At 44.6% G+C, this 230,686-nt stretch carries 211 protein-coding genes, 1 tRNA gene, 1 other RNA gene, 1 pseudogene and 2 riboswitches (2 of these 216 cut by a window edge); of the genes and pseudogenes, 128 read left to right on the top strand and 86 right to left on the bottom strand.

What is annotated here, in order from left to right; translation table 11 throughout:
- From AC58QM_RS09520 to AC58QM_RS09510, 3 genes are all read right to left on the bottom strand, one after another.
- Window positions 1–772 carry the 5' portion of an AraC family transcriptional regulator gene (locus tag AC58QM_RS09520; RefSeq protein ID WP_497283336.1) on the bottom strand. It extends 116 nt beyond the left edge of the window, so only the first 772 of its 888 coding nucleotides appear in the window; the start codon lies at window positions 770–772; its stop codon lies beyond the left edge, outside the window.
- A gap of 151 nt (window positions 773–923) precedes the next feature.
- Window positions 924–1,304, bottom strand: coding sequence for a YmaF family protein (locus AC58QM_RS09515; RefSeq protein ID WP_497283334.1), 381 nt, complete (start codon window positions 1,302–1,304; stop codon window positions 924–926).
- Between the two features lie 105 nt (window positions 1,305–1,409).
- Window positions 1,410–1,844, bottom strand: a complete 435-nt coding sequence (locus AC58QM_RS09510) for a methylglyoxal synthase (protein WP_497283332.1) — start codon at window positions 1,842–1,844, stop codon at window positions 1,410–1,412.
- A 243-nt stretch (window positions 1,845–2,087) separates the two neighbouring features.
- Here AC58QM_RS09510 and AC58QM_RS09505 point away from each other — a divergent pair, with 243 nt between their 5' ends.
- The 6 genes from AC58QM_RS09505 to AC58QM_RS09480 all read left to right on the top strand — a co-directional run bounded on the left by AC58QM_RS09505 (window position 2,088) and on the right by AC58QM_RS09480 (window position 9,857).
- Complete coding sequence (locus AC58QM_RS09505; RefSeq protein WP_497283330.1) at window positions 2,088–2,723, top strand: SLOG family protein; 636 nt, start codon at window positions 2,088–2,090, stop codon at window positions 2,721–2,723.
- A gap of 903 nt (window positions 2,724–3,626) precedes the next feature.
- The gene (locus tag AC58QM_RS09500) at window positions 3,627–5,696 is read left to right on the top strand and encodes a bifunctional aldolase/short-chain dehydrogenase (protein ID WP_497283329.1); all 2,070 of its coding nucleotides are present in this window, start codon (window positions 3,627–3,629) and stop codon (window positions 5,694–5,696) included.
- A 26-nt stretch (window positions 5,697–5,722) separates the two neighbouring features.
- A complete protein-coding gene (gene rhaI / locus AC58QM_RS09495; RefSeq protein WP_497283328.1) occupies window positions 5,723–6,943 on the top strand; it encodes an L-rhamnose isomerase in 1,221 nt (406 codons plus the stop codon).
- A complete protein-coding gene (rhaB, locus tag AC58QM_RS09490) occupies window positions 6,937–8,439 on the top strand; it encodes a rhamnulokinase (RefSeq protein ID WP_497283630.1) in 1,503 nt (500 codons plus the stop codon). Before rhaI ends, rhaB begins: the two co-directional genes overlap by 7 nt.
- Before the next feature lie 9 nt (window positions 8,440–8,448).
- The gene (locus tag AC58QM_RS09485) at window positions 8,449–9,210 is read left to right on the top strand and encodes a DeoR/GlpR family DNA-binding transcription regulator (protein ID WP_310500768.1); all 762 of its coding nucleotides are present in this window, start codon (window positions 8,449–8,451) and stop codon (window positions 9,208–9,210) included.
- Between the two features lie 149 nt (window positions 9,211–9,359).
- Window positions 9,360–9,857, top strand: coding sequence for a metallophosphoesterase family protein (locus AC58QM_RS09480; protein WP_497283326.1), 498 nt, complete (start codon window positions 9,360–9,362; stop codon window positions 9,855–9,857).
- 80 nt (window positions 9,858–9,937) lie between these two features.
- Here the strand turns inward: AC58QM_RS09480 and AC58QM_RS09475 are convergent, their stop codons facing one another.
- Complete coding sequence (locus AC58QM_RS09475) at window positions 9,938–10,801, bottom strand: aldo/keto reductase (RefSeq protein ID WP_497283324.1); 864 nt, start codon at window positions 10,799–10,801, stop codon at window positions 9,938–9,940.
- Between the two features lie 369 nt (window positions 10,802–11,170).
- Between AC58QM_RS09475 and motA the strand changes: the two genes are divergently transcribed.
- Window positions 11,171–11,968: a flagellar motor stator protein MotA gene (gene motA, locus AC58QM_RS09470; protein ID WP_497283323.1), complete on the top strand. Its 798-nt coding sequence runs from the start codon at window positions 11,171–11,173 to the stop codon at window positions 11,966–11,968.
- Window positions 11,965–12,771, top strand: a complete 807-nt coding sequence (gene motB, locus AC58QM_RS09465) for a flagellar motor protein MotB (protein ID WP_497283322.1) — start codon at window positions 11,965–11,967, stop codon at window positions 12,769–12,771. Before motA ends, motB begins: the two co-directional genes overlap by 4 nt.
- Window positions 12,772–12,845: 74 nt before the next feature.
- On the opposite strand, the gene AC58QM_RS09460 is transcribed toward motB, so the two are convergent.
- Window positions 12,846–14,768: a methyl-accepting chemotaxis protein gene (locus tag AC58QM_RS09460; protein WP_497283320.1), complete on the bottom strand. Its 1,923-nt coding sequence runs from the start codon at window positions 14,766–14,768 to the stop codon at window positions 12,846–12,848.
- A 259-nt stretch (window positions 14,769–15,027) separates the two neighbouring features.
- Between AC58QM_RS09460 and AC58QM_RS09455 the strand changes: the two genes are divergently transcribed.
- The 5 genes from AC58QM_RS09455 to phoU all read left to right on the top strand — a co-directional run bounded on the left by AC58QM_RS09455 (window position 15,028) and on the right by phoU (window position 19,771).
- A complete protein-coding gene (locus tag AC58QM_RS09455) occupies window positions 15,028–15,948 on the top strand; it encodes a phosphate ABC transporter substrate-binding protein (RefSeq protein ID WP_497283319.1) in 921 nt (306 codons plus the stop codon).
- A 576-nt stretch (window positions 15,949–16,524) separates the two neighbouring features.
- The gene (gene pstC / locus AC58QM_RS09450; protein ID WP_497283317.1) at window positions 16,525–17,463 is read left to right on the top strand and encodes a phosphate ABC transporter permease subunit PstC; all 939 of its coding nucleotides are present in this window, start codon (window positions 16,525–16,527) and stop codon (window positions 17,461–17,463) included.
- Window positions 17,460–18,317 (top strand): phosphate ABC transporter permease PstA, encoded by an 858-nt coding sequence (gene pstA / locus AC58QM_RS09445; protein WP_497283315.1) that lies wholly within the window; start codon window positions 17,460–17,462, stop codon window positions 18,315–18,317. Before pstC ends, pstA begins: the two co-directional genes overlap by 4 nt.
- A gap of 3 nt (window positions 18,318–18,320) precedes the next feature.
- Entirely contained in the window at window positions 18,321–19,088 is a 768-nt protein-coding gene (pstB, locus tag AC58QM_RS09440) for a phosphate ABC transporter ATP-binding protein PstB (protein WP_310500777.1), read from the top strand.
- A 23-nt stretch (window positions 19,089–19,111) separates the two neighbouring features.
- A complete protein-coding gene (phoU, locus tag AC58QM_RS09435) occupies window positions 19,112–19,771 on the top strand; it encodes a phosphate signaling complex protein PhoU (protein ID WP_310500778.1) in 660 nt (219 codons plus the stop codon).
- Between the two features lie 62 nt (window positions 19,772–19,833).
- Here phoU and AC58QM_RS09430 read toward each other — a convergent pair whose 3' ends face one another.
- Window positions 19,834–21,423 (bottom strand): response regulator, encoded by a 1,590-nt coding sequence (locus AC58QM_RS09430; RefSeq protein ID WP_497283313.1) that lies wholly within the window; start codon window positions 21,421–21,423, stop codon window positions 19,834–19,836.
- 171 nt (window positions 21,424–21,594) lie between these two features.
- On the opposite strand from AC58QM_RS09430, the gene AC58QM_RS09425 reads away from it, so the two are divergent.
- Window positions 21,595–23,337, top strand: coding sequence for a GGDEF domain-containing protein (locus AC58QM_RS09425; protein ID WP_497283311.1), 1,743 nt, complete (start codon window positions 21,595–21,597; stop codon window positions 23,335–23,337).
- A gap of 33 nt (window positions 23,338–23,370) precedes the next feature.
- Here the strand turns inward: AC58QM_RS09425 and AC58QM_RS09420 are convergent, their stop codons facing one another.
- Window positions 23,371–24,120: an HAD family hydrolase gene (locus AC58QM_RS09420; protein ID WP_497283309.1), complete on the bottom strand. Its 750-nt coding sequence runs from the start codon at window positions 24,118–24,120 to the stop codon at window positions 23,371–23,373.
- Between the two features lie 160 nt (window positions 24,121–24,280).
- Between AC58QM_RS09420 and polA the strand changes: the two genes are divergently transcribed.
- The 5 genes from polA to AC58QM_RS09395 all read left to right on the top strand — a co-directional run bounded on the left by polA (window position 24,281) and on the right by AC58QM_RS09395 (window position 29,915).
- Window positions 24,281–26,944 carry a DNA polymerase I gene (gene polA / locus AC58QM_RS09415; protein WP_497283307.1) on the top strand — a complete coding sequence of 888 codons (2,664 nt, stop codon included), beginning with the start codon at window positions 24,281–24,283 and terminating at the stop codon, window positions 26,942–26,944.
- Between the two features lie 58 nt (window positions 26,945–27,002).
- Window positions 27,003–27,863, top strand: a complete 861-nt coding sequence (gene mutM / locus AC58QM_RS09410) for a DNA-formamidopyrimidine glycosylase (protein WP_497283305.1) — start codon at window positions 27,003–27,005, stop codon at window positions 27,861–27,863.
- Between the two features lie 98 nt (window positions 27,864–27,961).
- Window positions 27,962–28,702, top strand: a complete 741-nt coding sequence (locus tag AC58QM_RS09405; protein ID WP_497283304.1) for an MntP/YtaF family protein — start codon at window positions 27,962–27,964, stop codon at window positions 28,700–28,702.
- A 35-nt stretch (window positions 28,703–28,737) separates the two neighbouring features.
- Entirely contained in the window at window positions 28,738–29,334 is a 597-nt protein-coding gene (coaE, locus tag AC58QM_RS09400) for a dephospho-CoA kinase (protein WP_497283302.1), read from the top strand.
- On the top strand, window positions 29,331–29,915 hold the full coding sequence (locus tag AC58QM_RS09395) for a lytic transglycosylase domain-containing protein (protein ID WP_497283301.1): 585 nt from the start codon (window positions 29,331–29,333) through the stop codon (window positions 29,913–29,915). The genes coaE and AC58QM_RS09395 overlap by 4 nt, the downstream gene beginning before the upstream one ends.
- Window positions 29,916–30,015: 100 nt before the next feature.
- Here the strand turns inward: AC58QM_RS09395 and AC58QM_RS09390 are convergent, their stop codons facing one another.
- Window positions 30,016–30,225, bottom strand: a complete 210-nt coding sequence (locus AC58QM_RS09390; protein ID WP_065855582.1) for an alpha/beta-type small acid-soluble spore protein — start codon at window positions 30,223–30,225, stop codon at window positions 30,016–30,018.
- 111 nt (window positions 30,226–30,336) lie between these two features.
- Here AC58QM_RS09390 and nrdR point away from each other — a divergent pair, with 111 nt between their 5' ends.
- The gene (gene nrdR, locus AC58QM_RS09385) at window positions 30,337–30,816 is read left to right on the top strand and encodes a transcriptional regulator NrdR (protein ID WP_056616650.1); all 480 of its coding nucleotides are present in this window, start codon (window positions 30,337–30,339) and stop codon (window positions 30,814–30,816) included.
- 101 nt (window positions 30,817–30,917) lie between these two features.
- Here the strand turns inward: nrdR and AC58QM_RS09380 are convergent, their stop codons facing one another.
- A complete protein-coding gene (locus AC58QM_RS09380; protein WP_497283299.1) occupies window positions 30,918–31,388 on the bottom strand; it encodes a DUF4183 domain-containing protein in 471 nt (156 codons plus the stop codon).
- A gap of 281 nt (window positions 31,389–31,669) precedes the next feature.
- On the bottom strand, window positions 31,670–31,858 hold the full coding sequence (locus tag AC58QM_RS09375) for a hypothetical protein (RefSeq protein WP_310500788.1): 189 nt from the start codon (window positions 31,856–31,858) through the stop codon (window positions 31,670–31,672).
- Between the two features lie 42 nt (window positions 31,859–31,900).
- Window positions 31,901–31,996, bottom strand: a riboswitch (cyclic di-GMP riboswitch).
- 85 nt (window positions 31,997–32,081) lie between these two features.
- Here AC58QM_RS09375 and AC58QM_RS09370 point away from each other — a divergent pair.
- Complete coding sequence (locus tag AC58QM_RS09370) at window positions 32,082–32,255, top strand: hypothetical protein (RefSeq protein ID WP_497283297.1); 174 nt, start codon at window positions 32,082–32,084, stop codon at window positions 32,253–32,255.
- Window positions 32,256–32,303: 48 nt separating this feature from the next.
- Here AC58QM_RS09370 and htpG read toward each other — a convergent pair whose 3' ends face one another.
- Together htpG and AC58QM_RS09360 are read right to left on the bottom strand one after the other, a co-directional pair.
- Complete coding sequence (gene htpG, locus AC58QM_RS09365) at window positions 32,304–34,184, bottom strand: molecular chaperone HtpG (RefSeq protein WP_497283295.1); 1,881 nt, start codon at window positions 34,182–34,184, stop codon at window positions 32,304–32,306.
- 617 nt (window positions 34,185–34,801) lie between these two features.
- Window positions 34,802–35,473: a DUF559 domain-containing protein gene (locus AC58QM_RS09360; protein WP_497283293.1), complete on the bottom strand. Its 672-nt coding sequence runs from the start codon at window positions 35,471–35,473 to the stop codon at window positions 34,802–34,804.
- Between the two features lie 178 nt (window positions 35,474–35,651).
- On the opposite strand from AC58QM_RS09360, the gene AC58QM_RS09355 reads away from it, so the two are divergent.
- From AC58QM_RS09355 to AC58QM_RS09345, 3 genes are read left to right on the top strand one after another with little or no spacing between them, the layout of a single operon-like run.
- A complete protein-coding gene (locus tag AC58QM_RS09355; protein WP_497283291.1) occupies window positions 35,652–36,407 on the top strand; it encodes a PIG-L deacetylase family protein in 756 nt (251 codons plus the stop codon).
- A gap of 31 nt (window positions 36,408–36,438) precedes the next feature.
- Window positions 36,439–37,725, top strand: a complete 1,287-nt coding sequence (locus tag AC58QM_RS09350; protein ID WP_497283289.1) for an MFS transporter — start codon at window positions 36,439–36,441, stop codon at window positions 37,723–37,725.
- 17 nt (window positions 37,726–37,742) lie between these two features.
- Window positions 37,743–39,806 carry an amylo-alpha-1,6-glucosidase gene (locus AC58QM_RS09345; protein ID WP_497283288.1) on the top strand — a complete coding sequence of 688 codons (2,064 nt, stop codon included), beginning with the start codon at window positions 37,743–37,745 and terminating at the stop codon, window positions 39,804–39,806.
- Between the two features lie 245 nt (window positions 39,807–40,051).
- Here AC58QM_RS09345 and AC58QM_RS09340 read toward each other — a convergent pair whose 3' ends face one another.
- The 4 genes from AC58QM_RS09340 to AC58QM_RS09325 all read right to left on the bottom strand — a co-directional run bounded on the left by AC58QM_RS09340 (window position 40,052) and on the right by AC58QM_RS09325 (window position 42,899).
- Window positions 40,052–40,525, bottom strand: a complete 474-nt coding sequence (locus AC58QM_RS09340; protein WP_497283286.1) for a GNAT family N-acetyltransferase — start codon at window positions 40,523–40,525, stop codon at window positions 40,052–40,054.
- A gap of 4 nt (window positions 40,526–40,529) precedes the next feature.
- Window positions 40,530–41,198, bottom strand: coding sequence for an NAD-dependent epimerase/dehydratase family protein (locus AC58QM_RS09335; RefSeq protein WP_497283285.1), 669 nt, complete (start codon window positions 41,196–41,198; stop codon window positions 40,530–40,532).
- A gap of 28 nt (window positions 41,199–41,226) precedes the next feature.
- Window positions 41,227–41,979: a hypothetical protein gene (locus AC58QM_RS09330; protein WP_497283283.1), complete on the bottom strand. Its 753-nt coding sequence runs from the start codon at window positions 41,977–41,979 to the stop codon at window positions 41,227–41,229.
- Window positions 41,980–42,068: 89 nt separating this feature from the next.
- Window positions 42,069–42,899 carry a helix-turn-helix domain-containing protein gene (locus AC58QM_RS09325; RefSeq protein ID WP_497283281.1) on the bottom strand — a complete coding sequence of 277 codons (831 nt, stop codon included), beginning with the start codon at window positions 42,897–42,899 and terminating at the stop codon, window positions 42,069–42,071.
- A gap of 185 nt (window positions 42,900–43,084) precedes the next feature.
- Between AC58QM_RS09325 and AC58QM_RS09320 the strand changes: the two genes are divergently transcribed.
- Complete coding sequence (locus AC58QM_RS09320) at window positions 43,085–45,337, top strand: FAD-dependent oxidoreductase (RefSeq protein WP_497283279.1); 2,253 nt, start codon at window positions 43,085–43,087, stop codon at window positions 45,335–45,337.
- A 25-nt stretch (window positions 45,338–45,362) separates the two neighbouring features.
- On the opposite strand, the gene AC58QM_RS09315 is transcribed toward AC58QM_RS09320, so the two are convergent.
- The 4 genes from AC58QM_RS09315 to AC58QM_RS09300 are packed head-to-tail and all read right to left on the bottom strand — an operon-like array spanning window position 45,363 to window position 49,563.
- Window positions 45,363–46,481, bottom strand: a complete 1,119-nt coding sequence (locus tag AC58QM_RS09315) for a GerAB/ArcD/ProY family transporter (protein ID WP_497283278.1) — start codon at window positions 46,479–46,481, stop codon at window positions 45,363–45,365.
- A gap of 40 nt (window positions 46,482–46,521) precedes the next feature.
- Window positions 46,522–46,767, bottom strand: coding sequence for a hypothetical protein (locus AC58QM_RS09310; protein ID WP_497283276.1), 246 nt, complete (start codon window positions 46,765–46,767; stop codon window positions 46,522–46,524).
- A 36-nt stretch (window positions 46,768–46,803) separates the two neighbouring features.
- The gene (locus tag AC58QM_RS09305) at window positions 46,804–47,967 is read right to left on the bottom strand and encodes a Ger(x)C family spore germination protein (protein WP_497283275.1); all 1,164 of its coding nucleotides are present in this window, start codon (window positions 47,965–47,967) and stop codon (window positions 46,804–46,806) included.
- A gap of 30 nt (window positions 47,968–47,997) precedes the next feature.
- Window positions 47,998–49,563, bottom strand: coding sequence for a spore germination protein (locus AC58QM_RS09300; protein ID WP_497283273.1), 1,566 nt, complete (start codon window positions 49,561–49,563; stop codon window positions 47,998–48,000).
- A gap of 201 nt (window positions 49,564–49,764) precedes the next feature.
- On the opposite strand from AC58QM_RS09300, the gene AC58QM_RS09295 reads away from it, so the two are divergent.
- Entirely contained in the window at window positions 49,765–50,955 is a 1,191-nt protein-coding gene (locus tag AC58QM_RS09295; RefSeq protein ID WP_497283271.1) for an oxalate decarboxylase family bicupin, read from the top strand.
- Between the two features lie 59 nt (window positions 50,956–51,014).
- Here AC58QM_RS09295 and AC58QM_RS09290 read toward each other — a convergent pair whose 3' ends face one another.
- The 11 genes from AC58QM_RS09290 to AC58QM_RS09240 all read right to left on the bottom strand — a co-directional run bounded on the left by AC58QM_RS09290 (window position 51,015) and on the right by AC58QM_RS09240 (window position 63,660).
- Window positions 51,015–53,450 carry a 3-keto-alpha-glucoside-1,2-lyase-like domain-containing protein gene (locus AC58QM_RS09290; RefSeq protein WP_497283270.1) on the bottom strand — a complete coding sequence of 812 codons (2,436 nt, stop codon included), beginning with the start codon at window positions 53,448–53,450 and terminating at the stop codon, window positions 51,015–51,017.
- Between the two features lie 23 nt (window positions 53,451–53,473).
- Complete coding sequence (locus AC58QM_RS09285) at window positions 53,474–54,358, bottom strand: carbohydrate ABC transporter permease (protein WP_497283268.1); 885 nt, start codon at window positions 54,356–54,358, stop codon at window positions 53,474–53,476.
- Window positions 54,359–54,378: 20 nt separating this feature from the next.
- On the bottom strand, window positions 54,379–55,281 hold the full coding sequence (locus tag AC58QM_RS09280; RefSeq protein WP_497283266.1) for a carbohydrate ABC transporter permease: 903 nt from the start codon (window positions 55,279–55,281) through the stop codon (window positions 54,379–54,381).
- Between the two features lie 156 nt (window positions 55,282–55,437).
- A complete protein-coding gene (locus AC58QM_RS09275) occupies window positions 55,438–56,811 on the bottom strand; it encodes an ABC transporter substrate-binding protein (protein WP_497283264.1) in 1,374 nt (457 codons plus the stop codon).
- 90 nt (window positions 56,812–56,901) lie between these two features.
- The gene (locus AC58QM_RS09270) at window positions 56,902–58,503 is read right to left on the bottom strand and encodes a response regulator (protein WP_497283262.1); all 1,602 of its coding nucleotides are present in this window, start codon (window positions 58,501–58,503) and stop codon (window positions 56,902–56,904) included.
- Window positions 58,478–60,268 carry a sensor histidine kinase gene (locus tag AC58QM_RS09265; protein WP_497283260.1) on the bottom strand — a complete coding sequence of 597 codons (1,791 nt, stop codon included), beginning with the start codon at window positions 60,266–60,268 and terminating at the stop codon, window positions 58,478–58,480. Before AC58QM_RS09265 ends, AC58QM_RS09270 begins: the two co-directional genes overlap by 26 nt.
- A gap of 213 nt (window positions 60,269–60,481) precedes the next feature.
- Entirely contained in the window at window positions 60,482–60,895 is a 414-nt protein-coding gene (locus AC58QM_RS09260) for a VOC family protein (protein ID WP_497283258.1), read from the bottom strand.
- Window positions 60,896–60,973: 78 nt separating this feature from the next.
- Window positions 60,974–61,429, bottom strand: coding sequence for a VOC family protein (locus AC58QM_RS09255; protein ID WP_497283257.1), 456 nt, complete (start codon window positions 61,427–61,429; stop codon window positions 60,974–60,976).
- Window positions 61,430–61,478: 49 nt separating this feature from the next.
- On the bottom strand, window positions 61,479–61,925 hold the full coding sequence (locus tag AC58QM_RS09250) for a DoxX family protein (RefSeq protein WP_497283255.1): 447 nt from the start codon (window positions 61,923–61,925) through the stop codon (window positions 61,479–61,481).
- 27 nt (window positions 61,926–61,952) lie between these two features.
- Complete coding sequence (locus AC58QM_RS09245; RefSeq protein WP_497283253.1) at window positions 61,953–62,540, bottom strand: TetR/AcrR family transcriptional regulator; 588 nt, start codon at window positions 62,538–62,540, stop codon at window positions 61,953–61,955.
- A 112-nt stretch (window positions 62,541–62,652) separates the two neighbouring features.
- The gene (locus AC58QM_RS09240) at window positions 62,653–63,660 is read right to left on the bottom strand and encodes an AraC family transcriptional regulator (protein ID WP_497283252.1); all 1,008 of its coding nucleotides are present in this window, start codon (window positions 63,658–63,660) and stop codon (window positions 62,653–62,655) included.
- A 112-nt stretch (window positions 63,661–63,772) separates the two neighbouring features.
- Between AC58QM_RS09240 and AC58QM_RS09235 the strand changes: the two genes are divergently transcribed.
- Entirely contained in the window at window positions 63,773–64,354 is a 582-nt protein-coding gene (locus AC58QM_RS09235) for an NAD(P)H-dependent oxidoreductase (protein ID WP_497283250.1), read from the top strand.
- 29 nt (window positions 64,355–64,383) lie between these two features.
- Here AC58QM_RS09235 and AC58QM_RS09230 read toward each other — a convergent pair whose 3' ends face one another.
- A complete protein-coding gene (locus AC58QM_RS09230; RefSeq protein ID WP_497283248.1) occupies window positions 64,384–64,926 on the bottom strand; it encodes a PadR family transcriptional regulator in 543 nt (180 codons plus the stop codon).
- 113 nt (window positions 64,927–65,039) lie between these two features.
- Here AC58QM_RS09230 and AC58QM_RS09225 point away from each other — a divergent pair, with 113 nt between their 5' ends.
- Window positions 65,040–66,170 (top strand): serine hydrolase domain-containing protein, encoded by a 1,131-nt coding sequence (locus AC58QM_RS09225; protein WP_497283247.1) that lies wholly within the window; start codon window positions 65,040–65,042, stop codon window positions 66,168–66,170.
- A gap of 9 nt (window positions 66,171–66,179) precedes the next feature.
- Here the strand turns inward: AC58QM_RS09225 and AC58QM_RS09220 are convergent, their stop codons facing one another.
- Entirely contained in the window at window positions 66,180–67,091 is a 912-nt protein-coding gene (locus AC58QM_RS09220; RefSeq protein ID WP_497283245.1) for a helix-turn-helix domain-containing protein, read from the bottom strand.
- A 116-nt stretch (window positions 67,092–67,207) separates the two neighbouring features.
- On the opposite strand from AC58QM_RS09220, the gene AC58QM_RS09215 reads away from it, so the two are divergent.
- A complete protein-coding gene (locus tag AC58QM_RS09215) occupies window positions 67,208–68,557 on the top strand; it encodes a DUF455 family protein (RefSeq protein WP_497283243.1) in 1,350 nt (449 codons plus the stop codon).
- A gap of 78 nt (window positions 68,558–68,635) precedes the next feature.
- Here the strand turns inward: AC58QM_RS09215 and AC58QM_RS09210 are convergent, their stop codons facing one another.
- Window positions 68,636–69,346 (bottom strand): MerR family DNA-binding transcriptional regulator, encoded by a 711-nt coding sequence (locus tag AC58QM_RS09210; protein WP_497283241.1) that lies wholly within the window; start codon window positions 69,344–69,346, stop codon window positions 68,636–68,638.
- A gap of 154 nt (window positions 69,347–69,500) precedes the next feature.
- Here AC58QM_RS09210 and AC58QM_RS09205 point away from each other — a divergent pair, with 154 nt between their 5' ends.
- Window positions 69,501–70,133 carry a DUF5701 family protein gene (locus AC58QM_RS09205; RefSeq protein WP_497283239.1) on the top strand — a complete coding sequence of 211 codons (633 nt, stop codon included), beginning with the start codon at window positions 69,501–69,503 and terminating at the stop codon, window positions 70,131–70,133.
- Window positions 70,134–70,160: 27 nt separating this feature from the next.
- On the opposite strand, the gene AC58QM_RS09200 is transcribed toward AC58QM_RS09205, so the two are convergent.
- Window positions 70,161–71,312 (bottom strand): PQQ-dependent sugar dehydrogenase, encoded by a 1,152-nt coding sequence (locus tag AC58QM_RS09200; protein WP_497283237.1) that lies wholly within the window; start codon window positions 71,310–71,312, stop codon window positions 70,161–70,163.
- A 105-nt stretch (window positions 71,313–71,417) separates the two neighbouring features.
- Between AC58QM_RS09200 and AC58QM_RS09195 the strand changes: the two genes are divergently transcribed.
- Window positions 71,418–71,681 (top strand): hypothetical protein, encoded by a 264-nt coding sequence (locus AC58QM_RS09195; RefSeq protein ID WP_310222329.1) that lies wholly within the window; start codon window positions 71,418–71,420, stop codon window positions 71,679–71,681.
- Between the two features lie 17 nt (window positions 71,682–71,698).
- Here the strand turns inward: AC58QM_RS09195 and AC58QM_RS09190 are convergent, their stop codons facing one another.
- Window positions 71,699–73,516 (bottom strand): ABC transporter substrate-binding protein, encoded by a 1,818-nt coding sequence (locus tag AC58QM_RS09190; protein ID WP_497283235.1) that lies wholly within the window; start codon window positions 73,514–73,516, stop codon window positions 71,699–71,701.
- A 228-nt stretch (window positions 73,517–73,744) separates the two neighbouring features.
- Here AC58QM_RS09190 and AC58QM_RS09185 point away from each other — a divergent pair, with 228 nt between their 5' ends.
- Window positions 73,745–73,894 (top strand): hypothetical protein, encoded by a 150-nt coding sequence (locus AC58QM_RS09185; RefSeq protein WP_310222333.1) that lies wholly within the window; start codon window positions 73,745–73,747, stop codon window positions 73,892–73,894.
- On the opposite strand, the gene AC58QM_RS09180 is transcribed toward AC58QM_RS09185, so the two are convergent.
- Window positions 73,872–74,390 carry a VanZ family protein gene (locus AC58QM_RS09180; RefSeq protein ID WP_497283233.1) on the bottom strand — a complete coding sequence of 173 codons (519 nt, stop codon included), beginning with the start codon at window positions 74,388–74,390 and terminating at the stop codon, window positions 73,872–73,874. The two genes, AC58QM_RS09185 and AC58QM_RS09180, sit on opposite strands and share 23 nt — an antisense overlap.
- Window positions 74,391–74,405: 15 nt before the next feature.
- On the bottom strand, window positions 74,406–74,693 hold the full coding sequence (locus AC58QM_RS09175; RefSeq protein WP_497283231.1) for a hypothetical protein: 288 nt from the start codon (window positions 74,691–74,693) through the stop codon (window positions 74,406–74,408).
- Window positions 74,694–74,902: 209 nt separating this feature from the next.
- Here AC58QM_RS09175 and AC58QM_RS09170 point away from each other — a divergent pair.
- From AC58QM_RS09170 to AC58QM_RS09120, 11 genes are all read left to right on the top strand, one after another.
- Window positions 74,903–74,975, top strand: a tRNA-Ala gene (locus AC58QM_RS09170).
- Between the two features lie 173 nt (window positions 74,976–75,148).
- Window positions 75,149–76,981: a sensor histidine kinase gene (locus AC58QM_RS09165; RefSeq protein ID WP_497283230.1), complete on the top strand. Its 1,833-nt coding sequence runs from the start codon at window positions 75,149–75,151 to the stop codon at window positions 76,979–76,981.
- Complete coding sequence (locus tag AC58QM_RS09160) at window positions 76,974–78,044, top strand: response regulator transcription factor (RefSeq protein WP_497283228.1); 1,071 nt, start codon at window positions 76,974–76,976, stop codon at window positions 78,042–78,044. The genes AC58QM_RS09165 and AC58QM_RS09160 overlap by 8 nt, the downstream gene beginning before the upstream one ends.
- 98 nt (window positions 78,045–78,142) lie before the next feature.
- On the top strand, window positions 78,143–79,048 hold the full coding sequence (locus AC58QM_RS09155) for an ABC transporter permease (protein ID WP_497283227.1): 906 nt from the start codon (window positions 78,143–78,145) through the stop codon (window positions 79,046–79,048).
- 13 nt (window positions 79,049–79,061) lie between these two features.
- Window positions 79,062–79,919, top strand: a complete 858-nt coding sequence (locus AC58QM_RS09150) for an ABC transporter permease subunit (protein ID WP_310222344.1) — start codon at window positions 79,062–79,064, stop codon at window positions 79,917–79,919.
- Between the two features lie 42 nt (window positions 79,920–79,961).
- Entirely contained in the window at window positions 79,962–81,515 is a 1,554-nt protein-coding gene (locus tag AC58QM_RS09145; protein ID WP_497283225.1) for an extracellular solute-binding protein, read from the top strand.
- A gap of 72 nt (window positions 81,516–81,587) precedes the next feature.
- Window positions 81,588–82,934 (top strand): class-II fumarase/aspartase family protein, encoded by a 1,347-nt coding sequence (locus AC58QM_RS09140; RefSeq protein ID WP_497283224.1) that lies wholly within the window; start codon window positions 81,588–81,590, stop codon window positions 82,932–82,934.
- A 27-nt stretch (window positions 82,935–82,961) separates the two neighbouring features.
- Window positions 82,962–84,365, top strand: coding sequence for an NAD-dependent malic enzyme (locus AC58QM_RS09135; RefSeq protein ID WP_497283223.1), 1,404 nt, complete (start codon window positions 82,962–82,964; stop codon window positions 84,363–84,365).
- A gap of 200 nt (window positions 84,366–84,565) precedes the next feature.
- Window positions 84,566–85,618 carry a YncE family protein gene (locus tag AC58QM_RS09130; protein WP_497283221.1) on the top strand — a complete coding sequence of 351 codons (1,053 nt, stop codon included), beginning with the start codon at window positions 84,566–84,568 and terminating at the stop codon, window positions 85,616–85,618.
- A gap of 262 nt (window positions 85,619–85,880) precedes the next feature.
- Window positions 85,881–87,944: a methyl-accepting chemotaxis protein gene (locus tag AC58QM_RS09125; protein WP_497283220.1), complete on the top strand. Its 2,064-nt coding sequence runs from the start codon at window positions 85,881–85,883 to the stop codon at window positions 87,942–87,944.
- 174 nt (window positions 87,945–88,118) lie between these two features.
- Window positions 88,119–88,784, top strand: coding sequence for a tetratricopeptide repeat protein (locus AC58QM_RS09120; protein ID WP_497283218.1), 666 nt, complete (start codon window positions 88,119–88,121; stop codon window positions 88,782–88,784).
- A gap of 11 nt (window positions 88,785–88,795) precedes the next feature.
- Here the strand turns inward: AC58QM_RS09120 and AC58QM_RS09115 are convergent, their stop codons facing one another.
- The gene (locus tag AC58QM_RS09115) at window positions 88,796–89,857 is read right to left on the bottom strand and encodes an acyltransferase (protein WP_497283216.1); all 1,062 of its coding nucleotides are present in this window, start codon (window positions 89,855–89,857) and stop codon (window positions 88,796–88,798) included.
- Window positions 89,858–90,129: 272 nt separating this feature from the next.
- Here AC58QM_RS09115 and AC58QM_RS09110 point away from each other — a divergent pair, with 272 nt between their 5' ends.
- The 3 genes from AC58QM_RS09110 (at window position 90,130) to AC58QM_RS09100 (ending at window position 92,782) form a co-directional block, all read left to right on the top strand.
- Window positions 90,130–90,561, top strand: a complete 432-nt coding sequence (locus tag AC58QM_RS09110; protein WP_497283214.1) for a DUF86 domain-containing protein — start codon at window positions 90,130–90,132, stop codon at window positions 90,559–90,561.
- A gap of 47 nt (window positions 90,562–90,608) precedes the next feature.
- Window positions 90,609–91,277, top strand: a complete 669-nt coding sequence (locus tag AC58QM_RS09105; RefSeq protein WP_497283213.1) for a helix-turn-helix transcriptional regulator — start codon at window positions 90,609–90,611, stop codon at window positions 91,275–91,277.
- Window positions 91,278–91,528: 251 nt separating this feature from the next.
- Window positions 91,529–92,782 (top strand): S1C family serine protease, encoded by a 1,254-nt coding sequence (locus AC58QM_RS09100; protein ID WP_497283211.1) that lies wholly within the window; start codon window positions 91,529–91,531, stop codon window positions 92,780–92,782.
- A gap of 66 nt (window positions 92,783–92,848) precedes the next feature.
- Here the strand turns inward: AC58QM_RS09100 and AC58QM_RS09095 are convergent, their stop codons facing one another.
- Window positions 92,849–93,484 (bottom strand): bifunctional 4-hydroxy-2-oxoglutarate aldolase/2-dehydro-3-deoxy-phosphogluconate aldolase, encoded by a 636-nt coding sequence (locus AC58QM_RS09095; protein WP_497283209.1) that lies wholly within the window; start codon window positions 93,482–93,484, stop codon window positions 92,849–92,851.
- Between the two features lie 180 nt (window positions 93,485–93,664).
- Between AC58QM_RS09095 and AC58QM_RS09090 the strand changes: the two genes are divergently transcribed.
- Both AC58QM_RS09090 and AC58QM_RS09085 read left to right on the top strand, forming a co-directional pair.
- Window positions 93,665–94,111 carry a DUF948 domain-containing protein gene (locus AC58QM_RS09090; RefSeq protein ID WP_497283207.1) on the top strand — a complete coding sequence of 149 codons (447 nt, stop codon included), beginning with the start codon at window positions 93,665–93,667 and terminating at the stop codon, window positions 94,109–94,111.
- A 14-nt stretch (window positions 94,112–94,125) separates the two neighbouring features.
- Window positions 94,126–94,491, top strand: a complete 366-nt coding sequence (locus tag AC58QM_RS09085) for a YtxH domain-containing protein (protein WP_497283205.1) — start codon at window positions 94,126–94,128, stop codon at window positions 94,489–94,491.
- Window positions 94,492–94,547: 56 nt separating this feature from the next.
- On the opposite strand, the gene AC58QM_RS09080 is transcribed toward AC58QM_RS09085, so the two are convergent.
- The gene (locus AC58QM_RS09080) at window positions 94,548–95,675 is read right to left on the bottom strand and encodes a phosphodiester glycosidase family protein (protein WP_497283204.1); all 1,128 of its coding nucleotides are present in this window, start codon (window positions 95,673–95,675) and stop codon (window positions 94,548–94,550) included.
- A gap of 117 nt (window positions 95,676–95,792) precedes the next feature.
- Window positions 95,793–96,455, bottom strand: a complete 663-nt coding sequence (locus AC58QM_RS09075) for a helix-turn-helix domain-containing protein (protein ID WP_497283202.1) — start codon at window positions 96,453–96,455, stop codon at window positions 95,793–95,795.
- Window positions 96,456–96,694: 239 nt separating this feature from the next.
- Here AC58QM_RS09075 and AC58QM_RS09070 point away from each other — a divergent pair, with 239 nt between their 5' ends.
- The 5 genes from AC58QM_RS09070 to AC58QM_RS09050 all read left to right on the top strand — a co-directional run bounded on the left by AC58QM_RS09070 (window position 96,695) and on the right by AC58QM_RS09050 (window position 100,421).
- Window positions 96,695–97,084, top strand: a complete 390-nt coding sequence (locus AC58QM_RS09070; RefSeq protein WP_497283200.1) for a disulfide oxidoreductase — start codon at window positions 96,695–96,697, stop codon at window positions 97,082–97,084.
- Window positions 97,085–97,172: 88 nt separating this feature from the next.
- Complete coding sequence (locus AC58QM_RS09065; protein WP_497283198.1) at window positions 97,173–98,183, top strand: polysaccharide deacetylase family protein; 1,011 nt, start codon at window positions 97,173–97,175, stop codon at window positions 98,181–98,183.
- A 113-nt stretch (window positions 98,184–98,296) separates the two neighbouring features.
- Window positions 98,297–99,106 carry a glutamate racemase gene (gene racE, locus AC58QM_RS09060; RefSeq protein ID WP_497283196.1) on the top strand — a complete coding sequence of 270 codons (810 nt, stop codon included), beginning with the start codon at window positions 98,297–98,299 and terminating at the stop codon, window positions 99,104–99,106.
- Between the two features lie 127 nt (window positions 99,107–99,233).
- Window positions 99,234–100,109 carry a M14 family metallopeptidase gene (locus AC58QM_RS09055; protein ID WP_497283194.1) on the top strand — a complete coding sequence of 292 codons (876 nt, stop codon included), beginning with the start codon at window positions 99,234–99,236 and terminating at the stop codon, window positions 100,107–100,109.
- 99 nt (window positions 100,110–100,208) lie between these two features.
- Window positions 100,209–100,421, top strand: a complete 213-nt coding sequence (locus AC58QM_RS09050; RefSeq protein WP_497283192.1) for a hypothetical protein — start codon at window positions 100,209–100,211, stop codon at window positions 100,419–100,421.
- 365 nt (window positions 100,422–100,786) lie between these two features.
- On the opposite strand, the gene AC58QM_RS09045 is transcribed toward AC58QM_RS09050, so the two are convergent.
- Both AC58QM_RS09045 and AC58QM_RS09040 read right to left on the bottom strand, forming a co-directional pair.
- The gene (locus tag AC58QM_RS09045; RefSeq protein ID WP_310222385.1) at window positions 100,787–100,954 is read right to left on the bottom strand and encodes a hypothetical protein; all 168 of its coding nucleotides are present in this window, start codon (window positions 100,952–100,954) and stop codon (window positions 100,787–100,789) included.
- Between the two features lie 272 nt (window positions 100,955–101,226).
- The gene (locus AC58QM_RS09040) at window positions 101,227–103,473 is read right to left on the bottom strand and encodes an FAD-dependent oxidoreductase (protein WP_497283190.1); all 2,247 of its coding nucleotides are present in this window, start codon (window positions 103,471–103,473) and stop codon (window positions 101,227–101,229) included.
- A 122-nt stretch (window positions 103,474–103,595) separates the two neighbouring features.
- Between AC58QM_RS09040 and AC58QM_RS09035 the strand changes: the two genes are divergently transcribed.
- Entirely contained in the window at window positions 103,596–104,375 is a 780-nt protein-coding gene (locus AC58QM_RS09035) for an AraC family transcriptional regulator (protein ID WP_497283188.1), read from the top strand.
- A 395-nt stretch (window positions 104,376–104,770) separates the two neighbouring features.
- On the opposite strand, the gene ytvI is transcribed toward AC58QM_RS09035, so the two are convergent.
- Genes ytvI through AC58QM_RS09020 form a run of 3 tightly spaced genes read right to left on the bottom strand, consistent with a single transcriptional unit; the run spans window position 104,771 to window position 107,044 of the window.
- Complete coding sequence (gene ytvI / locus AC58QM_RS09030; protein ID WP_497283186.1) at window positions 104,771–105,883, bottom strand: sporulation integral membrane protein YtvI; 1,113 nt, start codon at window positions 105,881–105,883, stop codon at window positions 104,771–104,773.
- 18 nt (window positions 105,884–105,901) lie between these two features.
- Entirely contained in the window at window positions 105,902–106,648 is a 747-nt protein-coding gene (map, locus tag AC58QM_RS09025) for a type I methionyl aminopeptidase (RefSeq protein WP_310222393.1), read from the bottom strand.
- Window positions 106,649–106,684: 36 nt separating this feature from the next.
- Window positions 106,685–107,044, bottom strand: coding sequence for a winged helix-turn-helix transcriptional regulator (locus tag AC58QM_RS09020; RefSeq protein WP_310222395.1), 360 nt, complete (start codon window positions 107,042–107,044; stop codon window positions 106,685–106,687).
- 214 nt (window positions 107,045–107,258) lie between these two features.
- Here AC58QM_RS09020 and AC58QM_RS09015 point away from each other — a divergent pair, with 214 nt between their 5' ends.
- Complete coding sequence (locus tag AC58QM_RS09015) at window positions 107,259–107,561, top strand: iron-sulfur cluster assembly accessory protein (protein ID WP_497283184.1); 303 nt, start codon at window positions 107,259–107,261, stop codon at window positions 107,559–107,561.
- Entirely contained in the window at window positions 107,561–107,782 is a 222-nt protein-coding gene (locus tag AC58QM_RS09010; protein WP_028556521.1) for a YuzB family protein, read from the top strand. The genes AC58QM_RS09015 and AC58QM_RS09010 overlap by 1 nt, the downstream gene beginning before the upstream one ends.
- A 56-nt stretch (window positions 107,783–107,838) precedes the next feature.
- On the opposite strand, the gene AC58QM_RS09005 is transcribed toward AC58QM_RS09010, so the two are convergent.
- Window positions 107,839–108,333 (bottom strand): glutathione peroxidase, encoded by a 495-nt coding sequence (locus tag AC58QM_RS09005; protein WP_497283182.1) that lies wholly within the window; start codon window positions 108,331–108,333, stop codon window positions 107,839–107,841.
- 70 nt (window positions 108,334–108,403) lie between these two features.
- On the bottom strand, window positions 108,404–109,294 hold the full coding sequence (locus tag AC58QM_RS09000; protein WP_497283181.1) for a TIGR01777 family oxidoreductase: 891 nt from the start codon (window positions 109,292–109,294) through the stop codon (window positions 108,404–108,406).
- 192 nt (window positions 109,295–109,486) lie between these two features.
- On the opposite strand from AC58QM_RS09000, the gene AC58QM_RS08995 reads away from it, so the two are divergent.
- From AC58QM_RS08995 to gloA2, 4 genes are all read left to right on the top strand, one after another.
- The gene (locus tag AC58QM_RS08995) at window positions 109,487–110,710 is read left to right on the top strand and encodes an MDR family MFS transporter (RefSeq protein ID WP_497283179.1); all 1,224 of its coding nucleotides are present in this window, start codon (window positions 109,487–109,489) and stop codon (window positions 110,708–110,710) included.
- Between the two features lie 115 nt (window positions 110,711–110,825).
- Window positions 110,826–110,919: riboswitch (cyclic di-GMP riboswitch) on the top strand.
- A gap of 119 nt (window positions 110,920–111,038) precedes the next feature.
- A complete protein-coding gene (locus AC58QM_RS08990; RefSeq protein WP_497283177.1) occupies window positions 111,039–111,344 on the top strand; it encodes a hypothetical protein in 306 nt (101 codons plus the stop codon).
- A 148-nt stretch (window positions 111,345–111,492) separates the two neighbouring features.
- Window positions 111,493–112,407, top strand: coding sequence for an exopolyphosphatase (locus AC58QM_RS08985; protein ID WP_497283175.1), 915 nt, complete (start codon window positions 111,493–111,495; stop codon window positions 112,405–112,407).
- A 71-nt stretch (window positions 112,408–112,478) separates the two neighbouring features.
- Entirely contained in the window at window positions 112,479–112,874 is a 396-nt protein-coding gene (gene gloA2 / locus AC58QM_RS08980; RefSeq protein WP_497283174.1) for an SMU1112c/YaeR family gloxylase I-like metalloprotein, read from the top strand.
- 226 nt (window positions 112,875–113,100) lie between these two features.
- Here gloA2 and AC58QM_RS08975 read toward each other — a convergent pair whose 3' ends face one another.
- Window positions 113,101–114,249, bottom strand: coding sequence for a THUMP domain-containing class I SAM-dependent RNA methyltransferase (locus tag AC58QM_RS08975; protein WP_497283172.1), 1,149 nt, complete (start codon window positions 114,247–114,249; stop codon window positions 113,101–113,103).
- A gap of 136 nt (window positions 114,250–114,385) precedes the next feature.
- Here AC58QM_RS08975 and AC58QM_RS08970 point away from each other — a divergent pair, with 136 nt between their 5' ends.
- Window positions 114,386–115,021: an O-methyltransferase gene (locus AC58QM_RS08970; protein ID WP_497283170.1), complete on the top strand. Its 636-nt coding sequence runs from the start codon at window positions 114,386–114,388 to the stop codon at window positions 115,019–115,021.
- Window positions 115,022–115,417: 396 nt separating this feature from the next.
- Here AC58QM_RS08970 and AC58QM_RS08965 read toward each other — a convergent pair whose 3' ends face one another.
- Window positions 115,418–116,251, bottom strand: coding sequence for a metallophosphoesterase family protein (locus AC58QM_RS08965; protein ID WP_497283629.1), 834 nt, complete (start codon window positions 116,249–116,251; stop codon window positions 115,418–115,420).
- A gap of 137 nt (window positions 116,252–116,388) precedes the next feature.
- On the opposite strand from AC58QM_RS08965, the gene AC58QM_RS08960 reads away from it, so the two are divergent.
- Both AC58QM_RS08960 and AC58QM_RS08955 read left to right on the top strand, forming a co-directional pair.
- The gene (locus AC58QM_RS08960) at window positions 116,389–117,669 is read left to right on the top strand and encodes a CapA family protein (RefSeq protein ID WP_497283168.1); all 1,281 of its coding nucleotides are present in this window, start codon (window positions 116,389–116,391) and stop codon (window positions 117,667–117,669) included.
- Window positions 117,670–117,685: 16 nt separating this feature from the next.
- Window positions 117,686–118,312, top strand: a complete 627-nt coding sequence (locus AC58QM_RS08955; RefSeq protein ID WP_497283166.1) for a fumarylacetoacetate hydrolase family protein — start codon at window positions 117,686–117,688, stop codon at window positions 118,310–118,312.
- 57 nt (window positions 118,313–118,369) lie between these two features.
- Here the strand turns inward: AC58QM_RS08955 and AC58QM_RS08950 are convergent, their stop codons facing one another.
- The gene (locus tag AC58QM_RS08950) at window positions 118,370–119,557 is read right to left on the bottom strand and encodes a GAF and HD-GYP domain-containing protein (RefSeq protein WP_497283164.1); all 1,188 of its coding nucleotides are present in this window, start codon (window positions 119,555–119,557) and stop codon (window positions 118,370–118,372) included.
- 197 nt (window positions 119,558–119,754) lie between these two features.
- Between AC58QM_RS08950 and AC58QM_RS08945 the strand changes: the two genes are divergently transcribed.
- Complete coding sequence (locus AC58QM_RS08945; protein ID WP_497283162.1) at window positions 119,755–120,573, top strand: DUF92 domain-containing protein; 819 nt, start codon at window positions 119,755–119,757, stop codon at window positions 120,571–120,573.
- Here the strand turns inward: AC58QM_RS08945 and AC58QM_RS08940 are convergent.
- The 5 genes and pseudogenes from AC58QM_RS08940 to AC58QM_RS08920 form a co-directional block, all read right to left on the bottom strand.
- Window positions 120,547–120,852, bottom strand: a complete 306-nt coding sequence (locus AC58QM_RS08940) for a LapA family protein (protein ID WP_497283160.1) — start codon at window positions 120,850–120,852, stop codon at window positions 120,547–120,549. The genes AC58QM_RS08945 and AC58QM_RS08940 overlap by 27 nt on opposite strands.
- A 112-nt stretch (window positions 120,853–120,964) precedes the next feature.
- Window positions 120,965–122,755, bottom strand: a complete 1,791-nt coding sequence (gene pepF, locus AC58QM_RS08935; RefSeq protein WP_497283158.1) for an oligoendopeptidase F — start codon at window positions 122,753–122,755, stop codon at window positions 120,965–120,967.
- 277 nt (window positions 122,756–123,032) lie between these two features.
- A complete protein-coding gene (locus AC58QM_RS08930; RefSeq protein WP_497283157.1) occupies window positions 123,033–123,215 on the bottom strand; it encodes a hypothetical protein in 183 nt (60 codons plus the stop codon).
- 280 nt (window positions 123,216–123,495) lie between these two features.
- Window positions 123,496–124,137, bottom strand: a pseudogene (locus AC58QM_RS08925) (TerC family protein); the annotation flags it as partial.
- Window positions 124,138–124,400: 263 nt separating this feature from the next.
- Window positions 124,401–124,646 carry a hypothetical protein gene (locus tag AC58QM_RS08920; RefSeq protein WP_310225134.1) on the bottom strand — a complete coding sequence of 82 codons (246 nt, stop codon included), beginning with the start codon at window positions 124,644–124,646 and terminating at the stop codon, window positions 124,401–124,403.
- Window positions 124,647–124,834: 188 nt separating this feature from the next.
- Here AC58QM_RS08920 and AC58QM_RS08915 point away from each other — a divergent pair, with 188 nt between their 5' ends.
- Both AC58QM_RS08915 and AC58QM_RS08910 read left to right on the top strand, forming a co-directional pair.
- Entirely contained in the window at window positions 124,835–125,551 is a 717-nt protein-coding gene (locus tag AC58QM_RS08915; RefSeq protein WP_497283155.1) for a class I SAM-dependent methyltransferase, read from the top strand.
- A gap of 127 nt (window positions 125,552–125,678) precedes the next feature.
- A complete protein-coding gene (locus tag AC58QM_RS08910; protein ID WP_028556542.1) occupies window positions 125,679–125,876 on the top strand; it encodes a cold shock domain-containing protein in 198 nt (65 codons plus the stop codon).
- Between the two features lie 167 nt (window positions 125,877–126,043).
- Here AC58QM_RS08910 and AC58QM_RS08905 read toward each other — a convergent pair whose 3' ends face one another.
- Window positions 126,044–126,664, bottom strand: coding sequence for a TetR/AcrR family transcriptional regulator (locus AC58QM_RS08905; RefSeq protein ID WP_497283153.1), 621 nt, complete (start codon window positions 126,662–126,664; stop codon window positions 126,044–126,046).
- A gap of 127 nt (window positions 126,665–126,791) precedes the next feature.
- Here AC58QM_RS08905 and AC58QM_RS08900 point away from each other — a divergent pair, with 127 nt between their 5' ends.
- Window positions 126,792–129,017 (top strand): MMPL family transporter, encoded by a 2,226-nt coding sequence (locus AC58QM_RS08900; protein ID WP_497283152.1) that lies wholly within the window; start codon window positions 126,792–126,794, stop codon window positions 129,015–129,017.
- 48 nt (window positions 129,018–129,065) lie between these two features.
- Here the strand turns inward: AC58QM_RS08900 and AC58QM_RS08895 are convergent, their stop codons facing one another.
- The 3 genes from AC58QM_RS08895 to AC58QM_RS08885 form a co-directional block, all read right to left on the bottom strand.
- Entirely contained in the window at window positions 129,066–129,713 is a 648-nt protein-coding gene (locus AC58QM_RS08895) for a nitroreductase family protein (protein ID WP_497283150.1), read from the bottom strand.
- 154 nt (window positions 129,714–129,867) lie between these two features.
- A complete protein-coding gene (locus tag AC58QM_RS08890) occupies window positions 129,868–131,046 on the bottom strand; it encodes an MFS transporter (protein ID WP_497283148.1) in 1,179 nt (392 codons plus the stop codon).
- A gap of 19 nt (window positions 131,047–131,065) precedes the next feature.
- Window positions 131,066–132,400 carry a multi antimicrobial extrusion protein MatE gene (locus AC58QM_RS08885; protein WP_497283147.1) on the bottom strand — a complete coding sequence of 445 codons (1,335 nt, stop codon included), beginning with the start codon at window positions 132,398–132,400 and terminating at the stop codon, window positions 131,066–131,068.
- 170 nt (window positions 132,401–132,570) lie between these two features.
- Between AC58QM_RS08885 and AC58QM_RS08880 the strand changes: the two genes are divergently transcribed.
- From AC58QM_RS08880 to serS, 5 genes are all read left to right on the top strand, one after another.
- Window positions 132,571–132,885 (top strand): hypothetical protein, encoded by a 315-nt coding sequence (locus tag AC58QM_RS08880; RefSeq protein WP_497283145.1) that lies wholly within the window; start codon window positions 132,571–132,573, stop codon window positions 132,883–132,885.
- 28 nt (window positions 132,886–132,913) lie between these two features.
- Window positions 132,914–133,546, top strand: a complete 633-nt coding sequence (locus AC58QM_RS08875) for a hypothetical protein (RefSeq protein WP_497283143.1) — start codon at window positions 132,914–132,916, stop codon at window positions 133,544–133,546.
- A 43-nt stretch (window positions 133,547–133,589) separates the two neighbouring features.
- Window positions 133,590–134,615: a tetraprenyl-beta-curcumene synthase family protein gene (locus AC58QM_RS08870; RefSeq protein WP_497283627.1), complete on the top strand. Its 1,026-nt coding sequence runs from the start codon at window positions 133,590–133,592 to the stop codon at window positions 134,613–134,615.
- A gap of 36 nt (window positions 134,616–134,651) precedes the next feature.
- On the top strand, window positions 134,652–135,620 hold the full coding sequence (pfkA, locus tag AC58QM_RS08865; protein WP_497283141.1) for a 6-phosphofructokinase: 969 nt from the start codon (window positions 134,652–134,654) through the stop codon (window positions 135,618–135,620).
- A 304-nt stretch (window positions 135,621–135,924) separates the two neighbouring features.
- Window positions 135,925–137,208: a serine--tRNA ligase gene (gene serS, locus AC58QM_RS08860; RefSeq protein WP_497283139.1), complete on the top strand. Its 1,284-nt coding sequence runs from the start codon at window positions 135,925–135,927 to the stop codon at window positions 137,206–137,208.
- A gap of 51 nt (window positions 137,209–137,259) precedes the next feature.
- Here serS and AC58QM_RS08855 read toward each other — a convergent pair whose 3' ends face one another.
- From AC58QM_RS08855 to AC58QM_RS08825, 7 genes are all read right to left on the bottom strand, one after another.
- Window positions 137,260–138,216: a D-2-hydroxyacid dehydrogenase gene (locus AC58QM_RS08855; RefSeq protein ID WP_497283137.1), complete on the bottom strand. Its 957-nt coding sequence runs from the start codon at window positions 138,214–138,216 to the stop codon at window positions 137,260–137,262.
- A 136-nt stretch (window positions 138,217–138,352) separates the two neighbouring features.
- The gene (locus AC58QM_RS08850; protein ID WP_497283136.1) at window positions 138,353–139,546 is read right to left on the bottom strand and encodes a putative glycoside hydrolase; all 1,194 of its coding nucleotides are present in this window, start codon (window positions 139,544–139,546) and stop codon (window positions 138,353–138,355) included.
- 186 nt (window positions 139,547–139,732) lie between these two features.
- Entirely contained in the window at window positions 139,733–139,966 is a 234-nt protein-coding gene (locus AC58QM_RS08845) for a Sec-independent protein translocase subunit TatA/TatB (protein WP_497283134.1), read from the bottom strand.
- Between the two features lie 125 nt (window positions 139,967–140,091).
- The gene (locus tag AC58QM_RS08840; RefSeq protein WP_056616326.1) at window positions 140,092–140,286 is read right to left on the bottom strand and encodes a hypothetical protein; all 195 of its coding nucleotides are present in this window, start codon (window positions 140,284–140,286) and stop codon (window positions 140,092–140,094) included.
- Between the two features lie 129 nt (window positions 140,287–140,415).
- Window positions 140,416–141,237: a YitT family protein gene (locus AC58QM_RS08835; protein WP_497283133.1), complete on the bottom strand. Its 822-nt coding sequence runs from the start codon at window positions 141,235–141,237 to the stop codon at window positions 140,416–140,418.
- 151 nt (window positions 141,238–141,388) lie between these two features.
- Window positions 141,389–142,078: a DUF4247 domain-containing protein gene (locus tag AC58QM_RS08830; protein WP_497283131.1), complete on the bottom strand. Its 690-nt coding sequence runs from the start codon at window positions 142,076–142,078 to the stop codon at window positions 141,389–141,391.
- 61 nt (window positions 142,079–142,139) lie between these two features.
- Window positions 142,140–142,679, bottom strand: coding sequence for a DUF4178 domain-containing protein (locus AC58QM_RS08825; RefSeq protein WP_497283129.1), 540 nt, complete (start codon window positions 142,677–142,679; stop codon window positions 142,140–142,142).
- Window positions 142,680–142,964: 285 nt separating this feature from the next.
- On the opposite strand from AC58QM_RS08825, the gene cshA reads away from it, so the two are divergent.
- From cshA to ssrS, 3 genes are all read left to right on the top strand, one after another.
- A complete protein-coding gene (cshA, locus tag AC58QM_RS08820; protein ID WP_497283127.1) occupies window positions 142,965–144,584 on the top strand; it encodes a degradosome RNA helicase CshA in 1,620 nt (539 codons plus the stop codon).
- A 358-nt stretch (window positions 144,585–144,942) separates the two neighbouring features.
- Window positions 144,943–145,779, top strand: coding sequence for a YesL family protein (locus AC58QM_RS08815; protein ID WP_497283125.1), 837 nt, complete (start codon window positions 144,943–144,945; stop codon window positions 145,777–145,779).
- Between the two features lie 49 nt (window positions 145,780–145,828).
- Window positions 145,829–146,010: non-coding RNA, 6S RNA (ssrS, locus tag AC58QM_RS08810), on the top strand.
- A gap of 119 nt (window positions 146,011–146,129) precedes the next feature.
- On the opposite strand, the gene xylB is transcribed toward ssrS, so the two are convergent.
- The gene (gene xylB, locus AC58QM_RS08805; RefSeq protein WP_497283625.1) at window positions 146,130–147,650 is read right to left on the bottom strand and encodes a xylulokinase; all 1,521 of its coding nucleotides are present in this window, start codon (window positions 147,648–147,650) and stop codon (window positions 146,130–146,132) included.
- Between the two features lie 331 nt (window positions 147,651–147,981).
- Here xylB and AC58QM_RS08800 point away from each other — a divergent pair, with 331 nt between their 5' ends.
- Entirely contained in the window at window positions 147,982–149,328 is a 1,347-nt protein-coding gene (locus AC58QM_RS08800; RefSeq protein WP_497283123.1) for an Nramp family divalent metal transporter, read from the top strand.
- A gap of 156 nt (window positions 149,329–149,484) precedes the next feature.
- A complete protein-coding gene (locus AC58QM_RS08795) occupies window positions 149,485–149,874 on the top strand; it encodes a DUF1499 domain-containing protein (protein WP_056616306.1) in 390 nt (129 codons plus the stop codon).
- Window positions 149,875–149,922: 48 nt separating this feature from the next.
- Here the strand turns inward: AC58QM_RS08795 and tpx are convergent, their stop codons facing one another.
- Entirely contained in the window at window positions 149,923–150,441 is a 519-nt protein-coding gene (gene tpx, locus AC58QM_RS08790) for a thiol peroxidase (protein ID WP_497283121.1), read from the bottom strand.
- A 158-nt stretch (window positions 150,442–150,599) separates the two neighbouring features.
- On the opposite strand from tpx, the gene gltC reads away from it, so the two are divergent.
- Window positions 150,600–151,484 (top strand): glutamate biosynthesis transcriptional regulator GltC, encoded by an 885-nt coding sequence (gltC, locus tag AC58QM_RS08785; protein ID WP_310222475.1) that lies wholly within the window; start codon window positions 150,600–150,602, stop codon window positions 151,482–151,484.
- 52 nt (window positions 151,485–151,536) lie between these two features.
- On the opposite strand, the gene AC58QM_RS08780 is transcribed toward gltC, so the two are convergent.
- Together AC58QM_RS08780 and AC58QM_RS08775 are read right to left on the bottom strand one after the other, a co-directional pair.
- Window positions 151,537–152,226, bottom strand: a complete 690-nt coding sequence (locus tag AC58QM_RS08780; protein WP_497283119.1) for a zinc metallopeptidase — start codon at window positions 152,224–152,226, stop codon at window positions 151,537–151,539.
- 21 nt (window positions 152,227–152,247) lie between these two features.
- Window positions 152,248–152,688 carry a MerR family transcriptional regulator gene (locus tag AC58QM_RS08775; protein WP_310222478.1) on the bottom strand — a complete coding sequence of 147 codons (441 nt, stop codon included), beginning with the start codon at window positions 152,686–152,688 and terminating at the stop codon, window positions 152,248–152,250.
- Between the two features lie 305 nt (window positions 152,689–152,993).
- Here AC58QM_RS08775 and AC58QM_RS08770 point away from each other — a divergent pair, with 305 nt between their 5' ends.
- Genes AC58QM_RS08770 through AC58QM_RS08760 form a run of 3 tightly spaced genes read left to right on the top strand, consistent with a single transcriptional unit; the run spans window position 152,994 to window position 156,277 of the window.
- Window positions 152,994–154,379: an ammonium transporter gene (locus tag AC58QM_RS08770; protein ID WP_497283118.1), complete on the top strand. Its 1,386-nt coding sequence runs from the start codon at window positions 152,994–152,996 to the stop codon at window positions 154,377–154,379.
- Window positions 154,380–154,418: 39 nt separating this feature from the next.
- A complete protein-coding gene (locus AC58QM_RS08765) occupies window positions 154,419–155,498 on the top strand; it encodes a DUF294 nucleotidyltransferase-like domain-containing protein (protein WP_497283117.1) in 1,080 nt (359 codons plus the stop codon).
- 44 nt (window positions 155,499–155,542) lie between these two features.
- The gene (locus AC58QM_RS08760) at window positions 155,543–156,277 is read left to right on the top strand and encodes an exonuclease domain-containing protein (RefSeq protein WP_497283115.1); all 735 of its coding nucleotides are present in this window, start codon (window positions 155,543–155,545) and stop codon (window positions 156,275–156,277) included.
- Here the strand turns inward: AC58QM_RS08760 and AC58QM_RS08755 are convergent.
- Together AC58QM_RS08755 and AC58QM_RS08750 are read right to left on the bottom strand one after the other, a co-directional pair.
- Entirely contained in the window at window positions 156,271–156,699 is a 429-nt protein-coding gene (locus AC58QM_RS08755) for a M67 family metallopeptidase (protein ID WP_497283113.1), read from the bottom strand. The two genes, AC58QM_RS08760 and AC58QM_RS08755, sit on opposite strands and share 7 nt — an antisense overlap.
- A 42-nt stretch (window positions 156,700–156,741) precedes the next feature.
- A complete protein-coding gene (locus AC58QM_RS08750) occupies window positions 156,742–157,992 on the bottom strand; it encodes an MFS transporter (protein ID WP_497283623.1) in 1,251 nt (416 codons plus the stop codon).
- Window positions 157,993–158,169: 177 nt separating this feature from the next.
- Between AC58QM_RS08750 and AC58QM_RS08745 the strand changes: the two genes are divergently transcribed.
- Complete coding sequence (locus tag AC58QM_RS08745) at window positions 158,170–158,706, top strand: TlpA disulfide reductase family protein (protein ID WP_497283111.1); 537 nt, start codon at window positions 158,170–158,172, stop codon at window positions 158,704–158,706.
- Between the two features lie 57 nt (window positions 158,707–158,763).
- Here the strand turns inward: AC58QM_RS08745 and cimA are convergent, their stop codons facing one another.
- Window positions 158,764–160,383, bottom strand: a complete 1,620-nt coding sequence (cimA, locus tag AC58QM_RS08740; protein WP_497283109.1) for a citramalate synthase — start codon at window positions 160,381–160,383, stop codon at window positions 158,764–158,766.
- 237 nt (window positions 160,384–160,620) lie between these two features.
- On the opposite strand from cimA, the gene AC58QM_RS08735 reads away from it, so the two are divergent.
- The 7 genes from AC58QM_RS08735 (at window position 160,621) to AC58QM_RS08705 (ending at window position 169,963) form a co-directional block, all read left to right on the top strand.
- Complete coding sequence (locus AC58QM_RS08735; RefSeq protein ID WP_497283108.1) at window positions 160,621–161,922, top strand: DNA polymerase IV; 1,302 nt, start codon at window positions 160,621–160,623, stop codon at window positions 161,920–161,922.
- A 5-nt stretch (window positions 161,923–161,927) separates the two neighbouring features.
- Window positions 161,928–162,431, top strand: a complete 504-nt coding sequence (mobB, locus tag AC58QM_RS08730) for a molybdopterin-guanine dinucleotide biosynthesis protein B (RefSeq protein ID WP_497283106.1) — start codon at window positions 161,928–161,930, stop codon at window positions 162,429–162,431.
- A 67-nt stretch (window positions 162,432–162,498) separates the two neighbouring features.
- Window positions 162,499–162,732, top strand: a complete 234-nt coding sequence (locus AC58QM_RS08725; protein WP_028556576.1) for a ferredoxin — start codon at window positions 162,499–162,501, stop codon at window positions 162,730–162,732.
- A 167-nt stretch (window positions 162,733–162,899) separates the two neighbouring features.
- Window positions 162,900–164,747: a CHASE2 domain-containing protein gene (locus AC58QM_RS08720; protein WP_497283105.1), complete on the top strand. Its 1,848-nt coding sequence runs from the start codon at window positions 162,900–162,902 to the stop codon at window positions 164,745–164,747.
- A gap of 27 nt (window positions 164,748–164,774) precedes the next feature.
- Window positions 164,775–166,646: a FecR family protein gene (locus AC58QM_RS08715; protein WP_497283103.1), complete on the top strand. Its 1,872-nt coding sequence runs from the start codon at window positions 164,775–164,777 to the stop codon at window positions 166,644–166,646.
- 32 nt (window positions 166,647–166,678) lie between these two features.
- The gene (locus AC58QM_RS08710; protein WP_497283102.1) at window positions 166,679–168,301 is read left to right on the top strand and encodes an NHL domain-containing protein; all 1,623 of its coding nucleotides are present in this window, start codon (window positions 166,679–166,681) and stop codon (window positions 168,299–168,301) included.
- Window positions 168,302–168,430: 129 nt separating this feature from the next.
- Complete coding sequence (locus tag AC58QM_RS08705; protein ID WP_497283100.1) at window positions 168,431–169,963, top strand: L,D-transpeptidase; 1,533 nt, start codon at window positions 168,431–168,433, stop codon at window positions 169,961–169,963.
- A gap of 185 nt (window positions 169,964–170,148) precedes the next feature.
- On the opposite strand, the gene AC58QM_RS08700 is transcribed toward AC58QM_RS08705, so the two are convergent.
- Entirely contained in the window at window positions 170,149–170,283 is a 135-nt protein-coding gene (locus AC58QM_RS08700) for a hypothetical protein (protein WP_497283098.1), read from the bottom strand.
- Window positions 170,284–170,650: 367 nt separating this feature from the next.
- On the opposite strand from AC58QM_RS08700, the gene AC58QM_RS08695 reads away from it, so the two are divergent.
- From AC58QM_RS08695 to AC58QM_RS08660, 8 genes are all read left to right on the top strand, one after another.
- A complete protein-coding gene (locus tag AC58QM_RS08695) occupies window positions 170,651–172,006 on the top strand; it encodes an ABC transporter substrate-binding protein (RefSeq protein ID WP_497283096.1) in 1,356 nt (451 codons plus the stop codon).
- Between the two features lie 89 nt (window positions 172,007–172,095).
- The gene (locus AC58QM_RS08690) at window positions 172,096–173,001 is read left to right on the top strand and encodes a carbohydrate ABC transporter permease (protein WP_057310671.1); all 906 of its coding nucleotides are present in this window, start codon (window positions 172,096–172,098) and stop codon (window positions 172,999–173,001) included.
- A gap of 41 nt (window positions 173,002–173,042) precedes the next feature.
- On the top strand, window positions 173,043–173,882 hold the full coding sequence (locus tag AC58QM_RS08685; RefSeq protein WP_497283094.1) for a carbohydrate ABC transporter permease: 840 nt from the start codon (window positions 173,043–173,045) through the stop codon (window positions 173,880–173,882).
- 146 nt (window positions 173,883–174,028) lie between these two features.
- Window positions 174,029–175,453 carry a PTS transporter subunit EIIC gene (locus tag AC58QM_RS08680; RefSeq protein WP_497283622.1) on the top strand — a complete coding sequence of 475 codons (1,425 nt, stop codon included), beginning with the start codon at window positions 174,029–174,031 and terminating at the stop codon, window positions 175,451–175,453.
- 32 nt (window positions 175,454–175,485) lie between these two features.
- Window positions 175,486–176,319 (top strand): PRD domain-containing protein, encoded by an 834-nt coding sequence (locus tag AC58QM_RS08675; RefSeq protein ID WP_310222511.1) that lies wholly within the window; start codon window positions 175,486–175,488, stop codon window positions 176,317–176,319.
- Window positions 176,320–176,476: 157 nt separating this feature from the next.
- A complete protein-coding gene (locus tag AC58QM_RS08670) occupies window positions 176,477–177,574 on the top strand; it encodes a quinone-dependent dihydroorotate dehydrogenase (RefSeq protein WP_497283093.1) in 1,098 nt (365 codons plus the stop codon).
- 26 nt (window positions 177,575–177,600) lie between these two features.
- The gene (yjbM, locus tag AC58QM_RS08665; protein ID WP_497283091.1) at window positions 177,601–178,398 is read left to right on the top strand and encodes a GTP diphosphokinase; all 798 of its coding nucleotides are present in this window, start codon (window positions 177,601–177,603) and stop codon (window positions 178,396–178,398) included.
- Between the two features lie 3 nt (window positions 178,399–178,401).
- On the top strand, window positions 178,402–178,821 hold the full coding sequence (locus AC58QM_RS08660; protein ID WP_497283089.1) for a DUF309 domain-containing protein: 420 nt from the start codon (window positions 178,402–178,404) through the stop codon (window positions 178,819–178,821).
- Between the two features lie 66 nt (window positions 178,822–178,887).
- On the opposite strand, the gene AC58QM_RS08655 is transcribed toward AC58QM_RS08660, so the two are convergent.
- Window positions 178,888–179,397 (bottom strand): thioredoxin family protein, encoded by a 510-nt coding sequence (locus AC58QM_RS08655; RefSeq protein WP_497283088.1) that lies wholly within the window; start codon window positions 179,395–179,397, stop codon window positions 178,888–178,890.
- Between the two features lie 184 nt (window positions 179,398–179,581).
- Here AC58QM_RS08655 and AC58QM_RS08650 point away from each other — a divergent pair, with 184 nt between their 5' ends.
- From AC58QM_RS08650 to AC58QM_RS08620, 7 genes are all read left to right on the top strand, one after another.
- Entirely contained in the window at window positions 179,582–181,138 is a 1,557-nt protein-coding gene (locus AC58QM_RS08650) for an RsmB/NOP family class I SAM-dependent RNA methyltransferase (RefSeq protein ID WP_497283086.1), read from the top strand.
- Between the two features lie 6 nt (window positions 181,139–181,144).
- The gene (locus AC58QM_RS08645) at window positions 181,145–181,897 is read left to right on the top strand and encodes a pseudouridine synthase (RefSeq protein WP_497283085.1); all 753 of its coding nucleotides are present in this window, start codon (window positions 181,145–181,147) and stop codon (window positions 181,895–181,897) included.
- Window positions 181,898–182,098: 201 nt separating this feature from the next.
- The gene (locus AC58QM_RS08640) at window positions 182,099–183,286 is read left to right on the top strand and encodes an S-layer homology domain-containing protein (protein ID WP_497283083.1); all 1,188 of its coding nucleotides are present in this window, start codon (window positions 182,099–182,101) and stop codon (window positions 183,284–183,286) included.
- 64 nt (window positions 183,287–183,350) lie between these two features.
- On the top strand, window positions 183,351–190,637 hold the full coding sequence (locus AC58QM_RS08635) for a glycoside hydrolase family 78 protein (RefSeq protein WP_497283081.1): 7,287 nt from the start codon (window positions 183,351–183,353) through the stop codon (window positions 190,635–190,637).
- 111 nt (window positions 190,638–190,748) lie between these two features.
- Window positions 190,749–191,549, top strand: a complete 801-nt coding sequence (locus AC58QM_RS08630; RefSeq protein WP_497283079.1) for a Cof-type HAD-IIB family hydrolase — start codon at window positions 190,749–190,751, stop codon at window positions 191,547–191,549.
- A 119-nt stretch (window positions 191,550–191,668) separates the two neighbouring features.
- Window positions 191,669–193,519, top strand: a complete 1,851-nt coding sequence (locus AC58QM_RS08625; protein ID WP_497283078.1) for a hypothetical protein — start codon at window positions 191,669–191,671, stop codon at window positions 193,517–193,519.
- Between the two features lie 5 nt (window positions 193,520–193,524).
- The gene (locus AC58QM_RS08620) at window positions 193,525–194,955 is read left to right on the top strand and encodes a glycosyltransferase (RefSeq protein WP_497283077.1); all 1,431 of its coding nucleotides are present in this window, start codon (window positions 193,525–193,527) and stop codon (window positions 194,953–194,955) included.
- Window positions 194,956–195,024: 69 nt separating this feature from the next.
- Here AC58QM_RS08620 and AC58QM_RS08615 read toward each other — a convergent pair whose 3' ends face one another.
- Window positions 195,025–195,111 carry a YjcZ family sporulation protein gene (locus AC58QM_RS08615; protein WP_497283621.1) on the bottom strand — a complete coding sequence of 29 codons (87 nt, stop codon included), beginning with the start codon at window positions 195,109–195,111 and terminating at the stop codon, window positions 195,025–195,027.
- A 154-nt stretch (window positions 195,112–195,265) separates the two neighbouring features.
- Here AC58QM_RS08615 and AC58QM_RS08610 point away from each other — a divergent pair, with 154 nt between their 5' ends.
- The gene (locus tag AC58QM_RS08610) at window positions 195,266–196,351 is read left to right on the top strand and encodes a hypothetical protein (protein WP_497283075.1); all 1,086 of its coding nucleotides are present in this window, start codon (window positions 195,266–195,268) and stop codon (window positions 196,349–196,351) included.
- Between the two features lie 66 nt (window positions 196,352–196,417).
- Here the strand turns inward: AC58QM_RS08610 and AC58QM_RS08605 are convergent, their stop codons facing one another.
- Window positions 196,418–197,047, bottom strand: a complete 630-nt coding sequence (locus AC58QM_RS08605) for a nitroreductase family protein (RefSeq protein ID WP_497283074.1) — start codon at window positions 197,045–197,047, stop codon at window positions 196,418–196,420.
- 210 nt (window positions 197,048–197,257) lie between these two features.
- On the opposite strand from AC58QM_RS08605, the gene AC58QM_RS08600 reads away from it, so the two are divergent.
- From AC58QM_RS08600 to AC58QM_RS08560, 9 genes are all read left to right on the top strand, one after another.
- A complete protein-coding gene (locus AC58QM_RS08600) occupies window positions 197,258–197,539 on the top strand; it encodes a hypothetical protein (protein ID WP_497283072.1) in 282 nt (93 codons plus the stop codon).
- A gap of 71 nt (window positions 197,540–197,610) precedes the next feature.
- Window positions 197,611–198,084: a 6-carboxytetrahydropterin synthase QueD gene (queD, locus tag AC58QM_RS08595; protein WP_497283070.1), complete on the top strand. Its 474-nt coding sequence runs from the start codon at window positions 197,611–197,613 to the stop codon at window positions 198,082–198,084.
- A complete protein-coding gene (locus tag AC58QM_RS08590; RefSeq protein ID WP_497283068.1) occupies window positions 198,084–198,764 on the top strand; it encodes a 7-carboxy-7-deazaguanine synthase QueE in 681 nt (226 codons plus the stop codon). The genes queD and AC58QM_RS08590 overlap by 1 nt, the downstream gene beginning before the upstream one ends.
- 68 nt (window positions 198,765–198,832) lie before the next feature.
- Complete coding sequence (gene queC / locus AC58QM_RS08585) at window positions 198,833–199,528, top strand: 7-cyano-7-deazaguanine synthase QueC (RefSeq protein WP_497283067.1); 696 nt, start codon at window positions 198,833–198,835, stop codon at window positions 199,526–199,528.
- A 29-nt stretch (window positions 199,529–199,557) separates the two neighbouring features.
- Window positions 199,558–200,235, top strand: a complete 678-nt coding sequence (locus AC58QM_RS08580) for a response regulator transcription factor (protein WP_497283065.1) — start codon at window positions 199,558–199,560, stop codon at window positions 200,233–200,235.
- On the top strand, window positions 200,232–201,623 hold the full coding sequence (locus AC58QM_RS08575; RefSeq protein ID WP_497283064.1) for a sensor histidine kinase: 1,392 nt from the start codon (window positions 200,232–200,234) through the stop codon (window positions 201,621–201,623). Before AC58QM_RS08580 ends, AC58QM_RS08575 begins: the two co-directional genes overlap by 4 nt.
- A gap of 107 nt (window positions 201,624–201,730) precedes the next feature.
- On the top strand, window positions 201,731–204,844 hold the full coding sequence (locus tag AC58QM_RS08570) for an efflux RND transporter permease subunit (RefSeq protein ID WP_497283062.1): 3,114 nt from the start codon (window positions 201,731–201,733) through the stop codon (window positions 204,842–204,844).
- A 12-nt stretch (window positions 204,845–204,856) separates the two neighbouring features.
- Complete coding sequence (locus tag AC58QM_RS08565; RefSeq protein ID WP_497283061.1) at window positions 204,857–206,155, top strand: efflux RND transporter periplasmic adaptor subunit; 1,299 nt, start codon at window positions 204,857–204,859, stop codon at window positions 206,153–206,155.
- A 35-nt stretch (window positions 206,156–206,190) separates the two neighbouring features.
- Window positions 206,191–207,900, top strand: coding sequence for a hypothetical protein (locus AC58QM_RS08560; protein WP_497283059.1), 1,710 nt, complete (start codon window positions 206,191–206,193; stop codon window positions 207,898–207,900).
- A 79-nt stretch (window positions 207,901–207,979) separates the two neighbouring features.
- Here AC58QM_RS08560 and AC58QM_RS08555 read toward each other — a convergent pair whose 3' ends face one another.
- Window positions 207,980–208,888: a helix-turn-helix transcriptional regulator gene (locus tag AC58QM_RS08555; protein ID WP_497283057.1), complete on the bottom strand. Its 909-nt coding sequence runs from the start codon at window positions 208,886–208,888 to the stop codon at window positions 207,980–207,982.
- Between the two features lie 152 nt (window positions 208,889–209,040).
- Between AC58QM_RS08555 and AC58QM_RS08550 the strand changes: the two genes are divergently transcribed.
- From AC58QM_RS08550 to AC58QM_RS08540, 3 genes are all read left to right on the top strand, one after another.
- Window positions 209,041–209,892 carry a sugar phosphate isomerase/epimerase family protein gene (locus AC58QM_RS08550; protein ID WP_497283055.1) on the top strand — a complete coding sequence of 284 codons (852 nt, stop codon included), beginning with the start codon at window positions 209,041–209,043 and terminating at the stop codon, window positions 209,890–209,892.
- Window positions 209,886–210,905 carry a Gfo/Idh/MocA family protein gene (locus AC58QM_RS08545; protein ID WP_497283053.1) on the top strand — a complete coding sequence of 340 codons (1,020 nt, stop codon included), beginning with the start codon at window positions 209,886–209,888 and terminating at the stop codon, window positions 210,903–210,905. Before AC58QM_RS08550 ends, AC58QM_RS08545 begins: the two co-directional genes overlap by 7 nt.
- Before the next feature lie 338 nt (window positions 210,906–211,243).
- Window positions 211,244–212,629 carry an MATE family efflux transporter gene (locus AC58QM_RS08540; RefSeq protein WP_497283052.1) on the top strand — a complete coding sequence of 462 codons (1,386 nt, stop codon included), beginning with the start codon at window positions 211,244–211,246 and terminating at the stop codon, window positions 212,627–212,629.
- A 158-nt stretch (window positions 212,630–212,787) separates the two neighbouring features.
- Here the strand turns inward: AC58QM_RS08540 and AC58QM_RS08535 are convergent, their stop codons facing one another.
- The 3 genes from AC58QM_RS08535 to AC58QM_RS08525 form a co-directional block, all read right to left on the bottom strand.
- Entirely contained in the window at window positions 212,788–213,549 is a 762-nt protein-coding gene (locus AC58QM_RS08535; protein WP_497283050.1) for a MerR family transcriptional regulator, read from the bottom strand.
- A gap of 49 nt (window positions 213,550–213,598) precedes the next feature.
- On the bottom strand, window positions 213,599–214,945 hold the full coding sequence (locus AC58QM_RS08530; RefSeq protein WP_497283048.1) for an amino acid permease: 1,347 nt from the start codon (window positions 214,943–214,945) through the stop codon (window positions 213,599–213,601).
- Between the two features lie 76 nt (window positions 214,946–215,021).
- Window positions 215,022–215,321, bottom strand: coding sequence for a Rieske (2Fe-2S) protein (locus tag AC58QM_RS08525; protein WP_497283046.1), 300 nt, complete (start codon window positions 215,319–215,321; stop codon window positions 215,022–215,024).
- Between the two features lie 100 nt (window positions 215,322–215,421).
- Here AC58QM_RS08525 and AC58QM_RS08520 point away from each other — a divergent pair, with 100 nt between their 5' ends.
- Entirely contained in the window at window positions 215,422–216,507 is a 1,086-nt protein-coding gene (locus AC58QM_RS08520; RefSeq protein ID WP_497283044.1) for a threonine aldolase family protein, read from the top strand.
- A gap of 85 nt (window positions 216,508–216,592) precedes the next feature.
- On the opposite strand, the gene AC58QM_RS08515 is transcribed toward AC58QM_RS08520, so the two are convergent.
- Window positions 216,593–217,576 carry a 2-hydroxyacid dehydrogenase gene (locus tag AC58QM_RS08515; protein ID WP_497283042.1) on the bottom strand — a complete coding sequence of 328 codons (984 nt, stop codon included), beginning with the start codon at window positions 217,574–217,576 and terminating at the stop codon, window positions 216,593–216,595.
- A gap of 497 nt (window positions 217,577–218,073) precedes the next feature.
- Complete coding sequence (locus AC58QM_RS08510; RefSeq protein WP_497283040.1) at window positions 218,074–218,271, bottom strand: hypothetical protein; 198 nt, start codon at window positions 218,269–218,271, stop codon at window positions 218,074–218,076.
- A 212-nt stretch (window positions 218,272–218,483) separates the two neighbouring features.
- Here AC58QM_RS08510 and AC58QM_RS08505 point away from each other — a divergent pair, with 212 nt between their 5' ends.
- The 7 genes from AC58QM_RS08505 (at window position 218,484) to AC58QM_RS08475 (ending at window position 227,338) form a co-directional block, all read left to right on the top strand.
- The gene (locus tag AC58QM_RS08505; protein ID WP_497283038.1) at window positions 218,484–219,803 is read left to right on the top strand and encodes an ABC transporter substrate-binding protein; all 1,320 of its coding nucleotides are present in this window, start codon (window positions 218,484–218,486) and stop codon (window positions 219,801–219,803) included.
- Between the two features lie 88 nt (window positions 219,804–219,891).
- Window positions 219,892–220,812, top strand: coding sequence for a carbohydrate ABC transporter permease (locus AC58QM_RS08500; RefSeq protein ID WP_497283037.1), 921 nt, complete (start codon window positions 219,892–219,894; stop codon window positions 220,810–220,812).
- 12 nt (window positions 220,813–220,824) lie between these two features.
- Window positions 220,825–221,637, top strand: coding sequence for a carbohydrate ABC transporter permease (locus AC58QM_RS08495; RefSeq protein WP_497283035.1), 813 nt, complete (start codon window positions 220,825–220,827; stop codon window positions 221,635–221,637).
- Window positions 221,638–221,688: 51 nt separating this feature from the next.
- A complete protein-coding gene (locus tag AC58QM_RS08490; RefSeq protein ID WP_497283033.1) occupies window positions 221,689–223,530 on the top strand; it encodes a sensor histidine kinase in 1,842 nt (613 codons plus the stop codon).
- Between the two features lie 9 nt (window positions 223,531–223,539).
- Window positions 223,540–225,126: a response regulator transcription factor gene (locus AC58QM_RS08485; RefSeq protein WP_497283031.1), complete on the top strand. Its 1,587-nt coding sequence runs from the start codon at window positions 223,540–223,542 to the stop codon at window positions 225,124–225,126.
- A gap of 75 nt (window positions 225,127–225,201) precedes the next feature.
- Window positions 225,202–226,527 carry an ABC transporter substrate-binding protein gene (locus AC58QM_RS08480; protein ID WP_497283029.1) on the top strand — a complete coding sequence of 442 codons (1,326 nt, stop codon included), beginning with the start codon at window positions 225,202–225,204 and terminating at the stop codon, window positions 226,525–226,527.
- Window positions 226,528–226,648: 121 nt separating this feature from the next.
- A complete protein-coding gene (locus tag AC58QM_RS08475) occupies window positions 226,649–227,338 on the top strand; it encodes a metal-dependent hydrolase (protein WP_497283027.1) in 690 nt (229 codons plus the stop codon).
- A 27-nt stretch (window positions 227,339–227,365) separates the two neighbouring features.
- On the opposite strand, the gene AC58QM_RS08470 is transcribed toward AC58QM_RS08475, so the two are convergent.
- Window positions 227,366–227,755, bottom strand: coding sequence for a helix-turn-helix domain-containing protein (locus tag AC58QM_RS08470; protein WP_497283026.1), 390 nt, complete (start codon window positions 227,753–227,755; stop codon window positions 227,366–227,368).
- Window positions 227,756–228,105: 350 nt separating this feature from the next.
- Between AC58QM_RS08470 and AC58QM_RS08465 the strand changes: the two genes are divergently transcribed.
- The 3 genes in view from AC58QM_RS08465 to AC58QM_RS08455 are tightly spaced (at most 55 nt apart) and all read left to right on the top strand, a layout consistent with a single transcriptional unit that may run on beyond the window.
- On the top strand, window positions 228,106–229,062 hold the full coding sequence (locus tag AC58QM_RS08465) for an ABC transporter permease (RefSeq protein WP_497283024.1): 957 nt from the start codon (window positions 228,106–228,108) through the stop codon (window positions 229,060–229,062).
- A gap of 21 nt (window positions 229,063–229,083) precedes the next feature.
- A complete protein-coding gene (locus tag AC58QM_RS08460) occupies window positions 229,084–229,971 on the top strand; it encodes a carbohydrate ABC transporter permease (protein WP_497283022.1) in 888 nt (295 codons plus the stop codon).
- A 55-nt stretch (window positions 229,972–230,026) separates the two neighbouring features.
- A protein-coding gene (locus AC58QM_RS08455) for a type 2 periplasmic-binding domain-containing protein (RefSeq protein WP_497283020.1) crosses the window boundary here: on the top strand, window positions 230,027–230,686 show its beginning. 936 nt of this gene lie beyond the right edge of the window; the window shows 660 of its 1,596 coding nt (coding positions 1–660); the start codon lies at window positions 230,027–230,029; its stop codon lies beyond the right edge, outside the window.

The following is a 230,686-nucleotide window of genomic DNA, read 5'->3' as shown; positions in this document are numbered from 1 at the left end:
GCTCTTCGCTCTCACTCAATAGAAGCTTTGCACGATTAATCCGCTCCAGCATTTGGTATTGATGCGGCGTCAGCCCTGTATGTTGCTTGAAAAGCTTGTGCAAATAAGACTTGGACAAATGAAATGTCTCTGCTAGTTCATCCATCGATAACAACTCGTTATGACGGTCTGTTATGTAATCCGCGACCTCCGTCATCAATTGACGATACGTAGGTGGAAGTGTCAACCGTTTGGCGAGATCCAGGCTGGCCTGCCGGCCAAGTATCGCAAACAGCTCCAACAGTCTTGCCTTCACGATCAGTTGGAAGTGAGGACGACGTAGTTCAAGCTCCCTTTCGATCGTACGCAGGAGATATTGGACCGCCTCCATTTCTTCCTTGGACTCCATGTGAAGCTGCACCGCGACAATCTGCTCCGTTGGAAACCAGTTGTCCACCAGCCCGGATATAACAGACTCTTGTGCAGACAGTTCCCGGAGATACGACTCATCGACAGATAACACGATTCGCGAGTACTCCACCGTCTGGGTTGAGCGGATATAGTGGTAAGCATCTGGACGAATAATGGTCAGCTTGCCCGGAACAAACTCAAGTTGGTGTCCATCCACCACACATATTCCGACGGACGAAAAAGGGAAGTGAAACTCGTAGCCGTCATGAGCATGGATAAATGCCATCATTGCCGCATCACGCTTGGTTTTGCAATAAACGGGATAATCGCTAAGCGAGCGGTTAAATTCCTGATCTATGACTTGGGGCAATTGCTTGTCCATAGGCACACGCCTCTCCAGTGCCTAAACAAATGCACTTTAGTATGTTTCATTTCTTTTAATGTACAAAAAATAAGAGAGACTGTACACCATGTTATCACCCTTGCTGTTATAAATAAAAAAACTACTGAACAGTGTTCAGTAGTTATTAATGTCATTTTTTTACCTTTTGACGGACGATGCTCTCAATGATTAATTTGTGTCCAACTACGACACCGAGACGAATGACACCTGTTGTTCTTCCAGAAATGATGTGGCGATGTCCATCTGCAATGTTAGTTGAAATTTGAAAACGATGGAAATGGTTTGGTCCTACACCGATGTTGAGGCCTGTACGTCCAGAATAGGAATGACGGTGCCCGTCAGCAGTTGTGGTAATACCTTGGAAAGTATGGCGGTGTCTACCATCTTCTGGAATTACGATATCACTCAAATTGCCGAAGGAATGCCGATGATTTTGTGTGAGAGATGTCAAACCCTCCATGCGATGTCTGAATTGCACAGAACCACCAGATCCTTGTGTGATTTTTGCCATTATTCTATCATCCTTTCAAGAAGAGATGATATTAAAGTATGCAAATCATTGTGGACTTGCCCTAGTCGAATGGCTTACACATGTGGAAATAAGTAAATTCAAACATTATTTGTGTTCTGTACCATTAAGTCGTGGTGAGTCATATTTTCGAATTTCTTCACGCCAAGAGAGGAAGCCGCTTTCCATGGCTCTGATCAGCATTTCTGCTGTACCAAGATTGGTAGCGAGTGGGATTTGTTGAACATCACAAAGGCGAAGGAGTGCAGTAATATCGGGTTCATGTCCTAACGCCGAGATGGGATCGCGGAAAAAGATGAGCAAATCAATATCATCCATGGCAATCATCGCCCCGATTTGCTGATCTCCACCAAAAGGGCCAGAACGCAAACGGATGACATCGAGCTTGGCAGCCTCACTAATTCTTCTGCCTGTTGTACCTGTCGCATAAAGCTGGTGTTTTTGAAAAATATGTTTATAAGCAATGACAAAGTCGACGAGTAAGTTCTTGTAAACATCATGAGCAACAAGTGCAATATTCATTTTATATTCGCTCCTTATGTTATATTATCTAACGTTAAATTAAGTATTGAATATAGATTAACTTAATTTTTTATGGAATTCAATCATTATTTTGAAAAATTCAGTCAATTTTTATTGATGAATTTGTAAATGGTAATAATTATGTCACATTAATTAACATAAGAGTTATTCGGAAGGCCGAATCTTTCCTATTAGTTCTTTCTATGCTAACCTGTTAGGATAATCAACAAGGGGTGAAGTTCCTTGAAACGAGTACTTATTACAGGGTATAAAGCAAATGAGCTGGGCATATTTTCGTTAAAGCATCCTGGCATTGCCATAATAAAAAAAGCAATTCAAAAACGACTCATTGCTTTGTTGGATGATGGGCTTGAGTGGGTTGTCGTCTCTGGTCAATGGGGCGTTGAGCTCTGGGCAGCAGAAGCTGTGCTTGAACTGAGAGAGAGCACGCATCCCGAGGTAAAGTTAGCTGTCATTACACCATTTCTAGAGCAGGAGGAGAAGTGGAGCGATGATAAGAAAGGCTGCTATGCGAATGTCATGCAGCGTGCAAATTACGTGAACAGTGTAACGAAGACCAAATATGAGGGACCTTGGCAATTCAAAGAACGGGACAAGTTTCTATTACGCAACTCAGACGGTATTTTGCTTGTCTATGATGAAGAGACAGAAGGTTCACCGAAGTTTATGAAGCTGCAGGCAGCTCAAATCGCGGCCAACCATACATATCCGATTATGACGATCAATGCTTTTGATTTGCAAAATGTAGCCGAGGATGAACAAGGGGGTTACCCTGGCGATATGCAGGACGACCTGCCAGGTGACTCGGGTAATAGTCCAAGCGGGGGAGATAAGTGGGATTTTGATGATGATATATAGGCTGAGTGACTCCCTCGGCATCTAGCCTTTCGAATAGATGGAATAAATACAGCTGAGTTCATTAATAGCCGCTCCATAACCACTAAGCTTGCCTCCGTAGCTACTCCAAAAACATCGAACCTTGCCTCCTTACATTGTAGATTCTCAACCAACCATCGAACCGTCCCCTCCTTTCACCATAGGTACGCAACCAACCTCAAATACTACCTGAGCCTGCAATTTTCGACGTCTCAGAGTGAACTTGGTGCTGATGCGCAACCGAGAGTGCAATTATCGACGCCTCAGTTGCGTAATTCGTCGTTTAGACTAGCTTGCTTAGCTGAGACTGCAACTTTCGACGTCTCAGAGTGAACTTGGTGCTGATGCGCTACCGAGACTGCAATAATCGACGTTTCAGCTGCGCGTTTCGTCGTTTAGACTAGTTTGCTTAGCTGAAACAGCTATTTTCGACGTCTCAGAGCGAACTTGGTGCTGATGCGCTACTGAGAGTGCAATTATCGACGTCTCAGTTACGTAATTCGTCGTTTAGACTAGCTTGCTTAGCTGAGACAGCTACTTTCGACGTCTCACAGCAGATTGCTAAGTTGATTTTCCCCCAGTGTTACCTCCAGTTTTTCCAGTTATTGCTCTGTTAGAGCATCCTAGTGGAATTCCAAAGAAAACCCACACATTCACAGATTAGCACAGCAACGATTGTCCTTTCCGCTCTACATCTTCCAAATATCCCACTCCTAATCGAGTTGATTCCTTCATTTTATAACACAACAACAGACATATCTGTGTTTCCATCCGTCATAAACAAACATAAAAATAATTATTCAAAAATAAATAAAGATGTGTTACGATGAAACCATCAAAAACAAACACATACACATGGGATGTAAAACTTAGGAGGGTACTTAAATGGTTGCGAATTTATGGGAAGCTTCAAAAGCGAATGCAGTATCGAAAGGCGTAGAGGAAATTGTCTATCGTTCTAATTTATTAGGTACAGATCGTGCTGTTTGTAACTGGGGCGGCGGCAACACTTCTTACAAAACAATCGAGAAAGATTTCCGTGGTCGCGATGTTGAAGTCATGTGGGTTAAAGGCAGCGGTTCAGACCTTGGAACAATGAAAGCAAAGAATTTCACAGGTCTTCGTATGGAAGATATCCGTCCATTGATCGAACGTGACGAAATGTCCGACGAAGAAATGGTAGCTTACCTTGCGAACTGTATGATCGACAGCAAGCACCCGCGTGCTTCCATTGAGACGCTTTTGCATGCATTCTTACCATTCAAAAACGTTGACCATACACATCCAGATGCGATTATCTCGCTATGCTGTGCACACAATGGACGTGAGCTTGCGAAAGAAATTTACGGCGACCGTTTCGTGTGGGTACCTTATGTACGTCCTGGTTTTACACTTTCCAAAATGATCGCTGATGGCGTTCGCAACAATCCAAAGGCTGAGCTTGTCCTGATGGAGAAACATGGTCTAGTTACTTGGGGCGAAACGTCCGAAGAAAGCTACCTCAAAACAATTGCTATCATTAATGAAGCAGCTAGCTTCATCGAAGCTCGCGTGAACGAAGCGAACCTATATGGCGGTTCCAAATACGAATCCCTTAGCGTGGAAGCTCGCAACGAACTATTAGCTCAAGTTCTTCCAGTCGTTCGCGGTGCAGTAAGCAACGAGAAGAAAATGATCCTTACCATTGACAGTGCAGACGATGTGCTTCAATTTGTAAATAGTCGTGATGCAGCGACGCTATCCCAAGTAGGTGCAGCTTGCCCGGATCACCTTGTTCATACAAAAATGAAGCCTTTATATATCGACTGGAATCCAACAACAGGCGACGCAGCAAGCCTTACAGAAGCTTTGAAAGCCGGTATCGAAGCTTACAAAGAAGAGTACAAAGCCTATTTTGACCGTAACAAAAATGAAGGCGACGTTATCAATGAAGCAGCTCCGCGTGTTATCCTTATTCCAGGGATCGGGATGATCAACACAGGCAAAAGCTGGGCAATGGCTCAAATCAGCGGCGCGCTATACCACCGTGCAATCTCCGTTATGAGAGGCGCTACGGCTCTTGGAACGTTCGTATCCCTAAGTGAAAATGAATCATTCAATGTCGAGTACTGGCCTCTTGAACTTTATAAATTAACATTAGCTCCAGCAGAAGCTGAATTCTCCCGTCAAGTGGCTTTCATCACAGGCGGTGCCGGCGGAATCGGAAGTGTAACAGCTCGTCAATTCCTCAAAGATGGCGCGCATGTTGTCTTAGCTGACCTGAACCTGGAAGGTGCACAGAAGCTGGCGGCAGAACTTAACGAACAATATGGCGAAAACAGAGCGATTGCTGTACGCATGGACGTTACAAAAGAAGAAGAAGTAGAAGCAGCATTCCGTGAGTCTATCCTTAGCTACGGCGGTATTGACATCATCGTGAATAACGCAGGTCTTGCGACTTCCAGTCCTTTTGACGAAACATCCCTTAAAGAGTGGAACTTGAACATGAACGTGCTAAGCACAGGGTATTTCCTTGTAGCGAGAGAAGCGTTTAAAATTATGAAAAAGCAAACGATCGGTGGCAGCATGGTATTCGTAGGCTCCAAGAACTCCGTATTTGCTGGTAAAAATGCTTCTGCATATTCAACAGCTAAAGCAGCTGAGATTCACTTGGCGCGTTGTATCGCGGCAGAAGGCGGCGAATTCGGAATTCGTGTGAACTCTGTATTGCCAGATGCGATCCTTCAAGGATCTGCGATTTGGAACTCCAACTGGCGCAATGAGCGTGCAGCTGCTTACGGAATTGAACCGGATCAATTAGAAGAACACTACCGCAAAAGAACGACGCTGCTTGTTAACATTTTCCCTAAAGATGTAGCAGAAGCTATCGTGTACTTCGCATCATCCAAAGCAGCTAAAACAACAGGTTGCATGATCACTGTTGATGGTGGCGTACCTGCTGCCTTCACACGCTAATTCAACTAATAGGAGGCAACAAACCGATGAGCGACAAAGCCTACGCATTATTCGAAGAGCAACAAGCCCTGAGAGGTATTGATATAGCAGCAGTCAAAGCGAAGCTGAAAGCCCTAAAAGTTGAGACGCCATCATGGGGCTACGGGGATTCAGGAACACGCTTCAAAGTTTACCAACAAACAGGTGTACCGCGTAATCCTTTCGAGAAATTCGAAGATGCAGCGCAAGTGCACAAACTGACGGGTGTTTGCCCGTCGGTTGCTATCCACATCCCATGGGATAAAGTGGATGACTACGCGAAGCTGAAGCAACACGCTTCTGATCTTGGCGTTTCCATCGGTGCGGTGAACCCGAACCTTTTCCAAGAAGATGACTACATCTTCGGAAGTGTAACAAACTCGAACGCAGCGATTCGCCGCAAAGCGACGGACCACTTGCTAGAGTGCGTTGATATCGCCAAAACAGTAGGTTCGGACGTGTTGAGCTTATGGTTCGCAGACGGCTCCAACTACCCAGGACAAGTGGATATCCGCGCTCGTAAAGCCTGGATGTATGAGTCACTGAAAGAAATGTATAACGCGATGTCTCCTAGCATGCGTATGTTAATTGAATACAAGTTCTATGAGCCTGCATTCTATCACACGGATCTAGCTGATTGGGGTATGGCGTTCAATTTGGCTAACAAATTGGGTCCACAAGCTGAAGTCCTTGTAGATACAGGACATCACCCGCAAGGAACGAACATCGAGCACATCGTAACTTACTTGTTGGATGAAAATAAACTAGGCGGTTTCCACTTCAACTCCCGTAAATATGGGGATGATGACTTAATCGTTGGTTCCGTGAATCCGTATGAATTATTCTTGATTTTCTACCAAATCATTGATGCGGCTAACGACAAGAACCCACAAATTCGTCAAGCTGCTAATAACATTGCGTACATGATCGACCAAAGTCATAACATTGAGCGTAAAATCCCTGCGATGCTGCGATCTGTACTTAACGTACAAACGCAATATGCGAAAGCACTTCTGATCAACCTTGAAGAAGTTCGTGCTGCGCAAGCAAACCAAGATGTTCTTGGTGCTGAGGATGCGGTTCGTAAAGCATTTGAATTCGATGTAACGCCACTTTTACAAGCGGTACGTGAAGAAAACGGAGTGCCAGTTGACCCGATGAAAGCTTACTTGGCAAGCGGCTACGACGAGAAAATCAATGCGCGTGGCAAAGGCGGTGCAAGCTGGTGAGTACGTCTTCGACAGTTCTAGCCTTTGATTTGGGAGCAAGCAGCGGCAGAGCGATCGTCGGACGCCTTGATTCTGAAGCGGGCCGGATCACGATCGAGGAAATTCACCGCTTCTCCAATGATCCAGTGCAGGTGGGCAACCACCTTCACTGGGACATTTTGCGGTTGCTGCATGAGCTAAAACAAGGCATTTTACAAACGAAGCATCAAGGCTATACCAAAATCGAAAGCTTAGCGATTGATTCGTGGGCGGTTGATTTTGGACTACTTGCTGCTAACGGTGAGCTATTGGGGAATCCCTACCATTATCGGGATCACCAAACGGACGGCATCATGGAGAAGGTGATAAGCGAAGTAGGTCGCGAAAAACTGTATGCGCTAACAGGGCTGCAGTTTTTGCAATTCAACTCGATCTTTCAGCTTTATGCACTCCAAAAAAACAATCCGGATTTGCTAAGCCGAGCGGAAACGTTTCTGATGATTCCAGACCTGTTGCGTTACTTCCTGACAGGTGAGAAACATAGCGAATTCACCAATGCAACGACGACTCAGATCTTGAATGCGACCAGCTTGACGTGGGAAACATCCCTCATTAGTCAGCTGGGCCTTCCAGAACAGATTTTCTTGCCTCCAGTCGCTTCAGGTTCTCGCGTAGGTTCACTGAGCCCAGCTGTTTGCGAGGAATTAGATGTACCTTCCATTCCTGTCATCGCCGTTGGCGAGCATGATACAGCGTCAGCCGTTGTTGCCGTTCCAGCGCTTGATGATGACTTCGCTTTCTTAAGCTGCGGAACATGGTCATTGCTGGGGACTGAAACAGCGAAGCCTGTGCTCACGGAACAAGCCTTAGCGTGGAATTTTACGAATGAAGGCGGCGTGTACGGAACAAATCGCTTATTGAAGAACATCATGGGGCTATGGCTCATTCAAGAATGTAAGCGGACGTGGGAAAAAGAAGGTAAAACAGCCAGCTTCGCTGAGCTTGTGAAGCAAGCGGAAGCCGTAAAACCTTTCCAATTCTTCATCGATCCAGATGATGATATGTTCCTTAACCCTGCTCATATGCCAAAGCAAATTCAGCTCTATTGTCGTGAAACCCAACAGACTGTGCCACAGACCGATGGTGAAATCGTGCGCTGTATCCTGGAAAGCTTAGCGTTGAAGTATCGCTTTATCTTAGAGCGAGCAGAGCAGCTTTCAGGCAAGACATATCGCGGCCTTCATATCGTTGGCGGCGGCATTCAGAATGAGCTGCTTTGTCAGTTCACAGCGAGTGCGACACAACGTGAAGTGTGGGCGGGACCGGTAGAGGGTAGTGCCTTAGGAAACCTTGTAGTACAATGGATAGCACTAGGGTATATCGCGAATTTGCGCGAAGCCAGGAAGCTGATTCGGAATTCGTTCCCAGTCAAGACGTATCATCCAGAGGATGGCGCGAGTTGGCAGGCGGCGTATACAGCGTTTTGTGATGTGGCCTCCCGATCGACGGTGAAATGAGGGGTAACGATGCTGGTAGCAGAAAGATGGCAGAGAATCGTTCAATTGGTTAATGAAAGAGGAAGCATTCGTGTAACTGAGCTGAGTGAACTGTGCCAAGTAACAGAAGAAACCATTCGGCGTGACTTGGATCGCTTAGAAGCTGAAGGCAAGCTCATGCGCAGCCACGGCGGTGCGGTGAGTGTGAAGGAAGCGCAAACCGAAGTTCCTTTTATGGAGCGGGAGACGGCTCACGCGGATTTCAAGAATAGCATTGCGAAGGAAGCTATCTCACATATTCAAGAAGGAGACCGCATCATTCTGGATGCGAGTACGACGGCTTGGTATATGGCGAAAATGATTCCCGACATGGCGATTACCATCATCACCAATTCGATGAAGGTTGCACTTGAAGTAAGCGGCAAAGAGAAAATTCAAGTCATCTCCACCGGCGGCTTGCTTTCTCCGAAGTCTTTGTCCTACGTGGGTCCATTATCGGAGCGATCCTTGGATATGTACCATGCGCACAAGTTGTTCCTTTCATGCAAAGGGGTTCACGTACAGCGCGGCATCAGCGAGTCGAATGAGCTACAAGCGTTGATTAAGCGCAAAATGATCAGCATCGCAGACGAAACCTATCTGCTAGCTGACCATAGTAAATTCGGCACGCAGGCTTTAACTCAAGTGGCGGGCTGGTCGGAGATTCAACATGTCCTTACAGATCGACTCACGAGCAAGGAAGCACTAGATCGTATTCGAGACAAAGGCGTGCAAGTCCGCCAATTGGATTAGCAACGTATGCACCAACAGCCGTCCCATGTATCGTGGGGCGGTTGTTGGTATGTTTGGCACATGAAGCCGGTACGCATTTAGTTGCATTCCTGCTTTTTCCTGACTAGTATATCCTTAATGACTAGTTGTAATGGGAAGGAGTTAAGCGGATGAGAATAGGCGTTATAGCAGATACACATTTATCTTACCGTGCCACGAAGCTGCCCAATGCTCTGATTGCAGGTTTACAAGGGGTCGATCTAATCATTCATGCAGGAGATTGGGTGAGTGAGCATGTCATCGATCTTGTCGAGCAGATTGCGCCTTGTGAATCCGTAGCAGGTAATAATGACGGCGATGACATTGTGGAGAGGTTTGGGAAGAAGAAACTATTAACCTTCGGTAATTTCCGTATTGGACTTATTCATGGGGATGGTTTCCGGAAAACGACAGAAGAAAGAGCACGTGAGGCGTTCGAGGCTGAGCGGCCAGAGATGATCATTTTCGGACACTCGCATATCCCATTTCTACAAAATGTTCAAGGGACAATCATGTTCAACCCAGGTTCGCCTACGGATAAAAGAAGGCAGCCCCGCTATTCGTATGGCATTCTCCAATTAGGAGAGCAGTGGAAGGCGGAGCATTTCTTCTTCGACTCCAAAGAGTAGTCTACTGTGACGCTAGAGTTATCCAGCAGCAAAACATAAGCCCGAAAGGCTCATCTGAGCTTATCGGGCTTTCACTGTTTCTATCGCACATACCACTCGCCGGACACCCAATCCGTCGATTTCCACTTCAGCACATCAGGATTCGCCAGGTGCATAATTTCCTTCAGGAAATCGAGCTGCTCGAGATCGGTCATCGGCTTGAAGTTTTTCGCTATCGCCAGATTCTGCTCCAGTTGTTCCATAGACTCCATTCCTACGATGGCTGTAGAAATCGGCAAAGACAATGTGTAGCGCAAAGCTTTCTCATACCAAGGTGCCAATTGTCCCAGCGCCATGACTTTCATGCCGATGATCGCGATTCCTTTCTCATTGGCCTTTGGCAGAAATTCATGTGCGAAGCTATAGACAAGGTGATCAGCAGCAGAGAGCGCGACAAGTGCGCTGTCGAACGGATAGCGGTCAATCGCTTCCAACTGAACTTGTGGATTCGTATGACCACTGATCGAGATATGCTTGATCATGCCTTGTTCCTTCGCTTGGATCAAGGCTTCAAGTGCGCCTCCCTTGGCAAAGCATTGCTCCAGCTCTTCCATTTTCATAATGTTATGTAGACGCCACTCCTCGACGTGATCCGTCTGCAGACGTTTCAAGCTGTCTTCGAGAAGTCGCAAAGAACCGTCCCGCGTTCGGTCGTTGGTCTTGGTTGCAATCCATACCTCGTCCCTACGCTTATGCAGGGCTAGTGCTTTACCTAACCGTTCTTCCGATTGCCCTTTCGAATAGCTAGGCGCTGTGTCATAGTAAGTGATTCCTTCATCGAGTGCACGATTCACAATTTGAATCGCTTGTTCCTCCGTACAGTTATGTTCATCTACAATGCGTTGGGCGCCAAAGCTTAATAAGGGGACATGGGCTCCGGTCCGGCCAAAAGGTCTTTTCTCCAATCCAATCATTCCTCCTACAGTGGGATGCTGAAGTTGTACGGATCTATCGTTCCCAAAATGAATACCAAGACATACCAATTTTACTACACTTGTGTAGAATTAAGTAAGAGAGCGAAACAAGCAGGAATTCAAGGGATCCTCATCTAACTTAACATAAGACAGAATGTTCGTCAGGATTCGACCTAAATAGATCGAATTTATGAACAGTTGGGTCTTTGGACCTATCATTTTATGAAAAAGGATTGTGGTAATGCGCAATTAAACTTATTATGAAATTATACCGTCATTTATTGTCGAAATTTTGGTGATTCAGATTGAAATACATAGATGGAATGACATAAACTCAAATACTTAAAGAGGTGCATGAAGATGGAGAAATCATCAATTATTGGTATTGTGTTGGCTGCAATATCTATTGGCTTGGGTATGGTACTAAAAGGAGCAAGTCTTGCTGCTTTATTAAATCCTGCGGCTGCTTTAATCATTTTCGGAGGAACAGCTTCTGCGCTGTTCATAGCTTTCTCGTTGGATGAGATCAAGAAAATCCCTGCCTTATTAAAAATCATTTTTACTGAGCAGAAATTAATGCCCAAAAAAGAATTGATCGAGACGTTCATTAACTGGGTGAGCATTACGCGTCGGGAAGGATTACTTTCGTTGGAGAAGCAAGCTGAGGAGCTCTCTGATCCTTTTATGAAAAGTGGTATGCGACTGATTATCGATGGGAATGACCCTGACTTTGTGCGTGATGTACTTCTTGAAGATATTGCTGAAATGGAAATGAGACATAAGAAATTTGCGAGCATTTTTACGCAAGCAGGTACTTATGCGCCTACATTAGGGGTACTTGGTGCCGTTGTTGGACTTATTGCTGCTCTTGGTAACTTGAGTGAAATTGAGAAATTAGGACACTTGATCTCGGCGGCGTTCGTTGCTACTATGTTTGGTATTTTCTTAGGTTATGTTGTGTTCCACCCCTTTGCAAACAAGCTGAAGCAGAAGTCCAAGAAAGAAGTAGAAATCAAGCTTATGGTAGTTGAGGGCTTACTTTCTATTCAATCTGGCGTTTCCGCGAATTCAGTGAAGCAAAAAATGATGATTTTCGTTCCGAATAAAGAGCGTGAGAGTTTTGAAGAAGGCATGAGGGAGGGGTCATCCGGACAGTGAGTAAAAAAAAGATGCACGAGGATCATGAAGAACATATCGATGAAACCTGGCTCATTCCCTATGCGGACTTATTAACTTTATTACTTGCCCTTTTTATTATACTATTTGCTTCAACGCAGGTTGATCAGAAGAAATATGACGCGATCATGCGTTCATTAAACAGTGCTTTCAACGGGGGGGAAGCGCCCTTCGCGATGTCGAACTTAATCCCTATTGATAATGCTGCAAATGCACCGAAAAATAATAATAAGAGCCAGAATCCACCTGCAAATGAAGAGAGTAAAACCGAAAGCCAACTAGCTGCTAAGCTGCAGAAAGAAGAGAAGGATCTCAAAGAATTAAAGGAAAGCATGGATGCTTTTATTAAAGAAAACAAGATGAATGAGCAGCTAACGACGAAGCTGGATAATGAGAAACTTACGATTACGATTAGTGATAAGGCGTTGTTCGATTCCGGTTCTGCGACGATTAAGCAAGATTCTCAAAAGCTGGCGACGTCCATGTCGAATCTGTTGGGACAATACCCTGGCTATCAGGTAGAGGTGGCTGGACACACGGATAATATTCCTATTCACCGCGCAGATTTTGAAACGAATTGGGATTTAAGTGCCAAACGTGCTGTGAACTTTATGAAAATATTACTCGTTAACACGCAGATTCAGCCAGCGTCTTATTCCTCAGTAGGTTATGGGGAGTACCGTCCGATTGCTGATAACGCGACAACGGATGGGCGGGCCAAGAACCGCCGAGTGGAAGTAAGCATTCTGCGTAACATCAAAGCAACTGATGAGATAGCGAAATAAAGCGATCGTGCGTACATAGTGAGTACATAAAAAAGCCGAAATCCCATGAGGGACTTCGGCTTTTTGTTATCATTTTATTTGATGCCGACCAACTTTTTCTTGGTTTGAAGCGGCTCCTGGTCTTTGATATCCCTTTGTTTGAGTGGATCAGCAAGGGGTTCAAATACAGGCTCTATATGCAGTTCCTCTTCGATCGCAACAATCTGTTCCACGATTTGTTCCACGATACGTCCATCATCGCTAGGGATAACAATGGACTCATCCATATTAGCGACTTCCACGATCTGAAATTTACTAATTTCTGCAAAAAGCTGCTGAGCCAGCTCCAGTATATCATCCGATTCTTCGGCGATACGGCGGATCGAAGCGTCCTGTTGGATGCTGGTGGAGTTTACCTCTTCTACGCCTGCTGCTGTCTCCTGCGCAATAGCGGCAACGAACTGGACGGAGTCGACCAGATGATCGTTTTTGGATTGGGCTTGTTCGATTTTTTGATGTATCTGCACGATCTGTTCACGGATGACTAGCGTCGATTGCTCAATTCTGCTGAAGGAGCCGAAGGTTTCCTCCACATGGCTGCTTTGCGTTAACGCAGATTCCCGCGCATCGACAAGCGAAAGCTGCAGCTCTTGGATCTGCCCCTGCAGCGTCCCAATAATGCCACTGATCGTCTTCGACGATCCGTTCGTTTGCAGGGATAGCTCGCGCACTTCGTCCGCGATCACGGAGAAGCCGCGGCCGTGTGCGCCGGCTCTGGCCGCTTCGATCGCGGCATTCAACGCAAGGACATTCGTCTGCGTTGAAATATCCATAATCGAGCGCACGATGGCGCCGATCTGTTTCGAGCTGGCGCTTAGCGTCTGCATCGCCGCATCCACCTTCTGCAGCAGGAGCTGCGACTGTGCAGTCGATGCTTTCAGCGCCTGCACGGACGCGGTGCCCTGCTGCGCATCTACGGCAGCCTCGTCGCTGCTGCGTTTCATTTCATGGGTATACGCGCTGATATCGCGTATTTCATCTTCCAGCTCGGCAATGAGCAGCGAGCTACTCTCTGTTTTCATCGCTTGCTCATCCGCACCAGTAGAAATCTCATGAATCGCTTTGAGAATATCCGTATTTGCTGAAGCTGTCATCTGGGAGAACCGATGAAATTCATGCGAATGGGCAGATAACGAAGAAGCGATGCCTTTTGTTGCTCCTAACATGAGCCTAACCTGTTTAATCATCTGGTCAAAGCTGTTACTTAATTGTCCTAGCTCATCTTTGGCAGAGGAATTAATCGTGTGAGTTAAATCACCGGATGCAATGCGAGCGACTGCTTTTTGCAAGACAGAGATTGGACGTGTGAACGATGTGATAATGAGAAACGCAATCAGCATAGTTAGGAAGAAGACAACTCCCGAAGCAGCTAACATAATCGTGCGGCTATCATTAAGTGCCTTGGACGAGCTGGCAATCGCCTGTGCTGCGCCGTCCGCATAAGTGATATAAAACTTATCAACTAACCCGAAGATATTATCTTTCAGCTCTTGCGATTCATTGTATAGATACAACAGGTTAATATCGAGATCGGTTGGTTTCATAGAAGTATCCTGAACCATTTTGGCTGCTGTATCGAAATTGTTTATGTAATCTACGGAGGCTTGGATTAACTGACTTCGCCACTTTTGCTGATCAGAGGTGCTGGCGGTGTTGCCGATTCTTTGAATAGCATCATTGTAAGGTTTTCGTTTACTATTGTACTTCTCAATAAATTCCGGTTTCTTCGATATTTCAAGTCCAGAAGCAATGATGTTCATCTCTTGAACCAAATTCTTAAGCTCCAATGCCATGACTTTAAGATCAACTTTATCATTCTGCTCGATCATATGCTGCTTAATTTGCGTCACCTGATGAAGATTGAATAGGGCAATGGCTAAAAAAATGAGCAATACACCGCTGAAGCTTGTGATTAATTTTGCCCGCATTGAGAAGTTGGATAACATCAATCGAACCATATGTATACCTCCTATAAATAGACAAGCTTAGACATTATACGTCTAACTACTTATTAATATAGGGGGCTTCTATTAACTAAAGCGTCGAACTATGTAAACGATTTGTAAATTAAAAGTTTTACATTACGTTTACGTTTCGCGGGTTTGTATTTTACATTCGCTTGTTACCATATGGAAGTAAGGTCGTTCAACACACAAGAAGATGGGGATCGAGCTTAACCAAATCCAGCACATACATTCAAAGGAGGACATGTTAACTATGTTTAACTTCATGTCGAAAAAAGGAATTACATTTACACTATCCGCGGTATTAATGATGGGGACTTTGGTTGGTTGCGGCGCAAAAACAGAGACAAACAATGCAGCGGCAACAACAGCACCAACAACAGCAGCATCTGCTTCAGCAAAACCGAGCGAAACACCAAAAACAGAATTGAGCGGTACAGTAACAGCTTCTGGTTCCAGCGCACTTCTTCCATTAGTTAAACAAGCAGCAACTGAGTTCATGGAAAAGAACCCTAAAGTAACAATTAACGTTACGGCTGGTGGTTCAGGTACAGGAATTAAAAACGTAGCTGACGGTACATCCGACATCGGTAACTCCGACGTTGAGCCAGCTGCAGAATATAAAGATAAAGGTCTTGTTGATCACCAAGTAGCAATCGCGCCTTTCGCATTCATCGTTAACAAAGATGTGAAAGTAGACAGCGTAACGAAAGCACAAGCTGCTGACATTTACATGGGTAAAATCACGAACTGGAAAGAAGTTGGCGGCAATGACGCGAAAATCGTTCTTGTTCACCGTCCAGATAGCTCAGGTTCCCGTACACTAGTTAAACAAATTATTTTGGATAACAAAGATTTCACAAAAGACGGTATTACACAAGAGAACAGTGGAGCTATGAAAACAGCGGTTGTTGGTCAATCCGGTTCCATTGGTTATGTGGATACACCTTACATCGATGACACTGTAAAAGCATTGAAACTTGATGGCGTAGCTTTCACAGAAGATAACATCAAAAACGGCACTTACAAATTGTTCGGTGTTGAGCATATGTACACAAAAGGTGAAGCGAAAGGTGCTACTAAAGCATTCATCGACTACATCTCCAGCAAAGAGTTCCAAGCTAAACAAGTTCGTGAGTTGAAATTCTTACCAGCTGATTTGTTGAAAAAATAAGCATTAGATGAAGAGCGTCTGCATAAATATGCGGCGCTCTTTTTTTTTAGGGAGTTAGCTCGCTGCGCGGCGGGTGAAGTAACTCCGGCTAGGGGCGATGGAGCACCGCGTTAGCCGTTGGGACAGCGAGATACACGAAAAATTCGAGTAACAGCTCGCCCAAGAGCTCTATCGCTGCTCCAGCACCCAATAGTTCGAAATTACCGAATTAATCGCACCGTACGCATCATCAATTCGTATTTAGTCACAATCTACCCAACTATATCTCCCAAAACATCCTCCACCAACAGAAAATGGCTGAATAGTTCGGAGGAACCTGACTAATGCTCCTTTTTTAGGAGGAATCCTCAGTTTAATTAGGGAAAATCGGACTAAAGCAAACACAGACGGAAAGGCAGAGTCAATAGCGCGAAATGAGCGCTAAGAGGAGCTATGCCGCACCCTGCAGCCGCCATATTTCCGCGCCTCCAACTCAAAACTTTTACATTCCCTTAACAATTCATTTACGATCCAATGACATTCATATTCTATGATAATAGTAAGTCCTGTGTATTGTAGAGAAAGGGGAATCACGAAGTGAATTCCATAGTAGATCAACTAACCAGCGCCAAAGCGGATGAAAAGAATCGTCCAGTCATCACCAAATGGACCCAAAGACAGCATAGACAAGATAAGATAATGAGATGGTTGTTTGTAGGTAGTGCTGCTTTAGTGTCTGCCATCATTTTCTCTATTATTATTTTCGTAGGGATGCAAGGCATCAAGACCTTCCAAGGTGTAAGTCCGATAGAATTTTTCTTCTCTACAGATTGGACGCCTGGCTCAAATAAATTTGGAGCATTTCCATTCCTGTACAGCACATTGTTAATGACATTAGTGGCAGTCGTTATATCCGTTCCGCTCGCCTTATCTGGTGCTTTGTTCATGGCCAAAATCGCCCCGAAATGGATGCGTGAGATCATGCGACCAGCAACCGATTTATTCGTGGGCATTCCGTCAGTAGTTTACGGTTTGATCGGGATGACTGTCATTGTACCTGCCTTAGGTAAAATAACAGGTGGCATCGGCTACGGAATTTTACCCGCGGCAATCATCCTAGCGATTATGATCCTACCTACTATTCTGTCCATTTCGGAAGATGCAATTCGTTCACTTCCTGGTCGTTTGGAAGAAGCTTCACTAGCATTGGGAGCAACTCGGTGGCAAACCATGTGGCGTGTACTCTTGCCAGCGGCGAGACCTGGTATTCTTACAGCGATCATTCTAGGGATGGGCCGCGCGATTGGTGAGACCATGGCAGTATTCATGGTAATCGGGAACTCTCCGCAGATGCCGAAATCGCTACTCGACTCGACAACGGTGTTAACAACAGCAATCGTCAAAGATATGGGGAATACCAATTACGGTTCAACATGGAACAATGCGCTTTATCTGATGGCTCTGCTGCTCCTTGTCATCTCCTTATCCCTCATTCTCATCATTCGTATTGTAGCTAAGAGGAGTGAACTCAAATGACAAGTAAAACAACAGACCGCATCGCAACCATCTATTTCTGGTCATCAGGCATAGTCATTATCGGCATTCTGGCATGGTTCCTGATTCGCATTTTAGGCGATGGCATCCCGCACTTATCCTGGCATTTCATCTTCGGTAAGCCAGAAGAGATTAAAGCAGGCGGGGGTGTAGGACCACAGCTGTTCAACTCGTTTTATGTGTTGTTCCTTTCACTCATAATCTCGATTCCGATCGGTTTATTTTCAGGTATATACCTAGCCATCTATGCACAAAAGAATTGGTTCACGGACCTTGTCCGAATTTCCGTTGAGGCCCTTTCTTCCGTTCCTTCTATCGTGTTTGGACTTTTCGGATTTTTGTTATTCGCGAATTTACTAGGGCTTAAATTTTCAATATTAGGTGGCGCGGCCACAGTTGCACTTCTGAATTTACCTGTGATGGTGCGGGTTACGGAAGAAGCTATTCGAACGGTACCTGAATCCTACTGGGAAGCAAGTTTGGCCCTCGGCTCAACGAAATGGCAAGCGATCCGCAAGGTGCTTATCCCAGCTGCTCTTCCTAGCTTGATAACTGGAATTACACTAATCGCAGGGCGCGCACTTGGTGAGTCAGCGATCCTAATTTATACAGCTGGTTTGTCCGTTTCTAGGTTCTTCCCTGATTTCAACCCACTCAAAATGGGAGAGACCCTGTCCGTTCATCTCTGGTACATCGGTGCAGAATCACTTGTTCCTGATGCGAAAGAAGTCGCAAAAGGAAGTGCTGCTTTACTACTAATCGTTGTCCTCATCTTCAATCTGCTAGTTTCGATACCAAGTCGAATCTTACAAAAAAGACTTTCCGGGGGGAAATAACACATGGCTATTGCGACGAAGTATAAAATTAGAGCAGAGAAACTAAATTTGTTTTATGGCGAAAATCAAGCTCTTCACAATATCGATCTGAATATCGAAACGGGATCTATTTCCGCGCTGATCGGCCCTTCGGGCTGTGGGAAGTCAACGTTCCTACGTACCTTGAACAGAATGAATGACCTGATTGATAGCGTGCGAATCACAGGTAACGTAGCTGTGGACGGCCATAATATTTATGGTGCCGAATCTGATGTTGTTTCACTGCGCAAACGTGTAGGCATGGTATTTCAACGTCCAAATCCGTTCCCTATGAGCATTTACGATAACATCGCTTATGGTCCGCGGATTCATGGCACGAAGAAAAAAGCAGTGCTGGATGAAATTGTAGAACGTAGTCTCGTACAAGCCGCACTTTGGGATGAAGTTAAGGATCGATTGAACAAATCCGCGATGGGATTATCCGGTGGACAACAGCAACGTCTATGTATTGCGCGTCTACTGGCGGTAGAACCAGATGTGCTGCTCATGGATGAGCCGACGTCGGCCTTGGATCCAATTTCAACGTTGAAGGTAGAAGAACTTACACAAACCTTAAAAGAGAAGTATACGATCATCATCGTGACACACAACATGCAGCAAGCAGCGAGAATATCAGATATGACCTCCTTCTTCCTTAACGGTTATTTAGTTGAGACAGACCAAACCGATAAGATCTTCACGAATCCGAATGACCAACGTACTGAAGATTACATTACAGGCCGATTCGGATAAATCACATAGAGGGAGCGATAGACATGGATGCAAGACCGGGATTTCATCAATCATTAGCACTACTGCAAAAAGAACTTCAGCAAATGGGAGAAAGTGTAGAGGAATTAATTTTTAAATCAGTGGAATCCCTGGCCAATCTAGATGAGAAAGCTGCTACACAAGTCATTCAGAAGGATGATCTCATCGATGATTATTTAACAACCATCGATGAGCTGTGTTTGCGATTAATAGCTTTACAACAACCCATGGCGAGTGACCTTCGTATCATTGGGACGGCTCTGAAAATTGCAACAGATTTGGAACGTATTGCGGACCATGCTGTTGATATTGCCAAGATTACGATTCGGTTCGCGGGCGAAGAGTTGGTAAAGCCGCTTGAAGTCATTCCGCAAATGGCCGAAATTGCTATCGAAATGCTGCACGAGAGCCTTCTCTCCTATACCGAACGCGATGTACATAGAGCGGCATCGCTGGCTGAGAAGGATGACCGAGTAGATAAGCTATATAGCACGGTCATGCAGGAGCTAATGGGCATGATGGGAACGGATTATCATCGGAATCGTCAATTGACCCATTTGTTATTTGTTGCCCACTTCTTAGAGCGTGTGGCAGATCACACGACGAATATCGGCGAGGGCGTCATCTATATGGTTACTGGGAAACGTAAGGATCTGAACGTGTAACTAAGTGAACAAAAGGACCATCCCCACCTAAGTAATTCATCTACTTGGGGGGCGGTCCTTTTTTATTTGGACTGAAGCGGGAAGCGAATTAAGAAAGTGGTGCCTTTTACGCTGGAGCTCACTTCAATCGTTGCACGATGCCTTGCTGCAATGCTGTAGCAGATTGCTAAGCCAAGACCGGTTCCTTCATCTTTGGTGGTGAAGAAGGGTCGACCTAACTTCTCTAAGTGTTCGGTTTTGATTCCACTGCCTTGATCGGCTATTAAGAGAACGACATGTTCAGTCTCCTGATAGGTTTCGATATTTAAGGTTCCGCCAATCGTCATCGCTTCGAGCCCGTTCATACACATGTTCAAAATAAGCTGTCGCATTTCTTTGTCGTCTAGTTGTATCTCCGGACAATAACCAAATTGGCCATTAACATGTTTACCTGACATAACCGCTTCTGCTTGAATCAAAGGCAGCAAACTTTCAATGATCCGATTGATATTCTCAGGGCGCTGATGGGATTGCTTATTTTTAGCAAGGGAAAGGTATTCCGTGATGATTTCGTTGGCGCGATCTAATTCTTCTAACATGATGGGGATGTATTCTTTTTGCATATGGCGATCGTTCTCTTGAAAGAGTTGAAGGAAGCCTCGGATGGTTGTCATCGGATTCCGTATTTCATGCGCGATACCAGCGGCCATTTCCCCGACTAGATTTAACTGAGCTAAACGTGCCATTTCAGTTTCAAAACGGAGACTTTCGGTAATATCAACAGCAACATGGAGCAAACAGTTTTCGTCCTCGATATCGATAATCTCTGTTGATAACAAGGCTGTACGAATGTCACCAGACTTTGTGACGTAACGGACCTTCTCATTTCGGACGATGTCGCCATAATTCGCTGCATTGTCGAGCTCATCACGCATGAGATTCAAGGAAGTGCCAATTACCTCGTCACCGTAGCCTGTGTGCTGCTTCCAGCTCTCATTTACTTCCAGATAGGTAAGATCAGGCAGTCGTCGGATGGCCATTAAAGAAGGGGAGAGGATGAACATTTTTTTGAAATGTTCTTGGGAGTTCATAAGCTTTTCATGGGCATCCACAAGCTCAGAGGTACGTTCTTCAACCCAATTCTCAAGAAGTAAGTTTTGTTCGATTAATTTTCCTTCGGCTGCCGCTAGCTTGCGATTCGTTTCTTCTAAATCCAACGTGCGTTTATGTAAAAGCTCACTCTGAGCCTTTAGCTTCTGATGGTTCAGATGCATATTGACGAAGCCATCGACCTTCATGCGCAGCATTTTGGGATGAACAGGTTTAAATAAATAATCTATCGATCCCACATGGTAGCCTCTCAAGACATGCTCAATTGAGGTACTCAGGGCAGTTAAGAATATAATCGGGATATCTTGACAAGCTTTCCGTTGCTTAATTAACTCTACAGTTTCAAAGCCGCTAAGTCCTGGCATCTGCACATCCATCAAAATAACCGCAATATGATCGGCAGGTTCTTTCAATAAATAGCGAAGTGCTTCCTCCCCTGATTGTAAAGAAATAACGTCATAGGAAGAAGAGGCAAGAATACTATTCAACGCCAGCAAGTTTTCATAGCGATCATCTACCGCCAAGATTTTCACTTGTTGTTCCATCGCTTGTCCTTTCTGCACGAGATCTGCGATAAGCACCTAACAATCTATACCACACCTTTTCGAGGAAAAAGTGAAATTCCCTCTTTTTTCTTTAAAGTCTTTACATACATTTTACATAAGGTTAATCAAGCCTATCATTTGGTTTGATAGAATGGTCATACATGATGAAATAGATGAGGGATGATGGACATGAATGCTCAGGCAGATGTTGCAATACAGTTCCAAAAGCTGATGGATGATCAACGTATTTTTTCCGTTTATCAGCCGATTGTTTCGCTGCGGGATGGTCAAGTGATGGGATATGAGGCCTTAACGCGTGGCCCCGTCGATTCTCCGTTCCATTCCCCGTTAGGGTTGTTTCAATATGCGGAACAACAAGGCGAACTGTATCGGTTGGAACAGTTGGCACGCGAGAAGGCCATACAAGGCTCCATATTGGAGCATAAAGAGCAGCTGCTGTTTATCAATATTTCATCACACGTATTAGAAGACCCAGGATTCGTACCAGGCAAAACGTTAGATATCTTACAGAAATATGGACTTAGCCCAAGTAATGTGGTTTTCGAAATTACGGAAAGAAGCTCCATCGAGGACTTCTCGCTCGCCAAAAAAATACTTGCGCATTACCGGACACAAGGCTATCGAATCGCAATTGATGACGCGGGAGCAGGGTACTCTTCCCTTCAAGCGATTGCTGAACTGCAGCCGGATTTTATAAAAATTGATCGCTCACTGATTGAAGATATACATAAGAATAAAGTGAAAGCGTATATTCTCGAAACCTTCGTTACTTTTGCCCAGAAAATGAACATCGCATTGATCGCTGAGGGGATTGAACAGATAGAGGAACTGGCGAAATTAACACAAATGGGTGTGCATTACGCACAAGGATACCTGCTCGGCAAACCCGCCACCTCACCAGCTCGGCTGCAAGATACGCATAAAATGATCATCTGGCAGTATCGCAATGTACAAGGAGGCAATATGACGTGGCATATCGGTGGGTTGAAAACGCCTGTAGGCGTGTTCCATACGCAGACAATGATTTCAGAGATAGCAGATTACTTTAAGAAGAATCAAGAAGCCGTCGGGGTTGTCATCGTACATGACGAGAGACCAATGGGATTAATGATGAGAGAGCGCTTGTTTCAGCATTTGGCGGGGCAATATGCCTACTCCTTGTACTGGAACCGGACAATTGATAGCGTGATGGATGCGACGCCGTTGATTGTTGACGAGCAGGTGGCTGTTGAGCAAGTATCCCTTCTAGCCACATCCCGTGCTATTCACCATTTATACGATCTTGTCATTATTACGAGTAATGGGAAAATGGCTGGCGCTGCGTCGATACGAACGATTCTGGAAAGTATTACGAATGTCAGAATGGAATCCGCTCGTGTGGCTAATCCGCTGACCGGTCTTCCAGGGAATTTACAGATAAATCGGGAATTGAGCAAACGAATTAATGAGAAAGAGCCTTTCCATGTCATCTATGCGGATTTGGATTATTTTAAGTGGTTCAATGATCGATTTGGCTTTCAAAAAGGAGACCAGCTTATCCAATACACAGCGGATGTGATGCAGCAATCGGTCGCATTTTATGGGACACCGTATGATTTTGTAGGGCATGTTGGAGGAGACGATTTCATTGCGATCTCTACGACCGTATCGCCGAAGCTGCTCTGTCAGGAAATCATTAATCGTTTTGAATTGGGCGTAAGGCATTTTTACGAGGGAGAAGAATGGGAGCATGTGGTGGATCGGAGTGGTGTACAAGTGAAGAGCGAGGGGGTCACGTTGTCGCTGTCGTTAGTCATGTGCAGTAGTGAATCCCCCATTGCGCTTGAGCACATTTCGCAAACAGCCGCCCAGTTAAAGAAGCAAGCGAAGGCGCATCAAGGCAGTATCTATTATTTTCAAGCATTGGGTTAATACATACGCAAGTAACGATATCTTACATACTGATCAGAAGGTATAAATCAATTGTTTAAATGAACGGACGATGATGACTTTCTGTTTCCCGATTCGCCTCTCCGAGATTTTCTTAATATTGGCCGGGTGAATCCATACCGCGTCCATTCCCGTTGAAGCCGCGCCGACCACATCGTTACGCCATGAATTTCCAACCATTACACTTTGACCAGCAGCCGTGCTCATCGATTTCAGGGCTTGCTCAAAAATCGCGGGATGCGGCTTTCGCGGACCATCATTCTCGGTCGTAAATAAACGATCCTGATCAAACCAGGAGGTTAGCTTCATCTTCTCCAAGTTGCGTTGCAATCGATTCCGATTGCCATTGCTGATGATAGCCAACTTATAGTGACGAGACAGCGCTTCAAGTGTATCTTCAACCCCCGGGAATAACGCGACGAAATTATCTTCTTTTTCTTCAATTTGATGAAAAAAGGTGCGTGTAAACGCGGTGCTTACTTGCATCGGAAAAGGGTGGAGCGCCTTAATTAAACAAATATGCCGCAGCTCGTCAGGCGAGATGGGGCTTCGGATAGGTGATTTACGATGGCGGCTCCACTCGGCTTTATAGCTATTCAGAGCCTCTTGTGCGGTCAGTTTCGTATCCTCCGTGTCCCATCTTGCTGTGAAATCCTGCATGACTTCAAGAAAAGCGGAATCGAAACATTGCCTGCGATCTAGAATCGTATTATTCATATCAAAGAAAATAACCTTTTTACGTGTGGGTGAGAAAAAAGGACTCATACGGAGAACCTCCTTCTGAAGACCGGACCATCTTAACTGATAAATCGTTGCAAGCAATCGTTTATTTGGGTTCCTTACATGTTTATGTAGGGAACCGTTTTTTTATTTTAATTTCGTATGCTATGATGAAGGAAGTATGTCTAAAATTGGGGTGGAACTTATGGATAAGCTAATTATTATTGATGGCAACTCAATTGCGTTTCGTGCCTTCTATGCGTTGCCGCTGCTCAGTAATTCGAGTGGTTTACATACCAATGCGGTGTATGGCTTCACGACCATGCTGCTGAAATTGATTGAAGAGGAAAAGCCAACCCATTTTCTTGTTGCTTTTGACGCAGGGAAAATTACGTTTCGACATAAAGAATATACCGAGTATAAAGGCGGGCGGGCGAAAACACCGACAGAGCTCTCGGAACAATTTCCTTTAATTAAAGAATTATTGAAGGCTTTTAAAATACCGCAATTCGAGCTGTCCGGCTATGAAGCGGATGATATTATCGGTACGTTGACGAAGGCCGCGGATGCGAAAGGGGAGAAAGTCCTTCTCGTATCTGGGGATAAGGATATGCTGCAGCTCGCTTCAGATCAGGTTACAGTCGCGATTACCCGTAAGGGGATCAGTGAAATGGATCTGTACAATCCCGAAGCGATCCAAGAAAAATACGGTCTAACGCCTAATCAAATTATTGATTTGAAGGGTTTGATGGGCGATACGTCCGATAATATTCCGGGTATTCCCGGCGTAGGTGAGAAGACGGCGCTCAAAATGCTCCATGACTTTGGCACGGTCGAAGAAGTGTTGGCCAACACAGCAAGTCTGAAAGGCAAGATGAAAGAGAAAGTGGAGGAGCATGCCAAGAGTGCCCTCATGAGTAAGGAATTAGCCACGATTTATCGTGAGGTTCCGATGGAAACCGCTTGGGATTCGTTCCGTTATGATGGCTTTGATGGACAAGCGCTATCTAGCATGTTTCGCAAACTAGAGTTCAAGTCGCTGCTGGAGAAGATGGATTTCGGTACTGCCAGCGTAGAAGCCGAAGATCTCGTCGTCGAGAGTCTGGAAGCCGTTGCGGTTACGGAAGCCAATATCGAGACACTGATTGCTCAGTTGGACGACCATGCCGCTATCCACGTGGAAGCTGTAGGTGAGAATCCGCATCAAGCCGTCATGGTTGGTGTTGTATGGTTCGTGGATGATGGGAGCGGGAATACCTCCTACTTCGTACCGTTTGCGCTGCTGCAAAGCAATGCGGGCAAGCCGCTGCGCGATTGGCTCAGCGATGCGTCGAAGAAGAAGCAGCTCTTCGACCTGCACCGTGCGCAGCTGGCGCTGGCTTGGCAGGGCATCCACCTCGCAGGGGTGGATTTCGACGTGCTGCTGGCCGCCTATCTCCTCGATCCGACGGAGTCGAATCTCAGTATGAGCGGCCTGTCTGTGAAATATGGTCTGCCTAACGTGAAGGCAGACGAGGATGTGTTCGGCAAAGGCGCGAAGTTTCGCCTGCCGGAAATGGCTGCGCTTAGCGACCACTTGGGTCGCAAAGCGATGGCGATGGCGCGCATGGTGCCCGTACTGCGCGATGAGTTAGAGAAGAGTGGTATGCACCACCTCTTCTACGAGCTTGAACTGCCCCTCTCCGGCGTTCTCGCGGAGATGGAGATGCGCGGCATCGCGGTGGATGCCGAAGGGCTTAAATCGCTCGGCGTGGAGCTTGGTAAACAACTGGACACGATCATGTCCAGCATTTACAAGCTTGCCGGCGTCGAGTTCAACATCAACTCACCGAAGCAGCTCGGTGAGATTCTATTCGAGAAGCTGGGTCTGCCAGCTTCGAAGAAGACCAAGACCGGCTACTCGACGGATGCCGAGGTGCTCGAGCGCCTTGCGCCCTACAACGAAGTCGTAGGGCAGATTCTCCACTACCGCTCGCTTTCGAAGCTGCAGTCGACGTACGTCGAGGGGCTGCTCAAAGAGGTGCGGCCAGAGACCGGTAAGGTGCATACCTATTACCGTCAGACCATTGCCGCGACGGGACGTCTCAGCAGCCAGTTCCCGAACCTCCAGAACATTCCGATTCGTCTGGAGGAGGGCCGCAAGATCCGCAAGGTTTTCGTTCCATCCGAACCAGGATGGTACATTCTCGCAGCGGATTACTCCCAGATCGAGCTGCGCGTGCTAGCGCACATCTCGCAGGATGAGAAGCTGAAGGAAGCGTTCCTTCAGAATATGGACATTCACACGAAGACGGCGATGGACGTCTTCGGCGTAGAAGAAAGCGCCGTAGACAGCAATATGCGTCGACAAGCGAAAGCCGTTAACTTCGGTATCGTTTACGGCATTAGCGATTACGGTTTGTCCCAGAATTTAGACATTACCCGTCGGGAAGCGGCGCAATTCATTGAACAGTATTTCGCTGTGTTCCAAGGGGTTCGCCGATATATGGATGACATCGTCAAGGATGCTCGCAGGGATGGGTATGTAACGACATTGCTGCAGCGTCGCCGAATGTTGCCCGAAATTACACATTCCAACTTTAATATCCGTTCTTTCGCTGAACGTACCGCAATGAATACGCCTATTCAAGGAACTGCCGCCGATATCATCAAGCTGGCCATGGTTCAAATGGCAGATCGTTTGGTAAAAGACGGACTGAAAAGCCGTATGCTGCTTCAAGTACACGATGAGCTTGTCTTTGAAGTGCCGGCAGATGAGCTAGAAACGATGAAGGCGTTGGTGCCTGAAGTCATGGCAGCAGCACTGAAGCTGGACGTTCCTTTACGTGCGGACGTTGATTTTGGTCTCACTTGGTATGATGCGAAGTAACAAGGAGCAAGCCGTATGTGCTGCGTACGGATTTAACAACTAGAAGGAGGTGAACACCTTGCCTGAGCTACCCGAGGTCGAAACCGTCAAACGAACTTTAAATGAGTTAATCACAGGCAAAACGATCGCTAATGTTGTGGTGAGGCTGCCTCGTATTATCCAAAAGCCGGACGATATTCAGCAGTTTGAAACATTGCTGCAAGGTCAAACGGTTGAAACGATTGAGCGAAGAGGGAAGTTTCTACGCTTCGTGCTCACGGACTACGTGATGGTCTCCCATTTGCGCATGGAAGGCCGTTATGGTTTGTACGCCGGCGATGATCCGCTAGAGTCACATACGCATGTGTTGTTTCGTTTTACAGATGAAAGTGAGCTGCGGTACAAAGATGTGCGCCAATTCGGCACGATGCATCTGTTCCCTAAGGGGGAAGAGCTTGCACAGCCTCCGCTCGTTAAACTCGGTCTTGAGCCGCTCGATGAGGCGTTCACGTACGAAGCGTTTCGCGGTGCCATTGCCCATCGAGCTACGAAGATCAAGCCGCTGCTGCTCAATCAAGCATATATTGTGGGCATCGGGAATATTTATGTAGACGAGTCCCTCTTCTTAGCGGGCATTCATCCCGAAAGGGAAGCTTCCTCGCTGAGTAAGAAGGAGCTAGCGTTGTTGCATGAGTCAATCATTCGAACCCTTCAAGATTCGGTTGATGTGGGCGGATCATCCATTAAATCGTATGTGAATGGACAAGGAGAAATCGGCCTTTTCCAGCACCAATTGAACATTTATGGACGACAATCACAGCCCTGCAAAACGTGTGGGAATGAAATTGTAAAAACAGTTGTAGGCGGCAGAGGGACACACATTTGTCTCACGTGTCAGCCACTTAAGCCCAAGCGGTCAGGAAAGAAGTCGGAGAAATAGGAACGAGAAGCGTACCCTCCCCATATGATATGGAGTACTTAGCCTAGGTAATAGCCCATGCGGCCTGTTATTTAGGTAAAACGCTTAGGAGGGTTTGTATGCTTCCTGTCATTTCTCTGCTCATTTTGGCTTTTGCAGTTTCATTGGACGGTTTCGGTGTTGGTGTCATGTATGGGTTACGCAAAATCCGAATACCGCTGGTCTCAATTGGAATTATATCGCTATGGTCTGGTATTATTATATTTACATCGATGCAGATCGGCGTTTTGATGTCGTCCTTTATGTCCCCAGGGGTTGCCAAACGTATTGGGGCTTTCATCCTTATCGGTATTGGTGTGTGGGCTCTTGTTCAGATGAGACAAGGGCAGAAAAACCAAACGCAACAGGAGCAGCCTGCCAATACGCCAGATCAAGCGGTGGTCAGCAGCATGCCCTACAGCGAGATTCGCAACTCTGGTTATGTGGAGCCGGTGACGTTTGATACGCTGCAGCGCACCAAAGAAATTCTGAGTATTGAGCTAAAACGTTTTGGCCTTGTGATTCAAATATTACGGACGCCTTCCATAGCGGATGTTGATAAGTCAGGGAATATCTCAGCTTCTGAGGCTACATTACTCGGCTTAGCGCTCTCTTTGGATGCTTTCGGAGCGGGCATTGGTGCTGCTCTGATTGGGTTCGTGCCGTTATTAACGGCTTCTGTTATTTCTATTTCAAGCGGATCTTTGCTTGCAGTTGGCTTGCGGATTGGTTTCCGATATGCCGAGATGAACTGGATGAAAAAGTTGTCTATCCTTCCAGGATGTGTACTTATTATCATGGGACTTTTGAAAATGCTATAGTTCACTATCAATGAACTTTTAGGAGAGAAGCGATTATGAATATCGGCTTAACAGGAGGTATTGCCTGTGGAAAAAGCACGGTTAGCCGTATGCTCGTTAGCCGTGGTGCCCTTTTAATCGATGCCGATCAGATTGCTCGTGATGTTGTCGAGCCTGGCAGCCCTGTTCTTGAACAGGTTGCTGCTGCATTTGGACAAGCTGTGATTGGACCCGATGGATCACTGCAACGTAAGATGCTCGGTGAAATCATTTTTGGATCCCCTGAAGCACGGCAACAGCTTGAGGGCTTGCTTCATCCCCCTATTCGTGCAAGGATGCGCGAGCAGATGACAACGTATGAACGGGACTATCCCACCAAGCTGGTTGTGGTCGATGTTCCTTTACTCATAGAATCGAATTTGGTGTCCATGTTTGAGGAGATTATGGTTGTTTATATTCCGCGTCACTTGCAGTTGGAACGATTGATGCAGCGAGATGGCTTGTCTGCAGAGACAGCTCAGCTTCGTCTTGATGCACAGATGTCGATTGAAGAGAAGCGTAAGCTTGCAGATATTGTGATTGATAATAGCGGGACTTGGGAAGAAACCAACATGAGGGTAGAGCGGTTTTGGGCAGGGAAGGGATTAGCATGACGTTCTTTCGGAAAAAGCGAATGTTTGCTATTCTGCTAATTGCTTTTGTCATGATCCTCTTCATGAATAGCGCAATTATAGGCAGAAAGCTGTACCCCATCTACTTTGAGCAGGAGATTAAGCAAAGCGCGGCGAAACACAATATAGACCCTTTTCTAATTGCAGCCATTATTCGAGTTGAAACGAATTATAAATATCATTTAGAATCAAGTAAAGGGGCATTAGGGCTTATGCAGCTTATGCCTGATACCGCTGAATGGATTGTTGAATCGACGAATTTAGGGCCTCATACGCAAGAAGATTTGCTTCGTGTAGATATTAATATTTTTCTGGGATCTTGGTATCTGAATTGGCTGATCAAGCATTATAATGGGAATCTAATCTACGCTATCGCGGCGTATAATGCAGGACAAGGCAATGTGAATAAATGGAAGAATAATCAAGTGTGGGATGGAACCGAGTCGAATATCAGTGATATTCCTTTTGGTGAAACACGGCATTATGTGCAGCGTGTGCTGTATTATTATGAGAAGTATACGAAGCTGTACACGGAGCAATGGAACGAGAACGGAGCTGCTTAGCGGTCTGTGCACAAACAAAGAAGCATTGGACTAGCTCCCGGGGGAGCGAAGAGTCCAATACTTCCTGTTTGGCAGAATCAAAAGCTTGGGCTAATCAAGATTACTTGAATTGACCTGCTAGAGATTGTTCTGCGATTTGCACCAGGCGACGAGTAATGCTACCACCAATAGAGCCAGTGTCACGAGAAGTCATGTTGCCATAGTAGCCATCTTGTGGGATAGCGATACCTAGCTCCTGAGCTACCTCGTACTTCAACTGATCCAAGGCTGCATTAGCTTGTGGAACGACTAAAGTGTTGCTTGAGCTCATGTCTGTTCACCTCCTTGTCGGTTGGTAAATCTATTGTGTGCAGAACGTCAAACTTCAAGACATGTAACATCTGGTAAAGATATTTCCAAGAGAGAAAGGAGAGGAAAGCGAATGAAATGCCCGTTCTGTGACCATTCTGGTACGAAAGTGCTTGATTCCAGGTCTGCCAATGAGAATAAATCCATACGTCGTCGCCGTGAATGCGAGAAATGCGCAAGAAGATTCACGACTTTCGAAATGGTTGAAGAAACACCTTTAATTGTGATTAAAAAAGATGGAAGTCGGGAAGAATTTAGTCGTGAGAAAATTTTACGTGGCTTAATTCGTGCTTGTGAAAAAAGACCGGTTTCCATGGAGCGGCTAGAGATGCTCGTCTCTGAAGTCGAAATGCAGCTTCGTACGACAGCTCATGCCGAAGTCGATAGCCTTGGCATTGGTGAAATTGTGATGGAGCAATTGTACCCCGTCGATGAAGTGGCCTACATTCGCTTCGCCTCTGTCTATAGGCAATTCAAGGACATCAATATGTTCTTGAAGGAGTTAACGCAAATATTGGGAAAGCATGATGTTGGTCTACTTAGGGACAAATAAGTAGCACCTGCTGCACAAATGACACAAAGCCGCATCACCTCGTGATCGTATCATGAGGGGGTGCGGCTTTTCTAGGTTCACCTTTTGATAAGGAAAGTTGTTTAGTGAGTATTAACTGTTGTTGTTACAACTAGATTGTTCGTTGTTGAGGTGGAGGTAGAAGTTGAAGTGGAGGTCGAGGTCGAGGAGGCTGTGAACGATAAGGTTTCTAAGTTGACCGTTACCCCAATGGTGAGCCCCGTATTAATTACTAAACTAGCTGTCGTTAAAGTCGTCAAGTAGCTTAATTGAAGAACACCATTTACAAATACATTGTAGTATCCATTACTTCCAGGAACCGTCAGACTATTGGTTGGCAAGTTAGCTCCTGTGTCGTCTCTAAAGCTAGATGAAAGAATCGTAGTCACGCCTCCAAGAATGTTTCCTAATACCACATTAGCCGTAAATCGTTTGACAAGCGGGGTAAGCGTCGTTGTTGTCGTAGTAGATGTTGTTGTTGATGTAGATGTTGTAATTGTTCCTGAAACAACACTAGTCGCTGTTAAATGGAGTGTAATCAAGTGTTCGCTCATGGTTGTCCTCCTTTTGGCAGGGGTAGATGCAACTCTAGTACTTGCTATATCATATGTTCAAAAAAACTAGTTTGATTGGGAAATTCAGAGGGTGACACGAATTGATTTGTTTTTTTTCGAAATGTGACAAAAAATAAAAAAAAGACAGCGCATGGTGCGCTGTCTTTGGCTGCTTCATAGGGGGAAAGTCAATAACGACGCGCCCTCATGAGCTTTTGAAAAAAAAAAATTCTATTGACATCAACCGACTGTATTTTTGTTAGCGATAAGGCATAATTCGGTTATTGAATGCGTTTGTCCAGTTCACTTCGAAGAAAGTGAATGAACCGAATGGCTTCATCCGACGTTAATAAATTGCTGCCAAACGAGAATGAGAACATGTCCAAAATATCATGATCAGGAAGATGCAAGCTGTCAATCAATTGCATGACGTCTAGACTCATATTACCGTCAATCACCGTTTTATTCATGAAACAGATTCCTCCTTTGTCGTACTGTCATCATCGGATGGAGGCGGTAGCTGGCTGACATTTTGGACAATCAGAATTGCCAATTTAGTCCCTCTAGCTTTGCGTCACCACTTTTCAGTGGTTTTGCCTTTATCATACCGATAACGTCTTTATATCAAAACTATATCACAGGTTAGGATTATCGTGCTATTAATTACATTAATTCGAAGGATGGTTGAAGCATATGTCCGTCAATAGCCCAAAATCCAGCAAAAAAATTCAAGAATTAGATATTGTTGAGGTAGCAAAGGCGTTAGGCATTGATCAAGCTCGTTTACTTGCTTATGTTTATAATCGACAAGAAGCTATTCATGCTCATATCCATGTAGTGCCAGTTTCTTCTTCGGAACCATCTTAGCTAAAAAAAAGCACCGCAACAAAAGAGTTGCAGTGCTTGGATGAATGCTTACACCATGATTTTGCAAATATCGTTCGTAAATTCAACTGGATCTTGCAAAGGCAAACCTTCAATAAGAAGGGCTTGATTATACAAGAGCGCCGTGTAAAGGTTTAGTTTCTCTTTATCTTTCTCAAAAGCATCCTTCAAGGAAGCGAACACGTCATGGTTGACGTTGATTTCTAAGACTTTCTCTGCCTTAACATTTGGGTTGTTCGGCATTGCGTTCAAGATTTTTTCCATTTCGATGGTGACATCGCCGTCTGTGGATAAGCATACAGGATGCTTTCTCAAGCGCTTAGAAGCTTTAACGCTTGTCACTTTGCCAGCTAATAAGCCATTCATATAATCGAATAGATCTTGATTTTCCTTTTTGTCAGATTCCGAATCGTTCTGGTTATCCTCTACATCAATACCAAGGTCCCCGCTTGAAACCGATCTGAATTCCTTCTCTTTGTAAGTCATGATCATTTTGATTGCAAACTCATCAATATCATCAGTGAAGTATAGAATCTCGTAACCTTTATCAGTTACAAGCTCCGTTTGCGGAAGCTTATCAATTCTTTCCATCGACTCACCCGAAGCATAGTAAATGTACTTTTGGTCTTCTGGCATTCTGGATACATACTCGTCCAATGTGACAAGCTGTTTCTCCTTGGAAGAGGAGAACATCAATAGATCCTGCAGAAGCTCTTTATGCGTGCCGTAGTCGCTGTAAACACCGAATTTAAGCTGTCTGCCGAAGGATTTGTAGAATTGCTCGTATTTCTCTCTCTCGTCCTTCAGAAGGCTTTGCAGCTGCCCTTTAATTTTGCTAGAGATATTCTTCGCAATTAATTTGAGCTGACGATCGTGCTGCAACATCTCGCGGGAGATGTTGAGGGATAAGCTCTCGGAATCCACCATACCTTTGACGAAGGAGAAATAGTCAGGAAGCAGATCCGCACATTTATTCATAATGAGAACGCCGTTCGCGTAAAGCTCCAAGCCTTTCTCATATTCTTTGGAATAGTAGTCATAAGGCATGTTTTCAGGGATGAAAAGAATCGCTTGATACACTACCGCGCCATCTGCACTCACATGAATATGCTTCAGCGGTTTGTCGAAGCCGTAGTGTTTCTCGTGATAGAACTTCTCGTAGTCCTCAGGAGTAAGCTCGCTTTTGTTCTTTCTCCAGATCGGCACCATGCTGTTTACATGCTGCTCTTCTTGATAGTCCTCAAATTCGCTCTCGCTGCCTTCTTTGAGACGCTTGCTTGTGATGTCCATTTTAATCGGGTAACGGATGAAATCGGAGTACTTCTTGATAATCGCTTTCAGGCGATATTCGTCCAAGTATTCGTCGTAGTTGTCATCTTCGGTATTTGCTTTGATCGAAAGGACAATCTCCGTACCAACCGAATCCTTCTCTGCTGGAGCAATCGTGTATCCGTCTGCGCCATCGGATTCCCATTTGTAAGCTGTGTCGCTGCCAAGGGCTTTACTTGTTACCGCGATGTGATCAGCAACCATGAATGCGGAGTAGAAGCCCACCCCGAATTGACCGATGATGTTGTGGCCATCTTTGGCTTCATTCTCTTTCTTGAAAGCAAGAGATCCGCTTTTCGCGATAATCCCCAAGTTGTTCTCAAGATCTTCTTTCGTCATCCCGATCCCCGTATCGCGAATCGTTAAGATGCGATTGTCTTTGTCGGCCGTAATTTTGATGAAGTAACTATCTTTGTCAAAAACGAGCGAGTCGTCTGTAAGTGCTTTGTAGTAAATTTTGTCAATCGCATCGCTGGAGTTGGAGATAAGCTCTCTTAGAAAGATTTCACGTTGTGTGTAAATCGAATTGATCATCATTTCCAATAGACGCTTGGATTCGGCTTGAAACTGTTTCTTTTCCACGGATAGATCTCCTTTCGATATGTAGCAGGGGTTATATAATTAGCACTCGCACGCTGTGAGTGCTATACACTAACTTTATAACATCCCTGAAATTTAATGTCAATTGGATTGGAGAGAAATTATGTGAAGTTACGGGGAGTTATCGTGTGAGACGGTAAATATTGGTGGGGGTGTGCGGGTGTGAGTGGAAGTGGAGGCAACATACTTGTGCCCGATGTAGCAAAGTAGCTGAACTAGAGTGGACACACAAGTCCTCGAGTTCTAAGTACTCAAGTCATCTAGCTCTGCCAAAAATGCAAAAGAGCACTTTTGAAACAGGATTTGCTTCATTTAATGGAAATTGATGCAAATAGGCATCAATTTGTAGTTATTTAAGGTGATATTCTTGAAATTCGATAAAAAGGTTGCCTATTTGCACGCATTTACTAAATTCGGGCCTAAATGAGGAGAAAAGGTTGCCTAATTGCATTTTTGGGAGAGGAGCCGCCAAGCCACTGACTAGCTACCTAACACGCCACATGTTACTGATCAGCTACTGAACACCAGATGCCACTCATCACGCCCCCACACATTACCTGCCCATCATCCCCATCTATCCAAACAATCTCACCAACGCATCAGATCATACGAATATACTCCCTTTTTATTAACTCATAACGAAGAACATGTTTGCCTTCGGCTCCTTTGTGCGGGATAAACCATCCTTTGTCGCTGAGTGATTGGAGGACTCGAACAGATGAACGATAGTTGATCCCCAGATGTGTTCTAACATCAATTGGTCTGAGTGGCTGCGCAAGCGTATAGGCAAGCCTCACAATTTCCCTCTCCATCACAGAGTCCAGACTGACAGGCGAGCTGATTACCTGAAATCGGCTAATGAACATGCGAAGCAGTGTGATACATAGCTCGGGACGTGAGACAACATCATCATATGAAAATGAAATCACTTGATATCCCATCGCTGCTAGAAAGGTTTCCCGGTTCAGCTCATTGCAATATTTCTGTCTGTCCATATCTCGCACATGAGGGCCGTATCCCTTGATCTCGATGATCAATTTCACAAATTTCGTCAGCCAGGCGAAATCGCAAAAATACGAGCGTCCCCGCCAATCCAACACTTCGAATTCGGGATGCAGCTCATCGAAATTGCCTAGGAGCTCCCACCAGACCGCCTGACAGAATCGTCTTTCCGCCTCCTGATGTCCGCGATCCAAGCGACCCCTGCGTTCTCCGGTTCTCTGTTCCAGATGGCTTTCAATCCATAATGCATGCGCATGCTCGAAACTCATAGGTTAAGTTCCCTCCATTACAATGAAAAAACGCCCCTGTGCCATTATGAAAAATGGACAGGGACGTTCTTCGTCTCTTACCAATAAGTATAAAGGAATTTCCCTAATTTCACGAGGGAACATTTTCGACATTTCTCTTCCTTTTATGATAGAATGTGACATATTGGAGGGATTTCACATGGATATTAGACGAATATTAGGTCTTCCTGATGTATTGGATGTTAAAAAAGTCGTATGCGTTCAACCTCACCCTGATGATAACGAAGTTGGGGCAGCAGGTACGATATACGAACTTGCACAGCGTGGTTGTGAAATCGTTTACATTACGGTAACCGATGGTAGAGGCAGCGGTTCAACTGGCGAAGTGGAGCCTGAAGCGATTGCAGCGGTTCGACGTGCAGAGCGGTTGGCTGCCGGTGATATTTTAGGCGTGTCCAAGCAAATTGCCCTTGATTTACCGGACATGGGGAACTACACCGAAGAGGAATTGCTTGCAAAGCTCATTCCAATTATCCGCGAAGAGAAGCCGGACTTATTGATGACGGTAGATCCATGGATGCCCTATGAAGCACATCCGGACCATATCAAAACTGGTAAAGCGGTCGCATCAGCGATGCTCTTTTCGTCAAATGAGATTCTATTCCCAGGTTCTAAGCCGTATGACGTGCCGCAAATCGCATTCTATGCGACTTCGCATCCAAATACGTTTATTGACGTTACGGCACATTGGGAAACGAAGATCACTTCAATTTTGGCCCATAAGAGTCAATTTGACAACTTTAATTGGCCCTTGGTTAAGGGATATTTTGACTATCAAGGACTACAACTGTTTGGTAAGTTGAAACAGAACCCAGAAGCGAAGGGTTATGCAGAAGCATTTAAAGTACTGACGTCGCACCAGCTGCATTTCTTCCCATCGGCACTATATAGTTAAGCAGGTTCAAATTATGAAGGAGGCAAGCCCAATGGTATCCCTATCTAAAAAACTCGCTTACAGCTCGAATCAAATTGGACTTAGCGTCTTGTGGCAAGCGTTCAGCGCCATTGCTGTTTTCTATTATGTTACAGTGTTGAACGTTTCGGGTACATCGATTTCGATCGGGATGATCATCTATGGTTTCCTGAATGCCCTGTTTAATTTGGTTGCGGGATATGTGAGCGACCGGACCAAAACGCGCTTCGGCAGGCGTATTCCGTACATTCTGTTCGGAAGTTTGCCGTTTGGTGTGCTTTTCTTCTTTCTTTTCAATCCACCTGCAGGCAGCACGACGATGCTGTTGGTTTACTTTTTCACACTAACGTTCTTCTTTGATTTGATTTATTCATTCATTGGGCTTAATACCGGTGCCTTATTTCCGGAAATGTATCAGACGAAGAAGGATCGCTATCAAGTGTCGGCTTTCCAACAAATGTTCAGCATCATCGGTATGATTATCGGTATCGCGCTTGCGAAATCGTTAGGGCTCTCTTTAGGCTGGGGTCTGATGGCGGGGATTTTTTCAATTATCGCGGTCATTTCCTTGTATGTGTCCCTGTATGGTTCGTTCGAGAATCCAGCTGCGAGTAAGTCAGAACCCCTTCATTTCAAAGAAGCAACCGTTCAGACGTTCAAAAATAAGCTGTTCAATTCCTACGTCGTAGCGAATTTATTGATTCAATTGACGACAACGATGTTCGTTTCGTTAACGGCTTTTTACACGAAATATGTCGTGGTATTAAATGGAACGCAAAACTCCTTATTCCTTGGTGCCGTGTTTATCGTGGCGATTCCGATGTCGTTCATTTGGGCGAAAAGCGGTGTGCGCTTATCGACGGTGCGTGTTGCGATGATCTCGTCGGTGTTGTACGCGATCATCTCACTAGGTTTCCTTTTTGCCGATTCATCTGTCATGGTTATTATCATAGGAGCTTTACTAGGTATTCCGGTTTCTGGCTTCATGTTGTCCTTGCATGTACTCCTTTCCGATGTTGTTGACTTCGATGCTCAGCAAACGGGTCGTCGTCGTGAGGGGATGTATTATGGCGTGAATGGCTTTATTATTCGTATCGGGATGTCTATTCAATATGGGATTATGGGTATTTTCTTCGCGACAAGCGGGTATGATGCGGATAAAGAAGTCCAGGTTACTAGCGCCATTTATGGATTCCGCTTCCTTATCGGAGGCTTACCGATTTTGATTTTGCTCATCGCATACATTTGTCTGAAAAAATACCAATCCTCCGAGAAGAAGCTTAGAGGCGCGAACAGTTAGGAGGGACCCAGAAAGTTATGAAACATGTACCGATTTGGGGAGGCTCCAGCTCCATAGGGGACAGCAGTCTGCCTGTGCCTTATGATATTGCGAACGATCAATTGATGGGGCAATTTGATGGTGTTGGCGGTATAAGTAAATATTCTGTAGCAGGCAAGTGGAAAATCGTGAAGGAAGGTTCCTGGTACGCGGGTTGGACCCTGAATGGTCAGCCGCTGCCGCTTACTTTAACGAAGCAAGTCATTTGTATGGGCAAAAAGCAGCAAATCACGTATGAAGCTTTTGCGGACACACGTATGCGTGTGGCTTTGTTTAGTCATCCGAATGAGAATGTTCTTTTTGTCGTATATGACGTTCAAAATGAAGGGGCTGACCCAGCCAAGTTGGACTTGCATGTGGGTTTTGAAGTCGATATGGTCTCTTATCATATGGAGAAGCTTAGACAGCACGGCGAGACTAGACGAGCAGTGGCTTCGTTTCACACCGTGGACCAGCGGTATTTTGAGTTCCAATTGGCGGAGGATTTCATTGTCCATGCGGCAAGTAACGTAGAGACTTCGTTCGTGCTGAGCGAGGAGAATCGCTTGAATTTACATCATGAAATCACGATTCAACCAGGCGAGACACAGCAAATTGTCTGGCTGCTAAGCGCAGCAAACCATGGGTATAATCAGGCAAAGGCTGAACATGATTTAGCAAGTTGGCAAGCGCATGATGCGGAAATCGACGATGCTACTACTTGGTTGAAGGAAACCTTTCACTCAGCAGATGAGGAATTGAATGCCTTATATAGCTATAGTTTGAACGCATCCATTTCCTCTTATAAGGATTTAGGTGAAGGATTTAAGGGCTATTTTGCTGGAATCGATTATCAAAGTCCGCCTCGGACCTATTTCAGAGACGGTTATTGGACACTGACCCCTAGCCTGCCCTATCATCCAGAACGAGTGCGGGGGCAGATTCTGACCTTGGCACATGGAATTGGAGCAGACGGTGAATGTCCGAGCGCAGTAATCTATCATCAGGAAAGTGGGAAGTATGAGCCGTTTTGGCCGGACCATTTTGATTCACCTTCCTTTTTCGTCCTGATGATTCATGATTATTTGGCTTGGACGCACGACTTCGCGTTATTGGATGAACATGTGAATGGCCGAACTATTAAATCGCATATGGCAAATAGCATCGGTTACTTGCTGCGACATATTGATGAACATGCAGGCACGTCGCTGTCGAAGAAGCCGGATAATCGCCGAGACTGGGTGGACAACGTCTATCGCGAAGGCGAAGTGCTGTATGATTTGGCCTTGTATTGCCGTGCCTTGTTTGCGGCGGAGAAGATACATCGGGTTACCGGCGACGCGGATAAAGCTGAGCAATATGGCAATTTGTATCTTACAGCCAAAGTGAGTATGCAAAAGCTGATCCGTGAACATGGCTATTTCAATTATAAAAATAGTAACGGCTTCGTTGAACCGAATATATCCGTCGAGCTGAGCTTATTGATCGTCTTCGATTTATTAGCGCCGGCGGAGAAAGCTGAACTGCTCGAACAGATGTCGGCTCAGCTAGAAACTCGAAATAACAGTGAGCAACAGTATGGTGACTGGGGAATCATGACCGTGTTCCCATTCTATCGACAGGTGCATCATCAAGTGGAGAAAAGTATGGCACCATATCGCTATCACAATGGTGGTGATTGGCCGTATTGGGATGGCGTTTACGCATTAGCTAAGCTGATGAGCGGGGATGCGGAGTGGCGCTATCCATTAACGCACTGGTTCCAGGTTTCCATGGATAATGGTTGGCTGACACCGGTAGAATATTATGGACCTACCTATGGCAAAGGCTCCAATCTGCAAAGCTGGAGCTCTATGTCTGCCGCGGCAATGCTCATGGGCGGCGTCGGACTGCTTCCTAGCCTGGACGAAGAGAAGGTACATCTGAAGGTTCCACCTTGGGGGAACTTCACGATGAAGCATATCCACTTCCGTGGAAGTGTGTACACGATTAGCTACGTGGACGGGGAATGGTCGATTACCTCGTTGGATGGGGCGAGTGCTCATCCGTTTGTGGTGGGGTAAGCGACAGTACGGGAGACTAATGGATGGTGGATGTCGTGGTAATTTGATGGGTGATGTAGGAGTTTCGAAGTAGTTTTGAAGCGGTGCGCGAAGAGTCGCTTTGGAATTAACTGTAGGAAATCCAGCTATTGATCGAAAGTAATCAAATCCATCGAAATTAGCTGTACATAATCCAGCTATTCGCCAAACGGGGCCAGCTGAGTGCCAAATGAATCGTTAGCAAGACGATAAGAAAAAAGCAGTGATCACACAATGTGTGTCACTGCTTTTTTAAAATTCCGTAAATCCAACCAATGCGAGGACTTCCCCACAGTAGTGCAGATACTGAAGCCAAGATTTCGATAAAACGCATCGGCAACAGGGTTATCTGTATATAACACTAATGCACGATAATGTCGCTGAGCCTCTTGAATAATAGCGGTCATCAAAGTTTTTCCTACGCGATATCTACGGTAAGGCTCCAAGACATAGAGTCTCCGAACGCGCCCGATCTCCTCACCATTTTCAAGTTTCATCCTATTGAGGCCGCACACACCTACCATCTTCCCATCAACCATAGCGGATAAAAGGATTTCACCTGATGAGCGAAATTGATTTTGACCAGATTGATATTCGCTTACAAGCTTTTGGATATGGCGATGTCCTTCTGCGGCGCTCTTTTCTTCTAAGTAAAGTATTCCTTCATCAAATTCCTTCAGCACTACGATCGAAATATCCAACGCTTCATCTCCCAGACGCATTGCGAATATCCGTAATTTCCATAATCGATTTCGGGTATCCGTTTCTCGCGACAGAGATCATGGCTCGTCCAATCTGCTCGGAGTCTATGACTGTATTCGGGAACCATTTCTGCAGAAGAGGGAATATCGGGCTCAAGATGACAATAAAAGTTTGATAGAGCTTGGTTTTGGATTTGACACCATTCTTCGGCAGAATAGCACCAGGTCGGAACATAAAGGCTGACTTGAAAGGCAGCTTAAGGAGCGCATTTTCTGTTTTTCCTTTTACACGTGCCCACATGCTGCTGCCTTGCTCGGTACTGTCGGTACTGGCACCTGTGACGTAGACAAAAGTCATCTTGGGCTGGATTTTAGCTAGCGTATTGGCAATGTTCATGGTTAACTCATACGTGATCGCATGGTATTTCTCCTCGCTCATGCCTACAGAAGAGACGCCGAGACAGAAGAAGCAAGCATCGATACTAGACAGCTCATCGGTCAAAGGGGTTAATTCGGTGATATCTTTCAGAACATGTTCACGGAATTTGGGTTGAGACTGGCCCGTAGAGCTTCGGCCGATTGATAATACATGGTTAACCTGAGGATCCAGCAGGCATTCCCGTAGGACGCTTTGTCCCACCATCCCAGTAGCTCCAAAAATAAGTACATTCATGGATAGGGTACCACCTTTCGCACATGGATTATGTGAGCAGAACAGCTAAGACGCATAGAACAGCGTTAATCACCATCAGACCAAGTTGTATAGGCGGCTTTTTGACTGAAACGATGAAGTTATGTAGGGCAGGACTTGCAAGGTAGGACTCGATATAAGCTTTACCAGATATTTGGAAAATACCCGCAAACGTCAATGAATTCGCCCGCATGATGAGCCAGAGCCCTGGGTTCATGGTAAGGCAGACAAGTAGCAGAGGAGTTGCTAGCACAGCGATATGATAGAATCCAATTGCCTGTTTAAAGGTGTAAATTACGAAATTCCAGTTCCAAAACGTATAAGCGATGGCCCAGAAAATGATGGCATCATTAATCGTGATATAGTAGCTGCCAAGCCATGAACCCGTGATCACGAAGGACGTAGCGATTAAAATAAGGCCAGAAATAACGTTATAGTAGCTCTTGCTTTTGAAATCGGTAAGTGTGGCTTCAAGGATGTTAATGCGCAATAGCCAAACAATTAGGGGAACAAGCCAATCGCTAGGGAAATAGCCTAGAAACGTTAGTAGGACAAGGATTCTTCCGATAAGAAGTGTTGCGAGCTTCAATTTCTCGAAAAACTCAGCCCGCAAGAAAATCAAGATACCAATGGGGATGATCACATTGATGATGCCGTTTGCAATGAGCGGTGAAAAAGCGGTTAGCGTGGTACCTAGGGAGATTATCGCCAGAATGAGGAGAAATCCGATCCATTGTGGTATCTTTAGAAGCTTTTCAGTCATATGAATTCCTCATTTTTCCTTGGTATGATGCTAGTATCATACTAATTTTAAGGCGCTTCGTATAGGCTCTATTTCATTAAAGGCGCTCGTCATAGACGGTGTAGCTTACGATAGGTTGACGGTGTTACATGCATACGCTTCTTGAATACGCGGCTTAAATAAAATTCGTTCTCGAAGCCGCATTGGCCAGCGATTTGCGCTAGAGTCATATCGCCGTCCAGCAACAAATTTTGGACAAGTTGAATACGAATAGAAGTTAAATAATCGATTGGTAGCATGCCGGTTGATTTTTTGAATCTACGGGTAAATTGCACCTGTGTTAATCCGAGTTCATTCGCAATATCCTTCATGATACAGGTGGATGTTGCTTGTTCGTGCAGGCGTTGAGCAGCGGCTTGAATAAGCTCATCTTTGCTGTTCGCGCTTGCAGAAGTCCAAGGTGATGCAGCTTCGGGACTTGCTGAATAGTCTTCCTCCACAACCTGCATCCAGAGGTCGGTGAGGATATGTTGACGCAGTGAAGAGGCAATCGTGCCTTCATGTTGGAACCATTTTTTTAAGTAGGCATAGTTGGATGAGAGTCGATGAAGGTCATGAATCGAGATTTTCCCAGATGGGACTGTATCCTCGGTGGACAGCGGACATCCTGCATCATCTACCCATTGCAGCAGCATAACGTGAAACGATAAGGGCTGAACGACCTTTCTGCGAAAAATAACCCCTGGTGGGCACAAAACAAGATCCCCGAAACTAGCTGTTCCTGCGTGTTCTTGGATCTGGTAAGTGAAGCTGCCCGTTTCAACCGCAAAGAGTACCCAAAATTCATTAGAATCCTCGTGAAGCTGAAAGGTCAATTTCTCCCTCCAGTACATGTGACTGAGAAGTCTCGGTTGTATTCGTGCTGCCTCTTGTGGTTGCATCGCCCTGTCCATCCTCTCGTATACAAATGACATTGAGATTGCTCCTTTTATCATAGTGGATTTGTTTTTCTGAAGGAAGTACTGAGTTGAAATTTTGTATAAGTTGATGATAATAGCGTGCATGGTTTAAAGCGTTATCAATCCTTTAAAATAGGGGTAATCACAGATGACTTGGAGGTTATCCAATGAGAGAAGAAAAGGTAAAAAGAGATATTACCGTCATCGGCGGCGGACTATCAGGGGTGTGTGCAGCAATAGCTGCTGCGAGATTGGGTCAGACCGTGGCACTGATTCAAAATCGGCCTGTGCTCGGGGGGAATTCGTCTAGTGAGGTGCGTGTATGGGTTTGCGGAGCAACCGCGCATGGCATCAATCGTTATGCACGAGAAACGGGCATTATGGGTGAATTGTTTGTTGAGAATCAGTATCAGAATCCAGATGGGAATCCCTATCTCTGGGATCTAATTGTGCTAGAAGCCGTGCGTGCGGAGGCGAACATACAGCTTTTTCTAAATACAGATGTGCATGAGGTAGAAGCAGATGGGGATGAGAGCAACCGAATCATTCGTTCAGTTACGGGCTGGATGATGGGCTCGGAGCGGCGCATTTGTTTTGAGAGTGAAGTCTTTCTAGATTGCACGGGGGATGGCCTTATCGGATTCCTGGCTGGGGCGAAATTTCGTATTGGGCGGGAAGCACGCGAAGAGTTTCAGGAGGCGTGGGCACCTGAGATTGCAGATGACATTACACTCGGGAGTACGATTTTATTTTATACCAAGGATGTAGGTCATCCTGTTAAATACCATCCGCCGAGCTTCGCCAAGGACATCACAACGACCTCGATTCCGATCAAGCGTGTAATTCGAAGCGGTGATTCAGGCTGTCATTATTGGTGGATTGAGTGGGGCGGCGAGCTGGATACGGTACATGAGAACGAGCGAATTCGGGATGAATTGTGGTCAGTTATTTATGGGATTTGGGATTATATCAAAAATTCAGGTCAATTTGACTCGGCGAATATGACACTGGAGTGGGTGGGGGCTTTACCTGGCAAAAGAGAATACCGCCGGTTCATTGGTGACTATATGTTGAATCAGAATGATATTCTAGCTCAGACGAAGTTTGAGGACACCATTGCTTTCGGAGGATGGTCGATTGATTTGCACCCGCCGCAGGGGATGTATTCGACCGAGAGTGGTTCCAAGCATTTGCATGCGGACGGCATCTATCATATTCCGTTTCGCAGCTTGTACTCCGTGAACGTGTCCAACATGATGATGGCTGGGCGAAATATAAGCGCATCTCATGTGGCCTTCGGTACGACACGCGTAATGGCGACCTGCGCTGTAATTGGGGAGGCAGCTGGAACTGGTGCGGCACTGTGCGTCCAGAAGCAAGTAACCCCGCGTGAGTTGGTTCAAAAGCATGGGAAGGAGCTGCAGCAGGTGCTGCTCAGGCAGGATGCTTCCCTGATTGGGATACGCAATGAGGATGAGCAGGATCTCGCACGGCTTGCTCACGTCGAGGCGTCGACTACACGAACGCAGTTAAGTGTATCTCGTGCTGTAGAGCCTCGACGAATGGTCGACGATGTGGCAGTTTTATTCCCCGTAGAACCGCAGCTGAATGGCTTTGAGCTGCTTGTAGATGTGAGCGAAGCAACGACCATTCAAGTGGAGCTGTGGGACACAGGCAGAGCGGAGAACTATGTGCCGAAGCGGATGATCGTGCAGACAGAGACTGCCGTACAAGCTGGGGAACAGCAGTGGATCAGCTTCCCTCTGAGTTGGCAGCCTGAGAAGCCCCAGAATGCTTTCGTCATCGTGAAGGCGAATGAACATGTCGTGGTGTACCATTCCGATCAACAGCACACAGGAGCAATTGCTTTTGTACGCGGCACGAAACCGATTGTTGATCCGAAGTTAGAGAATCATCAACCTGATCAGCCTGTCGTTCAGTGGAGCATGAAGAATGGCGTGGATCGTAAGCCAATCTGCTTCCGTCTCACTTCCGAAACGAGTGCATTCTCAGCGGAAAAGGTGACGAATGGTTATTTGCGTCCATACGGTGCTCCACATCAATGGATGTCAGAGCCGATGACGCCAGCGAAAGAGGAGTGGCTGGAACTTAGCTGGGACGAAACCCAAATTCTGAGGTATCTACAAGTAACTTTTAATGATAACGTGCATGAGGATTTAATTAATCTTCACGCATTCAGGACGAGTGAGGAAGTCAGACCTGAGTTGGTGAAGGACTACCGCTTGGAGGCTTGGGTCGATGGCGATTGGGAGGTACTGCAGCGTGTAACGAACAACCGCAAACGTACAAGGAGATTGCAGTTGGAGGCAGCCATTACGACAGATCGGTTGCGGCTTGTCGTAGAGGCGACAAATGGCTGCCCGTGTGCTGAAGTGGTTGAAGTACGGGTATATGGGTAGGGAAGCATTTGGAAGAGGAGTGTCATTAGTCATTAGAAGTTAGCGCAGATTTGCTCTTGCGCTTCACAAGATGCATAAGAATCACAATAGTCATAGGAAGTAGATACCCGATGGTTCCCCACAAGGGATGTATATAGGATACTAAGTTGCCCCAGAATGCTTCACCTTTCACATGGGTAATAAAAGATAGCAAACAGCAAACCATGGTTAAAGGTAAAATGAGTAAGCGACTGTTTTGCAAATTAAACAAGTGGGTAAAGGTCAAATTTAAGGCGAAAATCACGATTGTGGCTTTCATATAGGAAGCCACAATTAATGAAATACCGATGAGCGATTCAATACGCTGAAATAATTCATAAAATTCAATGGTGCGGGCTAACTGAAACATCGAATACTTACGTTCACCTGCGATAGGTCCGTATGTCATAATTGTGCAAAGTGTGACTGTAATCAAGCTTAAAGCGTTGATGGAAAGAGCCAGAAATAAACCGCGTTTCAGTGGTTTATTTTGGTTTGTGGAGACAAAGGGAAGGATCATGCTGAAAAGAAAGATTTCAACATACGGAAATCCATAGGAAAAATAACCTCCGAACAAGATAGGCTTAAAGCCAAAAGGCATGACAGGTAACAAATAAGATGGATGATAATTGAAGCTAGCCAAGGCTAATATGAGAATGACATAAACCATGACCATAGCTGTAAGTAGAACAAACATGCGCGCCATGACGTCAATTCCCATTCTTACAGTCACATAAATCAGTATAAATATAAGAGAGTTAAACACATATATAGGTGTCTCTCGCATTAAAGATGTGGTCATGAATAAGCCAATATCAATAACAATGCCCGTTGCCATGTGGAACTGAAAGGAAATGAAGGGGATCGCGAGAAGACCTGTTATCCATGTACCAACTGTTTTCTTACTATATTCGATAAAGGTCAAGTCCGGATATTTTCCGTGCATATACAAGATACTGCCAAGAAAACTAAGGCTTAATAAGTAGGAAAGGATAAGCGATAGCCAGGCTCCATTGTTGGCAAAGCTAATTAAGGGTTGAGGAATATTGATGATCGAAGAGCCTGTTAAATAGATGAAAAACAAGACGGACATTTGGCCTGGACTAATTTCTACTCCATTTCTCATGGTATTGCCCCCTCCTTTCCTAAGTTCCTTAATCCTATTGTTATTGAGGGGTGACATGTAAGAACTCAACGATCAGACGGGCAGCTGCTCCAAGCAAGAAATCAGCCGCATCATAGAGGGTGGGCCATCGTAATTCAAAAATGAAAATACTGCTAAGATAGATCGATACCAAAACGAAAAAGGCATACACAAGTTTGGCACGTGGATTTTCTTTTTTTAAATGGAACATATCGAATAGCAGTAAAGGGACACAAGTGAGAAATAGGAATACTAACTTTAGCATCATAGATAATCTAGTCCTCTCGTTGACAACCACAGTTACTTATTTAGCTAGAGGCTTACCGCCGCTCATTCCTGAGTTAGCAACTGTTACATCAACTTGGATGTTAAATTGAACGTCTGCAAATCGATCTCCCCAATTCTCTTTCCAGGCTAGCCATAGACGAGGGTTTTTGGCATAAATCATGTTGCCAATGCCTAAGGCATCCAGTTTTTTGGATTGCAGATGATGAATCAATGTTAGTATTTCATTCTTGATTTGATTACTTAAACGAGTTTTGTAAGCAAGCTCTTCTTCGGCTGTGTTTATCGTTGAACAACTTAACTCCCCAGCCGCACCGACCAACTTTGCCTTGATATTCACGGTCACTGCATCATTCTTAAGCGAGGTGGTGACCTTCGTACCTCCATGGAAAATCTCGAATGTTTCCTGCAGCGCATGGTCGCTGTCCCCCCCATGCCCCTCACAAGGCGTTACGATAATACCGCCTTTAAATTGATGCTTAAGCAAAAGGAAAGCCTTTAATTCATCTGGCGGAATGATCTCAACCATTTTATGATTATTGATAACAACGACTCCGGCAATATTGGGAACACTCCCACGTTTTTTATTCAAATATAAGTAAGGAATCTCCGCAATGCCGGTTTCACTTTTGATTTGAATCATCACTTGCAGGATATTCTGATGCATGGATTTAGAAGCAAATCGCGAGGAGCCTTCATCCATAGAACGCAATTGTTGTCCCAACGTATATTCTATAAACGGCTCTAAACTTAAATACTCACCAGCATTCCCTTTCGTAACTAAGAGTAAATTGGTAGGCCTGGGTTCGTGATCTCGTCTGAAAAAATCAAGAATAACGCCGATATCATGCGTCCTCAGTACCTCATCACTAACTAGAATGGCACGCATGTGATCCAATTTGGCTTTTCGTCCTAAATGTATGGTGACATCCCGAATAGCATCAAATACATTTTCGCCTTCCGTCTTAATCGTGAAAGAGGATTTCGTACTCGTTCCCTTTGTCAGTGCACTGCTGCCACTTGGCTTGTAGAAAAGTGTGGTTAATTTGATGTTGCCTTTGTCGGATAGATCCACAGAAACTGCTTGTGCAAAAGCATATTCGACCAGTTCGGCTTTGTTCCAACAGCCTGTTAAAGAAAATAATAACAGTCCAGATAATGTCGTCACCATTAACCATCTCATGGTGTAATTCCTTCTTTCTCTGTCATGCCGTTACTTTTTGTGACTGTTCGGCCGATGTCGGTTTCGCGGTGAGCGGAGGAGGATTTTTAATGGAGCTCGTATGAATCCATCCTTCAATTGATGCATTTTCAGAGGAGCCCACGGCGTTAGATAGGGCTGTTCTAAAGATCGCAGGCTAACTAAATGTAGAAAAATAAACAGAAACCCAATCATGAAACCGAATCCGCCTAAGCTTGCAGCAAGGATCATTAGAGGGAAGCGCAAGATACGCAGCGAGATAGCCATATTGTAATTGGGTAACGAAAAGGAAGCGATACCTGTCAGTGCCACGATGATGACCATGATGGGGGAAGCGATTTTGGCTTCAATGGCAGCTTGCCCAATGACAAGAGCTCCAACGATACTAACGGCTGAACCCACGGGTTTAGGGAGTCGGATCCCGGCTTCCCGCATGATTTCAAAGAAAAATTCCATCAACAAAGCTTCGATGAATGCAGGAAAGGGAATACCTTCACGCGTATCCAGAATGGCTAACAGCAACACAGTGGGAATGAGCTCAGAGTGAAAAGTTGAGATAGCGATATAGAGACTCGGTAATGTAAGAGCCATAATAAATGCAAATAGTCGAAGCAATCGAATGAGTGAGGAATACAGGGATCGAATGTAGTAATCTTCACTTGATTGAAAAAACTCGATAAAGAGACCGGGGCAGATCATAATGGACGGAGAACCACAGGTAAGAACAATGATTTTCCCATCAAGAAGTGCAGCAATAGCCGTATCTGTACGTTCGGTATGCCGATATTGCGGAAACGGGGAATACGTAGAATCCTCAATTAATTCTTCGATATAGGCGACTTCCAAAATTTCTTCTTGTATGGCTTTATCAAAGCGCTTTTTAAATTCGGTTAATGTTTGTGGGTTCACGGCCCCGGCTAAATAACCGACGGCAATCTCGGTCCGCGTCTCTCCGCTTGCCATGAACTTTTCAATCTTGAAGTTAGCGCTTTTCATACGGTTCCGCAGCAACCCCAAATTGATTCTCAGACTCTCGACAGTAGCTTCTTGAGGTCCTCTAACGACAGGTTCATTCATCGGTTCACTAATTTGTCTTGATTCTAAAGTAAGCGCATTATAGCTCAGTGCCTTGTTCCAGTGATCCAAAAAAATCACAACTTGACCATGCAGGATATTGTGTTCTGCAATTGGCAATTGGTCGATAATCGTCACATTCCGAGAAGAGACACCATGATGCTCAACGAATGAGATTAATTTGTTAAGATCAATGGTCGTTGCTTCCATGCCTGCTTCTTGAAAAACAAGATCATGGAGCACATCTTTTAGAAAATTCAATTCTTTATCGTTTATAAGTGAGTCGCAATAAACAACAAGTGCTCCGTATTGCAACCCTTCGCCAAAAAATCTAGGCAGATAGCAAATATCGGAACAATTGGCGAGTTGTTGCTCTATCCATTTTCTATTTTCCTCTAAGGTTAGGGACAGGGGAGATTCCACCGAAGAGGGAGGAACGCAAGTAGTTGGCGCCGGAATAGGCACTGATCTCCTACTCTTCCTGAACAACTTTTGTATATCCATACCAAATTTCCTTCTATAATTTGTTGGTTGCGCAGGTTTATTATTCCAATTTTCAGGGGAAATATGTGATCTTCCTACCGAATAAATGAATTCATTTATGAGGGGATTTGTTGATTCTAAAGTAATGAACGCTGAAATTGTCTCATATATCAATTAGGATGAGATACAACGTGTTACACCTTATGGAGAGGAGACGACCGCATGGATACTCCGAATAGGAATCAAGGCGTGTATGGTAATGTGCCACAGCCGATCCGAGCGGATGGCGCTGGCGGGATTGATTCAGGGCCACGCAATGTTATGCGGGATATTCAGAACCCTGATATGTTAGTTCCACCAATAACAGATGCAGGTTTACTTCCGAACTTGAAGTTTTCTTTTTCAGACACTTCAATGAAATTGAATTATGGAGGCTGGTCCCGAGAAGTTACTGTTCGTGAACTACCCATTGCGACGACACTGGCTGGTGTTAATATGAGCTTGACGCCGGGTGGAGTTCGCGAAATGCATTGGCACCAACAAGCAGAATGGTCCTACATGATATTAGGTTCGGCTCGGATTACATCGATTGACCAAGAGGGTCGGAATTTTATTGCCGATGTGGGTCCAGGTGATCTATGGTACTTCCCGCCTGGACTCCCGCACTCCATACAGGGGTTAGAGCATTGCGAATTTTTACTTGTTTTCGATGATGGTAACTTTTCTGATTTGAACACAATTTCCATCTCTGATTGGTTTTCACGAACACCGAAAGACGTGCTTTCCGCCAATTTTGGCGTTCCGATCAGTGCGTTTAACAACATCCCCAAAGAGCAAGTCTATATCTATCAAGACAAGGTCCCTGGTCCAATCGAAAGTCAGAAGGTTCAGTCCCCTTATGGGACTATTCCTCTAAGTTTTAAACATCAATTGCTCGCGCAACCCCCGATTAAAACGCCAGGCGGCAGTGTCAGAATCGTAGATTCTACGAATTTTCCGATATCCAAAAATATTGCAGCGGCGCTTGTTGAGATTGAACCTGGTGGAATGAGAGAGCTGCATTGGCATCCGAATAACGATGAATGGCAGTACTACCTGACTGGTCAGGGGCGTATGACTGTTTTTGCTGGGAATGGTAATGCTCGTACGTTCGATTATCGCGCTGGTGATGTTGGTTATGTACCATTTGCTTTGGGCCATTATGTACAAAATACCGGTACGCAATCCCTATGGTTTTTGGAAATGTTCAAGAGTGATCGGTTTGAAGATGTGTCGTTAAATCAATGGATGGCGCTTACTCCACGTGATCTGGTTAGTACGAATTTGAACGTCGGTCCAGAGGTATTGAATGCGCTGCGCAAGGAAAAGTGGGCAGTGGTCAAGTATCCGGGATTTTCTTACTATCCGAAATAACAAAGAATAAGGCTATCCGAGTAGAATTTCTACTTGAGATAGCCTTTTTACATAAAAGGTTAGTTCACCACAACCTCAACCTCATCCAAGCTTGCCGTTTGCTTATAAGTTCGGAAGCCAATCTTCCCACTAGCAAACGCACTGTCTGTTACGGAGACGAGCTGTGTCCCATTGACGTAACCAGTTAGTGTATTACCGTTCATGACTAGCTTCAACGTATACGCTGTGTTGGTGTTAACCGTCAACGGAACCTCTTGGAGTAGGGTAAAGCTCCCTCCAGCTTTCTTGTATAGCTGAGCAGATCCCGCTGTAATCAATCGGAACAAGTAATAGTTATTGTCATCGACATAACGGCCAATGATGCCGCTGGCATTGAAGGAGAGGGCATCGTACATTTTGACCTTCGCTTGAAGGGAATAATTGCTCCAGCTCGCGTTGCCAGTTACAGTGACGGCTTCACCGGAAGTCGAGCTTTGCTTTAAGACTTTGCTGCCATCGGTCACAACGCTCCAGACACCCGTCGTAGGTATCCAAGAATAGGCGTCGCCATCTTCGTACAAATCGGTATATGGCAAGCTCAGCACGATCGATACAGTATCCAAACTTGCTGTTTGATTGTAGGTACGGAAACCGATTTTGCCTGCAGAGATCGAGCTGTCGGTTGCAGATACTTTCAAGACGCCGTTCACATAGCCAGATATTGCAGTGCCGTTCATGACGAGCTTAAGCGTATAGGCGGTATTCGTACTCACGGTCATCGATACTTCCTGTAGAAGGGTGAAGGTTCCTCCTAATTTCTTGTACAGCTGTGCTTTGCCGGAAGTGGTTAACCTAAACAGATAATAGGTATTATTATCCACGTAACGACCGACAAGACCAGAGGCATTGTTGGCGATCGCGTCGTACAATTTGACAGTGGCTTCATAGCTATAATTGCTCCATGCCGAAGTATCACCAGCTAAGGTGAGCGCTTCGCCCGAAGTTGAAGTTTGTTTGTACACTTGACTGCTGCCATCTGTGACCGCACCCCATGTACCATTGACGGACGACCATCCCGTTGATGTGCCATCCTCAAAGGTATAACTGAAAGGATTGGCTGGAGTAGGATCAGGAGGCGGTGCGGAGTAGGTTTCATTAGTTAGGACGTATTTATTTTGCTTGATGATCCATTTGGTCAAATAATCGCGACCAGCAAACTGTGCCACCCATTCTTCTCTTCCTGCGTAGGTATCCTCCGAAGTGGCTTCATACGTGTGGCCATCCGTATGACCCGTACGATTCTGCATATCCAGCACCATTTGGGCATGATAGGGCTCCCAGTAGTCACCCTTCTGGCTGGCCAACGTATCGAAGCCGAAGGCAGCTGCCGCAGCGTCCATATAAGCAAAATGCATGCGACGCTTCGTTCCCCAGTCATTCCCCTGTGGATAGTAGGCATTCGCACTGCCATCGATATAAATGGTACCACCTGGTGCTGCATAGGGTGGATTGGAGAAATTAAGGTCTACCAGCGAGTCATACACAATATCAGCATTAAACAACGCTGCTTCCGGTGTAGCTTTGCCTGCCAGTGTGTATAAAAGCGGAGCATTCAGCAGTTGAGTGATGGAATTCATATAATCGGGATGAATGATACTGTGGTTCACAACGGTACCGTCTTCGTTCGCATTGGAGCCATGTAGCCAATCAGCTACGGTTTGGCCATGAAGGACGCGTGTGCTTGTCGTATCAGATGGGCGAGAGTAAGCGGAGATCATGAGTTCGATGTTTTTGTTCATCCATAGGGTCCAATTGGGGTGATCGGGCATCATGGCGGTTGCAAGCTGAAGCAAGGAGGAGTTCCAGGCATTTTCTTCAGCTTTCGTATCGCCAGCGGAGATGATCGTGCCGGCTTCATTACGATAATAAGGGACCGTGTAGCTGTTGAAACGATTCGCTTCATACTCGACCATTTTACGGACATTCTCGCGATCGGTCGCAGAGAGATCGTCCCAGAGTAGATAACCAGCTGTTCCAGCAAGGTAAGCCCAGAAAGCCGTCTGCCAGCCATTGCCCCAGCCTGAGGTGGTATTTATTCGGTGTTGATAGGCGAGCGAAGCGGTAAGTTTGGTTGCGATGGTCATCGCATTCGCCTGCGTAACGCCAGTTGCTGCTGAATCGTAGGCGCCAGTTTTCAATGAGATTGCGAGCGCAAGCGCTTCACTAGCTGGCGGTCTGATGTTCGGCTCGGCAACACCGCCGAAGGTGAGATAGCTGCTCGTTTGTGCGGCAAAGCCTTTGTTCGTCCACCACGTAGTTAGGGCGTATTTATTCGTATTCAGTAGAATGTCCAATACCCGTAACGAGTTGACGTCTGTCGGATTTCCTGCTGTAAATGTACTCCAAGAAATAGGGACAACGGCTGTACTAGACGCTTCCGCACGTTTTGCAGGGAGAGCGCCTAGAACAAGTAAAGCAGTGAAGAGAAGCATGAACCATTTTTTGAAGGAAAGCATGGTGAGGCCTCCTTTTTGTGAGGCTAGCCTTTTAGTCCCGAGCTTGTAATTCCCTCCACGAACCATTTTTGACAAACAGCTACGACGATGAGCAGAGGAACAAGCCCAGAAACAGAAGCAGCCATGGTGAGCACATAATTCGTACCAAACTCTTCAACATAACTCGTTAAGCCAAGTGGTATAGTGTATAAACTTTTTTCGCGCAGCATGATAAGCGGGTTCTCATATTCATTCCAGTGCCAAGTAAAGGAGAGGATTAAGAGTGTAACTAGTGCAGGTTTGGTTAATGGTAAACAAATTTGCCAAAATGTCCGCCAGTAACTGGCGCCATCAACACGCGCTGACTCCAACAGTTCACCTGGGAGGGTAGTGAAAAACTGACGCATCAAGAACGTGCCGAAGACCCAAAATAAACCTGGTAAAATGATGGAAGCATGTGTGTTAATCAATTGCAATTGATCGAACAAGATGAAGCGAGGGACAAGTAAAACCTGACCTGGAATCATCATCGTAGATAAATAAAGTAGAAACAGGAAGTTGCGGCCTTTGAAGCGTATTTTGGCAAATGCGTAGCCCGCCATGGAACTCGTTAATAAATTACCTACAACCGTAATGCCAGTGATTTTGATTGAATTCCAATAGAATAAATAGAAGGGATCTGCGCCTGCCCAGACTTTCTTGTAATTCTCAAAATGCCACGTATTCGGAATCCAATCAATCGGATATTTGAAGACATCGCCATTAATTTTGAAGGAAGTCGATATCATCCATAGAAAAGGCAGGATCATCACGATGGAGATCGCACCTAGGATGAGAGTAACGAAAATCTTAAGCCAGAAGCTGCCCTTTCTCATGTTCGCAATGGCCATTTGTCGTGTAGATGGCGTAGAAACAATGGTTGTTTCCATAGGGGAAATCTCCTTTCCAATTAGAAGTGCTGCTGCCAACGTTTCTGGGTTTGCCATTGAATAATGGTGACGAGGAAGATGATGGCGAATAGCACCCAAGAGACGGTAGCAGCATAGCCCATTTTGTAGAATCGGAATGCGAGTAAGTAGATGTGATAGGATAACACCATCGTTGAATCAATAGGGCCGCCCTGTGTCATAATGTTGACGGGTCCAAAGATTTGGAAGGAGCCGATAATGAGCGTAATGGCAACGAGAAAGGTGGTTGGTGTGAGCATCGGAATGGTGATTTGGAAAAACTGACGAACTTTTGAAGCCCCATCAATATCGGAAGCCTCGTACAAATCCTTGGAAATGCCTTGCAATCCGGCTAAATAAATGACCATTGCGTACCCAATCGTTACCCACACCTGCATGATGATAATTGCGAAAAGGGCAGAATTCGGGCTCGACAACCAGCCTGGGGGATGATCAATACCAATGGATTTCAGCACTTGATTGATGGGACCATTGGAAGCACGGTACATAATGCTCCAAATGACGGATACCGCAACGAGCGAGCTGACATAGGGCAGGAAGATTAATGTTCGTAATGTTTGCTTGAAGAACACATACTTGTTCAGAACGACAGCAAATAGGAGTCCTATGAGGATGGAAGCGGGAACGCTGACCAGAGTGAAGATCAAGTTGTTTTTCAGCGCTTTCACGAATTTCGGATCACTGCCCAGCGCTTTGAAGTTATCTAAGCCAACCCATTCGATGCCTGCGAACCCTTTGAGATATTCCCAATCGACAAAGACGAGATAGAGACTGAATAGAATGGGCAGCAAGACGAAGATCAGATAGCCAGAGAAGTTAGGCAAAATAAAGAGATAGCCTGCAAGGTTTTCCCTAAATTTGGCGTTATGCCAGATTTTCTTCATAGTAAGACACCCTTTCGAAATCATGTGTTAACGTAACTTTACCAAGCACAAGCGTGAAATCACATAGCGTGAAGGTGATCTTTTCTGTAGTTTGATTGAAAAAACCTCCGACAAGAAGCAGTCGGAGATTTTGATGAAACGCATATGAAATGATCTTTATTTTTTGGCACCCTTAATCGTTGTATCCCCACGCGTTTTCATCGTTTCCAAAGCCTTGTCAAGCGGTTGAGCGCCAAGCAAATATTTCTCCATCTCATCTTTAAAGATGGCTCTTAGTTCAGTAGGAACAGGTACATTGTAGGACGTTGGGAATGTGTAGTTGCCAGCTAGCAGTGCTTTCAAGGATGCTTCGTCAATTAGATCCTTCGCATCACCAATGAGGATAGAGGCGATTTTAGCTGGATCTGCCTTTTTGCTAGTTGGGATACGTCCACCTGGCACCATAGCCATATTACCTTCTTGTAAATACCAGGAGATGAATTTGAAAGCTGTTTCTTTATTTTTACTGTTTTTATTAATCGTCATGTAGTCGCCCATACCGCCACCTGGATTAATATTGCTGCCTGCAGTAAATTGCGGGTAAGGAGCAAATGCGACTTTGAAATCATGCGGGAAGCTCTTGATGTCCTTAATATAGCGGATGATATAAATTTGCGAAGCCATCATAGCAGCTTTGCCAGTTAGAAGTTCATTTTGCACGGTGATTTTACCAGCTACAGCTTCGGAATATTTCATCATGACGCCCTTGTCTTCCAAGCTCTTCTGCATTTCCAAGCCTTTTTTCATGGCTGGGCTGTTGAAGTTGGATGTGCCATCTGCAGCGATCACCCAGTCTTGTGGTTTGGCCGTTTGTAGAACGGTATCACCGAACCAGCCAAGAGCTGGATCTAACATCGTCCCCTTCATTTCCCCTTTGTTAAGTTTGGTGGCCATAGCACTGAAATCGTCCCATGTCCAGGCAGTTGGGAGTTTCTCGCCGGCTGCATCTAACGCTTTCATATTGAAAAGTACAGCTCCCAAGTTCTTATTCGCAGGAAGATAATAATATTTACCGTCAGCGAATTTCTTAATGTTCGCCGCTCCGATGATACCCTCAACATCGAAGCCGGCTTTGGCGATCAGATCATCCAAAGGCTCTGCCATGCCAGCAGCTTGGCGTTTGGTCATATAGGCATCACCGTAGTTCATGTAAATATCAGGTGCATCTGTATTAGAGAGAAGGGCGGTTTCGAGTTTCAGGTTACCGGGATCATCATTCACATACCTTGTATATTCGACCTTTATGGTAGGATTCGCTTTATTCCATGCGTCAACAGCATCTTGAGGGCCGCTTTCTGGTGGAACGCCTCCCCAGAACTTAAGGGTAACTGGCTTCTGTGCTTCAGGTGTAGGTGTAGCCGCTGCTGCCGTGGCAGCAGGTGCAACGGATGCAGCCGCGGAAGGTGATGGTTCAGGTGCTTTGGAGCAACCGGTTACGAGAACGCTTACAGCAAGAGCGAGTGAAGCTCCCATGCCTAGTACTTTTTTCAATTTGTTCATCCCCTTTTCTTTTGGTAGTTAAATCGTAATGCAATTTTTCCCAAAAAGACACGGAGTATTCTTTACGAAGTAAGCATTATTCTACGATGTTCGATGCCCGAAGAGGAGCTTTCGAAATTCGGTAGGGTACATGCCTTCCATTTGCTTGAAACTACGGCTGAAATGATTGGGGTCGGCATAACCGATGAGTTCCGAAATTTCGAATATTTTGTAATCAGGATTCTTGAGCAGCTCGCGGGCATTTTTCATCCGAACATTTGTCATATAGTCTGTGATCGTTTTACCTGTTTCTTTCTTGAACAAGATACTCAAATAATTTTCGGTATAGCCGACAGTGCTCGCTAAATCAGCGACTTTGAGCGGTAAATTGTACTTCTCCATAATTTGACGGATAACCATTTGAATCTCAGGACGAAGCTTCTCTTTCCCATGCTCACGCTTGTAAGCGAAGAAGATGGGCAACCATCCGATGAACCAGTTAGACAAATGCTGCAAGGTTTCGGCATTCCGAATAACATGGTACGGATACTGTTGTTCGTGCAGCGTGACGGAGTAGATGTCGCCTCCATCGGTTTTCAAACAGCGCGCGAAAATATGAAGCAGACGAAGCCATTGCTCACGCAGTATCGCGGGTGGGATATTCTTATTGCGACAAAGTTCCTCTGTCCAGGCTGCTATCTTTTCTCTTAAGCTGACTTCGTCACCTTCCTCGATACGTTTCATCCATTCTTCTTCCTGCCATGGCTCAGATAGGACGGGATTCGTTACTTGTAAGAGATCATAGTATACGATGCACGAGCCCCCATAATAGAATCGGTAGCTCAAAGCATAATCTGCTTTGTCATAGGCGTGATGGAGAGCGAATGTGTCCTCGAGTGAAGGGGATACGCCAAAAGCCAATGAAATTTTCAGAAAAGATTGTACTGCGCTCTGCATTTCGATTAGCATATTCGGATTAATTTGACCCGATATCACGCAGAATTTACCCGAGGCAATTTCAACTAATTCCCCGTTACCATACTTCTTGAGAATTTCATTGAGTACATTTTTCACGGTATAGGTTAGAAGGCGATCGCTTTGAAACCTGTTCTGCTGTGTTAATTCCTCATAAGCTTCAATTTGAATGACGGCTGCAGATAGGGGGGATGCGAATAACTCAAGCTGGAATTCTCGCCAGACCTGTTCGATTTCCCCGCGTGACACATGAGAGAGGAGGAGCTCACGCAACCGTTTTTCTTTCACCTCGTTGCTGTATTGATTGACCTTCTGTTCAAGCTGGGTTTTCGCATTCTGCCCTTGCTTTTCTATAAGGAGTTGAGCTTGGATAGCACGCAGCTTCTCCATCAGCTCGGAGGGATTGATTTCTAATTTCGTGACATATTCAATCGCACCTAGCCTAAGGGCTTGCTGTACATAGTTGAAGTCGTGATGATTGGATAAAATGAGGCATTTAATCGCTGGCCAACGTTCACGGATCTGTTTTAGTAATTCTAGTCCGTCCATCTCAGGCATACGGATATCCGTGAGGACTACGTCACAGGGCTGCGCTTCTAACAATTTCAGTGCTTCCACGCCATTAGCAGCTTCGCCAATCACGATAAACTCCTCGTTATCTCTCGGAATAATCGTTTTCAAACCAATGCGCACAAGGATTTCATCATCTACGATCAGAATTCTCAGCATCCGTATTCCTCCTTTTCAAAGGCAGCACCAGTTGTAGCCGGACGCCTTCACCCTCCACACTCGAAATTTGCATGCCATATTGCACGCCAAAATGGAGCTTGATGCGTTCGTTAACATTGCGTATACCAATGCCGCTAAACTTCGCGTGAGGCTGATTCAGGGAAGATTCGACCTGCTCAATCATCGCCGTACTCATCCCAACACCATTATCTTGCATCACAATATGAAGATTGCCATTGATTTCTTCAGCTTGAAGATCGATGAGAAGCGGTAAACGATTCCCATGAATAATGCTGTTTTCAACGGCGGGCTGCAGAGTGAATTTTAATACTTCACAGTCGAGCAGCGCGTCAGGGATGCGATAGGTAAATAGGATCTGATCATGATAGCGTATTTCCTGAAGGGAGAGGTAAACCTGCAAATAGTCGAGTTCTTCTTGTAACGTGACGAACTCTTGTTCATTCCGCATAGTGAAATTTAGCAGTTTTCCAAGTTTAGTAATCATTTCACTAATATGATCTGCCCCTGAGAGCAGTGCCATCCATTTGATGGAATTGAGTGTATTGAGTAGAAAATGTGGATTAATTTGCGCTTGCAGTGCTTGAAATTGCGCTTTCTGCTTGCGTCGCTGTTCATCGTATAAATTGGAGATGAGGTCTTGCAGATGCATGACCATGCGATTGAAGTTATTGCCTAGCATCGCAATCTCGTCTTCTCCTTTTACGGTGACCAGCGTATTAAACTCCCCTTTACCTACCTTTGTCATCGACTTGGCTAGCTGTTTGAAAGGACTTGTCACACGAAGCATGAGTACGATGAAAGCGACAGCAAACAGGAGAAACCAAGCAACGACCCAAGTAATCGATTTGTCTTTGGCCCGACTGAGCTGTGTAACGAAATCTTTCTGATTCATGAATTGAATAAGTTTCCATCCAAGTTGAGGTACGTAAGCATCATTTATGAAATAGACCTGGTCATTGATCTTCACTTCTTGAATGCCGTTTGCATTGGTGCGTACGTTCTGAAGGGCCTCATTCGCTAATAAATCTGCGGCTGCACGATCGCCGAGTAAGAGTTTTTGGTTTTGATCGACAAGGACAGCGAAGATTCCTGAATCTTGTTGTTTACGAATCTCAGCATTCGGATAGAAGAATACCGGGATCGGCACACTGATAAAAAAAACACCATAATTACTTGTGTATTCGCCATTAATTTGTCTTGTCATCACAATGAGATCTTGATTAATAGAAGAGGGAAGTGAGTAGGGAACCGTCCAATAAGGAAACCCATTGCGTTCCAAGGTCGGTTTGTACCAACTTTCCTTGTAAAACTCTTGCACACTCGATGGAGTTACTGCCGACCAAGTCGTTTGGGTATAGCCTCTATTGTCATATATTCCGATTTGCGTTGTGCTGTCGAGCAGGAGATCTTTGACGTTGGATAGTTTTTTGAGCAGGCTTGTGAGCTTAATGAAAGAAGTGTAATTCGTAGACCAATCCGCAGGTTCTTTTAGAAATTTTTCTGTCTCCGGATCATTAATAATGAGACTTGAAGCCGTAATCATACGAACGGCCATATCGTTCATGGCAGTGGCTTTCTGGGAAACAGCTGCTTGATTCGATTGGTTGAGCTGAATTTGCACAATATTTTCAGAGGATTTATAGAATCGGTAAAGGATGATAACAACCGGGATAATAATCAGAAAAAATAAGGAGATCAGGATCTTTCCGCGTAATGTCTTTAGTGGACTGCGCAGTATTTTCATAGCATCACCATTATTCTCATTTACTAGGAATAGGAATCTCTTCTATCATACAACGATGCCTCTTATCCTGCTAGAGAGAGTGGAGGTAAGCCTCATTTTTCAAAGAATATGCCGTAAAAAACAAAGAATATGCAGGGTATTCGTAAGGTGAATGCCTGGCAGAGAAGGGGGTAAAAAAAAGGGTGAGATTCACTCTCACCACCTCTACGTTCATTATTGATTCGCTGCGTTCGGATCCATCCAGAACAATTCCCATTGATGTCCGTCCAAATCTTGGAAGCTATGTTGATACATGAAACCGTGATCGTTAGGATCACTGTACAATGTGCCACCAGCAGCTACGGCCTTCTCGATGAGCTCGTGCACTTCTTCTCGGCTAGAGAAGCTCAAAGCAACGAGTACTTCTGTCGTTTTCGTAGCATCGGATATGGCTTTTTTCGTAAAAGTTTGGAAATATTTCTCGACCAAAAGCATGACATAGATGTGCTCGCTGATCACCATACATGTGGCATTTTCATCTGTAAACTGGGGGTTGAAAGTGAACCCAATAGAGGTGAAAAAAGCGACAGACTTGTCCAAATCTTTAACGGGTAGATTCACAAAAATTTTATCCGATTGCACGGCCACGATAGGATCACCTCAATAAGTTATTTGTACTTCTCTATGATAATTGAAAGTAAATCTGCGAGTCAAATGCACGGAGACTTAACTCTCATATGCTCGCTTCAGCGCGGCAATATCGATCTTCTGCATGCCGAGCATCGCATTCATGACATGTCTTGATTTCACAGGATCCTCGGAGTAGAGTAATTCACTCAACACGGTGGGAATGATTTGCCACGACAAGCCAAATTTATCCTGTACCCAACCACAGCGTTGAGGTTCTCCACCCTCAGATAGCTTCTCCCACAGGAAGTCGACCTCATCTTGCGTCTCACAGTTTACGAACAAAGAGAGGGCAGGTGTGAATTTGAATAATGGCCCGCCATTTATAACCATAAATCGTTGCCCATTGAGCAGAAAGATACCTGAAATGACCTTACCTTCGGGACCAGCGCGATGGACACTTTCAATCTTGGAATCGGTGAATATAGAGGTGTAGAAGTTCATCGCCTCTTCGGCATTGCCGTCGAACCATAAGAATGGATTGATCTTTTGCATGTCAGCAACTCCTTTTTTTACATGATTGTACCACAAATGTCGATGAGTTCTATCCAAACAACGGCGACGCCAAGACCGTCACACCAATAAAGACAACCTGCAACACAACCCGAATAGCCAATCGAGGCACCGGTTTACCGCCAATCGTTAGCTTCTCGCGCGCGGCATAGATGTTCGCTGGAAACATCGCGATCAGCAGGATCGTAAGGCCAATGGAGGCAGCGAGGGAGGTAAGAGACAACAGGATGCCAACCGCACCTGCAAGCTCGAGATATCCGGTAATCGTAACGATTAGCGCGGGTTTTTGAAAAGAGGGAGGAACCATCCGAACGAGGTCTGGTCTTCTTTTTCCCCAATGTGCAGAGGCCGTTAACAGCAACATGATAGCTAGAGCGACTTGTAAAGCGGAATGCCACCCATCGAAATAAGTCCAACCGAGATAACCAAGTCCCCGGAACAAAATAAAGGATGAAACAAGCGCTATAAATGGCGCCATACGAATCCCTCCAGTTCTTTTACTTGCTTATTTTTTCAAAATCGAAGACATAAACGTCGAAACTTCACTGGAAAGACTCTCCGATGTGGATCCAAATGAAGACCGGACACGCAGGCCAAGCGATAGGAGTACAAACATCTCCGCGGTTTCGTCCGCATGAACCGTCTCGACAATTACGCCATGCTGTTGACCTAGCAAGATCCACTGCTTCGCAAGGGAAACGGAGCGCACATAGAAATGTTGAAGCACCTCGGCGATTGTAGGATCATCTTCTTTACCTAATAAATATTTGAGAATTTTGTTCGTTATTTCGTTTGGATTTTCCAGAGAGGCAAAATTGCTGGTAATACTTTGCATAGGGCCTTCAAAGGTTTTGGAGGCTTGCTCTGTCTCATACAGGAACCTCGTATGGATGTCTTCGAGCCGTTCATGCAGCACCCAAGCGTAAATTTCATCTTTGCTTTTGACATAGTGAAAGATAGCGCCCTTCGAAAGGGAGGATAGCTCCATGATATCCTTCATAGTAATGGCATGGCAGCCTTTGACCAGCAGTAGTTCTTTCGTTGCCTCGAGCAATTTGCGGGTGGTGAGTTCCCGGCGTTCTTCATTCTTCATCCGACTATTCCTCCAAATAGGGAAATTCTTCTTGTTATCATTATATAAACAGACCGTCGGTTTGTAAATAGGTAAAACGACGCCGCTAGAGTCAGTCTCAATCAAGCGTCGTTTATAGATTAGCCCGATATTGCCCAGGCGTTACCCCTGTCCATTTTTTAAATGCGTTTTGAAATGCGCTTGGCTCTGAAAAATGCAGGACATAAGCGATTTCACCAACGGAATATTCCCATTTACGAAGATAGCCCATGGCCAATTCTTTGCGTACTTGGGTTGAGATTTCATTGTAGGTCGTATGCTCTTCTTTTAATTTGTGCTGGAGGGTTCGCGAGCTCATCTGAAAATAATCAGCAGTTTGTTGTACGGTGGGGAAGTAAGAAGGCTGGCAGGTGTGCATCCACTGCACAACTTGATCTGTGAAACGGCTTGTTTGGGTCAATTTCTGTCTCGTTTCTTGCGCTATGTTTTCAAATACAGTTAATAATTTGGCATCGGAATACAGAACAGGATAAGAGAGAACGTCCTTTGGGAATCGTAACTTATTCTCACTAGCTCCAAATTGAGGAATCCCGCCAAATACAGACTCATAAGGTGTTACATCGGAGGGAGCATCATGGCTAAACGACACGTGTAATAGTGGAATACGTCGATTACTTAGTCTGCTTATTAACCGATATAGGGAACTTGCCATATCTTCGATACAATGTCGAGACATCTTTCCTTGCTCGGGATGCTGTAGAAACATCGTAATCTCCACATGATCAACATGTATGTTCCAGTCCAAATTAAACCCGCTGCAGAGCAGCACATTATATCTTTGATAAGCCGTTAGCGCCTCAAGGACGGAAGCGGAATGCATCATGACATAGCCAAGTATGCCCATATCACTAAACTCCATCATTTGCCCTTGATGCAAGCCGAAATGCTCGTCTTGTGTGAATTGTGCAGCGGAGATCGTTAAGCGCTCCAACTCCTCGCCTGAAATGCGCGTCTCAACATCTCGCAGAAGACTAGCGTCAAAGGCAGCAAATTGACAAAATTGCTCCGCGTTATAGCCTTTATGAACGAGCGTTTTCATAATGGGGTACACCATGGAGATGGCAACTCCTTGACTTTTCAAGTTGAAAATCCCTCCTTTGCGCAAATAAGCAATTGGATTGCGTACTTGATCATTCATTTCTCACCACAGATATTCTAAGCTGATTATAGTCGCAAACAAGGAGGAAATCATCTTGAAATCCAATATTCTTATTATTAATGGGCACCCTGATCCCGAAAGCTATTGTGCAGCTTTAACCGATGCTTATATCGCTGGAGTCTCGAATAGCAACTCGGTTATTCAGCGCATCGATATTCACTCATTGGCTTTTGATCCCAATCTACAGTTTGGCTATCGTCAGCGCACGGAGCTTGAAGATGATTTGTTAAAAGCGCAGGCATTAATTCGCTGGGCAGATCATCTTGTCTTTATCTATCCCACGTGGTGGGGCGCTATGCCTGCCATGATGAAGGGCTTTATTGATCGCAGTTTTTTGCCCGGATTCGCCTTCAAATATCGGGAGAAGTCTGCGTTCTGGGATAAGCTTCTGACCGGTAAATCTGCTCATCTAATTGTAACGACAGATACACCTGCTTGGTACAGCCGATGGGTTAACAAACATGCAGGATACCGTGTAATGAAACACAATGTATTGCAATTTTGTGGGATTACGCCTGTACGAATTACGGAGATTGGGCCAGTGAAGCCATCCTCCCCACAGAAACGAGCCAAATGGTTAGAGAAAGTGAAACAGCTTGGGATGAAATTAGCCTAGCTTAGAAACAAACAAGCGGAGCGGTCCAATTATGCTGTATCTGAAGGGAGCTCGGCAAGAAGGGCTTTGAACCATTCCTTAGCAAAAGAGTGAGAACGAATCCCATAATCGAGCGTTTTGATCTGATAAGTAAGGATTTCTGCATAAGGGGCTGGAACTTGGATGTTCTGAAGCCCCTCGTCCATATGCTGGAGTTCGGCCTCCACTGTTTCAATTTGGGCGATGATTTGAATAAGGATGGCTCGTTTATCTGCAACGGACTGCACGAGTCCTAGGAAGAACACTTTAGCTAGGGCTGTGGATTCTAGCCTACTTGTGGGTATTTCTGAGCCCATCCACGAATAGAAAGCCTCTTTGCCTTTATCGGATATGACATAAACTTTTTTATTCCGGCCCCGATCCACGTGCTCCTCAAAGTTAATATCACCTTGTTGTACTAATTTCTTTAAAGCTGTTTGCAAACTGCCATAGCTGGCGCTATAGAACAAGGCAACGCCTTGTTGAAATGCTTTATTAAGCTCATAAACCGTTTGATTCTTTAAAATTAATAAACCGAGAATGACAAATTCCATGTGGCGGCTCCCCTTATGTGTTGACGTAAAACTTGTCCATATACTACGCTAAGATATATTACTAATAGTAGCATTGGACGTTCGTGAACACAATGAGTCAGGGGAGGATTCATATGGCGATGTTTGTTCGAAAAGCATGGAGCAAGGAACAGGCTTCTCAGCATCTCGATGCGTACTTTTCAAAATTATTTAAGAACAGCCGTCATCAAACTAGCTTACAAGTATGGATGGAAAGCAGCGGGTTTACCTATCGCTATGCTGCAGGGAGAATATGCGCCAATAAAGACGCACCTGTCTCCCTTAATCAACCTTTTCATACAGCCAGTATTGGGAAGGTTTTTACAGCTGTCATCATCATGAAGCTCGTTGAGCGTGGTCAACTTTTGCTAGAAGATCCCATTTGCAAGTACTTAACACCTTCTGAGTTGACCAATCTCTTCGTGTATCGCGGAGTTGACTATGCGGGTCAAGTGACGATCCTACAGCTCTTGGGGCACACCTCGGGTGTGGCTGATTACTTCGAAGACCCTGTCGTGCGTAAGCCTTCGTTCATTCAACGCATTATTGCCAATCCCAATGAAGAGTGGACACCGCAAGCATTATTAGATTTTACGAGGAACAATCAAGTCACTCATAGCCCCCCAGAATCGCGCTTTCATTACTCGGATACGGGATATATTCTGCTTGGGCGGATCATCGAGCGTATCACAGGCAGATCCTTTAGTGAGAACTTGCACCTCGACATATTCAGCCCCCTGCAAATGAATGATTCGTACTTGATGTTCTTTTCCCAGCCTAAACATACGAGAGCAGAACCCATTCAAGATATATGGTTGAACAAAGTTGAAATCAGCCGTTTTCCAAGCTTAAGCTGCGATTGGGCGGGTGGGGGCATCGTGACGACTCCCCAGGATCTCTTGATTTTTCAGAAAGCACTTCATCATGGAACATGCATTAGTAACACATCGCTACAAGCCATGACGACCTTTAAGCACAAATTCCGGAGTGGCATTCATTATGGGTTAGGCATGATGGAACTTCATTTCGAGGAATTTTTCTTCTTGCTCAGAGGACTTCCAAGGTTCCAAGGGCACAGTGGGATACTCGGAACCCATATGTTTAGCCATCCAGAATTGGAAACGCATATCGTCATGAACTTTGGTTCAAATAGGTCGATTGTTCGAAGTTACAAGGCGTTGATTGAAGTCATGATGACGTTAAAAAGAATGCAAATATGGGCCTAGTAACACTCGTTATGTAGACGTGGAGGACAGTTGTGCTTCTTCTCGGTAAGCTTTTGGGGACTTCAAAGAAATTCTTCGGAACACTTTATTAAAAAAGCTCAAATCTTCAAAGCCTACTTGCTCAGCAATGGAGGCTATTTTGTCATCTGTACGGATAAGCAGATCTTGTGCAATGAGTATCCGAATATGATTGCGGTAGTCGACGAACGTTTTGCCAAAATGCAACTTGAATTTCTGGGAAAATGTGGATAAACTCATGCCGCATAGCGCACTCATCTGCTCTAAACGAAGCGGACTGGCGTAATGAAGAGAGATGAACGTGGCCATATCCTCAAAGAGTTGATGTACCTCCTGCATAGGCGGCCATTGCGGTTGGACGCGGCTTGCATATCGCCGGCTTAAGTCAATCAGCAGCTCAATCAGTCTGTTCTTGATAACAATCCGATATCCCATTTCCTTGTTATGAAATTCACGTAGGATTCGCTCGAGATGCAGCACCGTCTCCAAATGCTCGTGATGGCTCAGGGTTAGTCGTGCTTGAAAATCAGTATAGTTACGAAAAAAGGGCTCTACATAGTAAAAGTCAAGGAAGGAAGATTCTCTGGATAACACGCCAATCTCCGCATCAAGTACGGAAGCTTGAAATAAGACATTGTAAACGACGAGTGAGCCGTTATTTGCCTCATAGGCATGGGGGATTGTGGGCTCGATCACGAACACGTCGCCTTTTGCAATTTCGTAGGTCTGCCCGTGATAGGTGTGTCTGCCTGCACCTTCACTTACATAGACGAACTCGACGAACTCATGGGCATGCAGTGGAATGATCTCTCCAGGTTCAAAGCTATAACATGCGGTGTAGAAAGGGAAGTCTTTGCTCTCCAGCCACATAGCATCCGTATAGAAAAGAGTGTTTGCATCCACGCGTAGAATCACCTCACTGAAATACAAAATCGACCAAGATTGCACATGTTGAGATCGCTTACAATAAATACAAGCAACAACTGCTATTATTCTCACATGGAAATGAGGATTTGACAATGACACAAGCATTCCCCATTGAAACCTTCCAATCCGAATACTTTAAAAATCAGCTTGGCGGCTACTGGATGCGCGTTGCCGACCAGATCCAGATGATGAATAGACTCATCTTTCTAGAATGGGCTTCCGCTCGCGTTATCGCTGGCTGGGTCCCCGCTGCTCCAGAGTTGGCGTGGAAATGCGAAATGACGCACATCATGTGGCATCAGATGACTTTCGCAGAGCGACTACTCACCCGCAAAGAAGAACTTTCTAGCAATCGGAAGGTGACCATTCCGTCTGAAGCATTGGAAGTACTTGTGCAGAACGTCGCTCGTGCAGATACGTTCTTCGCTTTCATCGCAGGCTGGTTCCTGGAGCTGAACCGCTCGACGGTGGAGGCATATGAGCGATTGCTAGATGCACTGGATCCAATCTTCGATGCTCCGACCATTGAGCTTCTCGAGGGTATCATCCCTAAGAAACGGAAGCATAACGAATGGGCTCGATCGATCGTTCATGAAGCTGTTAAGCAGCCAGACATGCTTCAAAGCGTAGAGCGGTTTCGAGCCTATGCGAAATCTGCACTTAAGCACGTGGGCGGTGTAGACGAAACGCAGCCAGCTAGCAACGGAAGTGAGCCTCCTGCCTTTCCAATCATCCAACCGTTGGGACCCGCGCCACACAAGCGTGTCAAGCCCAACAAGGTGAAGACAACGAGTGAATTCATTCCACCGGATGAGGTAGCAGACAACTTGAAAATCTTCATGTGGCATTATATGACGGAAATTCAAGTCGTCGATCCCATGTGCTATGTGTTCTATGGGCTCTCGGATATGCCTTTCGAATTTTATTGTGATTTCAGCCGGCATATTTGGGATGAAACTCGCCATCATCAAATGGGTGTGCGACGATTGCAGCAAATGGGCTTCGATACATCCGAGTTTGCAATTCCCTATGGGGAGGATGCGATCAGCGAGTTCGAGAATTATTATTCCGAGTTGTCGATGGTTGGAGAGACGTGCTCATTCACGAGAAAGAAGAAATCGATGGAGTCGTTTTATGCCAAAGGCGATATACTCTCCGGTATGACAGCGGAAATCGATATTATAGATGAACGTTCTCATGTGAAATTCGGCAAGAAGTGGATACCTATTATGCATAAGAATCGTTCAGGGAATGAGCAGAGCTTAGACGAAATTATCCGGGAGATAATGAATCGCTGGATTGACCAGGACCGTTCTGGCCTCGGTAGTCTTCAGGGCAATCCTGAGCTAGCTAAACTCTCCGAGGAAGAGAAGCGCAGTATCAAGCATTTTGCTTTTTGCGGGAAGATAGAGTTTAAAGACTTGAATTTTGAACGTTTGTAAAAGAGGGGGAAGTGCCCGCATGGATGCCATGTGGGCACTTTCCTCGTTTTGTTTCATGCAATCAGCCAGTTCCTCATCTTAATGAAGAATGTATAATAGCCGGCATAGCCTATACAAATAATACGTGCCGCGTAACTGTTCCTGATTGATTTTATATAGGAAGTTTAGGGACTTATGCGCAATCTTTTTGGCATGTTCCATATCAGTGGGATCCATGTCTGCGATGGCTTGTTTCAACCCAATGAGATCGAGCGAATAGACAGCAGGTCGTAAGGTACGTAGCAGCATGATTTTATGTAATTGGGATCGATTATATCTACGATAGCCATTCTGGGGATCGCGTGAGGACAGGATGAGGCCGACCTTTTCCCAATGACGAATTGTAGAGCGTGGCAGGGAGCTAATCTCCGAGACTTCGCCAATGGTCATCCAGTTGGTGGTTTCATTGGCATCAATGAAGGCAGTCATTTCTGTTTCTAACATGTGAATATTTTGTTCAGCGAGCAGGATATCACGATGGAGATTAGCTTGGACTTCATTCACAATCCGTAGTGCTGAATCTACCTCTTTGATTTGAAGTTTCTTAAGAATCTCGGAGGTCGCCTCCATCCCAAATCCCGGTTCCATTGCATGAATGCAAGCAAAGTAGGCAACATGTTCATCTGTATATATGCGATAGCCGCTAGGTGATCTTTCAGAAAGAGGGACAAGGCCTTTGGCTTCATAATTTCTTAGGGTGCTTGTACTTATGTTAAGTTGATTTGCAATATCGATGGGGCGATACGTCAAAGCTTCACCTCCTATTAAAAAGATTAAAGCAGACTTATAAGGTTTATTCAACTTTTATGTGATGTAGAGAATTATAACTTTAGAATTAGCTTATATGTTATAAAATGAATATAGGAACAGCTTAGATTTTCGTTGAGGAGGTACGTGCTGGCACATGTTTAATGCAGAATTCGATCGACAAATCAGTAATTTGATCCATAAAGGATATCCCGAGTTAGTTGGCTTAACAGAAGAGGAATTCATGAAGGAATTGGCGCCGCTGAGAAATAAAGTCCTTGAGATGAATTCCGTCTCTATCGAAGCGCAAGGAGAGAAGATGCCATTTGTCATTGTGATAAAAAGTAGTTGGGTGCATGCTGAACAAGCGATGCAGCTTGTGGAGCGAGAAGGGAAGAAAGGGTTCAGTGTCATGGACGTGCATGATCTCAGTAGATTTGAGCCTGTTGAGGGGATACAGCTTCCAGAAGGTAGAGCCTATTTGATAACCGATATCGATATAGGTAAAAGCACGCGCAATGTGACACCAAATGCAGCACTTACTCTCATTGCGCAGGAAAACCGTTTCCCACTTACCCTTGAAGAGGGGATTAGCCTTGTTACCCATTATCCAGATAGATTGCAGAAAAATAATGGCTTCTCCTTACTCGGATCTCGTTGTGGTGATCGAAGAGTCACGGCTTTATGGATTAGCGAGAAGAAGCCGAAGCTTGGATGGTGTTGGGCAGGTAACCCGCATACATGGCTAGGTTCTGCTTCTTGCGGATCAAGAATAGGAGGGAAGCCGTAAGGCGGGCTCCCTCCATAATATAATCCGTTATACGATTTTCATGATTTTTCCATCCTGTGTGCATAAGTACAATTCACCAGCTGCATCCGTACCGAAGGAAGCGATGTGCAAGCCTGATTCTAGCAGGGTTTTATTAGTAACCTTGCCATCACTCGCTAGCGACATTGCCCATATATGTCCTGTGCCATAATCTGCATAGACATACCAGCCTTTAAGTTCTGGCACCTTAATGCCCCTGTATACGTATCCTCCGGTGACGGAGACACCTTGATCTCGGCCATAGGTAAAGAGTGGTTGCTCTAAGCCAGTTTTATTGCAGCCAGTTTTTGGTTCGTAGCACTCGAATCCTTCCTGAATCCGCCAACCGTAATTTTTACCTTTTTCCACAATATTAATTTCTTCGAATCTATTTTGACCAACATCTGCTGCCCAGAGCTTCCCAGTAACGGTATCGAAGCTGAATCGCCAAGGATTCCGTAGTCCATACGCATAGATTTCTTTGGCTCCTTTGTTGATAAAGGGATTGTCAGCAGGAATCGCATAGAGGAGCCCATTTGCTTGTTTATCTACGTCGATACGAAGTATTTTTCCAAGTAAGGATTGCAGGTTCTGGCTGTTATTTTGAGGATCACCGCTGCTGCCGCCATCACCAGTTGCGATGTATAAATAGCCATCTGGACCGAAGGCTAATTGTCCACCATTGTGATTAGGGTAAGGCTGTTTGAAGGTGAGCAACACTTGCTCACTTTTCGGATCTAGAAGAGCAGGATTGGCGGGATCAGCGTCATAACGTGCGATAATCGTATGCGTTTCGGTCGTGTAATTCACGTAAGCCTGAGTCGGGTGCTTGGGATGGAAGGCTAATCCAAGTAATCCTTGTTCATTTCCGCTATCGTTGACGCGAGCAGTAATATCTAAGACAAGAGATGGTTTTTCCTTAGGCTTATTGATATTCACACTCAGGATCCGACCAGGCTGCTCGACGATATACAACAACTCCGGATTGCCAACGCGATGTTCAATTCCAACGGGATGATCGAAAATCGTCGGCTCGAACATATTCGTTAGCGAAATGCCATTCGACGTAGTGGACGAAGGTTTCGTATCCTTTGACCAGAAGCAAGCGGTAAGTAGTAACAACAGGAATAGGCTCATTGAAGCAAGGACATAACGTTTCATCAAGAATAACCTCCTAATAAGATCAACTAATCGATATTCTGGCAGCTATCATTCGAGATTTTTCGTCAGCAGTGCTATACTAGAAAGAAAAAAGGGAGCTTTGTCATGAAAGATTCGCAGAAAGAAGTATGGCTGAAGAGAAAAAAATTAGGTCGCTCTCGATATTTAATCATGTTCGGGATCGTTCCTTGGGGAATCGGAGCGGCATTACTCACGACAATAATCGAATTTATAAGCTTCCAATCCATTAATTCCGTTTGGATTCCTATTCGACTCCTCGTATTCGCTTTCATTGGCTTTTTCGTTGCTAACGGGCGTTGGATGACGATGGAAAACCGCTTTGAACCACCTGCACCGAGACGACCATAAGGTCGTTTTTTTTATTTTCAAACACTAGGCGTAAACCATATTTCCCGAAAATCAATCCATCCTAAGTCATTAATCGTTACACCTTTGATCGAGTCATGATAAGTTGTTTGTTGAGACCGATGAAGGACAAATAGGAACGATTTCTCCGCTTGAAGCTCAGCTATCAATTCATGTAAGCGAACAATGCGTTCATCCAGACTAGGATTACTCAAAATCTCTTCCATTTGCACATCCACCCACGTCAATCGTTCTGCGTTCAAATGTGCCCGGACATAGCTGTTGCTTTGTTTCAATGTTTGAATAATATGAAGATCATAATTACTTTCCATGCATATGTGATAAAAAATAAGATCTGCTTCGTCAATGGTAGCCATTTGTGTCATATCGGACTCACTCCGAATCGTGATCTCAATGGGAATACCAATCTGCGCGCACTGCCGGCAAATCCACATCGCATCGTCATTGTTATTTCGATAGACATACATATGTACGGTTTCACCTTTGTACCCCATGTCATTGAGCAATCGCTTTGCTTCGGTCACATCCGTCCTAGACTTCACAAGCGGCTCCATCGTAGGGATAAAACTGTGAGCAGGTGCCTCTCTAAAGCCCCCAAGCTCTTCAATCATACGCTCACGATCTATGACCAGATCAACCGCTTTACGAAAGTTGGGATGGGACTGCGGGCCACGCTTATTGCGGTTAAACGTTAATAAACTGCAGCCCATAATCGATTGTTCAATTTGATGCCACTCTGAATCTTTATCGATGACACCAACGGGCTTACTAGAATTAGATTGCCCACGGAACACTTGGACTTTATCCCAACTAGGTGTTGCTTCTTGGAGATCTGAGGGCAGCAGCCAAATTTCGATGAGATCCATGTGCGGCCTAACACCGAAATAACTATCAAACGCACGCAGCTTGCAAATGTAATCATCGTGTCTCTCCAGCCTGAACGGCCCCGTCCCAATGGGCATTCGCCCAAAAATCGATTCATTATCCCGACATATTTCCTCCGGTACTATGGCCATCGAGGTATGCGCCAGCTGTTGAAGAAACAGCACATTCGGTTGACTCAATTCAATAGCGACTGCACTTCGATTCAGGACTGTAATGGCCTCAATGCTCTCGGTAATCCAACCTTGCGTCGCCGATTCGCCTAACTTCTTTAATCGCGATAGCGTGTAGCTCACATCATGAGCTGTCATCTCTCTGCCGTGATGGAACAGCACGCCTTTGCGTAAATAAAACGTATAATGCAAGCCATCCTCACTGATTTCCCAGTAATGAGCCAAGTGCGGCTCGATCACCTTTGTCTGCGGGTTATAGCGTATAAGGGTATCGAAAATTTGACTTACCAAATGAAAATCAAATGCAAAGAATGAGTGTGCAGGGTCTAATGTTACCAGCCATTTGTAAACAGGCACACGCAAGGTATCTTTAAATCGCTCCTCATGCTCAATTGCACGATAGCCAAAAAAGCTGAACAACCACTCGATAAAGGAGTCCTGAAGCGCTTCTCCCTTGCCGAGTTGATGAATCAGCTCAATCGTACCTAAATAATCGCCTCGATTCGCAAGCGCCATCGCTTGTTTCGAGATCATGTCCTCTGAAGAAACCAAAAAGGTAAGCTCAGAAATATTTCCTCTACCTCGACCGGGTTTCCATGAAATCCAATTCTGTTCGGTCATCTTTTTTAAAAGAATCTTCACATTCCGTGTTGAGCAATACAATCGCTCGGCTAATTCCTCTAATGTAATAGGCTGCGGCTCATGCTCAATCCCATGCTCAAAACCCGCTCGTAGCTCCAAAAAATGAGTAAGCAGCTGCATCTTCAACATCCTTTCTATGAGAAAACTTCTGTCGAAGCATTTCAAAGTTGAGCGACCGCGTTCTAATGTAAGTTTTATCGCCAAATAGAAAGACGTTTTCGAGTAGCGAAAACTTATACTTTCTATTGTGGTAAAAGGGGAAATCATTGAAGTGAATTATACTCTTTTTGTTCCCCTTATTCCAGCGTAAACTAAGCGTATCAGGAAAAGAAAGGAAGTGATTCACATATGCAACCAACAGACCTCTATGTATCAGAGAAATTGATGGAGTGGCAGCAACACGACTTGGAAAGCCAATCCCGCGAACATTGGAAATGGAAAGCTGTTCGAAAAAGAAAAGTTTCCGTGCTACTGGCTAGCTTGTTCTTCTGGATTTAATTCGATTTCGTAAGGCGACAATCACGACAATCAGAATGAGCCCACACACAATTCCGACTCCATCGACGACGACGTCGATACCGTGCCCCGTTCGGTCTTTTACGAACGATTGATGCCATTCATCCGTCATTGCGTAGAGCAATGAAATGAGGAAGGAGCTGATCAAAGCTATGTTCATTCTGACAGGCTTCGCTAATAAAGCTATCGACCAGAGCAGGGCAAGCAAAGCGTATTCGCTAACGTGCCCTGCTTTTCTTATGAGAAATTCAATCAAATCAATGGGGTCTTGCCATGAAATCACCTGCGTATCATATGTGAATTTCACTTTGGGCAAATGCTCTTTCAACTTTTCGCTGGAAAATTTCGATTCCAAATAGGGCTTCAAGCTTTGCTCTTGATACGGCTCGGCTGATTTCATATAGATGAAAGCCATCCAGAGGATAGCGGCTACTAGGAACACGTAGAATACCGTTTTTGATCCAGTTAACTTCGGCATAACGGCCCCTTCCTCTTATGAATTCATTTTTTTACGAATGCTGAACAAAGCGAAGAATTCAAGAACCATGACATTCACCGCGGAGACGCCATAAAAAGCCATACCGAACATCATTTGAAACTTATCCGTTGTCACTGACTTCCACCACAAAACGGCAAGCACAGTCAGCACAATATTCAGAGCCGTCGTGATCCAAAACGAGAATCCGAGTCGGTTGGTTTTTCTCATCAAAAGAACACCGATACCAAACGGCAAAACAAAAGCGATACCTAAGAAAATCCAATACAACACCGCGTTTGACACTTCTTCGTCACTCCCAAACGATCTACTAGTTTATACTACTAGGTTAGCATGAAAATGAGCATGAAAACAATGTTCGCTCCCTTTTGCAACAGAATCGACATAGAGGATGATAGATGCTTAACTACAAGATAAATCCTATTTTTCAGCTATTGCCTGTCACCGCATATTCATGTATAATACAAAAAGTCGACGTTTGTAAGCGACATCACGGGGCCTTAGCTCAGCTGGGAGAGCGCATCGCTGGCAGCGATGAGGTCAGGGGTTCGATCCCCCTAGGCTCCATACGATAAAAACCACGATCCTTAGGGATCGTGGTTTTTTGTATGAGCCCATAGGGGAGAGAACCCCTCAGGGTTCGCCATGCGGGCTTTGTGCTTTATTGGGATTGACTGTAAAATGTGAGTGCATTTTAGTAAGAGCAGATGACTGTTTCAATGCTTTGGGAGGAATTCAGCATGAATGTATTCAAGTACAAAATTAAAACGATTCGAGCCAAGTTGATTTTGATATTTTTTGTTTTCTTTCTTCTTCCCTTTCTGTTATTTGGATCAATTTGGTATCAACGCTCAACACAGTTAATGGAAGAAAATGCGATATCATCTGCAAGGAAATCGATCCAGCAGGCGAATAGCTACATCAATTATTATTTTGGAGAGTTGGAGCGTACGACGTTTCCTTTAATCACCCATCCACTTATTCAAGAGTTTATGAATATTACTTCGGATGATGTTTATCCGCGGATCTCGCTCACGAATCAAATTCAAAATCAGGTCATAAATCAAGTCATTTATGGGAAAAAAGAAGTCTACGGACTTTCCATCATTTCTGAGAACGGTTTGATTGTTTCCAATTTAGCGGATACGCAAGAAGGGTTCGGAACTCGGGATTTGATGCAGCTTGAACCAACGGGAGTACGAAATATTAAGTTTAATCGCATCCATAGGGAAAATGGCATGCCAATCTTAACGATTAGCAGGAATTTTACAGATGCCAGGACGTACAGAACGAAGGGCTTGTTGCTGATCGATCTCCGTTTGAACGATTTGTCAGCGTTTATTAACCAAGCAGGTCTTAGCAAAACAGGTATGACATGGATTGCCAACGTCGAGGGAGAAGTGTTGCTTCACCCCAATCAATATCAAATCGGTAAGGCGGTACCTGATTGGTACAATGACAATATTCGCAAGGGAGAAGAAGGATCGCTGATCGTGAATGATTCGGGTGTAAAGAAGTTGATCGTTTTTGAATATTCTCCTTTGACGGAGTGGACACTTGTATCTGAAGTTCCCCTTCAAGAATTGACCGGGGATTTATTTGCACTGCGTAATCTCACTTTAGTTGTTTTGATCGTGGTTACCCTAATTTCATTGTTTTTTATAGGCGGCTTTACTCTTAGCCTTACGAACTCGCTTTCGAACATGAAACGACTAATGAACCGAGCAGGAAGCGGGGAGATGTTTGTTCGAGCTTACGTCCGGCCAGGTAGACAAGACGAGCTCAGCGAGCTCAATGAAAGTTTTAATCACATGGTAGTGAAGCTTCATACATTGATCGACGAGATTCATGCTTCTGAGATAAGGGAGAAAGAGCTGATCATCAAGCAACGGGAAACGATGCTCAAGTCCATGCAAGCGCAAATCAATCCTCATTTCCTCTACAATACATTGGAGGTCATTAATTCCTACGCAATTTTAGAGAACGTATTGCCGATCAGTCGGATGGCGATTTCACTAGCCTCGCTGTTTCGATACAGTATTTCAAGCGGGGACGGGAAGATATCCTTATATGAAGAGATACAGCATATACAAACCTACTTGGAGATTCAAAAGGAACGTTTTGAGCATCTAACCATTCATCTGCAATACGACAAGAGCGATCTTAGCCAGGTTCAAGGACTACGACTCATCCTGCAGCCGGTTGTAGAGAATGTGTTTTACCATGCTTACGAGAAGCATCAGCTTTATCCAGAGTTTATAGCTATTGAGGGTGAGAGGTCACCAATAGGCTACCGCTTTGTTGTTATGGATAAAGGGGGAGGCATGGAACCCACCGTTATGGAAAGATTGAACAAAGCGTTCCAATCGGAAGATGATACGGAAGTTCACTTGCCGGGGAATGATCGGAATGATGATAATCGATGGGGAAATGTGGGACTATTGAACGTTCACCAACGTTTGAGATTGAGCTTCGGTGCGCCATTCGGGTTGACGATATTGAAATCTACGAAAGAGGGCACTTGGATTGAAGTTCATTTGCCAACCATCACAGGAGGGACTTGGGATGCTTAAAGCGATTATTGCGGATGATGAGACGTTGATAAAGAAAAGCTTGAAGTTGATCGTTGAAAGAACTAACTTATTTGAAGTTTTAGAGGCTTTTTCAAATGGGCGAGATGCGCTGGCGTATATGCAAGAGCATACTGTTGATTTGCTGATTACGGATATCCGAATGCCCGTGATGGATGGATTGAACCTAATATCGGCTCTGCGTGAAGCAGGCAATGAAACCGATGTCATTATTTTGACTGGATATGGAGAATTCGAGTACGCCCAGAAAGCGATCCGTTATGGCGTATCCGATTATTTGCTGAAGCCCATAGTACCGGAGCAACTTCAGCAAATGCTGGAAAAAATTGCGCTGAAACAAAACCAGCAAAAAGTTGTACAGGAGCTTCGCCAGGAGTCATTGTGGTATTGCAGACAGATGGGGGAGCGTCTTTCTCAGTTGTTAAGAGACATGGACGGTCTTTCCATCATTACGCTGCTTGACGAGGTCTACAGCTATATGCATCAAGCTTATGGTGAGCATTTGCCCATTTTCCAAAGTTTTTATTCTGATTTATTGGCAGTCGCCTACAATGAACTGATAATCATCTCTCCTGATCTTAAGGAGGTCATTACCGCTCCAAGTTCACTTTTAGAAGAAGACTCCATAGAGAATTTGAGGGGGCGAGTTCGCAAGCAGATCAGCGAATGGATGCTGCGGATGGCGGATGTCCGAAGTCATGGGATTGCTCATACGATGAAGAAAGCGTTAACCTTTATTCAACAACATATTTATGATGAAAATTTGACTCTGCAGTCAGTTGCTGATGAGTTGAATTTGTCGATCTCTTATACAAGCGAAAGCATTAAACAATCCGTTGGCATGAACTTCACGAGTTATGTAACGAAGCTCCGAATGGAAAAGGCTAAAGCATTGCTAGCAGACTCGAATTGCAAAATGTATGAAGCCGCGTTCCAGTGTGGATATGTCGATTACGCTCATTTCACAAAGACGTTCAAGAAGTATTATGGATACTCTCCGAAGGAATATCGCGCACGTTTGAATGTGTCGGATTTTGACGAATAATCGGCGAAATTTTGACAACTTTAGCCTCGATAAACACATATACCTTTCTCTTAGTGGAATCTACAATAAAGACACATCAGAGGAAGGAGGGCTAAATCGTGGTTAAGGAGTCTAATTATTTTATTAAAAATTGGCAAATTTACTCTATGATCTTACCCGGCTTATTGTTTTTCATCATCTTCAAATATGTCCCATTAGCTGGCAGTATCATTGCATTCCAAAATTACACGCCATTCAAAGGAATCATGGGGAGCGAGTTTGTCGGATTCGAGCATTTTAAAGTGCTGTTTAGCTATCCTGAGTTTTACCGCGTATTGCGCAATACGCTGCTCATCAGTTTGTATCAACTCGTTTTCGGATTTCCTGCTCCGCTCATTCTTGCACTCTTATTGAATGAGGTGCGTAAAGTTTTCGTCAAAAAAATTATGCAGACAGTTTTATATGTACCGCATTTCTTGTCGTGGGTTATTTTGGGTGGTATGCTAATGAGCTTACTTTCGCCGGATACAGGTCTTTTTAATCATATTTTGAATTCGTTTGGACTGGAAAGCGTATTTTTTATGCAAAAGCCAGAATACTTCCGCAGTATCGTGGTCGTTTCGGGGATTTGGAAGGAAGTCGGTTGGGGGACAATCATTTACTTGGCCGCTTTAACAGGTGTTAATCCAGAATTATATGAAGCTGCCGAAGTTGATGGTGCAGGGAAGCTAAGGCAAGTGTTCAGCGTTACGATCCCGGCATTGCTGCCGACCATCATGGTGCTGCTGCTGCTCAAGATTGGACATATTCTTGATCTTGGCTTTGAGCAAATCTATGTTCTACTTAACCCTCTTGTGCGTGAAACCGGGGATATTTTGGATACTTATATTTATGATGTGGGGCTGCTTGGTGGTCAATATAGCTATACGACTGCAGTCGGATTATTCAAATCAATCGTAGGGCTAGTTCTCATACTTGGCGCAAACGCAATTAGCAAGAAGACAACTGGAGATTCAATTTATTAGGAGGATGGGTATTGTGAGAAAAGTCAATCCATCTCTGAAATGGTTTGAAGCGGGTAATTATTTGTTTCTTTCGCTCATTTCTATAGTGGTGTTGATACCGTTTCTAAATATTGCAGCGGGATCGCTTAGCGGGGGGAATTCGATTCTAGAAGGGAAAGTCTCCATCCTTCCTGTCAACTTTACGATGGAAAACTACTGGGCACTTCTTAAGAACTTTGGCTTTTGGAAATCGTTCGGCATCACGGTCTATATCACCGTTCTTGGCACTACACTTAATCTGACATTTACTTCATTAATGGCCTATGGGTTAGCACGTCGCGATTTAAAAGGAAGATCGACGATCCTCCTCATCGTCTTGTTCACAATGATATTTACGGCTCCGATCATTCCGTCGTATTTACTTGTCAAGTCACTTGGTATGTTGAACTCTTTATGGGCAGTCATGATTCCATCGTTAATCAGCGGATTCAATCTTCTCATTATGATTTCGTTTTTTCAAAATATACCTGATGCTTTGACTGAGGCGGCAAAGATTGACGGTAGTAATGAATACCGTACATTTTGGAGCATCGTATTGCCGCTATCCATGCCGGTAATGACGACAATCGGTTTGTTCTATGCAGTCTCGAACTGGAATGGTTATTACGCAGCAATGATGTACTTGCGTGACCCTGGCTTGTTCCCGCTGCAGGTGAAATTAAGACAATTGATTACCCAAGATAATGCCGGAGATATTCTTACTTCTTTATCGTCGGCAGAGGGCATTAAGATGGCTGCGATCATCGTTGCAACTTTGCCCGTGATGATGATCTATCCGTTTATACAGAAGCATTTTGTTAAAGGAGCCATGATTGGTTCGGTAAAAGGTTAATTATGGAATCCTATTCGAAAACATTTGGAGGAATATAGTTTGATGAACAAGAAGATGGTTACAACATTGGTTTGTCTTTCTTTATCCGGAAGTGTATTAGCCGCATGTTCAAGTAAAGGGGAGACAAGCTCCTCAACTGCGGCAGTGACTCCGCCAACAATCAAGCTTGTGGTAGGCGATCGTAACATGCCCTACGTTACGTCATCATCGAATGTTAATGAAGACAAATATGTGAAAAAACTGCGCGAGCTGTCGAAAACCGATGTTCGTATTGAGACGGTCAATCAAGCCGACTACTCTAAAAAAATGAATTTGTTGCTTGCTTCTGGCGATTTACCAGATGCCATTCAGGCCGTGAACGGGATTACTTCTCCTGAAATTTCGGCGGGTATTAGTAATGGTGCGTTCTATGAATTAAACGAGTTGATCGACAAGTATGCGCCGGGACTGAAAACCAAAATTAATAAAGATTTATGGAATTCTTCGCTCGTGAGCAAAGAAGGAAAAATTTACGCGATTCCGCGCGAAGCGCCGGTACCCAACAACCGAATTGTCTACATGCGTAAAGATTGGCTAGATAAGCTTGGCTTGCAGGCTCCAAAAACCGTGGACGAGTACTTGAATGTGCTGCGTGCATTTAGAGATAAGGATCCAAACGGCAACGGCAAAGCAGATGAAATTCCTTTTATCGGACGGAAAAATTTCGACTTCGGATATGTGTTTTTCGGTGCTTATGACGTTAGTCCCGAGGGCTGGAAGTTTGTAAACAATCAGCTTGTTCCTAACTTTATTCGACCGGAAATGAAAGACGCATTGAAGCTTCATCAGCAAATGTATCAAGAGAAGTTGATCGACAATGAGATCTTTGTGAATACGGCAGCAGATTGGACGGCTAAGCTCGAAAATACGCAACGAGCTGGCATGTGGATCCACGCTGCAGAATATCCGGATCAAACCGCTACGGCATACAAGAAGCTTCCGCAACCTATTAATTTCATCAATATCCCAGCTCCAACTGGACCAGACGGCAAGGGTGGAAACTTAATCGGTTCGGTCGTAGATCCATTGTCTACTTGGGTAATCCCTAAATCCAATAAACATCCTGAGCATGTATTGAGATTCTTGGAATGGTTCTTATCCGACGATGCACAGACGTTCTTGAATTACGGACTTGAAGGTGAAGACTTTACAGTAGAGAACGGCAAGAAAGTTCCTAAACCGATTAGTACGAAAGCGGATAAGGAGAGAGAACAATTTCATCTTCAATGGTTGAGATGGATCGGGCCAAGCCATATTCATAACCAGGAATACATGAAGACTCGTGAAAATGGTGAATTCGTACCAACTGCTGTGAAAATCGCTTCAAGCGAAGGTCGGGTCAACAGCGCTCTTGATTTACCAGTCCCAGCGTCATTGGTTACCAAACCAGAATTGCAATTTACCGGACTATGGATGGAAACGGCCGCTAAAATCATTACGGGTCGTGATCCGATCGACAGCTTCGATAAGTTTGTTGAGGATTGGAAAAAACGTGGCGGAGACAAGGTCATTCAAGATGCTACGGAGTGGTATTTGAAAAATCAAGCCAAAAAATAAAGCACACGATTAACGGGGGGATTTCGAAATCCCCCCGTTATGTCATTAAGCTAACTTTGGAGGAAGTAATAGATGTCGAACAACCAAGAAAATCGTTTAGAAGAGATATTCTCAATGCGCATGCGACTACAACGTTACCTAGAAGTTGAGGCGGCTTTGGCATTGGCCCAAGGCGAGCTTGGCATTATTCCACAATCGGCTGCTGATAAAATTGCTAAGGCAGCTAACGTGGAATTGATGGATATCCAACGACTTGAAGCGGATCAAGCCAAAACAGGTCATTTTATGATGCCGATCGTGTCTGAGATGTCCCGAATCGTTGGGGATCCTGAAGGCGGTTTTGTTCATTGGGGGGCCACCTCCCAAAACATTGAGCAGACCGGCGATGTCCTCGGTTATCGCGCCGCCATTGGTATTTTGAAGGATCAACTGTGCGATGTAGTGGAAGTGTTGGCTCAATTAGGTGAACGGACTGCAGATACAGTCATGGCGGGGCGTACGCATTGGCAGCAAGCTGTGCCGATTACGTTCGGCTTCAAGGTGGCCAATTGGACAGATGTGATCGTTCGACATTTGGAACGGTTAGAACAAATCAAACCTCGTCTACTGACAGCCATGATGGGAGGCGCAGTCGGTAATTTCGCCAGCATGGGTAGTATTGGTCCTGCTGTACAGGAAGGAATGTCCCGGAGACTCAATCTGACGCCCATGACAGTACCCGGCAGAAACATTGTCGACCACTTCGCTGAATACTTACTGTTTCTTGGCATGATCGCTGCTTCCTTGACTTCCATCGCTGAAGAAGTGGCGCGTTTGATGGCAACCGAGTTTAGTGAAGTTAGCGAAAGTTTGCCTGAAGGCGACGTAGGAAGCTCCACGATGCCACAAAAAAGAAATGCGAAGAAATGCATGGAGGTCGTTACCAAGTCTGCTCGTATTCGAGCAAATGTGCCTGTCGCACTGGAAGCGATGATCCATTCACACGAGGTGGATGGTGCCAAATTTGCGATCATGCAAACCGCGCTGGAGCAAAGTACGATTTTGACTGGCGAGATCCTAGATGCTATGCATAATTTGCTGAGAGGACTTGAGATATACCCTGAACATATGAAACGAAATCTAGCGCTGTCCGGCGGTCTTATCAATGCAGAAGCAGTCATGATGACACTTGCTGATACCCTTGGTCGTCAAATCGCCCATGAGGTGGTTCATGAAGCAGCGCATAAAGTGGCGACAAGCGGATTTACCATCACGTTCTATGACGTGCTATCTAAAGATCCGCATGTAACTCATCACCTTGGTGCAGACGAAATCATGAAGCTGCTCGATCCGGCCGTTCACACAGGCCTTAGCAGCAAAATTGCTCGGGAGACGAGTGCTCGAGGCTATGCTGCGGCTAGCCATCATCGAACAGTTTGATTAAGAGAGAGGAATGTCAATATTCGTATGGCCAATACAAGTGTAATAATTCGGATCGAATTGAATCACGAAGAAATAAAGTTTGGAGATGTCGCTGCAGCCATAAGTAGTTTGGGTGGAGATGTAACCTCAGTTGATATTATTCGTTCTGGAAAAACAGCTTCTATTCGGGATATAACTGTAGAGGCAGCAGATTCAGATGAGTCGAAGATCGTTGAATTTTTGGGACGACAAAACGGAATTAAGCTAGTCAATGTTTCCGATCGTACGTTTCTCGCTCATTTAGGCGGTAAAATTACAATTCAACCAACGCTGCCTATTAAAAATCGTGATGATTTGTCGCGCGTATATACGCCCGGGGTTGCAAGGGTTTGCAAAGCGATTCATGAGGATCCTAAAAAATCGTACTCGCTGACAATCAAACGCAATACGGTTGCCGTCATCACGGATGGGACTGCTGTTCTGGGATTGGGAGATATCGGTCCTATTGCGGCTGCGCCGGTTATGGAAGGTAAGGCTATGTTATTCAAGCAGCTCGCTGATGTCGATGCATTCCCGATCTGTTTGGATACGACCGATACGGAAGAAATTGTTCAGACGATAAAGCGGATCAGTCCGATTTTTGGCGGGATCAATTTAGAAGACATCAGTTCACCCCGGTGTTTCGAGATCGAGCAGAGGCTTGCCGAAGAGTTGAATATTCCCGTATTTCATGACGATCAGCACGGTACGGCCATTGTGGTGCTAGCTGGATTGTTGAATGCGTTAAAGGTAGTAAATAAACGAATTGAAAATGTAAGAGTCGTCGTCAATGGGATTGGCGCAGCAGGCGTTTCGATATGTAAAATGCTTCTCGGAGCGGGTGTAACAAGACTTGTGCCAGTGGACCGTGAGGGGACGATTGTACGTGGAGCAACCTATGCGTATCCCATGTGGCAGTGGCTTGCGGACCAGCCTCAAGTGGAGGATGTAAAAGGCTCGTTAACAGACGTAATTCAGGATGCAGATGTATTTATCGGGGTCTCGAGAGGCGGTCTGCTGCATCGCGAGCATATTCAAAGTATGGCGCCTAGAAGCATCGTATTCGCAATGGCGAATCCTGATCCGGAAGTGGACCCGGAGGAGGCGACGCCACATGTGGAAGTGTTTGCAACAGGCCGGAGTGATTATCCCAATCAAATTAATAATGTTCTCGTATTTCCAGGGATATTCAGAGGCGCGCTAGATTGCCGGGCAAAGGAAATTAACGAGCCGATGAAGCTTGCGGCAGCACGAGCGATTGCTTCCGTTGTAACCGAGTCGGAGCTTAATAGCCAATATATTATTCCGAGTATATTTAACGACCAAGTGGTTCCAATTATTCGAAAAGCCGTAATTGAAGCGGCCATCATTACAGGATCAGCTCAGCGGATTCCACCAGAATTCAGATAGTGAAAATAGAAATCCCCATCTAGTTCGTGAATTGTAAAAATGACGACTTTAAAAAAGAAGCGCCATAGCCTTGAGGTTATGGTGCTTCTTTACTTAAGGTAGGCGTGCTGTATGCCTAATTATTAAATCGTGCAAATATGTACAAACTCCCAAGCAAAGTTTCCCATAGTCTATTAGGAAGAAAAGCGAGGGAGGGGTTTGTGATTAGTCAAATCAAAGTCATTGCGACAATCCCCGTAGGGAGAAGGCCGTCAGATATCGCGTTAAACAAACGCACGAATTTGTTGTATGTGCCGAGTAATGGGAGTGATACGGTATCCGTAATTAGCGCCCGAACGAATCGAGTGATCGCGACGATCGAAGGAATTGAAGGGGCTATCTCTGTGGCTATCAATCCGCGAACGAATCAGATTTATGTGGCTGGTTTGTCAGGTAAACTATTCATCATCAACGGCAAAAAAAATAAGCTAACGCATACGTTCGATGTAGGAGGAGGCTTCGCTTCTCTTGCAGTGAATGTCAAGACGAATAAAGTGTACGCGGTGAATCTAGATCGAAATTCGGTCACGGTTTTGAATGGGAACAAGAAGAAAATCGTTGCGACAATAAGCGTTGGAATGCAGAGACCAAGCGTCGCATCACCCCATACAATTGTAACCAATCCGTTCACGAATCGTATTTATGTGCTGAATCCGGGTGAAGACACGGCAACAGTGATCAAGGGCAGCACGGATCGCGTAATGGGCACGATTAAAGTTGGACAGGGGCCGTTTTCACTAGTCATTAATTTGCGTACCAATCGATTGTATATCGCACTTGAAGAGAAAGGCAGCGTTGCTGTTGTTAATGGGCGAACCAATAAAAGAATAACAACTATTCCGAATGTTGGTGATATCGATATGTTGGCTGTCAATCCTATAACAAATCGTGTATATGCGCCAGACGATACGACGAACAGCGTTAAGGTAACGGTTATCTCGGGAAAAACCAATACCATTATCGCCACGATCCAAAATGGCGAATCGCCGCGAATTCCTGTTGTTAACAGCAAGTTGAATCGCATTTACATCGCAACTTCGGGGGAAGAAACGCCGACAAGCTTAGCGAGTGTCATTAACGGGAGGAATAACAAAATTATAAAATCGAACCTGCGAATCGGGCGAGGGGCATCGGCAGGTTGTTTCAACGAAAGTAACAATCGCGTATATTTTACTAACGAAGAAGGAGATACCGTTACCGTGCTTTCAGGATAATGTGATTGGCTGACTATGGCTGGCAACGTGCATGTTAATCCTTTCCATAAAATGCTTGTACTACATCCATATTTTAGTATAATGAAAACACATACATTAGCAGTCACAGGATGCATAAATCGTCAAAAGCGCTAACGCAAAGGCATGGAACAACTTTTTCCGTAACAAGGAAATACCATGGACGACCAACCTCTTAGATGCTAAGAGGTTTTTTGTTATGTTTAAGAGATTGTACATCTATGAACAGGAAGGAATTTGCTAGATGAATACCGTAAAAACGAAGATCATGATTGCCATTATTTTGTGTTCCGTAGCCGCTGTTCTTGTAGTTGGACTAATCGGGATCAATACGGCGAATCAAATGTTGAAGCAATCGTCTGATGAAACCGCGAAGTTGAACGTTGATACGAAGGCGAAGAGTTTGAATCTCACCATCGAGGCGATCGAACAGTCGGTCAATGGACTTGCGATATCTGCGATTTCCATGTTGGACGATGTAAAGAAGTTTAAGACAGATGCGAAGTACGTGAATGACTATCAAGAAAAAATCAGGCCTTTAGCCGAGCAGTTCTCGCAAAATACGAAAGGTGCAATGGCGTTTTATATGAGGTTCAATCCTGCTTTTACAGCGCCTACATCTGGATTATTCCATGCGGATTCAGACGGAGACGGCAAGATTGAGAAGTTGATACCTACGGATTTTAGTCAGTTCGATCCGACAGATCTTGCTCATGTAGGATGGTATTATATCCCCGTTAACGCTGGCAAACCGGTATGGCTAGATCCTTATATGAACGAAAATATTAATGTCAAAATGATCTCCTATGTCGTTCCCATTTTCAAAAATGGAGAGTCCATAGGTATTGTAGGCATGGATATTAACTTCGCCATGTTTACCGATATCGTTAATAGCATCAAACCTTATGAGAATAGCTATGGTGCATTACTGAACGCGAATCTTGATTTCCTCATTCATCCGCAAATGAAGCAAACCGATAATCTGGCGAATGTTCATGGCAGTCTGGCTGAAGAAATCAAGAAGCAAGAGCTTGGCGCAATGACGGTGAAAGAAGATAACGAAGACAAGATTATTTCGTTTGCGAAGCTGTCCAACGGACAAACACTGCTGATCGATTCTTCAAAGAGTGACATTTATAGCGATGTGAACACTTTGACAAAACGCATTATTATCGTATTAATCTGTGTGGCGATTGTCGCCGCGCTAGTTGCATTTTTCATGGGAAGTCGTATTTCAAAGCCGCTGAAGACGCTTATTCTCGACATGAGACGGGTGAAAGATGGCGACTTTATGGTTCGCACATCAATTCGTAACAAAGACGAGATTGGTGAGATTGGTTCGAATTTTAACGGTATGGTGGAAGAATTAGAGAACCTCACTAGAAACATGCGAGCGGTATCCACTCAAATTCATACGTCATCACGCGCTCTGGCATCTGTAGCTGAAGAGGTAACGGCTTCATCTGAAGAAGTATCAGCCTCCCTTCACGAAATTGCGGAAGGCAACAGGATGCAATCCCAGTCGATCGAGAAAAGCTCGGAAATCTCTGCGAATTTATCTGACAAATTTAAGCAGCTATATGACAACACGAACGTTATTCTTCAAGTAGTGGACGGCATGCAAGCTAACAATGAGAACGGCATGTCCTTAATGAAAGATTTGAACGACATTACTCAAGATAATGGACAAGCGATTAACAATATTGAACGTGAAATCTTTAATTTGAATGACAAAACACAGAACATTTCCACAATCGTCGAGCAGTTAAGCCACATTGCCAGTCAGACCAATCTATTGGCATTGAACGCTTCCATCGAGTCGTCAAGAGCAGGGGAAGCTGGAAGAGGCTTTGCGGTCGTAGCGAGTGAAATTAGGAAGCTGGCCGAACAGTCGAGGCAATCCACAGAAAATATTAATGAAATCATCTTGAACGTACAAACCGATGCCAGCCATACCGTGGAAGCGATGAAGCAAGTGAAGAAACGGGAGATGGAACAATCCGAAGCTGTTCATCAGTTAAGTCAAGCATTCGGGCTACTCTCCAGTACGATCCATCAAATTACAGAGATCCTCAAAACTAACGGGGCATTCATTATGGAAGTGTCTAGGGATTCAAGTCAACTAGCCAGTGAAGTGCATGAGATGTCTTCGGTCTCCGAAGAGAGTGCCGCGTCTTCCGAGCAAGTATCGGAAACGATGACAGAGCAGGTGAAAGGCTTTGGGAAAGTCGTCGAAGAAGCCGATATGTTAAATCAATTGTGTGAGACGCTGGACGCACTAGTTAAGCGGTTTAACGTGAATCAATAACACGCACACGAAGAATAGTGAAGAGTGGCTGTTCATGGAACTTTCCTAGACAGTCACTCTTTTGTTGTATGTACTTACCAATCGTTCCCGAAAATAAGCAGCGAATCGGGTCTTGCAGATGAACAGTCACCGCATAATATGGTAGTATAAGGAAGTTGGAAGGGGGAATACACATTGCTTATCAAAATATTAATCTTTGGTTTACTTTGGCGAATCGTAGGTAATCCATTTCTTGCGTTGCTTATTTTACTCGTGATTCTGTATGTCTTGGATCGTAGATATGTAGGTATCCTGCCGAATATTTGGCGGCCATTTCAGTTAAGACGCAAAGCTTCGCGCCTGCGGTCCGATCTCTATGCGAACCCGCATAATACCTCAGCGAAGCTGGACTTGGCGCGCATTCTGATTGAACGCAAAAAATATCAAGACGCGCTGCCCTACCTAGAGCAAACACTACCTATTATGCAGGAATCTGCTGATGTTCATTACGAAATAGGACTTTGCATGCTAAAATTAGGCCGTATTACCGAGGGTGAAACTTTCATGCTGAAAGCGATTGAGCTCAATCCACGTGTAAAATATGGCGAAGCCTTCCTGCGCCTCGGAGAGGCTCTGGCTCCCCTTGAGCCGAAGCGGGCGGCGCAGTTTATTGAACACTTCCGCGACCTGCACTCTTCGTCGGTCGAGGCTTACTACCGGCTCGGCCAGCTGTATCAGCAGCTAGGCCGCCAGGAAGACGCCAAGCGCGCGTATCGCGAAGCGCTGGACATATACCGCGGCTTGCCTCGCTACAGCCGCAGACAGCAGCGGCGTTGGGCATGGCTAGCGCGCTTCAAATAAAAAGGTTCCGCTCATCTGCGAGCGGAACCTTTTTTCATAAAGCTCGCGTACGCGCGCGCGAGCAGCCAAGCGCCCAGCAGCCCGATAAAGACGGCTGCTATGGTGTGCAGATCATAGAGCCAGATGCGCCCTGGCGCTGGCTCTGGTGCAACGCGATCCCACAGGGTGAGAATCGCGGGATGCACGAGATAGATGCCGAAGGAGGCGGCACCTAAGGCAGATAACATGGCGCTGAAGCGTGAGCCGCGCGCAAGTTGTTTGCGCGCCAACGGCACGCAAACGAGGGGGATGCTCATGCAATAGGCGAGAAGCGCCAGCTCGAACCAGGTGTTTGGCAAGGTAGCAAACTCATATTGCTGCAACAGGAGCATGCCTACAAAAGCACCGCCAGCAAGCAAAGCGACGCTCCAGATCCATCTTTTGTAACGAATTGCCCATGCTATGATTGTTGGATAGTAGATACCCGCGAAAGCACCGAAACAGAAGGTAGTCGTATAGCCAAGGAACAAGGAGGTATATTCAGGCAACGGAAATACCCAATGATGAAAGGTATAGGAAGCCGCTTGAATGCCGATACCTAAAGGAATTAGAGCACTACGCAGCCAGGTGTATCGCTTCACTGCTGTAATTAGCAAAGGGAATAATACATAGAACTGAACGATAATAACCATATAGTAGAGATGATAGCTGGCATTTCCGGATAAGAGCAGCTTAAATAAATGAAATGCATCTAACTGTATCGTGCCATGAAACATGAACTGGTTATACAGATAGTAGAAGATGGACCAAAGGAGATAGGGGATGACGATCTTTTGGAGTCTTTTTGTCCAAAAAATACGTGCCATGCCAGATCCCCAGCGATCATAATACGAATAAAACAAGACGAGACCACTGATCCAGATGAATAAGGGAACGGTAAAAAGACTGGCTTTGTTTAGGATGAAAAAAATAGCTTGTGATCCCGTCCCTATCGGTAGTTGTGTAGCACCGGAGGTACCATGTATAAGGACGACGGCAATGATCGCGATTGCGCGGACAATGTCGATTTCTGAAAGCTTCGGTTTAGATATCATGATGCAATTTCTCCTCTTTATCTCTCATTTCACTGTAACATGAACCTAAGAGTAGGACAATGGTGCTAGGAAGGAGCGGCCGATTAGCTTGACGCTCACATCTACCCGAGATAAACTGTTGATAGCGTGTATTAAGAGATGAATCAAGAGGGTGAATGAACGTGAGTTATGAATATTTGATGCAAGCGGTATTGCTCATATTTTTAGTTATTATCACTTTTTTTGCTATGTTGGCATGGACGAAATGGCGAAAAAGAGGACGGAGATAGATCATGTATTTTATTAACCATGAACAAATCGATGAGCGCATTCAATTTCTGAGCACTTTGGCTGAAGCCAGTCAGCAATTAGAAGCGCAATGGACACAAGGCAAGAGGGATCTTACTTGGCAGCTTGCTCAGGAACGAGTACTTCATTTGGCGATTGAAACGGTGACGGATGTTGGGAGCTTGCTTATTGATGCATTTATTCTAAGAGATGCCAGCAGTTATGAGGATATTGTTGAGATTGTGCATGGCGAAGGAGCTTATTCAGAGTCTCTGACGGAGACATTGTTGCAACTCGTTAAGCTGCGGAAACCGCTTGTGCAGGATTTTGTAGACTGGAATCGTCAAACGTTGCATCCCATAATCCCTAAACTCCCAGCGGCTTTTGAGGAATTCGCGGCTTCCGTTCGTGCATTTATTAAGAGCGAATTGGCATAACATACATAGTTGTTTCTTAATTTACTTATTGCCTGCGATGCTGTAAAATGAGACCTAAACGAGTTCCGAGGGCAGGTGAGAGCGTGAATCAAACACTAGAAACATCTACGCGTAAAGTGATTCTTTCTATGCTCAAAACGCAAGGAGCGTTAAGTGTTCAGGATCTTGCAAAGCAGCTCGGGATCACAGAGATGGCAGTAAGACGACATATCCATTCCATGGAGAAGGACGATTTGCTCGAGGCTAAGCTCGTAAGGCAAGCGATGGGCCGTCCAAGCAATGTGTATACCTTAGCGCCTCAGGCAGATGAATTATTTCCCAAGAAATATTCACAGTTAACGTTAGATTTATTAGATGAGTTATTAGAAGACGAAGGTCATTATAAAATTGAGCGGCTCTTTGAAGGCAGACAAGGAAAGCTCGAAGCACGTTACCAATCAAGAATGCAAGCCAAAAGCTTAGAAGAGCGTGTGGCAGAATTAGCGCACATTCAGAATGAGAATGGCTATATGGTGGATTGGTCTGCACAAGGCGAGGACGCTTATATTTTTAATGAACACAACTGCCCGATTGCAATGGTAGCCAACACATTTCAGCAGGCATGCCAGTGTGAGCTGTCCCTGTTCCGTAATTTGTTGGATGCCAATGTTGAACGTACGGAGTGTCTTGCCAAAGGTGCTAGTAAATGTGTGTATATCATACGTCAAAATAAATAGCTTTCCTAAGGAAGTTAAGCAGACTGAGCTGCTTAACTTCTTTTTTTTGTGCACGAAATCTTATCTACCCCATAGAGAGCTGAGATCCGCGGCGTAAGCCCATGCTTTTTACAATACATAAACCTTCAGCAGACTTTCAGCTTGCATTCATACAGCTATCAGCCCAATTTAAGTCTTACTTCAGGTTGGCGTTCTATACTTGGTTTATCAACAAGAAGACAATTTGAGAGAAAATGAAAGGCGGTAATCATATGAATGAAGATATGAACAATAACGTGCACGTGACAGATATCAAAGTTGTAAACAAATCAAACAGTTCCAGGATGAAGCCAATTTTTGCAGCTTTTATGGCAGGGGCAGTTGTCGTTGGTGGACTGATGTTCACTTCAGATAAGTTAAACCTTTTTGGTTATGATGCGCAATCAGTGCAATCAAGTGCCTCAGCGGCTTCCACCGCCAACAGTGCGGGAGCTGGTGTCCAAACAGCATCACTGAACAGTAACGGCACGAATAGTATTCCAGCGATTACGAAGGCGGCGAGTCCAGCCATTGTCAAAATTGAAACGAAGGTCAAACAACCAAGTACATCAGGCAATCGCAGAAATTCACAGCAGCAAGGCACTCAAAGTGGTGATACCGTTCAAAATGGGATCGGGTCCGGCTTCATTTTTGATGAGAGTGGTTATATTTTAACGAATGAGCATGTGATTGATGGAGCTGACGAAATTAACGTTTACGTTCAGGGCTATGATCAGCCATTTACGGCGACGCTGCTTGGCAGCAGCTATGATTTAGATTTGGCCGTACTCAAAATTCAAGGAGATCAAGCATTTCCTGCCTTGAAGCTTGGCAACTCGGATACTGCAGAAGTAGGCGAGTGGGTTGTAGCCATTGGTAACCCCTATGATTTCGATTACTCCGTAACAACAGGCGTTCTAAGTGCGAAGGAACGTGAAATCAGCATTGATGATGAGCAGGGGACACGGAACTATAAGCATTTGCTTCAAACGGATACCGCGATTAATCCAGGTAACTCAGGCGGTCCGCTGTTAAATTTGAACGGTGAAGTAATCGGCATCAACACGGCTGTTAATGCGGAAGCACAAGGGATGGGCTTTGCGATTCCTGCGAGCACGATTAATGCGGTCGTAGATAAGCTCAAAAATAACGAAGAGATTCCTAAAGATCCAGCACCTTATATTGGTGTATCTCTACAAAATATCTCGCAAGACATGCTCGAAGATTTAAAAATTACGAGCACAAATGGGGCAGTAGTCGCTGAGGTGCAGCAAGGATCCCCAGCCTTCGCTGCAGGCATTCGTCAGTATGATGTGATACTAGAAGTGAATGGGAAGGCTATTGCAAACACGGAGGAACTTACGAAAGCAGTCCAAGCCGCGGCAGTAGGAGATGCCTTGAAAGTAAAAATCTCACGTGACGGTCAAACGAAGGAGGTAACGGTTAACGTCGGGGATAAAAATAAAGTGCCTGATTATCAAGGCTAAACCTGCACTAGGAGAAAAAACGGAGCCCGCGATCATTCGCGAGCTCCGTTTTCTTATTCTGTCTCTTTATGTGCGGGACGCGGCCAGCAATTGAGCAGCCTTGTCCGTAATCCAGCCAAAGTTACCAGCTTCAATTTCCTTCAAGTTGATGAGTGAGCCGCCAATGCCTAGACCATAGCAGCCAATACTCAGAAATTGTTTAATATTTGCTTCTGTTACGCCACCAACTGCCATCATCGGAATTTTGTCCAATGGTCCCATCAATTCCTTGATATAGGGCAATCCTAAGCTTGCGCTTGGGAATATTTTAACGGCTGTAGCCCCGGCTTTCCATGCCTTAACAACCTCAGTTGGCGTCATAGCACCTGGGAAGATCGGAACTCCCTGCTGCTGTGACCAGCGGATGACCTCCTCATCAAGGTTCGGTGTGACGAGGAATGACGCTCCTGCGAGTACAGCTTGTTTGGCGTCTTCCAGATCCAGCACGGTGCCAGCACCGATGAACATCTGGTCTCCCCATTGCTCCTGCAGGTGTGTAATCATGGACAGCGCGCCAGGTGTGTTTAACGTGACTTCCATAACGGTGACGCCACCTTTGAGCAGTGCTTCAGCAACAGCAAGGATGTGCCCTTCTTGCACGCCGCGGACGATGGCAATAATACGTGTACGCTCAATTTCTTGTAGCCCTTGTTCTCGGTTCATATCGGATTCCCCCAACTCAAATAACCATGCATTTGTCATTTATTATGACAGGTTCCAGAAATTTTTCCAATTAGTTTGTGTCAAAACAAGCCCTGCCTACCTATACTGTAGTAATTCATAGGCATTCGTCTAGAAGCCTCATCAATCCTCACAGCTTTCAGCTCACAGGAGGTGACCTACATGACATGGACTGAGATCAGTATCGTCAGCTTGGCTGTTGCTTGTATCGTGCTCATTGTGTTTACCGTTCGTATGTTCATCACGGCTACACGAACGCTTCGCTTGTTAGGGGATGCTGTTGTTGTAGTGAAACAACAAGTTGTCCATACAACAGAACATGCGGAGAATCTAATGAAGCAAATAGGGCAGCTTACGGAAGAGGTACATTTGCAAATCCTTGCGCTAGAGCCAAGTATTCAAGCGGTAGAAAAGGCAGGGGTGGCAGTAGGGGAAGTAGCATCCACATTGCGCAAGGCCTCACGTATGATGAATGATTCCTTACTTGGTGCGGAAAAGGTGGTACATACGCACCAGAAGCGTATCCACGACGTCATGGAATGGGCAACGACTGGGTTTGAACTATGGCAGCGATGGCAGGCGCATCGGAATGCGAAATCAGATCATTAAGGAGTGGATAACACATGTCCAATGGAAAAAAAGGGAAAGATCTACTTATCGGTGCTGTCGTCGGCGGTTTAGTTGGGGCGGCAGCAGCGCTGCTATTCGCACCGAAATCCGGTCGTGAGTTGCGCAGTGACATCGCAGAAGGCGCGACTGTAGTTAGCGACAAAACGGTTCAATTGGCAAGTACAGTAAGTCAAAAAACACAAGCAGCAGCCAAAACAGTAAGCACTACGACGACAGATCTCGTTGGCAAAGCCAAAGATACGGCTGCAAGTGTTGTTGAGACAGTTCGTTCTTGGAAGGAATCATCCACTGGCGACGAGCTCCTCGATGATATCGAAGCATCGGAAGCTGCAGAAGATCTAGTCATCGTTGGCCGCTAAGCGTGCAAACAAAATAAGCAGAGTACTCATTAGAATGAGCGCTCTGCTTATTTATTTTACCACTTGGAAGGATCGATTTTAGTAATATCCAGACCTTCCCATACATTCTTAATATCGGCAGTCTCAGGATGTTCGAAGAGCAGCCATGCCGTAGGGAGATAACGTTCTCCGTATTCACTGGAAGGTTTATTGATAATAGCATTATTGTGGACAAGCACGGTTGAAGCGCCCCCATCTAGGTTCGCCGCGGTGATTGCGCCATGGGCTAAGAAAATTTCCTGTACATCATAGAGTGTTGCACCAATACTGTGTGTTTGTCTGCCATCGATAATAGCGAAAAGTATCGAGCCATCCTTCGTTTGCGCCATGCAGGTGCGAGGTGCTATGCCCCAACCGTCTGCTTGACCTTTGATTTGGCCAACACCGTTCACAATGAATCGAGGACTGAAGGATACAGCTTCCTGAACACCCATTTCGAGCAGCTCAGAAACTTTGTATTTACCAGAAATCATTCGGCCTTGCTTATCGATCCCAACAATCTGTACGGAACCGTTCATCCCTTTGTCATTGTAAAAGATTTTGCCCCCGGAGATCACGACGCCTTCTGGTTGAAAGCCATTACCTTCCCAATTCGGGTCAATAAATCCGCCGCCATTTACGCCCAGGATCGCCCCGGTACGTTTGACCATGGAAGATACCTTCTCCCCTTTGCCTGCTTTCGCTGGCACGGCTATACGAAGCTTGGTGGGGTCTGAGATGGTAACAAGCTTACCTTTGAAATTGGGACCGGAAATGTTCTCAATCGTTACTAGCTCTTTCTTAACAGGAACTTCTGCAACAACAGGCACATGTGATGGCTGGGGAGCAATGTCAACAAGTCCCAAATCCTTCTCTGTACCCATCTCGTCAAAACTTTTTGAATACGCAGCTACACGTTTTTGTAACTCGGCACTGCCTATTAAATATTTGGCCCAATCCCGATGTTGTGTCGTGATGATGGTGTCGGCCATCATGAAACGCAGACTTGAACCCGAGGAAGTCAAGAAGAACCAGCCTAAACCTAAGGTTGATAGAATTGTAATACTAAAAATCACATACAACATAAAGCGCATTCCTGCTGAACGTTGGCGCTTTACGCGGGCTTGCATGGTGGCCTGTCTGGTGGTTGTTTGTTGAACAGCCATGGTAAGGCATCTATCCTCTCTAACACTAATTAAGCCATACTGTCATCTTTATAAGACGAAAAGAAAGGAGAATAAGTTTCAGATTTCCTGAAAATTTTCTCCTTTTTTTGTAAATTTTTAATTTTGTCGTTGGAGCGGTTGGAGAAGAGACTCTTTTAGCAGGCTCTTTTCATAGTTAAATTCAATCTCGTTACCAGCATGACGGGCAACACTGCGAAGAATAAGCTCGTGATATTTCTTTTGACGTAAAACCGCAATTGTCACACTGAGACTAACGCCAAGCGGGTCGAAATAAAGTTTACCCTCTTGGGCATCATACTTCTTAACGTGAGACAAATTAACAAAAAGATCGGTGTCCATTTTCTTGAACCCATGATCGTCTAACTGATCTAGAAAAAGACTGAAATCGAGTAGAGACTGCATATGGATTCTGCGATTGCCGATTCGTGTATGATACGTCATTTCAGTTGGACCAATCTCTATGAAAAGAATGTCTAGCAGTGGTAGAGTCAATGGCGTAGCTTGAGTCTCTTGATCTTCTTTTTCAAGATATCCTGCTTTCTCCATAAGATCGGTATATGAGAACTTATATGCGTCGGACAGCTTCTTTAAAGTGACAGGGGACGGTTTGATCTTCTCATTCGTTGAACGGTTTCTTTCTAATTCTAAATCGCGAATATAGGCATGGGACAGGCCACTTTTGTTGGCGGCTTCACGCAAGGACATTTTCCCGCGCAGGCTTTCCAAAAATTTACCGAATCCTTCAAATTGTTTCATCATAGGAATCCCTCCATATGTTAATTGTAAATGAATTGGCGCTAAATAGAAACATTTATAGTACTTAATGGTGCTAATTACCTCGACTGGCAACGTATATCTTATACGATTCGTAAGCAATATGCGAATTTAGTAGGTCGAGAGAATCAAGCCCGTGACTTCTTTCTGCTATTTTTTTATAATAGGAGAAGTAGAAAGGGGACGATTTCGTCATGTCAAAAAAATGGATAAGAGATAACGGAATGCATATATCATGGCTAGTTGCCTTAGTAGCGACGCTAGGAAGCTTGTACTTCTCTGAAATTATGCATTTTGCTCCATGTAAACTATGTTGGTATCAGCGTATTCTTATGTATCCATTAGTTATCATTTTGGGTATCGCGGCAGTTCGCAGAGATTACAAGTTAACCATCTATGTGCTGCCATTAACAATTTGGGGAGCCTGTATCTCCATCTATCACGTTTTATTACAAATGGGTGTTTTCAAGGAAACGGGGACAGGCTGCGGTCCAATTGCTTGTGATAACGATTACTTAAACTGGCTTGGTTTTATTACGATTCCGATGCTCGCAGGAACCGCCTTCATCTTGATAACTGTTCTACAATATCTAGTCTATCGAGCTACAAAATAACCCCCGAAATTGAAGTTAGGCAGGTAATTTGTCAATCACTGTCGAATAGGAATGGTAGAAGAATCCATTTCTAATCGAGGTGTAACTCATGACAAACCATACCCATAAAGCTGCACTGCTGATCTTACTGAGCGTTACGTTGGTCGGTTGTGCAGATATAAGCCTAACGGCTCCTGTAGGCAATGAATCGGCTTCCACAGCCAATCCTGCCACCTCCTCTCCAATATCACCAACTCCAATTCCTACAAAAGCTGCCGCGCCCTCACCAACTGCTACACCAAAGGCAACACCACATATAACGACAGTGCCAAGCGCGACGCCGAGTGCGTCACCAGCTATACAGACGCCAACTGCTACCCCAAAAGTTGCAGTTTCGACAGAACCTTCTAAAACTAAACCTTTGCCAACGGATCGGACGCCGTATTCTTGGTATTATATGAAGAAAAAAACAGGTCAAGTTCCTGATTTCCCGCATGAAACCAAATCATTTAGCAGTGACCAGAAGGCAGTTTGGGTGGGGACAGGGAAAAAGGTCTATCTGACCATTGATGCAGGCGGCCCTTTAATTGAAGTTGATCTCATGCTGAAGTCGCTCAAAGAGAACAATGTCAAAGCTAATTTCTTTATTACAGGAAACAACATTAAGAAGAATCCAGACTATTTGAAAAGAATTGTCGCAGACGGTCATTATGTTGCTAATCACACGATGACACATACGGATTTTAATGAATTGACGGATGATCAGATTCGTAAGGAAATTAAGGATTTTGAAGTTGTCTATAAGCAAATAACCGGCAAAGAGGTCGGCAACTACTTCCGCTTCCCTTACGGTCACTACAATCCACATAATTTAAGCTTGGTTTCGGATATGGGCTATACCTCTGTTTTCTGGTCTACGGCAATGAGAGATTGGGAACCTAGAGCGAATGGCGCGGAGGATCCGTACAACGATATTATGAATAACTTGCATGATGGGAATGTGATTTTGATGCATCAGGGGTCCATTGAGAACATGCAGGCGCTTGATCGCATTTGTAAAGAAATTAAAAAGCGAGGCTACGAATTCGGCCTGGTGACGGAGCTTCAGCCTAAAAAGTAAGGAAGATTTGGTCTAAATCTGTGTAGTACTCTTGGTACCTTTAAGCTTGGCCGCACATATCCTAACCGTGTGGTTCCTATAAATTTATCAACCGGCAAAGGAAGCGGATATGTGTGCAGCAAGCGATAGCCGTACTGGACTCCGGAGTCGGAGGATTAACTGTTGTAAAAGAAGTCATGAGACAGCTGCCGCATGAAAAAGTCATATATTTTGGAGATACGGCCAGGAGCCCTTACGGTCCCCGACCTGCTATTGAAGTTCGACATTTTACTCGTCAAATCGTAGACTACTTACTTCAATTTAATCCCAAAATGATTGTGATTGCCTGTAATACGGCGACCGCGGTCGCGATAGAAGACATACGTGCGCGTGTCTCGATTCCTGTCGTAGGAGTCATTTCCCCAGGAGCAAGAGCAGCGATCAAAATGACACGAAGCGGAATGGTTGGTGTTATTGGCACAGATGGGACGATACGTAGTCAAGCATATGAAACGGCATTGAAGCAGATTTCACCTGATATTCATGTCTATAGTGAGGCGTGTCCGTTACTCGCTCCATTTGTTGAAAGAGGTCTTTTTAGTACGGAAAGTGCGCATACAATCGTGGAGCAATCCCTGAACCCTTTGAAAGGAAAGCCGATCGATTGCTTAATTCTTGGCTGTACCCATTATCCTTTTCTTATGGATTCCATTTCTCGCGTTATGGGTCCTGAAGTGAATTTAATTTCTTCTGCGGAAGAGACGGCCAGAGATATAAGTACAATTCTTTCTCAGAGAGGTATGCAATCAAAATCCTATGAAATGCCAATTCATCAGTTTTTCTGCAGTGGCGCGCCACCCGTTTTCCGGCAGATTGCAGAGAGCTGGCTCAAGGAATATATTCCGTTCATGCCTGTCGTGTGGCAGGTGCCTACTATTATTTGAGCAACACGAATAGACCCCTTGGGGTCTATTTTTATTTCGCTCCCCATAACTGAGATGCCGCATGATTCCTGCAACTGAGGCATAAGCATAGCCATACGAAAGTAGTAGAAGGCTGTGAGGTGGTCGTGTGTTAGGTTACGGGTATGAGACATTGAACGAGGAGCTGAATCGTTTAGGCAAAATATATCCTTTTGTACAGATGGCGTGTATCGGCCAAAGTGTGATGGGCAGGGATATTCCTGCGCTTCGTATCGGACACGGTTCGAAGGAAATTCATTTCAATGCCGCTATGCACGCGAATGAATGGATAACGGCCCCTTTGCTGATGCAATTTGTTGAAGACCTTGCCTGCGCCTATGCAAGAGGGACAGCATGGCAGGGCCGCAATGTGAGACGTATTTTGTCGGAGTATTCTTTGTGGGTCGTACCGATGGTCAATCCAGATGGTGTTGATCTTGTGCTATATGGATTGCCTGAGGAGCATCCGCATCGAGAAGCATTGCTGGCATGGAACCAAGGGTCCTTGTCGTTCTTGAATTGGAAGTCGAATATACGTGGCGTGGATCTCAACGATCAATTCCCTGCTCATTGGGAGGAAGAAAAACTGAGAAGAGAACACGATGGGCCTGGCGAACGAGACTATGGGGGAGAAGCGCCATTATCAGAACCTGAAGCGGCCGCATTAGCTCATTTTACGGAGTGCCATGACTTTGAGCTTGTGATTGCTTTACATACACAGGGCAGAGAGATTTATTGGAATTACCGTGACTATGAACCTGCCGAGTCGGAAGCTCTTGCGGAACGTTTGGCTTTGGCTAGCCAGTATGAGGCTGTTAAGCTGACAGGCAGCGATGCAGGGTATAAGGATTGGTTCATCCAGCAATATCGGCGCCCCGGTTTCACTGTCGAGGTTGGGTTCGGTGTTAATCCATTGCCAGTTGAAACGTTCGCATTACTTTATGAGGAAGTCGTTCCTATTCTTTTGACAGCGTTAGAGTTATAAGGACTGAGACAAGTTAGGTCAACTTGTGCGCTCTCGCCACGAACCGATCAGCCCAGACTTCATATACTGAAGGAAGGAAGCTGTAGGGGAGGCGTGAACATGGCACCACCTAAAGGTAAAGGTAAGGTTGTTAAGAAGAAAAAGGACCTCTCATCTCGTGCTCAGTACACGATGAGGATGGTTGAATCGGCTACGTGTTCGGTGTGCAAAACACCTTGCGCTAGAGGCATGCGTTACTTAGAAATGATGTCACAACCTGGTGCTATTGGCAGAGGTGTGCCGTGCATTTTAACGCGTAGGAAAATCAATTAAGCAGGATCCGCCCTGGAGTAGAGGGGGCGGATTTTTTTGTGATGGGGGAAGTCTCGCCCGCCGCGCTCGCCAGCGGAAACCGCAGCATTTAAGGCCCAGAAAGGGCCTTAAAGTCAGGCTCACCGCGCTCGCCAGCGGAAACCGCAGCATTTAAGGCCCAGAAAGGGCCTAAAAGTCAGGCTCGCCGCGCTGGCCAGCGGAAACCGCAGCATTTAAGGCCCAGAAAGGGCCTAAAAGTCAGGCTCGCCGCGCTCGCCAGCGGAAACCGCAGACTTTAAGACCCCAAAAGGGCCCAAAGTCTGCGCCACCCCTCCGCCAAAAATAAAAAGCCCCGCGAGTTATCTCGCGAGGCCACTAAGTATGGATTAATGGTTAGGTGTGAGTAGTTTATCTGCAATGGATTGTTTAAGCTTTTTGATTGCATCTGTTTCTACTTTTTGGTTCAGGGCAAATTTGGTGCCAGTGAGTGCAAGCGCTTCCTTGACTGTCATTTCAACACGAATAATTTCTTCGCCATGCGGAATTTGTAACATTTTTCATCACTCCTATGTCAGCTTTTAAAAGCGGAAACCTTGATTCTACGCACTTTTAATATAACACATCATGTTAGGTTAAGCAAGAGCAATTCGTGCCTATTTTCAAATATTTAGGAGGTGCTTGTCCGAGTAAATTCACTTGCGCAATAGCCTCAATTTGCCCAAATGCAGCAACATTTTTTCTGCCTGATGCAACACAAAAAGGACCGGATATGAACCACTATAAGCAGTGGTCATACCGGTCCTTGTTTAACACGCGTACTGATATTCTAACGGTAGCAACGCAATTCCATGATTTCTGCACGCTCACTACCATTCGTTGATGCTACGACAACTCGTAGACGATTCGTTGAGACCGCTTCTTTTAACTGGTGAACATGGTGACGAGTGTGATTGTTCGTTTGTTCAGCAACAGTCGTCCATGATTCTCCATCCCAAGCTTGGATCGTGTAATCTTTAACTAATTCAGGGATAATTTCGAATTCGGTACGATGATGATGCAAATTAATTAAATCCTCATTCACGTCATCATTGAACGTTACGTGCACTTCCCCAATGCTATGCGTCTCAGTCCAGCTAGCTTCAAGCCATTCCTCAGCACCGTTGCCTCCAGCGGAAGACCACAGATGCGGACTACCGTAAGGCCGTTTGTGGCCGTCAGCTGCTTTGCTAGCCGCATAAGCGGAAGTTGGTGCGAGAAGTCGGAAACAGAAAGGTTTCCGGTTGAAGTTTTTCGGACTCCAGTCGATGACCGGTTGATCAGGTTGCATATCCCCGAAGTCAGCAGTACTTGTCGTAACGGCATTGTTCTTGAAGGATAGAACGCCAGATTGCGGACGATCAGATAGATGCACCGCCAGAGCAGGGTTGCTCTTAAGTACGATGAACGCGTTCTGAGCGTGTGCAGGCTCCCAGTTTAATGCAGCCGTAACCCACTGCTTAGTTCCCTCAGCTACTGGCACCACAACGGACGCTATGAGCGCATGAGGGACATAATTCTGCGGCTTCCCTGTGTCCCATAGTTCGACAGTAAGTTCTGTTGCAGCAGTCGCATCAAGTAATAGCTCGATGCCATTAATAAACGGATCTACAGGCACTAGAAGCCCCACAGGAGTCTCCAATGGATAAACACCAGCCGATTGCTCCAAAGCCAGCTCTGTCAGCGTGCTGGAGGCTGTGAGCGTCGCGCTGCGAACAAGATCAGCCTCGTCGTTATTCACTACGCCGAGAATTGACGCATCTTGCCGCAGCAGCGTCTGCTGCAGCTCGTTCAGGTGCTCGCCGTGCAACTCACGCGGCGAAATACCTTTTTCCGCGCACAGGGCTGCACCTGTGCCCGCAGCTTCGCCAATGACAGCACATGTCGCCATGACACGTGTTGTCCCGAAAGCGACGTGGGACGCGCTAATATTGCGTCCAGCCATGAGCATATTCGACACATTGCTCGAATAAAGGGAACGGAACGGGATATGATAGGAACCATCCATATGCATATGTTTGGAGCCGCTTTCCGTCGAATACATGCCTTGCGGTGGATGCAAATCAATCGACCAGCCTCCGAAGGCAACGCGGTCCTCGAACTGCTCCTGCGCAATCACATCATTTTGATTGAGAACATAATCACCGACGAAACGGCGGTATTCCCTTTTACCTGGAATCGAACCAATCCATTCTAGCGTTAAATTCTCGCTGTCAAATTTCCCGGAGTTTTTGATGTAATTCCAGATGCCATAGATAACCGAGGAGAGCTCATCGCGAATACGCTCATTATCATGAACGGTATCGTGTTCTCCGCCCCATTCAATCCACCAGTAAGCGCACCCATTATCGCCGCTGCGAATGACTCGCTTCATGGGAATCGACGTTTGTGTAATATCTTTTGCGAAGCTTGGTGCTATATATTTGACTGGACGGCCAGCATCTTTGGTGTAGAAGAGAAGCGTGCTTCCAAGTGTGATATCATCCGGGACAAGAGGTGCCCACTCCTCGTTAAATTCATGTTGAGCTTCGCGGCCAATACGGAATTTAGCGCCAGCTAGGAAACCAACGAGACCGTCTCCTGTACAATCGAGAAACACACGACTCTCGAAACGAATTCTGCGTTCAGAACCCATCATCCAACCTGTGACTGCTTGAATGGTACGATTATTATCGTCACCTGAGGCATCGACCTCGTGCACATCTGTATTTAAGAATAAAGTAATATTTGGCTCCGCTTTCACTTTCTCAAGGACAATTAAATCCCAGATGTAAGGGTTGCCATCGATATTGCGATATTGGTTTTCTACAAAAAGTTCACCCATGATGCCAGTTTCGCGAGCATTGCGGTGGACACCATGTGAAGTGGCGCCACATACCCATACACGTACTTCGCTGCTAGCATTACCGCCAAGCACCGGACGATTTTGAACCAGAGAAACAGTTTGACCTAATCGTGCTGCAGCAACTGCTGCACAAACGCCTGCCAAGCCACCGCCAACGACTGTGATATCAGATGTAACGATTTCATGCTTCATTATGAGCACCTCACTAGTATTTAGAATATCCATGCTTTCATTGTAAAATAGGTGATATCCTTTTAACATACAGTGAGTTACAATTGGCATATACTTTATTTCACTTGATTGGAGAGTGTGATATGGCCTATCGCGATCCAGCCTTGAAACTCTTATCTCATGTGTACTGGCATCAGAAAAAAGAGTTTATGTTTGAGCGTGATGACTACCCTTGCTGGACATTGTTTGCGGTGGAGGAGGGGAGCTTCTTCTATGAAATTCGTGCGGAGCAGGGGGAGGCTAGACTAGGCGATCTTGTGCTTTGTCCACCTCGTACTGTGTTTCGTAGAAAAACATTGGAGCCGCTGACTTTTCATTTTTTACAGTTTATAGGGGAGCCCCAGATGGAACATGAAGCGGCCTGGAAGGGAAAGCTGTCCGTACAAGATCTACCGCGCCTGACATCCAGTTATCGCTACTTGCGAACGTTACAAGGCTGGGATGAAGAGAGCACAGCGCACAAGCTGTACCTTGTGAATGATCTCATGCGAATGGTGCATATGGACAAGCTGATCGAGGAGAGTCCTCCAGCCACCATCATGGATGAACAGATGGACGAAGCGCGGAGCTTTCTGACGGATCATGCATTTGGAAATCTGTCCATGTTGGAGTTAGCCACTTCTTTGGGACTGACGCCTGTTCAATTTACCCGTAGATTTCGAAAAGCATTTGGCCAAACACCGACCGAATTTATTAACGATTTGCGCCTTACGCGTGCGAAACATCTTTTAGAAAATACGACATTCACCATGGACATGATTGCTACCCAATGTGGGTATGAAAATGGCTTCTACTTGAGCCGTGTATTTACACAAAAAATCGGCAAAGCACCCTCCTTGTATCGCAGCATGCATCGGGTGTAGATTGTGCGGTTGACGGATTGGCACTTACTGGCTTTGGGTGTTGGAAAGTGGTTGGTTTGCGGTTGGTTTCTGGCTTGCGAACGCATGGCGGTGACTGGCAATTCGTGTTTAGATGTATAAACTACATCTAATTTGCTCGAATCTGACCTGATTTCATGATTACATGGAAAAAATACATCTATTTTTTATAATATTTGAAGAAACGAGCAAATCGAAGGAATTTAACTTCAGGAAATACAGTTAATCTTTCGGATTCGAGAAATCCGCTTCAAATAGATGGAGAAAATCCAGTTAGATCGCGGGAAGTAGAGGAAGCCGGTTCGATACACCAAGGTCATCAACAAAAGAAGAGGCTGATCCAAAAGTCAAATTGACTTTTGGATCAGCCTCTTCTTTTAATTTCCGGTATACGGCAGTTTTCCTTCTGTGTATTCGTTCTCAGGCTTGCGAATCCAACGCTGTAAATATCCTTGCGTATGTAAGGCCTTAATCAGAATGATAAGTACGGGCGAGAGAATAACGCCAGCCACACCGAAGAGGGATAGCGATACAATCATGAAGGCTAAGGTTGTAAATGCGGATACGCCTAAGGATTCCCCTGTGATTTTGGGCTCCATAATCTGTCTAACGAGAATAACGACAAGAAGCAAGGCGCTAAGCCAAATGGCTAATGTGGTATTCCCGACGATAAATAGATAGATTATCCAAGGTATGAACAAGGTTGATACACCGAGCAAGGGCAAGACATCGAATACCGCGGAAAGCAGCGCGATAGAGAAGGCATTATTCACATTGAGCACAAGCAAAGCAATGAAAACAACGATAAAAGTCAATGTGATAAGCTTCGCTTGTGCTTTTACATAAGAAACAATTCCTTTAACTACGTTCTCTTTTAGAAAAAAGAAGGCGGATTTAAAGGTATTTGGTGTTTGTTCATTGGCAATCCGTTTCCAAGATTCAATTTCGATGCTTAAGAAGTATGCGAGAATGATGCCGACGATGAAATTGAACATGAACGTGGAGAAGGAAGTCAGGGAAGCAACCAATCCGGATAAAAAGGCAACAAGGAAGGTGGACGCTTTTCCTGCAAATTGCCCTGCATAATCTTTGGCTTTGCCCGTCACATCATCAGGCATGGCTTGGAAGCGATCGTTTAGTTCAGCAATCCGATGGATGATCTGGTCATTAAAAATCGCTGCGTAGTCATCGATTTTATCTACAAGACTCATGATCTGACTGGTGAAAATGACGACAGCCCCTGCTAATGCCCCTAGAATGATAAGGACGAACACCAAGGTTGATATCGCGGAAGCTAACGATTTGCTCATCCCTTTACGGTTCAAGAAACGAGCAAGCGGCTCGATCATCATGAAAATGATTAAAGCCAGAAAAATTGGCGTGGCGATGGCGTACAAATAACTGAATAGTAGCATGAATAAGTAGACGGTTAATGCGATGAGCCCAATGTCAAATACCGTTCGCCAATATTTCTTGTAAAAAGACAGCATCCCTGTTCCTCCAGATCATTATTGTTCAGTTAGAATAATCGGTCCATTGCTTGTAATCGCAATCGTATGCTCGTACTGTGCAGATAAGCTGCCGTCGTACGTTCTAGCTGTCCATCCATCTTGGTCTACTTTGGAATGAAATTTACCCACATTAAGCATCGGTTCGATGGTGAAAACCATGCCTTCCTTAATGCGCGGCCCTTTGCCAGCAGGTCCATAGTGAGGCACTTGAGGTTCTTCGTGCATCTCGGAACCAATACCGTGACCGATGAAATCTCTAACAACGGAGAAGCCTTGTGACTCCGCATAGACTTGAATAGCGTGAGAAACATCCCCAATGCGGTTACCTACCACGGCTTTTTCAATCCCTTTGTAGAGGGATTCCTTCGTAACTTGAAGTAATTTTTCAGCAACTGGGGAAATATTACCGACGGCGTAGGACCAAGCGGAATCAGCTAACCAGCCATCAATGCGCACTACCATATCTATCGTCACGATGTCGCCATCATTTAATGGTTCTTTCTTCGGAAAGCCATGACAAATAACATCATTCACGGATGCACAGGTTGCATACGGATAGCCATGATAGCCTTTCTGCTCAGGAGTTGCACCATGTTTGGCTAGAAAGCCTTCAACGAATTGATCGATTTCCCAAGAAGTAATCCCTGGTCGAATCATTTTCGCGATTTCTTTATGGCAATCAGCCAGGATGCGGCCTGCTTTCCCCATGGCTTCTATTTGTTCTTTTGATTTAATTGTAATCATCAAGTTCCTCTCCTCTTCGTAGTCCCTAATTGTTCATTATGTCCATTTTGCTGACCAAAGCTTCATCTCTTTAATAATTTGATGCAGATCCTGCCCTTTTGGTGTCAACGTGTACTCGACAGTAACAGGAACCGTAGGGAACGCCATACGCTCCAGAACCCCATGTTCTTCAAGGTGGCGCAAAATATCCGTGAGGGATTTGGGACTGATGCCCGTAATTTGACGCTGCAGCTCTCCAAAACGCTTCGTGCCGCAAAACAATTCTCGAAGCACAAGAAATGCCCATTTCCCGCCAATAACTTCTAGTGTTCGTTCGACGGAACATTCGATTTCTTTAGGGATTTTAGGGATATAATTGCTAGTTGAGGCGACTTTTTCATTTTCTAGCGTTGACATGAGATCGCTTCCTTTCATCAAAGTCGTGTCGGTTACTTACGTTAAGGTTAGTAAGTTAACATTTTGTAATAAGGGATGAATACTCATACTACTATGTATTTTAAAGTTCCTTATGAAATTTGGCAATAGAAGGGCAGAATAGGACAAGGTTGATTTCATGCTCTAGATTCTTTACAATAGAGTTAAAATTTATTGTTTCAGGAGATGTGTACATATGAAAGTCAAAATTTCTCGTAATGCAGCAAAGGTACTTCAATTGGAGCTTAATAAAGAAGAAAACAAAGATTTGTTGGTTCGTGTACAAGTGACGCATAAGCATGGTGATCATGCTCACTATGGTTTGGGTCTTGATGATAAAACAGCAAATGATGTTGTAGTAAACACGGATAAAGGCATTGATGTTTTGCTGGATCAAACAGAACCGCTTCTAGACGGTATTCGTATTGACTACTTCTACACACCAGAAGAAGGTTTCATGATTACGAACCCAAGCAAGGGGAACCACGGAGATCACTAATGCGGAATGATATTCGCATTTGTGATAAATGCAAACACATGAAGGTGAAATCAGCGCTTGCCAAAATAAGTGCGATTGCACCGGATACAGAAGTCAAGGTTGCGTGTAAGTCGTATTGCGGTCCATGTTCACGGTTCGCATTTATCTTTATTAATGGCCGCTACATTACAGGCGCAACGGAAGACGAAGCCATCGAGAAAGCAAAGAAATACGTCAAATAACCAAAAAGCATCCGTCCAATTGGACAGGATGCTTTTTTTATATCTCTTAGAGCAGTTTACGCATGAACAGGGGACTTCTCAAGGAGTTTCTGAATTTGCTTTTCGATTTTGCGCGGCGTCGTTGTTGGGGAAAAGCGTTTGATTACATGGCCATCCTGATCCACGAGGAATTTAGTGAAATTCCATTTGATACCCGAGCCGAATAGACCCGATGCTTTGCTTTTCAGATAACGGTATAGCGGATGAGTTCCCGCACCATTGACCTCAATTTTGGAGAAAAGGGGGAAATTAACTCCGAAATTAATCTGACAAGCCTGCTCAACCTGTGCATCATCACCAGGCTCCTGATCCTTGAATTGGTTACAGGGGAACCCTAGAACGCTGAAGCCTTGGTCTTTGTAGGTGTCATGGAGTTCTTGAAGCCCTTTGAATTGAGGTGCAAATCCGCATTTCGTTGCTGTATTTACAATGAGCAGGACTTGATTCTTATACGTTGAGAGGGATTTTTCTTCACCGCGGATCGTCTTCACTTGAAATTGGTGTACGCTCATTAGGTCACAACCTTCCGTTACTAGTATTTCACACAAATTAATTGTACACAATTTTAATTCGAATGAAAAGCTATTTTTTTACCAGATCTTTTAGCGCTCCTGATACCTCTGGAAAACGCCATTCGAATCCATTCTCCTGCAATACCCGCGGAATCACCTTCTGACCTTCCAAGAGCAACACAGAAAGTTCACCGAAAATCAACTTCATCAGGAAAGCCGGAACTGGAAACAGATTCGGTCTTCGCATAGCTTTCGCAATCTCGCGTCCGAAATCTTTATTGGTAACAGGTTGTGCAGTTGTAGCATTTACGGGACCTTCTATCGACGTATTCCGAATACAGAAATCGATCAGTCGAACCATATCTTCAATGTGAATCCACGATACCCATTGCCTGCCACTCCCGACAGTACCTCCGACGCCCATCTTGTATGGGAGAACCATTTTTGGGAAAGCACCTTCCTTATTATCCAAAACAAGTCCAACCCGAACCTTCACGAGGCGTGTTCCTTGAATAAGATCAGCGGCAGCCTCCCATTGCTTGACGACATCAGATAAGAAATCTGTACGTCGATGAGGACTTCGCTCGTCAAAGGTAGCCGTCTCCGAAATGCCGTAATAAGACATACCGGATGCGTTCACTACGACCTTAGGCTTTGGGTTCATATTGGCGACTAGCTTAGCTACATGTGCTGCAGCTTCCAAACGAGACTGAACAATCCGAGTCTTAGCTGCGGCTGTCCAACGTTGACTGATGGATTCTCCAGCCAAATTGACAATGGCATCGAGTCCATGAAGAAGGCTCGTATTTTTGTCTAACTCCTGCCATGTTATCGTTCTGACACCAGGAATCTGTTTCGATGATGAGCGTGATATATTAATAAGTTCGTGACCTTGTCCCAACCAGTATGTCATTAATCGTTTTCCAATAAAACCGCTGCCACCTGTAATCGCTATTTTCATTGCTAGCACCTCCATATCGCCATTATAAAACCTACACCCAATAAATACCATCTGTGTGAAGATGCATTAAAAAAGCGGAAGTTCCCAGTTCGAAATTACGACACAATCTGCGCTTTTCGTGTATAATTGAAATTCGGCGTCAATTAATTAACCCTTGGGTAATTCGTGTGTCAGCGAGAGGAGTCATCGTCTATGAATCGTATACGTTATTTTCTGCAATCCTATCATCCTATCGTACATACGCTACTCTTAGGTACGGTCATGGCTCGGGCTGCGTCCTCCATGAGTTTACCTTTCCTAGCCATTTATTTGGCCAAGCATTCAGATATGAGCCCAGGGCTCATTGGAATTGTCATTGGTATGGGCGCTTTAGCTGGTACATTCGGCGGGTTTGTCGGTGGCACTTTGTCTGACCGTTTTGGACGACGGGTGATCATGCTCGCGGCACTCTTTGGTTGGGGAGTCGTATTCCTGGGGTTCGGCGTCGTGAAATTACCAGTCCTATTTATGCTGCTTAATATGTTAAATGGTCTTTGCCGCTCGTTCTATGAGCCTGTGTCGCAAGCCTTAATGGCAGATCTTACAGAGCTATCCAAGAGGCGGCAGGTATTTTCACTTCGGTACATGGCCATTAACATCGGTGTGGCAGTAGGTCCATTACTGGGAGCCTTCTTTGCAACAATGAATGGTGCTTTGCCTTTCTTGCTAACGGGTATTATCTATTTAATTTATGGCATCACATTGTACGCTCTACTTATCAAGTTCGGCATTAAGAAAATTGAAGGCGAGAAGAAAGCGATTGTGACTTTCAGTTCTGCATGGGGAGTCATTCGTAAGGATGTGACCTTCCGTCTGTACATTGTCGGGGGCATTATTGGGGCAATTGGCTACTCTCAAGTTATGGTCACGTTGTCGCAGTACCTGCAGAGGGATTTTGCTGATGGTGTCAAAATGTTTGCGATTCTCATGAGCGCCAATGCCATTGTCGTTATTGTTATGCAGATACCGCTTGGGAAATGGGCGGAGAAGTATTCGCCATTAACAGCGATTGTCGTAGGGAATCTGATGTTCGCTTTAGGGGATGTCGGTTTTGCTTTCTCACACACACTCATTTGGCTCATTATTTCAATGGCTATTTTCACATTCGGTGAAATTCTAAATTATCCAGCAGCGAACATGTTAATCGATAAGCTTGCGCCGGAAAATATGCGTGGAACTTACTACGGTGCTCAAACGTTAACGAACCTCGGTCATTTTATGGGGCCATGGATTGGCGGTTTCTTACTGGTGTCCTATGGAGGTCAAACGCTCTTCCTTGCAATCGCAATTTTATCTTTGCTGGGGTCCATTTTCTATTGGAAAGGCACAAAACGTCATAATTCGGTAAAAATATCGTCGAAAATGCAAACATTTTGATGGATTTCGTAAAAATAGTTCCTCCGAACTATTCGAATTCAAATCGTCATCCCTTATCCTTGAGAGTATAGGATGTCTCGTGTTATCGCTTCATCTAATTAGTTTCTGTACGTCATCTCGATAAAGGCAAAGCTGGCGAAAGCCAGCGACGCAAAGCTACAGGGGCTTTACTTCTCCTGAAAAGGACAAGCAGCCAGCCAGCCGCCGAACGATTGGGAATTCACATTAGAACCCCTCTAGTCGGTTCACTACGGTGGGGTTTTTTCTCTGTCATAGCGAAGCAAATGAAAACCAATGGAACAAGTTGAACAAAGGAGGCCCTAGCGGCATGAAATCGGAAGAGCAATTGCAGGAGGAACAAAAAGTAACATCATTATGCGGTAACCATGTTGCACGTTTGGTGCCATCCACGGATGGACCTAAACTCATGATTAACCGAGAAGAATATGCCTTGAACGAAGCTTGTTGGGATGTCGAAATGTTTCATGGAAGAAACAATAGCATTCTCATTTTCTACTGGAAAGGCGAAGTTAAGCTGTCAGTGAAAATGCCCCCAATGGCTCAAATCGAAGGTTTTTTAACTAGACTATTTCAATGCCTGTCCTCCAAATTGAGAGCGGTTCAACCTATCTAGGTGAATCGTTCTTTTTTTTGTTCATTTCAAAATGAAGACATGAGGATGGCAAGTGATTTTCTCATTGTCACATATCGACACTAGCTGATATAATATGATCATCATAATTCGTAGTTCTTAAGAACTATCTCAAAAGGGGATGCATGGCATGAGATTGATCACACGTTCCGATTTCGATGGTTTAGTATGCGCGATGCTCTTCAAACAATTAAACATGGTGGATGAAATGAAGTTCGTCCATCCCAAAGATATGCAGGACGGTCTTATTGAAGTGAATGAGCAGGATATTTTGGCCAATGTGCCGTATGTCCCAGGCTGCGGATTATGGTTTGATCATCATACAAGTGAGCTGACACGGTTAGGTGAATCCGTAACGTTTAAAGGCGAAACGCGGATCGCGCCAAGCGCTGCGCGGGTAGTCTATGATTACTATGGTGGCAAAGAAACTTTCGGAGATATTGACGATATTATGCAAGGTGTGGACAAGGCAGACTCTGCTCAGTTCAGCAAAGAAGATATTTTGAACCCGAGCGGTTGGGATTTACTTTCTTTTATTATGGATGCTCGTACAGGACTTGGACGTTATCGGGATTATCGGATCAGCAATTATCAGTTAATGGAGGATCTTGTTGCTCATTGTGCCACGAAAACCATAAGCGAAATTATGGAGCTGCCAGATGTTAAGGAACGTGTATCTCGTTATCATGAGTTGGATGCTTTGTATAGGGACATGCTGCAGACATACACACGGGTAGAAGGCAATGTGATTATTACGGACCTTCGTGATGTCGAGACGATCTATCCAGGCAATCGTTTTATGGTTTATGCGCTCTATCCAGAGCAAAACACATCTATTTGGATCGTAGATGGCCGAAACAAACAAAACTGTGTATTCGCGTGTGGTCACAGTATTGTTAATCGCACAGCGCAAACGAATATTGGTGAGTTGATGCTTCAAAATGGCGGTGGCGGACATCACGCTGCAGGTACTTGCCAAGTAGCCTATGCGGAAGCGAATGAAGTACTACATAAAATTGTTGAAACCATGCAAGCCGCAGGGTAAAATAAGTGAACAAGCCGCAGGATGGGTGCAGCCCAGCATGCGGTTTTTCTATGTAGAGAGGTAGGGTCACAATGGATTTTAAACAAATACATCACGTTGCCATTATCTGTTCGAATTACGAACAATCCAAACATTTTTATGTGAACATATTGGGTCTCACGATCATTCAGGAAACGTATCGCGCTGAAAGAGACTCGTATAAATTAGATTTGCGTATTGGGCAAACAGAGCAAGAAATTGAATTGTTCTCGTTTCCGAATCCACCGTTGCGTGTGAACCAACCAGAAGCGCGGGGCTTGCGGCATTTGGCTTTTGTTGTTACGAATATGGAGCTCAGTGTGCAAGAACTCGAAGCGAAAGGGATCCTAGTTGAGCCTGTTCGCGTGGATCCAATCACGGGGAATCGGTACACATTTTTCGCCGATCCGGATGGGCTGCCTTTGGAGTTGGTGGAGTTTGTGGAGTAGTGGATGATGGGAGAGGACGGGGCAGCGGGAGTAAGCCTGAACACCAAACCTAACGGACAGCCTATGTCTGTTAGCTTGGCGTGGGACTTCTCACTTGCAGTAGCATCACTATAATAGTCAGCGTATCGAAGGCGTTATACTTCATTCAGCGCTGTACGCAACGCAAAACAGAGGCAGCTAAGACTTCAATGCTAAGTCTTAGCTGCCTCTGTTTCATTATGCAGTGCTATCTATCCGATCTACGAGGAGGAAAGGGTCCAAGATACTGGAACAAATTACATTCGATCCGTCCGTTGAACAGCTTGCGCTTTTTATCGGCGCGGCGGTTCATATAATGCTCAAGTTGTGTACTTGGGCTTAAGATGAACATGCTCCACGATGGCATCGGTCGCGTTAATGCACCGAGCTCGCGCAGCGCCAGCTCGACATCCGGTGCTTCACCAAGCCGCTCGCCGTACGGCGGGTTGGTGATCAAGCAGCCATAATCGCCGCGCGGGCGCGCTTTGGCGATAGGCTCAACCTTCAGCTGGAACTGCTTCGTCAGTCCAGCTGCCTTGGCGGCCGCCTCTGCCACTTCGATGGCAGCAGGATCAATATCGCTGCCGACGATGTGGAGCGGCACGTTGTCTTTTACCGCGTCGAAGGCTTCGTCGCGGGCTTTGTCCCACAGCTTGCGGGGAATATTCCCCCAAGATTCACTAGGGAAGCTGCGCCGCAGGCCTGGCGCAATGTTCCAGCCGATCATCGCGGCCTCGATCGGGATCGTGCCCGACCCGCAGAACGGGTCGTAGAGCGGCCGCTCTACGCTCCAACGGCTCAGCAAGATCATAGCTGCCGCCATCGTTTCCTTTAACGGCGCTTCGGTCACGAGCTTGCGATAGCCGCGCTTGTGCAAGCTAGGTCCGGTCGTGTCAATTGTGAGTGTCGCGATATCGTTCAAAAGCGCGACTTCGATCACGTAGCGTGCCCCGTTCTCGGGGAACCACTCGGTCCCGTAGCGAAGCTTCATTTTCTCGACGACAGCTTTCTTGGCGATCCCTTGGCAAGCAGGAACGCTGGACAGCTGTGACTTATGGGAACGACCCTCTACAGGGAATTCGGCATCGTTCGGAATCCAATCTGGCCAAGCGAGAGCTTTGGTGCCTTCGAATAGTTCATCGAAGGTAGTTGCTTTGAATTGCCCCATAAGTACGAGGACACGATCTGCGGTACGCAGCCAGAGATTGGTGCGGCAGATCGCTAATTCGTCACCAAAGAAACGGACACGTCCATTCTCGACGGTCAATTCCTCGTAGCCGAGATCACGGATTTCGCGGGCGACGATTGCCTCAAGTCCCATCGGGCAAGTGGCGATTAGTTCAATTTTTTGTGGCATAGGTATAGTCCTTCCATCCGGGTTGTACAACGCTCAGAAAACTCATACAATTAACAAGTATAGGACAAATAGGTTACACTTACAAACGCGTATCGGAAAGATCATGCGAATGATGCGAATTTAGGAGGACAAATACATGGAAACCATCACAGCTGAAAGCTATATGGAAGGTTTATACGAGGAAGATGCCGTTCTAACCAAGGTGAAAGAAGTCATTGTTGCTCACAATATGCCTGAGATCTCAATCGCGCCAGGATATGGCAGACTATTAACGATGATGGTAACGATGATCGGTGCGAAGCGGGTGTTAGAAATAGGGGCATTAGGCGGGTACAGCGGAATCTGTTTGGCACGTGGGTTAAAAGAGGGCGGTAAGCTCATTTCACTCGAGCTCAAACAGGATTTCGCCGATGTGGCGAAGCGCAACGTGACAGACGCAGGACTCGGTGAATTCGTAGAGTACCGAATTGGCGAAGCCCTCACTCACTTGAACGAATTGCTGGAGCAGGGGGAACGCTTTGATTTCTTCTTTATTGATGCGGACAAAGTGAATTATCCGAACTATTTGGAGCTCGCGATCAAGCTGGCGAATCCTGGTGCAATTATTGCAGGCGATAACACACTCATGCGTGGCAAAGTCGTTGATGAAAAGCAAACGAAGGCATCAGTTCAAGCGATGCGAACGTTTAATCAACGGATTGCAACAGATGAAAGGCTCGAAAGCACAATTCTTCCAGCGTATGACGGCTTAGCCTTAGCTCGGGTGAAATAGCTGAGATGACAAAAATAAGCGATCGGCTGCCATGGCAGTCTGTCGCTTTTTTTGGGTTGTTAGGAGGCTTTTTCCTTCGTATGTAAATCGGATTCGATCCTTGGGTTGTTTGGGATTTGTTGTGGAATGTGTGTTAATGGTGCCTTCGGCTGATTAGTAGGGCCGAGTTGGGTCGTTTGTTGTTTTTTAAAGCTCATTGTACTAAGGCTGTTCCAGTAAATGAACAGACACTCCGCACAAACGATAACAAGGATGATTCTACGCCAGTTTAGCTGCATTCATTACCATGCCTCACTTTCCATCATACCCCTATATTAGCATGTAGTGGAATTAATTTCCATATGTTTTCATCCAAAGGTAAAATCTTTTAGGCGTATATCAACTTCAGCTTATTCATCAAACTCCCAAATGGACCAAACCCGTCGTAATCTCCAACTCATATCGTCGACTATCCGGCATCTGAACCTCGTATGCCATCTGTACAGCTCGTTTGATATCATAAGGAACACGTATGAATTGGATACCAAACCCTGCTTGAACCGTGGGATCAGCCTCCCCCTCGATGATGCAATAGCACGCTTGAGGTATGCCGTCATAGGGGACGCCGACGCTCCCTACGTTGAACAGCAGCAACCCGCTGCGTTCACCATCACTTGCACTTACCTCAGAGTCGCCACCACTGCGTGTATCACTTCGCTCCTCATCACTCTCCCTCTTCTCTGAGGGATTACTCAACGTCAACATATAGGGGATATGTATATCCCCATAACCGACAATATCCGGCATCTTCCCTCCTGCAAGGGAGCCAGTCATCTCTGTATGTTCAAACATCGCTAATCGCTCGTTCTTAGAAGCTTCGCGCTTCAAACGATGAAAGACGCTTTGCGCGGATGCGTGGAACAATCGTATGTGCTTCCCGCTTAGGATCACATGGATCGCATAGGGCAGCTGCTTCAAATAAGCGAGTCGCTCATTACCCAGTGACTGCTGTTGCCACAAGCCAGCCGGCAGCTCCTGCGGAAGCGTAATGCCTAGATCCCAATTGCCTTGCACGACAGCTTCACAGGTTTGCTGAATGAGATCCACGACTTCGGCAGAGTTAGGACCTTTCCCAACGAGGTCGCCTAAGCAAAAAATACGTGTGATGCCTCTGCGCTCGATATCGTGAAGTACGGCCTCAAGAGCAGGCAGGTTCCCATGAATATCAGAAATAACAGCGATTCTTTCCATGTCATTCGTTCCCTTTCTTCCAAAAACCATGAATAGTTATGCTTCTGTTATAACACAAGGCAGACAATCTGAAAATGTGAGTCACCCTATTACCCAACGATGTCGACATCTGTTATAATTTGTAGGGGGAAAGGGGAATGTTTTCATTGGAATCCAGACAAGAACGTCACGGTAAATCGAAAAAAGATTCAAACCCAAGCAAAAAGCCTTCGCTTAAAGTTTTGGGTGGCTTCACAGTTGCAGCGATTGCTTGTTTCGCCGTTGGAATCGGGGCTTCCTATTTGACCTCCACTTCCAATAATGGGGAAGAAGACGGAACGGTATCAACACCGATGGCGGTTATTTCTCCCAAACCATCGTCCTCCACGTCGAGTGGCAGTTCGTCTGCTACAGCGAGTCCCAAAGCTTCTGCTGTCGTTACCCCATCTTCAACACCTACTAGTACGAACGCACCCGCTGTACAACCGGTAGGAACAGGCTCACAAGTGAAGTTAACGTTTGTGGGTGATGTGATCATGGCCTCCAAAGTGGAAGATATTTTGAAGCAAAAAGGTTTTGACTATCCGTATACGAATGTAAAAGACTACTTAACCAAAGCTGATTTTACTATTGCAAATTTGGAATCACCGATAACGACTAGAGGCAGTGTTCAAAGCAAGGAATACGTGTATCGCTCTTCACCCGAGGCGTTGCCTCCGCTTAAACAAGCAGGTGTGGATATTGTTAATTTAGCGAATAACCATGTGATGGATTATGGAACAGAAGGTTTGCTAGATACGATGAAGGCACTGGATCAACAAGGCATCAAACGTGTGGGTGCAGGTAAGGATAACACAGAAGCTTATCAACCCGTGATTGTGGAAAAAGATGGAATGAAAATTGCTGTTTTTGGTTTCAGCCGCGTCGTGCCTGAAGCTTCATGGAAAGCTGGTCCTGGACATCCAGGTGTTGCTGAAACGTATAGCTATAAGGTGCCAGTTGAAGCTATTGAAAAAGCGAAAGCATCCGCTGATCTGGTCGTTGTTGTGGCACACTGGGGTGTTGAACGCGATGACAATCCGGACAAAAACCAAAAAGAACTCGCGCATCGTTACATTGATGCAGGGGCAGATCTTATCATTGGCGGACATCCGCATGTCCTGCAAGGCTTTGAGCAATATAAGGGAAAGTGGATTGCCTATAGCTTAGGGAACTTCATTTTTACGACAAATGACACGCCGAAAACATGGGAAACGGTCATCTTGGAAGCTGCCTGCTCGAAGGATAAGTCTTGCAATATTCATCTGGTACCCATTTTGACCAAATTAGCATTGCCTACTCCGATGAATACGGAAGATGGGGAAAAGCTATTTCAACGATTAAGCAAGATTTCTATTGGGGCTGGGGTAGATGCCCAAGGAAATGTGATTAAGAAATAAGAGGAGTTCAACTACCATGACAATAACGGTCCGAAACATATATTGCGTTGGACGTAACTACCGCGCACATGCGGCAGAACTTGGAAATGATGTTCCTGATCAACCGATGATTTTCACGAAGCCTACACATGCCTTAGTACATATGGATGGCAGCGAGCTGACACTTCCTAATGATCAAGGTGAGATTCATTATGAGGCTGAACTGGTTGTACATATTGCTAAACCTTATACGGTAGGAATTAAAGTTGAGGAGATCGTAGATCAATACGCGCTTGGTATTGATTTTACACTCCGTGATGTTCAGAGTGTGATTAAGAAAAAGGGCCAACCATGGCTGCCTGCCAAAGGGTTTCTAAAGTCGGCGCCAGTTACCGATTTCCGTCCATTCCCAGGGGCTTCTGAGTTGACGAAGTCGAACTTCCAGCTCCTTCAGAATGAGCAGGTAGTTCAGGACGGCAACATCTCGAATATGATCTTTGATCTTCAAACCATCATCGATTACATTGCGAAGCACTATGGATTGGGTCCGGGGGACATCATTTTCACAGGGACGCCAGAAGGCGTAGGTCCTGTCAAGGATGGCGACCGTTTAGAGCTTCTCTGGGGAGAAGAACAATTCGGAGCTTCTAGTATTCGTATATAATCTAAAAGGGCAGTCTCAAGGTCATATCGACCCGTGAGACTGCCCTTTTTCTATGTATTAGGATTCTATCGAATTGGCTAAGGCTGTATCCGAGTATTGTTCTCTTACGCGGAGAATGGCCGGTAATTGCTTGAAAAAGGCATCAACCACACCGGGATCAAAATGCTCGCCACGTTCTTCTTGAAACAGCTGAAGGATGCGATCGAGCTCCCAGGCTTTTTTGTACACACGATCACTGCCGAGTGCATCGAAAACGTCGGCTATGGCCGTTATACGTCCATAAATATGAATGTCAGTCCCTTGTATACCACGTGGGTATCCGCGTCCATTCCATTTCTCATGATGCTCATAAGCAACGATAGCTGCCGTTTTGAGAATATGACGGGTTGAATTTCGAAGTAGGTTGTATCCAATGAGCGTATGGTTCTGCATAAGCTTGAACTCTTCTTCAGTCAACTTACCAGGCTTATTCAAAATGGCATCGGGAATCGCTACTTTGCCAATATCGTGCATGGGGGACGCAATTTTGAGTAGTTCTGCCTCTTCCTGACTCATGCCTAGCTCTAAGGCTAACAAATAAGAATACTCGGCAACACGCTTTACGTGATTGCCTGTCTCCTTGGAACGACTTTCACCAATTTCCCCCATTCGGAAAATAATTTCTTTCTGCGTCTCTTCAATTTCCATCGTAAGCAGTGCAGATTCCAAGGATTTGCCTGCATAGGAAGAGGCCAACGTTAAATACTCCATATCCTTGTCGGAGAATTGTTCACTGACAGTCAGTTTATTAATCGCTTGATAAGCACCCATAATCTCACCGTTGCTATTCCGGAAGGGGATTACCATGAGGGCCTTCGTTCGATAACCTGTTTGCTGATCAGTAAAGAGGGCACCATTTTGCAAATAAGATTTATATTCCTCATTGGTATAAGCATCATGGATGAAGACAGCTTGATCATTCGTTACGGCATAACCGACTAGACCAGCAGTGCTTGGGATTCGAATTTCATCAAGACCATGAGCAACTTTGGACCAAAGCTCATTGTTCTGTGTATCTAACAGCCAGACGGTACAACGATCGGAGACAATCATCTCACGGCCCATATCCGCCATTAGCATGAGTACATGATCAAGTATACGTTCATTCGCAATTTTGGCAGCATAGTCGAAAATGACACGCAGCATTTCCTCGGGCTCCAGGTCTCTTTTAAATCGGGAATTGGTAGTGATTTGATCTTGCTCCATGTCAGCCTCCTTACGCTTTTCCCTCTCATAGTATCATAGATTTGGCTGTTATTGGTTAAGAATTGCAGAAAATCATGAAAATTGTCGAATTTATCATACGAATTACCACAGTAAAGAGAGTTGTGTGAACTATGATACAATATAGATTATCATGTACAGCTAATAAGAATTTGAATGTGAAGGAGAGAATTCTACACATGCCAGTCATCTATGGATTCGCAGGTAGTCTGATCATAGCTGGGGCAGCCTATTGGAAACGTTCCTTATCTCTATCAGGATTAATTGCAGCAGTGCTGCTAGGAACGACGATGTATGCGTTGGGGAGTCTTGCGTGGTTTGGTACACTTATCGCATTTTTCATCTCATCTAGCTTGTTATCGAAGCTTAAGCATCAGCGTAAGGCAGCAGCTGAAAGTGGCTATGCCAAAGGTGGTAGACGTGATGCAGGGCAAGTTGCTGCGAATGGTGGCTTGGGGTTGTTGCTATGTATTGGAAATGCCATCTGGCCGAATCCCCACTGGTGGCTGCTATTTATTGGCGTTATGGCAACCGTTACTGCGGATACATGGGCGACGGAAATCGGAGGGATGAGTAAGTCGATTCCACGCTCCATAGTAACGGGGAAACGGGTAGCGGCGGGAACTTCAGGAGGCATTACTGGGCTTGGACTACTTGCGTCGATTCTTGGCGGGGCTTTTATCGGCCTCATCGGAGGCATTCTAAACCAATTCGGGGAGCCGCAAGCGGCGAACAGTTCGATGGTGCTCCTAATCTTGCTGGGATCACTTGCAGGATTAGGAGGTTCTCTCGTTGATTCATGGCTTGGGGCTACGCTGCAGGTGATGTTTCATTGTGAGGTCTGTGGTAAAACGATTGAGAAGCAGGAGCATTGTAATCAGAAAGCAAGACAAATACGTGGTCTCCAAGGAATGAGCAATGATGCAGTTAATGCAAGCTCATCTTTCATTGGAGGAGGAATATGCCTTGTTTTATATATGGTGTTCGCTTTGTTCTAGCTTAGAATCAGTTGCTGCTGCAGGTGTGGGATTTAGCGCTTCGTGAAGTTGTTTGTCTAATTGCTTCACTTTACGCTGGAGCTTGTATTGACGAACCATGCCGAAGAGACCGACAATCAAACCACCTAATAAGGTTGAAGTTAAAATGACAAGAATCAGAGGTGTGGACGTCGTTGCGAATATGAAGTTCACTTGCACGGGATCCACATTGACAACAGCAAAAACCGCAGTAAGTAGAGCAAATACTAACGCACTGATGAGAATCCATTGTATTTTCAAGTATCCATCATCCTCTCGATTTTAAGAAAAAGGTTGAAAGCAGAGGCTTTCAACCTTTTTGGACTTGCTATCCGACTCTCAACGAGGAGAGTGGCGTGTATCGTGCATTTAGTTACTTCGTAAGCTCTTCCATCTGATCTAACAGTGAGCTGAATACGCTCATCGCTTGTTTAATCGGCTCAGGTGTAGACATATCCACGCCGGCCTTTTTAAGAATGTTCAGCGAGTAGTCACTGCCGCCGCTTTTGAGGAAGCCGAGGTAGCGGTCAACCGCTGGCTGGCCTTCATCCAAAATCTGCTTCGCAAAGGAAGTAGCAGCAGAGAAGCCTGTCGCATATTTATAAACATAGAAACTGTTATAGAAGTGAGGAATACGAGCCCATTCCATCTCGATATCTTGATCCACAACCATGTCATTGCCATGGTAGAGCTTATTCAATCCATAGTAGATTTCACTGAACTCTTGTGGTGTTAGAGACTCGCCTTCTTCGGCTTTCTCGTGCGTGATCATTTCGAATTCAGCAAACATCGTTTGACGGAATACCGTTGTACGGAATTGGTCCGCATAGTATGTAAGCAAATACATTTTTTCCTTAGGATCCGTTACACGCTTCAACAGGTAATCCATGAGTAGAGCTTCATTCAGCGTGGAAGCAACTTCTGCTAAGAAAATGGTGTATTGGGCATAACGATACTCTTGATTCTCATCGGACAAATAAGAATGAATCGCGTGACCCATCTCATGTGTCAACGTAAACATGCTGTTCAAATTGTCCTTATGGTTCAACAATACGTAAGGATGTGTGCCGTAAGCGCCCCAGCTGTAAGCGCCGTTGCGTTTATTCTTGTTCTCATACACATCGATCCAGTGGTTGTCGAAGCCGTCTTGTAGAATTTTCAAGTAATTTTCACCTAGCGGAGCCAAGCTTTTCTTAATTTCTTCTTTGGCTTGCTGATAAGTAATGTCCATCTTGAATTCTTCAACGAGCGGTGCAAACAGGTCATACATATGTAACTCATCGACCTTGAGCAGCTTTTTACGGAGTTTGAGATACCGCTGCAGCTGAGGCAAGGACTCATGAATGGTGGAAATTAAGTTCGTGTACACTTCTTTTTTGATATTATCGCCAAATAGTGTGGATTCAAGAACAGAAGGGTAATGACGCGCTTTGGCGTAGAAAATGTTCTTGTTAATGTTCGCGCTTAGCGTGGCACCAATGGTATTCCGATTATTGCGATAGGTGTCATAGACCGCTTTGAACGCATTTTTTCGAACTTCAGAATCACGGCTTTCAAGGAATTGAATATAGCTGCCATGCGTAAGCTCGACTTCTTCACCTTTTTCATTCTTCACTTTCGGGAACTTCAGATCAGCATTGTTCAGCATGCCGAAGATCGTACTAGGTGCGCCAGCCATATTACCTGCTTGAGCAAGAAGTGCTTCTTGTTCTTTGCTTAACGTATGAGGCTTCTGACGAATCATTTCTTCAAGCGTATCTTTATAAAAAGATAAGGAAGGATCATTCACGAGCTGCTGAAGCTTTTCGTCCGAAAGGCTGAGAATTTCAGGAGAAATAAAGGAAGAAGCTTCACCAAATTCAACACTTAGTTTTTTAGCTTTTTCGGATAATGCCTGATAAACAGGTTCAGCTGTATCTTCATGATGCTTCATGTTGGAATAAACATATAATCTTTCCATCTTAACTGAGAGCTCATCTTCTAACTGGAAGATTTGCTTCACAGCTGCGGCGTCGTTGATTTTCCCTTGGAAGGCGCTGATTTTGCTAAGCGAGCTTTTTACTTCTTGAAATTCTTGATCCCAAGCCTTCTGATCGGCAAATAAATCCTCCAACTGCCAACGGTGCTCGGCTGGTACTTGCTTGCGATCCAATAATTGAGTCATCGGAGCCCTCCTGTCCTTGTTTTGAGATTGGGGTAAGCTGGTATCCTTTGCGTGTAAATCAGCTAATGGGACTGAGCTAAGCAGAATTCCCATGACAGCCGTTACATAAAGAAGGCGCATTGCGGTCATCGCTCCCGGCATATTCCCATGAGGGATGCACGAACTGAAATCCCATTTCATGGTTTTCACCTAGTATGACCTTTTGCTTAATCAATTATTATTATACAAAACAAACGACTCTGCCGTCCATGATGGACGAGCAAGTATGGAAGTATTTTCAAGTTCCAGCTCGGAAGAAGCTAAGTACGATCAGAACGAAGGATATGGAAACCATAACAATCGCTAGTAAAGCAAGGTAACGTTTCATTTGTGCCGGAAGGCTGTCTTTTTTCATAATTAAAATGATCGCCAGGCAAAAGGATACAATTACAAATGTGAGAATAGATCCAGAATCAGTCATCGAAAATCATCCTTTTTGCTGTAGAGTATGATACTTGTTTCGTATCATACTAATTTTCGCTATGCGGGGTCAAACTCCTTTTTCATCCGGCATGCTGCATCGTATCACGGTTCGACTCTTCATCGTCTTCCTCTTTAACAAGAATGAACTTGCCACGAGAATCCATTTTGACGGTGTACCGATCCTCAGGGGAGATTTGTGCTTCTTCGCTAAGCTCTTTAGGAAGGGTGAGTTGTCCGCTGTCCCCGACACTTACTTGGTAGCCAATCATTTTCGACCATTTGCCTGCGCCCAACACGAGTATGACGAGTAAACCAATGAATAACCATTTTCCTAACGGGTTGGATTCGAAGAAAGGGGCTAGGAATTTTTCGCCTGTAATCATCTTTCCTGCGGTAAGTGCAAGTACGCCAGCTCCGATATAAATAATCGACGGATACTTTTCAATCCATTTAATGAATAAAGTGCTTCCCCAGACCACGATAGGCACACTGACAAGTAGACCAATAATAACAAGCAAGAAGTTACCATGTGCAGCACCAGCGACTGCGATGACATTATCTAATCCCATGACCGCATCAGCGATAATGATCGTTCGAATTGCAGCCCACATGGTGTCTTTCACTTTCATATCCTCATGACTTTTCTTTTCGCTGAGAAGCTTATAGGAAATCCAGAGAAGTAAGATACCGCCGACTAATAGCAGCCCAGGTATTTTGAGCAACGTAACAACAACTAGCGTGGCCAAAGCTCGAATCACAATCGCGCCAACCGTACCCCAGAGAATGACTTTCTTTTGTGTTTCCTTTTTCAAATTACGTGCGGCCATCCCAATTACAATAGCGTTATCACCTGCCAAAACCAAGTCAATCAAGATAATACTAAGTAGTGAGACGAAAAACCCCGTTGACAACCAATCCATACGCGAACACACTCCTTCAAGGTTATTTTGAAGCAAAAAGAGCCTAGCACCGCTTGACCGGTGAAGGCTCTAATTCATCAAAAAAGACCTTCACCAATGAACATGGCAAAGGTCTTGCTAACAACGTTGTCGTTGCCAATAAAGCCGGGATCTGATGAGGATCCGAATTGACGACTTTACTGTATCAGCTACTCCCCTTTGGAGTGTTACTATGAGATTATACGTTAATATATGCGATGCGTTTCAAAATAGAATCATTTTTTTTATACGTTTTTAAAAGCGTCCATAATGGCTTGCCATTCTTCTTCGGTACCGTCGAATTTATCTTTGGCAAAGCGTTCGCTAGCCCAGTGCAGCATAGCAGGTCGTCCAATAAAAGTGTGGCACTCTTCGCCCCATTGGTCGGAAATCTCGGTTAAGACGATTTTGGTGCCTTGCACCTCGACATTGAGCATGTTCCATTTATCTTTTTTATAAATCGTATGTCTTTTGAAGGGTTGATGCGACATGGCTTTTTTCCTCGTTTCTGTAATAAGCTTATAGATGTAAACAATCGTATCATAAAATGCGCCTATTTCCAAACAAGAGGCTCGTTTTTTCGTTATTTTGTTGTTGCGCACGGGCATCTCCCATGATAGAATTCTCCTAATCCTTTCCATAGGGAAGGGGTTATGAGCCGAGTTGAGGAGAGATGAGCATGGAACAGAAGCAAGTTTATGAGCAAATTGGGGTTGCTATGACCTCGAGATCGTACGTGGAATATGAGAAAATTTTTATGTTGCAGACAACGGAACTGATTGGCAAAAGAGTGTTGGATGTCTCTGGAGGCGCCTCTTCGTTTACAGCAGAAGCAAGGCAGCTTGGGATCGACGCAGAAGCAGTTGATCCATTATACGAGAAGTCGCCAGACGCAATTGCTGAGCATGGCAGGCAAGAAATTGAGCGTAGTACAGCCAAGTTGTCTAAACTAACGGATGTGTACGACTGGACGTTTTACGGGTCTGCCGAGAAGCATCGGGCAGGACGTATTCAAGCGCTTCAGCGTTTTGTAGAGGATTTCTCCAGCGCAGAAGGATCAGCCAGATATCATAAAGCTGCTTTACCATCATTACCATTCGAAGCGGAGAGCTTTGATCTCGTTATGTGCAGTCACTTTCTCTTTCTATATGAAGAGCAGTTTGATTATGCGTTTCATACTGGAGCAGTTCGTGAGCTACTTCGTGTTTGCAAGCCAGGTGGCGAGGTGAGGATATACCCGTTGATGAATTTCCGAACAGAGCAATATTCTCGTCTTCACGATCTAATCATCGAGTTTGAGTTAGCTGGATTTAGCGTTCAAAAAAGAGAAGCTAGTCTACCTTTTTTACCAAATTCTCAGCAATATTTAAGCATAAAAAAAGAGCCCTCTGCATAGTGGAAAACCTTGGTACATCAACAAATTTCAGCTTATCCACCTCGGAATTTCCGTTGATTTTTCACCACTCAAATGGTATAATTTCCTTATTCGTCATAGATGGCGATATTTTTAGGAGGTTGTTCATTTGAAGGGTACAGTGAAATGGTTCAACGCAGAAAAAGGGTACGGTTTTATTTCTGTTGATGGAGGCGACGATGTATTCGTTCACTTCTCCGCAATTCAGGGCGAAGGATTCAAAACATTAGAAGAAGGCCAATCCGTTGAGTTTGATATTACTCAAGGTAACCGTGGTCCTCAAGCAGCTAACGTCACCAAATTATAAGATTCTGGGACTCCCTACTTATAAATAGTGTCATAGCACAAGCAATAAAGGCAGTTCTCGGGTTCACTCGAGGCTGTCTTTTTTGTTTTGGAGATACATGAAAAAGAAGCAAGCCCAGCTCGTCCTTATCAGGGAGATTGCAGGGGTTTGCTTCTTTTGCATGGTAGTCACTTTGGCGGGTATAAGCCATGCCAGAGAATGTCGATAATTTGAGAAGCGGCTTTACCTTCATCTGGAAACATATTATCCCCGTTCCCATCACGCGCATGACCCATCATGAGGAGCGAAGTGTAGGCGCGTGCGATCACGCGGGGATCTACAGGGCCGATTTCCCCAGTATCGATTGATTTTTGAAACTCTTGCTCGAGTACATCTAGGATGCCTTGTTCAGATTTACGCATAGCCTTCATTTGTTCATCGGATAGAATCGCTTCCATCTTGCGCATGAAGGAGTGCAGATCGAAATCGATCGCTTTCAGATGTCCTTCCGTAATCCCGTGCAGTCTCTCACGAAGTGGAGCGGGCTCACTTAATCGCTGAATAGTTATGCGTCTGACGTTGTCCATGAGCTGAATCATAGAGGCTGTTAGCAAGTCGGATTTGGATGGAAAATAGTAATAAACCGATGCTTTCGTGACCTGGCACTCTTTGGCAATATCATCCATAGATACAGATTCGAAGCCGCGAGATAAGAATAAAGGAATAGCTGTCATCAAAATTTTCTGATTAAGAGGCATTTCTCCCTGTGAGACACGGGGTCTGCCAAGAGGTTTTGACTTTTTTTCCATAAGTTTGTGTCACTCCTGAGACGATTCTAAATAACGCTTGATTAATTAACTATGTAGTATATATAATTAATCGTGTACTAATATTTATTATAACACTATTTTCTATGTATAGGAGAGAAGTAACGTTATGCACGAAAATCCTTTCTTCAGTAAAATTGGTGGTATAGTTGCAGGTCGCCGAAGCAAATGGGTGACACTTGCCGTTTGGATTTTACTAACAGGCCTATTATCTGTCTTACTGCCTAATGTCAATTCACAAGAAAATAATGCCGCACGTCAACTGCCGACCGATTCATGGTCGCTTGAAGCAGCAGCCCTGATGAAAGAGCAGTTTCCAAGTAATGAAGGCGTTCCTGCCCTCGTGGTTTGGTATCGTGATTCGGGATTAACGGATCAAGATTTGGCTGCGGTTCAAAAGGTTTCTAAACAGCTAACCGATGTCCCGTTAGCCGGGCAAAAGGGTTTGCCACCGCTGCATACCATGCCAGCGCCTGCACTAAAAAGCATGGTATCTAAGGATGGTAAGCTGCTGGTACTACCGATTTCGTTTAACGAAGGAACGGAAACGGAGGTTCTCCAGGAAAGCATGGTTAAGCTTGAGGAGGTCACGGTCAGTCAGTTAGGGAGTGATCCCTTCCAAGCTAAGGTAGACGAAGAAGGTCTGCATGCCCGAATTACAGGTCCTGTCGGCATTCAAACGGATGCGACGGCGCTATTTAAAGGAGCAGACTTTACGCTGCTGTTAGCAACAGTGCTGCTTGTACTCGTTCTGCTTATTCTCTTGTATCGCTCACCAATTCTAGCTATTATTCCTCTGATTGGCGTAGGATTTGCCTATGGAGTCATTTCTCCTATTCTTGGATTCATGGCACAAGAAGGATGGATTACCATCGACGCACAGTCGATCTCCATTATGACAGTCCTGCTGTTTGGTGCAGGAACGGATTATTGCCTCTTCTTCGTTGCCCGGTACCGACAGGCGCTTTTGGAGGAGAAAGACAAATATAGCGCACTTCGTGTTTCATTCGGCGGTTCAACAGGTGCAATTGGGATGAGTGGACTCACTGTTATTGTGTCCTTGTTGGGCTTGTTATTCGCTCATTATGGCTCCAATCATCGCTTCGCGATTCCGTTCAGTGTCGCGATCTTCATCATGGCACTGGCTAGTCTGACGTTAGTTCCAGCACTTCTTGCTATCATCGGCCGCGTTTCCTTCTTCCCGTTCATTCCGCTGACGGCAGAGATGCGTGCAGAGAAAGAAGCGCGCAAAGGGAAGCGAATTCGAGAGCAAAAGCCTGTCGGTGCATTAAACGCTGCACTTGGGCGTGTTGTAACTGAAAAGCCCAAAAGTGTGCTGGCTATTTCGTTAATCATTCTTATTGCGCTTGCTGCTTTTGCTCCGCAGATTAAGTTCACGTATAACATTCTGGAATCGTTCCCTTCCACAATGCCGTCTCGAGAAGGCTTTACCTTATTAGCTGAGCATGTTTCACCAGGCTCACTTGCTCCAGTAAAAGTGGTGGTGAATACAGAAGGCAAGAACGCGGATGTTCAAGGAGCACTTGCCAAGCTTTCTTATGTAGAATCCGTGAGTAAACCAGAGGATAGTAAGAAGGACGCTAATTATAAAGCGTATGAGTTGATTTTTAAGCAGGATCCTTATGATTTGGATGTCATTAATCGAATCCCTGAGATTCGGAACATGGCGGAGCAGATGCTTGTAGAAGCTGGTGTAGCTTCACCGCAAGTCTGGGTAGGTGGTGAAACAGCTACACAATATGACACGAAGACAGTTGTGGAACGCGATACCAAGATTGTTATTCCAGTCGTTATCACCGTAATTGCGATACTGTTACTTGTGTATTTACGCTCCATTGTCGCAACCGTCTATCTGATTGCAACCGTTCTGCTTTCCTATTACTCAGCGTTAGGCGCAGGGTGGCTTATTTTGCACTACTTCATGGATACAGCTGCGATTCAAGGCTTAATTCCGCTGTATGCCTTCGTCTTCCTTGTTGCGTTGGGAGAGGACTATAACATCTTCATGATTTCGAGTATTTGGCAGGAGCGCAACCGCTTGAAACTGAAGGATGCGATTCGATTAGGGGTAAGTTCAACAAGCAGTGTGATCACATCAGCAGGTTTGATTCTTGCGGGTACCTTTGCGGTACTAGCTTCGCTGCCAATTCAAGTGCTTGTGCAGTTCGGTGTGATTTGTGCTGTCGGGGTCATTTTGGATACGTTCATCGTAAGACCATTCCTTGTTCCTTCGATCACAATGCTGTTAGGAGATGCCGTTTTCTGGCCTAGCAAAGTGAAGAGAAGAGTACAAGAACCGGCTTCGGATAACTAAATGTATGTAAAAAGGAGCTGTCCGCATTTTGCGGTCAGCTCCTACTTGTTAGTCGATAATTTGAAGAATATCGTCTACTTCTTTACGGGCCATTTTACCTGGTTTTTCCTTCGGATAACCAAGGGAAATAACCATGTTAATCTGATATTCGGCTGGAATTTCCAGGTATGCGCGGATTTGATCTTGTGCAAGCAACACGGGCCCCGTCATTGGACACGTTGCTAAGCCTCTCGCATGAGCGGCAAGCATCAAGTTCTGGGAGGCAAGGCAAGAGCTCTTGATGCCTTCTTCCGCCCATACATGATCATCGACTAATTGAATAGGATCGAAGATGCGATCACGGAACTTGGATTCATACGGTGTAGCCAAGCAAATGATAAGAACAGGTGCATCGGAGAAAGCCGTCGCGTAAGGTCCGAAAGATCTTACGAGCATGCGGGCTTCGCGAGACAGCCCTTTCTCCTCAGCAGCCGCGGCGCGTAAGTGGAGTTGATCCCAAGTTAATTGCTCGATATGTTTGATCTTTTCTGTATTTCGAATGGCGATAAATTTCCAAGTTTGTGAATTCGTATCACTAGGAGCGTACCGTGCGCAGTCGATAATTTCACGAATATCTTCAAGTGCGACTTCTTGCTCTGTAAAGTTACGAATGCTGCGTCTTTCTAGCACAATGGTTTTGAAATCTTCATACTTCATAATAAATGTGTACCTACCTTTGCTGCTCATATTATCGATGTGATGTTATTACTTGGTACTAAGACTATATCCTTATTATAGGGGAGATGGGCTAGGAGTACAACTGCTACGAGCTTTAAACTGTCAAAGCAGCAGCCAATGACATACTCTTGTATCATCGACTAGGAAGTGCATCTTCATTCTTCTGAAAAAGGTGAGTGCATAGAAAACCAATAGCGGATGCCGTTGAGAGGCAAGCGGCTAGGATATAAACAGTACTGCCACTCGTTGCATTGTAGATCCAACCACCTGCTGTACCACTTATTAAACCAGCGATACTTGACCAGGCAACCGCGAAAATAGCCTGCCCAGAGGAGCGGTATTCATCCGGAATAATTTGGCTCAAATAACGATTCGCTGTAAATAAGAAGACACCGAAAGTTAAGCTGTGGAGAAGCTGGATGCCAATGACCCAAGTTGGATCTTGGATAATGCTCATCATGATGAAGCGGAAGGCATAGATCACGCCTGCAAAAGCAAGTAAGGGCAATTCCTTAAAGCGGTGACCGTGCTTGCTCAAATAGAAGAACACGGGAATTTCGCTTAGCGCCGATGTCATCCAGGCATACCCGATCAGCGAGTCAGAAGCGCCTAGTTGACGCATATAGAGGGCTAAGAAGCCATCGTTGAAGCGATGTGAGACGGACATGATGATAACGAGCACAAGAAACCAGATGAACTTTTTGGATCGGATGATATTCACCATGCCGCCGAAGGCCATCTTCTTGCCGCCTTGGCGTGTATCTTTTAGCAGAAGAAGAATGAGTAATGTCATGCTGATCGTTATAAAAAGTAGGACAGGTGTTAGTCCAGTTCCATATGCTTTCAATAATAGACCGAAGCCTCCCGCAGAAAGCGCGAACCCAATGGAGCCATACGCACGGAAGGAGGCATAGCTTTTCCCGCTAGAGCGAATGTGCAGCATCACTTGACTATCATTCAAGGAGTTAACCGGTTGCTGGAAGAAGAAAAATGCGGCTAAACAAACATAAAGCAGGGAGAACCACCCTGCCGTAAACACGAAGATGGCTGTTAGCAGTTGACCGAGAATTAGAATGATCATGATTTTTTTTACGGTTTGAAAGCGATCACTCAAGAAGCCCCAGAGCAAGTTGGTTGCAATACCGATCAGCGGACCAATGGCATAAAGTAAGCCGATTTGGATTTTCGAATACCCTTTATAATCGAAATACAAGGGGAAAAAGGTAACAACAATCCCCATCGTCATAAAAAAAGCTAGTGTAAACATTTTAAGCAATCGGTCATTTCGATCAATCGCATTAGAATTGGACAAGGTAATCATCACCATTTCATTACTTATTTTCGAGAGACAATCCAGGTTGTTGTACATCGGCTGTTCGTTTGAGCACATAAATGACCACAAGCAGTTCCGCCAGCATACCGAACGATTGCGCAAGAGCACCAATCATACCATTCCACCCCGGAACAGTTGCAATGGCAACGAATAAAGTGAGTACCGTTATAGTAGCATTCGCAGATTGCGAGAAAACCATGATTTTTGTTTGGCCGCGCAGCATAATAATGCCATTCATATAATCAAGCCATGGGAATACAATCGTCATGATCATGAAAATGCGCATTGCGCTCAAGCTAGCCTGTTTCAGCTCAGCATTCACACCCATGACATGGGTCATGAACCATGGGCCAATCGGTGTATAGGACAGGATGGCGATAAGTGTACCTGGAATGAAGCTCAGCATAAGAATGAATTTTTTCACTCGTACAGCATCTTTACGATAAAAATTTAAGACAATTTGATGTATGTAAGAGAAGAAACTCATTACTAATTGTGTTAAAGATCCAGCAATCGCAAAGGCTGAGATGGCAAGATGAATCTGTGTTGTTTTGCCTAGCATCGCATTAATGGAAGGTCCAATAATCACGGCAATAACAGATGAATATAAGAGCGGTTTATAAAAGGCAAAGATTTGCTGCTTCGTTTCAATCGGATGCTCAGGTGCTTTTTCAGGAATGACGCGCTTCAGCAAGCTTGTACCTTCCCAAATGGCAATAGTAGCTTCAATAATCATCCCGACTAGGAAAATAATGGCGCCGACTTTACCGCTGGACACGTTATCCGTTGTAATGAAATACAATGATAAGAAATACATGGCTATGATCCGAACACCCATCCCGATCGTAAGCCATTTTGTCCGCATATTGAATATGATTATTCCGTGAAATAAACAACGGAGACCAGAGAAAATGCTAACGTACATGAGAATGCGATATACACTTAAAGTTGCGGCTAGTATTTCGCGTTCTACGCCAAAAAAATAAAGAAACACCCATTCGCCAACCGGTGTGTAGCAGAGTATGAGACCCAGCAGAATAATACAAGCAAACACATAAGAGCTGACAACAGCCATCGCACGGAACGAAACCCGATCCCTCACGAGTGCAGAGCATGCTTGTCGTAGCAATACAACGGGTCTTTCTGTCAATCCTAGTAAACTCAAGGGGATAGCATAGGTGGCAATGACGAGCTCAGGATTATCAGCCCTAGCCAGAGTGCTATTAATAATAACATGTGAGAGGGTTACGAGCGTTGCAGAAAGTCCGAGGGGGAGGAAAAAGGAGATGAGCTGTTTCCAAGTGATGGCATTCTTTACTGTCTTAGCATTCATCCAAATCGCACTCCTTCGCGTTTTGCAAAACATTTCTTAAGTATATCAGAAAATGAAATGGGGATGACATACAATTTTAACTGGAAACCCAAGGTTTGAAGTGATACATTTAAAGGTAGAATGTTTCTTGAACAAGACAGACAGTTTTGCCTGCAAGGAGGGTTATAGGAATGAATAGCTATTTTCAGTATGATGAGAGGCTAGGTATTGCGATTCCCGTTTTGGAATTGGAATGGGAAATGTATGATGCTGCCGTTCGCATAGATCTCCTACTTCAGTGGGAACAAATTCGAGGTGTCATCCCCGATCGAATCATCAAATTAGAAGCACAAATCATAGAAAAGCAAAATAAACTCGATAAAGAAGACGACTTTGTAACCTCCTGCCGTTTAAATTCCGATATTGCTGACTTAGCTTCAATCATCAATGATCTTCATCTCTGGTTCCGTACAAATCAGGATTTAGAATCCAAAACCCACCATTAATGGTTGTCAACGAAGGGAGAATGACTGCATGCATAGCAATAAGGATGGGAATAACTGGCTTGGAACGATAGCGAAACCACTTCTAGAGCATCTCCCAGCGCTTTATCCAATTGAAGAGTGGGATGCAGCAATGGATGCACGGATTGAAGCGCTCTCGACTTCGTTGATTACAGAAGGCAGCCCTGAGCAGCAACCCTATGGTTTAGCTATCAAAGCAGGACTCTTTCTTCTAAATGAAAGTCTAGATAAATCACATGATATCTCTCAGGAGATTACGAATGCTACGGGAAGCTACTGGCATGCGCTCATGCATCGCATGGAAGGCGACTATAGTAATGCGAAATACTGGTTTAATGATGTTGGTCATCATCCTATTTTTTCTCAATTAATCCAATTTGTCAGAGATAATTTATCGACTAAGGACTTCATGGAATTGGACAATGAAGCTCTTCGCCATAAGCTTGAAGTGCTCGTAACATCGCCAGTTTGGAATCCATATGTATTTATTGATGTGATCGAAATTCAGGTTTCACTTGTGCAGAATCCGACCGTAGATAGTTGGCTGCGCCAGATACAACGATCTGAAATGCTATTATTACTTCAATACTGCTATGAACAAAGTTGTGGAGGAAGTTTACTTGAAGCCATTGGCCAGAAGTAGGATAAAGAGCCATGTGAAAGTACCGCAAGGCCCGATCCGATTAATGATCAGTGTATATCGCTATATTTTGCCAGCTGTTAATGAGCAATTGAGCGTCTGGAGAACCAAAGCAGCGAATATTCCTGATGAAGAGCTGCGTACTCAGGCACTCGCTAGTATTGCCACGAAGCAATTCCATTGCCAAGGAGGAGCTGTGTATGCAGCTGCTCATTTATCGATGCGTCATGTACTTATCCCGCTAATTGTCGCATTCCAATCGATTAGCGATTATTTAGATAATTTATGTGATCGCAGCACATCGTTAGATCCGTTGGATTTTCGGCAATTGCATCAATCGATGTTGGATGCAGTCGATCCAGCGAAGCCTCTGAATGATTACTATGCGTTCAGAGCAGAGAAGGAAGATGGCGGGTATTTATCTGATCTTGTTCAGCAATGTCAGACGTCGATCAGCCAGATGCCTTCGTATTTGAAAGTAGCGGATCAAGTCAAAGAATTCGTTGGCTTATACTGTGATTTGCAGGTGTACAAGCATATCCGCAAAGATTTGCGTGAGCCTCAGCTGCATCAATGGTGGGATAACCATCACCATAAGTATCGCCAGATCGATTGGAATGAATTTGCAGCCGCAACAGGCTCAACACTAGGCATGTTCATGTTATTCTTGGCTGCATGTGATCCCGTTCTGACGGACAAGCAGGTGGAAGCCATTCGTGAGGCCTATTTCCCTTATGTGTGTGGACTACATATTCTGCTTGATTATTTGATAGATCAGGAAGAAGATAGTGAAGGCGGAGACTTAAATTTTTGTACCTACTATGATTCTATGGATACAACCGTAGAGCGAATCGCTTTCATTGTCCAAGAAGCAAGATCTAAAATTTTGTTCTTGGAACATCCGAGATTTCATCGTATGATAATCGAAGGTTTGCTTGCTCTCTATTTATCTGACCCTAAGGTCAACAGTCAACACCAAGTGAAGAAAATTTCGAAGCGTCTGATGAAAAATAGTCCTCTTACAAGGCTCTTTTTCTGGATAAATAGCATGTACATCCGTACGACATCATGAATGTCATTCACAAGAATTATGAAGGAGGAAATTAAAATGTCAGCAGTAAAATCAATTGCGGTTTTAACCAGTGGAGGAGATTCTCAGGGGATGAATGCAGCTGTTCGAGCAGTCGTTAGAAGTGCATTGTACCATGGGCTCGAAGTGTTTGCAGTTCAACGTGGGTATCAAGGTTTGATTAACGATGATATTCGTAAAATGGATTTGCGCAGCGTAGGTGACATCATTCAACGTGGAGGTACGATCCTTCAAACGGCTCGCTGCAAAGAGTTTATGACGCCTGAAGGTCAACAAATCGGTGCTGATAACTTGCGTAAACGCGGAATCGATGGCTTGGTAGTTATTGGTGGAGATGGTTCTTACCAAGGTGCGAACAAGCTAAGTAAACTAGGTATCAAAACGATGGGACTTCCAGGGACGATCGATAATGACATTCCGTTCACTGACTTTACAATTGGTTTTGATACAGCGGTTAGCATTGTTGTGGACGCGATTAATAAATTGCGTGATACGATGACATCTCACGAACGTTCTTCCGTGGTTGAGGTTATGGGACGTCATTGTGGTGAAATCGCCCTATATGCAGGTCTTGCAAGCGGCGCTGAAACTATTATTGTACCTGAAGTGGATGTTGATATTACGGAAGTCGCTAACCGCATGAAGGATAACTTCGACCATGGTAAGCGTCATAGTATTATCCTTGTAGCTGAAGGAGCAGGAACTGGCGAAGGTATCGCTAAGAAGATCACAGAAACTAACGGGATTGAGCCTCGTGTTACCGTGCTTGGTCATATTCAACGCGGCGGAGCACCAACGCATAATGACCGTATTCTGGCAAGTCGCCTTGGCGATTTCGCTGTGCGTAAACTTATGGAGGGTGATTCTTCCAAAGCTTGCGGTATCATCAAAGGTGAACTTGTAGCAACAGATATCGATCTTGTTGTGAACACGAAGCGCTCCTTTAACATGGAACTTTATGAATTAGCTAGTCGTTTATCACAATAAGCCTATTTTCATTCATGCGTATTGATCTTCATTCGTATTTCGACTATAATAACGATCAATATATACATCAACATTATGTCTATGAAGAGCATCCAACTCGGAGACACTTATGACGATCGGAAGGATGTTTCCTTTCTTACTAAATAAGTCGGCACCGCCCGTTATCGCGGAACCAAGCGGATGAATGACAGCTTATGTCTTCATCAAGTTGGGTGGCACCGCGAGCAGAACGCTCCTCGTCCCAATCGGACAGAGGGCGTTCTTTGTCTTTTTCACACAAACGAAGAGGAAGCGGTGACGGGAAATGCTGGATATCAAATGGATTCGAAACAATCAAGCGCTAGTGCAAACAGCGGCAGCTCGCAAAGGAGTAACATGCCATGTTGAGGAACTGCTAGTAGTCGATGAGAAGAAAAGAGAACTATCGGGGCAAGTGGATCAGCTTCGAGCAGAGCGCAATCGTGCGTCGGAGCAGATCGCGACTTATATGTCGCAAAAGAAATCGCAAGAAGCAGAGCTCATGAAGGAGCAGGTTCGTGGCTGGAATGCGAGCTTGGCGGTTCTTGAAGCAGAATTGAACACACATGAAGCAAGGTTCAAAGATCTCATGCTCAAGATACCAAATCTAGCCTCGCCAGATACGCCGATAGGTGCAAGTGATCATGATAACGTAGAATTGAAGGTCGTTGGGGAGAAGCCAACTTTTGAATTTGAGATGAAAGATCATTTGCAGCTTGGTGAAGCACTAGACATGATTGATGTCGCTCGTGGCGTCAAGGTTGCTGGCAGCCGAAATTACTATCTCAAAGGGATGGGGCTCTATTTGCATAGAGCTGTTCAGCAGCTCGCCATAGACCTGTTAACAGATCGCGGGTTTACTGTGATGGATGTACCGCTCATGGTGCGGGAGGAAACCTTGCTGAACGCTGCCTTTTTTCCAGCAGGCAAAGATCAGACTTATGAGCTACAGGATGACCATGCCTGGTTAGTTGGAACTTCGGAAGGACCCTTGATTTCGTATTATGCTGGTGAGATTGTTGATTTGTCGGAGGGGCCGATTCAGTTAGCGGCTGTATCGAATTGTTTCCGAAAAGAAGCGGGTTCGGCAGGAAGAGATGTAAGAGGGCTATATCGTGTTCATCAATTTGCGAAAGTGGAACAAGTGATCCTCTGCGAGAATCGTGAAGAGGAAGCGGAACGCATGATGGGGCAGATTACACAAAATGCCGAAGATTTGCTTGCTCTTCTGGAACTGCCGTATCGTGTGGTAGCCGTATGTTCGGGGGACATGGGGGCCAAAAATTACAAGCAATTCGACATTGAAACTTGGATGCCAAGCCGCGGGGCTTATGGTGAAACCCATTCGTCGTCAAGCCTTCTTGACTTCCAAGCCAGACGAAGCAATCTACGGTATCGAGATAAAGATGGTGTGTTGCGATATTGCTACACACTTAATAATACAGCCGTTGCATCGCCGCGCATTCTAATTCCTTTGCTAGAAAATCATCAGCAAGCAGATGGCTCGATTTATCTGCCTCCTGCGCTTCGACCTTATATGCGCGGGCTGGAAGCCATTCCTGCCCCATAAGAAAAACACCTTATCCTCCGTATCAAAAAGGATAAGGTGTTTTTCATTCGGTTAATAACCTTCTGCTAAATCCACGACATTGATCATTTCTCCACCATCGAGCATTGCGCGTAAATTGTGATAGAAGATGGAGGATACACGATCGGTGTAATGCTCAGATGAACCTGCAATATGAGGGGTGAGGATGACATTTTTCATGTTCCAGAGTGGAGAAGTTGCAGGCAACGGCTCTTGGGCAAAAACATCTAACGCTGCTCCAGCAAGTTTACCTTCTACCAAAGCTTGGATCAAGGCTTCTTCATCAAGGACATCTCCGCGAGCTAGATTAATGAAAAAGGCGTTCGGCTTCATAAGCGATAGGTGCTCTTTTTGTAAGAAGCCCCGTGTTTTATCCGTGCTTGGAAGGAGCACGACGATGAAATCGCTTTGTGAAAGCAGAAGTTGTAGACCATCTTCTCCGTGCACGGTTCTATCGAAAGCAGCTAGTGGTGTTCCAGAACGATTCAAGCCGATGACTGTCATATCGAACGCTTTGGCTTTACGAGCAACCGCTTCGCCGATAGCACCTGCCCCAATAATACCGATCGTTTTACCATGCAATTCACCAAAGCGAACTTGGTTGTCCCATACGTGCTGCTGCTGATTATCATGTAGTACGTTCGCTTTCCGAACCCATTGCAGCATGAGACTCAGCGCGAATTCACTCATTTGAATGGTGTGAACACCTCTGGCATTCGTGACAATGACTTGACGTTGTTCTAGCTCTGCTAAAGGCAGCTTATCGACGCCAGCGGATAAGGTTTGCACCCATTTCAACTTCTTGGCTCGACTGACGATGTCAGGGTGCAAGCGACCTGCTGAGATAATGACATCAGCATCAGGAATCAAGTCGCCGGCTTCCTTCGAAGAAGAAAACCAATGAAACTCGGAGCGTTCCTTCAAATCCTGCGGCATTTGCTCTTGCATTGAAGTTAAATTCATACCTGTTATGGCTACTATTTTCAGCACGTCATCACATCCTTTTGGAGTTTCGAAATGAATATCTACAATGATAAATGAAATGGAATGTGAAAGTAAACTCCGACGAAATGTCAAAATCCCCTGAGCGCTTCTTCAGCACGCAGGGGATTCACATTTGTGGTGATTAATAATTTACGTTAGCTGTATAGTTATTGTTGGCATTCCAGAGCAGATACTCGTTAATACCGTTGTCCTTCAATGCGCGAATTTGTTCGTCTAGCTCATGTTTACCGTATTTAATATAGCCTGGCACCCAAGAAGCAGTGAAGTCTTGTATCCATGGTCGAATAACCGGCTTCCAGCCCTTCTTATCAATCGTTTCTAGCTTCTTAATTGTATCTTTGGAAGCCCCATTAATGGTGGCATAAGGAGCAGCGTCAGGTACTTTGGAGCCGAACCAACCTGTACTGTAATGACTTGGATAAATCATCGGAGCAATTACGTCCACGTTCTGCGAGATTTTCTCGAAATCCTGACCAATCCCTTCAGCAGCTGGGACAGATGCCGCATAGCCGAAGATATCCACAGAAACACGAACACCTAGAGGTGTTAATTGTTCGCGTGCGTATTTTACGAAAGAAGAGACAGCATCGATGCGTGAACGCTCATCTTTCGTATATTTCAAGATATCTGCCCTTTTCTCAAAGCCTTCAGGGAAACGCACATAATCAAACTGGATTTCTTTAAAGCCAGCCTTGACGGCTTCTTTAGCAACCTCAATGTTGTAGTCCCATACTTCCTTGTTATACGGATTGACGAAGCTATCAGGAGGGTTCTTACCGTTCCCCCACAGAGTACCATCTGGATTAATAAAGGATAATTCCGGTTTCTTCTTGGCAAGAATGGTGTCTTTAAACACAACAATACGTGCAATTGGATAAATGTTATGATCTTGTAGTGTTGTCATTAAGCCTGGCATATTGCCAATAATTTTCTGAGTTGTTCCCATCGCATCGAGCGTTGGATTCCCTGTTTCCCACGTGATATAGCCCCAATCATCTTTCACATCGATAACCATGGCATTCAAATCGGTATCATCAAGCAGCTTTACGAGCGTATTGAGTCGCGAGCCGCCTGCGCTATGAGCAGTGGAGTAGATGCCTTTCACAACTGGAGCATCCTTCTGTGGATCTAGCTTGTTGACAGGTGCAAGTGGATCCGTTGCATCAGTTGGTGTAGTTGGTGTTGCTGGTTGTACAATTGCTACTGCGTTCTTTGCATCGAGCGATGCCTGCACAAGCTGTTCAAAGCTAGCATCAGGGTTTGCGGCCGTAACATTACCCAATATAAGGGCAAGCGAGGCAAGTAATATTTCCATGATGTATAAGTCCACTCCAATCCTTGTTTCTAGCTTTCATTATAAGGCAAGCGGGAAACTACGCACAGAGGAAATTTGTAGGCTTTTGTAGAAGCTTGTATGAGTAATTTGGCATAGAAGAGACACGGTCTTTTGTAGGGGGAAAAAAGAAAAACACCCAGAAGCTAGGCCTCCAGATGCTTGAACTTACTTATTAACTTGTCCTGATTCACTTTTGGTTACTTCAGGGTTAATTTCTTTCCGTGCAATCGTAGGTTGATCATCCGTGGATGAGTTATTACCATTTCCGTTCGTTGCATCTTTAAATTCGCGGAACATTTTGCCAAAACCACGACCAAGTTCAGGCAGTTTATTAGGCCCAAACAAAAGCAGGGCAACAATCGCAATTAGAATGATGTGCCAAGGAGATAAAGCTCCCATTCCAGACACCCCCAGTAAAATTTTAAGTTAACACTATTATATCATGGACTTATCATAACCTATATAGCCTATTTATTACAATTTTAATAATATTGACACCGCGTTGCATGCAAAAAAAGACACCCTCAGTGGTACAGGGTGTCCTTATGATGTTCCGAAATGCTGAATTGAATAATTTCCATGACATCTTCCGCTGCGAGTGCCTCTATACCGAACCGGAGTACGATCTCGGATTCCAACTCATTGCTGGTTAAAGAGGGATACAACTCGGGCGTTAATTTCATTACAATCCTGGATAATTTGACTGTCTCCACAAGCATCACCCTTCCAATCAGAAGATTAGAATAAGAACTACGCCTGAACCTACCATCGATGAAACCAGAACTATATGAAATTACATTCATTATAACACAATTCAAACTGGAATAAAGGGGCAGTTGGCTGATTTCTTACTTGGGCTTTCGAAATTCCCCTACAACACCAACGGTTTCCACAATATTCACGAACGCTTTCGGATCAATCTCTTTAATAATTCGTTTTAGCTCAACGAGCTCATACCGCGTCGTTACGGTCATCAGCATATCATGCTGTTGTTTGGTATAAGCGCCTTCCGTTTTAATTAAAGTAACGCCTCTAGGAATCATGAGCAGCTTATTAATAATGGCATCCTTGTGTTTGGTAACAATGAACGCGGTTACTTTAATGTGGCGGATATGTATCATATCGACCGTTTTTCCACTTATAAAAATGGCTAGCATTGAAAATAAGGCGAGGTCCCAATTGTCTTTGAAATAGCCAAGTGCGACGATGACAATTCCATTCATCGAGGAGAGGATGGTTCCGAGTGGGAAGTCGTATTTGCGGGTCAATATCAAGCCAACGATATCAAATCCTCCGCTCGAACCACCAATACGAAGTGTAATTCCACTTCCGATACCAATGAGTACACCACCAAAAACGGCACCTAACATCGAGTCTTTCGCAACGAAGCTCGTTGGAATAATTTGCATCATCCAAGTCGTGAGAACGACGGAGGCAACGCTAATCATGATAAACCGTTTTCCAATGGAAACAAGACCCCAAATCATTAATGGCATGTTAAATAATAAATAAAGAAAACCAATATTGTAATCAGTAAAATAACCAATAATCATAGCAATTCCTGACACACCACCACTGAGCAGCTGATGGGGAATAAGGAACATATTGAAGCCAACTGCGACAAGCAGTGCGCCAACTAGAATGATTAGAACATCTAGCGCCTTTTTCAAAACATATCACCTCTAAAATAGTATGCAGCATATTGCAAGTATAATTCATTCTTATAAAACTGCAATCATTATTTAACCAGTGGATAATTAAAAATGAGTGCATAAAAAAAGCTGTGTCCGTGTGAGGGACAACAGCTTTATTCGGAATCATCTATCGGCGTTTAAAAGAGCCGGTTTTTTTGGTCGTACTTGGTTTGCTTGTTGATGGCTTCGTTACTTTATTCGTGGTTGATCCATCATTCTTACGTGTCGTGGAGGAACTTCCTGAACTTGGATTGGCTGCACCGCTTGTGAAACCTCCCGTTCGATCTGAGGTTGTAGGCTTCGTCTCCTTGGAGGTGCCTGTCGTCGGTGTAGTTGTTCCCGTTCCAGCTTTATAAGTTGGCGTTTTGGTATAGCCGCGGTAGTCGTATGAAGAACCTTTGCTGGAATTCCAACCGCCACCAAATAGTGATTGTAACAGCGTGGCTGTTAAATAGCCTTGCAGGAATGAGGAATCATAATGACTCTTGGCATATTCAATACTATCGAGTTGAACCAATGTATTCTTACTATCGTTTGGATCCTTCTGGATATTGATAACCTTGTCCTTATAAACAAGGAACATCTGATCCTCGGATTCCTTACTCTTCTCTTTGGGTGTTTCTTTGGCAGCTAGCTCATTCGCTACTGTTGGCACATTTTTGCCCTCAACAGCGTAAACCTTGGACATATTGCTTCCCTTGCCATCCACGCTTACTAACGGATATTCGTCCTTAATGTAACGTCCGGCGTCAGCACCACATGCGGTAAGAAGAGCGATAATTAGTACGAAGGAAAGCCATGAAGTCCATTTCTTCATTGTCTGGTAGTCCTCCTTTCCGATACTTCTGAAACCTGCTTTCATGATAACATATCTTTATTTAAGGCGTCGATTTTAAAAATTTAATTTGATTACCTGGTGTACGTTCTCCTTCTAATGCAACAAATTTACCATCCTGCCACTGAAGGAAAAAGAAACGTTGGTCAGGTCCGAAATATCGCCAGAAGAGAATATCATCTCCGCTGCGGAAATCGGTATTGCCTTCGGTTCGGGAAACGTCGTTACGATGATGCTCCAAATCGAAAGTGACATCTCCATCCAACTCTAATCGCGTAGGGACATCATTCGGATCATCCAAAGCTCCTTCAATAAAGCTGCAAAGGAAGCAGTCATAGGTTCTGCCTTTTTCCACAATCAAACACTGAATATTTTTACCGCTTTGTAGATAATAAGCATAGCGATGTGGCTCAAAGCCGCGGTCAAAATAAATGACTTTACCGGAGATGACATATTCCTCTAAGTCTACATTGACAATATCGCCAACACGCGCGACTTCTAGCGGATTGCCAAGGGATGCAGTTGTAGGTGGTTGCTCCTTATTACTGCGAAGAATGTTGCTGACACGTTTAAATATGGACATAGAAACTCTCCTCTGTACGATTCCGTTTTATTGTTCTCCCCTATAATACGAGTTGCTTATTCATTCGGTTTCGTTCGATTGGGTAAAAGTAGCCACTGGCAATGTATGTATCAACTGTGCTATAATATTTTAGATGTTCTTAAGGGCGGCCAGTTGGATCATGGAAGATGACGAATCGAAAGTGTATTCCACCAAGAAACTATAGAGACGGATAGGAAGTCGTACTTAAGGGTAAAAAAGATACAAGGCATTAGCCTGCCCTGTACAAAAGGAGATTGAATTTATTTGAAAACATTTCAGGAGTTTGGTTTAGACGCATCGGTACTACGTGCGATTACGGAAATGGGCTTTGAAGAGTCCACACCAATTCAAGAGAAAACTATACCATTGGCCATGGAAGGCCGTGATTTGATCGGGCAAGCACAAACAGGAACTGGGAAAACAGCAGCGTTCGGTATTCCACTAGTTAACAAAATCAACGTAAAAGAAGAGCGCATTTCGGCTTTGATCATGTGTCCGACACGGGAACTTGCCATTCAGGTTGCGGAAGAGATTGAAAAACTCGGTCGTTTCAAAGGCATTCGTTCTTTGCCAATTTACGGTGGACAGGATATTGTGAAACAAATCCGTGCGTTGAAAAAGAAACCACAAATCATTATCGGAACGCCTGGACGTCTTCTTGACCATATTAACCGCAAAACAATCAAACTTGATGATGTGCAGACGGTTATTTTGGATGAAGCGGATGAAATGCTTGATATGGGCTTCATGGATGATATCCAATCTATTCTTAAACTAGTTCCAGCAGAACGTCACACGATGTTGTTCTCTGCAACAATGCCAACGAACATTCAAAAATTGGCTCAACAATTCCTTACAAACCCAGAACACGTTTCGGTTATCCCGAAACAAGTTAGTGCTCCGTTGATTGAGCAAGCTTACATCGAATTACACGAGAAACAGAAGTTTGAAGCTCTTAGCCGTTTGATTGATATGGAAGCACCAGACCTAGCGATTATCTTCGGACGTACAAAGCGTCGGGTAGATGAATTAGCAGAAGCTCTTCAAAAAAGAGGGTATGCAGCTGAAGGACTTCACGGTGACTTGTCCCAAAATCAACGTGATAACGTAATGAGAAAATTCCGTGATGGCAGTATTGATGTTCTTGTAGCAACTGACGTTGCTGCACGTGGACTAGATGTATCTGGCGTTACTCACGTTATTAACTTTGACCTTCCGCAAGATCCAGAAAGCTACGTTCACCGTATCGGCCGTACAGGTCGTGCAGGTAAAGAAGGTACAGCTTGGACTTTCGTAACACCAAGAGAAATCGATCACCTTCACTTTATTGAGAAGGTTACACGCCATAAAATCAACAAAAAACCTTTACCAAGCGTTGCAGAAGCGGTAGAAGGTAAACAAAAAATGACAGCTGAGCGTATTTTGGATATGCTTCAAAAAGAAGAGCATTCCGAATTCAAAGGCCTAGCTATTCAAATGCTTGAGCAGTACGATTCCGTTAACTTGCTTGCAGCAGCGATGAAACTTCTTACAGGTGACAAGAAAGATCTAAACATCGAACTTACACCTGAAGATCCAATTCGTGCAAGAAAGAAAAAATTCGACGTTCGCAGCTCAGGTAGACGTGTTGGCGGCGGATACGGTTCAGGATCAGGCTCAAGTGATCGTCGTCAAGGCGGCGGCAGCTACGGTGGATCAGGTTCAGGCGGTTCCTCCAGTGGTGGCTCACGTTACCCGCGTAAGGATAGCAGAGACTACGGTTCAAACAGAGAAGGCGGAAGCAGCTCATCTTCTAGAAACCGTGATTACGGAAGCAACAACTCCGGAAACCGTGATCGCTCCAGAGCGCCGCGTAAAAGTGAAGATACACTAGTTAATAAATAAAATGTGCGACTTAAAAAGGCGAAGATCCTTAGGATCTTCGCCTTTTTTTCAATTGTATATTGATTAGAGTACGAAAGCGCTAGTTATGATAACTAACAAGATGAAAAGCACCAAGATTGCAGCTGCAGATGATCCTACTGGATGAGACATTGTATCAACCTCCTGAATAAAGATTTGGGGGTGGTGCGACTAGACAATACTATATTATGTAAAAGTACCTATAACGACTAGACGGCTACCTATATGATGAAAAATAGGCTATAATTAAGTACATATACAAATAAGACAAGCTTGTTGTCTTGCCAGTAATAATCAACGTAGAAAGTTTCCAGAAGGAAACGCTAAGGAGGAAGCAGTTTTGGAGTTTAAGGGAGTTATGGGAGGACTGTACAGAATATCGGAGTGGATTATGCGGTTATCCGTTATTAATTTGCTTTGGATGCTTTGCTCGATTCCGGTATTCTTTTTCCTCTTTATGGGGTTAGTGAGTCAAACGCCGGATGCATTAAAAGCTACGTTGCCGATTCTTGCAATTTTGGCACCGTTTACTTTATTTCCCGCGACTACCGCTATGTTTGCTGTAGCTAGAAAATGGGTGACCGGAGAAGAAGATGTTCCTTTATTAAAAACATTTTTTCGTGGCTACAAAGAGAACTACCTGCAAAGTATGCTCGGCGGAATTTTCTTTGTCTTAATCTTCGTCATTATTGCGGTGAACTATTTCTTCTATTTGAAGCAAGGAAGTTCGTTGAAGGTATTAGCTGTTCTCTTTATTGCCTTCACCGTCATCATGATCATTGCTTTGTTTAATTTCTTTTCCATTGTCGTACACTTGCACATGAAAATTTTTCAAATTGTCAAAAACTCTATTTTACTTACAATCGGTAATCCGATCAATTCAATTGTGTTACTCATCTGTAATGGTGTAATTGTTTATATCTGCTTAACGAAGTTCAATTTCTTCTTAGTTGTGTTCTTCATGGGAGCTATTGTTGCAACATTCTCGTTCTGGCAGTTTAATAGAAGCTTTACGAAGCTTCAGACGAAACAACAGGAGTTGGAAGAGAAGGAACTGCAGAAACTTGCTGAAGCAGAAGCGGCTGAAGCGGAAAAAGCTGAGGCAAATGAGCTTGAAGGAAACCAATCTCCAATTAGTCTGCATAAAAAAGATGAGAATGACAAGACTAGAGACTAATCCTACCAGTTGATTATCAGCGAGGTTGGATCTATAATAAGAAAACAGAAGAAATCTGCGATGCTCGTAACGGTTTTAAGTTGTTTTAAACCAATGACTGTTTCTAGGGAGACCTATATTGAAGTGTGGCTGACATGCCCTCGAAAGGGGACCTCAAATACACCTCTGCGGACACCCACCTGCGAGAGCGGGTTTGAAGCACGGAAACCGGACGGCATAGGCGGGTTTCTTCGAATAAAAAAGAGGTTGAACAGGTACACTACCTGCTCAACCTCTTTTTTATTTACGTTGAAATTAGTATCTCCGATCGAGGTCGCTCAACTTGGAACGACTCCGATCGAGGTTATGTTCTAATTGTGCTCAGCAAGATCCGTTAGTTGGTGGAAAGTGCTTTGAAGTGTCGGGTATAGACTGCGATAGACTTGGTAGTAAGCCTCATATTTCTGTTGGTTTACCACGTTTGGTTCTACTCGATCTGTGACTTGAATCCAATCTTCACAAAGCTTAGGGATTTCCACTTGTAGGACACCAGATGCAGCCATGATAGCAGCGCCGTAAGCAGGTCCGTCCGTCGAGTTAACAGTAACAACTGAGATTCCGAAAATGTCGGCAATCATCTGACGCCAGAATGGACTTCTAGCGCCACCGCCGTTTACTCGAAGCTCAGTCACCTCGATACCTGACTCACGAATTAATTCCATAGAATCACGAAGTCCGAAGGTAATGCCTTCAAGTACAGCTCGGGTCAAATGGGATTTCCCGTGTCTCAAGTTAAGACCAATGAAAGCGCCGCGTGCCTTGGGATCTGGGTGTGGCGTGCGCTCGCCTGATAAGTAAGGAAGGAACAATAAACCTTCGCTGCCAAGTGGGGCTGTAGCCGCATCAGCTGTCAAAATCTCATACACGTCTTTGCCTTCTTGCTGTGCACGTTCAAGTTCCTCGCTAGCGAAGTGATTACGCCACCATTGAAACGAGCCGCCCGCCGCGAGCATGACGCCCATACGATGCCACTTGCCTGGCACACCGTGACAGAAGGAATGAAGGCGGTACGCTTCATCAGCCTGATAGGTGTCGTCGTGTACGAAGACGACACCTGAGGTGCCGAGCGCCACCGAGGCGATGCCTTGGCGGACGACGCCAACACCCACGGCGCCGCAGGCTTGGTCGCCGCCGCCGACAACGATCGGCGTGCCTGGGGCTAAGCCGGTGAGCGCCGCTGCCTCCGGCAGCAGGTGTCCGGCAATGTCGCCGGACTCATAGAGCGGCGGCAGCCACTCGAGCGGGATTTCCAACCGCTCTGCGACGGTTTGGGACCAGCTGCGGTTGGCTACATCAAGCAGCAGCGTGCCGCTTGCGTCGGCCATGTCCATGCCGAACGCACCCGTCAGGCGCAGCCTGACATAATCCTTCGGCAGCAGCAGATGCCGAACGCAGGCGTAGTGCTCCGGCTCATGCTGCCGGAGCCAAAGGAGCTTAGGCGCGGTGAAGCCGGTCAGCGCCTGATTGCCTGTGAGGCGGCCGAGCTCGGCTTCGCCGACGGTCGCCTTGATGTAGGCGCACTGCTCCGCGGTGCGCTGATCGCACCAGAGCAGCGCAGGCCGGATGACCTGCTGCGCCTCGTCGAGGAAGACCGATCCGTGCATCTGGCCGGAGAAGCCAACACCTGCAACTGCATCGCCAGATACGCCTGTGTTAGTCAAGAGTCCTTGTATACCTGCAATGGTGGCTTGCCACCAATCTTCTGGTTGCTGCTCAGCCCAACCTGGATGTGGTTGGTACAGCGGATATTCAACGGAATGCGAGCCAATAACAGTGCCGGCTTCATCCACTAGAATGCATTTAATAGCAGAAGTACCTAAATCTAAACCCATAAAATAAGTCATGAGGATCACCCTTTTGTCAATGAGTATGGTTATTACTTCGTATTTCTTTGTTTGTTTATTGAATATACAAAGATAACTAAATCAATGTATTCGCGCCGGCTCTTCAATATCCTTCTTTATGAAAGATATTTTCTTATGAATTTTAAAAGTTACGTCGACTTAGGTGATAAATAACTTGTCTCAAAATTTTCCCAAGGGAAAAATAATTTCAGTGGAACATAAATGTTTACCTGTGGCATATGGTATGGATATGTAGTATACTACATATAAAAGTTTCCCTAGAACAACATTATTGGTCATGTGAAAGAAGGGTTAAGCTATGGATATTGCACAAAAAGAAGAGATTCAGGAACCGATCGGATGGCGTAAAGATTCCTCAATGCCGAGTCTGCCTGAAGTTCATCATAGTATGAAAGTACCTAAAAAAGCAGGCTTTTTTCGAAAGTTGTTAGCCTTCGTGGGGCCAGGTTATCTGGTAGCTGTCGGTTATATGGATCCCGGTAACTGGGCGACTGACTTGGCTGGCGGCTCACAATTTGGTTATACGCTGCTTTCCGTTATTTTAATATCTAATCTTATGGCCATTCTCTTGCAGGCTTTGTCTGGTCGTCTGGGCATTGTGACAGGTAGAGATTTGGCGCAAGCATGTCGTGATCATTATAGTAAGCCCGTTTCTTATGTGCTTTGGTTTCTGTGCGAGCTTGCGATTGCAGCTTGTGATCTAGCCGAAGTCATCGGTGCCGCGATCGCTTTGCAACTGCTGTTCGGTTTACCACTCATCTATGGAGTGATTCTGACGGCATTAGATGTTATCTTGGTTCTTATGCTCCAGAAAAAAGGCTTTCGCTATATTGAAGCGATGGTTATTAGTTTAATTGCACTTATTATGGTTTGTTTTATTATGGAGTTAATTTTCTCGCAACCTGAATTTGCTGCTGTAGCTGCAGGTTTCATCCCTACAACTGAAATTGTTACGAATCCAGCTATGTTATATATTGCCCTAGGTATATTAGGTGCAACTGTCATGCCGCATAATTTATATTTGCACTCATCCATTGTTCAGACTCGTCAAATTGAACCAACAATCGAGGGGAAACGCGAAGCGATCAAATTTTCAACGATTGATACAACGGTTGCCTTGATGCTAGCTTTATTCGTAAACGCGGCGATTCTCATTCTTTCGGCGGCAGCGTTTCACTCGGCTGGGAAAGAGGTAGCAGAAATTCAAGATGCCTATCATCTTTTAGGGCCTATGTTAGGTACGGGAGCGGCGAGTATATTATTTGCAGTCGCACTCCTAGCTTCAGGTCAAAACTCAACGCTGACTGGAACACTTGCCGGACAGATTGTCATGGAAGGATTCCTCAACATTCGACTCACACCTTGGCTCCGTCGGTTGATTACGAGATTGATTGCCATCATCCCTGCAGTAATCGTTATTGGTATCTATGGGGAAAGTGGGGCAACAGATCTTCTCATACTCAGCCAAGTGATTTTGTCCTTGCAGTTATCTTTTGCCGTGATCCCGCTTGTGACTTTTACATCTGATCGTAAAAAAATGGGCGTGCTCGTGATCCCGAAATGGATGGCAATCTTGAGTTGGTTTGTAGCTATTGTAATCGCTGGATTGAACGCTTATCTGCTGTATACTACTTTTTTTGGATAAAAAGGAATAGATAGGAATAGATCGTGCTGAATCGGGGGAGAGATCCCTCGATTTTTCATTTACCTCTTTTTCTAAAGCCTAATCAATGGTATTATAGAGAATAGTGTTGAAATGGCAAGTGGTCTACATGCACTTCATTGAAGGGGGAAAGGGCTTTTGCTAAAGAGAACTTTAATCGGATTAGTACGTAGTCATGAAACGACAGGGGAAAAAGCTAGAGATCCTTTACTTAAAACTAGATATTTTAAGCTGCCGAAGGAGCAAGTTTGGGAAGAAGTAACTGCTGTATTAAAGAAAACGCCAGGTTACAAGCTTTTACATGAGGTTCCGAATGTAGGCGAAATTCTTGCTGAGCGCAAAACGGTGACTGGGAGAACGCAAGATGTGACTTTGACCTTGTTTGCCATTAATCCTGTGAAAACAGCTGTTGATATTTATTCAGCTTCACGTGGTTCGATGGGGGATCTTGGTTCCAATTATCGTACGATCTTAGATATTTATAAACAATTAGACCGTAAGCTTGCTTCATATAAAATTGATGGATAACAAAAACAGCAGGGAAGCTTGGCCTCCTTGCTGTTTTATTTATGTGGATTAAACTAATTTTTTAACAGCTTCAACAGCTGCTTCGTAGTTCGGGTGAGCTGTCATTTCGCCAAGGTATTCAACGTATTGAACAGTGTCATTAGCGTCGATTACGAAAATAGCACGCATATCCAATTGGATTTCTTTGATCAGTACGCCATAAGCTTCGCCAAAGGATTTTGTCTTGTAATCAGACAATGTGATCACTTTGTCAATGCCTGCAGCGCCACACCAGCGAGCTTGTGCGAAAGGAAGATCAACGCTAATTGTAAGAACAGCAACATTCTCGCCTAGGCTTGCTGCTTCTTCATTGAAACGACGTGTTTGTGCATCACAAACGCCTGTATCCAAGGAAGGAACTACGGAGATCAATTTCACTTTGCCTGCATAGTCAGCAAGTGTAACTTGTGTCATCAAATCTTTGTTAACTGTAAAGTTAGGTGCTTTGTCACCTACTTTAATTTCGGGACCTACCAAAGTGATAGGATTGCTTTTCAGGGTAGCAACACCAGTACGTTCTTGTGCCATTGAATGTTTTCCTCCTTTATTATCCATGTTAAATAACAACTTACTTATTATAAGCTTTTTGCTGATAAGTTGTCCAATCGTTGCTATAGAGCTATAATCGGAGTCAATATAGGAGTATGGTTTCGTCATCAAGTAGTGAATTCGGGGGAATTACTCAAGTGGAATTAAGACAATTGCAATATTTTGTGAAAGTAGCTAGGAAGCAGCATGTGACCCAAGCGGCGGAAGAGTTGCATGTGGCGCAATCTGCTGTTAGCCGGCAAATTCACTTACTGGAAGAAGAGTTAGGTGTCGAGTTGTTTGTTCAAAAGGGACGTAATTTACATTTGACCTCTGTAGGGCATTTATTTCTAAGTCGTGTAGAAGGAATTCTAACGGACTTAGAACGTGCAGTAGGTGAAATTCATGAGTTTCTCGATCCAGAAGCTGGAGAGATTCGCATTGGATTTCCGCACAGCCTAGTCATTAACTTACTGCCTGCTGTCGTTGCGGCTTTTAAGAAAAATCATCCGAATGTGAAGTTTCGATTGCGCCAAGGTACCTACACATCTTTGATTCGTGATGTATCAAAAGGTGAGATCGATCTCGCCTTTATTTCGCCATTTCCAGAATCGCATGAGCATGTGACGGGCGAGATTTTGTTAACGGAAGAACTGTACGCGATTATTCCTTCCAATCATATTCTTGCTGATTACACGTCTATTCGACTTGAACAGTTGAAGAATGAGCCGTTTGTTATGTTCAGTGAAGAATATACGCTGCGAACAATTGTGATGGAAGCTTGTCAGAAGGCGGGCTTCGTCCCTAAGATTGAGTTTGAGGGTGAAGAGACAGATACGATTCGTGGTCTTGTTGCCGCGGGTATGGGTGTCAGCTTGCTTCCAGCGATGGCTTTGTTAGAAAGTGGGCAAACACAGCCAGTCAAGATTCGTGTGACCGATCCGCATGTTACAAGAACAGTTGGATTGATTTGTCGTAAGGATGTGAAGCTGCCATTGGTGGCTGAAGTGTTTCGACGGTTTCTATATGAATATTTCAAATAAAAGAAGCTCTACCGCCAGGTGCCTCAGCACCCGATCGGGAGAGCTTTTATTTTTAGTCGTCGTTATTGCGACCATTGAAAATCATAAGGTATTTCAGAAGCTCAAGCACAGAGATCAATGCCGCGGCCACGTAAGTTAATGCTGCTGCATTCAGAACTTTGGCTACGCCGCGTTCTTCTTCATTAGAAATGAATCCTTGTGCCACCATTTCATCGCGTGCTCTTGAGCTGGCGTTAAATTCGACAGGTAACGTGACAAGTTGAAAAGCTACGGCTGCTGCGAAGAAGATGATACCCACACCCAAGAGCCATGGGATCTGCTGAAAGAAGAATCCCGCTAGGATTAAGATGGGGGCCACGCCGGAAGCGAAATTAACGACAGGGAACATCTTGTGTCGCGCGACGAGCATCGGGTAATGAACTTGATGTTGGATTGCATGACCCACTTCGTGACAAGCGACTGACACGGCTGAGATGGAGCTCTGGTAGTAGACGGGTTCTGATAATCGTACGGTTCGAGCCATTGGATCGTAGTGGTCTGTCAGTGTTCCTGGAACAGCTTCAACAGGTACATCATATAGACCGTTAGCGTCTAACATTCGTCTTGCGGCCTCTGCGCCAGTCATGCGCGAGTAGACGGGGACATTCGACCATTTGTTGAAGGTTCCTCGTACTCGGAATGAAGCCCACATCGAAAGGGCGAAGGCAATAATAATGAGAAAATCCATTGGATGAAAAAACATAGGGCACTCCTCCGTAATTCATTATGAGAACGGATTTTTACCTAGAAGGACAATAAGTGCTTCAATGCAAGCGGCGGTAGGTTGTGTAAGGATGTGATACAGCTTTTTCAGTTGTTTGGGCTTCAATTGTTGAACAAGTGGGCTCAATTCTTTGGCTTCCTTCATTAATTGTTCAAGGTGTAATTGAAGTGATGTAAGCTTATCTGTCACCGTATCATCGGAGGTCACTTTACTCCATTGTTGTAATTGAGCTTTGATTTCCTCTAAGGTATATTTCTCGTTCTTCATCGATTCAATACGTTTAAGTCGATGCAAGGTTTCACCACTGTATAGACGATAGTTCGTATCCGATCTTTTCTCGGGTTCGATTAAGCTAAGCTTGGTGTAGTAATCAATGGTTCGAGGGCTTACATCAGCAAGCTTTGCGAGTTCTCCAATTTTATAAAGCTTCTCATTCCCCATGCTAAATTCACCTCTACTCCAATGGTTTTAAATTTCTTTCTTCTATATAAACATGATAACTGATAATAAACCGTACAGTCAAACGTGATGCTTCGCAAACCTGACATTGGATAATGGTGTAAAAAGGGTGTTTTAGGATTGAATATGTGCCGAAACACGAATTATGCCTGTTTCATGTCAGGTTATTTTTCGCTTTTTTCAATTTTTTAACGAAAATCCTATTGTCAAACCCAAATAACATGTATATAATGACATTAAGAGTTTCATTACATGTTACTTAATCTAACATTAAAGGAAGTGGTCGTATGGTTAAGAAATTGTTGTTAGCTTTCGGTCTTATGTCATTATTGTTCCCTACACTCGCATTTGCAGCGGATGAGGCAACAGCACCACAATTACAGAGTGCAATTGATGCGGTGTGGGTAATGTTAGCAGCAATCTTAGTCATTTTCATGCAAGCTGGTTTTGCACTTTTAGAAGCGGGGTCAACTAGAATGAAAAATGCCGGTCACGTAGCCGGTAAAACGATTTTAACTTTCGGATTATGTGCCATTGCTTTCTGGGCTGTAGGATTTGGTTTCGCCTTCGGTGATGGAAATGCATTCTTCGGAGAAACAGGATTTTTCGTAACGGGGTTAGAAGATCAAGCTGCGGCAGCTTTCAGTTCTCTTTCTTTCTCTGATGTGCCAATCGGTATTAAATTCTTATTCCAACTAGCTTTCGCTGGTGTATCCTTAGCTATTGCTTTTGGTGGATTCGCAGAAAGAGCAAAGCTTCCGGTTTATTTCATCTTCGGTATTTTGTTCACAGTAATTATCTATCCAATTGTAGCGCACTGGGTATGGGGCGGCGGTTGGTTGAGCAAATTGGGTATGCAAGATTTCGCGGGTTCAACAGTTGTCCATTTGCAAGGTGCAACAGCGGCATTAGTTGCAACAATCTTGCTTAAACCACGTATTGGCAAATATAATAAAGATAAAACGCCAAACTTGATTCCTGGTCACAACCAAGTATTGTCTGTTCTAGGTGTTATCATCCTTTGGATCGGTTGGTTCGGTTTCAACCCAGGTAGTACGCTTAGTGCAATGGGTGATGGATTCTTCGGTTATATCGCATTGACAACGAACATGGCTGCTGCGGCAGGAGCTGTAGCTGCGTTGATTATCTCTTGGATGTATTTCGGTAAAGCAGATATTCCTAGCATGTTAAATGGTGTTCTGGCAGCACTTGTTGCCATTACTGCAGCATGTGCGTTCGTAGATGCTTGGGCTGCTCTTGTTATTGGCGCAGTAGCTGGTATCGTTACATTCTTCACAGCACAATGGTTTGAAAAAGCGGGAATTGACGATCCGATCTATGCTTTCTCCGTACATGGTATCGCTGGTATCTGGGGTACGCTTTCCACTGGTTTGTTCGCAACACCTGAGCTATCTGCGAAGGTTGGTATCGGTGGTGCAGGCTTATTCTACGGCGGTGGCTTCCACCAACTAGGTGTTCAAGCGCTTGGTCTTGCTGGAGCTCTAGCATTCGTACTTGTTCTTTCCTTCATTATTCTTAGTATTCTTAAAGCAACAATCGGTCTTCGTGTTACAGAAGAAGAAGAAATCATTGGTCTGGATCTGTCTGAGCATGGTTCATACGGTTATCCTGAGCAAATGAAAAAAGCAGCTCAAAACGGAGTTTCCGTTTAATAACACTTATACTTTCTACTAGAGCAAAGGGGATGCAACATGAATCATCTCTCAATGGAACGGATCCTGGAACGCATTCATCAGTCGGAGCAATTCGAAGAGATGCGAATTACCAGAGATCAGGTGCATGAGATGTTTCGGGAGCATCTCCTTTTTTCCTATACACCCGAGACAGGTCAGCAAATTAATCAATTTCATGATACGTTGATTCAACGAACTGCGCAGATTGCTGAATATTTGTTGGAGGATGAAGGTTACGGAAAGCCGCCTGTTTCCTATGCTTTTATTCTATTGGGTAGTGGTGGAAGAAGGGAGCAAACGCTCTGGAGCGATCAGGACAACGGACTTATTTACGGTGATAGTGAAACACATTCGCAAGAAGAATTGGCTGTTTACTTTGAGAAACTAACAACCTATATTCTTCACGGATTGAATGTATTAGGATACCCGCCTTGTGAAGGAAATGTAATTTCGAGTAATCCGCAGTGGCGCAAGTCGCTGCAAGGATATACAGAAATGATGCTAGGCTGGTGTAAGGAACCCGATTGGGAAAATGTGCGGTATTTGCTAATTTTGGCTGATGTGCGTTGTATCTATGGTTCTGAGGCATTAGTGGTGAAGCTGAAACAGTCATTTCTTGCATATGTAAAGGAACATCCTAGTCTCTTGAAATATTTATTGTCGAACACGCTGCATCACAAAATTTCGTTAGGTATATTAGGGCATTTGATTACCGAGCGATATGGTGAAGATGCGGGTGGATTTGATATCAAATACGGCGCTTATATTCCGATCGTCAATGGGATTCGGCTGCTTGCTATCCAAGCGGGAATTCTGGCTACTTCAACTATGGAACGGATCATGCAGCTCAAGGTGGCAGGGATATCCGTACAGCTGGCAAGTGAGTGGGAAGTGGCATTCACTATTGCCTTACAGTTAAGGGATAGTACACCTTTCCTGTTAGAAGAGGAGAATTATACGACAAGAGGTAAACTTTCATCGCATCAGTTGAATAAAGAGGTTCGATTACAATTGAAACAGTGTCTTCGAACAGGAATTGCCTTACAGAAGTATGTTAGTAAATCGATAGAGTCACATATAGAGAGAGACAAAGGTTAGTTATATCGGATTCGGAAATCGCGTTCTAGGGAGAGGTGAATCGCGTGAAGGATATGCGTCCAGCAGGTCGTATGTGGCATTTATATAAGATGGGTGGTTTAACGCCAGCCCTAACCTCGATGTTTGATGTACAAAGTGCGCAACAAATGGCCTTCATTCGGTCCATGCTGAAAGAGCAACGAAAGGATTCACTGTTTGAAATTCCTCTACATTCGATGGAAATTGTGGTGTTTGATCTGGAAACGACAGGTTTCTCTCCTTATAACGGTGATGAAATTATTTCATTCGGGGCTGTCTCTGTTATTGGCAGTGAAGTGCAGACGCAAGAGACCTTTTATAAAATGGTGAATCCCAAACGGAAGATTCCGGATGAGATTGTGAAATTAACGGGCATTACGAATGAAATGGCAAGTGATGCACCTGATTTAATCGGTGTGTTGAGTGATTTCTTAGAATTCGTTCAACAGAAAATCCTTGTAGCGCATGCCATTGGACATGATAAAAACTTTTTGAACTCAGCGTTATGGCGTACATCCAAAGTAAGCTTATCCCATCGTGTTTTAGACATCATGATGATTGCAAAGTGGCTAATGCCCAAACGGAAAAACCTGAGCTTAGACTCGCTGCTGCATGCTTATGATGTTCCTGTGACAGTAAGGCATCATGCGCTTGAGGATGCGTTGATGACCGCGCAGTTATGGTCCCGATTAATGGGGGAAGTCAGAGCGAGAGATGTAGATACATTAGGCGATTTATATGCTTTATTAAGCCATCATTGACCGATGACAAACGAAAGTTTGTGATATGCGGTAGTGGTGGTTTTTTTTAGAGAATAGACCTGGAGATTGGGATTTGCTTCGTCTTGTAAGGATAAAATCCAATAGCTTGGAACGGTGTGCCAGAGTGTGGAGAGGTCTTCAGCAGAAGGTACTGGCGCGGCGGTGGGATGTGAATGGAAGATGCCAACCATAGGATGGTTTTTGTTAGATAGATAGGGAATCATTTCAATTGGTTGTATAACGAATTGCCTTGTTGGATGTTCGGCGTGATTGTGGAGAGGTATGAACGTATGTACATGAATTTCATTTGAAGACTGGGATGAGGAATCCCCTAGCAGGATACCGCATGCTTCATTAGGGAGCGAACGCATACTATAGGAGACTAATTCGTCAAAGATTTTTCTAGTCAAATGTACGCTCACTTGCGCTCGCTCCCTCATCATGCGTGACATGAGGTTAGTATATCACGTTTGTTCTTTCAGTTCTGCCTTCGGTTTAATGAAGAAGAATACGAGTGCTAGCATAAGTAAAGACAACGAGGCGACTGTGATGAATAGCGTTTTGTGAGAAATACTCATGAGCCAACCGAAAAGTGGAGGGCCGAAGGCGACGCCAATAAATCGTAAGCTATTATAGAGGGAAGTAATCATACCGCGCTGCTCACGCTCAACCGATCCGGTTATGAGTGTGTTTAAGCATGGAAGAAGGAGCCCTGTGCCTATTCCACTGAGCGATAATAAGCCTATGAATACAAACAGGTTCCCATTTAGGAATGTAGCCAATGTGAGTGAGACAACCATGGTCATAAGCCCGATATTCATGAGCCATCGCATGAGTTTGCCATTTTGTTTGATTTTAGCCCCCGTAGTATATGAAGTAATAACGAGACAGAGCAGCGGGATTGCGAGGATAAGTCCCTTGCGCACCCCCTCAATATTGTAAGGCTTCTCTTCAAGGATTTGGGAGAGGTAGAAAAGGACGCCGAATAAAATAAATAAGGTGATCGAGCCAGCAACAAAAGCAGGAAGAAGCCAATGGCCTTTACTCTTCAAGATGGTTGTGATCTGTTTCAAATATTGACGAAGCGGTTCAGCTTCTTTCTCTTTGGGAGGTTCTTTGATCATGAACATAACAGCAAGCAGGGCGAGTAAACAAAACAAGGGAAATGCAAAAAAAGGTGCAAACCATATGATTAACGCTAACAGAGAGCCGAGGATGGGGCTCACCACTTTGCCGATACCATTGGAGGCTTCGATAAGTCCAAGCGCTTTGCTAGCGCTAGGACCTTTATAGATATCTCCGACGAGGGCCATTGCAATTGGGGCTGTTCCTGCAGCGCCAACCCCTTGTATAGCTCGGGAGGCTATAAGGATCGGATATGAGTGCCATACGGCGCCTAGCCCGGCGAGAATGCCAGCAGCTCCATACACGATGAGTGAAGGGATGATAACGGATTTGCGAGTAAAACGATCGGATAAATAACCGGATACCGGGATGATGATGCCTGCTGTCAGTGAAAATAAGGTGATGATGAGCGAGCTTTGGAATCGGGAGATGTTCATTTTCTCTTGCAAGTCAGGTAGGATAGGAACTAACATGGAATTGCCAAGGACAAGTACCAAGGGGATAGAGGCAAGTGCAAGATATTGCCAAACGCTTTCCTTTGCATTCGTGTCATTTTTATTGGAAGTCTTATCGTGTTCGTAAATTCTCATTTTATTTAAAGCGTTCTTACCTTTTGGGGGAAGTGTTGCTTGTTTCATGTAGACGTATCCTTTCCTTGCAAAGAGTAGGTTTACTTTTCCCTATTGGCATGAAAGCATACTTCTACATGGTGATGTTGGAATTTTCGCTAATTTGGAGATAATATAGAGAGAGTGGAGGTTGATACTGTGAAGAAGAATCTCATCGTGATTGCTTTCGTCGTGTTATTGGCGGGCATTGCGATTTATCAAAATGTACGAAATGAAAATAAACAAACATTGATGCCAAGTGAGCAAGCGGCGAAAGTTAATTTCTTAGCTCCTTCTTTTACCTTGCAAGGGTTGGATGGGAAGGATTATTCTGTCGGCGGCCCGCGTGAGAAACCGATGTTTGTGAATTTTTGGGCTTCCTGGTGTGGTCCGTGTGAGGAAGAAGCGCCTGATCTAGTGAATTTGTATAAAAAATACGAAGGACAATTTGATCTTTATGCGGTGAATGTGACCCCTGGGGATAAAATGGAGAATATAAAAAAGTTTGTTGACACGTATCAATATCCATTCCCTGTGCTGCTAGATAAACAAGGGACGAATGCGGATACCTATCAGGTTATCGCCATTCCAACGAGCTTTCTGATTGATAAAAATGGTGTAATCCGTGAAATTATCCATGTGCTTTCCCCGAAGGAACTTGATAAGAAGATGGCTAATCTGCTCAAAGAAGAATGAGCGAATGCAAAAAAAGCTGCAAAGAGGCATGATGCTCTTGCAGCTTTTTCGTACCTATTAATGATTCACTAAGCCTAGTCGTTCATGTTGCTCTGTTTTGGCAGGTTCAACACGTTGTCTGCTGATTAAAGCATAACGTAAGCTGTCTACGAGTGCGTACCAGCTCGCTTCAATGATATTAGTGGATACGCCAAGTGTGTTCCATGATGTCTTGAAGTCGGTGGATTCCATGAGAACGCGAACCTTACCGGCAGTAGCATCCTTCTCATCCAATACACGTACCTTATAGTCAGAAAGATGAACATTCTTAATGTCAGGATAGTATGGAATTAATGCTTTGCGCAGGGCGTTATCTAATGCATTCAAAGGGCCATTCCCTTCGGCTGCTGTGTAAGTTGTTTCGCCATGCACTTTCACTTTAACGATCGCTTCAGAAACGACCGAATGGTTAGGGGTTTTCTCGACGAGTATTTTGAAAGACTCTAGCGTGAAGATTTCTTCAAGACCTTCGAATGCTTCGCGAAGCAAGAGTTCAAGTGTCGCGTCTGCACCTTCGAATTGGTAGCCTTGATGCTCCAAGTCCTTGATTTTCTCGATAATATCTTTGGTCTTCTGGTGTTCTCGGTTGAAATCCAAGTTGAGCTCTTGAGCTTTCACGAGTACGTTGCTTTGACCAGCGAGCTCAGAAACTAGAACGCGTTGCTTATTTCCTACAAGCTCAGGCTTCGTATGTTCATACGTGCTAGCATCCTTGAGGATGGCAGAGACGTGAATGCCGCCTTTGTGAGCAAATGCTGCATTGCCAACGTAGGGTTGGTTAACAGGCATGTGCATGTTGGCGATTTCGCTGATGTATCTCGAAACGGATGTCAGTGATTTCAATTGATCGGAAGAGATGACCTCGTAACCCAGTTTCAATTGCAAGTTAGGGATAATCGAGCTTAGGTTTGCATTACCGCAACGCTCGCCATAACCGTTAATAGTCCCTTGAACTTGTCTTGCGCCAGCTTGTACGGCTGCTAAGGAGTTCGCTACACCTAATTCACAATCATTATGAGCGTGAATACCAACTGGTGTGGAGACGTGCTGCGTAACTGTGGTTACGATGGCTGTAATTTCGTTTGGCAAAGATCCGCCATTCGTATCACATAATGTAATCCAATCGGCACCAGCATCTTGTGCCTTTTTGATGGTTTGGAGTGCATAATCTGGATTGTTCTTGTAGCCATCGAAGAAATGCTCGGCATCATAAATGACTTCCATTCCGCTATTTTTCAAAAAGAGAACGGAATCATAAATCATGTTCAAGTTTTCTTCAAGTGTAGTTTGAATCGCAGTCGTTACATGAAAGTCCCATGACTTTCCGAAAATTGTGGCGACCTGAGCGCCTGATTCAACCAGACGGTTGAGGTTAATATCGTCCGCGGCGATTGAATCTTTGCGTCGTGTGCTCCCGAACGCGGTGATTTTGGCATTCGTAAATTTCATCGTACGGGCACGCTCAAAGAATTCAATGTCTTTGCTGTTGCTGCCCGGCCATCCGCCTTCAATATAATGAACCCCAAGCTCATCGAGCTTACGGGCAATTTTGATTTTATCCTCGACGGATAGAGAGATGCCTTCTCCTTGCGTACCGTCTCGTAGGGTTGTGTCGAAGATTTTGACTGATGTTGGCATGGGTTCCTCCTTCAAAAGCTAGCAAAGTGACTTCGTTGTAAGAGATGTGTGTAGTTTCGCTTGCTTTAAAGCGCTAATGTATAATTTACGATTATAACATAAATGTACAGCTAAAGACATCATAACGTAAAATTGCGTTGGCTTGAATGATTATTTTTTTGACTTCTCAAGTTGGATGTGTTTCACTCGAAGGAGAAGGCTCTGAATTCTGTTCACTATAACTGGGAGGTCGTGAATATGGTGTCAGTAGAGCATCATTATCCCAAGCAAGGCAGAGTCATTTTACATATTGATATGAATGCTTTCTATTGCTCGGTACATGAGGCGGTAGAGCCTGACTTATATAAAGGAAAGCCTCTTGCTGTTGCTGGAAGTGTGGAGCTGCGCAGGGGAATAATCGTTACTTCATCATATGCAGCACGGAAGCTAGGGATCAAGACGGGCATGCAAGTTAGGCAAGCGCTGAAAATTTGTCCGGATCTCATCTTGATTAGACCTGATTTTGATCTCTATCGTAATTTCTCTAGAAGGTTTATGCAGATAGTCTATGGATATTCACCTTTGGTAGAATCTATGTCTATTGATGAATGTTTTGTAGATATCACAGGTTCCAAACAATTTGGAACGCCGCTAGAAATCGCGAATAGTATTCAAAAAAGAATTATGAAAGAATTGCAGCTTCCTTGCTCCATTGGCGTTGCGCCCAATAAGTTGCTGGCGAAGATGGGTTCAGATATGAAAAAGCCGAATGGCATTACTGTATTGCGGCTTCGTGATGTGCCAACTGTGTTTTGGGATAAGCCGTGTAATTATTTGTACGGAATCGGCAAAAAAACAGCAGAGAAGCTTACGCGGCTTGGCATCCATACCTTAGGTCAGTTGGCTGTCGGGGATGATGCCTTACTGAGCAAGCATTTCGGCGTGTTGGGAGCTCATTTGAAGCGCTCTGCGAATGGGATTGATACTTCACCCGTGAATCCAGAACAGGAGCAGAGTAAGTCGATCGGACATACAACGACATTGCCGCGAGATTATACGGATCGTGTTGAAATTCATCGTGTCTTACTGAATTTAGCGGATCAAGTAGCGAGAAGGCTGCGCAGGCAGGAGCTCATGACTTCGACGATTCAAATTACAATCCGTGATCCCGAGATGAGGACGATAACAAGATCACTTACACTGCCAACGCCTACTGAACACATGGATGATATTTATCGGACCTCCTGTCAGCTATACGATCATCAATGGGAGGATGGAAATCCAGTTCGGCTCTTGGGTATTACCCTGCAGAGCTTGGTTGCCAAAGAAGAATCCTACGTACAATTGGATTTATTCGATTATGAGAAACAGCCGCGTAGGGAGAATTTGAATAAAGTGATGGATGGTCTGCGGGATAAATTTGGCGAAGGAGTTATTCTAACAGCCGGTATGATGAGTGATGATCCATCTTCCTTGATACGGAACCATAAGGTAAGAGGGACATCCCTGCAAATGGACCATCTGCGAAATAATCCGTTGCATAAAGAAACAGGAGAGTGAATGGCATGGCTCATTGTTTGGGCTTCGCGGGATTTTCCAATAGTGGGAAAACGACGTTGGTCGCAAAGCTTACAATTGAAATGAAGCTTCGCGGCCATCGGATTGCGGTTATGAAACATGATGCGCATGGACATTATAAAGAAGCGAAAGGAGCCGACTCAACGATTTATGCGGAGTCAGGCGCAGACGTTGTAGTAACGCTCTCTCCAGATGCTTTGCACGTATATGAGAAGAAAGAAACGCCAAGCCTAGAAGAACAATTACTAGCTTATGCCCATCTTGATTATATTTTTATTGAAGGTTTTAAGAGGGAAAAGCATCCAAAGATTGCGGTCTATCGTACAATAGAACAAAGAGAAATGATTATGGGAGTCGTACCAACACCAATAGCGGTTATGACCGATCTCTCTAATCTAGAAGATGACCTCGCGCATCCACGCTTCAATTTGAATGATATCCGTGGAATTGCGGACTTTATTGAGCAATATTTTGTGGATTGTCAATTTTAAGGTTTGAACTTTGTCCGTATTTATATTATATTTTACAATGAGGATAATTTGAGGAGGAGTAGAAAACATGGCAAAGTATACATTCGTTGATAAAGATACTTGCATCGCTTGCGGCGCTTGCGGAGCTACAGCTCCAGATATCTATGATTACGATGATGAAGGTTTGGCGGAAGTGATTTTTGATGGTGATGGAAACAAAGGGGTTACTGAAATTCCTGAAGATCTTTTTGATGATCTACAAGATGCTCAAGATGGCTGCCCAACAGACTCCATTAAAGTTGCGGATTCACCTTTTAGCTAATCATAATTTAAAATCATTTTGTGAAAACTCGCGAAATGTCGAAAGAGCTCGTTTCCTGAAAAGGAACGGGCTCTTTTTTTGATGAAATATTGTGAAATTTGTAACAATTTATTGCCAATTCTTACATAGCATCTTACAATGAAACTAGTAAACACAGGGAGGATTATATGGGTAAGAAGAAATGGATTAAGACTTTAGTAGTAGGACTCCTATTAATGGTATTTTCGACATATTTCTACACTGTGAACTCGAGCGGATTATTTTATTTTGTTGAAGGTCCTCTCCAAGATACTTTGCGTGGTGCGAAATCCATTGAAGAGCGTCAGCCGGATGATCGCATCAAGATTGTGAAAATCGATGATAAATCGCTCGCAGCGATCGGAAAGTTTCCATGGGATCGAAGTACATATGCACAAGTTATTGAAAAACTTGAACAATCAGGTGTAGCCGCCATCGGTATCGACGTTGTGCTTGCAGAGCCTTCGAAGAATCCTGCTGATGATAAAGCGTTAGCCGATGTGCTTGCGAAGTACAATAATATTATTTTGCCCGTACAAATAAATTACCCCTCCAAACAACAGTCTGCAGGCGATCTAGTTCCTGAGAGAATTGATTATCCCTCCTCAACACTAACAACCAAGAGAAATCAAATGGCTCATATCAATGTATTTGTTGATAAGGATGGCAAAGCGCGCAAGTTGCCCGTCGGTTTACCTGATGAGAAAGGTGCCTACATACCAGCATTCAGCGTGGCGCTAGCGAATTTAGTTTTGGAAGATAGTGAGAAAGTAAAGCGTGATCCAGCGACTGGAGAATGGTTGCGAGGGAATGAAGTCGTACCTACCAACGAAAGAAATCAAGTAACGACTGAGTTTTTCACACTGCCGAGACAGAAGGTAGACGCGACAACCGGTTATGAATTGCTATCATTCGTGGATGTACTAAATAGTACAAAGCCATTGCCTTTAAAGGGGAGTATTGTTCTTGTAGGCCCGTTTGTAACAGCCATGCAGGATGAATATCCGACACCGATCTCTTCGGTTAAGATGTTCGGGATTGAAATTCACGCGAATATGATTCAAACCTTGCTAGAGAGTGCTTTCTATAATGATGCATCGAAATCTGCAGGGATTGCTATTATTCTATTGATTTCATTGCTTGCTATCTTTCTTTTCGAGAAGTTCAATGGAAAGACAGCTCTATTTATTTTCTTAGGCATGTTCGTGATTTATGGCCTAGTATGGTTAGGGTTCTATAGTATTGGTTCTTTGTTCTTACCGTTGGTGTATCCGCAATTTGCACTCGTGACTATCTATGTATGGTCCTTGGTCAGCCACTATTTAGAAGAGCGAAAAGAAAGAAACCGGGTTACTGGTATTTTCGGCCGATTTGTCTCCAAAACCGTTGTGGATGAGCTTCTTCAGTCGGGTGAAGATGTGAAGCTTGGTGGAAGTCGCAAAGATATTTCCTTAATATTTGTTGATATTCGCGGATTCACGCCGATGTCGGAACGATTAGAGCCTGAGCAAGTCATTCAGGTGTTAAATGAATATTTGGACGTATGTACGAAGGCAATCTTCAAGTTCAATGGCACGTTGGATAAGTTTATCGGTGATGGTGTAATGGCGATGTTCGGCGCTCCTATTGAGTATGAGAACCATCCTGAAATGGCCGTGCGTGCAGCGATCGAGATGAAGTCGCAAGCTGATATTCTTGAGCAAAAGTTGATTAAGAATTATGGCATTGGAGTTAAATTTGGATTGGGAATTAATAGTGGTCCTGCAGTTGTTGGTAACATTGGTTCTGAAGATCTGCGACTGGATTACACAGCGATCGGTGATACCGTTAACTTGTCGGCACGCCTTGAATCCAATGCCAAACCAGGCCAGATTTTAATTAGCGAGCAGACGTATGAACGTGTCAAAGATCTGTTTGTGATTGAATCCATTGGTGAGATTAAAGTAAAAGGGAAAGAAAAACCGGTTGCTGTCTATGAGGTAATCGGACATAAATAAAGTTGCTGGGAGGCATGTAGAGTGGGAATGACAAAGAAATCATATCTTTCGATCTTGTTAAGCTTTAGTTTGATATTTAGTTTCGTATCTGTGCTATTGGTTAAGCCGGTAGATGCTAAGACGGTCCGTGTTGCCATTATTTCGGCATTATCAGGCGATGTGACGATTAAAAAAGGCGGCGGCTCCAAAACGTATGATGCCTATGAGAGTATGAGTTTAAACCAAGGGGATACCGTTTATACAGGTGATAGCTCCTCAGTCACACTGAATTTAGCAAGTGGTGACGCAGATGTTACGTTAGGTGACAATGCGGAACTAAATGTGTCAGATCTCAATTCTTCCAGTGGGAATAAGAAATCCAAGCTTAAAGTTTGGGCAGGTTCGATGTGGGTCAAAGTGAAATCATTAGCGGGTGCAGATGATGAATTTGAGGTTGAAACGCCAACAGCTGTAATGGGGGTTCGCGGAACGCAATTCTTTGTTTCGGTTGATCCTGTATCTGGTAAAACGAAAATGGCTGTAGGGTCAGGGAGAGTATCGGCATCGACGGTAACTCCGAACTCGGATGATACTCAAACAACAACGATTACATACTTAAATCCGACGCAAGAAATCTCATTGGATAATCGTGAGGAAACATCGGATCTGGATTTGAAAGTGGAGTTCTTTGATTTAGAGGATTTTATTAAGCAAGCATCGCCAGAAATTATTAAAGAACTGCTGTTAAATAAAGCGGAGATCGATAAAGAGAACGAAGAGTTTATTGCGAAAAAGAAGAGTGAGATTGAAGCAGGTCTTCTTGGAGGCGATCAGACGACTCTAAGTATTAAGAATCTAGCAGATTTAGATAAAGTGAAGCAAAATCTAGAGAATTTGATTGGTAATATTGCTAAAGAAGCATTGGCTGAGAAGAAATTTGATCAAAAAGCCTTAGATAAAATTATTGAAGATTCGAATAAAAAGATCACTCAAGAGGATAAGAAGCTAGATTTATCTAAAGTGAAGCCATTGGATAAAACGGCAGGTGTGAATCCTGATTTAGAGAAAAAGAAACAAGAAGAATTGAAAAAGCTAGAAGAAGCGAAGTTGAAAGCGCAGCTGGAAAAAGATAAAAAAGCAGAGGAAGCTAAGCTTAAATTGGCTGCTGCGTTGAAAAAATTAGAGGAAGAAAAGAAAAAGATCGAGGCTGATAAGAAGCTTGCTGAAGAGAAAGCGAAAGCTGATGCGGAAGCGAAGTTGAAGGCTGCGTTATCGGAGCAAGAGAAAAAGGCTTTTGAGGATGCGAAGGCGGCGGAAGCGAATAAAGGGAATACTTCGACTCCTCCTCCAGTAAATTCAGGTGGTGGCTCGGGCGGCTCTGATTCTGGCGGTGGAACTGACCCGGTACAAAAGCCTATAGTTAGTTTGAGTACAACACCTATTAACCATGAAGATGTCATTGTACCAGTAACAGTTGGCACAGAGGGTGGTTCTGAAGTGGGACCAATCCCCAATAATCTTTATTACCTGAATATTGACATTACAGGAATTACAAATATTTATGCTGTAGAAGTTCATTTGCTTTATTCACGAGCCGTTTATCTTCCGTTTGTATCTCTAAAAAATAAAGATATTTTCTATAAAACAAACGCTTCAACGACTGCTGATTATATCAGAGAGTACAAGTCTAACTCTAGTGAGCTCATTTATGCTGTAACCAAATTTGGCGGCGGTGCTCCAGGTACTGCATCCGTGAAAACACCGCTTGTTAGTATTCCTTTGGGTTCCAATTTTAAAGATGAAATCAGTGTTGGTAATATTGTGATTGTGAAGAAGAATGGTGAATCATTCGAGAAACTAACGTTAGATGATCTTCAAGAGATAGACACGGTGGAGATTGAAGGGTCTTATCTTCCATAAGGGGAAAGTTCATTAGAGAAAAAGGAGAACCTATGAAACCATTAAAACAGATCTTTGTTTCAAGCGTAATTGCTGCTACGTTGCTAGGAGGATCATCTGCACTAGCCGCTGGTTTAGATGCGGACGGTTTGAAGTCTAGCAATAGTCAGATTCTATCTGATATTTCAACTTTAGCGGGAATCGGTGATTTTGAAGACCGTGATGGGGATGCTTCAAAAGCGGCATTTCGCGCCCCAAGCAGTGTGCTTCAACTTGCAGACGGGAGTATTCTAATTGCCGATACACGGAATCATGTGATTCGTAAGTTGAAAGATGGTCAAGTCACTACTTTTGCTGGACCTGAGATTGCTATAGTAAAAAACAGTCAAGGTTTCCCGACAGGTGGACTCCTTGATGGGAAAGCAACTGAAGCATTTTTTAATGAGTCGACGGGGCTTGCTTCAGATTCCAAAGGAAATGTCTATGTAGCGGATGCTGGTAATCATGCGATTCGTAAGATCGACGTGAATGGGAATGTCACAACCGTTGCAGGAAATGGTGTGCCTGGGAACAAAGATGGTAAAGGTGCAGTAGCCAGCTTCAATCACCCAAGTGATATTGCGGTAAGTGCGGATGGCACTATATATGTGGCAGACTCACTCAATCATACCATCCGTAAAGTCACTGTGGATGGTGTTGTTACAACACTTACAGCTCCTGTTACTCGAGTTATCCAAGTGCGTCCAGGTGAAGCCTCATTCGCAGGAGAATATCACGATGGAAGCCTTTCTACGTCTACATTTAATGAGCCTTCTGGACTCGCGCTGGACAGCAAGGGGAATCTCTATGTAAGCGACACGGGTAATCAACGTATTCGTTATATTGATTTTGCATCTGGAAGTGTTACGACGATCGCAGGATCAACAGCTACGGGTAGTGCTTCGACGCTTTATGGGAAAAATGAGCTGTATGCGCAAGGAGACTTTGCAGATGGTGATGCTTTGAAAGCAAAGTTCGACTTCCCTAAAGGTCTAGCTGTGACATCAGAAGGTGGACTTCTCATCGCGGATAGCTTGAATCATTCGATTCGCTATCTGTTGAATGGGCAAGTAACAACGATCACAGGTACGCTTCAAACTGGAGAGACGGACGGCGTGGAACAATCCGCTCAGTTCTACAATCCTTCAGATGTGCTTGCTACTATGCAAGGAAATCTGGTTGTTGCTGATGCGTCCAATAACAAAATTCGCAAAATAACTCCCTATCAGTTGCCTGAGAATATATCCAATGATGGGCAAGTGAAAGTGGTTAGTGGCAATAAGTTAATTGCATTTGATGCGCAGCCTGAAATTCAAGATGGTCGTACGATGGTACCTGTTCGTGCGATTAGTGAAACGTTTGGATATAAGGTTACCTACGTAGAGCAGGCTGGCAAGTCCGTTGTGCAGCTTTCCAAGGGCAATCTCACGGTAGAGTTAACCATTGGTGAAACGGGGATCGTACGCAAGCAAACAGGCGTGCCAGATCTTAAGATAGAGACGGATGTAGCCCCTTATGTGAAGCAAGATCGTACGTATGTGCCGATCCGCTTCTTCGCCGAACAGATCGGTTTGGATGTACAATGGGATGCTTCGCATCAAACAGCTATTTTACGCGTGAAGTCTTACTCGAATTAGGCTTGAGTTAAGGAAGGGCTTGGCAGGGGGAATCCTCTGACCAAGCCTTTTTTTCATTCAGACTTCAACTTTGTGTCCCAATTGCCGATAAAACGGAGAGTGGAGTAAGTGGATTGGGGGTATGAAAGTATGAAGTCGAATAATCGAAACGATCAATTGGAAAGATTCTTTCAACATAATCCGATCGAGGATCCTCTCTATCTCAAGAAATATGTCAAAGAGCATCCTGATCATAAAATGGCCTGGTATCTGTTAGGCAGAGAATATACAGCACAAGGTAAAGCGGGGAAAGCAGCGTATTGTTTTGCGCAAGCCGGTGAAATATATGAAGCTTTCGAGCAACAAAAAATCGTGTTAGATGGACCTATACCAACCACCCCTACAGGGGCGATAGCAAGCAAAGTCGTGGCGCCAGTTGAACGTAGATCGGCATCTCGCAACGTGCGGAAATGGGTGTTATTCCTGATCCTATTTCTTCTGCTAGCTCTTCCGGCAGGCATGGATCTAGCTAAAACAGATGTGATAGAAGAGGTCGTGGTGACTGAGCAGTCAGGTGGCAACGAAGCGGTTACAGCATTCACGAGTATTCAAAGTGAAAATCCTGGAATAAAGCTTTATGTCACTGATGGTAATTGGGGGAAAAAGCTGCAGCAAATTCTAGAACCTCCTACTAAAGCGACAGGTGAATCTGTGATCATGGATGTGCCTCCTAGTAAAGATGGGCATTGGAAGGAGTGGTATCGCTCCGTTCGTCCGCTTCTTAGTGTAGAGCATCCCGGAACAGGAGCGAATGAAGCGGTACTAAAGTATTATCAGGCACAAATTTGTGCTTGTCAGGTGGCGGATAGCTCGAAACTTGTTCCTATTATTTCGGCTTGGATGCATGATCGTGAAGAAGCTATTATTCTGAAAAGTGCAATTCAAGCGTATCAAATCAAAACAGGGGCATTACCGGATAATCCACAACAATTGACGAAGCCTTATCCGGATAATTTACTGCCAGGACTTACTCCGCAAATGAAGGCGGCTTTTCCCGCAGCTTTGCAGAAAGTGGCTGAACCTACAGGGGGCAAAGGGGCTCAAGTACCCAACCTAACTGGGGGGAATACGAGGGGACAACCAACGCCAACAAACGAAGAGAAAGCGGTAACAGCAGGAAACGCGCAAGCCCTAGCCTCGTCGGAGCCGTTACAAGAGCCCTTAAGGATCATTATTGATACGGATCAGCATCAATTGGCTGTTGCGAGTGGGGACATTATTCTGAGGCGTTATGAAGTGGGATTGGGAGGCACTAAGACACCGCAAGGTGATTTTGTGATCAGTGAAAAAGTGCGTAACCCGAATGGCAGATCAAACGGAGAGTTTGGAAGCCGCGGAATGACGTTGTCCAATACGCTTTATGCGATTCATGGGACGAATAAGCCTAAGAGCATAGGTAAAGATGAATCGCATGGATGTATACGGATGCTGCAGCAAGATGTGGAGGAACTATACAACATGGTCCCTGGACAAACGAAAGTGACGATTGGTAAAGGTGTCTTGCCTTCTGGTGAACCGGGGGATGGAATTGGCGCTGGGGGCGGTAAGCCTCAACAAGCCATCAGCTTGCCTTTGGAGACGAAGGATCATAATCCAGGTAAGATTTACAGATGGTTGAATTAGAAAAAAGGAGAGGCAAGCATGAAGCTTGTCTCTCCTTTTTGTTTTTTACTTGAACGTAATTCGTATGTAAAATCAAAATAAGAGCGTTTTCAATTTGTTGAAGTTATTGCAAGTTTTTTGCTTGACAAGAAATCGGAAAGCGATTACAATTCAAAATGTGAAGTTTTCAATCACTTTGAATGAAATCAATTGTTCAAAATAAGCAGTAAAGCCATGATTAAGATAACAACTAAGAAAATCGATCCTGTCCAGTAAATGGCTTTCATGTTAACTTCATTTTTCTGTCTGCGTGAAGCGCTTACTGGTTTGCGTTTGGCCATAAGAATCACCTTTTCCATTAGGATTAAACGAGATGATTCTATCATATCATAAGAGTGTGCATCAACGAATAAGAAAAATAGCGAGTTAAAAAAGAGTATTGACGTCCATGTCATTATATTGTAAGATTTAATCACACGAACCGCACAAAACAACTGAATATGTCAGTTTTAATAACATGTTACCGTAAGGGCATTAGTTATTAGAAGGAATGCAAGTTTTCTTCTATAACTATGCCCTTTTTATTTTTCCCAAAAAATGAATTATGAAAGGGGTTGGTAGTGCAAACTAAAGCCTAAGATTGCTATCGGGTACAACGTTTTACAAATAAATAACTAGATGATGTAAAAAAAGGGAGAAGATGATCACATGAACATGAAGAAATGGTCAACAATTGGTCTAGCAACATCTATGGCACTCGTAGCTGCAGGTTGCGGTAAATCCACACCCGCTGAAACGACAAAACCAGCTGCATCTGTAGCACCAACTACAGCAGCTTCCGCAGCTCCAACTGCAGCAGCTTCAACTAAACTTACAGGTGATTTTGAAATCCAATACTTTGTTGGCGGATACGGCGACAAATGGTGGAAAAAAGTCATTGCTGATTTCCAAGCGAAAAACCCTGATTTGAAAATTAAAGAGAGTGCGGGACCAAAAATCAACGAGCAAATGAAACCCCGTTGGATCGCTGGTAACCCACCTGATTTCGTATATATCGATGGTCCTGAGTTGTTCGACCGCCAAATGGTGACAGACGGACAACTGGAAGATTTGACAGATTGGATTAAAGACGCTAAAAACGTTGATGGCGAGAAAATCATTGATTTGCTTGCTCAAAAGCCACAACAATTTGACGGTAAAACGTACAACATTCCTTTCGTAATGAGCTCATGGGGTATTTTCTATGACAAAGCTCTTTTCAAAGACAAAGGTTGGGCTGAGCCGAAAGACTTCGAAGAATTCTTGGCTGTAAGTGAGAAAATCAAAGGTGCTGGCATTAATCCATTCATCCACACTGGTAAATATCCGTACTACATCAACGGCGGCGTATTGCTTCCAGCGATCGTATCTGCGAACAACAATGACTACAAATTGCTGCAAGATATGTCCACAAACAATCTTGAAGCTTGGAAAAACCCTGCCATCATCAAAGGTCTAAACAAAATCGTTCAAATGCGTGATAAAGGCTACATCGACAAAGCATCCGTACAAATCAACCACACGGATTCCCAATCCTTGTTCCTACAGCACAAAGACGCTTTCATCCCGAACGGTCTATGGCTACCAAACGAAATGGCGAAAGACGTTCCAGGTGGCTTTGACTTCGGATTCATTCCATCCATCACACAAGATAAAGGTGGAAAAGTTGTAGCTAACACGTCCACAGCTACTTTCGGTATCGCGAAAAAAGCGAAAAACAAAGATGCTGCAAAAGCATTCATGCAGTTCGTATTCTCCAAAACACAAGCATCCCAATGGGCTGAGCTAAGTGGTGCTCCTTCCAACGTGAAAGGTGACATTTCTTCTTCCAAAGCGCCTAACTTCGTTAAGGATGCTGCGAAATTCTTGTCTTCCCCTGACACAATTGTAGTTCCTACAGTTTCCTTCGCTGCTGACGTTGATAAAGCGATGCAAGATGCAACAGTTGCTTTGACAATTGGCACAATTACGCCTGAACAATGGGTAACTCGTGTATCTGATGTTGTGGCAAAACAAAAGAAATAGGAACTGAATGAAGCAGTGCGGAGAACTTTCAAAGGCAAAGTTGCCTATGGCGTTCTCCGCCATTTTAATGATAGGACGGTGACGATAGAATGAAGACCAACGCGAAAAAGCTGAAACGGAATTTATTCATCGCTTCATTCATCATTCCGACTTTTCTATTCTTCTGCGTATTTACGATATATCCCGTTATACAGGCGTTACAGAAGTCGTTTTATGATTGGTCAGGAATGTCTGAAAATAGCGAGTTTATTGGGTTTGACAATTTCGTTGAGCTTTTCAAAGATCCAATTGTACTTAGAGCTATTGGGAATGACTATTTCCTTGTAGTTGGTAAAGTCATTGGGATTATGATTCTGGCGACTTTCTTCGCCGTTGCGTTAACCAGATTTAACTTAAAGGGTTCTGGTTTCTTCCGAGCCATCTTCTTTATCCCGAATGTCATTTCGGTCGTTGTTATCGGCGTACTTTGGAATTTCATTTACAATCCGCAAATCGGTTTCTTAAATGCTTTCTTGTCTCTCTTTACTGAGAAAAAAGTAGATATTACTTGGCTAGGATTTCCTCAGCACACGATCTGGATGCTTCTACCCCCTACCATTTGGGCAGGTATCGGCTTCTATATGATCCTGATGATTGCTGCAATCGTGAATATTCCTGCTTCTTATTATGAGGCAGCTAATATAGACGGAGCCGGTCAATGGTCGCAATTCCGCCATATCACCATGCCGCTCATTTGGGAGCAGATTAAGGTTTCCATCGTTAACATTGTTATTACGACACTCAACGGATCGTTCGTAATTGTTCAGTTAATGACCAATGGCGGACAACCCGACAATACGACGCAAGTTATGGGTTCTTATCTGTATCGGATGGCTTTTCAACAGTATCATTTCGGTTATGGAGCAGCCATTGGTGTCATGATTCTGATCGTGTCACTTATCACAACACTGATCTTGCAGCGCATCATGCGCCAAGAAACCATCGAAATGCACTAAAGTCATCATAGACAAAGATACTGAGGGAGGGAAACCATCGTATGGCTATCAAAAATCCATTAGCGAAAATGTTAGTTTGGATCATTCTGATCATATGGAGTGTAGCCGTTCTTTATCCACTTGTGTGGACATTGCTCGATGCGCTCAAAAATAATGAACAATTTTTCTTAAACGCCCCATGGGCATTGCCTAAATTTCCGTTACTTTGGTCGAACTTCTCGTATGTGTGGAGTAAATATAACTTCAGTACATACTTCCTGAACTCCATTGTGGTGACGGTAGGAAGTACACTACTGGGTATGATCCTTGCAGCGATGACGGCCTATATTTTGGCGAGATACGATTTTAAAGGGAATAAAGTTCTTCTAACGATCTATATCTCTTCCATGATGATTCCGTTCGCGCTTGCTTTAATTCCCTTGTTCTTCTTGTTGAATGATTTGCATCTTATCAATACGTGGCTGGGTTTAATCCTCGTCTACGCGGCACTTAACTTGCCATTTGGGATCTTCCTGCTTGTCGGGTTCTACAAATCTTTACCGAAAGAAATTGAAGAAGCTGCGATTATTGATGGCACTTCTCACTATGGCACGTTTTTCAGGGTTATGTTACCATTGTCACAGCCAGGTCTTATTACGGTAATGATCACGAACATGCTTAATAACTGGAATGAATACTTCCTAGGGGTTGTTTTAACCAACGAGCCTACCAAGTACACACTTCCAATTGGTTTGGCTGTGATGCAAGCTGAGATGCAATACCGCGTAGAATGGGGTCCATTATTCGCAGGATTGGTGATCACAACATTGCCAACTTTGATCGTATATATGATATATCAACGCCAGATTGCAAGTGGGATTACAGCAGGTGCTGTGAAATAACTGGATATGGCAATGCATAGAAAAAACACCTTAACCTAGAGGAATTTATCCTTTCGGGAGGGTGTTCTTTCTACTATAATGGGGATAGGTAAAAGCAAACAAGGAACGGCCAAACTTGTGGGCTATAGGTGAATCTGATGAGTGTAATGTATGCATTTCAGAAGATGGGGAGATCGTTAATGATCCCTATTGCGGTGCTGCCGGCAGCATCCATTCTTCTTCGTATTGGTAAAATGTCATTTCATGATCCATTCCTTGTTCATGTCGCTCAAATTTTTGAGCTAGGCGGAAGTGCGATTTTTGATAATCTGCCGCTTATTTTCGCAATAGGGATAGCTATTGGATTAACTTCTGGAGAGGGTATAGCTGCATTAGCGGCTGCCGTTGGATATTTGGTTTTTGATAACGTTCTTAAACATTTCCAAATGGTTTCAGGCAGCTCGGAACCACTAGATACAGGTGTACTTGGAGGCATGCTGGTAGGGATGCTTTCGGCCACATTCTTCAATCGATTTAGTCATATTCAATTACCTAAATCGCTTGGTTTTTTTGGTGGAAAACGCTTTGTACCTCTTGTGACATCCTTAGTCATGGTATTCCTAGGCGTAGTGGTCGGGTTAATCTGGCCCCCGGTACAGCGAGGCATAAGTGAAATTGGATTATGGATTGTAGATAACGGAAACGTAGGAGTATTCATTTATGGCGTTATGAATCGACTGCTCATTCCTACAGGTCTTCATCATGTCATTAATAATATAGCATGGTTTCAAATAGGTGATTTCGTTACACCAGCAGGCAAAGCGGTACATGGGGATATTTCACGCTTTTTCGCGGGGGATCCCACAGCAGGGATGTTCATGACAGGATTCTACCCCGTTATCATGTTCGGATTACCAGCAGCAGCTCTTGCTGTCGTACGGAGCACGTCTTCCACCACGAGAAAGTTTGTAGCCCCTGTAATGTTAACTGCAGCCCTGACAAGTTTTCTGACAGGTATTACAGAACCTATAGAATTTGCGTTTATGTTCGTAGCTCCTGGACTTTATGTAATTCATGCCATTCTTACTGGCTTCTCGATGCTCATTATGAATATCCTTCAAGTGAAAATGGGATTTGGCTTCTCAGCAGGCTTTATTGATTTCGTGCTGAACTGGCACTTGGCGACGAATCCGTACTGGATTTTACTACTAGGTGCTGTGTACTTCATTCTTTATTTTATAACTTTTAGAGCTTATCTACATTTCTTTCCGATGAAAGTATCGAGTAAGGATTACGTTGAGCAAAATATTGACATTGAACCTGCTGTTGAGAAAACAGCTAAGGAAGACCGGCCATCAAAGATTCTGACCTATATTGGCGGTGCTTCTAATATTATATCCATTGATGCTTGTATTACACGATTGCGACTTCTTGTGAAAGAAGAGGTGCTTGTGATCGATAGTGAGCTTAAGGAATTAGGGGCCATTGGTGTCATTCGGCTAGGAAAAGGCAACGTTCATGTTGTTTTTGGGACAGAGTCGGAACAAATTCGTGAAAGCATTAAGCCTTTTCTGGTAATAAATGAGAAATAATCAGGACAAGCCTAAGAACGCGGAGGTGTCTTATGATTGAACGGACGATCATACATGTTCTATCCCATAACGTCGTGATGGCGCATTTAAGCACAGGGAAAAATTCCATCGCTTTTGGTAAGGGAATAGGCTTCAAGAAAACTCCGGGTATGCTGATTGGAGAAGGTGAAATCACCCAAGAGTTCCTTTTACATACATCGGAAGTACTGAAGAACTATGAACAAATTCTAAATGCTGTAGATGTCAAAATTATCGGGATCACCGAAGAAGTCATTGCTTACGCACAGAGCATGCTGGAAGGGGATTTCTCAGAAACGATCCATGCATCGCTTGTTGATCATATTAATTTTGCAGTAGAGCGGCAGAAACGCGGAATATTCATTACGAACCCATTTGCCTATGAAATTGGTTACATGTATCCCGAGGAATATAAGGTAGCTAAGAAAGCTGTCGAGTTCTTGAATGAGCATTTGGATGTTAAATTACCCGAAGATGAGGTTGCTTTCTTGACGATGCACTTCAACAGTGCGCGTAAGAAAGAGCAAGCATCCGATTCTCTAGCGGTTGTCAGAGTCGTTTCTCAAACAATCGAATCTGCAAAGGAGCTAGGCTTTAATTTTGATGATTCGTTCTCAACGCTTCGTTTTATCAGCCATCTTAAAGGTGTGATTGAGCGAGTTAAGCAAAAGAAAACACTTCAAAATTCACTCCTTTCCAAAATTAAAGAAGAATACGGCGATACGTATGTGAAAGCGAAGGTTTTATCGCTAATGTTAAGTGACTCCTTGCAATTAGAAGTGCCTGACGATGAGACTGGATACTTAACAATGCATTTGGAACGCTTGCTGCAACGTACCGAAGTGTAAGAAGAATATATAAGCGTGAGAGCATTCCCTTGCAACCTTCGTGGAGCAGGGATTTTTTGTGTGAATAACAAGGTTAATGACCTAGAGTGGATTGCATATTTCTACATTGTCGGCTAAACTGACTGTTAGAGTACTTAGAGAACGGAGTGCATAGGACATGCTGTATAAGAAGTTAGCCAAGCCCGTTTTGTTCCGAATGGATCCGGAAAAAGCGCATCATTTGACGATTGACGGCCTCAGTGTAGTAGGTAATATTCCAGGAGGTAAGCAACTGCTTAAATCCATGTATGGGGTGCCAGAATCACCGCAATTATCACAGGAATTATGGGGATTACACTTCGGTAATCCAGTAGGCCTTGCTGCAGGGCTTGATAAAAATGCGAAAGCGGTAAAAGGATTTTCACAATTAGGCTTTGGATTTATGGAAGTGGGGACAATTACACCTAAACCACAACCAGGTAATGAATTGCCGCGATTGTTCCGTCTACCTGAGGACAAAGCGCTTATTAATCGAATGGGCTTTAATAATGTAGGTACTGCTGAGATGGCACATAACCTGGAGAAGACAGGGAAACGCGCAATTCCAGTAGCAGTAAACATAGGTAAAAATAAATCAACGCCAAATGAGCAGGCCGAGGAAGATTATCGCGCTTGTATTGGAGAGTTATATACATACGGTGATTTCTTTGTTGTAAACATAAGCTCACCAAATACACCTGATCTGCGTAATTTACAACATGGCGATGATTTGAAACGCTTGTTGTCGACCGTTCGTGATGAGATGCAGGTGCAACATAAGAAGCATGGTTGTACGACGAAGCCAGTGCTTGTCAAAATTGCGCCAGATCTAACGGATGAGGAACTTATTCTTACGGTACAGATTATTCAGGAAAGCGGAATATCTGGGATAATCGCAACGAATACGACGCTAAGCCGAGAAGGCTTACGACATGCCAATCGCGAACAAGCAGGCGGATTAAGTGGTTTGCCGCTTACACAACGTTCAACAGATGTCATTCGACGTGTGTACCAATTAACGAATGGCAAGCTGCCGATTATTGGGGCTGGCGGGATTTTTACCGCGCAAGATGCGTATGACAAAATCCGAGCTGGGGCTAGCCTTGTTGAAGTATATACGGCATTAATTTACGAGGGACCTGGTCTGCTAGGCCGCATAAATAATGGGCTTCAAGAATTATTGAAGAAAGACGGCTTCACACATATTTCCCAGGCAATAGGGGTAGATTCGCACTAACTTCATTCAGGATGGAGGATACATGGATGGATGGACGAGACTGGAAGAAATTCCTACTGCCTTATGAGCAAGCGGTAGAGGAATTGAAAGTAAAGTTCAAAACATTACGTGGCGAACTCAAAAGTCGTGAAGAGTACGCACCGATCGAATTTGTTACGGGTCGAGTTAAGAAAATCTCAAGCGTGTTGGAGAAAGCGAAGCGTTTGAGCGTTCCGATGGATCAGTTGGAATCAGGCATTGAAGATATCGCAGGCATTCGTATTATGTGCCAATTTGTAGAAGATACAGAAAGTCTAGCGGAGCTCATTCGCAGCAGACAAGATATGAGTGTCGTATATGAGAAGGATTATATTACGAATAAAAAGCCAAGTGGATATCGAAGCTTTCATATTATTATTGAATACCCTGTACAAACCGCACTCGGTATGAAAAAAATCTTAGCGGAAGTGCAAATTCGGACCCTAGCCATGAATTTCTGGGCAACGATTGAGCATTCTTTGAACTATAAATATAAAGAGCAATTACCTGTCGAGGTTCGGGCACGCTTAAGTAAAGCGGCAGAAGCTGCTTATCAGTTAGATCAGGAAATGTCGAGTATTCGTGGAGAGATTGTTGCCTCCCAACGGATGTTCGAAGATAATTCTAATCTGATCAATCGAGTGCTGAACAATATACAAGAATTATATTTCTATCATCGTGTACGAGAAGCCGCGCAGTTCCAACTGCGGTTTAATGAAATATGGGAAACAGAAGAAGGACTAAGTGACCTATCTGCTGATATCGAGGCTGCTATTGCGAGAGCCAAAAAAGGAGATAATAACTAATCCATGAGCGAATATGACCGGTTATATGTCGCTTTTCTGTATTATTTTAACGATCAGCGGGATTATTTCGAATGTCATGAAGTGATGGAAGAACTTTGGCTGGAGGAAGGCCGAAATCTGTTATACCAAGGTCTGCTGCAGATTGCAGTAGGCCTTTATCATCATTTGAACGGCAATCCGAACGGTTCTATTAAACTATTTAGTGCGGGCTTAGACAAGCTGGCTCCATATCCTGCGCATACGTTAGGCATTGATCTTGGTCAATTAGTAAAGGATAGCGAGATTTATCTAGGGAAGCTTCTGAGATTGAAAGAGGAGCCGTTCCCTCCTTATGACTTGGATATTGTGATTTTGGATGATGAGCTCATGGCGCTTGTGGAAGAATTGAGGTTGGATCCTCCTGCGAATATAGAGCATGACTGAAAGAGAAAAGGACTTCTCACCATGAGGTGAAGAAGTCCTTTTGTAGGTTGCTATTAGTTAATGGCATTAACCTTTATATTTTTGGAAAAAGGTTTTGAATACTTCAGGCGTATTGCCGACTGTGGATCCAGCTTCAGGAACCCCACCAACAATGCGATCCACTTCAACACCGTTTTTGTAATAAACTAAGGTAGGTGTGGATTCAATCTTATATTTATTCCAACCGTCTTTGAATTCTTCCAAATTGAACTGTTTTACATCAAGACCTAGTTCTTTTTGAATAGGAACTAGAACGGGGGTTGTCACTTTGCAATGAGGGCAAGTTGACGCATAATAGTATTGGAAGAATGTTTCTTTGTTTTTCAATCTTTCATCCAAATCTTTTGGTAAAATCAAGTTCTGATAGTTTGGATCATTCAGCTGCTTCACAGTCTCAGGATTTAACTTGGATGCAGCAACACCGTAAGGATTGCCAGCATTTGCTTTGTCCGAAGATTTGGTAGATTGCTGATTAACGAAATAGAGACCACCGAATAAAACAACTACAATGCCTAAATAAATAAGCAGCTTCTTCATGTATGCACCTCTTTATAATGTCTACTTTCTATTACCTTCTATAAAAAGTATAGCATATCCTGTAGGATTTCGTAAAAAGATTGGCTGTTTCGTGACAACTCAGCTATAATACCGTTACAACGTTACATGGAATAAGAAATGTGCCTAATGAAAAGGGATTTTATATAGAAAGCGAAGATGTCGAATGGCGAAGCAATTACCTCCCCTTTTTAGGGAGAAAATGATTGATTTACTAGGTGAAGAGGAGTTTGAGCAGTTTCTTGCGTCCTACGATGAACCACGAGTGTTTGGATTAAGAGTAAACACGGGTAAGGTAGCGCGTGCGGAGTTTTTGGAGAGTAGTCCATTTCAACTGACTTCTGTACCTTGGGTACCAGAGGGTTTTTATTATGAAGAAGGTGAACGTCCAGGCAAGCATCCGTATTATCATGCAGGTCTTTATTACATCCAAGAACCAAGTGCGATGGCACCTGTAGAGCTTCTTGGGGTAAAACCGGGGGAGCGGGTGCTCGATTTGTGCGCAGCGCCTGGTGGGAAATCGACGCAGATTGCCGCGAAGCTGCAAGGTGAAGGCGTGCTTGTTGTCAACGATATTCATTCGGATAGAGTTAAAGCATTGGTAAAAAATCTCGAACTTCTCGGTGTGCGAAATGCGGTTGTGTTGAATGAAAAACCGGAACGGATGTTGACGGCTTTCGTAGGGTATTTTGATAAAATTTTGATTGATGCACCTTGTTCCGGGGAAGGCATGTTCCGCAAGGAAGAAGAAATGATGGGTCAATGGGAACGCCACTCTGTTCAGGAATTTGCTGCTATGCAGCGCGAATTGTTGGCGCAAGCTGCAGTGATGTTAGCACCTGGAGGAAGAATCGTGTATTCGACCTGTACGTTCTCACCGGAGGAGAATGAGGCGCAGATTGCGGAGTTTCTAGACAAGCATCCAGCGTTTGATGTCGTTCCTATTGAAGGATTTAGTCCTGGGCGACCGGATTGGTTGAGAGAACCGTGGTGTGAGGCGGACGGATATAGTTCAAGGGCTAAGGCTGCTGTGGCAGGGACGGCGAGGTTGTGGCCTCATAAGTTGAAGGGTGAGGGGCATTTTTTGGCGGTTTTGGGTAGTGGGGTTGGGGAGAGTGTGGGTGCGGGAGGAAGCGCGAGAGGAAGTGCGAGTGCGAGTGCAAGTGTAAGTGCAAGGGAAAGGGCAGGGGCTGCCGACTTTGTGGCGGCAGTTGGGAAGCGTAGCGGTCGTCCCGCGCTACGCGGGAAGGGCCGTGCTGAAGCACCGCCTAGCACGGGGGTGAGCTTGGAGCCGCTGGAGGCGTTCTCCGGTGAGCTGCTGCGCAGCGAGCCTTTCGCCCTGAGGCGGCTAGTCTGTTACGGCGAGCACGCATACGCGTCGCCGGCGGGCTTGCCCGAGCTGCACGGACTGAAAGTCGTGCGGCCGGGCTGGTACATCGGCGCGTTGCACCGCGGCCGATTTGAACCGTCCCATGCGCTAGCCATGGGACTGCGTTTGCGCGAAGCCAAGCGAGCGCTGAGCTTGGCTTCGAGCGACGAGCGAGCCCTTCGGTACCTGAAGGGCGAGACGCTCGAAGTCGCGGAGAGCGAGATTCTCCGCGAAGGGACCCAGGCAGCCAAAGGCTACTGCCTGGTCTGCATTGACAACCATCCCGTCGGCTGGGGCAAGTGGCTCGACGGGATGCTGAAGAACGAATACCCGCCTGGTTGGAGGTGGACCTAAACGGTCATGAAGCAAACACAACGGCTCGATAAAATACTCGCCCATGTAGGCGTAGGCACACGTTCTGAACTTAAACGCCTTGCCAAGGAAGGCGGCATTTACGTTAACGGTGTGAAAGTCAAAGACAGTGGGATGCAAGTGAATCCCGATAAGGACAACATTACCGTTAATGGTGAAGTTGTCACTTACCGAGAGTTTGTTTATCTGATGATGAACAAACCGCAGGGGGTTGTCTCGGCAACCGAAGATAATCGGGATCGCACGGTTGTTGATCTTTTGGACGAGGCTTATGCGCCGTTCGAAGTATTCCCCGTAGGGCGGCTAGACAAGGATACGGAAGGCTTTCTTTTGCTAACAAATGACGGCAAGCTCGCCCACAACTTACTCTCACCGCGCAAGCACGTTCCGAAAACGTACTTTGCAAAAGTAGAGTGGGGAGTGAATGAAGCGGATCGTGAAGCATTCGCTCAAGGCGTTACCTTAGATGATGGATATGAGACGTTGCCAGGTCATCTTAACATTTTAAAATCTGGTAATGAGTCGGAGGGCATCCCTTCTGAAATTGAATTAACCATTATGGAAGGCAAATTCCATCAGGTGAAACGAATGTTCCAAGCCGTAGGCAAGCAAGTTGTTTATCTAAAAAGACTTTCGATGGGCCCTTTGTCGTTAGATGCTGATCTAGCCTTAGGAGAAGTCAGAGAACTGCATGCAGATGAACTTCTGGCTTTGCAGAATGCACATGAGACACAAAAATAACGATATACAAAAATACTAAAATATGGTATTTTTAGAATAAGAAATTTGATATGTGCGGAAGAACCGCCTAATTATCGCTTGTTGTTAGCGATGGTTGGGTGGTTTTTTGCTGTTCATGGAAGAATTAGGTAGACATTAACAGTTATGTAATGAGATACTACCAATTATTGGAATGTAAATTAATATCAAGGAGTGAATTTTTTGAAAAAGAGTTTAGTGGCGTTATCTTCTGTTTTAGCTTTTTCTTTGTTAGGGGCGTTCCCAATCTTGGCAGATCAAACAAACCAGTTTCCCGATTTGAAGAATCATTGGGCTAAAGAAACGGTTACAACCGCGGTAAATCACAAATATGTTGACGGTTACAGCGACGGTACATTCCGTCCAGAAAATTATGTAACAGGTGCAGAGTTTATCAAGATGGTTGTAACCGCAAGTGGTTTAAAAGTTGAAGGCATGACTGAGGGGAGTCAATGGTTTGTGCCTTATGTGAAGGCTGCTGTTGAAAAAGGGCTGGTTCGAGAAGAGGGGATAACAAATGAGTTCTTGCAAAATCCTTTGACTCGTCTCGAAATGGCGAAAGTGTCCGTGCGAGCGACAGATCCTTTGTTGCAACAAAAGCACGTAAGTATCAATGATCAAGGCGCAATGTTCACTGCATCCAGCAAGGGTTTGATTCAAGGATTGTCTGGCGGCGAACTAGCACCTGATGGTTCAACGACTCGTGCGCAGTCCGTTACGATCATCGAGCGTATTCTTACTTTGAATGCTGGTGGGCAACTTCCTGTTGATAAGGCAGCTGTTGGGCAAGCTGAGTTGCAACTTAAACGTACTAATATCTTTTCTATGATTCCGGCTTTCGGTGGAAAGATAAATACTGGTTACGAGTGGACTCCTGATAAGTTGGCGTACACTTCTCCTGACGGTAAGTACAAGGGTGAAATTGACCAAGTAATCGCTATCGACATGGAAGATCCAAACGATCCTAATCGTCATTTACTTGGGGATGTGGATACACTGCACTGGTTTGATCGCACCGAACGTTCGGGCAAGTTAATGCCGTTGGTTAAAGATTACCCTAAAAGTTATGTCATCTTAATTCAATCTCATACTGTCTTCAATAACGACCCAGAATCCTACCTTGGTGGGTTCGGCCTTGGAATGAGCTTTGAGGGTTTTGAAACACCTGACGTTGCAGCACTTAAAAAGGGCAAGCTTAATACTATTGCCGAAGTATTTAGAGATAGCTTCGGAGATACCGCTGCCTTTATCCTACCTAAGGAAGGTACTGTGGCACCACGTGGAGTAGACGTGGAATTATTTTTCGTAGCCAAGTCACCTGCTAGTCCCGCATATAAAGTAATCGTATCAACTCGTAGAGTGGAAGAGTAACATCTGACGCTCATGAGAGGGGTGAATTTATTTGCGGTTAGGTTTGATAAAGAAACGAGTTAAGATGTTAAGCATTTCCCTCTTAGCTATTATGGCTTTGGAGTCAAATGGTACACAGTACTTAGGCGAGGAGCTAATAGCTTTAGCTGCCCCGCCTAATACTGTGGCTTCTAGCATTTCCTTCCCTTCTGGTGGGGCAGTGAAAGAAGGTTCGAAATATTATGCTTCAAGTAATTATCTCTCTGGTGGCATAGTAAATATTACAGAGGTCCCTGCCGGTAATGTCATCAAGAAAATCACACACAATGGGGAGGACATCACACCACCGGCCGCTGTTGGTATAAAAGATTATGCTGGTCCCGTTAACGATACGCACAGCGGGACATTAGAGACTGTCACATCAACTGGAAATAAGTCAGCTCAAGGTTACTATGCGTGGTACCGTTATATTCCTGGGGGTTCCCAAGGTTCTAACTGGTACGCTGACGTTTTTGATGGTAACGGTAACCCTAAGAAGCTAAGTTGTGGTCCAGATAACTTCGGACCTGCTGATCATCACAAGCCGGCTCGTGGTGGGACCGCTACTGAGCCCATTAACGGTTACAACATGACAACACATCCCGGCTGTGCTTCCACGGATTTCCCTGAGATCGGTTCACTGAGTATGAGTGCCACACGTGATTCATCACGACCGTACAAAACTAGCGGAGGGGACAGTGTTCCTGATTCTGTTGTTACGAACGTTAGTGCCACTAAGGCTGAGATGAACACTACTAGCGGAATAATTACCGGTCCTAACGGGAAATCTGGACGACCAAGAAGCTCTGCCATCGAAGTTTTAGGTGTTGATCCCAACTCTAATAATGCTGGTGAATATCGTGTAAAATTTCAGCAAGACTTCTCAGACTTCGTTAGTGGGTTTGATTCGATGTATGAGATACCACCATCAAACATGGCAAGGGTTGCAACATACTACTCTGCCTTTGTGGTAGACTTACAAGGTTCTACTTACGCGTACGACAGTGAAATCGAGGTCGAGTACGAAACACCTCCCAACGCACCGAACCTTAGTGGTATTGCTATCACAGCACCTTCATGTGTCGAAGCAGGAAAGCCAGCAGCGTTCTCCTTTAGTTTCTCTAATACAGGTGGCTCGGCTATTACCACTGCCTTCACAGCTAAGGTTATGATTGATGGTACATTGTTCCAAACGTACAACTATACGGGCTTGGGCGCTACAACACCTAAGACCGAAACATTCACCAAGAACTTTGCAGGCATTTCAATGTACAGTGTTGCAGTTTTCCTTGATGTTGTTCCTGGTGAAAGTAATCCTGGTGACAATAGTGAGTTCATAACTGTCACACCATTGACTAGCTGTGCTGCCGCACCAACTCCTGAAGTAATCAGCGGGACATTTACACTGGATAAGACGACCATGCCTTATGGTGATGACAACTATGCTATGCCTGTTAATGTTACTGTTACAGGAACTGATGGCAGTGGTAATGCTTGTAAGCTATCTCGTTTCGGATTTATATTCGAGCAAGATGGTTTAATTGCTGATGGTGTTGGTAATACATCTAGCCCATCTCCTGGTAGTTTCGCAGGACCTCCCTACCCAAGAGGAATGGGAGAAGGTACCGTAAACGTTACCATGAAGATTTTCTCTAGTTGTGGTGGAACAAAAACAGTTGGTCCTCAAAGCTTCACGATTACCATTGTTGGTAATAACAATCCACCATTCTTTACTCCGGGTTGGTTTGCCAATCACAACACTAATAACTTCCCTGACATTCAGGAAGTCGTTGTTGGTAACATGATCGATTTAGGTATCATAAAAGATAAAACTCGCACACCTAACGAACCATACGATCCGGAAGGTGATGGCTTCTATTTCAACTGGGATTTCAAAGGAAGTTATGACCCTTGGATTAGAAATCTTGCTGACACTTCAGTAGGTTATGGTTTCAGCGAGCTAGCTTACGATGGGGATACCTACCGTAACATCAGGGCGGACGTATTGGGCATGCACACTGTTTCAGTTACTGCCTCCGACACCCGTGGTGCTAAATCCGGAAGACGATCAGCAACGATAAACATTGTGAAGCCAAACCCAATTCCTATGTGCTCTGCACCCTCGGAAGTCAAAGCAAATCATCCCTTAGCTCCTAATGCTATCAACGCTGATAAAAGTCGTAGCCCAATGGGCAGAACAATCGACCACTCAAAGGATGTTTGGACCAATAAATTGTCTTCTTACGAAAATAATAGTTTGGCGGATATTACTGTGTCGGTTACATTAGAAAAAGTGTATGATTCCGCTGGACTGGTTTCTGAAGATAACAGCACTTGTAACATTATTGTACACCCCGATTATCCCCCCATTGCAAAAATAAACGCACCTGCTTTAGGTATTCGTGGCGAAGGTTACGATATTTTAAATGAATCCTACAGTACTGATGGTGACACGATCACACAAGTTCTTTGGCAAATGAAGTATGACAAAGACAATGATGGTGATCTGAACGAAGAGGCTTGGGAATCTATCTCAGGCGACCTCTACAAGTCTACATTCAACCCAACAAAAGTCGGTAAGTATCAATTCAAATTACGTGCTGTCGAGGAATTTGGCGCATATGCCGAAGCCGAGTCCACTATTATGGATGTTACCAACCAAGCTCCTGAAGTGTCATTCGATCTTACGGGTAACGGACCCAATCCAGATCCTAACCCACCAACCATCTACAAGTCTGGGGACATCATGGCTAATTGGCCACTGGTAGCCACCAACACCAATAACGCGTTAAGTAAGCTTCCAACATACAATTGGCAAGATGACAACGGAACTTTAGCAACAAGTGCTGGTAAAGGAAAAGAATCACAAATAGCTGGCGTAAATATCGTAAGCACTCCTGCAGGTATTGGAACAGTAACTGCTTACACCACGCAGTTCAATGATAACGGATTAGGCAGGAATGGTTTGTCGATCTACAAAGCCATGACGGCACCTACTCCAGGATATTCTCAACCTTTATTTTATCCAAAAGCTGATGGGACACCTGGGAATTGGGTTAGTGGTGCAACTCCTATCTCGTCTGATAAAACTCACCTGTACTTCACGGGTTCAGTTTCATATGACAACCCAACCCAAATATTTTATGCCTTGAATAAAAACAAGATTGGCAGATATTCACAGGATTATGTCATGGACGGTACTCCTTGTTCAGGTTGTTATGCAACTTTCAAGCTCCAGCATTCATGGTTGAATGGCAGTCCTTACGACTATATGCTAAGTAGAGAAAGTCTCCCGATGAGTCAACTAACTGCACAGCGGGACGTTCCTGTTTACACCAATACGACCAACACGGGGACTACCATGAAGATGTCAGATACAATTGGCGGCGCGCAACCGTACCTAGCCGAAAAGACAGTCTACATGGTATTCACTAAATCTACGCCAGTGAAGTACACGCGGGACACTAGCGGAGACGAAGGTGACCAATACTACACGCAAATGTCTCAGGGGTCGGGAGCCTGTACCTACAAAGCTCTAACGGGCGCATTAATCACGTGCTTTGATATCCCTGGTTCCACTGGACAATATAACAGTGCTGTCGTGAGGGCAACACTAACTAAGGGCGATCATTTGCTTCTCATAATGGATAGTGGTGGTTACTACAGTGCGAATGGTTATTTTGGCGACAGCTTCTACGAGATCGATCTTTACGGTAACATCGTAAAAGCCGGTGCAACGCCGAATAACAATCCGACCACGTATGTGCAGTATGAGAAGAAGTGGGTTCAATGGCCTCAAACCGAAACGCCGAAACCTTTTGTTCCCGCTCAGTATGACACTGCTAGTTGTAGCTTCGGTCAAATGAATCAACCGTACCGGGACAACTACGGCAACACTTATTTTTACGAGACCAAGGGTTGTAAGGATAGTGCGGGCAATACGATGAATCCCACCGATCGTAACCTCAGGTTTTTTCCTGAGTTAGCTCTTGGTGTCTATGTCGCAAAGTACGACAAGGATTTCAAACTTGTTTGGCGCACAAGAACTGGCGGTAACAGTCTATCCTTTAATGCCGCTTGGACTTACGACTGGCAAGAAAACATCAACACTATGATCGTCAACTCGGCAAATAACACTATCTTAACCAAAACCTTGTACACTGTTGCTGGTTCATGGGGCGACAGCCGTAGCACTATCAATAACGTTATCGATATGACAACAGGCGGTGTGTGGGCATGGGGTGGTGTACCTTTTAATGGAATGTCTAAAAACATGCACGTTGACGCTTGGGGTAACTATCAATATGGTTGGTGTGCTGCAACTATTTACAATCAATGTAGTGACATACAAACCGGCGGTAACAACTTTAAATTGGCGGCGCAGTTAGGTTTCGTGTCCAGCGCAACGGAGACCATCGGTACACGAGGTATGACCGAGTATGTAGGTGATGGGTTGCTCTTGTCCTCGTACATGTATCACTCTTGGGTGACAGGCTACAACAGTCCTCCTTACGGGGACACAGTGTACTGGATCGACAAAGGTCCCGTGGACGATGAACCAACTGTTAATATTCAACGTTATCAGTATGGGCAGTTCATCTCTCCTCATGTTCTAAATGACGCTGAGCTCTCCTACAATTTCAAAACCGAACAAAATAAGATTGACACCAATCTGTTCGGTTATTCATTCCGAATGCAAGATGGCACTAATCGTTACGCTTTGGAGTTCGACGGGGTATCGATGTTCCTCTCCAAATATGTTAATGGTGTAAGGACTGTTCTTGCCTCTTCTCCATATAACATTCAGGATAGTAAGAGCTATGGTGTCAAGATCAGAACTACTGGTAATGTGATAAACGTATGGGTCAACAAGGTAAATTATTTCAGCGACATCGTGGATGATAGTTTCCCTGTTAGTGGTAAGTTTGGCGCATTTTCTGACAAATCATTTGTTCAGTACAGCACAATGACTACTAAGCCTTACTCTGAAGCCGATCTCTGGTCTGCCGACTATGCCATTCTGGACGAGAAGACCAATCTCGCAGAACTCAAATACGATAACATTAAATTTGATGATCCCGAGCTGGATCCTATCGCAGGATCATTCGCATGGACTTACATACATACACCAATGTTCTTAAACAACGGTGGCTTATCACCGTTAAGTGGACAGTGCTTTACGACAGGTCAGCCAACTTTCGATCGAGTCGGTAAGTGGGACATCTCCTTAAAAGCTAAGGACGATCCATATCCAACTTTGATTTACAAGTTCCCTAACATGGTGTTTGAGTCTTACCGAAAAAATTCTAATACGTTCAGGAAAACGATAACAGTGCATCGTAGACCAGTTGCAGCCTTTACAGCGGTCATGCAGCCTAGCGGGGTGATTACGTATACCACGGACAACTACGATCCTGACAGGTTCGATTATGCCACATCAACTCCTGATGCTGGGTATGAGATAAATCGTGGTATTTTCGAAGAACGTTGGTATTACATCACTCCTGACGGGAATGTTGTGAATACCAAGTTAGATCGTGTGAACGATTCGGGAACATACACTATCGTCTCGCAAGTAAAAGACGAATACGGTGCTTGGTCTTGGCCAGTTTCCGAGACAATTGATGTTGGCTTACGTCCTAATAATCCACCTAGTGTAACTTTACTTTACCCTGGAGGTTCCTTGGACAAGCCCGACTTCTTCTGTGTTGGTTGTAGTGCAACCATAAATTGGAGTCAAACCGACGTTGATCCTGACACCACCTTCACAGCCTTCGAGGTTTACATTGGGCGCATCTCCAAAGATATGTGGGGTAACATTCAAGAACAGGATGCCAGCACAGGTATAAAGACTTTCAATACCAAAGCTTCTGTGTACAGTTACATAGAAAGTGTAGTGACGGGCAACATCAACTACAAATATCGGATTCGGGTGCGAGTTAAAGACGAGGTTGCTTGGTCGCAGTGGAGTAGTGACGGATTCTTGGGAAGTGTCATACCTCCTACGGTGCAATTAACGTACCCGACTGGAACTTTTGCTAACCCTTCCGCAATGACTTCCAAAAAACCAACAATAACTTGGAATCAAAATGATCCGCAATTCAATAATATTAGTTACCAGATCGTTTATGTTAGTGATGAAGCTGGTAACGTTATCGATTCTGGATACATCAGTGTTCCTGTCGCAGATCGAACTAAACCTACTGGTTCTTGGACCATGACAATTGATGCTCCATTGGGTGCTAAATTACAGGCTAAGGTTAGGGTAATGTCTTCTAGTGGGATTTACTCAGATTGGTCCGAAATAGGATGGATGACGTCAAACAGTCCGCCTACCGCAGTTATGACGAATCCGATAGGAACACAAGCAGCTCCTACCTTATTCAACGTAACCAAACCAACGTTTACATGGAATCAAACTGATCCTGACGCAGGGACAGTGTTCTCTCATTTTCAAATAGAGGTCACGAATGAAGCTAATGATGTTATGGTGATGGATAGCGGTATACTAGAACAAAACTCAACTTTAAGTACGGGGAGTTGGGAATTACCAACTGATTTGCCTGCGGGACAAAAGCTACGAGTGCGAGTGCGTGTGTTTGATGGTTATGTGTGGTCTAGCTATTCAGCTCAGACTTGGCTTTATATTAATCGAGCGCCTATTGCTGATTTTGAATGGACGCCAAAGCCTGTCTGGGAAGGGGATATGATGAGCAGCATAAATAGTTCTTTTGACCCTGACGGTGATCCACTCTCCTATTTATGGACTGTCCAGGAGCCAGCTGGTGTTGTCAAAACGTATACATCCATCAACTTCTTGCAGCAGGTTACTGAACCTGGTGATTACGAAGTGACATTGACTGTTACAGATGGGCAATTGTCTTCAACGGTGTTGAAAACAATTAAAGTCTTACCTCTTACGATTCAATCGGAAGTGACTTACACGGCGCAATGGTTGATTTTGCATAATCAGATGGGCCACCAAACAGAAGTGATTCCGAAATCCTTTTATTCCGGGGAGATATTTGTTGTAAGCAGTCAGAGTGCACCCGCCCCGGTTGAGGAAGTGATTGCTTGGATTGACACGATAGGATTGGACGGTCAGGCTTTATATGTACTGGAAAAGTTAGTACCCGAATTAGGTGATAGTACCATGTTTAGGGGGGAGCTTTTCGATAGCCAATTCCTGTCCTTCTCGGAGGGATTGCCTCGAGGGCTTCAAACGATTCATTTTCAGATTACATACAGAAATGGTGTTATCAAAAAGGAAGATATTCCAGTCGAAATCATTGGGAATGTGCAGCAATCAGTTGGTGTGCATCGGGTTCAATGAAGTGGGAGGCAGTTATCGATTGATAACTGTCTTTTTACTGTAAATTCGGTGAACTGAAATTGTGCTTATGGTACAATAATTTGATAAAAAGCGAACGAGGGAGAGAGTATCTTGAACTATCGATTAATTGCACTGGATGTTGATGGAACACTTTTGAATGATGATCACGAATTAACGGCTCAAACGATTGAAACCATTCAAGAGGTTCATGATCAAGGCTGCCACATTGTACTATGCACGGGGAGAGCACCAGCTAGCACGTTGCCTATTCTTGAGCAATTAGGCCTAGAAGGAACGATGATCACACATAATGGAGCAGTAACCGTTCATGCGGATGAGCGAGGGCAGTCGTTAGTGAACGAGTTTTCTTTTGAAATTAGCGAAATTGAATCGATGTTGGCTTACGCGCGGCGTGAAGGGATTCATTTTGATGTATGTACGGCTTTCAATATGTATATCGAGCGAGTCGGCGAGTACGAGAAGCAAATGTATAAAAAATTTCTAATCAGTCCTAAACTTGTGACTTCGGTCTCAGAGCTTGGCGTTCCGATTGTTAAATTCACTCTTTTTGCTCAATCTGAGGTTTTGGATCGTGTTCAGCGGGATTGGGAGGAGCAGAAGTTGTATGGACATTTGCGGATGATTCGCAGCGGCGAATTGTTCATTGATGTCATGAGTCCAGAGGCGAACAAGGGGAATGCACTAAAGGCTTTAGCTGCTTCATTAGAGGTTGAATCTCAAGCGATTATGGCGATAGGAAATTACTATAATGATCTGGAAATGATGGCTTTTGCAGGGCTTGGTGTAGCTGTTGAGAACTCACCCAGTGGTGTAAAAGAGGCGGCAGACGCAGTTACAGCTTCTAATAATGATGAAGGCGTACATAAAGCAATTCGAAAGTACTGTTTATAAAATAAAATTCGGATAAAATACCTCGGTTTTTGAGGTTTTTTGTCGTTTTAGGGGTTTTTAGTACTTATTTCCTATGATAGAATGAATGAAAGACTAATAGACGATGGATGTGATATGTAGTGGGGAAAGATGTAAAGTCATATTCTAAGAAAGAAAAAGCAGCGGCGATAATGGTTGGTACTGCAATAATAGCTGCGCCATTTTTATTCGATTCAACACAAGTTGTTGCTCAATCTATCATTGAAACACCACCACCGACAGCACCAGAACCAACGTTTTACGACCCTTATGATAAACTGGGAGATACAATCGTTCCATTATCAGGAGTTACGGATGTACTTGACTTGAGATCGATTTATGGTAATAGTTCTTTTTCCTCATCCTCAAATTTGCGCATAGAGAGCAGCAATGTGAATATTGCCTATGCAGAGGAAGAGTATTGGTCCAAAGGGCTTCTCAAAATTCATCCTGTTGGTGTGGGGCCTGCTACATTTACAGTGTATTTTGGTTATGGCGAAACAGCCCCCAGGGATACATTTCAGGTAACAGTAGACAATACGATTACTTCCGAGAGAAAATATGATATTACGGATACTGTAAAAAAAATGATAACAAACCCGTCAGAATACGCCTCTGCAGATGCTGTTAAAATCCTTCTAGGTAATATTGGTCGAGCTTTGCCACCAGGGACAAAATTAGGCAATCATGCGCCAACGTTAAAATCTAATAATCCTTTCTTTACTAGAGCACTACCTGCTGGAACAACTTCTCCTTTAGGTACTCAGAATTTATCCTCATTTTTCGATGATATAGACGGGGACGTGGTTGAAGTAAGTTTTATTAGTAACTCAGAGGATCCTGTTGCAGATGTAATTTACAACAGCATTGACGGCTGGGTAATTCGCTCACTACATCCAGGAACTGGTTCATTAACTCCTGTCGCGCGTGATGGTCACGGTGGTGTGCTAGTATCAGCGCCTTTTACAATTACAGTGGTTAATCCGCCAACTTCACCAGGAAATCAAGAACCAGTATTTAATTCAGAGTACCATCCAAGTGAGCTAGCTGGGTTTTTATCTGGAACAGACCATGTTTTAAACGTATCGCCTTATTCGGAGTTGGATTTAGATGAACTTTTTTACGATCCGGAAAATGAAGTTCTGACATATGGATTAGATATTAATTATAAAGTTTATTTTAGTGGTGATATGACTGAACCTAGAACCAGCCATTTAACTTTGCCGGGTAGTCATATTGTAAATCTAGCAGTTATTGAACAATTGCTTTCAAATGAGGACTTAGCAGGTTCTGTTAGTATTTCAAAAATAAAAGCTACTGATAAAGGCGGTCTCTTCAAAGAGCAGTCTGTCAATATTCAGTTTAATAATGAGAATAGACTAGATGGAATTCCTAATCAATTTAATATGTACCAATCGAATACTGAAGGAAATAGTGTGTTTACAATCGATCCTTCTCAATATTGGCTATACGAGAATAATCTAGTTGGAATTCAACCGCTAGAAGAGCAACAAGCTGTAACTGCGAGCGAAGTTGAAGGGTTGATTACCTTCAGATCCGTAAATGATTTTGCAGATACGAAAGCTAAATTTCATTTGTTTTCCGCGGAAAATGCGAATACATGGTATCAAAATGATATTGTAGTAAATCTCACACCAAGTCCAAACACGATTAATCTAACTTCGTTATATCCAAATGAGGAGCTGTATTGGGCGGGCATCGAACAGCATTTCTTTGATTACTTCTCATTTACCTCGCAAAGTGGGGTTACCGTTTCCGACATCACTTACGGACTTGAATATGAAAATGATATGTTGAAGGGATTAACTGTATCTTTGAAATCAAATGTTGAACCAGGTAAGGGGATTCAATTTACTTTTGATCCGTTTGTTGGTTCCGTAAGAATGGGTTCTCGCAAATTTACGATTCCAATCGTGAGACGAGTAGATTGATCCAAATGTTAAAACATAAACACATTATTAACCTAATTCAATCCCAAAAGCTTCAAGAAGCCGAAAGCGAACTCTTCCAAGCTATTCGTCTGAACCCACTTGAAGCACAGCTTTGGGTCATGCTAGGCGAAACACTGCTCCTTCAGCAGCAAGCTAGCGCAGCGAAGCGGGTCTTCGACCGGGCTTGGCTGCTGGACCCGCAGGCCAAGTGGGTTAATCACATCTACAAGGCGATGGAGAAAATACCGCATGGCGAGCCGCGCCAAGACATCGAAGATCTTTTGTATGTTCCCAAGGTGACAGTGACCGCGGCGATCTTATCGCACAATGAAGCAGCGAACATTGCGAAATGCATCGTCGCTCTGCAAGGCGCAGTCGATGAAATACTACTCGTGGATTCATCGACAGATGACACTCGTCAGATTGCCCTTCAATATCCGAAGGTAAAGGTTGTCCCGATTGTGTGGGATGATAACTTCGGAGCCGCTCGTAATATCGGTTTACAGCATATTCAATCAGATTGGGTCATATGGATTGATGCTGATGAGGTTCTCATAGCGGAGGATATCAACGCGATTCGCGAGGTTGCCAGCGTTTTCAACCATTCCAAGCTTATCCCGGCTCTGCATGTCTGGCATTTGAATCGAATAAATGGAACCATTCAACATGATTTCTCTCAAGTTCGGATGTTCCCTGCCCAAAGAGGACTCCGTTACTACGGACGCATCCATGAGCAAATTGGTACCACACAAGGTATTTATCAGCCTGATACCTATCGTCGAGCTGTCAAAATCAGACTAGATCACAACGGATATGATCCCGCCGTCATGCAAAGCAAAGGCAAGCTAGAACGCAATCTTCGCCTGCTTAAACTCATGATCGAAGAAGAGCCTGAGAATCCTGGCCACTGGTTATTCTATGGACGCGAATCGCTGGGAATGGGTCTTGAGGAGCAAGCGCTGACAGCGCTGTTAGAAGCTGAAAGCTTGGGATTACAAACGCCTCTTTTTGGCCGTATGTCTGAGATCTACCGACTTCTCATCCAAATCATGATGCAGCGCAAAAACTATTCCGAAGCAGAAGCTTATTGCCACAAAGCGCTTGCGCAGTCGCCTGATTTCCCTGACGCACACTATTTACTAGCGCAAGTCCGGATGAGGCAAGCCGATGAGCTTCTTAAATCAGCGGAAGCGAGTATTAAGCAGTCACTCCAAAGTCTCCCGAATTACCGCGGCAGCGTTAGTGCGGATTATCACATCGGAGAGTGGAAGGCGCCTGCTGCACTTGGAGAGCTGGCTATGCGATCTGGTAAGCTGGCCAGGGCGGAAGAGATTTTCAACATGCTGAAGGATAAACCAGGCGCTATAGAAATGATCGGTGCTAAGCTCCATGCCATTGAAACAGAGCGTCAAAAGCTTATTCATGCGAAGCAATAACCTACCAAATAGAAAGACGATCTCCAAGCCGTTAGGGCTGGAGATCGTCTTTTACGTTTTAGCTATGAATTAGATTACGAATGCGCTAGTGATGATAACAAGAAGGATAAAAAGAACTAATACCGCAGCTGCTGAATTACCTACAACTCCTGACATGGTCATTCCCTCCTTTCGTGATGATTGTTATAAGATAAGATATGTAAGTGGGGGCAGAAGTGTATAGACGAATATCCTGATTACTCATATTTTGGTCGATAATGGGCATGATACTGAAGAATGACACAAGATCTGTAGAGGAGGCGAGTAAGTCGTGGCCGATATTATGCTTAGACCCGACCTGAAAACAGCAGGCGGCGAAGTCTGCGATATTATGTACAATGGGGAGTTTGTCGGTACGTTAACGCTAGTCTACAGGGAATCGGATCGTCTCAAAGGCGCGATTCATCTGGAGCAGCAATCCATTACGATTGTGAATAAGCAGGCGGTTTATGATTTTGCACAGTCCTATATTCAGGATGTGATTGACGCACTTGGAATCGCCGAGTGTGAGGTAACCGTCAGCTATAGTGACTATGACTTCGTGATTGTGACGGACCATGCGGTTCAGCCATCACCATTTCAAGAGGATTTTATAAACAGTGTAGATCTCCTACATGATGATGAGCTGGATTACTCCTGGTTAAGGGAAGATCTCAGCTTGGATGATCAGGAGTCTGAGATGTTCCCCGAGCAGCTGGATATGCTAGAAGAACGCAAGAAAGAACAGGGTTATGAACTTGTTATTGTGAACGAAAACAGGAGCAGTGTAGAGTATCATGTGTATGATAAGGACGCAGAGCTGATTGCTGAAGCGGTCCTTCACATATATGGGTCAGAGGTGATCGGAGATATTTCATGGAAGTTTGATCCATTTGATGAAGAGATGGACATTGTCACGGAGTTGATGGTTGAAGACTTTAATGAAGAGCAAACGGATTCGTTCGTGTTCCATATGGTTTATAACGGAGAAACGGTGGATACGGTGGAATTAACGCATATTGATATGCTGGATTTGGTCGAAGATATCCAGTCAGAAGATGATATGTGGATTCCAATGCGAGATGACTATGCCATTGTTCTGGTCAGAGACGATTTGGATACGTTATCGTATGAGATTTATCAAACATCGTATGGTGATTTACCGATCGGAACCGCTACGGTGGATATTAGTTCGCGGCAGCTGACCGGCTTTATTGATTTTCGTGAGCCCGGAGATTCCGATGATCGGGAATTAATTGCGACTTTGTTGTTAGATGAGCTTGATAAAGAAAAAGAATATGAAACCTTCAATTTATCTATGTTATATCGGAATAAATTGATCGACGAAATATTGTTTGAAACCGAACAATATCACTAATACACAAAAAAGGCATGATCTCTCATCCTAACATGAGAGTCATGCCTTTTCATTCATTTTATAAGATTAGAACGTGTTAGAAACTGTGATTTGATCAAGGGACAAACGGCCTGCAGAACGTGCTGGAGTAGCAGCTAGACCAACAGAGATCAACATAACTGGTACATAGCGCGCTGGAACATTGAATGCTTCAACGAATTTAGCAGCATCATAACCACCCATTGGGCAAGTGTCATAGCCAAGCGCTTTAGCAGCAAGCATCAAGTTCATAGCAGCCAAAGAACCGTTACGGATAGCTTCATCACGAGCAACTTGTGGGTATTGGTAGGCACCTTCAATTTGTGCAACGAGTGTATCCATCACAGCTTGTGGAAGGAAACCTCCAGCTACAGCAGGACCGAAAACAGCTTGCGCGTTTTTGTTCGCTTCAAGATCACCAAGAACAGCAATAACAACGGAGCTTTCCACGATTTGTTTTTGACCATAAGCGATTGGAAGTAATTTTTCTTTTTGAGCTTGGTCGTCGATTACAAGGAGTTTCCAATGTTGAAGATTCCAAGAAGATGGTGCTAGGGAAGCTGAAGTTAGAATTTGCTCAAGATCAGCTTGTGGGATTGTGTGCCCAGCTTGGTATTGTTTAACGGAATGACGATCTTCAATAACTTTTAAAACTTCATTTTGTACTTGTGTGCTCATTAAGGATCCCTCCAAGGATATAAATTAGTTCTATATATGGTTGCTCAGTCGCCAAAATCGTATGCGTTAGTGTTTGCTAGTCAAACTGCTAACTGTATACAACACGGTAACAATTTACTGTAATCATAAATGTTATAGTTCGTATTGTCAAGAGAGTCTTTCCCGTTGTCGTAAAATGTTGGATAATGGAAAAAGAAAGGGGTTGTCCTCTTGAAATTAACGCAAAAAGAGTTAAATCACCTTGTTTTTTTAAGCGAAGTCGTGTTGACAGGGAAAAAGAAGAGTCTGATGGATGAAACTCTGCAATGCTTACTCTATATTGTAAAATCACTCGAGGAAGTCGAGCTTCCTGATTCTGTCGTTGGACAAATTGAGCGGTTAACTGCTTTAATTGAGGCAGACTTGCGTGATGAGAATGAACGGATGCAAGAAATCCGCGGACACCTAGACTGGATATCAAAGAAAGAGCGAAATTCTTCCATGCCATCCTAGTAAGGTGACAAACTGTCTATTTATGATATAATGTAGAGTACTGTTTTTTTCGAATAGATGAGGTGATAATAATGAGCTATGAAATCCCAAGAAATGTGCAAGAGTTGGGGCGTGACATCCAAGAGAACCAATTGAAATATCACCATAAATCCGTTTTGATTTCCAAAGAGTTTACGTTTGATAGTGCGCATCATCTGCATTGTTATGAGGGAAAATGTAAAAGTCTACATGGACATACTTATAAGCTGCAAGTGATTATGCGGGGAAAAGTAGATAGCCGAGGGATCGCAATTGATTTTGGAGATATTAAACGTATAGCGAAAGAACGTGTGATTGATCGCTTGGATCACCGGTATTTGAACGATGTGCTGCCGCCTATGAATACCACGGCTGAGAATATGGTGGTTTGGATTTATGAAGAAATTCACCAGGCACTGCTTGATGAGAATCTGTATCCAGCCATTTCATTGGACGAGATTCGTCTCTGGGAAACGCCGACTAGCTATGCAGCCATCACTCGCTCGATGATGGAGGAGGATCTGTAATGCGTGATATCCGCATTCCCATGGTCGAGATCTTCGAGACGGTTGAAGGGGAGGGAACCCGTGCGGGGTTCCCGACGATCTTCGTCCGTCTTTTTGGTTGCAACCTGCGCTGTTCATGGTGTGATACGACGTACAGCTACCCACCCGCGGAAGCGGAGAACGTTATGACCATTGCTGAGATTATCAGCAAGGTTCAGACCTTCCGCTCCCGGCATATTTGCCTGACAGGCGGCGAGCCGCTTCTGTACGGCAACAAATCGCTTGCGCTGATCGAGGCGCTCGCTGAACTCGAGCAGGTCGATGACCTGCACATCGAAACGAATGGTGCGATTGATCTCGCCCCATTTATCTCACAAGTATCTTCACCGAAGGTGCGTTACGTGATGGACTTCAAGTTGCCGGATTCCGGTGAAATGGATCAGATGATTTACAGCAATTTCGAGCTGCTGCGCGAGCAGGATGAGTTGAAGTTCGTGATCGGCAGCGATCTCGATTTCCAGACGGCAGTCGATGTACTTCAGAAGTATCCGACCAAGGCGCTGCCTATGTTCAGTCCCGTGTGGGAGACGATGCCGCCGCGTAAGTTAGTTGACTTGATGCTAGCAGAAGGATTATCGAAGGTGAAGTTGAATATGCAACTTCACAAAATTATTTGGGACCCAGCGATGCGAGGCGTCTAGCCTTTCAGGCATTGTACGCGATGTGTACAATGCCATTTTCAAATTCTATGAAAGAGGTACTGATGACCATGAGTGAAAATAACAAAAGAGCCGTTATTATTCTTAGCGGCGGTTTAGATAGTACGACATGTATGGGATTAGCCAAGGAGGCAGGCTATGACTTGTTTCCGATTTCTTTTGACTATGGACAGCGTCACAAGATTGAAATTGAGAATGCCAAGCTAGTTGCTGAGCATTATGGTGTTGCAGCGCGTCATAAAATCATCAAGCTGGATTTCCTGCGAGATTTCGGTGGCAGTGCTCTGACAGACGATTCAATTGATGTTCCCAATGTGACGAATGCTCCTGAGACTGAAGAAATTCCAGTGACTTACGTACCGGGGCGGAATCTATTATTTCTCTCCATTGCTACATCGTATGCAGAAGTGACAGGCTCTCAGGCCATTTATATCGGTGTTAATGCGTTAGATTACAGCGGATATCCGGATTGTCGTCCTGAATTTATCCATAAGGTAGAAGAAGTAATCGCATTGGCTACTAAGGTTGGGGTGGAAGGAAAGGGCATTACGATTGAAACGCCTTTGATTTCTTGGACGAAAGCGAAGATCGTGGAAGAAGGCTTGAAAATCGGCGTACCTTATGAACTGACAACGTCTTGCTACAATGGGAAAGCAGAAGCTTGTGGCGAATGCGACAGCTGCCGATTGCGGTTAAAAGGCTTTGAAGAGGCGGGCTCCAAGGATCCAATCGTTTATCTGACCTAACTGTATGGTGCAAGAAAGGCGGAACAAGCATGACTCGTATTATGGTTGTTGATGATGACGCAGATATCCGAGAGCTGATTCGCGTTTATTTGGCAGGGGAAGGCCTAACGGTTGTGCAAGCTAGTAATGGCCAAGAGGCGTTAAGTCTTATGGAGGCGTTGCCTGCTGACTTAGTCGTACTGGATGTCATGATGCCTCTGATGGACGGCTGGGAGCTGTGCCGCGAACTAAGGTCTCATTACCCAGAGCTGCCCCTACTGATGGTGACGGCGAAGAGTGAGTCTGTTCATAAGGTGAAGGGCTTCCAGCTCGGCACCGACGATTACTTAGTAAAGCCTTTTGATCCCGTAGAGTTAGTCATGAGAGTCAAAGCACTGTTGAAGCGATATCGCATTCATTCATCTCAAGTCATTCTCATTGGCGGGATGACGATTGATCGTACAACCTATGAGGTTCGCTACCAGGATCAGCGGATTACACTGCCATTGAAGGAATTTGAGCTTCTCTATAAGTTTGCAAGTCATACAGGGCAAATATTTACGCGCACACAGCTGATTGAGCAAATTTGGGGGATGGATTACGAAGGCGATGATCGAACGGTTGATGTCCACATCAAACGTCTGCGTGAACGCTTTGAACCCTACTCGGATGGTTTTCAAATTACAACGATACGCGGCTTAGGGTACAGGCTTGAGGTCAAGGTATGATCAAATCGCTATATTTGCGTGTGGTTGTAACCTTTCTAGCGATTGTAGTCGTCAGTGTTCTTGTCGCTTTTCCACTGGCTATGTACTTTTTTACGAATATGATTTCGACGCAATTTCAATCTGAGATGTTAGCCGTTGGACGTCAAATTGTTACGTTAAGCAATGAAGTGCAGCCAAAAAACCTGTATTCCTTTGTAACTGGGAGCAATCGACTGAACGAAAATTATTTATTCACTTTATTTGATTCCAAAGGTGATTCGTTTGGGGATATTCCTACTGTAAAAGGAAAGCCGCGCATTCAGTCATCCGAGGTTGCTGACGTTTTAAAGGGGCATATTTATAAAAGCTTGGATTTCAGTGCACCGTTACGTGGGATTAACGGCATTAAAGTCGGCGTTCCGCTGATCGTGGGTGATCAGAGCTACGCGTTATTCATACATACCAATATTACAGATGCTGCACGCAGACAACTGCAGACTTTGATTGTATCTGTTCTTACCATCGTTTTGGTTGTAGGGAGCTTACTTATTCTCATTGCTTCGCGTTATTTAGTAAATCCCTTGAAAAAGCTGACCATAGCGACAGAGAAGCTGGCTCGAGGCAATTTTAATGTCAACGTAAACGTGAATAACAAAGACGAATTGGGTATGCTCGCTGAAAGCTTCAACCATATGGCTGGAGAGCTTAAGCAGCTGGAGCAGATGAGACAGGATTTCGTTTCAAATGTGTCCCATGAGATTCAATCGCCGTTAACATCGATTCGGGGGTTTTCCAAAGCGTTAAGGGAGTCGGATATCGCTGAAAATGATCGCATCAAATATTTGGAGATCATTGAACGTGAGAGTGAACGTCTTTCGCGTCTGAGTGAAAATTTACTGAAACTCGCCTCCTTAGAATCGGAGCATCATCCTTTTCATCCCTCCATTTATGACTTGGATGAGCAACTGAGACGGATTGTCGTTTTCTATGAACCGCAATGGTCTGCGAAAGAACAGGATATGGATTTGGCCCTGCCTCGTGTGAAAATATTTGCGGATGCGGATCAATTAAGTCAAGTGTGGATGAATGTGATTGGTAATGCGATCAAATTCACGCCTACAGGTGGACATATTTTTATCAAGCTTGTTCCACTGCGAGACAGGGTTCAGATATGGATTCAGGATAACGGCATGGGTATTGCGGAAGAGGAACAGGGTCGTATTTTCGACCGCTTCTATAAGGTAGATCAGGCAAGGCAACGTGATAGCGGCAGCGGCCTGGGGCTTGCAATTGTTCGTAAAATCATTGATATGCATGATGGAACGATTGAGGTTCAAAGTGAGGAAGGCAAAGGCACGCTATTTCTTATCGTTCTACCAACGACCCATTCACCAACTAAAAAGAGTTAAATGAGAAAACTTGGTAATGTTCACCAAGTTTTTTTACTTTGTTCATATTGAGTTCATATTGAACCTGTATCTTTAATTCACAATCATTAGTTGAGGGGAGTACAGGAATGAATCGACTCACACATTTTTCGATGAAAAACGTTTCCGCGTTATTCATCATCATGATCATGCTTTTTGTAGGCGGCTTGTATTCAGCAACACAGCTTAAGGAAGAGAACATGCCGAACGTTTCCTTCCCGGTTGTGGCCGTTACAACGACCTACACGGGCGCACCAAAAGACGTTATGGACGAAGTTACGGTACCCATTGAGAAGAAGTTGGCGAATCTAGAAGATTTAGATTCCATGCAATCAACTTCCAGTGATAACTTCTCTATGGTTATTATTTTCTTCAAACAAAATGTCGATATCGACAAAAAGAAGCAAGCTGTACAGGATGCATTGTCTACGGTTTCCTTACCAGCAACAGCAGCTGCGCCTAAAGCTTCTACCTTCGGTGCGGCATCGTTCCCTTCGAATTATTTAGTCGCTTATGCGAACGAGGGTGTCAGCCAAACAGAGCTTGATAAAACGTTCAAAGACACGATTAAACCAGGTCTTGAGGGTATCAAAGGGATCGACCACATGGACATTATCGGTGCCAGAGATACCTCGCTCGATATCGAGCTAGATGCTTCAGCGCTAGATGTATATGGTTTATCACCAGGCATGGTGAGCAATGCGATTAATACCGCGGCAACGAAAACACCAATCGGTTCAGTAGAAATCGATGGCAATAGCAAAATGACTCGGGTTACAGGTAATTTATCCAGTTTGTTTGATCTCCAAAAGGTAGAGATTACTACCCCAACGGGTGCCATTGTTACCTTGGATCAAGTCTCCAAAGTAAAGGCCATTACGGAATCAGACTTCAATGGACGTCTCGATGGCAAACCAGCGATCGGTATGATTTTATACAAAGCTGGCAGTGCGAACGCGGTTGAATTCTCAGATGAAATTGAGAAGAACATTACGGAATGGAAAACAACAATACCGAACATTACATTTAAAAGCACCTTCGACAGTGCCGATCAAATCAAAGAATCCATCTCTGGACTTGTCCGTGAAGGGATTGTAGGGGCAGTCCTTGCTTCCCTAATGATTCTAATATTCTTACGGAATGTACGTATGACACTCATCGTCCTCGTCTCGATTCCGCTCTCCATTTTGATCACATTATTATTAATGTCGACGTTAGACCTCACGCTCAATACGATGACACTTGGTGGTATATTTATCGCGGTTGGACGGGTTGTCGATGACTCGATTGTTGTAATTGAAAACATTTATGCTTCCTTAGAAAAAGCACAGGAGCGCAAAGAGTCTGTTATTGCTTTAGCAACGAAACAGGTTTCGATGGCGATTACGTCGTCTACCTTGGCTACTGTTGGGGTATTTGCTCCACTTGCTTTGGTAACAGGGGTTGTAGGTGGTTTCTTCCGACCTTTCGCTCTAACGATCGCGTGTGCACTTCTTTCATCCTTAATCGTAGCTTTAACGGTTATTCCGATGCTCTCGAAATTACTTGTGCTGCGCAGTAAACCAGGTAAGGTTCAACATGATGAATCTGCACCAACGAAGTTAACGATGTTTTATGAAAAAGCACTAACGTGGAGCTTGAAAAATAAGATTAAAACGCTATTAGTAGCACTAGTCTTGCTTGTTGGGACAATGGCTGGAACGATACCATTCTTATCTGTATCCTTTTTGCCGGCATCAGCTGCATCACATATCATGTATTTCCAATTAAAATTGCCTTATTCTACTTCATTTGATGCAACAGATAGCAAAACGAAAGAAATTGAAACAGTATTGTTAGACTTGAAGGATTCAAAAGGCGAGCCTGTATTTAAATTTGTTGAGGCTTTAGTAGGTTACGCTGGCAAAGATGATGAGCAGATTCCGTATGCATCTCAGATTTTCCTTGAAGTCAATGAGAATGTGGATCCTGTAAAAGTACAAGAGCAAACGACCGCTTATATTTTATCGGAGCTGCCGAATGGTTCGGAAGTTGAGCCTAAATCTATGGAAGGTGATTTCGGCGTATCGAGTACGGACTTCGCTTACACACTCCAAGGTGATGATCAGCTTCAATTAGAGAAGGCCGCTAGAATGGTGAAAGATAAATTGAATACTTTCCCTGAGCTTGCCGAAGTTGAAGATAATTTGAGCGATGCCAAAACAGAAATTGAAATTGCCGTTGATCAGAAGAAGGCTAGAGCCTACGGCTTAAGCGCTGCATCCGTTCGAGATGCGGCAAGGACATGGATTTCAAAGCAAAATCTAGGCGATATGAAATTTGATAATATTGTCTATACAACAACAGTTTCCTTAGATAAATCAGACAGAGATTCCCTTGAGAAACTGGGCAATATTCCGTTAACGGCTCAGAATGGCTCGACCATTCTTTTGAAGGAAGTCGCCAAAATCAATGAAACGAAAGGCGCTGCTTCCCTTGCTAGGGAAAATCAGTCGCAGCTCGTGAAAGTTTCTGCCAAAATTAATTCAGACAATAAGACAGCTGTAAGTGCGAAGTTAGCTACAGCTCTGAAGGAGCTTGAGCTTCCTGAGGGTGTTACACCGCAAATCTCGGGTGTATCCGATGATGTAAATGAAAGCTTTACTCAGTTGTTCGTTGCAATGGCTGCAGCCATTTTCGTTGTTTACTTGATTATGGTATTAGCATTCGGAAATGCAAGTGCACCATTCGCGATTTTGTTCTCACTTCCACTAGCTGTTATCGGTGGTCTGCTTGGCCTCGTTATTGCTAGAGAACCATTAACCGTCACTTCCTTAATTGGATTCCTGATGTTGATTGGTATCGTTGTTACGAATGCGATTGTATTAATTGACCGTGCTCAACAGCTGCGCGAAGAAGGCTACACAGTTCGTCATGCGCTGATTGAAGCAGGTAAAATAAGACTTCGTCCGATTATCATGACTGCCGGGGCAACCATTATGGCGTTAGTACCACTGGCGCTAGGGATCTCAGCAGAAGGCGGATTGATCGGTAAAGGCCTTGGGGTTGTTGTTATCGGTGGTTTGATTACCTCGACACTCTTGACGCTAGTCGTTGTACCTATTATTTACGAGTTGATTGAAAGTATGAAAAACCGCATTAGCAACATGTTTAATCGGAAAAAAGGTAAAGAAAAAATGACAACGAGTCCGTTAGAGGTATAAGGAGGCACATCGATGATTAACGAAGGTTTACGAAGAGGGCATAGCAAATATCGCTGGATGGGGGTCATCACGCTGTTAACCGCAGCGACGGTATTGGCGACAGCCTGCTCTGCACCAGGTGCTAAGGATGCGGCAACCGTACAGTTAACGCCTAAAGCGGTCAAAACGGAAGTAATCAAGCTTCAGAAAATAAGTAATCCGATTGAACAGGTGGCAGATGTTATAGCTGGAACAACGCTTGATGTGGTAGCAAAAGCAAGCGGTGAAGTTACTGAGGTTCTGAAGAAACGAGGCGAATATGTAACGAAAGGCGATGTCCTTTTCGTTATTGATAACAAAGATGCGCTATCGAATAAGCGCAAAAGCGAGCTTCAAGTGAAGAGTACGCAGGATTCTTTGCAGCAAGCGAGAGATAACAAAGTGAACAATCGTAAGGATCTTGCAGATAATGTTGCTCGTACGGAAACAGCTCTGAAGAACGCGCAGCAGGATTACAACAAAATTAGAAATGATTTTGAAGCGGGTGTAGTTGTTCAACGTCAGGTAGATCAAGTCAAACAAGCGCTCGATAATGCTCAAATGAGCTTAGATGCCGCAAAAAGTAAGCTATCATCTTTTGATAATACGGACTCTGTTTCTTCTATTCTGACGCAAGCAGAATCTGCGAATCTGACGTTGGAAGATGCAACTCGCGCCTTAGACAATTATGAAGTGAAAGCTCCAGGCAACGGTATTCTAACCGATTTCACTGTCGTTGTTGGCCAAACAGCATCTGCACAGGCAGGAAAGGTTGGTCAAATTCAGCAGATCGATCCGATCAAAATCAAAACAGAGCTAGCTGAAACGAACTACCAACTTGTGAAAAACAAGAAGGAGCTCGTGTACTATAATCCGAATACGCCTGATAAAAAAGGCACAGCTAAGATTAGCTACTTAGCGCCAATCATGAGTGCAGCATCCAAAACGTATACGCTGGAATTGGAAGTTCCGAATCCTGATCGTACGATTCAACCAGGTGTTCGTTATCAAGTCCAATTGACAACGGAGACGGAAGAGAAAGTTGCTGTCGTGCCTACACTTAGTATCATCCGTGAAGAATCCGATACCTTCGTATTCGTTCAGCAGGGTGACCAATATATGAAACGGAAAGTGAAGCTTGGACGTATCAATGGTGAATTCCAAGAAGTACTGGAAGGCGTTAAAGAAGGCGACCAACTCGTCATCAGTGGACAGAACACGTTGAAAGACGGTCAAAAGGTTAATACTCCAGCTGCATCAGCTCAACCAACGACAACACCAGCAGCAAAGTAACATCACTGAAATTCATAATGAAGGAGATCTTATAGATGAAAAAGAGACCATGGAAATCGAGTATAACCGCTATTATGCTGGGAGCAATGATCGTTCAAGGAGGTACCGCAGCATGGGCTGCGGAGCCTCCCGCCGCAGTAGTAGCAGCACCTTCTGTCAATTATGGTTTGACGAATGATATTCGTGCCGCTGTCAAAAGCGTTGCAGAAACACCGACAGCGACAGGTTCACAGCTTGCTGTGACTGTTCGCTTGTACAACGGTGGTACAACCTTAAATCGTGTTCCAGAGCACGAGCTTCGTGTACAAACTGCGAGTGGGATTTCTTACACGTTGAAACCGAGCGCAAGCAATAAAGCTTCTTTGCAACCAAAAGAAATTGCAGAACTTGTTTATTTTGCAGCAATTGATTCCAAGGAAATTGGTAAAATTGAAGGTATTTCCTTCGTGAATGTTGATTTATATACCTATCCGAAGGTAGAGACTACGCTGCTTTCGATGCCAACCAGTCAAGTATGGTATGGCGGCATAGGAAGCGCGGCGCTTGAAAGCATCACTAACGTACAATGGGGCGGAGCTTTCATTATTCATGGTGTGAATTCAGGGCTTACGTATGCGCCTGTTGAAGCATCGATCCAGAACACGCAAACAGGTCGCGTAGCGGTAGTTACTGTGCTTGTGAACAATTCTGGAGCGGGTCGTGAAACCGTTCCTGCTTTCAGAATCGATGCGCAGTCCGAAACGAAGAATTACGAGGGCAAACGTACGGAAACAGCTCCAGTTGTTGTGAGCCCGGGTGAGAATACTTTAATCCATTACGCGATCCCTGTTGAGAATGGTGTGACACTTGCGAATTTGGTCGTGCTTTCGACAGAAACGTTTGTCCCGAAAGAGGGAGGACAACCTACGGAGCTAGCAACAGCTAAAGTGGGTATCAATTGGCCAGTGGATGGAAGTCCAGCGGCAGCAGCGTATACGATCGGTCAACCCATTCCTTTCAATGCGGCTGCGAAATCAATTAGTAAGTTTATGCAAGCGTCTTTGATGGAGCTTCATCTACATGAGAATCCAGGTGAGGGGTATAAGACAGCCGTAGCGAAGTTCAAATTAACGAACACGAGCACAACGCCAGTCGTTACGCCACCGTTCCTATCGGAATTAACGAATGAGCAAGGTGTTACGTATCAAGGTGCACGTCAAACGAACGTGACAAACTTGATGAATCCTGGCTTAAGTTATGTTGTCAGCTATTCTTATATTGTTCCTCAATCTGAGGATGGTGAAAGTTTCACTTTGAAAATATTAGATGGTCAGACTGCAGCACCGTATACACAAACGATTGCCGCTTTGACAACGGAAGCTCAGAAGGAAACAACGGATGCTCCTATTGCCATGTATCCGTTTGACTTGAAAATTAACGATATCTCAACGAGTATGCAAACGACGGCACAATTGACTTACACGTACAAACTGAGAATGGATTTAAGCATTACACAGCAGGAAGATGTCGTTGTTGACAGCAATTTCTCCAAACTAAGATTTGAAATTGTCGATCCAGCGGGACGAGTCGTTGGTGCCAAGGATGCTTCCTTCGCAGGGCCTAACAAATTAGTGAGTGGCGTACAAACCATGGATGTATCGAATTTCTCATCTGAGCAATTCAGCTATCCATTCACAATCAATGTGTACGAAACCATTGAAACGCAGAACGGCACAGCGAAACGGTTACTTAAAGTGATCAAATAGGTTTTAATATGGAAGGGCAGTCTCTCTAGTAGAAGATAATTCTACAAGAGGGACTGCCCTTTATTTACGTTGTATACGGTTATTGTTTCACCCTTGCTTTCACGGATTTGGCATAATCAGAGGGTGACATACCGACGGTTTTCTTAAAATCCCTTGAAAAGTAATGAATGCTGGTATAGCCTAACAAATTGGCAATTTCGGTAATGTTATAAGGACCTTCGCGCATATAAGTTTTGGCTTGCTCAATTTTGAGCGATTTGAAAGCCTCCATGACGCCCATCCCTCTTTGGGATTGGAAAAGCTCTTTCATGCGGCTTTTACCTAAATGGAAAGTTTGGCAGAGGTCGTCCAATGTGAAGGAATCGGCAAGATGATCCGTTAAATAACCGATAATCTGACCTACTAATCCATGCTCAGCTTTTTCCTTTTGCAAGGAAGATTGCTTCCATTTTTGCGTGTCTTGAAGGCTAATCGGAGCTTCTTGTTTACGTATGAGTGCAATGAAGAGGATCTCTAAATATGTTTTGATGAGCTGTTCACTAGCAAACGCCGCATCCTTGTTTCTTTCAAGTAAGTGAATGGATGGAGAGTCGAATGGAGGAAGAAAGGCATGGAATCCTTCTTGTGTGATGATCGAAAGCATATTGCGCTCACGATCGCCTAGCGATACGACTTTATTTGCAAGCTTAAACATCGCCTCTGAAGGGCACGCAAAAGCGATGACAATGAGATTAGGCGGCTTATGCTCATGTCTGACATGAACAGTATGGAACTCCTCAGGCTTATGGAAAATCAGTTTCCCCTGCTGAAGGGTATGTATGACATCATCGGCACGGACCTCAACTTCCCCTTTGTCCACGTAGAGAATTTCCCAGAAGTCATGTTGCTCACCATCGAATACAAACCCTTTGGCATATTCAAAATAGTGGAAGGAAATAAGAGCTTCAATCGAAAGTGATTCCTGTAAATAGATCCGTGGGAAATCCATGCTGTCCGTCCTCTCTAGGCGATTTTCTTCCCGATTACAGCCTATTTTACCACATTCAATTTAGCTAAAGTGCAAATATTTCGGCTTAAATGATAAATCAAATGTGACAGCCCTCTTTTATAATAAAGAAAAGAAGCGGAGGGGATTTAACAATGAAAAAAGGGATTAATATTTGGTCATTTCCGGGCTCCATGAGCGTGAAAGATTGTATTACGACTGCGAAAAAAGCCGGGTTTGATGGGATTGAGTTAGCTTTGAACGAAACAGGCGAACTTAGCTTGGAAAGCGCGGAAAGTGAAGTTCGTGCGTACCGTCAACATGCCGACGAAACAGGTATTGAGATAAGCAGCTTAGCTACAGGTCTTTTCTGGTCGTATTCGTTGACAAGCAATGCGCCACATACGCGTCAAAAAGCGAAAGACATCGTAAAGAAGCAGCTTGAGCATGCCGCGGTACTTGGTGTAGACACGATTCTCGTTGTGCCAGGTGCGGTAGGCGTTGATTTCATCCCTGATTCTGAAGTGGTACCTTATGACCAAGCTTATGACTTCTCTCTTGAAGCGTTTCAAGAGCTTTCGAAGGTTGCCGAGTCTTTGAAGATTTCAATTGGGATTGAAAATGTATGGAACAAATTTTTACTATCTCCGCTGGAAATGCGTGATTTCATTGATAAAGTAAATTCTCCTTATGTAGGCGCTTATTTTGATGTAGGGAATGTCATCTTCTCGGGGTACCCTGAGCATTGGATTTCAATTTTGAGCCATCGTATTAAAAAAGTGCATTTCAAAGATTATCGCCGCGCAGCTGGTGGTTTGCATGGTTTCGTAGATCTGCTTGCTGGTGATGTAAATTATCCAGAAGTTATGAAAACTCTTCAATCCATTGGCTATGAAGATTATGTCATCGCTGAGATGATTCCAGGCTATACGCACTTCGGCGAGCAAATTGTCTACAACACATCCGGTGCCATGGATGCTATTCTGGGGAGGAAGTCATCATGTTAAGAATCGGACTAGTTGGATTAGGGTTCATGGGAAGAACACATTTGGAGAATTACGTACGACTCGAAGCAGAAGGTCTTGCGATTAAAGTTGTAGCGTTATGCGATATCGATCCCGTGAAGCTTGAAGGCAACGCAGTTGCAGGAAATATTGCTACAGGTGATTCTGCGATTGATTTCAATCTCTACGCGAAATACACAAGTGTGTCCGAGATGATCGAGAAGGAACAATTGGATTTCGTAGATCTAGCGCTTCCGACGTATTTGCACCGCGATATTACAATTGAGTGTCTAAATAAAGGTCTCCACGTGCTGTGTGAGAAGCCGATGGCATCCAATCCACAAGAGTGTGAAGAGATGATTCAAGCAGCCGAAGCGAATGGGAAACAGCTAATGATCGGACAATGTTTACGCTTCTGGCCAGCTTATGTGTATTTGAAAGATGCTGTTGAGAATGGGACTTACGGCAAAGTAACGAGCGGATATTTCTACCGCGGCGGCGCAACACCGACTTGGGGACCGTGGCTACTCGATAAAGAGAAGAGCGGCGGAGCTTTGTTGGATATGCATGTTCATGATATCGATATGGTCAACTGGTTGTTTGGCAAACCGGAATCCGTTTCCTGTTTGGCCCGTAATGTAGTTCCTGGCAGCGGCTACGATGTCGTGTCTACGAATTATTTGTATGGAGATGGCAAAGTTATCAATGCGCAAGCCGACTGGACGTTAGAAGGCGAGTACGGTTTCGAAATGGTGTACCGCGTCAACTTCGAGAAAGCTAATCTTATTTTCAACGCGAGCGGCTTGAAAGTGAATTTGAATGATGGACCTGGATTCACTCCGGAGCTCTCCCCTGAAATGGGTTACTATTTGGAACTGAAATATTTCGCAGAGACGCTTCTCGCAGGAGAGTCGGTCACAACAGCAACTCCTGGTAGTACTCGTGAAACGATTGAAATTGCTGTGGCTGAGATAGCATCGGCTGATAAGCAAGGGGCTTGGGTCGAAGTGAAGTAAGGGGCAGGATAGAATAGCAATAGCAAAGAACCTTGGATATATAACGATTGAGATTTATTTTGCAATGAGGTAATAATTTTGATATCGTTAAAATATCATTTTTCACGCGTGAAGCACACGCCGTTAGCTCTTTTTTGGAGCTAGCGGCGTTTTTATTTTTTAAGGAGGCGATTAAGTGTTTGAGAAGGAATATTCAATCTTTTGGAAGGAATAAGTGCATAGCGCAAGAAAGCGCTCCACGTGAAGGAGTTAGTCATAGTGTAAATTATTTTCATTTGACTGCAATCGCTTTCGTATTCTATGCTAATTGCATTTGCAATTACTTGAGGTGAATACGAATGAAAGACATAGATTCAACGGCATCATGGCAAAAACTTCGTCTATTCGCAGTCACTTGGCCGATTTTTATTGATTCTGTATTACGAATGATGTTAGGTACTGCGGATGTCTTCATGTTAAGCCGAATATCGGATGAAGTAACGGGAGCCGTAGGTTTGGCGAATGAAATCATCGTTTTCTGTATTTTGATGTTCGGTTTTGTGGGTATCGGGACGAGTGTAGCTGTTGCACAGCATTTGGGCGCAGGTAAAGTGAAGGAAGCAAGCCGGATTTCCGCTTTGGCAATCACCATTAATCTGATTTTTGGTATTATCGTGAGCATTGCGTTAGTGGTGTTTGGCGAGCCCTTGATGCATGTAATGAATTTGGAGCCAACACAAATCGCGATTGCGAAAAAGTATTTGAATATCATCTCGGCTTTTATCTGGATTGAAGCCTTGTCGTATGCGATTTCTTCCGTACTTCGCTCTAATGGGCAGACGAGAGATGTTATGTTCGTTACGTTAGGGGTCAATGTGATTCATATTGTGGGTAACAGTCTCTTGATTTTCGGTAATCTGGGCTTCCCTGAATGGGGAGTAACCGGTGCTGCAGTATCTACGGTGGTAAGTCGACTTCTGGGACTCATTGTACTTGTGGTGATCTTGTACCGTCGCTTACAGGTGCCGATTCTACTAAAGCATTACGTGACTTTCAAGTCTAAAATTGTCAAACAAATACTTAGTATTGGTTTACCTTCGGCGGGGGAACATATTTCTTGGCAGTCCCAGTATTTGATGATTTTCAGCTTTATTAATATTATTGGGGCAACGGCGTTAAGTGCACATGTGTACGTCATGAATGTGACCAATTATTTCATGGCTCTGGGCATGGCGATTGGCATGGGGACGGAAATTATTATTGGGCACATGGTGGGTGCAGGTGCATTTCAAGCTGCTTATCATAAATTGCTCCGAAGTCTGAAGTTTACCTTTGTCCTAACCTTCGTTATTGTGGGCATTACGTCGATTTTCCGTAAAGAACTGCTCGGACTATTTACCGATAATCCCGATATTATTGCTATGGGTTCCACAATTCTACTACTTTCAATCATTTTGGAACCTGGTAGAACTTTTAACTTAGTTGTCATTAATTCTTTGCGCGCGGCTGGTGATGCTAGATTCCCTGTGATGATGGGTGTTGTCTCGATGTGGGGGATTGCAGTTCCTTTAGCGTACTATCTCGGAATTCATCAAGAAATGGGCCTTCTCGGCGTATGGATTGCATTTACAGTTGATGAGTGGGTGAGAGGCTTGCTGATGTATCTACGTTGGCGTAGCCGCGTATGGCAAACGAAATCACTTGTTAGACCAAGTGGCGAAGTATTAGCTGCTAAATCGATTTAACATACAAAAGAAGCCTTAAACTCTTATGGAGAGAGTCTAGGGCTTCTTTTTCATTATGAGAATGGTGACACAAGGGTTGTGGCTGGCGGCTGGTAATTATACTATATTCAGTTTCTTGTAAAAGAATTGGATGTTTGCACGAAATCATAGAAAACGTGCTAGTGTCCCCCTGTATAGATGTGGATCGCATCTCGAAGAAACTCAGCAGTGCCCGGTTGCTTCACATCATAGTAAGCCTTGAAGCGCTCATCATCCACATACATTTGGGCAAGTCCTGCATGTGCTTCTTTACTATATTCACTCCAATAGAACATAAGCCATTGTTTGTGCAGATCGGCTGCTTTTTGTGCTAGCGCGCTAGCTGGATCACCTAGCTTGAAGGCTTCAGCTAATGTTTCGGCTACTTCTTCTGCCAGACGAGTAACCTCGTCATGCTGATCTTGCGTCATATTCTTTAATTTCTGATTGCTTCTATTCACTTGCTCATCGCCATATTTCTCGCGAATTTCTTTTCCGTATTGTTTCTCATTATCATCAATTAGCTTTTGTTTGAAGCCTTCGAATTTCTGATCATTTGACATGGGTATTCTCCCTTCCTTCGAAGCAATGGTGTGTTCCACATTCGCAATAAGAATGTCTAATTGCTTTCGTTTGTCGAGAAGTTGCTCCCGATGGTCTTTCAGTGCACGGGTTCCGTCAAAGCTAGGCGATGTTATGATTTCTTTGATCTGCTCGAGAGGGACGCCTAACTCTCGATAAAATAAAATCTGCTGAAGTCTATCTACTTCTGCTTGCCCATAAATGCGATATCCCGATGAGTTGATTCTTGCCGGCATAAGAAGTTCAATCTCATCGTAATAGCGCAGTGTACGGGTGCTGATGCCAGCCAACTTTCCCAAGTGCTGCACTGTATATTCCATCTGCTCACCTCCTGACACCTTAACTGTAAAGCTTTACGTAGCGTTAATGTCAATACCTTTTTTTCGCGAGTTTCGGCCATGTAAAATGCACAGCATAAGTGATGGCAGCGATTATTAAGATGAAAATCAAGCTAACGAAGAAGCCTGGACGTGTTGTCGGGTGAAAAGCGGCTCCCGAAATGGCACTTAGAATGAGCAGCATGCCTGCCCAACGTTTAATAACATTTGAAGTCGTATGTGTTAGTAAACGTCCAGAGGAAAGTAAGATCAACAACCAGATGAAGAGTAAGGTAAGACCAGCTGCGGTGGACATCACCGTGTACAGCTCCTCTGGTAGAAGCAACGAAAGAACAACCGCAGCAGCCATGCCACCTGAAGTAAAGACAAGAGCAGGATAAGGAATCTGCCTTTTTCCCGTGGTACGGGTGAATAGGAATGGGGCGTCATGATCTTTGGCAAGGGCAACGAGAATGGATGTAACGGCAAACAAGGAAGCCACCATCGTTGAGAAGGCAGCGATAATGAGAATAGCGTTGAACACATGCGGTACATAGGGCAGCGGGTAGCTTTCCAAGCTAACCTGAAAGGGACTTTTTTTGTCATGGAGAGCGTGTAAGGGCAGCAGGGTCAAAACGAAGAAGAGGGAGACGATATAGAGAATAGCTAAAAGAAGGATCATAATGGAGCCCGCTTTATGAGCTTCACTCGATTTGCCCAGGCGCAGCGCGAAAAGCCCCATCATTTCCGTGCCGCCGAATGCGTAGAAGGCATAGATGAAGGAAGACCAAGTACCTTTGAGCCCTGATGGTACAAAGGTGTCCCTGTTTATCGGAAAGGAGAGGGGATGAAGTCCGCCTGAAATCCATCCCAGGACCGCAGCTCCTGCAAGGAGGAGAAACATGAGAAGCGCAGATACTTTAATGAGTGCGAAGATATGCTCGGATCGTTCAAAGGCTTTGGCCCCAAGCAGGATGACACCTACACCAAGACCGGCATAGATTAATGCGAACAGCCACATCGGAATAGCGGGAAACCAGAATCGTGTAAACAGGGATAGCGCGGCTAATTGACTCCCCACAATCATTAACTGTGAGCCCCAGTAAATCCAGCCGCAGCTGAATCCGGCCCAACGGCCGAATGCTAACTTGGCATATGTACGAAATGAGCCTTGTTGTGGATTGTCGCCTGTCATTTGAATCAAAGCATCGAGCACGAAATAAGTGCCTGCTGCAGCCAAAATGAACATAAAGAGCATTGAAGCGCCGCCCATGGTTAGGCCGATTCCAGCTCCGAGAAAATAGCCAGTTCCTAGCGTACAGGCGACGCCGAGCAGCGAAAGCTGCCACCAGGTCATCGTGCTGCGATTCTTTGATGGGCTTGTTGCATTAGTGGACATGCCGCCTCCTAAGCTGTTCAAGAGAAATGGATAATAACAGCCCATAGTATAGCTTGTCCATTGGTAAAATATACAGCTAGGATATGTCCATCAGAGCGAATAGATTGCCTTCTTTTTCGATAACCTCATAGGGTTGAAGTCTTGCATTAGGGACATTATGGCATCGGCCTGTATGCACTTCAAAGGTCCAGCCATGTAAAGGACATTCCAGCTCGCCAAACTCAAGCTCTACGGCATAGCCGGCGTGGGGGCAGCGACTGGATAGCAGTGTGTAAACACCATCCGCTTCTGTAAGGAAGAATCGCTTCCCATTGACTTTCACTTCGGACGGGATTGCAGTAAACTGATCTTTAGAACCAATTAGGATTTCATTCATGGGAATGCTCCTTCACAAAGGGATTTCATCACAACTTTATTATAATTCAAATGACATCAAGATCTCTATGCCTTGGGCAAAAACAAAGGAGCACGATCAATTGAGCACAGTATCCCCCTTAGTTGCAGCGTTTCGCCAAGCCTCCTATCCAGTGGGTGGGCACGGCCGCAAGAACATTCAAGTTTTGAAAGAGGCTTTAAATGAGTTCGATGACAAGCTCGAAAGTGACATTTATGGAACTGGCGAAAGTATAGAGAGCTTCCAAGCGGAAATGGCCGCATATCTGGGCAAAGAGAAAGCTGTCTTCTTTCCTAGCGGAACTATGGCACAGCAAATTGCCTTGCGCATTTGGTCTGACGAGAAGGGGAAACGCAAGGTCGCGTATCATCCGTTATGTCATTTGGAAATCCATGAAGAAGATGGCTTGAAGGAGCTGCATCAGATTGAATCGGTTTTGCTAGGCGAGAAGGATCGATTGATTCGTTTGGAAGAGATTTTGGCGCTGAACAGTGAGATCGCGTGTCTCTTAATTGAGCTGCCACAGCGAGAAATAGGTGGTGTGCTGCCACCTTATGAAGAACTTGAGGCCATTTCGATGCATTGTCGAGCTAACGGAATCAAGCTGCACCTAGATGGTGCTAGATTATACGAGGTGCTGCCGTATTATCAGAAGTCAGCGGCAGAACTGTGTGCGCTTTTCGATAGTGTGTACATTTCGTTCTACAAAGGAATTGGCGGCGTCGCAGGTGCGATTCTGGCAGGTGATGAGGTATTTACGGCGAAATCGAAGGTGTGGAAAAGGCGGCATGGCGGCGATTTGATTAGCCTTTATCCGTATTATCTCAGTGCGAGCTACTATTTCAAGCAACGTGAGCCCAAAATGGGTCAATACTATAAGGAAGCGGTGGAGCTTGCTTCGCTGTACAATCGCTGTGAGCACGTGACTACCTTGCCGCGGGTGCCGGTTACGAATATGTTCCACGTTCACATCTCGGTGCCAAAAGAGAAGCTCGAGCCCATCCTGGTTGCGTTATACGCAGAGACAGGTGTGGGGTTGATCCATTATCTGCGGGAGCCGAGCGAAGGGGTCTGTTCGTTCGAGGTGAGCATTGGCGATGCCTTTGCACAGATTCCGAAGGACAAGCTAAAGTTAACGTTTGAGCGATTGGCTAATATGCTGCAATGAGTGCCTATAGCGTAAAAAGATCCTCGTGCCTTATGGCGATGAGGATCTTTTTTTATATCGTCTCAGAGGGATAGGACGCTAAGCCTTAATTGGTAACCAAATCCTTTAACTCTTGCACAATATAAGCCTTACCGCCGTTCAGAGCTTCGATAAGATTCTTTGCTGCAAGCTCAGCCATGTCATTACGAGTTCTTGCAGTCGCCGAGCCGATATGAGGTAAAGTAACCACATTCGGCATACTGAGCAATGGATTATCCACAGGAGTTGGCTCGATATCGAAGACATCTAGGCCTGCTCCACGTATTTTTCCTTGTTGAAGCGCCTTAATCAGCGCTTGCTCATCTACGGTTGCTCCTCGGGAGGCATTAATGAAGATCGCGGATGACTTCATTCGATTAAATTGCTCCTCGCCAATCAAATGCTTCGTCTCTGGCGTTAAAGGCGTCATCAGAACGATGTAGTCAGATTCACTTAGTAACTCATCCAGTTCGCAGAAGCGGGCATTGAAGCGCTCGTCTACTTCTTTTTTGGGACTGCGACTGTGATACAGCAGGTTCATATCGAAGCCAAACACAGCCCGCTGGGCAATCGCTTCGCCAATACGTCCCATACCGATGATTCCGAGCGTGGAATGATGAACATCCACACCGAATAATTCGGTACCGCTAGTTCCCTTTTGCCAATTCCCCTGTTTCACATAAGCGTCCAATTCTGCGATTCTTCGCCCTGCACTGAGCATCAAGGCGAGAACAAGATCGGCCACGGTGCCGTCCAACACATAGGGGGTATGTGTGCCGATTACTCCATGGGATCTCATCGCAGCTATGTCAAAATGATTGTACCCGACGGAGGAAGTGCTCGCCACACGAAGCTTTGGTGCGCAACGTAACAGTTCCTCGTCAATTGTTCCTCCCAGAATTCCCTCTACATCCGAGACTTTGTCTAAGATGACACTCCGAGGCATACTGCCTTCCTGATTCCAGAACGTACAATCTCCGTGGAGATTTAAATAATCTTGAACAGCTTCCGGTAATTTGTGGGTAACGAGTATTTTGGGCTTGGTCGACATGGGTATTCCTCCTTGAGTTTCTAATGTGAGATAAAGTGCAGGGATAAGTGCTTATACGAATGGCGGCTGGCAATCCCCGCTAGGCACATTCTGACAAGTCAAAGTAGTCTTTATGTAGTTTGTTACATTATAGCTAAACTTATCGGAATAATATATTTAAATCTACTATAGTGCTAGAGATGTAGAATTCTTTTTGCAAAGGGAGGGTCGATGTCCACTCCAATCGTAACATGTGGCAATAGATTTGAGTAGATAGAGTTAATCAGAGGGAAGGCTGGGGGATGAAATGCTTAATGTCGAGTGACCCAGAAGAAATAACTGGAATTTCTCCATCTAAATTGGTCACTTCTGGCCTCATATACGGGATAACTGGAATTCCTCCAGCTAATTTCTTCGAATTTCGAGGATGTGGGGAGTTCTGAGGGAATTAACTGTATATTTTCGATTTATATTCAAATAATTGCGATTTTCACACGAAATAGCTGTATGTTATCCAGTTAACCTGTTTCCGCAAGCTCAGGAGATGAAAGGGAGCACCTTGAAGTAGTGTAAGCAACCCAACCCAACCCAACCCAACCCAACCCAACCCAACCCAACCCAACCCAACCCAACCCAACCCAACCCAACCCAACCCAACCCAACCCAACCCAACCCAACCTAACCCCATCACACAGACAAGCGCACATCCGTGTCATACGTAAGATTCACCCCTCCAATCGTAACATCGTCACCTTGTAGCCTAACGAAGTTTGATGATTTCTTACGTTTGTTCCCCAAAGTTGACGGTTTTATCGGTTTAGACGCGGAGCGATTCCTTGTAAAGTTAGAACCAAGGAAAGCCCTTACATCTGAGTGAAAGGGCTTTCGCAACGAACATAAACCGAATGAGAGAGGGTTGTTTATCCCAATGAAAAAGAAACTAACGAGTTTATTTACCGCAAGTATTGCACTTGCTATGGTAGCGACAGGCTGCTCGAGCACAAAAGAAAGCGATACCAAAACAGCTGCTGCGACAACTGCTTCAGCGACGACGAAAGCCGCAGAGACAACCAAATCAGCGAGTCCCGTAGAGATCACGTTCTGGAATATGTTCGGCGGTGGCGAAGGTGATTTCGTAGATCAAATTGTTAAAGGATATAACGATTCCCAAAAGGAAGTCATCGTGAAACAGCTGCGCTTAGAGTCCAATGAGTACTATGCGAAGCTTAGTACGGCACTCTCATCATCCAAAGGACCGGATGTTGCCGTCGCACACGTGGATCGGATCTCTCCCTTCGTCAAAGCAAAGCAAATTTTACCTCTAGATGGGCTAGCCAGCAAAGTTGGTTTTGATCTGAAACAAGTCTCAGACTCCAATATCAAAAGCGTCTCCTACGACGGAAAGCCTTACGCTGTTCCTTTAGATACACACTTCCATATGTTCTATTACAACAAGGATCTGCTTAAAAAAGCTGAGCTGCTGAACGACGATGGCACACCGAAGCTGGGTGATTTAACGCCAGATGGCTTTAAGAAAACACTAGCACAAATTCAAGCAAAAGTACCTGGTGTGCAGGCGTTAGCCGTGAATACACCTTATTTCCAAGAGCCATTCCTGAATTTGTACTATGAAGCAGGCGGCGATATTTTGAATGGGGATATGACGAAATCTGCGATCAACAACGAGAAGGCATTGAATGTTCTTAAGTTTTACATGGACTTGTACAAAAACAAATACAGTGATCTCAATGATAAAACACCTTGGGATTCGTTCCACAGTGGGAAAGCTGCCCTATGGTTCGGTGGTGTGTGGGAAGCGGGACTCCTGCTTAACGATAAAGCTTTGAACATAGGTGCAATGCCGCTGCCTGCGATCTTTGGCAGCCAAACGCACTGGGGAAGCTCCCACTTGCTCGTCGTGCCGTCCTATGTAACAACAGAGAAGCAAGAAGCATCAGCGAAATTCATGAAGTACTTCTCTGAGGTAGGCGGCAAAACATGGGGGCAAGCCGGACACGTCCCATCGAACAGCGCAGTAACAACAAGCGATGAGTACAAAAAGCTGCCATACCGTAATTTCTTCATCGAAGCTCAGAAAACGGTGAAATTTGCACCGAAAACAGATAAATACACCACGATTATCACGACAGTTTCAGAGTCCTTACAGAATATCTTATTCGGTAAGCAAACACCAGAAGAAGGCTTGAAAACGATGGATAAGCAAATCAATGATATTTTAACGAACTAATCGTCCGTTTGAATCGGGTGAAGCTTCCGCGAAAGCTAACGGCGGCTCCACCCGCTCTTATACAGAAAAGTAACAAGGAGAAGAGACAATGGAGACTAAAATGAGTGAGCTAAATCAGACAGGGGTGCTCCGCAAACGTAAGTCGTTTGGAATCGTTTTGGAGATGAAGGCAATGTTGTATCTGGTCCCGTTTCTGATCCCTTTTGCCATCTTCTATCTGTGGCCAGTAGGGCGAGGAGCCTGGATGAGCTTGCACGTTTGGGGCATTCAGGGGATGCAGAGGTATGTTGGCTTTGCGAATTATAAAAAGATTTTCACGGATAGCAATTTTTATCTGTATGTGTGGCACTCGATTTACTTTGTTATCATCTGTACACCAACAATTATCGTACTTGGTCTTATTTTAGCGCTATTAATTAATCAGAAACTCCGCTTCCGAACACTCATCCGTTCCATGTTTTTCCTTCCCTATGTACTTTCGGTCTCAGTCATCAGTTTCATTTGGCTCCGACTTTTCGATTCGAAGTATGGCCCGATTAACGCTTTCTTGAAACTCATTGGTTTACCTGGTGACATAAACTGGCTGACGGACAAACATTTTGCTTGGTGGGCCATTACGCTAACAACCGATTGGTGGTCAGTAGGTTTTGTGATGGTGCTGTTCCTAGCTGGCTTGCAAGAAATTCCTACGGATCATTATGAAGCTGCGAAAATAGATGGCGCTGGCGCTTGGAAGCAATTCATTCATATTACGCTCCCAGGTTTGTCGAGAGTCATGCAAATACAAGTATTCTATCAAATTATCTCGTGCTTAAAATTGTTTGGGCAAGTACAAATCATGACAGGCGGAGGTCCAGGAGACTCCACAAATACAATGATTCGCTACATTTACGTCACGGGGTTCAAAAAGGATATGTTCGGGCTTGCTTCGGCTCAGTCTATCGTATTCTGCGCTATCATGCTGCTTATCGCAGTGGCACAGTTCAAATTAACAGACAGAAAAGATTGACGGAGGTAGAACATGAAAGGTATCGCAATTAACATCATCGCGGTGATGCTGGCCCTCTTATTTATGTTTCCACTGATATGGATGCTGATTGTCTCGCTGAAACCAGATGGCGTCAATGTGTCCGCGCTAAGTGACTGGGTTAATTTCTCGGATTTACATGTGTATCACTACAAGAAGGTGATCAAAGATTCTCAAATCCTGAGATGGACGTGGAATAGTGCAGTGATCGGTGTACTGACAACCGTTATTTCACTCATCCTCAGTTCTTTGGCGGCCTTTTCCTTTTCAAAGCTGCCTTTCAAGTCCAGAGGCGTGTTCTATATGATCATCGTATCTGGCTTGTTAATTCCCACGGAAGCGATTCTCATTCCACTTTACGAAACGACACTTCATCTGAAGCTAATCGATAACATTTGGGCCATCATTCTTCCAGGGCTCACGAATCCAATCGGGATCCTGCTTCTGAAACAGTTCATGGATGGCGTTCCGAAGGATTATATTGAAGCAGCACAAATCGACGGTTGTAGAAATTTTGGATTATGGTATCGGATATGTCTCCCGCTTACTAGATCCGCCATGTTTTCTGTCGGGATTTTCTACTTCATTTTATCGTGGAACAATTTCTTATGGCCGTATCTTTCCATTACCTCGCAAGAGAACATGATCTTATCAGCAGGACTACCGACTTTTTTGTCGAATAATACGATGTCCTTAAATCTGATTATGGCTGCAAGTGCAATCGCTGCTATACCGACCATTCTGGTGTTTGCAGTCCTACAGCGTCAAATTGTGCAAGGGGTGGCCATGTCCGGGATTAAAGGTTAATAGGCTACTATTTACCAGTCAGATTCTCTTCACAGAAAGGGTTGTTCAACGATGACCCAGGCATCAGAGGTTGCAACGCGACAGCGCCACAAACGAATTCCTTCTTGGATGTATACATGGACGAACAGCATTCGCTATAAGTGGATGCTGTTGCTGTTCCTTTTTTCGCTCACGCCCCTGCTTGCCTTGGGGTTTATTTCGTATTCGATATCGAAGTCTACGATTAACAATAAAGTAACGGAATACTCAGAACAGCTCTTGAAGCAGACGGCAGAGAATATCGACACGAGACTTGGCATTTACAAAGATATGATGATGCAGGTCGTGAACAACAACGAAATTGTCACGATGCTGCGGACGTTGGATCGCACAGATCCAGCGCAGTATGATCTAGATAGTCTATCTCTGACCACGAAACTATCGACCATTATTGCGATTAATCAGGATATACAGTCGATTTCGTTTCTTTCACCTCAGCATTTTATCAAAGGTATTTATAGATGGAACGACCGCTCTATCGAGAAGGTATCCCCATTCCTGCAGACCTTGGAGGACGGGAGCAACTTTCGGTGGTTTTCCACGCGGTTGGGAACTTATGTCGATAGCCTAAATACGCAAAACGTTCACGTCTTCTCACTGGCCAAGCAAATTTACAAAATGTCGGACGATAGTCCCGTTGGGATCATTGCCGTACTGGACATCCGCGAGGATGTACTGAAAGAAATCGGTGCTCGGACGACCAAGAGTAATATGGACATTGAAAGCTTCGTTATTGATGGTTCCGGACACATCATCTCTTATCCAGACAGTCGTCTATTGGGGAAAGATGTAAAAGAAGTACTGGGCGAAGATGGCTACACAGCCATGTTTCGTGGGGCTGCAGACGAATCCGTGTTTCCATTGAAGTATCAAGGCGAAAGATTAATTGTGAATTACAAAAAGCTGCACACGAACGACTGGATCGTCGTTAATGTTATTTCGGAGGCTTCGCTGTACAAGGATTCGAATCGTTTGCTGCAGATTATTCTAGTGATCGCTTTCATTTGTATCTTATTCTCCATTTTGACGGCAATCTTGCTGGCAAATTCGATCTCCAAGCCGATTCTGAAAATGATTCGATTGATGCGGCAAGTTATGTCTGGTGATCTGATGGTCAGGTTTAAAGCCAAGCGTCGCAATGATGAATTTGATATTTTGGGCGAAAATTTTAACTACATGGTTACACGGATTGATGGTCTATTGGAAACCGTGTATGAGGAACAGAATCATAAGCGCGTAGCGGAATTGAAAGCGTTACAAGCGCAGATCAATCCGCATTTCCTGTATAATACATTAGATATTATTAAATGGACGGCACTCCTGCAGAAAGCGAATCATGCGGCTGAAATGGTCAGTCTCCTATCCCGCTTGTTGCGGATTAGCTTAGGAAAAGGCGAAGAGACCGTTACCATTGAAGAAGAAATCGAGCATGTGCAGTGTTATCTAGGTATTCAAAAATTCCGATTTAACTTCAATATCGAGACGTTTGTTCATCTGGATGAGGAAGTTCGTACGTATCGTACACCGAAGCTGATTTTACAACCTATTGTAGAGAATGCCATTCTTCATGCTTTTACAGATCGAGAAATAGGTGAAATTCATATTCGGTGCAGCATCCATCCGGAAGGTGGGATACGCTTCGAGGTCGTGGATAATGGGCGAGGCATGGACGCAAGTCTTGTTCAAAGCCTGAATCGGCATGAGACTCCCTCCGTTGATAAAGTTAGCGGGATTGGCTTAGCCAATGTAGATGAACGAATTAAACTCATTTGTGGGAAGTCCTATGGCCTAGACATTCAAAGTGAACCTGGAGCAGGTACACACATTCGTATCAGACTTCCAGAAATGAAGTAGGTGAAGAGCATGTTTCGAGTTGTGATAGTGGAAGATGAATATATCGTGAGGTTCGGTATTCGCTCCATGATTGACTGGGATAAGATTGGCTTATCGGTGAGCGGTGAAGCAGCGAATGGGCAAGAGGCGTTGGCTTTAATCAGCGCAACACCACCTGACATTCTTCTCACAGACATTAAAATGCCCGTTATGGATGGCATCACGTTAATTACAGAAGTACGTAAAAGTTACCCTCATATGAAAATAGTCATTCTTAGCAATTTGGAAGATTTCCAATATGCGAAGGAGGCGATTCGCAATGGGGTTTCCGAATATATGATCAAATCTGATATGATGCCTCGTGATTTGGAGGAAACATTGCTGCGGGTGAAGGAATCAATCCTAGCGGCGTCACCAGCAAGTGAGCAGAAGCACTCGGTGAGTGAGGTAGCGCCTCTCGTCAAAGAAAAACGGATGCTAGAGCTCCTTGAAGAAAAGGACCCTGCTCGCTGTAACCAAATCGTAGAAAGCTTGAAGCTGCCCGATGATAAGCTACCTTTGTATGTGCTTCATATCGTAAAGAATGAATGGACGCAGAGTGTTGAGGAGGCGCAAGCTTTGATACGCATGGCGTTTGCAGCAGTGATGCCCGCCTCCACAGAGAATGCCTATGAAGCTTTTCCCGATCGGCAAGGGGAAATGAATGTACTTCTTTTTACAGGGGAAATGATGGCTGCGGGCTTGGCAGAGATGAAGACATTAGTGCTAGCTATCCTTCACTATCTCAAGAACCATTGCGCAATTTCTTGTACGATAGGTGTTAGTATGAGCACAATTCGTTGGGCTGATCTTCACGAAGCTTACGAGCAGGCGAAAGCCGCAGCGAAATATAAAATGTTCATAGGATCTGAACGAGTCATTCTGTATGGCGTTGATTATGTGCCTTTGCAAAGTCAGCTGGCGGACAATATTAAAGTGAGCACAACGCATATTCATTCCATGGTATATGCTTTTCAAACGAAAGAGCTGCAGGCCTATTTGGAGGATATTTTCGAACAGCTGACAGCTCGTAAAGATTACGATCTCGTGGAAATTATTTCGCTGGAGCTGTTAATTCTACTCACGACGCTATGGTCAGAGGTTGCAAGCGATCAGATGAGTATCCTTCAATTAAAGAAACAGTACTATGAGCAATTGTCCAAATTAGAGACGATTCAAATGAGTAAAGCTTGGTTCCTGCAAGCATTTGAGGAACTCGTCCGGCATATGATCGGTGTGTATAATAGTGATCGAAACGGCATTATTAAAGCAGCGCAATATATCGGGCAGTACTATCAGCAAGAGATTTCGCTGCAATCGATCAGCAATTTGGTGCATTTAAGTAAGAACTATTTTGCCAACTTGTTCAAAAAAGAAATGGGTGAAAGTTTCCTGGAGTATTTGACACGAATTCGCATAGAGAAAGCGATGAACTTATTAACAAGTGAACTTAAGACAGCGGATATTGGCCATTTGGTAGGAATTCCAGACCCGAAATATTTCTCGAAAGTGTTTAAAAAGATAACGGGGCTATCCCCATCGGAATACCGTATTCGCGCAAGGGAAGACAGGACTTAGAAGTCTTCTTATACAGAAATGCAAACGCTTTCCGTTGAGCTGTTCGTTTTCAGGCATTGGGAAAGGGGGATCGGGTTGTTAAAGAGAGATAGGATCAAACGTAACGTTGGCATCGGATGTCTGCTGACGCTCGCCTTCATGCTGACAGGATGCACGTTATTGTCCGATGCGCCTAAGCAAGCAGCTGAGAACAAGAGAATCGTGGCGGGGGCAGATGCACCCGTGGAAGTTTCATTCTGGAATCCATTCGGCGGTGGTGAAGGGGAGTTCGTGGAGCGCATTGTTCAAAACTTCAATACATCGCAGAAGGCCGTGTTCGTGAAGCAGCTTCGCTTAGAATCAAACGAATATTACGTGAAATTGAGCACAGCTCTTTCTTCAGGGAAAGGTCCGGATGTAGCGGTTGCTCACGTAGACCGGATGTCACCGTTCGTTAAAGCGAAGCAAATTATGCCATTGAACGATTTGGCTGCGGAGATCGGATTTGATTTCAAAGACTTGGAAGAGAGCAATGTCCAAAGCGTTAGCTTCAAGAGCCAGCCCTACGCGCTGCCACTGGATACCCATTTTCACATGTTATATTACAATAGGGCTATTCTGAAAAAAGCGGGCTTACTGAATGAAGATGAAACGCCTAAGCTGGCCATTTCTTCCCCAGAGGCATTTATTCAGATGCTCCAACAGATTCAAGCTAAAGTACCGAATGAGGAGCCATTTGCTGTGAACACGCCATATTTCCAAGAACCATTTCTCAATATGTATTATCAAGCGGGTGGTGAATTATTGGATGATAGCAAGCTGAAGATTAGCATCCATAATGATAAATCCATTCGTGTATTGAAGTTTTATCAACAACTCTACGCAAATAAACTCTCAGATGTAAACGATAAGACTCCATGGGACACCTTTCATAATGGTAAAGCTGCTTTTTGGATGGGCGGTGTTTGGGAGGCGGGCTATCATTTAAGTGAATCTTCCCTTCCCGCGGGGATCATGCCGCTTCCAGCCCTATTTGGCAGTTCAATGCAGTGGGGAAGTTCGCATACACTCGTCATTCCTACCTACGTAACGAAGGAGAAACAACGTGCTGCTATGACATTCATGTCCTATTTCTCAAAGGTAGGTTCCATGCTATGGGGCCAAGCTGGACATGTGCCTGCCAATCGTGCTGTTCTTCAAAGCCAAGAATATCGGCAATTGCCGTATCGTCAGCTTTTCATCGAGGCGCAGCATCATGTCAAATTTGCGCCGCAAACGGATAAATATGCGACGATGTTTACCACGCTGTCAGAAGAGCTTCAAAGCATTATATTGGGAGGGCTTGATCCGGAGGAAGGGCTTGATCCGGAGGAAGGGCTTGTACAACTTGAGAAAAAAATGAACAATGTCTTGGCCAATTAGACTGTAATGATGTCCCCTTACGGAACTTTCGTGAGGGGATATTTGCATTCTTTGGGAAGATTTTAATTCGCAGAGACGATTATGCTAAAATGATCTTATAAACGCAAAGGAGCTGAAATAAGTGAACATTATATTCCATGGTCAAAGCTGCGTAGAGATCCAATTGAAGGAATACAACCTCATTATCGATCCTTTCCTCACAGGTAACCCGCAAGCCGTTAGCAAAGCGGAGGACATTAAGGTCGATTATATCCTTGTTACGCATGGACATGGAGATCACGTCGGAGACACCGTTGCCATTGCGGAGCGAAATAATGCAACAGTTATTGCTCCTAATGATTTAGCTAGATATCTAGGCTTTCAAGGGGTTCAAACGCATGGAATGGGCATCGGCGGGGCATTTGAATTCCCCTTTGGCAAAGTGAAGCTGACGTTAGCTTTGCACGATTCTTCCTATAATCCGCCAGGTACCAATGAAAACATCTATACAGGTATGGCGAGTGGGTTCTTGCTCAAGGTAGAGGGGAAAACGATCTATCATGCGGGAGACACGGGGCTGTTTAAAGATATGAAGCTGATTGGCAAAATGAATGAAATTGACCTGGCGTTTCTACCTATCGGTGATAACTACACGATGGGACCGGAAGACGCGGTCATCGCGGCGGAATATTTGAAAGCGAAAGCCGTTGTTCCTATGCACTACAATACGTTCCCGGTCATTGAACAAGATCCTCACAAGTTTGTGAAAAGCCTAGAAAAAGAAGGTATTAAAGGCATAGTGATGACGCCTGGGGAAACAATGACTCTGTAAGCGGGAAAGGCTGCTTTATCAGGAGGATCAGCTTTCGCTTTCCTTATTCGATTGACGATCCTTCCAGAATAGGACGGTAAGCATACGCTCTACCCATTCCTTATCTTCAGGCGTTAAGACAAAGCCATCAAACATGAGCTCATTTTCACGGAGAAAACGTCGCAAATTAACAGGATTGCTTTCAAACTGTTGGTTTACTTGTGAAGACTCAAGGTAACCCGCAATATCCATCAGTTCTGAGTATGAGGTGTTGAGTCCCTCAGATAGTTTCATTAAGACGTCTGGTGATGGAATGCCACGGTTGCCATTCTCGAGCTGTGAGATGTACGCCGCAGACACGCCTGAGCGATCAGCTAGTTCGCGAATTGTGAAGCCTTTCATTTTGCGCATATCTCGTAATTTATCGTAAAAATACATAGCTGCTCATCCTCACTCCGTAAAGTAAACATTAGTAAACGATATAATACTAGCAGTTTACTATAGTAATTACAATGATGAGTTTATGAAATGCAGGATAACAGCCAACCACCTTGCGATTAACCATCGTAGGGTGGTTTTCATTTTGTCCAGCGTGCATCGATCGGGCGGCAATAAAAGAAAAAGAACCCAACAACAATAGTAAAAATACGTCAGGATTTGTAAAGATAAATCATTAATTTTCAATCCTATAGGCGATACAATAAGTGCATGCAAACACACTAACAAGAGAAAGAAAGCGCATTCGGAGATGCGTTTGTCAAACAAACATGAGAAAGCAGGAGATGAGTATGAGCGCTGTTCAAGAGCAGGCAGGATTGGTTATTCGTAACCCGAGTAAGAAATCGCGCCTCCTCCCCAAGTTAATGAAGCAAAAGTTTCTTTTCCTACTGTTATTGCCTGGTATGGTATACTTTCTAGTTTTTAAGTACGGCCCCATGTATGGCATTCTGATTGCTTTCAAGGATTATAGTCCGCAAGACGGCGTATTTGCCAGTCCGTGGGTTGGATTTAAGTATTTTCGCGAGATGATTGAAATGAAATACTTCTGGACGGTTACGGTGAATACGTTGAAGATCAGCATCCTGAAAATTGCCATAGGATTCCCGGCGCCGATTATCTTTGCTTTATTGCTAAATGAGTTAGTCTCCAATAAATTTAGGAGAATTGTGCAAACGATTTCATATCTTCCGCATTTCCTTTCGTGGGTTATTGTCGCGGGTCTGATCTTCCAACTCGTTTCGCCTAGCTACGGATTGTATGGGTTAATTTGCGAAGTGTTTGGCTGGCAGCCTCGCATTCTGTTAGGAAACGGTCAATCGTTTCTCCAAATTCTACTGTACTCTAACGTCTGGAAGGAAATCGGCTACGGCAGTATCATTTATTTAGCCGCGATCGCCGGCATTAATTCGGACATGTATGAATCGGCTGTCATTGATGGCGCGGGGCGGTTCAAGCAGTGCTGGTATATCACGATTCCAAGTATTTTGCCAACAATCTGTATGCTCTTTGTCCTAGGACTTGGCGGTATTCTCGATGGTGGATTCGATCAAATTTTTAACTTATACAATTCCATGGTGATGCCAACCGCGGATATTATTGATACGTTTGTCTATCGAGTAGGCTTGGTTGATATGCAATATAGCTTCTCCACAGCTGTTGGTATTGCGAAAAGTGTTATTGCGCTCATCCTTGTCTTGTTTTCAAACTGGATTGTAGGCAAACTTTCGAACTACACCGTTTTCTAACAGAAAGGAAAGAACATACACATGAAAAAAAGCGTAGGCGAAAGGCTATTTAATGTTCTTAATATTGGGATCATGTTATTCATATGTTTAACGATTGTCTTCCCGTTTGTACAGCAGATCGTTATTTCAATTAGCCCGCCGGATGAATCGAGCAAAATCGGGCTCCATATGTATACTAGCAATCCAACGTTCGATGCCTACAAGCAAATTTTTGCTACGGGTTCTTTACTTGAATCCTATTACTGGACGATACTGCGCACGGTCATTGGGACCGTTCTAACGGTTGTTGTATCGGCGATGCTTGCCTATCCGCTATCCAAACGGTATTTACTTGGCAGAAAAATGTGGATGGGCCTTATCATATTTACGATGTTCTTCGGTGGGGGATTAATTCCGACGTATTTGCTGGTCAAGGAGCTGCATATGCTCAACACGGTCTGGTCCTTGGTCATCCCGGGGTTATGCAGTGCGTATACAATTGTCATTATTAGGAATTTTTTCACATCACTTCCTGTTGAAGTTGAAGAGAGCGCATACATGGATGGTGCGAATGACTTTTCTATCTTTTTCACCATCGTATTGCCGCTTTCTACCCCCATTATTGCAACCGTGACGCTGTGGTCGATGGTTGGTCAATGGAATTCCTGGTTTGATGCCATGATTTATATCTCGAATGGTGAGATTAAAGTATTGCAAATTATTTTAAGAGATGTGCTTAATAATGCACAGGATGCTGCGTTGGCCAATGTTATGGGAATTGAAAATGTCGACATGTCCGGTCAACGATATACGGCTGAATCTGTAAAAGCAGCTATCTTACTCGTCACCACGATCCCGATTATTATGGTATATCCCTTCTTGCAAAAATATTTCGTGAAGGGAATTATGATTGGTGCTGTGAAAGGTTAATAGGGGTTTCAAAGGCTAGTCCAAATAAATGATGTACGTAAAGGGGAAATTGTCGATGAAATTTGTCAAAAGTATGTCTGCATCACTGGTTTTGACCACAGCTGCTGTTGCTGTTCTTGCGGGTTGTTCAACATCGAGCACAGACACAGACACCAAGAAAGAGAAGGTGGAAAGGCCAACCATTAATATCTTTACGACACGCATTCAGCCGAATCCTAATTCGGAAGTCATTCGACAGCTGAATGAAAAGCTTGGCGTTGATTTGAAAATCACGGCTGTGCCCGATGCAGACTATGACACCAAGCTGAACTTGTTCGTTGCTTCTGGTGAGATGCCGGATGTGTACGGCGGCTATATTACAAGCAGTAAAGCCCTGTTTGATTCGGCAGCCAATCTGACGGAGGACGAAGTTAAGCAATACGCTCCGAACATTTATGCATCGTTTGTCAGCAGAGCGGGTAATCAAAAAAGTCATATCCTCGATCTCTGGTCCAGAGATGGAAAACTCAAGGGTTTTAATAACGGAGCATTAGGCAACTCGCTACCTTATGGCGTTGCTATCCGTTCTGACATTTTGAAAGAACTAGGGGTCAGTACGCCTAAAACAATTGCCGATTGGGAAATTGTGTTGAAAAAGTATAAGGAAAAATATCCGAACAATTACCCGATTACGGTTCAGAACGGCGGAGAGGCCCAAGCCATGTATTATTTCCTG

This window comes from Paenibacillus sp. J22P165 (assembly GCF_059692015.1).
This window is presented reverse-complemented; position numbering and strand designations above follow the sequence as displayed.

Excerpts from the sequence above, each read along its gene's own strand:
- AC58QM_RS09515 (WP_497283334.1), bottom strand. The coding sequence starts at position 1,304 with ATGGCAAAAATCACACAAGGATCTGGTGGTTCTGTGCAATTCAGACAT.
- AC58QM_RS09510 (WP_497283332.1), bottom strand. The coding sequence starts at position 1,844 with ATGAATATTGCACTTGTTGCTCATGATGTTTACAAGAACTTACTCGTC.
- AC58QM_RS09500 (WP_497283329.1), top strand. The coding sequence starts at position 3,627 with ATGGTTGCGAATTTATGGGAAGCTTCAAAAGCGAATGCAGTATCGAAA.
- rhaI (WP_497283328.1), top strand. The coding sequence starts at position 5,723 with ATGAGCGACAAAGCCTACGCATTATTCGAAGAGCAACAAGCCCTGAGA.
- AC58QM_RS09485 (WP_310500768.1), top strand. The coding sequence starts at position 8,449 with ATGCTGGTAGCAGAAAGATGGCAGAGAATCGTTCAATTGGTTAATGAA.
- AC58QM_RS09480 (WP_497283326.1), top strand. The coding sequence starts at position 9,360 with ATGAGAATAGGCGTTATAGCAGATACACATTTATCTTACCGTGCCACG.
- motA (WP_497283323.1), top strand. The coding sequence starts at position 11,171 with ATGGAGAAATCATCAATTATTGGTATTGTGTTGGCTGCAATATCTATT.
- AC58QM_RS09460 (WP_497283320.1), bottom strand. The coding sequence starts at position 14,768 with ATGGTTCGATTGATGTTATCCAACTTCTCAATGCGGGCAAAATTAATC.
- AC58QM_RS09455 (WP_497283319.1), top strand. The coding sequence starts at position 15,028 with ATGTTTAACTTCATGTCGAAAAAAGGAATTACATTTACACTATCCGCG.
- pstA (WP_497283315.1), top strand. The coding sequence starts at position 17,460 with ATGACAAGTAAAACAACAGACCGCATCGCAACCATCTATTTCTGGTCA.
- pstB (WP_310500777.1), top strand. The coding sequence starts at position 18,321 with ATGGCTATTGCGACGAAGTATAAAATTAGAGCAGAGAAACTAAATTTG.
- phoU (WP_310500778.1), top strand. The coding sequence starts at position 19,112 with ATGGATGCAAGACCGGGATTTCATCAATCATTAGCACTACTGCAAAAA.
- AC58QM_RS09425 (WP_497283311.1), top strand. The coding sequence starts at position 21,595 with ATGAATGCTCAGGCAGATGTTGCAATACAGTTCCAAAAGCTGATGGAT.
- AC58QM_RS09420 (WP_497283309.1), bottom strand. The coding sequence starts at position 24,120 with ATGAGTCCTTTTTTCTCACCCACACGTAAAAAGGTTATTTTCTTTGAT.
- polA (WP_497283307.1), top strand. The coding sequence starts at position 24,281 with ATGGATAAGCTAATTATTATTGATGGCAACTCAATTGCGTTTCGTGCC.
- AC58QM_RS09405 (WP_497283304.1), top strand. The coding sequence starts at position 27,962 with ATGCTTCCTGTCATTTCTCTGCTCATTTTGGCTTTTGCAGTTTCATTG.
- coaE (WP_497283302.1), top strand. The coding sequence starts at position 28,738 with ATGAATATCGGCTTAACAGGAGGTATTGCCTGTGGAAAAAGCACGGTT.
- AC58QM_RS09395 (WP_497283301.1), top strand. The coding sequence starts at position 29,331 with ATGACGTTCTTTCGGAAAAAGCGAATGTTTGCTATTCTGCTAATTGCT.
- AC58QM_RS09390 (WP_065855582.1), bottom strand. The coding sequence starts at position 30,225 with ATGAGCTCAAGCAACACTTTAGTCGTTCCACAAGCTAATGCAGCCTTG.
- nrdR (WP_056616650.1), top strand. The coding sequence starts at position 30,337 with ATGAAATGCCCGTTCTGTGACCATTCTGGTACGAAAGTGCTTGATTCC.
- AC58QM_RS09380 (WP_497283299.1), bottom strand. The coding sequence starts at position 31,388 with ATGAGCGAACACTTGATTACACTCCATTTAACAGCGACTAGTGTTGTT.
- AC58QM_RS09375 (WP_310500788.1), bottom strand. The coding sequence starts at position 31,858 with ATGAATAAAACGGTGATTGACGGTAATATGAGTCTAGACGTCATGCAA.
- AC58QM_RS09370 (WP_497283297.1), top strand. The coding sequence starts at position 32,082 with ATGTCCGTCAATAGCCCAAAATCCAGCAAAAAAATTCAAGAATTAGAT.
- AC58QM_RS09360 (WP_497283293.1), bottom strand. The coding sequence starts at position 35,473 with ATGAGTTTCGAGCATGCGCATGCATTATGGATTGAAAGCCATCTGGAA.
- AC58QM_RS09355 (WP_497283291.1), top strand. The coding sequence starts at position 35,652 with ATGGATATTAGACGAATATTAGGTCTTCCTGATGTATTGGATGTTAAA.
- AC58QM_RS09350 (WP_497283289.1), top strand. The coding sequence starts at position 36,439 with ATGGTATCCCTATCTAAAAAACTCGCTTACAGCTCGAATCAAATTGGA.
- AC58QM_RS09345 (WP_497283288.1), top strand. The coding sequence starts at position 37,743 with ATGAAACATGTACCGATTTGGGGAGGCTCCAGCTCCATAGGGGACAGC.
- AC58QM_RS09335 (WP_497283285.1), bottom strand. The coding sequence starts at position 41,198 with ATGAATGTACTTATTTTTGGAGCTACTGGGATGGTGGGACAAAGCGTC.
- AC58QM_RS09330 (WP_497283283.1), bottom strand. The coding sequence starts at position 41,979 with ATGACTGAAAAGCTTCTAAAGATACCACAATGGATCGGATTTCTCCTC.
- AC58QM_RS09325 (WP_497283281.1), bottom strand. The coding sequence starts at position 42,899 with ATGCAACCACAAGAGGCAGCACGAATACAACCGAGACTTCTCAGTCAC.
- AC58QM_RS09320 (WP_497283279.1), top strand. The coding sequence starts at position 43,085 with ATGAGAGAAGAAAAGGTAAAAAGAGATATTACCGTCATCGGCGGCGGA.
- AC58QM_RS09315 (WP_497283278.1), bottom strand. The coding sequence starts at position 46,481 with ATGAGAAATGGAGTAGAAATTAGTCCAGGCCAAATGTCCGTCTTGTTT.
- AC58QM_RS09310 (WP_497283276.1), bottom strand. The coding sequence starts at position 46,767 with ATGATGCTAAAGTTAGTATTCCTATTTCTCACTTGTGTCCCTTTACTG.
- AC58QM_RS09305 (WP_497283275.1), bottom strand. The coding sequence starts at position 47,967 with ATGAGATGGTTAATGGTGACGACATTATCTGGACTGTTATTATTTTCT.
- AC58QM_RS09300 (WP_497283273.1), bottom strand. The coding sequence starts at position 49,563 with ATGGATATACAAAAGTTGTTCAGGAAGAGTAGGAGATCAGTGCCTATT.
- AC58QM_RS09295 (WP_497283271.1), top strand. The coding sequence starts at position 49,765 with ATGGATACTCCGAATAGGAATCAAGGCGTGTATGGTAATGTGCCACAG.
- AC58QM_RS09290 (WP_497283270.1), bottom strand. The coding sequence starts at position 53,450 with ATGCTTTCCTTCAAAAAATGGTTCATGCTTCTCTTCACTGCTTTACTT.
- AC58QM_RS09285 (WP_497283268.1), bottom strand. The coding sequence starts at position 54,358 with ATGGAAACAACCATTGTTTCTACGCCATCTACACGACAAATGGCCATT.
- AC58QM_RS09280 (WP_497283266.1), bottom strand. The coding sequence starts at position 55,281 with ATGAAGAAAATCTGGCATAACGCCAAATTTAGGGAAAACCTTGCAGGC.
- AC58QM_RS09270 (WP_497283262.1), bottom strand. The coding sequence starts at position 58,503 with ATGCTGAGAATTCTGATCGTAGATGATGAAATCCTTGTGCGCATTGGT.
- AC58QM_RS09265 (WP_497283260.1), bottom strand. The coding sequence starts at position 60,268 with ATGAAAATACTGCGCAGTCCACTAAAGACATTACGCGGAAAGATCCTG.
- AC58QM_RS09255 (WP_497283257.1), bottom strand. The coding sequence starts at position 61,429 with ATGCAAAAGATCAATCCATTCTTATGGTTCGACGGCAATGCCGAAGAG.
- AC58QM_RS09250 (WP_497283255.1), bottom strand. The coding sequence starts at position 61,925 with ATGGCGCCATTTATAGCGCTTGTTTCATCCTTTATTTTGTTCCGGGGA.
- AC58QM_RS09245 (WP_497283253.1), bottom strand. The coding sequence starts at position 62,540 with ATGAAGAATGAAGAACGCCGGGAACTCACCACCCGCAAATTGCTCGAG.
- AC58QM_RS09230 (WP_497283248.1), bottom strand. The coding sequence starts at position 64,926 with ATGGAATTTGTCATTCTCGGTTTATTAATTTTAAAGAATCAAACGGTT.
- AC58QM_RS09225 (WP_497283247.1), top strand. The coding sequence starts at position 65,040 with ATGGCGATGTTTGTTCGAAAAGCATGGAGCAAGGAACAGGCTTCTCAG.
- AC58QM_RS09215 (WP_497283243.1), top strand. The coding sequence starts at position 67,208 with ATGACACAAGCATTCCCCATTGAAACCTTCCAATCCGAATACTTTAAA.
- AC58QM_RS09205 (WP_497283239.1), top strand. The coding sequence starts at position 69,501 with ATGTTTAATGCAGAATTCGATCGACAAATCAGTAATTTGATCCATAAA.
- AC58QM_RS09200 (WP_497283237.1), bottom strand. The coding sequence starts at position 71,312 with ATGAAACGTTATGTCCTTGCTTCAATGAGCCTATTCCTGTTGTTACTA.
- AC58QM_RS09195 (WP_310222329.1), top strand. The coding sequence starts at position 71,418 with ATGAAAGATTCGCAGAAAGAAGTATGGCTGAAGAGAAAAAAATTAGGT.
- AC58QM_RS09190 (WP_497283235.1), bottom strand. The coding sequence starts at position 73,516 with ATGCAGCTGCTTACTCATTTTTTGGAGCTACGAGCGGGTTTTGAGCAT.
- AC58QM_RS09185 (WP_310222333.1), top strand. The coding sequence starts at position 73,745 with ATGCAACCAACAGACCTCTATGTATCAGAGAAATTGATGGAGTGGCAG.
- AC58QM_RS09180 (WP_497283233.1), bottom strand. The coding sequence starts at position 74,390 with ATGCCGAAGTTAACTGGATCAAAAACGGTATTCTACGTGTTCCTAGTA.
- AC58QM_RS09165 (WP_497283230.1), top strand. The coding sequence starts at position 75,149 with ATGAATGTATTCAAGTACAAAATTAAAACGATTCGAGCCAAGTTGATT.
- AC58QM_RS09160 (WP_497283228.1), top strand. The coding sequence starts at position 76,974 with ATGCTTAAAGCGATTATTGCGGATGATGAGACGTTGATAAAGAAAAGC.
- AC58QM_RS09145 (WP_497283225.1), top strand. The coding sequence starts at position 79,962 with ATGAACAAGAAGATGGTTACAACATTGGTTTGTCTTTCTTTATCCGGA.
- AC58QM_RS09140 (WP_497283224.1), top strand. The coding sequence starts at position 81,588 with ATGTCGAACAACCAAGAAAATCGTTTAGAAGAGATATTCTCAATGCGC.
- AC58QM_RS09135 (WP_497283223.1), top strand. The coding sequence starts at position 82,962 with ATGGCCAATACAAGTGTAATAATTCGGATCGAATTGAATCACGAAGAA.
- AC58QM_RS09125 (WP_497283220.1), top strand. The coding sequence starts at position 85,881 with ATGAATACCGTAAAAACGAAGATCATGATTGCCATTATTTTGTGTTCC.
- AC58QM_RS09115 (WP_497283216.1), bottom strand. The coding sequence starts at position 89,857 with ATGATATCTAAACCGAAGCTTTCAGAAATCGACATTGTCCGCGCAATC.
- AC58QM_RS09110 (WP_497283214.1), top strand. The coding sequence starts at position 90,130 with ATGTATTTTATTAACCATGAACAAATCGATGAGCGCATTCAATTTCTG.
- AC58QM_RS09105 (WP_497283213.1), top strand. The coding sequence starts at position 90,609 with ATGAGACCTAAACGAGTTCCGAGGGCAGGTGAGAGCGTGAATCAAACA.
- AC58QM_RS09100 (WP_497283211.1), top strand. The coding sequence starts at position 91,529 with ATGAATGAAGATATGAACAATAACGTGCACGTGACAGATATCAAAGTT.
- AC58QM_RS09095 (WP_497283209.1), bottom strand. The coding sequence starts at position 93,484 with ATGAACCGAGAACAAGGGCTACAAGAAATTGAGCGTACACGTATTATT.
- AC58QM_RS09090 (WP_497283207.1), top strand. The coding sequence starts at position 93,665 with ATGACATGGACTGAGATCAGTATCGTCAGCTTGGCTGTTGCTTGTATC.
- AC58QM_RS09085 (WP_497283205.1), top strand. The coding sequence starts at position 94,126 with ATGTCCAATGGAAAAAAAGGGAAAGATCTACTTATCGGTGCTGTCGTC.
- AC58QM_RS09080 (WP_497283204.1), bottom strand. The coding sequence starts at position 95,675 with ATGGCTGTTCAACAAACAACCACCAGACAGGCCACCATGCAAGCCCGC.
- AC58QM_RS09075 (WP_497283202.1), bottom strand. The coding sequence starts at position 96,455 with ATGATGAAACAATTTGAAGGATTCGGTAAATTTTTGGAAAGCCTGCGC.
- AC58QM_RS09070 (WP_497283200.1), top strand. The coding sequence starts at position 96,695 with ATGCATATATCATGGCTAGTTGCCTTAGTAGCGACGCTAGGAAGCTTG.
- AC58QM_RS09065 (WP_497283198.1), top strand. The coding sequence starts at position 97,173 with ATGACAAACCATACCCATAAAGCTGCACTGCTGATCTTACTGAGCGTT.
- AC58QM_RS09050 (WP_497283192.1), top strand. The coding sequence starts at position 100,209 with ATGGCACCACCTAAAGGTAAAGGTAAGGTTGTTAAGAAGAAAAAGGAC.
- AC58QM_RS09045 (WP_310222385.1), bottom strand. The coding sequence starts at position 100,954 with ATGTTACAAATTCCGCATGGCGAAGAAATTATTCGTGTTGAAATGACA.
- AC58QM_RS09040 (WP_497283190.1), bottom strand. The coding sequence starts at position 103,473 with ATGAAGCATGAAATCGTTACATCTGATATCACAGTCGTTGGCGGTGGC.
- AC58QM_RS09035 (WP_497283188.1), top strand. The coding sequence starts at position 103,596 with ATGGCCTATCGCGATCCAGCCTTGAAACTCTTATCTCATGTGTACTGG.
- ytvI (WP_497283186.1), bottom strand. The coding sequence starts at position 105,883 with ATGCTGTCTTTTTACAAGAAATATTGGCGAACGGTATTTGACATTGGG.
- map (WP_310222393.1), bottom strand. The coding sequence starts at position 106,648 with ATGATTACAATTAAATCAAAAGAACAAATAGAAGCCATGGGGAAAGCA.
- AC58QM_RS09020 (WP_310222395.1), bottom strand. The coding sequence starts at position 107,044 with ATGTCAACGCTAGAAAATGAAAAAGTCGCCTCAACTAGCAATTATATC.
- AC58QM_RS09015 (WP_497283184.1), top strand. The coding sequence starts at position 107,259 with ATGAAAGTCAAAATTTCTCGTAATGCAGCAAAGGTACTTCAATTGGAG.
- AC58QM_RS09010 (WP_028556521.1), top strand. The coding sequence starts at position 107,561 with ATGCGGAATGATATTCGCATTTGTGATAAATGCAAACACATGAAGGTG.
- AC58QM_RS09005 (WP_497283182.1), bottom strand. The coding sequence starts at position 108,333 with ATGAGCGTACACCAATTTCAAGTGAAGACGATCCGCGGTGAAGAAAAA.
- AC58QM_RS09000 (WP_497283181.1), bottom strand. The coding sequence starts at position 109,294 with ATGAAAATAGCGATTACAGGTGGCAGCGGTTTTATTGGAAAACGATTA.
- AC58QM_RS08995 (WP_497283179.1), top strand. The coding sequence starts at position 109,487 with ATGAATCGTATACGTTATTTTCTGCAATCCTATCATCCTATCGTACAT.
- AC58QM_RS08990 (WP_497283177.1), top strand. The coding sequence starts at position 111,039 with ATGAAATCGGAAGAGCAATTGCAGGAGGAACAAAAAGTAACATCATTA.
- AC58QM_RS08985 (WP_497283175.1), top strand. The coding sequence starts at position 111,493 with ATGAGATTGATCACACGTTCCGATTTCGATGGTTTAGTATGCGCGATG.
- gloA2 (WP_497283174.1), top strand. The coding sequence starts at position 112,479 with ATGGATTTTAAACAAATACATCACGTTGCCATTATCTGTTCGAATTAC.
- AC58QM_RS08975 (WP_497283172.1), bottom strand. The coding sequence starts at position 114,249 with ATGCCACAAAAAATTGAACTAATCGCCACTTGCCCGATGGGACTTGAG.
- AC58QM_RS08970 (WP_497283170.1), top strand. The coding sequence starts at position 114,386 with ATGGAAACCATCACAGCTGAAAGCTATATGGAAGGTTTATACGAGGAA.
- AC58QM_RS08965 (WP_497283629.1), bottom strand. The coding sequence starts at position 116,251 with ATGGAAAGAATCGCTGTTATTTCTGATATTCATGGGAACCTGCCTGCT.
- AC58QM_RS08960 (WP_497283168.1), top strand. The coding sequence starts at position 116,389 with ATGTTTTCATTGGAATCCAGACAAGAACGTCACGGTAAATCGAAAAAA.
- AC58QM_RS08955 (WP_497283166.1), top strand. The coding sequence starts at position 117,686 with ATGACAATAACGGTCCGAAACATATATTGCGTTGGACGTAACTACCGC.
- AC58QM_RS08950 (WP_497283164.1), bottom strand. The coding sequence starts at position 119,557 with ATGGAGCAAGATCAAATCACTACCAATTCCCGATTTAAAAGAGACCTG.
- AC58QM_RS08945 (WP_497283162.1), top strand. The coding sequence starts at position 119,755 with ATGCCAGTCATCTATGGATTCGCAGGTAGTCTGATCATAGCTGGGGCA.
- pepF (WP_497283158.1), bottom strand. The coding sequence starts at position 122,755 with ATGACTCAATTATTGGATCGCAAGCAAGTACCAGCCGAGCACCGTTGG.
- AC58QM_RS08930 (WP_497283157.1), bottom strand. The coding sequence starts at position 123,215 with ATGACTGATTCTGGATCTATTCTCACATTTGTAATTGTATCCTTTTGC.
- AC58QM_RS08920 (WP_310225134.1), bottom strand. The coding sequence starts at position 124,646 with ATGTCGCATCAACCCTTCAAAAGACATACGATTTATAAAAAAGATAAA.
- AC58QM_RS08915 (WP_497283155.1), top strand. The coding sequence starts at position 124,835 with ATGGAACAGAAGCAAGTTTATGAGCAAATTGGGGTTGCTATGACCTCG.
- AC58QM_RS08905 (WP_497283153.1), bottom strand. The coding sequence starts at position 126,664 with ATGGAAAAAAAGTCAAAACCTCTTGGCAGACCCCGTGTCTCACAGGGA.
- AC58QM_RS08900 (WP_497283152.1), top strand. The coding sequence starts at position 126,792 with ATGCACGAAAATCCTTTCTTCAGTAAAATTGGTGGTATAGTTGCAGGT.
- AC58QM_RS08895 (WP_497283150.1), bottom strand. The coding sequence starts at position 129,713 with ATGAAGTATGAAGATTTCAAAACCATTGTGCTAGAAAGACGCAGCATT.
- AC58QM_RS08885 (WP_497283147.1), bottom strand. The coding sequence starts at position 132,400 with ATGAATGCTAAGACAGTAAAGAATGCCATCACTTGGAAACAGCTCATC.
- AC58QM_RS08880 (WP_497283145.1), top strand. The coding sequence starts at position 132,571 with ATGAATAGCTATTTTCAGTATGATGAGAGGCTAGGTATTGCGATTCCC.
- AC58QM_RS08875 (WP_497283143.1), top strand. The coding sequence starts at position 132,914 with ATGCATAGCAATAAGGATGGGAATAACTGGCTTGGAACGATAGCGAAA.
- AC58QM_RS08870 (WP_497283627.1), top strand. The coding sequence starts at position 133,590 with ATGATCAGTGTATATCGCTATATTTTGCCAGCTGTTAATGAGCAATTG.
- pfkA (WP_497283141.1), top strand. The coding sequence starts at position 134,652 with ATGTCAGCAGTAAAATCAATTGCGGTTTTAACCAGTGGAGGAGATTCT.
- serS (WP_497283139.1), top strand. The coding sequence starts at position 135,925 with ATGCTGGATATCAAATGGATTCGAAACAATCAAGCGCTAGTGCAAACA.
- AC58QM_RS08850 (WP_497283136.1), bottom strand. The coding sequence starts at position 139,546 with ATGGAAATATTACTTGCCTCGCTTGCCCTTATATTGGGTAATGTTACG.
- AC58QM_RS08845 (WP_497283134.1), bottom strand. The coding sequence starts at position 139,966 with ATGGGAGCTTTATCTCCTTGGCACATCATTCTAATTGCGATTGTTGCC.
- AC58QM_RS08840 (WP_056616326.1), bottom strand. The coding sequence starts at position 140,286 with ATGCTTGTGGAGACAGTCAAATTATCCAGGATTGTAATGAAATTAACG.
- AC58QM_RS08830 (WP_497283131.1), bottom strand. The coding sequence starts at position 142,078 with ATGAAGAAATGGACTTCATGGCTTTCCTTCGTACTAATTATCGCTCTT.
- AC58QM_RS08825 (WP_497283129.1), bottom strand. The coding sequence starts at position 142,679 with ATGTCCATATTTAAACGTGTCAGCAACATTCTTCGCAGTAATAAGGAG.
- xylB (WP_497283625.1), bottom strand. The coding sequence starts at position 147,650 with ATGGGTTTAGATTTAGGTACTTCTGCTATTAAATGCATTCTAGTGGAT.
- AC58QM_RS08800 (WP_497283123.1), top strand. The coding sequence starts at position 147,982 with ATGGATATTGCACAAAAAGAAGAGATTCAGGAACCGATCGGATGGCGT.
- tpx (WP_497283121.1), bottom strand. The coding sequence starts at position 150,441 with ATGGCACAAGAACGTACTGGTGTTGCTACCCTGAAAAGCAATCCTATC.
- AC58QM_RS08780 (WP_497283119.1), bottom strand. The coding sequence starts at position 152,226 with ATGTTTTTTCATCCAATGGATTTTCTCATTATTATTGCCTTCGCCCTT.
- AC58QM_RS08775 (WP_310222478.1), bottom strand. The coding sequence starts at position 152,688 with ATGGGGAATGAGAAGCTTTATAAAATTGGAGAACTCGCAAAGCTTGCT.
- AC58QM_RS08770 (WP_497283118.1), top strand. The coding sequence starts at position 152,994 with ATGGTTAAGAAATTGTTGTTAGCTTTCGGTCTTATGTCATTATTGTTC.
- AC58QM_RS08765 (WP_497283117.1), top strand. The coding sequence starts at position 154,419 with ATGAATCATCTCTCAATGGAACGGATCCTGGAACGCATTCATCAGTCG.
- AC58QM_RS08750 (WP_497283623.1), bottom strand. The coding sequence starts at position 157,992 with ATGAGAATTTACGAACACGATAAGACTTCCAATAAAAATGACACGAAT.
- cimA (WP_497283109.1), bottom strand. The coding sequence starts at position 160,383 with ATGCCAACATCAGTCAAAATCTTCGACACAACCCTACGAGACGGTACG.
- AC58QM_RS08735 (WP_497283108.1), top strand. The coding sequence starts at position 160,621 with ATGGTGTCAGTAGAGCATCATTATCCCAAGCAAGGCAGAGTCATTTTA.
- mobB (WP_497283106.1), top strand. The coding sequence starts at position 161,928 with ATGGCTCATTGTTTGGGCTTCGCGGGATTTTCCAATAGTGGGAAAACG.
- AC58QM_RS08725 (WP_028556576.1), top strand. The coding sequence starts at position 162,499 with ATGGCAAAGTATACATTCGTTGATAAAGATACTTGCATCGCTTGCGGC.
- AC58QM_RS08720 (WP_497283105.1), top strand. The coding sequence starts at position 162,900 with ATGGGTAAGAAGAAATGGATTAAGACTTTAGTAGTAGGACTCCTATTA.
- AC58QM_RS08715 (WP_497283103.1), top strand. The coding sequence starts at position 164,775 with ATGACAAAGAAATCATATCTTTCGATCTTGTTAAGCTTTAGTTTGATA.
- AC58QM_RS08710 (WP_497283102.1), top strand. The coding sequence starts at position 166,679 with ATGAAACCATTAAAACAGATCTTTGTTTCAAGCGTAATTGCTGCTACG.
- AC58QM_RS08705 (WP_497283100.1), top strand. The coding sequence starts at position 168,431 with ATGAAGTCGAATAATCGAAACGATCAATTGGAAAGATTCTTTCAACAT.
- AC58QM_RS08700 (WP_497283098.1), bottom strand. The coding sequence starts at position 170,283 with ATGGCCAAACGCAAACCAGTAAGCGCTTCACGCAGACAGAAAAATGAA.
- AC58QM_RS08695 (WP_497283096.1), top strand. The coding sequence starts at position 170,651 with ATGAACATGAAGAAATGGTCAACAATTGGTCTAGCAACATCTATGGCA.
- AC58QM_RS08690 (WP_057310671.1), top strand. The coding sequence starts at position 172,096 with ATGAAGACCAACGCGAAAAAGCTGAAACGGAATTTATTCATCGCTTCA.
- AC58QM_RS08685 (WP_497283094.1), top strand. The coding sequence starts at position 173,043 with ATGGCTATCAAAAATCCATTAGCGAAAATGTTAGTTTGGATCATTCTG.
- AC58QM_RS08680 (WP_497283622.1), top strand. The coding sequence starts at position 174,029 with ATGTATGCATTTCAGAAGATGGGGAGATCGTTAATGATCCCTATTGCG.
- AC58QM_RS08675 (WP_310222511.1), top strand. The coding sequence starts at position 175,486 with ATGATTGAACGGACGATCATACATGTTCTATCCCATAACGTCGTGATG.
- AC58QM_RS08670 (WP_497283093.1), top strand. The coding sequence starts at position 176,477 with ATGCTGTATAAGAAGTTAGCCAAGCCCGTTTTGTTCCGAATGGATCCG.
- yjbM (WP_497283091.1), top strand. The coding sequence starts at position 177,601 with ATGGATGGACGAGACTGGAAGAAATTCCTACTGCCTTATGAGCAAGCG.
- AC58QM_RS08660 (WP_497283089.1), top strand. The coding sequence starts at position 178,402 with ATGAGCGAATATGACCGGTTATATGTCGCTTTTCTGTATTATTTTAAC.
- AC58QM_RS08655 (WP_497283088.1), bottom strand. The coding sequence starts at position 179,397 with ATGAAGAAGCTGCTTATTTATTTAGGCATTGTAGTTGTTTTATTCGGT.
- AC58QM_RS08650 (WP_497283086.1), top strand. The coding sequence starts at position 179,582 with ATGGCGAAGCAATTACCTCCCCTTTTTAGGGAGAAAATGATTGATTTA.
- AC58QM_RS08645 (WP_497283085.1), top strand. The coding sequence starts at position 181,145 with ATGAAGCAAACACAACGGCTCGATAAAATACTCGCCCATGTAGGCGTA.
- AC58QM_RS08635 (WP_497283081.1), top strand. The coding sequence starts at position 183,351 with ATGTTAAGCATTTCCCTCTTAGCTATTATGGCTTTGGAGTCAAATGGT.
- AC58QM_RS08620 (WP_497283077.1), top strand. The coding sequence starts at position 193,525 with ATGTTAAAACATAAACACATTATTAACCTAATTCAATCCCAAAAGCTT.
- AC58QM_RS08615 (WP_497283621.1), bottom strand. The coding sequence starts at position 195,111 with ATGTCAGGAGTTGTAGGTAATTCAGCAGCTGCGGTATTAGTTCTTTTT.
- AC58QM_RS08605 (WP_497283074.1), bottom strand. The coding sequence starts at position 197,047 with ATGAGCACACAAGTACAAAATGAAGTTTTAAAAGTTATTGAAGATCGT.
- queD (WP_497283070.1), top strand. The coding sequence starts at position 197,611 with ATGAGCTATGAAATCCCAAGAAATGTGCAAGAGTTGGGGCGTGACATC.
- AC58QM_RS08590 (WP_497283068.1), top strand. The coding sequence starts at position 198,084 with ATGCGTGATATCCGCATTCCCATGGTCGAGATCTTCGAGACGGTTGAA.
- queC (WP_497283067.1), top strand. The coding sequence starts at position 198,833 with ATGAGTGAAAATAACAAAAGAGCCGTTATTATTCTTAGCGGCGGTTTA.
- AC58QM_RS08580 (WP_497283065.1), top strand. The coding sequence starts at position 199,558 with ATGACTCGTATTATGGTTGTTGATGATGACGCAGATATCCGAGAGCTG.
- AC58QM_RS08575 (WP_497283064.1), top strand. The coding sequence starts at position 200,232 with ATGATCAAATCGCTATATTTGCGTGTGGTTGTAACCTTTCTAGCGATT.
- AC58QM_RS08570 (WP_497283062.1), top strand. The coding sequence starts at position 201,731 with ATGAATCGACTCACACATTTTTCGATGAAAAACGTTTCCGCGTTATTC.
- AC58QM_RS08565 (WP_497283061.1), top strand. The coding sequence starts at position 204,857 with ATGATTAACGAAGGTTTACGAAGAGGGCATAGCAAATATCGCTGGATG.
- AC58QM_RS08560 (WP_497283059.1), top strand. The coding sequence starts at position 206,191 with ATGAAAAAGAGACCATGGAAATCGAGTATAACCGCTATTATGCTGGGA.
- AC58QM_RS08555 (WP_497283057.1), bottom strand. The coding sequence starts at position 208,888 with ATGGATTTCCCACGGATCTATTTACAGGAATCACTTTCGATTGAAGCT.
- AC58QM_RS08550 (WP_497283055.1), top strand. The coding sequence starts at position 209,041 with ATGAAAAAAGGGATTAATATTTGGTCATTTCCGGGCTCCATGAGCGTG.
- AC58QM_RS08545 (WP_497283053.1), top strand. The coding sequence starts at position 209,886 with ATGTTAAGAATCGGACTAGTTGGATTAGGGTTCATGGGAAGAACACAT.
- AC58QM_RS08540 (WP_497283052.1), top strand. The coding sequence starts at position 211,244 with ATGAAAGACATAGATTCAACGGCATCATGGCAAAAACTTCGTCTATTC.
- AC58QM_RS08535 (WP_497283050.1), bottom strand. The coding sequence starts at position 213,549 with ATGGAATATACAGTGCAGCACTTGGGAAAGTTGGCTGGCATCAGCACC.
- AC58QM_RS08530 (WP_497283048.1), bottom strand. The coding sequence starts at position 214,945 with ATGTCCACTAATGCAACAAGCCCATCAAAGAATCGCAGCACGATGACC.
- AC58QM_RS08525 (WP_497283046.1), bottom strand. The coding sequence starts at position 215,321 with ATGAATGAAATCCTAATTGGTTCTAAAGATCAGTTTACTGCAATCCCG.
- AC58QM_RS08515 (WP_497283042.1), bottom strand. The coding sequence starts at position 217,576 with ATGTCGACCAAGCCCAAAATACTCGTTACCCACAAATTACCGGAAGCT.
- AC58QM_RS08510 (WP_497283040.1), bottom strand. The coding sequence starts at position 218,271 with ATGACACGGATGTGCGCTTGTCTGTGTGATGGGGTTAGGTTGGGTTGG.
- AC58QM_RS08505 (WP_497283038.1), top strand. The coding sequence starts at position 218,484 with ATGAAAAAGAAACTAACGAGTTTATTTACCGCAAGTATTGCACTTGCT.
- AC58QM_RS08500 (WP_497283037.1), top strand. The coding sequence starts at position 219,892 with ATGGAGACTAAAATGAGTGAGCTAAATCAGACAGGGGTGCTCCGCAAA.
- AC58QM_RS08495 (WP_497283035.1), top strand. The coding sequence starts at position 220,825 with ATGAAAGGTATCGCAATTAACATCATCGCGGTGATGCTGGCCCTCTTA.
- AC58QM_RS08490 (WP_497283033.1), top strand. The coding sequence starts at position 221,689 with ATGACCCAGGCATCAGAGGTTGCAACGCGACAGCGCCACAAACGAATT.
- AC58QM_RS08485 (WP_497283031.1), top strand. The coding sequence starts at position 223,540 with ATGTTTCGAGTTGTGATAGTGGAAGATGAATATATCGTGAGGTTCGGT.
- AC58QM_RS08470 (WP_497283026.1), bottom strand. The coding sequence starts at position 227,755 with ATGTATTTTTACGATAAATTACGAGATATGCGCAAAATGAAAGGCTTC.
- AC58QM_RS08465 (WP_497283024.1), top strand. The coding sequence starts at position 228,106 with ATGAGCGCTGTTCAAGAGCAGGCAGGATTGGTTATTCGTAACCCGAGT.
- AC58QM_RS08460 (WP_497283022.1), top strand. The coding sequence starts at position 229,084 with ATGAAAAAAAGCGTAGGCGAAAGGCTATTTAATGTTCTTAATATTGGG.